The following is a 227,650-nucleotide window of genomic DNA, read 5'->3' on the forward strand; positions in this document are numbered from 1 at the left end:
GATCCGCAGCCGGCCCCGCAGGTAATCGGCGGTATCCCTAAACTCCGCCCGGGCAGCACCGCCGCCCCCGGGCCCGGTGCCGGGAGCCGCCCCGGAAGCAGCGCCGGGAGCAGCCCAGTGCCCGCCGGGAGCCGCCCCGGGAGCAGCCCAGTGCCCGCCGGGAGCAGGCCCGGGAGCAGCCCAGTGCCCGCCGGGAGCAGGCCCGGGAGCAGCCCAGTGCCCGTCCTCGGGAGTGGGCCACGGACCGTCCCCGGCACAGGCCAGCCGGTGCTGCTCGGCGGCATGGGCGCCCAGGACCTGCAGATGGTCCACGATCCGGGAGAGCTCCTCGATGCGGGCCACCGTATCGGCCACCTCCCGGCGCCCCAGCAGCAGGAACCGCCCGGAAAAATCGGCGGCAAATCCCGAGAGTCCGGCGTGGACCGCGGAGAGCAGCTCCCCGGTATCGGAAAGAAACTCCCCGGTGCCCGCATGCTCCTCGACCGGTGCCGTTGCCATACCCCCATTCTATCGAACTGGTGTTCTATTTACCCCCGGGAAGGACGATTGTGGAGGAACAGTGGGCCGGGAGATATCCACAGGCATGGCGTGCTTCTGGCGCTGCTGCGGGGTGCACTTCTGGAGCGTCGACGGAATGCCGTAGGTCAAGGAAAAAAGAAGGAAAACCCCTTGACCCCTCCAGAGGAGAGGACTAGGTTTTAATTATCAACCAGTTGGTTGATCAACTGACAGGTGGATAATGAACCGAGGATCCGAGGAGCAGCTCAACTCGGCATTCGCCGCCCTCGCAGATCCCGTACGCCGGGCTCTCATCGCCCGGTTGTCCCGGGGGCCCGCGACGGTCAATGAACTGGCTGAACCGTTCCCTATCACCAAGCAGGCCGTCTCGAAGCACATCCAGGTGCTCGAGCAGTCAGGGTTGATCACCCGTACCCGGGAGGGACAACGACGTCCCTGCCACCTTGATCCGGCTGCCCTGGAGGCATTGACCAGCTGGATCGACACTCACCGGCTCACCGTCGAGCGGCAATTCCGCCGCCTCGATACTGTGCTCGACACGCTCAAGGAGAAGGAATCATGAGCAACGCAACAGTGATCACTGCAGTTCCCGACCTCCCGTTCATCGACATCGTCCGCGAGTATGACGCCCCACGCGACCTCGTGTACCGCGCCTACACCGACCCCGAACTTGTGGTGCAGTGGCAGGGCCCGGACCGGCTCACCATGGAACTGGGGGAGTATGACGTGCGCGACGGCGGATCCTGGTCCTTCGTGCACCGCGACACCGACGGCACCGAGTATGGGTTCCGCGGCGTCTTCCACTCGGCAACCCCGCCGGAGCGGATCATCCAGACCTTTGAGTTCCTCGGCGCCCCCGGCTACGTCAGCATCGAGAGCGTGACCTTTGAAGAGCTCCAGGGAGGCCGGACCCGCGCCGTAGCCCACGCCGTCTACCCGACGATGGAGGCCCGCGACGCCATGATCGAAAACGGTATGGAGGGCGGCGTCGTCGAGGGCAACAACCGCCTCGACAAGATCCTTGCCCGCCTGCAGGAACATGCCGACAGCAAGTAGGCGCGCGTGGATCGGGGCCTGTTTCCGTCAGCTTCCGGACGGAAGGAGGCCCCGACGCGGAGTGGTGCGGTACCAGGCGAGCGTCCGCCTGATTCGCGTTCGGTAGTCAGTGACACTGCCCGGCCCGACGGCGGCACGGAACTGGAACGCGTCGACGACGTGCGGCTGTCGAAACTGAAACAGCATCTCGGCCCCCTCCCGCCTGTCCGGATCCGCATCTATCGCCTAACCCTTCCCGTTGGCTCTGCCCCGCGCGACTGCACTCTCGGCCGCTGTGCTCCGGAAACGGCGGGGATCCGCGCCCAGCCGCCCCCGGGTCGCGGCGATCACGATGACACCGACGGCGGCGGAGACCAGGAGATGCACCGGTCCGAAGTTCTCGCGGGGGTAGAGCAACGGAAGCATTCCGTCCCCTGGCCACTCCCGCACCGCGGCCGCGTTCCCCGCTGCATGGAACAGCCCCACGAGGAGCAGGCTCGAGGTGCGGTTGTAGAGCCAGCCCGTCACCGCCCGGAAGGAAATCGCGAGCAGGGTAAGCACCAGCAGGAGGATGATCGTTGCCGCGAACGACCCTCCCGCCACGAGCGCGGCATGCTGCAGTGCGAAGAGAGGGGCCGTGAGGAGCGCTGCACGCAGTGCGCCGTGCCGCTGCTGCAGCCGCACCTGCACGAAGCCCGTCCACGCCACTTCTTCCCAGAGGTTGCTGATGATGAGGCCAAGCACTGTCTGCAGCACCAGGCGCTGGATCAGGGCCGCCGGAATGACCGGCCCGGCGGCATCGGGCGGACCCGCAAGGAGGAGCGCGAGAACGAGGGCTCCCAGCGGGACCACGACGACGGTGAAGACGTACCACCAAGGGTTCCGCCGCCAGGTGAGGATGCCGTCCAGGAGGGCCCGAAGTCCTGCGCGTCCGTCGCACAGCCAGGTGAGGACGAGTGCGGGCAGCAGGAGCCCGAGAAGGTTGCTCGCCGTGACGAAGAGAGGCACGGAGAGCTCCACTCCCTGCGCTTCGGCGATGCGCGGAAGGAAGGCAAGCAGCTGCCCCACGGTGAAGAACCATACGAGCAGGGCGGTGAGCGGATGGCGCTTGATGATCGCGATCATGCCTTCACTCACTGCCCTTTCCGGCGGTCACGCTCCGAAAGTTCCTCTGCAAGCCGGGCGAGATCCCTGCTGAGGTCGCGGGCGCGGGCGGCAAGGTCCTCCGGCAGCGGACCGGCCCTCCCCCACAGGGGTTCCGCTGCCGGCGCCGGTTTCTCCGGCCGCGCTGAGCTGCTGTGCTGAGCTGAGTTGTTTTGTTGAGCTGGCTCGTTGGTCCGGCCGACGGACGGTTCCAGACTGGACGACCAGGCACGGCCGCCGGGCAGGAGGTCGCTCGTCCCAGCGCCCCGAGGGGTTGCCGGATCCACGTCGGCAGGGGACTGGATGACATCGATGTCGAACACCACCTGGTCCGGGTGATGCCAGGTCGAGAAGACTTCAACGGGCCTGCCGTCCGTGTCGAAACTCGATCCTTCGAGCAGCAGCACGGGGGCTGAGGCGTCCATACGGAGCAGGCCCATCAGGTCCGAGTCAGCCGGAGCCGCACGGATCTGCCGTTTCCCCGAGACGATGTCGATGCCGTACTTCCTCCGGAGAGCGGCGTGAAGGGAGGCATCCGTCAGCTCGTCCGCCGTGAGGGAAGCGCAGAGGGGCAGCGGAAGCCAGGTGTGGATGACAGCGATCGGGGTACCGTCAATCGACCGGAGCCGCTCGAGGGCAAGGACTTCGGCGGTCCCCAGCGCCGCGGCAATACCCTGCGCCGGCTGCACCGAGAGGGAGAGGACCCGCGTTTCGACCCGAACACCGGCCTGCGCGAGCTGGGTTGAGAGGCCCGTCAGGCGGTGCACCAGGCGGTGATGTTCACGCCGGGGAGCCACCGTGCTTCCGCGGCCCCGGCCACGGTCGATCAGGCCCTCAGCAGCAAGGGCACCCAACGCCTGCCGCACCACCGAGCGCGATACGCCGTAGCGATCCTGAAGCCGTGCCTCACTTGGAAGCACGGTTCCGGGTGGAAGCGAATGGTTCACGATCTGCGCCCGAAGGTGGGTGCTGAGCTGACGGTGCAGAGGCAGAGGATTCGCGGCGTCGACCGGGCCTTTCCGCCCGGCTGCGCTGGAATTCTTCACCTGGTCGTGCCGCCCTCTGTCCTGTGTGCCTAGGGCTGCGGAGCTACCCCCTGGCTCGTGCTCGCGGTGCGCCACACGTGGTCCCAGCCCGGCGCCAGCTGTGCCGCCCGCCGCAATGATAGAACGAGGCTCGCTTCGCGTGCCACTCCCTTTCCGGCGATGTCAAAGGCCGTTCCGTGGTCGACTGATACCCGCACCACAGGCAGTCCCACGGTGATATTGACGCCGTCGTCGCCGTAGACCGCCTTGAAGGGTGCATGCCCCTGGTCGTGATAGCACACGATCACCATGTTCCACTTGCCCTTGACCGCCGCCGGGATGAGGGCGTCCGCGGGCAGCGGGCCGCTGATGTTGACGCCCGCGGCCCGGGCGGCTTCAACGGCAGGGGCGAGGATGTCGGCATCCTCGTCGCCGAACAGACGGTTCTCTCCCGCGTGCGGGTTGAGGCCGGCCAGACCGATGGGCTCCTCCGGGCGGCCCAAAGCCCTGGTGAAGGCGTTGACCAGATCGATAACGTTCGCCGTGCGCTCCGGTGTGACATCTTCGATCGCCCGGCGCAGGGACACGTGGGTGGTGAGGTGGAAGAAGTAGAGGTCACCGGCGGAGAGCACCAGGGAGAAGTTCTTCACCCCGAACTCGTGGGCGAGCAGTTCGGTGTGCCCGGGCCAGTTGTGCCCGCCGGCGTGCATGGCTGCCTTGTTGAGCGGCGCCGTGACGATGCCGTCCACAAGTCCCTCGCGGGCCAGCCTGCAGGCCTCGACCACATACCGGTACGCGCCGTCGCCGGCCGCCGGGCTCAGTTCACCCAGCCGGACATCGGCGAGGGAGGGGCCCGTCTGAAGCAGTTCGATGGTGCCCGGCTGATTCGTCGCCTCCTGCACCGACCGGATCACCCGGACGGTGTCGGGATCGCCACCGACATTGAGGACGCCGGTGCGCATCGCCGCTTCATCCCCGACGACGATCGGCCGGCATTCCGCACGCAGTTCTCGGTGGCCAAGCAGTGACTTGGCCGTGATTTCAGGGCCGATTCCGGCGACGTCGCCGAGGGTGAGCGCGAGGGTGGGGATGCTCATGGAAGTGCCTCCTTGGACAACGGGGTGGACTCAAGCAGCTTACGAACAATACTCACCAGTGAATCCGGCTGCCCGAATCCACCGGCCTTGGTCACGACGGTTTTTCCGGCGGCCTGACCGCCCTCGACGACGCCGACCGGAACGCCCTCTTCGATGGCACCCGAGATAAGGATTGAGCGTGCTTCGCAGGCGCTCAAGACAGCCCGGGCGCCGTCTCCGCCGATCAGCGCGAGGGCCGCGACGTCGCCGCACGAAAGGACGTTCCCGGCGAGGACTGCGAGACCTGCGGCGATCTCGACTCCCCTCACGCTGGTGTCGGAGGCGCGGTCGATTGGAGACAAGACCATCACTACCCCGGGCAGCTCGCCGGAGGGAGCGAGCTGCCGGCCGATCCAGGCGGAGAGCGCCGGGCGGTCGGTTACCACGGCGAGCCCCGGCCGAAGAACGAGAAGCTCCTCAGGTGGGAGCTCGGCGATGAGCCGATTGACCTGCGCCCGAGAGGTGTCGTTGAGAGAGCTGACCACGATAAGGATTCGCCCGTTCCGGGAGGCGCCGCCATCTCGGCCGGCGGCGGGGTCCGGGACGGTGCCAGCGACGCTTTCGCCGGTACGTTCGACGTCGCCACTTTCGACACCAACGCCTTCCTGGGCACCGGTGGAAGCACCCTTCGAGGCGCCGTCCGGTGTCGAAGCCGCAGCAGGGAGGCCCGCACTGCCCGCCCACACGGCGGCCATCGCCCCCGCCAACCCGGCCGATCCCACCGGAAATGCCCGTGGTCCCAGCTCGCTGATCGCAGCGGCCAGCAGTTCGAGGCCCGAGTCGGTGACCGCATCGACGGTCACCATGCCGGATCCGGCCTCGGCTGCGCCCATCAACTGCTCGATGTGGTCGGCCGTTGAGTTTCCCTGCAGTCGAATGCCCGTGCTTCCCGGAATCAGCTGCTGCATCGCGCCTGTGCGGACGGGAGTCACAGGGTCCCTGCCAATCGGCGTATTCTCCACGGGCTCGCCGTTGACCCGTAGCAGGCCATTCTCGACCGTGCGGCCCATCGCGGGGTACGCAGGACAGACGACGGCAAAGGCGCCCGGGTGCCGCTGCTTCCATTCGGCGAGGGCGCCGTCGATCTGCGCCGCGGCGCTTCCCCGCATCGTTGAGTCGACCTTCAGATAGAGGTGATCCGCGCCCGCGCCGACGAGATGCCCGACGGCGTCCGCCGTCGCCCGGCAGGCGGCGTCGTCACCGAGCGCGCGCGCATCGGTGACCACCGCTAGTGCGCTTGAAGGCTCCGCGGGTTCTGGGGGAAGTTCGCCCAGGGCGAGGCGGGAGGACCACCCCGCGCGGGCGAACTGCACCACCGAGTCATTGGCGCCGGTGAGGTCGTCGGCGGCGATCCCGATAACCGCAGGGGCGATACCGATGGGTGACACCGCGACTCACCCGTTCGTTTCACGCCGCCGGCGCCGGACGCTCTCGGCACCATTCACCGTGTCGGCGGTTTGTGCCCTGCCGTCGGCATCACCCGCCGCAGGGACGTCGTTCCTGCGGCTGGCATCGGCTCCGGCGGCGTTCTGTTGTGTCGCGCCATCATCATGAGGGTGTACCTCGTCTGGTGTCGTCTGTGTTCCCACCTCGGAGAGGGGGGCGTCTTCGTCGTCGTCGAGTCCGCCCTGGCGCTTGAGTACGAAAGTAGCCAGCAGCGGGGCGAAGATCGCCGTCACGAGCACAGCCGAAGCGACCTGTGCCGTGGCCACCTCGACGAACGGCTGGAAGCTTGGATCGGCCGCCGCCACGACCGCGGGAGTCGCGATGGAGTTGCCCGCGGTCGTCGCCGAGGCGATGCCGATGCCGGACTTCCGGCCCCGGCGCAGCATGAACCGGTAGCCGAGGTACACGAGCGTTCCGGTGATCAGGGTTGCCGCGATGCCGACGAAGATTCCGCCCAGGCCGCCGGTAAGGACATTGCCGAGGTTGATGCCGGTGCCGAGGGCAAAGGCGAAGAATGGGATCACGATATTCGGCACAGGACGCATTACCTCGGTCCAGCGGTGGTCCAGGTTGCCGACGATGAATCCGAGGATCAGCGGGATGACTGCGGCGAGCAGGGCAAGGAACGGAATTTCACCAAGTCCGGACGCGCCGAGGAAAAGCAGTGTGAAGAACGGCCCGTCATTGATGGCCGAGGCCATGTACGCGCCGCGGTCCCGGCTGTCGCCGTACCTGCCGGTGAAGGCAAGCCACAGGCCGCCGTTGCTGTTGTCGAAGGAGGCGAGGAGGGCGAGGATCGAGATGCCGAGGATTCCCTCGACGCCGACAATCAACCCAAGGCCCGCCACGAGTGCGGCGGGGATGATCGTCTTGCAGAGCAGGATCACTCCGGTGGTGGCGAGGACCGGGCCGGAGGTTTTCGCGGTGATCTGCATCCCTGTGGCGAAGATGAGGATCGCGATCAGCGGTAGCGCCGACTCCGCGAAGAGTGCTGTAGTGAAGCTTCCGATCTCAAGGAAGCCGGGGAAGAAGGTGCCCACGATCGAGCCGAGGATGAGCGGAATGAGCATCAGACCGCCGGGGATCCTGTTCATTCCGTCAAACAGCGGGACGCGGGACTTGGGATGCGATTCGGCTGCCATGGCGAATCTTCTCTCTACTCGGGCCGCCGCCTTCCGGCACCGGCACCAATGTCCGTACAAGATGTACCAACACTAGAAGTGGCCTTTTCGACGATGCAACGGCTTGAGGTCCATGCCCATGACGCCGTCAAAAGCTTGCCAATCGCCGTGACTGTTGATCCGCGGGTCCCTGTTGACCCTCACACCCTCCAGGTTTATAGTTACTGTAAGCAACGATTCAGGTGGACGGCCTCTTTCGAGGGGCGGACTACCTCGCGGCTGGTGAGGCGCCGCCCGTAGGTTCTGGGTGGCCCTGAACAGGGACATCGAAGCGTCGCCGAAGGGGAGCGTCCCGCCCGACTGAGATACTCCGCCTTTTCGAGTCCACCTCCTTCACCTTCGCCAGACCGCACACCCGCTCCGCGCCCGCCACATCCACAACGGGCTCGGCGACGAATCTCCAACGCTGCAGGACCCCCCCCGACGGGCAACGACGACCGCCAGCCACCACCGACTCCCCGTCGGCAATCACGGAAGCACCATGGCACATTCAACGGCACACCCAACCTCAAATTCGACGCCCGACGCGGCGGCTGGAATCCCGCCAACCGAGTCGACTTCCATGTCGCATGGGCAGATCCTGCAGGCCCTCACCGGACTGCTCGCGGCACTGTTCACGGCCATCCTCAGCAGCACCATCGTGGCCAACGCCCTGCCCACGATCATGGCCGACCTCAACGGCTCCCAGACCGACTTCGCCTGGGTCATCACGGCAGCGCTTCTGGCCAACGCAGCTACCACCCCTATCTGGGGAAAGTTCGCCGACCTGTTCGACAAAAAGCTCATGGTGCAGCTCAGCATCGTGATCTTCGTCGCGGGCTCGGTACTGGCCGGCCTTGCCTCGACCATCCCGGTGCTCCTGACGGCCCGGGTCATCCAGGGCATCGCCATGGGCGGCCTCACGGCACTGGCCATGGCCGTCATCGGCACCATCATCCCGCCACGCGAACGCGGCCGGTACTCGGGCTACCTCGGCGGCGTCATGGCCGTCGCCACGGCCGGTGGGCCGCTGCTCGGCGGCTTCATCGTCGACTCGCCCCTGGGCTGGCGCTGGACCTTCTTCGTCTGCGTCCCGCTCGCCGTCGTCGCCCTGATCCTGCTGCAGTTCACCCTCAAGCTTCCCCACATCCGCCGCAAGGTCAGCATCGACTGGGTCGGTTCAATTCTCCTCACCGCAGGCGTGAGCCTCGCGCTGATCTGGGTGTCCTTCGCCGGCAAGGCCGGATACTACGAATGGTTCTCCTGGGAGAGTGCCGCGATGGTCGGCGGCAGCGTCGTCCTGCTCGGGCTCCTGCTGCTCGTCGAGACCCGGGTGGCCGAGCCCATCATCCCGCTGAAGATCATCTCCGAGCGCACGACGGCGCTTGCCATTCTCGCCTCCATTGCCGTCGGAATCGCACTCTTCGCGTCCTCGACCTACCTCGGCCAGTACTACCAGGTGGCACGCGGCGCAACGCCCACCGAGGCCGGCCTGCTCACCCTGCCCATGATCGCCGGCAACCTCATCGGCTCCGTCGGCGCGGGACAGCTCGTGTCCCGGTTCGGCAAGTGGAAGCGGTTCCTCATCCTTGGAGCCGTCTTCCTCATCGCCGGGCTCGGCCTCTCCGGAACTATCGACCACCTCACCGACCTCCGGCTCGTTGGCGTCTACACGTTCCTGTTCGGCATGGGCCTTGGCCTGATGCTTCAGAACCTCGTCCTGGCCGTCCAGAACACCGTGGCGCTGAAGAATGTCGGTTCCGCCAGCGCCTCCGTCGCGTTCTTCCGCTCCATCGGCGGCGCGGCCGGGGTCGCTGTGCTCGGCGCCATCCTCGGCACGCAGGTCACCAACCGGACCACCGAGGGCCTTGCGGCGGCGGGAGTGCCAGCCGACCCCTCCGGTGCGGCCGGAGGAAGCCTCGACCTCGTGAACCTGCCGGAACCGGTCGCCGAGATCATCCGGGCCGCCTACGGTGACAGCACCGCGCTGATCTTCCTGATCACGGCCGGCTTCGCAGTCCTCGCCCTGGTCTGCGTGCTCTTCATTCAGGAACGGCCGCTGCGGCGCACCGTCGACATGGAGCCGGCCCGGGAATCGAAGGATCCGGAGGCGTAGAGCGGAGCCTGCCGAAAGGGGGTGCGCGTCAGGGGGAGAACCGCAGGAGCCCGGCGTCAATCACCCGCCGCGTCAGTCCCTCGGCCGCGGCCCGCTGCGCCTCCAGACGCACGGCCAGCCGGGGAAACGCCGAAGCGGAACACTCGGCGGCGACGGCAGCCCACAGGTCCGTGACGGTGTCACACCGGATGACGTTCCCGGTGGCGCCCCGGAGCTGCCAGGAGTCCCCGGCGGCCAGTATGCGGGGAACCCCCGGCAGCCCAGCGCAGAAGGCGTTGACTGCCGAGGCGACCAGGAGATGCTGACGCAGCGTGCGCACCGGTCCGACGACGTCATCGGCGGCGATGGTCCTGCCGCACGCTCCACACATGGTTCACCCCTTTCCCGGGAGGCTCACGGCATCACGTCGCCTGAGTTGGGCCCGAGGGTCTGCCCCATGAAGAGGTTCCCGCCCGGGTCACTCGCCAGCAGCAGCGCGGTGGGCGCGACCTCCTCCGGCGTGCCGAACCGGCCAAGCGGCAGCTCTTTCCGCTTGGCGGCCTTCCAGTCCTCGGAGATGCCGTCCACTAGTGGAGTCCCGATCGGCCCGGGCGCGATGCAGTTCACCAGCACGTTGTCTCCCGAGACCTCAAGGGCGAGGGCCTTGGTCATGCCGATCACGCCGGCCTTCGCGGCACTGTAGTGGCTCAGCCCGGTTCCACCCTTGATGCCCAGCTGCGAGGCGATATTGATGATGCGCCCCCACTTCCGCTCCCGCATCTCCGCCACCACCTCCCGGCAGCACAGGAAGACGCCCGTCAGGTCGACGGCGAGGGTCTCGTTCCACTGGTCGAGGCCCATGTCCTGCAGCGGCGACTCGGTGAGCAGTCCGGCGCTGTTCACCAGGACGTCCACCTGCCCCAGATCCTCCCGGGCCGTAGCGAATGCCCGGGCGACGCTGTGCTCGTCGGCGACGTCGACGGCGATCGTGCCTTCCGCCGCCGTGCGGTCGAGCACCGCCACCCGGGCGCCCCCGGCCCGGAACGCCTCGGCGATGGCGGCCCCGATCCCGCTGCCACCGCCGGTGACGACGACCCCGCGCCCCTCGAACATCAGGCCCTCATCTTCACGGTCAGCCCGCCGTCGACGATGAGCGCCTGCCCCGTGACGTAAAGGGAGGCCTCCGAGGTGAGGAAGCCAATGACGCTGGCCACCTCCTCCGGCCGGCCGACCCGGCCCCACGGGATGTCCTTGCCCGCACGCTCCAGCCCCTCCGGACCCAGCGAGTTGACCGGATCGAGCGACTGCGGAGTTTCGATCAGCCCCGGGATCACCGCGTTGGCGCGGATCTTCCGGGGTCCGAGTTCGACGGCGACGCTGCGCACCAGCCCCAGAACGCCGGCCTTCGCGGCGGCGTAGTGGGCGTGTTCCTCCCACCCGTAAACGCCGCCGGCGATGGAGGACACCGCCACGAGCGCGCCGCCGTCGTTCATCCGCTGTGAGCCCGCCCGCAGGGTGCGCAGCACCCCGGTGAGGTCGACGTTGAGCATGTCGTCCCACTTGTCGTCGGACAGCTCGTGCAGCGGTGCGTTGCGCAGGATGCCGGCGTTGGCGATGGCGTAGTCGAGCCTGCCGTACTCGGCGATGGCACGCTCGGCAAACGCATCGACCGACTCGGTGGAACGGACATCCACTTCGTGGATGATCCCCATTCCGCCCGCGTGCTTCACCGCGTCGAGAGTCTGCTCGGGGTCGTGGGGATCCCCGGGGAAGGTGCCGATGATCGACACCGTCCCACGCTGCGCGTAGTGCACTGCAAGGGCGCGCCCGATGCCGCTCGCCGCACCCGTGATGATCGCGACCTCAGGTTGGGATGTCATGGGGTGACTCCTCCCGCATGACCGCGTCGACGTGTTTGGCGCCCATCATCATGAAGCCCGAGAGCAGGGTGCCCAGGGCGCCGACCCAGAGGGCCGCGGCACCGGTGCCGGCGGCCGTGGCGATGATCGTGAACAGCGCGCCGCCGAGAATGGTGCCCGGCTGGCTCATTGCCCCGATAAAGGCAAGGCCGGTAGCCCGGCAGCTGACGGGGTAGCACTCCGCCATGAAGTACTGGATGGCCGCGTACGGGCCCACGAGGAAGAACAGGCCCGTACCGTAGGTCAGGATGATCAGGAACGGGCTCTCAACCAGCGGGCTCAGCATGACGGCGAACGACAGCCCCGAGATGATCCAGCCGACGATGATGGTGCGCTTGCGGCCGAAGCGGTCACCGACGTAGCCGTGGAACACGTAGCCGAAGTAGGCGAGCAGGTTGATGACGATCAGCAGCCAGAACGCCGTGGAGAGCTCGACACCCTTGGCGTTGGCGAGTACCGAGGTTCCCAGGACGCTGAAGATGGCGATGCCGAAGAAGTTGAGGATCCAGGCGAGCGAGAAAATGATGGTGTTCCGCCGCAGCTCCGGTTCCCAGATGCGCTTCAGGGGAGCGGTGGAGGAGTGCTCGACGCCGAAGCTGCGGGCCAGGGCGTGTGCCTCATCGGTCTTGCCCGTCTTCTCGAGCTCGGTCAGGCGGTGGTGGAGCTCAAACTGGGGGGTCTCCTTGAGCTTTTTCGAAATGACGAACACGATGATGAAGGCCGGGATGGTCGCCATGATGTAGAGGGCGCGCCAGCCGAAGAGGGGGAGGAACACGAGGGCCAGGGCGCTCGCGAGGAGGAAGCCCAGCGGCCAGCCGCCCTGGATGAACGAGTAGTGGAAGCCGGGGCGCTTGTGCTTCCGCTCGTCCTCGGTGACCTGGTAGACCTCGTTCATGTAGGTGGCGTTCACCGCCTGCTCGGAGAAGCCGAGGCCGCCGAAGGAGCGGACGAACACGAGCAGGGTGTTGCTGAGGGCGCCGAGCCCGGTGGGGATCAGGGCGGTGAGACCGGAGACGACGGCGGTGCCGCCCACGGTGACCATCATGCCCTTGCGCCGCCCAAGCCGGTCGATGACCGGGCCGATGCCGAAGCAGACAATTGCCGTACCGACGGCGATCCAGGTGTTGATGGCGTACGCCTCCGGTGCGGTCCAGCCGAACTCTTCCTGCATGGCGGGCAGGAGGGTGCCGAACAGGCCGTAGTCAAAGACCGCGACGGTCCAGGCGAGGAGGGCGAGGATGGTCGCCGTCGTCGTGTTCTTCTTGGTGAATGACGGGAAACGGCGCTTTTCGTCTCCCGTGGGCGTCGAGAGGTCGACGCCTGCCTCTTGGGTGGACATTTCAGCTTTCCTTTCGGGGGCTCCGGGCGAGGAATGAATCGGCAATTTCATCGAAGGTGTGCCAGCTGACTCCCTCGTGGGAGTTGAAGTGCTGGATGAGGCGCTCGAGCATGAGCAGGACCTGGGGGCGGCCCGAGACGTCGGGGTGGATGGTCATGGTGAAGACCGCCTCGTCCATCTCGGCGTAGACCCAGTCGAACTGGTCGCGCCACATCTCCTCGAGGTGGCGCGGGTTCACGAATCCGTGCGAATTGGGGGCGGCCTTGATGAACATCATCGGAGGGAGGTCATCCAAATACCAGTTGGCCGGGATCTCGACGAGGTCCGTCTCCTTCCCGCGCTTCAGGGGCTCCATCCAGGTTTCCGCGGGCTGGCCGTAGTCGATCTTCTTCCAGCTGTCGCCGACGCGGATGTAGTAGGGCTCGAAGTCGTTGTGCATCAGGGAGTGGTCGTACTTGATGCCCCGGTCCAGGAGGATCTCGTTGGTGACCGGTGAGAACTCCCACCAGGGGGCGACGTAGCCGGTGGGCCGGCGCCCCGAGACCTTCTCAATCAGTTCGATCGACCGATCGAGGATCGCCGTCTCCTGCTCACGGGTCATGGCGATCGGGTTTTCGTGGGAGTAGCCGTGGACGCCGATCTCGTGGCCTGCGTCGACGACCAGCTGGGTGAGTTCGGGGAAGGTTTCAAGGGAGTGGCCGGGGATGAACCAGGTCGATGGGAGGCCGTGCTTCTCGAAGAGGCGCACGAGCCTCGGCCCGCCGACCTCGCCGCTGAAAAGCCCGCGGGAGATGTCACAGGGAGAGTCCTCGCCCCCGTACGATCCGAGCATGCCTGCAACGGCGTCGACGTCCACGCCGAATGCTAGTTGGATGTTCTTGGTCATGGGTCAGCCTTTCGACGGGGTGGATAACGGAGGACGGACAGCCGCATGCGGCACGAGGGTTCCGCGCCGGGAGAACTGCTCGGCGATCCGCTGTGGCGGCATTCCGAGCGTGAGGAGCAGTTGGAGCAGGATCCGGGCCTGCGACGGGCGCAACAGTCCCGAGGGGATCGCCCCCGCGGCGTGGAGGTCCTTTCCGCCTCCGCCGCCGTAGACCTGCATGATCGGCCCGGCATGGACGCGGGTGCTGACGACGACGACGACGCCGGCCGCCGTGGCCTCCGCCACGGCCGCGCAGATGGCGGGGTTCGCATTGCCGTTCCCGGTTCCCTGCAGCACGATTCCCCGCGCGCCGGCCGCGAGGGCTGCCCGCAGGAGGGCGGCGTCCGCGTCCGGATGGGAGGCAACGACGTCGACCCGCGCGGGGTCCGCCCCCGCCGGCGGCAGGGGGAGCGGCTCGTAGACCGGCGGGGCGGGCCGCAGCTCGACCTGCCCGTCCTCGCTCACGGTGCCCGCCGGTTCGAGGTCGGGGGTGCCGAAGGCATGCGCATTCACCGTGTGGGCCTTCCGCACCCCGGCGGCCCGGAAGACGTTCCCAGCGAAGGCAACGAGCACGCCCTGCCCGACGGCAGCGGGTGAGGAAGCGACCGCGAGGGCCCTGCGCAGGTTGCCCGGGCCGTCCGGGTGGTCGTGGTCCGCTGTGTGCTGTGCTCCGGTGAAGACAACGGCACGCGAATCGTCCTGGGTGAGGTGGGCGAGGTAGGCGGTTTCCTCGGTGGTGTCGGTTCCGTGAGTCACCACGATGCCGAGCACGCCGGGGTCCGCAAGGGTGCCTTCGATGGCGGTGCAGATGGTGAGCAGATCGGGGAAGGTCAGCAGGTAGGAGCCCTTCGTCATGACGTCGACCACCCGCACGGGGATGGTGCCGTTTCCGGCGCTGGAGAGCAGCGCGTTCCCGGTGTCGGCGGCCAGGGCGGCACCGCCGGCGGCGTCCGAGCTGCGCGAGGCGATGGTGCCGCCCGTCGCCAGCAGCGCCACATGGGGCGAATGGGTGGTGCTCATTTCACCTCCGGGTTTCCGGTGATGGCGGTGGTGAGGAGGGTGCAGGAATTCGGTGCCGCAGTTCGGGTGCCGCATTCGTTGCGGTGAACTGTCCGAGGTGCACTGGATGCAGTGAGCCGCTGACAGGGACGGGGAAACGGAGGCTCGGGAGCGGGGTGGCTCGGGAGCGGCGATCGGCGGGTGCCGAATCGGTCGGTCGGCGGCGGTCCTGGGACCGGGGCCGGTGGCCGTCACGGGTGCTAAGAAGCGAAAGCGGAGGCGGAACGGCAGTCGGGGCTGCGGAACGGCCCGACAGCTGGATAGATGCCGGTCCTGCTCCGCAGTTACCCAATCGTTTGGGTGGCGTGGAATTTACCCTAAAATGTGATCTGGGTCTCGTCAACCGAAATGTCTCCAACAGGTTCATGCTTGAAAGATCGAACGCAACGGGGGAGGAACACGATGCGCGCAGAGGGAACAGGCCGACAACCGATCACCTTGAAGGACCTGGCCGCCGAACTTGGAATCCACCCCTCGACGGTGTCGCGGGTGCTTCACTCGACCTCGGAGATTGCCCGCGGAGCGGCGTCCTCGGCGACCGCCGAGCGGGTCCGGAAACTGGCTCGGGAACGCGGCTACTCGCCCGACCCTGGAGCCGCAAGCCTGCGCACCCGCCGGACGAAGGCCTTCGGGGTGATCGTTCCCCGCCTCTCCGACCTGGTCCTCGCCACCATGTACGAGGGGGTCGAGGAGGCCGCGGCCGAGGCCCGGTACTCCACGTTCGTGATGAACTCCCACGACAACCCCGAGGAGCAGCGCCGCAAGGCCGAGATCATGCTGGCACGCAGGGTGGACGGACTGATCCTCGGTGACATCCACGCAGGCAGCGAACTGGTCCAGGAACTTTCGGCACGGCACATCCCTTTCGTGCTGATGAACCGCAGGTACCCGGGCTTTCCGTCCTCAACCTGCGATGACACCCTCGGCGGAAAGCTCGTGGCCGACCATCTGTGGGAGACCGGGCACCGGTCCGTGGCGGTGATCGCCGGCGAGCCCTATGCCAGCACCGCGGTTGACCGTACGGCCGGCTTCCGCCAGCGCTGGCACGAACTGGGCGGGCAGATTTCCGACGCGGACATCGTCTGGTCCCGGTTCGACACCGAGGGCGGCCGCGAAGCCGCCGAAACCCTCCTGGCCCGCCGGGGCAGAATCCCCACCGCCGTCTTCGCCGTGAATGATTTCGCCGCCATCGGCGCCATGGGTGCCATCCGCTCCCATGGGCTCACCGTGGGACAGGACATCGCCGTCGTCGGATTCAACGACACCTCCTTGGCTGCCCAGCTTCCCATCCCGCTGTCCTCGGTGCGCTCGCCGATGCTTGAGATCGGACGCAGGGCCGTTGAGCTGCTGCGTCGGGTAATCGCCGGGGAGCAGGTTGAGTCCCTCCGCCTGACGCCCGAGCTTTTCGTTCGGGAGAGCAGCGCAGCCACGGCGCCGGCTGCCCGCAATGCGCTCGTGGGGTAGGGCAGGGCGGCCCGAACTCCGGGGAAACGGATCAGCCCCAGATCTGCGAGCGCACCTTCCGCCCCTCGGCCCGTGCCGCCAGCGCCTCCTCGAGGGTGACGGCCCGGAACGAGGTCTTCGTGCCAGGGGCGCTGCGGGCCAGCAGGTCCATGTCGGCGCTGATCACCGTGGCGACCATCGCATAGCCGCCGCCGGAGACGGCATCGCGGTGCAGCACGATCGGCTCCTTGCCGCCGGGGATCTGGATCGAACCCACCGCGTACCCGGCGTCAACGATGTTCGACGGATCGGAGCCCGCACCGAATGGTTGGGCGCGCGGCTTCCAGGCGATGTCGGGCCCGGAGTACCTCAGCCCGGTGCGGTCCGCGACCGGTGTCAGCGTCCAGGTGGCGCTCAGGAGGGTGTCGAGTCCTTCCTCGGTGAGGCGGTGGTCGTAGAGTCCGGGCAGCACCCGGACGGTAGCCTCCTTGTCGAAGGAGGGCCGCAGCGCCTCCTCGAGCTCGGTTTTCTCCGCCCCGCCGGTTCCGACGTCCAGTGCCTCCCCGACGGGCAGCACGTCCCCGGCCTTCAGGGCCCTGCCTTCGAAGCCCCCCACCGCACCGAGGGTGTAGGTTGAGCGGCTGCCCAGGACCACCGGAACGTCGATCCCGCCCTGCACGGCCACGTAGTACCGGGTTCCGCCGCGCAGCATGCCGAAGGAGACCTCATCGCCTGCGGCGAGTTCAAGCCGGGACCACTGCGGCTGCGGCTCCCCGTTGACCTTGAGGTCGACGGGCGCGCCGGCGACGGCGATCACCGCGTCGGCGTCGGTGGTGAACTTGGGGCCCAGGTAGGTGCATTCGAGGACCGCCTCGGCGGCGGTGTTGCCCGCCAGTGCGTTGGCCATCTCGGCCGACAGTGAGTCCATCGCGCCGCCCTGCGGGATGCCGACGTTGTAGTAGCCGGGCCGTCCCTGGTCCTGCACCGTCGTCGCGAGTCCGGGTTCGAGGATATTAATGGCCATGAAGGCGCTCCAGAAGGTCTCTGTTGTAGGCGGTGGGGTCATCGAGCGCCCGTTGGAGGTCGAAGACCACCGGTGCCTGACGGTAGGTGTAGGTGCCGGCGTCGACCTGCGCCTGGATGTCCCGGTACTCGGCCTCCTCGACGGGCCGGAACTTCACGATGTCGCCGGGGCGGAAGAAGATCATAAAGTCCCGGAAGTCTCCGAGGCGCTGGGCCGGGTCGAAGATCGGCGCCGCCGCGATGCCGAACATCTGGTACCCGCCGGCCCCCCGCACCGAGTAGATGCACGCAAAGCAGCCGCCGTGGCCCACCGTCAGCGCCGGGGTGTCGGTGCGCGGGCTCAGGTACTTGGGCACCTCCAGCTGATCCTTCTGCGGCACGATCTGGAACATGAAGGGCAGCCCCGCAACGAACCCGACCATCGAGACGAGCCAGGGCGATTCGTGGTGGCGCCGGATGAACTCGGCGGGGGAGTCCAGCCCGTTCTCCTCGGCAGCGAAGTCGAGGTCGGTGCCCTCGGGGCGCTGGTGCCCCTTGCGGAAGCGCGCCCCGGTCTCCCGCGTGTAAGGGTCGTCGTACCAGACCGGCACCTCGATGATGCGGGTGTCGAGCGTCTGGTGGCTCGAGTGCGCCACCTCGTCCTCAACGCCGCGCACTTCGCGCTCCAGCCGGTCCGGGGGGAGGATGTCCGGGTCAAAACGGAGAAGCAGCGACGCGTTCGCCGGGCAGATGTCGGTCACCCCGGGCAGGGAGCGCTCGGTCAGGAGTGCCGCCATCGCGTTCGCCTTATAGTTCGCCGCAAGGCTCATGGCCTCGGCGATCTCAACGAACAGGAACTCGTCCCCGCCCCAGGTGTAGCGGGCATCGGTCCGCTGGACCGCGGTGTCTGTCATGGGGTCACTCCCAGTAGCTCGGGGGTCGATTCGATGAACTTGGTCGAGTGGACGACGTCGCGCACCTCGCTGCGGGCAAGCACCGCCTGCAGCAGGGGCAGGGTGGTCTTCACGCCCTCGATGCGAAGCTCGCCGAGGGCCCGGAGCGAACGGGCGATGGTGTCCTCCCGGCGCGAGTCCCACACGATGAGCTTGGCCAGCAGCGAGTCGTAGAACGGGGCGACGACTGAGCCGGTGACGACGCCCGAGTCCACCCGGATGCCGGGGCCGCCGGGCCAGTCGAGGCGGGACAGCGTGCCCGGGCTCGGCAGGAAGTTGCTCGCCGGGTCCTCGGCGTTCACCCGGAACTCGAATGCGTGGCCGTTGAAGGTGACGTCCTGCTGGGACAGGCGGAGCACACCGTCGCGCGCCACGAGGATCTGCTCGCGGACGAGGTCGAGGCCGGTGATCATCTCGGTGACGGGGTGCTCGACCTGCAGCCGCGTGTTCATCTCGATGAAGGCCGCCTCGTGGGACACCGGGTCGTAGAGGAACTCGACGGTGCCAAGGCCGCTGTAGGTGCACAGCTTCCCGAGTTCGATGGAGGACGAAAGGATCTTGGTCCGCACCGGCTCGGGCAGACCCGGGGCGGGTGCCTCCTCGACGACCTTCTGCTGGCGCCGTTGCAGGGAGCAGTCGCGGTCGCCAAGGTGGATCACGTGTTCGCCGTCGCCAAGGATCTGCACCTCAACGTGCCGGGCGGCGGAAACGAACTGCTCGAGGTACACCGACGCATCGCCGAAGGCACCCTGGGCCTCCGCCCGGGCCATTCCCAGGGTTGATTCGAGTTCCTCCGGACCTGTGACAAGGCGGATCCCGCGTCCGCCGCCGCCGGCTGATGCCTTCACCACCAGCGGATAGCCGACTTCTTCGGCGATGGCGGCGGCGTCGTCGTCCGGAGAGAGGCTGCCGTGGCTGCCGCGGAAGGTGGGGACGCCCGCGTCCTCCGCTGCCTGGCGCGCCCGCGACTTGTCGCCCATCAGTACGATGGCGTCCGCGGCCGGGCCGATCCAGGTCATTCCGGTGTCGGCGACGGCGCGGGCAAACGCGGCGTTCTCCGAGAGGAAGCCGTAGCCGGGGTGGACGGCGTCGCACCCGGTGGCCGTGGCGGCCCCGAGCACCGCCTCGACATTGAGGTAGCTTTTGCCCGCCGCGGCGGGGCCGATCACCTCCACCTCGTCGGCAAGATCGGCGGCGTAGGAGGTGGCGTCGGGTTCGCTGGCTGCCAGCACCGTCTGCAGGCCCAGCTCACGGGCCGTGCGGATAATCCGCACGGCGATCTCGCCGCGGTTGGCGATGAGGAGCTTGGAAAAGGTCATTACTCGGCCACCACTGCGATTACGTCGCCCGGGTTCACGGCTCCTGCATCTTCGACGGCGAAGCTCTCGAGGGTGCCGCTGACCTCGCTGCGGACCTCGGAGAACTGCTTCATAATCTCGACCATGCCGATGGCCTGGCCGGCCTCAATGCGATCCCCCTCGGTGGCGAAGGGCTCTTTGTCCGGGGCGGGCTTCCGGTAGAAAATACCGGGGAGCGGGGAGATGATGTCAGCCATGGTGCGGATCCTTCCGAGCGGGGAGAGTGGATTCAGGCGGAGGCAGGCTCCTGGGGCCGACCGGCATCGGAGAGCACCTCGCGCACGGCGGCGGCGACCTCCGGTGAGTTCGGGGCGTCGGAGTGCACGCAGATGCTGGTGAAGTCGATGCGCAGGAGCGTGCCGTCCGAGGCTTCAACGAGGCCGTCGTCGAGCACCCGGCGGACGCGTTCGGCCGCTTTTGCCGGGTCGGTGAGCTCGGGCCTGCGCTGGATGATCAGCTGACCCTCGGGGCCGTAGTTGAGGTCAACGTAGAGCTCGCCGATGAATTCGATGCCGAGGCTCTCGCACACCACCTGGTGCTGGGTGCCGGCCAGGCCGTAGAAGGGCACCCCGTAGAGGGCTGCGACCTTCCCGGCGGCCTGCATCAGGTGATGGTCGCGGGCCAGCATGCCGTAGAGGGAGCCGTGGGGTTTGATGTGGTGAAGGTCGACGCCCTCCCGCCGCAGGAAGGCCGAGAGCGCGCCCACCTGGTAGAGCATCAGGTGTTCGACCTCATTGGGGGTCAGCTTCATCTCCCGCCGGCCGAAGCCGACGAGGTCCGGCAGGCCGGGGTGGGCCCCGATGCCGAGGTCCCGGCAGGCGGCTGCGGAGACGGTGTCGGCCATGGCGTCCGGGTCCCCCGAATGGAAGCCGCACGCGACGTTGATCGAGTCGACAAGTTCCATCAGGGCCAGGTCATTGCCGAACGAGTGAAGGCCAAGCGATTCACCCATGTCGGAGTTGATGGTGGGCGTCAGTGCCTGAGTGACGCCGGATTGTGCATCAGTCATGCGCCTTACGCTAGACCCGTAGTCCACCCGGTGTCAGTGGGTGGAGGGGCTTTGAAAATTCGGTGAGGATGTGCTGTTTCAGCGCCGGGTCACCCGACGGTCGGGAAGCAGTCCCTTGACCGCTCCGGCGGTGAAGTGGACGCCGAGCCGGCCCAGGGCCCCGAGACGCAGCGGCACCGACTCCGCGGTGGCCCGCAGCGAGGCAAAGCACCGGAGCGCCTGCGGTGTCGGGGTGCGGAGGAGCCCCCGTAATGCTGTGCCATCGGGGGCGGTCAGCTCGAAGCGTGTCGTGGTGAAGTCGTACCAGAGTGCGCGCGGGCTGCCCGGCCGCTGGGCCTTGGCGCCCCGCAGATGCAGGTCGACGTGGTCGTCGCTGGAGAAGGAGAGGGAGTATTCGACGGCAGCCCCGGCGTCGTCGGGAAACAGTGCAAGCGTGCCGGTGACCGGTCGAGCGGTGGCGAACCCGTCGATGTCGATCGTCCCATCGACGTCCAGCCGGTGGTGCGGGTCGGTGCGGAACGCCTCCCAGCCGGGCATCGAGGCACGGAGCACCAGGCGCACCGCAGCCTGGCGGAAGGGCAGTTCGAGCCAGCCGGAGAGCTGCTCGGTGAAGCTGACACTGTCCGTTGGGCTTATCTCGCTCATGCCTGCTCTTTCAGCCATGGCTTCATCTTGGGGCATTTCGCCGATATTTACATCAAGTGATCTTCGCTCAGGATTAGGTACCGTGAAGGGTCGGCCGGTTGCTGTTCCGCCTCTGGCGCAGTGTCCTTGTGGGTTTCGGAGCGGTGGCCGCGACGTTATACCTGTTCGTCGAAACCCGCGACAGAATGGGGCGCCGCGATGGCTAGGCGCGTTCCACGGGCAGCCATAACTCCGAAGTTGCGGTGCTGAAGTCGGGGGCGCGGTCGATGACGGCAACCATCGAGGGTCCGGGCCTCAACCGCCAGGGGTTGGAAGGGAACCAGTCGGCGGCGGTCGCCGCCCACGTTTCCTGCAGGGCCGCCGGGTACGGGCCCGTGGTGCGAAACACGGCCCAGACGCCGGCCGGCACCTCGATGACGGTGAGGTCCCCGGGCACGGGAGTAGTTTCACCGACGGCGACGCCGTGGAGGTAGATCAGCTCGCTGCCCTCGGTGTAGTCGGGGTCCACATCAGCAGTCACCTGGAGCAGTCCCGCCGGCTCGGTGCTGCTCATTTCCTTGAGGCGGAGATGTTCGGCTGCGGGCAGTGAAGCGATATGGGCCTCGATGGCGGGATTGGCGCCGTGGTGGATGAGTGGCACACGAGTCGAATCGCCTGCGAGTCGGAAAGCCGGACGATCTGTGATGCGGGTGTCCATGGGTGTGTTCCCTTCAACGGTCAGGCGGAACCTGAGCTTCGGTTGTGTGCGAAGGGGGCCACCGGAACGGCGCACGTCGCCGGGGCTGACGCCGTGCACCGCTCGAAAGGCGCGGTTGAATGCCTCAGTGGAGCCATACCCGTAGCGCACCGCGATTCCCAGCAGATCGCCGTCTCCGAGGACCTCCGCAACGGCGACCGCCATGCGGCGTCGCCGAACATATTCGGACAACGGCATGCCGGCGAGTGAGGAGAACATCCGGCGGAGGTGGTATTCCGTCGTGCCAAGACTGCCCGCCAGGCCGGTGATGTCGATGTCCTCGGTGAGATGGTCTTCAATGAGTCCGACGAGTTGGTTCAGAGCTGCGATCACGGTTTTCCCCCTTCAGCGTCAAGCCTGCCCGTCAGCGCAGGCGCGCACCCGACTATTGCGGTCCGATGCAGTCGCATTCCGTGTCGCGGGCCGGGCGTGCACGCATTCGGTGGCCCGCCGGGAGGATCTCCGGTTCGCTCAGGTCATCAGCCAGCGCCACCACCGCGACGGTCCGGTTGCAGGCGCCGGGCCCGGCTCCGGTTCCGGTTCCGGTTCCGGTTCCTCGCCCAGCGCCCGCGCGGCCCCGGCGAGGTCGTCCCCGGTAAGGATCATGACGTCGTCCCGGTCGAGCGCGTCGAGACTCCGGTCCTCATCGAGTGAGAGCCTCAGCGCCTGCCGGTTGAGCGCCTGCTCGAACAGGGTGCGGGCGAAGCGCGCATTGCCGGAGTCCTCGCCGGAGTGAAGGCCTGCGAGGATGCGACGCAGCATCTGGTCCGCGCCCGGCTCGAGCACGTACTCGTGCTGGGCGAGCATCTGGCCGAAGATCGCCACCAGTGCGTCGACCGAGTAGTCGGGGAAGGTGATCTCGCGCGAAAACCGGGACCGCAGGCCGGGGTTCGAGAGCAGGAACATCTCCATCAGCCGGGGATAGCCGGCCACGATCACCACCAGGCGGTGGCGGTGGTCCTCCATCCGCTTCAGCAGGACCTCGATCGCCTCGGGCCCGAAGTCCATCCGGTGATCCTCAGGCGCCAGCGCGTAGGCCTCATCGATGAACAGTACGCCATCCAGCGCCCGCCGGATCACCCGGTCGGTCTTGAGTGCGGTTTCGCCGACATACTGTCCGACCAGGCCGGAACGGTCGACCTCCACCAGGTGGCCCTTTTGCAGCAAGCCAACCGCCCGGTACATCTCGGCCAGGAGCCGCGCCACGGTGGTTTTGCCCGTGCCCGGGTTCCCGAGGAACACGAGGTGCTGCGAGGTGGCCACCTCCGGCAGGCCGTGCGCCTTGCGGCGGGCCTGCACCTGGAGCAGTGCGACCAGCGCCCGCACCTGTTCCTTCACGGTATCCAGCCCGATCAGCGCATCGAGCTCGGCCTGCAACTCGGAGAGCGGACGGGCCGGCCCCGTCTTGGGGCCAAACATCTCACCCACCCGGTCATCCACGCGGTCCCCGCCCGGCAGTTTAATCTGCTCGGCGAGGTGGCCGATCGTTTCGCGCAGTTCGTCAAGCGGATTGCGGCTGGCAGCCATTGCTTCTCTCCTGGAGCGGTGGTCGTGCGATGAACGTACGCAGAACTCCCCGGCGGCGGTTGCAGCCGGGTTCGTCTCACTGTAGTACCGGGATCCTGCGGGGTGCTGGCTATTTATTGGGCGTCGATGGAGCGCTTCCCTCGGTCTTCATGGCTGCGCAGGACTGTTGACACGTTCCGTGGAAGGGGGGTTACAGTGACGGGAAAATACAGTTCCGCTTTGCAGAAACATCGAATCAAGTCGATTCCGTCGATGGTCAAGGGTGTTCAGCGCTGCAGCGGAGAAACCAGGAAAGCTGACACCCATGCGCCTAGCCGACTTCAACGCCGCTCCCGTCACCGACGCCGCTGAGGTGCTGCGTCTCTGCCTCGACATTCCACGCTGGATCGACGAGATCGTGGTGGCGCGTCCCTTCAAATCGATCTCCGCGTTGACCTCATTCGCAGCGGCCGCAGCACCCGACTTCTCGGACGACGAACTCGACGCCGCCCTCGCGCACCACCCACGGATAGGAGAACCTCCCGCCGGGAGTTCGGCCGAGGCCGGGCTGTCGCGGCAGGAACAGTCGGGGCTCGGCGGGTCCGGGGACACGGCGGGCCGGATCGCCGCCGGAAACCGCGAGTACGAGGAGAAATTCGGGCGCGTGTTCCTGATCCGGGCCGCGGGACGCTCTCCCGAGCACATCCTCGTGGCCCTGCAGGAACGACTCGGGCATACCCCGCAGGAGGAGCGCCCCGTCGTCGCCGGCCAGCTGCGGGAGATCGCCCTGTTCCGGCTGGATGGAGTGGTCACACCGTGAGCTCCGTGAGCACGCACGTCCTCGACACCGGAACCGGCCGGCCCGCCGCGGGCATGCCGGCCCGGCTCCTGCGCCGCACCGGCGGGAACTGGGAGCAGGTGGGACAGGGGACCACCGACGTCGACGGCCGCATCAAGGACTTCGGCAGTAAGGACCTCGGCCCCGCCGTCCTGCCCGAGGGCGTCTACCGGATCGAGTTCGACACCGGAGCGTATTTCGAGAGCGCCGGAGTCGAGTCCTTCTTCCCCGAGGTGTCCCTCACCTTCACCGTGACCAGCGACTCCGAGCACTACCACGTACCCCTGCTCCTGAGCCCTTTCGCTTATTCGACCTATCGAGGGAGCTGACCATGACGTCTCAGCGCGACACCGACCAGCCGGCGTCGCAGCCCGGCACAGCGTCGGGAGGGACCGGCCGCATCGTGCTGGGCCGCAACCAGTATGGGAAGGCGGAGGTCCGGCTCGTCCGGATCACCCGGGACACCCCGCGCCACAGCATCGAGGACCTCAACGTCACCTCGCAGCTGCACGGTGACTTCGAACGGGCCCACACCGAAGGCGACAACTCGCACGTCGTCGCTACCGACACCCAGAAGAACACCATCTACGCCTTCGCGCGGGACGGCATCGGAACCCCCGAGGCGTTCCTGATGCGCCTCGGTGGGCACTTCACCTCACGCTTTGACTGGGTGACCGGCGGCCGCTGGGCGGCGGAGCAGTATTTCTGGGAGCGGATCTCCGACCACGACCACTCCTTCAGCCGGAACAAGTCGGAAACCCGCACCGCAGTGCTGGTGGTGGAGGGCGGCCGGAGGACTCTCGTCGCCGGAATTTCGGGCCTCACCGTGCTGAAGTCGACGGGCTCGGAGTTCCACGGCTACCCGCGCGACCGCTACACGACCCTCCCCGAGACGACCGACCGCATCCTGGCGACCGATGTGACGGCCCGCTGGCGGTACACCAGCCTCGAGGCGGACTTCGATGCCCTGTACTCAAGCGTGCGCGGGATCCTCCTCGACGCGTTCGCCTCGACCCATTCCCTGGCCCTGCAGCAGACGATGTTCACCATGGGAAAGCAGGTCCTCGAGGCCCATCCCGAGATCGGCGAGATCCGGCTGTCGCTGCCCAACAACCACCATTTCCTGGTAGACCTCTCGCCCTTCGGGCGGGACAACCCCAACGAGGTGTTCTTCGCCGCGGACCGTCCCTACGGCCTCATCGAGGCGACCGTCCAGCGGGAAGGCGGCACCGGCGAACCGGAGGTCTGGGCCTCTATTTCGGGCTTCTGTTGACTGGAATTCGGATCGTGGAAGGCCCTTTCCGCCGGTTGTATAGTTTTGCTCACACCGCTGAGGAGTGGAAAGCATGGACGCTACGCAGATCACCGTCAACGGCCAGGTCCGCCCCTGCGAAGGGATCTCCCCGCACCTCCGGCTGCTCGACTGGCTGCGTGCCGAAGGGCTGACCGGGGCCAAGGAAGGCTGCGCCGAGGGGGAGTGCGGGGCCTGCGCCGTGCTGGTCGCACGGCCCGACGGCGACGGCCGCACCCGGTGGACCTCGGTGAACGCCTGCCTGCCTCCCGCCCTGGCCTTCGACGGCCAGGAAGTCGTGACGGCCGAAGGCCTCGGCAGGGCAGCCGGCCCCCGGACGGCCGAGGACCTGCACCCGGTCCAACAGGAAATGGTGGAACGCGGTGGCTCCCAATGCGGCTACTGCACCCCGGGCTTCGTCTGCTCCATGGCGGCCGAGTATTACCGCCCCGAGCGGGACGCCTCCGGCTCCGGCGAGCGCGTCGAGACCGGCACCGCCGTCGTGGGGGAGGAACACGCTAGCGACCACGAGAGCGGGCCTAACGGCTTCGATCTCTCATCGCTCAGCGGCAACCTCTGCCGCTGCACCGGGTACCGGCCCATCCGCGACGCCGCCTACGCCCTCGGTGCCCCGGCGGACGACGACCCGCTGCTGCGCCGCCAGGACCGGCCCGCCCCGGTGGCCCGGCCCACGCGGGCGGCGTCCGGCGGCTCCCGGTTCCTCCGCCCCGGCAGCATGGACGAGCTCCTCGGTCTGCTCGAGCAGAACCCGGAGGCCCAGGTGCTCGCCGGTGCGACGGACGCCGGGGTCGAGGTGAACCTGAGGCACAGCAGGCCGCCGCTGGTGCTCGCCGTCGACCGCCTCGAACCGCTCCGCGTACTTACCCTCGGCCCCGACCGGATCGAGATCGGCACCGCACTCACCCTGTCGGAGGTGGAACGCGGCCTGGCCGGCCGGGTGCCGCTGCTGAACCAGCTCTTTCCCCAGTTCGCCTCCCGGCTGATCCGCAACGCCGCGACGCTCGGCGGCAACCTCGCCACCGGCTCACCCATCGGCGACACCGCACCCGCACTGCTGGCCCTCGACGCCTCGGTGGTTCTTGCCTCCGTCGGCGGTGAGCGGGAGGTGCCACTGGCCGAGTACTTCACCGGGTACCGGCAGAGCGTCCGCAGGCCCGGGGAGCTCCTGCGCGCGGTGCACCTGCCGCTGCCGCTCGCCGAGACCACCGCGTTCTATAAAGTCGCCAAGCGGCGCTTCGACGACATCTCCAGCGTCGCCGTGGCCTTCGCCCTGCGGCTCGAGGGCGGCGTCATCACCGCGGCGCGGATAGGTATGAACGGGGTGGCCGCCATGCCCCTGCGGGCTCTCCGCACCGAGGAGGCCCTCGTGGGGCGGCCCTGGACCGAGGAGACCGCCGCCGGTGCCGCGGCGGTGATGGAGACCGAGGGCACCCCGATCGACGACCTCCGGGCCACCGCCCGCTACCGCTCCGCAATGCTCGGACAGTCGGTCCTCCGGTTCTACGCGCAGACCACAGCCGCACCCGCCCTGGAGGTGACCCGGTGAAATCCCTCGCAGACCGCCCCGTGAACCCCGTCGTCGGCGTGCCCGTTTCCCACGAAAGCGCCGCGCTCCACGTCACCGGCACCGCCCTCTACACCGACGACCTCCCCATCCGCAGCTCGGACGTCCTTCACGCCTGGCCGGTGCAGGCCCCGCACGCCCATGCCCGAGTCACTGAGCTGCGCACCGCACCAGCCCTGGGCGTGCCCGGCGTGGTGCGGGTCCTCACCGGAGCCGACGTGCCAGGGATCAACGATGCCGGGACTAAGCACGACGAACCGCTGTTCCCCAGCGAGGTGATGTACTACGGCCACGCCGTCTGCTGGGTGCTCGCCGAAAACCTCGAGGCCGCCCGCCTCGGTGCAGAGGCTGTCGAGGTGGACTACGAGCCGCTCCCGTCGATCGTCACCCTCGCCGAGGCCATCGAGAAGGAGAGCTTCCAGGGCGACCAGCCCACAGTGGCCCGGGGCGACGCCGGGGCCGCCCTTGCAGCCGCGGCCCACCGCTTCAGCGGGGAGGTGGAGATCGGCGGGCAGGAGCACTTCTACCTCGAGACCCACGCCTCCTACGTCTATGTCGACGAGAGCGGGCAGGTTTTCGTCCACAGCAGCACCCAGCACCCCACGGAGACCCAGGAAATCGTCGCCCACGTGCTCGGGCTCACCAGCTCCCAGGTGACGGTGCAGTGCCTGCGCATGGGCGGAGCCTTCGGCGGCAAGGAGATGCAGCCCCACGGCTTCGCCGCCGTCGCCGCCCTGGGAGCCACCCTCACCGGGCGGCCCGTGCGGGTGCGTCTGAACCGCACCCAGGACATCACCCTGACCGGCAAGCGCCACCCGTTCGCCGCTCGATGGGAGGCCGGGTTTGACGACGCCGGCAGGCTCGTGGCGCTCCGGGCCACCCTGACCAGCGACGGCGGGTGGAGCCTCGATCTCTCCCAGCCCGTCCTGGCCCGCGCGCTGTGCCATATCGACAACGCCTACTGGATCCCCAACATCGAAGTGCTCGGCCGGATCACGAAGACGCACAAGACCTCGCAGACGGCCTTCCGCGGGTTCGGCGGCCCGCAGGGGATGTTCGTGATCGAGGAGGTGCTGGGCCGCTGCGCGCCGCTGCTGGGGCTTGAGCCCTCCGAGCTGCGCCGGCGGAACTTCTACACCCCCGGCCAGAGCACGCCCTACGGGCAGCCGGTCCGGCACGCCGAGCGGCTGCACGCCGTCTGGGAGCAGCTGCTGGGCAGCGCCGACGTCGAGCGCCGCCGCACCGAAATCGCCGGCTTCAACGCCACCCACCGCCACCTCCGCCGCGCCCTGGGCATCACGCCCGTGAAGTTCGGCATCTCCTTCAACCTCACCGCCTTCAACCAGGCCGGGGCCCTGGTGCACGTGTACAAGGACGGGTCGGTGCTGATCAACCACGGTGGAACGGAGATGGGCCAGGGGCTCCACACCAAGATGCGCCAGGTCGCCGCCACCGCGCTCGGCGTTCCGCTCTCCAGCATCCGGCTGGCACCGACACGCACCGACAAGGTCCCCAACACCTCGGCGACGGCTGCGAGTTCCGGGGCGGACCTCAATGGAGCGGCGATCCGGAACGCGTGCGATCAGATCCGGGATCGCCTCGCCGAGGTGGCGGCCCGGAAGCTCAACATCCACCCCGACGACGTCCGGTTCGACGACGGCACGGTCACCGGCATCGGCTTCCACGACGACGGGATCCCCTTTGCCGAGCTGGTGAACGACGCCTACTTCCAGCGGGTGTCCCTCTGGGCTGCGGGCTACTACCGCACCCCGGGGCTGCACTGGGACGCCGTCCGTATGCAGGGGGAGCCGTTCAAGTACTTCACCTACGCCGCGGCGGTGTCGGAGGTCGAGGTCGACGGTTTCACCGGCGCCTACCGCCTGCTGCGCACCGACATTGTGCACGACGTCGGGGACAGCCTCTCGCCGCTGATCGACGTCGGGCAGATCGAGGGCGGGTTCGTTCAGGGCGCCGGGTGGCTCACGCTCGAGGACCTGCGCTGGGACGTCTCCGAGGGGCAGCGCCGCGGGCGCCTGGACACCCAGTCAGCGAGCACCTACAAGCTGCCGAGCTTCTCCGAAATGCCCGAGGATTTCCGGGTCCACCTCTTCGAGCGGGCCACTGAGAGTGGTGTCATCTACGGGTCGAAGGCGGTGGGGGAGCCGCCGCTCATGCTCGCGCTCAGTGTGCGGGAGGCGCTGCGCTCGGCGGCCGCGGCCTTCGGCCCCGATGGACGCAGCGTCGAACTGGCCAGCCCCGCCACCCCTGAGGCCGTCTACTGGGCCCTCGATCGGGCCCGCACCGCGTCCCGCGAGGCAGCGAAGCCGACGGGGATGGACGCGCCGGTTCCCTCTCCGGTGAGAGCGCAGTGACGTGGACTGGCTGAGCGCCCTCCAGGGCCTCCGGGCGGAGCGTTCACCCGGGGTACTCGCGACGGTGACCGAGGTGCGCGGCCACGCGCCCCGGGACGCCGGGGCGAAGATGGTCGTCGGAGCCGAGGCAACCTGGGACAGCATCGGCGGCGGCAACCTCGAGGCGAGTGTCATCGAGCGGGCGCGGGCGATGCTCGCAGCCTGCACCGGGGTCCCCGAAACCCTCGAGTTCTCCCTTAACGAGCACGCGGCCGCCCGGCACGGGCGGCAGTGCTGCGGTGGTGTTGTCCGGGTCCTCCTCGAGCCCTTCCTTCCCCGGCCGACGGTTGCCGTGTTTGGGGTGGGCCATGTCGGTTACGAACTGGCCCGGATTCTGTCGCGGCTGTCCCTCACCCTGCAGCTCATCGACAGCAGGGCCGACCAGGTTGACCCCGGACGGCTCGCAGCCGTCGCCGCCGGCACCGCCGACGTCCGGCTCTCGGCTAGTCCCGTGCCCGACACCGTGCTGGGCACCCTGCCATCCGGCTCGCACGTGCTGATTATGACCCACGACCACGCCGAGGATTTCCTGCTGTGCGATGCGGCGCTGCGCCGCGGTGACCTGGGCAGCGTGGGGCTGATCGGTTCGCGGGCCAAGTGGTCACGGTTCCGCCGGCGCCTGCGTGCCGAGGGCCACAGCGACGCCGCCATCGACGCGATTACCTGCCCCATCGGCCTGCCGGGGCTTGAAGGCAAGGCCCCGGCCGTCATCGCCATCAGTGTTGCCGCCGACCTGCTGAGGAAGTTCGCCCTTGGGGAGGCGGACGTGTCCGGAGCACCTGAACCGGCGTCCGGTCAGCTGCCCACTCAACCATTCGGCGCGGCGGTTCCCGGCCCGCACCCGAGGTAGTCGGGGAAGCCCCCGGCAGAAAGAGCCCGATGCCTGCCTAGTAAGGGATGCCCTGCCTAGTAGGGGATGCGGTCGGAATGGGCGGCCCAGGCATCGAAGGGCGCGCAGTGGTCAAGGCCTTCCGAGGCTGGAAGCCGTAGCTGGCCCGAGGGCATCGACCGCTCCTCCACGGGAGCCGAGAAGTAGTCGTAGAACACCGCGTCGTCGAAGCCGGCCCGGGCCGCATCATTGCGGTCCGCGGCATACACCACGCGGTCAACGCGGGCCCACAGCGCACTGGCGAGGCACATGGGGCAGGGCTCACAGCTGGAGTACAGCACGCTCCCGGAGAGATCGAAGGACGCGATGGAGGTGCACGCGGCACGGATTGCCACCACCTCCGCGTGCGCCGTGGGGTCGTTCGTCGCGGTGACCCGGTTGACGCCCGGGAAGACGCCGCCGTCCGGGGTGACGACGACGGCGCCGAAGGGGCCGCCGCCGTTGGAGACATTGGCGACGGCGAGGGAGATCGCCTCGCGCAGGTACTGTTCATCCGGAGTTGCGGTGCTCATGGGAGCCTCCCAAGCGATGGCAGCCTACCCTCCGCGCCACCGATACGGAACGGAACAGGCGGCTCGGACAGACGGCTGCGGGTCGGTAATGCGGGTCCACCTGGTGGGTAGCGGCCTCGGAAAGGGCTGCCCGCCGTTGGCTTCGCCCTCGAACTGTAACACCGCGGCGGGGATGCTGCGCCTCCTGATGCTTGTGCTTCACCTTTGCAGACAATAACGTCCGTACTACGAATGTCAGGGCGTACTCGGGTGCCGTTTCGGCGGCGGTCCGGCGGCAGCGGCCTTACCCAGCGGGACTCGATCTTCCGAGGAGAGCACAGCATGGCCATTGAACTGACCGATCCCTCGCCCGCCGAAGGCGCTGACATCATCCTGACCCCCGAGGCCCTTTCCTTCGTTGAGCAGCTTCACCATCGCTTCCGGGGTCGGCGCGATGAACGCCTCGCCGCCCGCGCGGCCCGCCGCGCGGAGGTTGCCGCCACAGGCCGCCTCGACTTCCTCCCCGAAACCCGGGGGGCCCGCGACGACGAGTGGAGGGTGGCGCCCGCGCCGCCGGATCTGCGCGATCGCCGCGTGGAGATGACCGGGCCGGCCTCGCCCGTGAAGATGGCCATCAATGCGCTCAACTCCGGCGCGCAGGTCTGGCTGGCGGACCTCGAGGACGCCAGCGCACCGACCTGGCACAACGTCGTCGACTCCCAGCTGAACCTCTACCGGGCGGCCCGCGGACGCCTTGATTACACCTCGCCGGAAGGAAAGGAATACTCGCTGCGGCAGGACGCGCCCCTCGCCGTGGTTGTCACCCGGCCGCGCGGCTGGCACCTGAGCGAGAAGAACGTGCTCATCGACGGCGAGCCGGCCATCGGTGCGCTTGTCGATTTTGGGCTTCACTTCTTCGCCAATGCGAAACAGCTGTTGAACTCGGGCAGCGGCCCCTATTACTACCTGCCGAAGCTTGAAAGCCACCTTGAGGCCCGGTTCTGGAACGACATCTTCGTCTTCGCCCAGGACTACGTCGGGGTGCCGCAGGGTTCGGTGCGGGCGACCGTGCTGATCGAAACGATTCCGGCGGCCTTCGAGATGGAGGAGATCCTCTTCGAGCTCCGCGACCACGCCGCCGGCCTGAACGCAGGGCGGTGGGACTACCTGTTCAGCATCATCAAGTACTTCCGCGACGCCGGGCCGGCCTACCTGCTGCCGGACCGCGCCAGCATCTCCATGACCGCCCCCTTCATGCGCGCCTACACCGAACTGCTCGTGAAGACCTGCCATCGCCGGGGCGCCTTCGCGATGGGCGGGATGGCCGCGGTCATCCCGAACCGGCGGGAGCCCGCCGTCACCGAGGAGGCCTTCGCGAAGGTGCGCGCCGACAAGACCCGCGAGGCCGACGACGGGTTCGACGGGTCCTGGGTGGCCCACCCCGACCTGGTGCCGGTCTGCCGGGAGGTGTTCGACGCGGTGCTGGGGGACCAGCCGAACCAGCTCGACCGGCAGCGTGAGGAAGTGAGTGTCACCGCCTCGGAGCTGCTCGATATCCCCTCGGCCGGCGGTGCCGTGACCGAAGCCGGGCTGCGGCTGAACCTCTACGTCGCCGTCGCCTACGTCGCCGTGTGGCTCTCGGGCAACGGCGCCGTGGCGATCCACAACCTGATGGAGGACGCCGCGACTGCGGAAATCTCCCGGTCCCAGGTGTGGCAGCAGCTCCGCAACCAGGTTGTCCTCTCGGACACCGGCAACACTGTCACCCCCGACCTCGTGAAGGCCCTGCTCGACGAAGAGGTCGACCGGCTCCGGACCGAGGTCGACGCCGAAACCTTCGCCCGCTACTACGAGCCGGCCCGGACGCTGATCGCCGAGATCTGCCTGTCCGAGGAGTACACGGACTTCCTCACCCTGCCGGCCTACGAGCTGGTCCGCTGATGCCCGCCGAGGCTGTCCTCGGCGCCGCCGACTACGCGCTGGTCGACGCGAAGCTGTCCGACACCGACCGGCTGCTGCGGCGCAGCTACCCCGGCGACGACGGGAGCCGCCAGCCCGTCCACACCGTGTACGTTCCGGCGGACCGGATCGAACCGGCGCTGGCCGGACGCTGGGGCACAGAGGCGCTCGCCGCCGTCGAAGCCCACGGCGGGATGGAGGCACTGTGCAGGACGGTGGGCCTCCCCGAGAACCTCGTCGCACCCATCGCCGCCAAGGTCGAGGCGAAACTGCTCCGGGAACCCATCGAGGACCTCCGCCTCGACTTCGAGGACGGCTACGGCAGCCGGAACGACGACGAGGAGGATGCGGCAGCGCTCGACGCGGCGGAACTACTCGCCCGCGCCGTCGACGGCGGAACCGCTCCGCCGTTCTCCGGCCTCCGGTTCAAGTCCTTCGAGGAGCCCACCCGGGCCCGGGGCATCCGCACCCTCGACCTCTTCCTCGCCGGGCTGCTGCGGCAGGGGAACCTGCCCGACGGGCTTACCCTGACCCTTCCGAAGGTCAGCACCGTCGCCCAGGTCGAGGCGATGGCCTACGTGTGCGGACGGCTCGAGAAGGCACACGGCCTGGCGCCGGGCAGGCTGCGCTTCGAGGTGCAGGTGGAAACCCCGCAGCTGATCCTGGGCGCCGACGGCACGGTTCCGGTGGCACAGCTGCTGCATGCGGGCTCGGGGAGGGTCTCAGGCCTGCACTACGGCACCTACGACTACAGCGCCTCGCTGGAAATCGCCGCCGGGCAGCAGGCGATGGACCACCCGGCCGCCGACTACGCCAAGGCCGTGATGCAGGTCGCCGCCGCCGGAACCGGGGTGCGCCTCTCCGACGGTTCCACGAACATCCTGCCCGTGGGCCCCGCCGAAAACACTGCCGCGGCGTGGACGCTTCACGCCGGTCTGGTCCGCCGCTCACTGGAGCGGGGCTACTACCAGGGCTGGGACCTCCACCCCGCCCAGCTTCCCACCCGGTTCATCGCCACCTACCTCTTCTATTCTTCGGGCTTCGACTCGGCGGCGTCCCGGCTGCGCAACTACGTGCACCGGCTCGAGAGCACCGTCCTGGACGAGCCGGCCACCGCCCGGGCGATGGCGCGGTTCCTTCAGCGCGGGCTGGACTGCGGAGCGCTCGACGGGCAGGACATTGAACAGCGGACCGGCGTCGACCCTGCCGAGTTAACCCGGCTCGCCCACCCGCGGCCCGCGCACCCTCGACCCGCCCCCGCAACGGCACCCGGCGTCGTCCCCGACCCAAGCCGCCGACCCGAGGGACCTTCATGACGAGCCCCAGCTACTACACGCCGCAGTCCGGTCTCCCGCCGCAGACCGACCTCCTCTCCGGGCGTGCTGTGGTGACCGAGGCATACACGGTGATCCCCCGGGGCGTCCTGCGGGACATCGTCACCAGCGTCCTGCCCGAATGGCACGCCACCCGCGCCTGGATCCTCAACCGCCCGGTCGCCGGCGGCGCGACCACGTTCGCCCAGTACCTCATGGAGGTCGCCCCCGGAGGGGGTTCCGGCGCGCCGGAGCCCCAGCCGGAGGTCGAATCCTTCCTCTTCGTGCTCGACGGGACCCTCGACGTCACCATCGGCGGCGCGGCCTCTGCCCTGGGACCGGGGGGATTCGCGTATCTTCCACCCGGTGAGTCGTGGTCGGCGGGCAACATCGGTGCCGGCAACGCCGTGTTCCAGTGGATCCGCAAGCGCCACCAGCCCCTGCCCGGGCATGTCCCCGCCGTCGTCGTCGGCAATGAGCAGGACATCGAACCGGACGCCATGCCCGGCACGGACAACCGGTGGCGCACCACGCGCATGCTGCCGGTCGACGACCCCGCCTACGACCTTCACGTCAACGTCGTCACCTTCGAGCCTGGTGCCTCCATCCCGTTCGCCGAGACCCACGTGATGGAACACGGGCTCTACATCCTTGAAGGCAAGGGGGTGTACCGGCTCAATGACGACTGGGTGGAGGTCGAGGAGGGCGACTATCTGTCCCTGCGGGCCTTCTGCCCGCAGGCCTGCTATGCGGGCGGGCCCGGCAAGTTCCGCTACCTGCTCTATAAGGACGTCAACCGCCAGATCGTGCTTTGAGCACCCCGCGGGACTGCAGGCAGGGTGCCGGAAAACGAGGGGAGCGCTAAATGACCGATTCGCCCGCCGCCGGTTCCTCGACGGCCGGTTCCTCGCCCCATGGCTTCGACCTGGTGATCCGCGGCCGCAGGGTCCTGACCGATGAGGGTGCACGGGAGCTTGAGGTCGGCGTCGTCGACGGGGCCATCACGGCGCTCGCGCCGTGGGGGACCGGACTCACCGGCGCGCGCACCGTCGAGCTCCGCGCTGACGAAACCCTGCTGCCGGGCCTCGTCGATTCCCATGTCCACGTCAATGAGCCCGGCCGCACCGAGTGGGAGGGCTTCGCCTCCGCAACGCGCGCCGCGGCGGCCGGCGGCGTCACCACCATCATCGACATGCCGCTGAACAGCATCCCGCCCACCGTGAACGTGGCGGCCCTCGCGCAGAAGCGGGCGGCGGCCGCCTTCCAGGCCTTCGTCGACGTCGGCTTCTGGGGTGGGGCGGTGCCGGGGAACACCGCGGACCTGCGGGCGCTCCACGAGGAGGGGGTCTTCGGGTTCAAGTGCTTCCTCCTTCACTCCGGCGTGGACGAGTTCCCGCCGCTGGACGCTGAGGAACTTGAGAAGGACCTTGCCGAACTGGCCAGCTTCGACGCGCTGATGATCGTCCACGCCGAGGACGCCCGCGCCATCGAGGAGGCGCCGCGGGCCGGAGGCAGCCGGTACGACCGCTTCCTCGCCTCCCGGCCCCGGCACGCGGAGAACATCGCCATCGCCGCAGTCATCGAGCGGGCACGCTCCACCGGCGCCCGGGCGCACATCCTCCACCTCTCCTCCTCGGACGCCCTGCCGATGATTGCCGCCGCCCGGCGTGACGGCGTCCGGCTCACGGTGGAGACCTGCCCGCACTACCTGACGCTGCGCGCCGAAGAGATCCCCGACGGCGCCACGGCCTTCAAATGCTGCCCGCCGATCCGCGAGGACGCCAACCGGGAACTGCTGTGGAAGGGACTCGAGGACGGGGTGATCGACTGCATCGTCACCGATCATTCCCCAAGCACCCCGGACCTCAAGGACCCCGAGAATGGCGACTTCGACGTGGCCTGGGGCGGGGTGTCCTCCCTCCAGCTCGGCCTTCCCCTGGTCTGGACGGAGGCCCGAAAGCGGGGGATCCCGCTCGCGCGGGTGGTCGGGTGGATGGCGCAGGCGCCCGCCGCGCTCGCCGTCCTGTCCCGTAAGGGCCGGCTCGCCGTGGGCTGCGACGCGGACCTCGTGGTCTTCGCCGCCGAGGAAAGCTTCACCGTGGATGTGAACACCCTGCACCACCGCAACCCCATCAGTCCGTACTCCGGGAAGCGGCTGACCGGAGTCGTGCGGCGGACCTACCTCCGGGGCACGGAGGTGAACGGCGGAATTCCCGCAGGCCGGCTGCTCCGGCGCGGCGGCGCCTGAACACTCCTGCCCGGTGGCTCCGGCGTCAGCGGCGCGGCTCGGCCGGCCGGGTGACCTCCTCAAGCAGCTCCAGCACATGCTGGTACTGCTCGCCCGTGGCCCGGGTCATGCCGAGCTCGCACGTCCGGTTGCACGAGGCGTGGGCACCGGCGTCGAACTCCGCTATCTCGGCCGCCTGCCGTGCGGTGGCCGACGCGGTCAGCTCGGGGTGAAGCATGCCGCGGTCGCCGGCGAAGGCACAGCACCCCCAGTTCTCGGGGATCGAGACCTCGGCGGCGACGGCCCCCGCGACCGCCTCCAGTGCCGGGTTCACTCCGAGCCGCGTTGAGGAGCAGGTGGGGTGGAGAGCCAGGGAGTCCCGCTTCTCGTACGGTCCGAGCACCGGCAGGATCCGTTCGGCGGTGAACTCGACGGCGTCGACGACCCGCAGCGGGCGCTGACCCGGTGCGGGAACCTCACCAGCGATGACCGCGAGCAGGCCCTCGGTGCAGGAGGTCGCATCGCAGATCACCGGAAGCTCGCCGTCGCCGGTCGCCTCCCGCAGCGCCGCGAGGGTACGGGCTGCCATGGCCTGCTGGCCGTCGGCCAGTCCCTTGGAGGACCAGGGCGTGCCGCAGCACAGCCCGTCGATGGCCGGCGGCACCAGCAGCGTCAGCCCGGCCCGCGCGCAAAGCTCCTCGAAGCTCACCTGCACCCCGGGCGAGGCGTTCCCGCCGGGTGACGCCGGCCCGAACATCGTTCCGACGCACGCCGGGAAATACACGGCGTCCACGGCGCCCTTCGGTGCGGGGCGCCGCCGCCGGGAACCGCCGGCGGGCAGCTCGGGGGAGTGGAGAGGCACGGTGTCGGCACCCAGGACGGCTCGGGCGAGGGTGTTTGGCGCTCGAACGACGGGGGAGGGAAGTTTCGCGGTGAGGCTCAGGGCGGCGCCTGCTCCCCGGGTGACGCCGGCCCAGGAGCCCGCGGCGGCGGTTCCGATCCGCCCGGCGACGGGGGAGGCGCTCTCACGCCGGAGCCGCTTCACCAGCGATCCGGTGTTGATGTCGACGGGGCACGCCGTCTGGCACATTCCGTCGACGGCGCAGGTCTGCACCGACTCGTAGTCGTAATCCTTCTCAAGCTCCGCGACAAGGGCGGTATCACCGTCGAGCCGTGCCTGTTCGATGGCGCGCAGCGTCACGATCCGCTGCCGAGGGGTCAGGGTGAGGTCCTTGCTGGGGCAAGCGGGCTCGCAGTAACCGCACGAGACGCACCGGTCCACCTCCTCGGCCACGGCGGGAACGGCCTTGAGGTGGCGCAGGTGCGCCTGCGGGTCCTCATTGAGGATCACGCCCGGGTTCAGCACCCCGGCCGGGTCGAACAGCGCCTTGATCTCCCGCATCACCTCGTACAGCTCGTCGCCGTACTGGCGCCGCACGAAGGGCGCCATGACGCGGCCGGTGCCGTGTTCAGCCTTGAGCGAGCCGCCCTCGCCGAGCACCAGGCCGACGAGGTCCTCGGTGAACGCCGCATACCGCTCGAGCTCGGACGCCGAGGCGAACCGGTCGGTGAGCATGAAGTGGATGTTCCCGTCCTTGGCGTGCCCGAAGATCACGCTGTCGCGGTACCCGTACGTTCCGAACAGTCGAGTGAGCTCGCTGCAGGTGCGTGCCAGCGCCGGCACGGGGACGACGACATCCTCGAGCAGCGCCGTGGTCCCCTGCGGGCGCGCCCCGGCCACCGAGGCGTAGAGGCCCTTGCGCAGCCGCCACAGTTCGGCCCGGGCGGCGGCGTCGGTGCTGAAGACGGCGGGGGTGCTCAGGCCCAGCGGGGCCAGCACCGCGGCACCGGCCGCCGCGGCCTGCGCCAGTTCCTCAGCGGTGTCCGCCGAGTATTCAACCAGCAGGGCGGCGTGGTTGCGGACGGTCAGGTCCTTCACGACGGCGGGGGTGCCGCGGAGGTTCTGGCCCACCTTCAGCGACAGCGCGTCCATCAGCTCGGCGGTGGCGGCGCCGGAGTCCACGAGCGCCGGCAGCGCCGAGTTGGCGGCCTGCAGGTCGTCGAAGACGAGCAGTCCCGTGGTGGTGTGGGGATGCACCGGCACCGTGCGGAAGACGGCCTCCGCGACGAAGCCCAGGGTCCCCTCGCTGCCCACGATCAGGTGCGCCAGCATCTGGGCCGGGGTCTCGAAGTCGAGCAGCGAGTTGAGGCCGTAGCCCATGGTGTTCTTGCGGGAGAACTGCTCGGTGATGATCCGCACCGAGGCGGGGTTGGAACGCACCCGTGCGGCGAGCCGCAGCAGGCCGTCGAAGAGTGCGGGTTCGAGGGCGCGCAGGCGCTCGTCGGCGTCGGCGGCGCCGGTATCGATCACCGTGCCGCTGGGGAGGACCACCGTCACGGATTCGAGGGTGCGGTAGGCGTTGTCGGCGGTGCCGCAGTGCATGCCCGAGGAGTTGTTCGCGACCACGCCGCCGATAGTGCACGCGGACTCGCTGGCGGGGTCCGGCCCGAACTTCCGGCCGTACCGGGCGAGCCGGGTGTTGAGCATCCGCACGGTGACTCCGGGCGACACCTTGACCCGGGCGCCGTTATCGAGCACCTCCACGCCCCGGAAGTGCTTGCGCACATCGACGAGCACGCCGTCGGTGACGGCCTGGCCGCTGAGGCTGGTGCCGCCCGAGCGCAGGGTGAGGGGGATACCCTGCGCGGCCGAGGCGCGCAGCAGCGCTCCCACCTCGGCGGCGTCCACCGGAGTGGCCACCGCCTGCGGGATCAGCAGGAAGTGGGAGGCGTCGTGGGCGCCGGCGTGGCGGTCGATGGCGCGTTCGCTGACCCGGGCGGCGTCGGCGACGGCGTCACGCAGGGCGGCGATCACGCGGAACGCCCCGGCTGCTGCGGGCGGCCCGCCCGGTGGTGCTGGGTCGAGAGGAAGCCCTCGCGCTGTTCCGGTCCGGAGCCGAGGGCCGTGGCGGCGCCGAGCTGAAGCGCGCCCTCGAGCGAGGTTCCCTCCCCAGGGGCAAGGTCGAGGCCCGGGTGGCCGCGGTGGAGTTCCTGGCCGAACTCCTCGAGGAGATCGGGGGAGGCCTCGAAGAGTCCGCCGACCCAGCGGATGCGCGGCGGCAGGCCGTCGACCAGGGCGGCGGTGGCCGTGCGGGCCAGTTCCCGGCCGGCGGAGCGGAAGATGCCGAGGGCGACGGCACAGCCCTGCGCGGCGGCCTCGGCGACGTCGGGCACGAAGGAGGCGAGCACGGCCGCGCGGTCCTGCCGGGTGTAGACGCTGCGCACCAGGTCTTCCGGGGTGCCGAACCGTTCGAGCAGGCGGTCGAGCAGGCCAGCCGACCCGCCGGCCCGCCCGTCGTAGCTGCGGTAGGCGGCCTCGAGGCCGCGCGCGCCGATCCAGGCGCCGCTGCCGGCATCACCGAGTAGGTGGCCCCACCCGTCGACCCGCTGCCAACGGCCGGCGTGGTCGGTGCCCAGGGCGACGGCCCCGGTTCCCGCGGCGACGACGACACCCGGCTGCGCCGACAGGGCACCGATGTGTGAGGTGAGGACGTCGGAGGCCAGCACCGTGGTGTGCGCGCCGAACCGGGCATGGAGCTCCGCGTGGACGCCCTCGGCACTGCGCAGCAGGGTGACGAGGCTCGCCGCGCCGAGGACCAGGGTGTCGAGGCTCCGGGCCCTGGAGGCCTCCCGCGCCGCCGCGACCAGCGGGTCGAGAGTGAGCATGAGTTCCTCGACGTCGAGGCCCGAGCCGCCGATGCGCAGCCCGCTGCCGGTGAAGACGCGGGCGGCCGACAGACCCGTGGTGGGGGTGGTCACCGCGACGCGACAGCCGGTGCCGCCGATGTCGATGCCGCAGATCGCCGCGGGAGCACGCTCAGGCGACGGCATGGTGCGTCCTCCGGAAGCCGGGAGCAGCGGTGGTCGTGGGGTGCGTCGTCCGCCTCCGGGTGTTCGGGCGTCTCATGGAGGTCCTTCCGGGCGGTGGGAGTGGCAACGTCAACGGTAACGCGGTTGGCTTCTCCAGAGGTGAAACCAGCGACCGAGTGAAACTAATTTTCACAATTTTACACAGTTATGAAAACCATTGACCATCCTTGGGGGGCTGTGGTCTTCTTGGATCGTGAACAACTCCTACAGCGCCCAAAAGGCGGTGGACCGTCGGGAAGCACCCGCGGACCTCGACCGTCTGGAGACCGAACAGTCCCGCCCCGACCTGGCCGACCTTGACCTGCGGTCGACCCGCGAACTCGTCGCCCAGATCGCCGCCGAGGACGCCCTCGTTCCCGCGGCCACCGCCGCCGCCGGTGAGGCCATCACCGCCGCCGTCGACGCTGTCGTAGACCGGCTCGGCAGGGGAGGCCGCCTCATCTACGTGGGCGCCGGCACCCCGGGACGCCTCGCCGGCGTCGACGCCGCCGAATGCGTTCCGACCTTTGGGGTGGCTCCCGGACTCGTCGTCGCGCTGATGGCCGGCGGGCCCGCCGCCCTGGTCTCCGCCGTCGAGGGGATCGAGGACGATCCCGACGCCGGTGCCGCCGATCTGCGGGGCCTGTCGGTGGGGGAGCTCGACGCCGTCGTCGGGATCGCCGCCTCCGGCCGGACCCCCTACGTGCTCGGGGCGATGGCTGCCGCCCGCGCAGCCGGCGCCGTGACCATCGGCCTCTCAAACAATCCGGGGACGATTCTCAGCGCCGCCGTCGATTTCCCCATCGAGGTCCTCACCGGGCCCGAGGTGGTCGCCGGATCGACCCGCATGAAGGCCGGCACTGCCCAGAAGCTCGTCCTCAACGCCATCTCCACCGCCGCCATGGTCCGTCTGGGCAAGACCTACGGGAACCTCATGGTCGACGTGAAGGCCACCAACGGCAAGCTGCGCCAGCGGGCGCAGCGGATCGTCCTCGAGGCCACCGGGGCGTCCCCCGCGGAGGCGGCCGGCGCCCTCGATGCCTCCGGCTGGCACGCCAAGACCGCCATCGTCATGCTCCTGAAAGGGGCGAACGCGGCGGAGGCCCGCCGTCTCCTCGAGGAGCACGCGGGCAGCGTGCGGGCCATCCTCGGCGCGGCACCCGTGCTCCCATGAGGGTCCTCGGGCTGTCCTCGGGCACCTCGGTTGACGCCATTGACGTCGCCGCCGCGGACTTCGACCTCGACGGCACCGAGCTGCGCATGACGCCGCTGGCCCACCGCGAGGTCTCCTACAGCGAGGGGCTGCGGGAGGAAATCCAGCGCGCCATGCCACCGGCGGCCACCTCGATGGAGGCGGTGACCCGGCTCGACACCCTCATTGGCCAGGAGTTCGCCGCCGCCGCGCAGACTTTCCTCGCCGACATCGGCGGGACCGCCGACCTCGTCGTCTCCCACGGGCAGACCCTGTTCCACTGGATCGAAGACGGCACCGCCCGCGGTACGCTCCAGCTCGGCCAGCCCGCCTGGATCGCGCAGGCCACCGGGCTGCCGGTGCTCTCCGACGTGCGCAGCAACGACATCGCCGCCGGCGGCCAGGGCGCGCCGCTGGTGAGCCTCTTCGACTCCCTGCTGCTCGCCGGGCGCGGGGACGCGGCGGCTGCTGCTTTGAATCTTGGCGGGATCGCCAACGCCACGGTGATCCGCCCCGGCCAGGATCCGGTCGCCTTCGACTCCGGACCGGCGAACGCGCTCCTTGACGCCGCGGTGCGCGCCGCCACCGACGGCGCCGAGTCGGTCGACCGGGACGGAGAGGGCGCCCGCGCCGGAACGGTCGACGACGACCTCCTCGCGGGCCTGCTCGCCCACCCCTACTACTCACGGCCCGCGCCGAAGTCCACCGGCCGCGAAATCTTTAACTCCGGATACCTCGACGCCGTCACCGCGGGCCGGCCGCTCAACACTCCCGACCTGCTGGCTACCCTCACCGAACTGACGGCCCGCACCGTGGCCGATGCCCTCGAGCCCTTCGGGGTCGGCGAGGTGTTCGTCTCCGGTGGCGGTACCCGCAACCCGTTCCTCCTGGAGCGGCTGCAGGCCCACCTGGCACCGGCGCCGCTGCGCGACGCCGCCGACCTTGGCATCGACGCCGACGCCAAGGAGGCCTACCTCTTCGCCCTGCTCGGCTTCTTCACCTGGCACGGGCTCCCCGGCACCCTGGCCAGTGCCACCGGAAGCACGACGCCGCCGCTCGCCGGCCGCATCACCCCGGGCACGCGCCCTCTGCGCCTGTCCGAACCGGTGGCCGTTCCGCCCTCCCGCATCACCGTCTCAGCTCCCGCGCCCGTCCGGCACCCTTAGCACCTGGAGATCCTGTGCAACCCCTCGATCTGATCGTCATCATCGCCTACCTTGTGGGCTCCGCCTGGCTCGGCCTGAAGCTGTCCGGCAAGCAGTCAAACGTCAAGGACTACTTCCTGGGCAGCCGCGAGCTGCCGTGGTGGGCCGTCTGCCTCTCGGTGGTCGCCACCGAAACCAGCGCCCTCACCGTGATCAGCGTCCCCGCCGTGGCCTACCTTGGGAACATCACGTTCATCCAGGTGGCCATCGGCTACCTCATCGGTCGCATCATTGTCGCCTTCGTGCTCCTGCCCCGCTACTACCGCGGCGAAATGACCACCGCCTACGCCTACCTCGGCCAGCGCTTCGGCCGCGGCATGCAGAGCACCGCCTCGGTGGCCTTCATCCTCACCCGGCTCCTCGCGGACGGCGTCCGGCTCTTCGCCGCCGCCATCCCGGTGAAGGTGATCCTCGATTCCTACGGGCTGAACCTCAACTTCTTCGCCATTATCGCGATCCTCAGCGTCGTCACCATCGCCTACACCTTCTTCGGCGGCATCAAGGCGGTTGTCTGGGTCGACGTCCTCCAGATGGCCCTGTACGTGGTGGGCGGCATCATCGCCCTGATCTTCATCACCGGAAACCTCGAGGTGAACTTCTGGTCCGAGGCGGCCGACGCCGGCAAGACCCAGTTCCTCGACTTCGCCTCGAGCCCCATCTCCGCCCCGTACGCCTTCATCACCGCCGTCGTCGGCGGAGCACTGCTGTCGACGGCTTCCCACGGCGCCGACCAGATCATTGTGCAGCGGCTGCTCACCACCCGCACCCTGCGGGACGCCAAGAAGGCGGTCATCGGCAGCGCCGTGATTGTGTTCCTCCAGTTCGCCCTGTTCCTCACGGTGGGACTGGCGCTGTGGAGCTACTACGAGCGCAAGTCCGTCGAGGAGCTCGGCCTTGAGCGCGGCGACCAGATTTTCCCCACCTTCATCGTCGAAGGCCTGCCGAGCGGGCTGTCCGGGCTGCTCCTTGCGGGCATCCTCGCCTCCGCCATGAGCACGCTGTCGTCGTCGCTGTCGGCCCTCGCCTCCTCGACCATGTCGGACCTCTACGAGAAGTTCAGCACGCGCCCGCTCTCCGAGGTGCGGGCCCTGCGCCTGAGCCGGCTGTTCACCCTCGGCTGGGGCGTCGTCTTCATCGGCGCCGGTGCACTGTTCACGGGCACCGACAACCCCGTCGTCGAACTGGGACTCTCCATCGCCGGGCTCACCTACGGCGGTCTGCTGGGCGCGTTCTTCCTCGGACTCTGGGTGCCGAAGGCCCGCCAGAACGACGCGATCCTCGGTTTCGCCGTCGCCGTCGCGCTGATGACCTACCTGTTCCTGTTCGAGCGCACCCTCATCGGCTTCACCTGGTACACAGCCATCGGCGTTGTGGTTACGGTGGGCCTGGGCTTCCTGCTCTCGCTGCGCCACCGCGGCGCCGCCACCCCAGCTCCGATCACGACAGAGGTCAACGCCCGATGAGAATCGCCATCCACTCCGACGCCGCGGCCGTCGGAGAGCATGCCGCCCGCATCCTCGCCTCCACGGTCGAGCGAAAGCCCGACGCCGTCCTCGGCTTCGCCACCGGGTCAAGCCCAATGGCCACCTACGAGGCCCTCGCCCGGCACCGCCGGGACGGGCTGTCCTTCGACCGTGTGCGCGGCTTCGCCCTCGATGAGTATGTCGGCCTGCCCGCCGAGCACCCCGAGAGCTACCGCTCGGTGATCGACCGGGAGGTCGTGCGGCGGCTGGGGCTCACCCCGGGCAACATCCGGGTGCCCGACGGCGCGGCGGACAACCTCGAGGCGGCCTGCCGGGCGTACGAAGACGCGATCGCGGCCAGCGGCGGGGTCGATGTGCAGCTGCTGGGCATCGGCGCCAACGGACATATCGGGTTCAACGAGCCGACGTCGTCCTTCTCCAGCCGGACGCGCGTCAAGACGCTCTCACCGCGCACCCGGGAGGACAATTCCCGGTTCTTCGGCGGCGACGTCGCCCAGGTCCCGATGCACTGCCTCACCCAGGGCATCGGCACCATCCTCGATGCGCGGGCCCTGGTGCTCGTGGCCACCGGGACGGCGAAGGCCGCCGCCGTGGCGCAGATGATCGAGGGCCCGCTGGGCGCTTTCTGCCCGGCGACCGCCCTCCAGCTTCACGCCAAGGCGACGGTGATCATCGACGAGGAGGCCGCCTCGGAGCTACAACACTCCGCGTACTACCGGCACACTGAGGCCAATCGGCCCGCCTGGCAGCTACCCTGAGTCCGGTGACCACACTTCCGGCAACGCAGCCCCTCCTTCTCCACTCCGCCCGGCGCTTCACCGGGACGGCCGTCGTGCCCGACGCCTGGCTCCGGCTGGACGGCGGCGTCATCACCGACGTCGGGACCGGGGACTCGTGGCGCGGACTCGCCGGGGGTGCAGCGGGTGCGGAGGCCGACGTGGAGGTGCTCGACGCGGCCGGAGCGTACGTGGCGCCCGGGTTCGTCGACCTTCACTGCCACGGCGGAGGTGGGGCGTCCTTCGAGGATGCCGACATCTCGGCGGCGCTGCGGGTGCACCGGGCGGCGGGCACCACGAGCCTCGTGGCGTCGCTGGTGACCAACCCACTGGCCGTCCTTGAGGCCTCGCTGCGGGCGCTCGGCGGTGTCCACGATCCGATGCTGCGCGGCTTCCACCTTGAGGGGCCCTTCCTTGCGACGAGCCACTGCGGGGCGCACCGCCCCGACTACCTCGTGGCCCCCACCGTCGAGGCCGTGGACCGGCTCGTCGAGGCCGGGGGAGGTTCGCTCGTGCAGGTCACCATGGCTCCCGAGCTCGACCCGGACCTCGCCGCCCTGCGGCGCTTCGTCCAGCACGGCGTCCGGGTGGCCGTCGGGCACACGGCGGCGGACTATGGAATGGCGCTGCGGGCCTTCGACGCCGGAGCGAGCCTGCTGACTCACGCCTTCAACGCCATGGAGCCGCTGCACCACCGCCGGCCCGGGCCGATCGCCGCAGCGTTGGATTCCCCTCACGTCACCCTCGAACTGATCGCCGACGGGCTCCACGTCCACGACCCGATGGTCCGGCTGGCCTTCGCGTCCGCGCCGGGACGGGTGGCCCTGATCACCGATGCGATGGCCGCGGCCGGCGCCGGGGATGGCAAGTACACGATCGGCTCCCTCGACGTCACTGTGGCGGGCGGGGAGGCCCGTCTCGCGGGCAACGGCTCGATCGCCGGCAGCACCCTTACCCTTGACGCCGCCGTCCGCCGCGCGGGGGGCGCCGGCGTCGGGGCGGCCGAGGCGGTTGCGGCGGCGACCCTCGTTCCGGCACGCGCCCTCGGGCTCCCGGACTACGGCACGACGGAGGTCGGGGCGCGCGGCGGCGTCGTCCTGCTGGATGAGGACCTTAAGGTGCTGCGGGTCCTGTCCTGACGAGGTCGGAGTACTCGGGGTTCTCCGCCAGGAAGTGTTCGACGAAGCTGCACCCGGCCACAACCTTCAGGTTCCGGGCGCGGGCGTCGGCCATCGCCTGATGAATCATGTCCGTCGCGATGCCGCGGCCCTCAAATTCCTCGTCAACGATGGTGTGGGTGTATTCGATGACGCCGTCAGCGAGGCGGTAGGCGGCCAGGCCCACCGGGGTCCCGTCGAGGTAGGCGATGTACCGGCTCTTCTCCGGGGTGTCGGTGACCGTCAGCTGCGCCTTGGTGTCTCCGGAACCGGTCCTCTGCTCGCCCGCTGACGTGCCTGCCGGGCTGCCTGGCTCTGTGCCGCTGGTCATATCGTCCCCTTCTCGAGATACCGCAAGTTTTTCACTGCGCCGGAGGCTGGTCAACGCGGCACTGGGACACGGCACTGGGACACGGCACTGGGAGATCCCATCAGGAGACCTGCAGGCCGCCGTTGATGTCGTAGGTGGCGGCGGTGATGTAACCGGCGTCCTCGCCGACGAGGAAGGCCATCAGCGCGGCGATCTCCTTCACCGTGCCGACCCTGCCCACCAGGATGTCCCGCGACATCTCCTGCTTGCGTTCCTCGCTGAGGGTGCCGCCCATGATGTCGGTGTCGACGGGGCCTGGGGAGACGCAGTTGACGGTGATGTTGTGTTCGCCCATTTCGCGGGCCAGTGCCCGGGTGAACCCGATGATGGCTCCTTTGGAGGCGCTGTAGGCGACCTTGGAGTAGGTGCCGCCACCGCGCTGGGCGGAGATCGAGGAGACGCTGACGACCCGCCCGAGCTTCCGGTCGATCATCCCGCCGAGCACCCTCTGGGTGACGAGGAACGTCCCGGCCATATTCACGGCGAAGACGCGGTCCCACGCCTCCTTGGTCTCTTGCATGAACTCAGTGGGCGAGCTGATGCCGGCGAGGTTGCCCAACGCCACCACGGGTGGAAGCTCCGCTTCGACGCGGCTGATGGCGGCGTCGACCGAGCCGCTGTCGGAGACGTCAGCACCCACGCCGAGGGCCTGGACGCCGTGCCGCCCGGCGATGTCGGCAGCGGCCTCCTCGGCGGCCCCGGCGTCGATGTCCAGGATGGCGATGGACCAGCCCTGGCCCGCCAGGGTGTCCGCGAGGGCGCGGCCGATGCCGCGCGGTGAGGCGGCTCCGGTGAGGACCGCCGTCTTCTCGGCGGGGAAGGCTTGGATGTCTGCCATGGTCATCAGCTCCTGAATCTGTCGGGATGGTGAATGAAGTGCTCGTAGTCGTCGTAGGTCTGGTTGATGTGCGCTTCCATGGCACGTCGCGCCGCCTCCGGTTCCCCGGAGCGGATGGCGTCAAGCACCAGGGTGTGGTGGCGGATCGCGTGCTTCTGAACTTCCCGAAACGCGGAGGTCTCGCGGCGCATCGCGTAGAGCAGTTGTCCCAGCGGCCCGACGATCACGGGCACGAACGGGTTCGCCGAGGCGCGCAGGACGGCGTCATGGAAGTCGAGGTCCGCGGTGACGACCGCGTCGAGGTCCTCCGCGTTGTGGGCGGCCGTGAGGGCGTCCACAGCGGCGGCCATGCGCGCGAGGTCCTCGCCGGTGGCGTGCCGGGCGGCGAGCTCCGCCGCGCCGGTCTCGACCATCCTGCGGACTTCGAGCAGGCGCAGCGCCACATCGCTGGACCCGGCCTCATGGGAGGCCGCGCGGATGATGGCCTCCAGGTTCGTCCACAACGCCGGCGGGTTCACGAACGTCCCGAGGCCCCGCCGGACCTGGACAACGTTCTGTGCCTGCAGCGTCTTCAGCGCCTCGCGGACGGTGAGCCGGCTGACGTCCGCCGTCCGGGCCAGCTCCGCCTCGGCCGGGAGGGCGCTGTGCGGGGGATACACGCCCTCGATCACCTGCTGCAGCAGCTCCTGGAAGACGGTTTCAGCCAGCGGTTTCCTGCCCATCGGCCGCGTCCCCCTTCCCTGGAGGGGATAGATCCAGCTGCCCTGCCCGGCGTTTGGCCGGAGCGAGCACCCGGATCACCGCAGAGTCGTCCACCGCACCCAGGTCCTGCGCCTGGCCGAGGAGGAACAGCTGCTCCGCGGCCGCGGCCACGGGGGCGGCGAGGCCGGCGGACCGGGCGGCGGTGCCGACGATACCGAGGTCCTTCACGAAGATGTCGAGCCGGCTCAGGACGTCGACGCGGCCGTCGTACCCCTCGATCATGCGCGGGCCGCGGTTGGAGAGCATGAAGGACGCACCCGCTCCGGACTCCAAGGCGGCCAGGGCGAGGTTCTGGTCGAGTCCGAGGGCATCGGCCAGGGCCAGCGCCTCGGCCGCCGCAGCGATATGCACCCCGCACAGCAGCTGGTTCACTGTCTTCATCGCCTGCCCATCCCCGGGCCGAGCGCCGACAACCGTCAGGGTCGAAGCGAGCCGCTCCAGGACCGGACCCGCCTTGTCGAGGGCGGCGGGTTCGGCACCCACGACGATGAGCAGGTCGCCCTCCCCGGCGCGGACGGGCCCGCCGGACAGGGGAGCGTCGACGAGGTCAACCTGCAGGGCGCCCAGGCGTTCGGTCCAGGCCGGGACCGCATCGACGCCCACGGTGCTGGTCATCACGACGGCAGCACCCGGCTCGAGGGCTCCTGCGACGCCGGTTGTGCCGAAAAGCACCTCCTCGACCTGCGCCGCATTGCGGACGGCGAGCAGCACGATCCCGGCCCCGCCGACCGCCTCGGCGGCGGAGTCCGCGCAGAGGATGCCCGCCGCTTCGGCCGCGGCACGCAGCGCCTCCGCCGGGTCGAAGCCGCGCACGGGAAAGGCGCCCGCAAGCCGGCGGGCCATCGGCAGGCCCATCGCTCCGAGCCCCAGCACGGCGACGGGCGGGTGGAGCTGCTCGCTCATGGCTGGGTCCTTTCCGGCACGGCGCGGGGGGCCTTGGCGTGGAGGGCTTTCGGGTGTGCGCTGAGGGTTTGAACGACGTCGGCCAGCGACTCGTCGTCGCCGACGTTGCCCGCGAAAACGACGAAGGGGATGCCGCGGGCGGGGCCGTCCACCGGCTCCCAGAGCGAGACGATCCCCGGGAGCATCGGGCCGCGCACCACCGCGTGGCGGATGCCCAGCCCGTGGGCGGCTACGTCGGAGGAGGTGATGCCGCCCTTGGCGATGACGAAGCGCACGGGCGCGGCGGCGAGGGTGGCGCGGACGACGTCGACGACGGCCTGGGAGACGAGACGTGCGATCTCCAGGCTGCGCTCCGGGTCGTCGGAGCGGATCAGCTGCCGGCTGGTGGAGAGGATGACCTCGCCGCGTCCGAGCCCTGCGGTGACGGCGGCGGTGGTGGCGGCGACTGCGGCGTCGCGCTGCACGGGGTCGAGGAGGGTCTCGACGGCGAGCTCCACCTGGACCGCCGAGGGATGCCGGCGTGCCAGGGCCTCCAGCTGGCGGGTGGTGAGGCCGACGTGGGAGCCGACGACGATCAGCCCGCCGGTGCCCGGCGCGTCGCTGCGGGGATCCGTGGCGCCGGCTTCGCCGCTGCCGGGTTCAACGGCGTTGTCGAAGATCTCGGTTGCGGTGAGTGGGGCGTGTTCCATCTGGCCGATCCGGGCGCGGACAAACGGCGGCCCCACCCGGTACAGCAGCCTGCGCCCGCGGCGTTCGGCCTCGTGGAGTCCGAGGGCGAGGGCGCGGAGGTCGTCCTCGGTGACGGCGTCGGCGACGATGGGCACAGCGTCCCGGGCGGCGTCGAGCATTGCGGCGATGCCGTCGGTCCCGCCGCGGATGGTGGCGAGATCCAGCAGGATCACCCCGCCTGCGGGGAGCCGGCCTCCGGATTTCTCCTCGACGTAGCCTGCGAGGTCGGAGCGGGTGAAGCCGAAGGTGGCGTCGCGGGCGAATTCGGTCTCCGCCACGGCGGTGAGACCACCGTCGCCGTCGCGCAGGTAGTGGATGCCTCCGATGGTGACGCGGCCGGCGTCGGGAAAGGCGGGGACGATGACGACGCCGTCCGTATCGCTGCCCTGGACCTCGCGGAGGGTGGCCGCGATGGTGTCGGGTTCGAGAGGGAAATGGCCGCGCAGGGTGGAGTCACCGCGGCTGACGAACCCGACGCTCACACCGGAGGCGTCCGCCGCCGCCAGGGCGTTGGTGACGATGTCACGATTGCGCTGCTCGGCCTCCGCGGGGTCCAGGCTGCGGGTGTTCGTCAGGACGTAGACGGCCGGGGCGGCCGCGCCGTGGATGCGGTGGGAGAACGCCCATTCGAAGTCCCCGGGTTCCCATGCGGTGAGCACGGGGAGGTCGGCGACGGACTGGGTGCCGGTGGGGTCGTCGTCGAGCACCACAAGGATCCGGCCCACGGCCGCCACGGCCGCCGCGATCTCCCGCGGGTCGACGCGGACGGGGGCGGGAAAGGGTGCGAGCAACGCTGCTTCGCGTGTCAAGTGGGTGCACTCCCTCAGACGAGACCTTGTCAGATGTCATACGTGTGGTGTTAGTGTTTCAGCCAGCATCGTGGCCGTCAACGTTCCCGAGGGCCTTGCAAAAGAACACCACCTGGGCGGGCAACGGGGCCTTTCCAGGCTTCATGAGGAGTACATCACCGTGGATATACAACTTCTTTTGGCGTTGGTGCTGGGGATCGCCACCATCATTGTCCTTGTGCTCCGCACGCGCCTCGACGCGTTCGTTGCACTGCTCATTGCGGCCCTGGTGACCGGCCTCGTCGCCGGCCAGGCTCCGCTGGAAATCGTCACCGCCATCACCACCGGGTTCGGCAACACGCTTGCCTCGATCGGCATCGTGATTGGGCTGGGCGTGGGGATCGGCAAGATCCTTGAGGTCTCGGGGGCGGCGAACTCGCTGGCCCTGGCCTTCCTCAAACTGTTCGGCAAGGGCCGGGAACCCTGGGCGATGGGCAGCGTGGGGGCGCTGGTGTCCATCCCGGTGTTCTGCGACTCCGGCTACGTCATCATGAACCCCCTGGCGCGTTCCATTGCGCGGGTGAAGCGGAGCGGCTACATCGTCCTCGCTCTGGCGCTCGGGTGCGGCATGACGCTCACCCACCATCTCGTGCCGCCGACGCCCGGGCCGCTGGCCGTTGCCGGTATCCTCGGCGCCGACCTCGGCGCTCTGATCCTGGCCGGGCTCGTCTTCACGGTGATCCTGCTGCCGATCGTCGTCTTCTACGCGAAGTGGATGGGGCCGAAGCTCGAGCCGGAGATGAACGCCAGCGTCCGCGAGGCCGTCTACGGTACAGCCGCCGCGGTTCCCGCGGGCGGTGCGCGCTCCGCCGGGGGCAGCGGGGCCACCTCCACCGGAACGTCCCTCGCCGACCGCACCACGGCCGCGGACGCGGCGCCGGCCGGCACTCACGCCGACGCCGGCTCGGGTCACGATGACGATTTCGGCGGCGGCTCGATGGGGCAGGACGCCGGGACCGACCTCGGCACGCCGCCCGAAGGGGCCAAGCCTCACCGGGTGGGCGCATTCGTCGCGTCGCTGCCCCTGCTCGTGCCGCTGTTGCTGATCATTCTCAACACGGTCAGCGGTGCCATCGACCAGAGCAACCAGGGGGTCGTCGGCACCGGAGAGTACGAGCCGTCGGCGTGGGCCGCGCCGCTGGCCTTCATCGGCAATCCCGTGGTGGCGCTCGTGATCGGCGTCCTGCTGGCCGTGTATGTGCTGCTGCCGCGCTGGGTTCCGCGCACCAGGGTGCAGGGATGGTTCGCCGACGCCGCCGCATCCGCTGGTCTCATTCTGCTGATCACCGGCGCGGGCGGTGCGCTGGGCCAGGTGCTGCGCAGCTCCGGCGTGGGGGATGCCCTCGCCGAGGCAATTGCCGCGACGCCGCTGCCGGCGTTCCTCGTTCCGTTCCTGATCGCCACCCTCGTGCGGATCGCCCAGGGTTCAGGCACCGTCGCCATGATCACCGCCGCGTCGGTGACTGCGCCGCTGGTCACGTCCCTCGGAGTCGACCCCATCGTCGCCGCCCTCGCCTGCACCGCCGGGTCAATGGTGTTCAGCTACTTCAATGATTCCTACTTCTGGGTGGTCACCCGCTTCGCCGGGCTGGACGGCACGGCGGCCCTGCGCGGGTGGTCCGGGATCACCACCGCCGTATGGGCGGGTTCGATTCCGCTGCTCTTCCTGGCGAACCTCGTGCTCGGATAGGAATGCTTCGCGGGAGGCCGTCGCCGTTTTATCGGCGGCGGCCTTTTGCGTGCTGATTCCTTGCGCTGACGTATTGCGCTGACCTATCGTGCGCTGGCCTCCTGCACGAGGCTCTTCGCGTGGACCTATAGCAGTCAGAGCCGGCGGACGCACTCCCCGGTGCCCAGCCGGGCGAGGCCGGCCCGGTCGCCGTCGGCGAAGTCGGTCACGTTGCTGTTCCGCGCGTTCATCAGCTGGTTGGGATCCTCGACGTGGTCGAGGCCGACGACGTGCCCCAGCTCGTGCATGATCACCGCCCGGACGAGGTCCGGGCCGCCCGGATAGGTGAGGATGTCCGAGAGGGCGGGGGCATCGAGCTGGACCTGACCGGTGACGTAGACGTAGGGATTGCCCGGGGTGGTGACCGCGCTGCTGCCGCCGAGTCCGGCGGTGTCTCCCGCAAGTTCGGGGCTCTCCTGCGGCGTTGACCAGGTGATGAGGACGGGCGCCCAGCGCTTGCCGTAGGCCTCGGGCTGGAAGGACTCGCGGTCTACCGATGGGGCCTCGGACGTGGCGCCGTCGTCAATGAACTGCAGGCCGGTCGCGGCGGAAACCTGCGCGACCGCCTCATTGATGAGCGTCTCGGAGCCGGGAGGGGCGTTATCGGGGCGGACGACGTAGTGGATCGGGCGGCAGGGGTCATAGGCGACGAAGTCCTGCTCCTCGGTGGGGGAGGCGTGGAAGCGGTAGGCGTCCGAGGCGGCCACCGCGGGAGGCTGCCCGAGCGGTGCGTCCGCCGCCTCGACACCCCAGGGCGGCACGCTGGCGTCTGGGAAGTAGGGCAGGGCCGCCGGAAGGATGTGCCGCTCGAAGACACCGGGCCCGAAGTAGAGCCCGCCCACCAGTGCGAGGGCGAGGCCGGTGCGCAGGCCGCGGCCGAAACGCCGGCGGGGCCGCTGCCCGCGCGCCTGCGGAGGGAGGGTGCGGGAGCGTGGTGGTGCAGGCGGCCACCCGTTGGCCCTGCGCTGCGAGGCATGGAACTCCCGCAGCTGCTGATTCAGGGATTCTTCGAGGGCCCACGCGGGCGTGCGGCCACTGGGCGCCTTCGGTTGAGGCGGGGCGCCGTCGCGCGGGGCGCTCTCCGGCGCCCCGCCGCCGTTGGGCTCACTCGGATACGGCATGCCGGCACCGGACCTCAGCCGACGAGCTTCGCGTAGACGACGTAGTTGTCGTCGAACTCACCGGTCTCCGGGTCGAACCCGTCGCAGGTGATCAGGCGCAGTTCGGCCCCCTCGGTGTTTCCGTAGACCTTCTCGGTGGGGAAGGCATCCTTGGCGTACTGCTCGCCGCGGTCGAAGGTGAAGACCGCCTTCGTGCCGTCGTCGCGGGTGACCTCGATGGTGTCTCCGGCCTTGAGCTTGCGCAGTTCGGCGAAGATGCCCGGTCCGCCGTCGGTGGCATTGACGTGCCCCAGGAGAACAGCGGGTCCGCGCTCGCCGGGCGTGGGCGAACCGTTGTACCAGCTGGCTGGTGCGCCGGGGCCGTCCGGGGGAACCTCGAGGGAGCCGTTATCGCGCAGACCGAGGCTGAGCAGCTCCGAGGTCGCGCCGGTTGACGGGATGCGGAAGGAGGCCGGCCGAGACTCGGGGAGGACAGGGAGCTCCGGAGCCGTCGTCGGCGTCTGGACCTGCGGTGCCGTCGTGGCCGGCGCGGGGGTTACCGAGGGGGGAGCCGAGCGTGTCGGCGGGTTCTCGAGCATCTTGGCCGGGGCCTCGGCGGCGCAGCCGGAGAGGAGGAAGAACGCAACCGCCGCAGCAGCCAGGCGGCTCCTGCGGCGGTCGCCGGAAGAACTGATCATGCGTAGGACGATATCCGATTCAGTTCGACAGTGGGCGGTCAGACGCTGTCGGTGCTTCGGCGGCGGACCAGGTAGGTGCCACCGGCTGCCACCGCAAGGACGAGGCCACCACCGAGGACGAGCGTGCCCGTGCTGTCGTTTGCGGGCTCCTGGGCGACGCCGGTGCCCACGCCGCCGACGGGCATCGTCGGAACCTGGGGTGGTGTCGTCGGTGCCGGCTGGTTGTTCTCCATGATGATGCGCTCAACGATGCTGGCGTCGTAGGCGGGGGTGCCGGCAGCATCGCAGCCAAAGCCGTCGTTGTCGGCGTCCAATTTCGGCTGGTAGCCGGGCGTGCCCGCCGGGATGTTGTAGACGCCTACCTGCGCCGCAGCATCACAGTTGGCGAAGGGCAGTGTCACGGCAGCCGAGGCCGGTGATGCCGAGAGTGCAGTGAAGCCGGCCGCAGCGGCAACGGCAAGGAGTGCTGAGCTCTTTTTCACTTTTATCCCCATAACTTTAGTTGTGACCAGAGTTTTCCCTGTGACGGGACATCCAGAATTCTAAGCACCCTGCATATTCCTGGGGAAGTATTTCCACCGTCCCGATATGTCTCGATGAACTAGTGATTCGGCCTGCTAAGCCTCCATGACTTACTGTGACGAACCGTTCTCGACTTCCCTGCCCGATCGCCCGTAGGGTCAAACCCAGAATCAAGAGTTCCAACGCAAAACCCTGGTTTGTTGGACGGCAACCCTCTCGCTGTAGCGGGGTGCCCCAGGTGAGGATTCGGCCCGGCCGGCGCAGATGACCGGAGGGCAAGTACGGCACTTCCTCCTGGTTGTGCCCTGAACGAGGGTTCTTTTGCCATGTCCTTATCCCCGCACGCCTCCAGCTCACCCCGCCAGATCCGCTTCAACGCCTTCGACATGAACTGCGTCGGCCACCAGTCCCCGGGGCTGTGGCGCCACCCGGAGGACCAGTCCTGGCGGTACAAGGACCTCCGCTACTGGGCCGACCTCGCTCGGACGCTCGAGAAAGGGCTGTTCGACGGCATCTTCATCGCCGACGTCCTCGGCACCTACGACGTCTACGGCGGCTCCAATGAGGCAACGCTGCGCCAGGGCACCCAGACCCCGGTCAACGACCCGTTCCTTCTGGTCTCCGCCATGGCGCTGGTGACCGAGCACCTCGGGTTCGGCGTCACCGCCGGCACCGCCTACGAGCACCCGTACCCCTTCGCCCGCCGCCTCTCCACCCTCGACCACCTCACCAACGGGCGGTTCGGGTGGAACGTCGTCACCGGGTACCTGCCCTCGGCGGCGCGGAACCTCGGGCAGACCGACCAGCTCGAGCACGACGAGCGCTACAACCACGCCGACGAGTACCTCGAGGTGCTCTACAAGCTGCTCGAAGGCTCCTGGGAGGACGACGCCGTCGTCCGCGATCCCGAAAGCGGGGTCTTCACCGACCCCGCGAAGGTGCACGGGATCGGCCACGAGGGCAAATACTTCACGACGCCGGGAATCCACCTCAGCGAACCGTCCCCGCAGCGCACCCCGGTGATCTACCAGGCCGGCGCCTCCCCGCGGGGGATCGCCTTCGCGGCGGGCAATGCGGAGGCCGTCTTCGTCGGGTCGCCGACCCGGGCGATCCTCAAGGAAACCGTCACCAAGATCCGCGACGCCGTCGAGGCCGCCGGACGCGACCGCTACTCCGTGCGCATCTACACGATGCTCACCGTCATCACCGACGAGACCGAGGAGAAGGCGCACGCCAAGCACGAGGAGTACAAGAAGTACGTCAGCTACGAGGGGGCGCTCGTGCTGCTTTCGGGCTGGCTCGGCATCGACCTGTCGGTGTACGACCCGGATGAGCCCCTGGGCAATGTGAAGTCGAACGCCATTCAGTCGGCCGTGGCGAACTTTTCCAAGGTGGAGGACGACGGCAAGCCGTGGACGGTGCGCGACATCGCCGAGTGGGCGGGCATCGGCGGGCTCGGTCCGCGCGTCATCGGCTCTGGCGCGCAGGTCGCCGAGGAGCTCCAGGGGTGGGTGGAGGAGACCGACGTCGACGGGTTCAACCTCGCCTACGCCATCACCCCGGGCTCGTTCGAGGACGTGGTGAAGTACGTGGTGCCGGAGCTGCAGAAGCGCGGCGCCTACCCCACGGAGTACGTCGAGGGGACGCTGCGCCACAAGCTCTTCGGCCGCGGCGACCGGCTGCCCGCCGAGCACCACGGTTCCAGCTACCGCCTCCAGCCCGCCGCCCGCTGAGCCTCCAAGGACAAACCCATGATCTCCCTTCTTAAACTGACGAAAACCTACGGGCGCGGTGCGGACTCGGTAACAGTGCTCGACCAGCTCAACTTCGAGGTCGACGCCGGCGAAATCTTCGCCGTCACCGGCCCGAGCGGCGCCGGCAAGAGCACGCTGGCCCAGTGCATCAACCTGCTGGAGCGGCCCACCTCAGGATCGGTGGTCGTGAACGGCGAGGACCTTTCGAGCCTTCCGGAGAAGCGGCTGCGGGCCGCGAGGCGGCGGATCGGCACGGTGTTCCAGTCGGCGAGCCTGTTGAGCCGGCGCACGGCGTCGGAAAACATCGCCCTGCCGCTTGAATACCTTGGCGTGACGCCGGGGGAGATCCGGGCGAGGGTGGGGGAGCTGATCGACCGGGTGGGGCTTGGGCCCAAGGCCCACTCGTATCCGTTCCAGCTCTCCGGCGGGCAGGCGCAGCGCGTCGGCATTGCCCGGGCGCTGGCCCTGCGTCCCGCCATCCTGTTAGCGGATGAGGCGACGTCGGGCCTGGACCCGGACACCACGAGCTCCGTGGTGGAACTGCTGAAGCAGCTGCGGACCGACCTCGATCTCACGGTCGTCTTCATTACCCACGAGATGGACACTGTGCGGCAGATCGCAGATTCGGTGGCCCGGCTGGAGCGCGGGCGGATCGTCGAGACCGGCGCGCTGGTCGACCTGCTGACTAATCACGGCTCTCCGTTGGGCCGGGCGCTGCAGCCACGACTTAGGTTTGCAGCGGCCGGCGACGGCGCCGCCACCTGGTACGTCACCTACGACTCGACAAACGTGCCGGGGGACTGGATCCAGCGGGTCTCCGCGGACCTTGCCGTGCCCGTGCACCTTCTGGGCGCATCGGTTGAAACGGTGCACGGCATCAATACCGGGAGTGCGACCCTGGGGATCGCCTCGGCGGACGAGAACTCGGTGCGGCATGTGTTGACCCGGTATGGGTTGAGCGGAACACCCGATGCCCGCCGGGAGGCCGGCACCGGGGGAGCGCCGGTTCCACCGGTCCGGTCCGGGGCCGTTCCGGCGCTGGAGGGTGCAGCATGAGCGCCGTCATTGGATCTTCAGTTTTCGTTTCGTCGATCTATGTGCCGCGGGCCGATGTGCCGGTCGCCGAGCTTCCCGCACTGCTGCTGCCCGCTTACGGCGAAACGGTGCTCATGGTCGGCATCGTGATGGCGGTGGTCCTCGTAGTCGGCACACCGCTGGGCGTCCTGCTTCACAACGCCGCGCCGGGCGGGTTGTTTGAGCGGCCGGCACTGCATGCGGTGCTGGGGTGGATCATCAGCGTGGGGCGGTCACTGCCGTTCCTGATCCTGATGGCGTCGATCGTGCCGTTCACCCGCTTCATCACCGGGACGAACATCGGCATTGCCGCCGCCGTGGTGCCGATGTCCCTGGCCGGGATCGCCTTCTTCACCCGAATCGTCGAGAACGCGCTGCGGTCGGTGCCGCCGTCGATCGTGAGGGTGGCCCGCGCGTCGGGCGGTTCGAACCTGCAGATCATGAGGTCGGCGCAGTTCGGGGAGGCGGTGCCGGCCGTGCTCGGCGGGCTGACCATCCAGGTCATCGCCATGATCGAGTACTCGGCGATCGCCGGGACCATCGGTGCCGGCGGCATCGGCTACGTCGCCGTGACCTACGGCTACCAGCGGTTCGACAACACGGTCATGCTCGCGACCATCCTGGTCCTCGTGGCGACGGTCGCGTTCGTGCAGGTCGCCGGCGACCGGCTGGTCCGCTGGGTGACGCCGCAGAAGCGGCTGCAGCACGCCTGACCCTCCTCTCTTCTTTCTTTCTCTTTTTCATTACCGCGCTGTGTTCAGCGCGCCCTCGAAAGGCTTTGCCATGTCTGAAAACACCTCTCCTTCCCCGTCCACCAACCCCGCCTCCCACGGCTTCACCCTGCGGAAGCGGCGTAAGGCGCCATGGATTGCCGGTGGTGCCGCCGTCGTCGTCGCGGCCGGCGCCTTGATCGCGGTGCCGCTGCTGAACCCCGAGCGGTCCGCCGCCGAGACTGAGGGCGCCACCCTGCTGGTGGCCACCGCGGAGGGCAACCATGCTGAGCAGGCCCTGGTGGAGTTCATCGATGAGGAGGTGGCGCCGAAGTACGGGATCGATATTGAGTTCAAGGGGCTCAGCGACAGCAACACCATCAACCGGGCGGTGAGCGAGGGCGAGGTCGCGGCCACGATCTACCAGCACAAGCTGTGGCTGGGGCAGGTGCTCGAGGCGAACCCGGATTTCCGGGAGACGGCGGTGGGCCCGGTGTTCCGGTGGGGGTTCGGCATCTGGTCGGATAAGTACAAGTCCGTGGAGGAGATTCCCGAGGGTGGGACGGTGTCGTTGTATTCGGATCCGGCGAACGAGGCCCAGGGGCTGTGGCTGCTGGAGCGGGCCGGGCTGATCACGCTGAATGAGGGGGTGAACAAGTGGGAGGCGACGCAGAAGGACATCGCCGAGAATCCGAAGAACCTTCAGTTCCGGCTGCTGGACTTCGCGGCGCAGTCGCGGGCGCTGCCCGACCTCGATGCCGCCGTCGGGTACACGGAGTACTACACGGCGGCGAAGATTCCGCTGGAGCTGCAGATCTTCGCCCCGCCGGCCCCGGATGAGTTCGCCTCGCAGTTGACCGTGGGAACCGAGTACCTGAAGACGGAAAACATCAAGAAGCTCACTCAGGCCTTCCAGGATCCGGCCGTGCAGGAGTTCCTGGCGACCGATCCGGAGGTGAAGGGGCTGCTGCTGCCGATCGAGGGGGAGTAAGCGCCGGCGCTTGGAGAGGCGCCATCCTCTAACGTGGGCCCATTCTTGGCACCCTTCACCCAGCACGGCGGGGGCACCACACTCTTTCAGTCGTGGAGCCCTCGGGCTAAAGATTTTCAGCCGCAAGAATCAGTCGAATTCGCCGATCCTCCACCGCGACACTATTTCCGGCCAGGACCGCCAGTATGAATTCCACATAGAACCTGGTGCCGCCCAGTCGCGTTTACCCCGCCCGAGAAAATGCCCGATGAAGGCGCCTCAACCGCTACACCCGGGATCATGGCTGGACATCTCATCGGACGCGCACGCGCGTCCACCAACGACCAGGATCTCACCGCCCAACACAACGGCCGCACCGCCCTCGGCGTCTCGGAGGAGCGTATCTATGTTGATCAGGGGCTGACCGGCACCAACAGGGAGAGGCCAACGCTCCAGGTAGACAAGGGCTGGAATGCGTTCTGGACCGGCGGCATTTCTAATTCTTTGGAAGTGATCGAACAAATCACCTACCTGCTGTTCCTCAAGCGGCTGGACTCGAACCAGACCCGCGCCGAGAACAAGGTCAATCGCACCGGCAAACCCGTCGAGGACCCGTTTTCCCCTACCGGTATTGGTGGCAAAGGCCGCCCCTTCCAGGACTTCCGGTAGCGTCGGTAAGGGAACGACGACGGGGTCGCTGAACCTCTCCCGGTTCCAGGAGAAGGCTTGGAGGTGTCTGCAGGGATCCCTGGACCACGTAACCAGCCCAACGCCTGCGCCGTGGGCTGCCCCTGACCGCAACGGACCTAAATGAGCTTCAGCGCATGCGGCATGTCCCGTCCGGACTATCCAGTGTCATGAACCAGCTAGTTGTCGGCTGCGTTCTACCGCTGCTCAGCTCACCACAGTTGAGAATATTTTCTCGCGCCGTCTCTTCTTGTCGTCTTCGTACCATCGAATCCGAAGCCTATAGCGGCCGAGTTTGGCTGATGCAGTGGCGTTTCTAACAGGCTTGCCAATGTCTGCTGGCGAAGTGATTACCGAGCTGAAAGGCGTCTCATCCAAGAGGTTGACGTAGGTGAACAAATTCTCCTTCGGGAGATCGAGCTTTCCCTTTGGGGACGCCAGCGGGACCCACTTACCCGAGGGCCCGTGAATCGCGCATTCCACACCCTGAATGGACGGGGTGCTGCCGCGTACAGACCATCGGACAGTAACTGTTGGGACTTGCGTAGTTTTGATCTTCTGGGTTCCCCGCGTCCAGGTGGGTGAAGTCCAATGCGTGATACTACGTCGCCGCAGTAATGGGGGTAAGCCGAGGGCGACGGTAATAGCGATGCCTGCAAGTCCCAGCCCGATACCGAAAGCGGTGGAGTCCATGAAAAGGGAGCCTAGCGCACCGTAGCAAACTGCCAAATAGAGTCCGAGACCCCGGGGTCGTGGTATCAAGCACAGGCCGGGTAGCGGGAACTCGGTGACTTATCAGCGCATGGGCAGGGGCTTGGCGATGGGGGTCAGCGCGCCGCCTCCTCTCTTGACGGGGAAAGGGCTTCTGGGAAGACATCGCCGTGATTCTTCGGGAGATAGGCGCGAACGTCCTCGAGAGAAGGGTCGTGGTTGAGGCTGTCCTGGTAGAACTCAAGACGTCGCACTGCCTCGTGAATATCCTCAATCCACTTCTTGCATCCAAACTTGATAGTTGACCGACGAGTTGGCATCGATCCTCGCTTCATCGAGGATGTCGGATGGGCGGCCTTATTGGTTTATGTCACCCCCGGACTGCGTCTTGCGACTTAGCCTCGCGAACAGATTTTCGCTGAAGAATGACCCGCTACTAAGGCCCTACCTCAAGTCTCGTGGTTTCTTGCATGGACTGGCCATCCACATTGGCTTCCCAGTGCTGCACGCCACGGGGTCCGCATGCAGTGGAAGTGCATACGTAACGTCGGCGTGCTCATTGGGACTCATGCGATACTTTGAGTACATGATGAATCCCAGGGTCGAAACAAGTAGGGAGATTGCCGGTGGCCGATTTGATTAGTACGACCGTTAACGTCGGAAAGCTGTTTGACCGCGAAAACTTCTTTAGAATTCCGGACTACCAACGACCCTTCTCTTGGAGCGATGATAATCTATCTGACTTGATTGGTGATCTCATCGAAGCGCCAAAAAACTCCGACTACTTTTTGGGTACCCTCGTCCTCCATAAAGTAGGCGTGGAAGGCGGCGTATCTACTTTTGATGTCGTAGATGGGCAACAGCGGCTCACCGCTTTATGTATACTCCTCGCCTGTCTCCGAGATTCTGAAGCATTTGTTGGCGACCAAGACATGCAGGGACAAATACAAGACAAACTTCTACAACGTGAACAGTCCCTTTCTGGAATTCCCGCTCGAAACAGGCTACACGTTCGTGATCTCGAAGCATTCAATAATATTGTGATTAAAGCGGGAGGTGCAGTTGAAGATGATTCGGTCGACCAGCTGCTTGGATACGGGGAGCGGAAATACCGCGCGGCTGCAAAGGCCTTCCGGGAGCGTCTAAGCGCATTGCCAGCGCAATCGGTCATAGAGCTTGCTCGGTTCATTCTGCAACGGTGTGTTGTAGTTTATCTCGCAGCTTCAAGTTTTGAGGAAGCATTTCGTCTGTTCACAATCGTCAATGATCGAGGGCAACAACTTCGCCGAGTCGACATCCTAAAGGCCAACAATTTAGCACCCAGCGTCGTCCCTGACCCTAGTGTGAGAGCTCACTACGCGGATAAGTGGGAGGGAATGGAGGAAAAGGTCGGAGCAGATAGGTTCGAAGACATCTTTCACTCGCTTCGCTTAATCTATACGCAAGACAAACCTAAGGCTGATCTTTTAAAGGAGTTTGAGGATAGGATACTTGGCAAGCCGGGAATGCCAACGAAAGGATCAGATTTCCTAGATCGGCTAGGCGAATACGTAGATATTTATGACTCGCTGTTCATCTCCTGTGATTACCTTGCTGGCACGCCTAATTCGGAAAAGTTCGAGACTATGATGTCGGCCATGGTTTCTAATTTTGTTGCGAGTGAGTGGCGCGCCGTCGTGCTGCAGTTTGCGAGGAAGTTTGGGAAAGCTGACCTATACGCTTTTCTCCTTCTGGTTGAAAAGGTTTTCCTCGAGCAGTGGGTTGGTGGAATGCGGAAGGATGAACGCTATTCAACCTATACATCCATGCTTAAGTCGATAGAGGTATCCAAAAGATCTAAAGCCGTTTTGGACAACATTGAGTTCGATGGGTCGGCTATCGAAGAAGCGTGTAGGTCACCGAGATTTTATGGGGCCGGCTACTCGAAGTATCTTCTTCTTAGAGCCGAGATCTGTGCGTCTGAATTAAGCGAAGCCAGAAAATTTTCGGTGCGGTCCGTAGAGCATGTGCTTCCGCAAAACCCTGCTGCGGAGAGTCAGTGGCGGGTAGATTTTTCGCAAAGTGACATCGACAGCGTGGTACATTCTGCGGGAAATCTAGTATTACTTAGCAAGGGAAAAAACTCCTCCGCACAAAACAAAGACTTCGTCGATAAAAAGAATACCTATCTTTCACCACGAGTCACGGACTTTCCTAGGAGTGTTCAGGTGCTGTCCGAGCAGGTGTGGACCCGAGCGGTGATCGAGCAGCGAACTCTTGACTTCGCTTCGTCAGTACTGGTTAACCCGTAAGCAGTTTGGCCAGTGTCGCTGCCCACTGGTCATGCCCAAAGTTTCCTGTGGGCGTCGAAGTACTTCCTTGATCGGTTTGGTTGACCCAGTCGGTCACCGTCCGGCCGGTCAGGTGGGGGAGAAGTACCGCCAAGTTAGGCGCCCGACTTAGGATCTCGAGTAGTTCCCGGCGAGCTGCCTGTCGAATACGTCTAGGGCGAAGCTGATTGATACCTCAGCGTCCTCCCGTTGTGCCGCGTCGAGTTGCCGTAGGGGAGCGTTTACAACGAGGAAGGCTTCGCCGAAGTCCAGTCGGATGAGGACGTCGTCCGTGGAGCCCTGTCGAATGTTCACGAACTTGTAGCCACTAAGGCTGGCACCGGGTGGTTGCAGGACGGAGCATCCCGTGAGGAAGGAAAGCGATCTCACTACCGGGCTGCCATCGGCGGTGTCCTCGGCGACAAGGTCACGCGGTTCATAGAATTCGACGGCGCCCCCAAGGATGTCGCAGAACCCGCCGAGGGCACCGCCATCTATTGGAAAGTGGCAAGCGAACTGCGCGGCCCCGACATCGTGGTCGAACTCGTAGCCGAAATATCGTGCCGCTGACGCGTAGATTGTCCTGTCCGGATCGAGGTTCTCCTTGGCGACGTCCGGGGCCGGATGTAGATCGGATTTCATCAATCGTCGCGTGAAGTCCCGATAGCCCTCCACAAAGATCTCCTAGCCTCGGTTTCCAAACACCCGCTCGCAAAGGCCCTTGACTAGGGCAGCATGGGCTGTTGGATCGCCGGTTCTCCGCAATTGTTGCTCATACTCGCTCACGAGCCACGTGACTTCCGATTTGTCGCGGTGACCTACGTCGATGAAGGTTTTTCGGCCTCTACCCTGCACCCGGCTTGGGTGTATAGCTACGCTCACTTGAACACGGTTTCGTCCTCACCTAAGGGATGAGATAAGCCAAAGACGGTTCAACAGAGTCGTAGTCGACCCCTGCAAAACTGTCGAGCAGAGCCTCGAAGATCACACGAGCCCCCTCCACCGGAACTGCCATTCCAATTTGCTTGCGCACAGACTCCTTCGAACCGTGGAAGATGTAATTGTCTGGAAACGTCTGAAGACGCGCACGTTCGCGATTGGTGAGGGCTCGGGGTTCGGACCAGTGATAAATATGGGTTCCGCCGCCGCCGGAACCGGTGACTGTGTAAGCGGGCTTTTCCGGATGCAGGCGCTTGTAGATCGAGGAGAGCTTGGTCTTGGTCTTGATTTGTAGGTGCTCGGGGATCGCAGCGTGCCAGGCGTTGCCGCCGGCGGGGATGTACTCTAGGCGTTCAATGACGTTCTTTGACTGCTTGGTCGGCTCCTGGTTGGTGGCCGACTCCGGGATGTCCTTCAGAGCAGTCTTGGCACTGACGTCTCGATCAGCGTAGGGCTTTGGGCTCGGCACCTTGAATTCGACCTTCAGCTCCTTCTTGATACCGATGACAATCATGCGGTGTCGGGCCTGTGGGACGCCATACTGCTCGAACCGGTAGTAATGCGGGTAGATGCGGTAGCCGGCCGCAATCATGTCGGAGAAGATGCGCTTCAGAGCGACCCCGCCGTCGGCTCGAATACCCCCGACGTTCTCGGCCAGAAACCAGTCGGGCTTGAACTCCTCCAGTGCCCTGACGCCGTAGGTGTAGAGCGGGCCGAACTTGCCGTCGAAGCCCTTACGCTCTCCCACAAGGCTGAAGTCGTTGCACGGGAAGCCGAACGCCAGGCCGTCGATTCCGCCAAGTTGCTTGAGCACCTCGTAGTCCAATGTGCGGATGTCGTGGTGGACCACTGACTTGTCATCGGGGTCGTTGCAGATGTTTTGGGCGTAGGTGCGGCAGGTGTCAGCGTCATAGTCAGTTGCCCACTGGTGGACGATCTCGTATCCGGGCCGAGATGCCAGCTTCGCGGCCAGGCCGAGCCCGCCCGGACCGGAGAACAGCTCACCGAACCGAAATGTCTTGGTTTCGGTACTTGCGGGAGTGTCTGCGGTGGTCTTGATGGGGCGTTCAGCTGCGATGGTCACGAGACCCATCCTATCCGCACAGCTGCCGTTGCGCAGCCTCGCGACCTCGACGTCGATCGCATACCCAACGTTGGCGAACGAGGAAATCAGCTTCACATGCGCTTCAATGTTGAAGGCGAAAAAGCGCTCTCACGTGCAGTGCCCGAGGCTGCTGAGAGGGATTGCACGCGCGAAGGGCTCCTGACATTCTCACGAGGTCAAGCACTCCAAGCTGGAACCAGGGCACGCCTTCCCTCGCGCCGGCTCCGGTCCTGCCACCAAGGCATTGCAATCCTTGCCTCCGGAGACCCCGACGTCGAGATAGCCCTCCGGCAGAGCGCGCGCTACGCCTAGTGAGGACTGTCGCTGGAGGCTGTCGGCTGGAGGTGATGGAGGGCGCGCCGCGGGCTTCAACCAGAGTTTTGCAATGTATATTCGACCCGGTTGGTCGCCGGCAGACGGTGTTGGTCCCACGACGGGGTGTCGTCGGTGGCAGGAGGGCATGATGAGAAGCATCGACGGCAGGGCTGGTCTCGTGGCGGAGCTCGATCGTCTCTCGGGGACAGACCCCGTCGCCTCCGGCGCCCCGCGGGGCACCGGCATCGCCCGCTACCTGAGCGAGGGCCTCCTCACCGAGGCCGCGACGGGGAACCGTGAGGGCCCGTACTGGCGTCTCACCCTCCACCTGTTGCAGCGGCTGAGCATCTGGTGGTCCCCGGGCGGGTACGCCTTGATTCCCACAATGACGCCGTGGTGCATCCGCGACCGTTCCGCCCGATGGGACCAGGGGCCCGAGTCCTGGGGTTCCCCCCACGAGAACGGGTACCTGAGGGATGACAACAGCATCATCAAGAAGCTGCCGATCCCGCTTAACGTGACCGCTTCCACAGGCCACGTCTACGCGGGCGGCAAGGCGTCGCGGGGGTTCACGGCCTGCCACATCTGGCGCAAACTCGACGACGGTGGAATCGGGGGAAGTGACCCGTGGATCTACTCCTTCATGGCGAACCTGGTTTGGATCCCCTCGCCGCTGAACTCCCTGACCGACCACCACCCACGCGTGCAGGCGCTGCTCCAGGCCACCAGCCGAGCCATCTTCTGTGGGCACGAGGGCATTTCCACGGCCGCGTACACGGATTACGCCTGGAACCGCTTGATCCCTCACGGTGTCCCGGTACCGGTCGAGCCGCGGCTGGACGTGGACAATTTGGCGTTCTTCGAAATCAACTCAGCCTTCGTCGAGCGGCGCCTAGTCTACCTCGACAAGTTCGTAGCCGGCGCGGACACCGTCCTGGCGGGCAGGCCGCTGAGCACGAAACTTGTCTCCAGCCGCTACACGGCCGGGTTGCCGCTACTGGACCCAGAGTCCGTCCAGAAGTTTCGCGCCATGTTGCACGACTACGCCCACGCTGTCCGAGCAGGATTGTGAACCGGACACATGGGCTCGACAGGTGCAAGGCCGCGAAGTTGGGCAGGGTCTGAGCCGCCTCAGCCCTGCTGAAGGGACTGATGCACCGATAGGTCAAGGTGTCATCGATCGGCGCAGGAGAGCTGCTGGTCAGGTCCCGGCGTGAGTTCTCCCTGACCGTCCATGGACTGATCGCCGGGGGCATCCATCCCGACGAGCTCTCCGTGGACGGCGAGCTCCCCCGCACCGCTGTGGCCGCGTGGAACCAGTTGGAGAAGGACATCCCCTCGCTGACAGCCTTGCGTGACGACCTCTGGATCGACCTCGACGACTTCCAAAGGCAGTCAACCCCCACGCCCGGAATCTTCGCTCCCGGATCGAGGATGCCCTGCAACGGGCGTTCGGCGTCCCCCGAGGCAGGAGAGTGGGGGTCCACCACGGCTTCTACTTCTTCACCCCGCCCGAGTGGGCCCTGTTCCAGCTGCTGCGGCGGATTCCCGATGTGGACCAGCTTTTCGTAATCCGAGACAACGGCGTCAACCCGACGTTTGAGACGTGGCGGCGGGTTTTCGTGGACGAGTGGGACATGCCGGTGCCCATGGATGTTCGTCTCCCGCCAGGGGCGAGCAGAGAGCCCTGGGGACTGCCGTGGAGTGAAAGCACTTCTCCAGGCGCTCGGCGGCGAAGCGGTTGCTTCGGGCGGTCTAGCAGAAAACCTCACCGTCCTGGAGTGCCGCAACCCAGCGGAGCTCGTGCACCATTGGCGGGACGAAAGCACCGACCGAGAGAGGCCGGTTTCCCGCCGGTTCGCCGCTGATGCGGAGTCGGTCGAGCGGTTCGTCCGGCGGCTGGGCAGGGAGGCTGACTCTGGCCCTACGGACCTGCCCCAGTTGGTCGTTCCTCCTCGCCATCCACGACTGTACCCAGCCGCGCGCTGGCGGCGGCGCAGGTGTGGTCCTGAGCAGTGAGTCCGTCCTCGACATCGCGGCCAGCGGCTACCTCGAGACCTGGGAGCTGGCGAGGCCCACCTCGGACTTTGTCAGTGCCCTTCGGCGCGCACTACCCTTCTTCCACGGATGCGTGACTGGAGACCAGTGGAAGGAACGGGCAGACCACCTCCATCGCCTGGTCATCGCCGAGGTGGAGCCTCTGGGGGCAGGGACCTCGGCTTGACGGACGGAGAGAGGATCCGGCTCTCTGCTCACAACCCCTTGAGACTGGTGCGGTGGGGGGGCTGAGCCGCGATGAGGCGGCCGGAGTTGCACAAGTGGTCACCTCCACTGCGGCTCTGGTGGATCAGATAGCCGCACGTGAACGTGTCACCCTGAAGGGTCACATGCATTTCCTCAAGAGCAAGCTGGCCCAAGGCATGCGGGAGCTTCCCGAGGAGGAACGGCTCGAAATCACCGCCAAGGTGGAAGATTTCTCCGTCGGTCTTGACGACGGTATCGACGTCGAAGGCCTTGTCGACGTGGTGACCATGCTCCTGGGCCGGAAGGTTGAGTTTGATGCCCTCGGTGAGCGGGACACGAGCACCGGTGCGATCGGTGAGCTCCGTGCACTGGACGCACTTGGGCCCCGCCCGCTGGCTCAGGACCTGCACGTGACGAACCTGGCCGAGGGGACCTCCCCTCATCCGCCCCAGCAGTCTGGTGGCCCTTCCGCGCCGACGACATGGTCGGTGTCCCAGACCCAGCCGACCCCGTCACCGTTGAAAGCCTGAAAGCAAGGTCTGAGACCGCAGCCCTGAGCGACCCCTATCTGATGTGGCTAGCCCTGGACGGGGTCGAGCACGGCCGCAAGGTCACCCTTAGCTGGATATTCAACATCGGAGGCGAACTGCGCAGTCCGTCCTCGATACTCTCACTCCTCACTCGCCCAGAGGTGAAGGGCGCTGCGGTGCAGGCCAAGGCGGGCGGCCTCCAGGCGAAATCTGTGAGGTCCCCCGCGGACATGCCTTCTACCACGCGGCGCACCGTGCCCGCTCTCAACTCAGTCCCGGAGGCACAAGTGGCCCAGTCCGTCGGAATTATCGATCCCTACGCAAGCGCCTCGACAGTGGCCTGCGCCCGTCGGCTGGCCCTCCAGTGGGTTCTCGGCCAGTCACCCGCCTTCCAGCCCGAGCACCACCACGCGATGATGCACGGGAACGTCGCCGGCGCACTCGTCAAACTCAAGCTCTCGAGCAGGGACGATGCGCTGAGGGTTGCCAACGATCTCTGGCGCCACTTCACGCCAGAGCAGCGGGCCAGCAGCCGTGAAAAGCGCGTGGTCCATCCGGATGAACCCTCGGCAAAGCGGCCCTGGATCCTAACTCTCTCGGGCCTCGGGAAGGGGAAGGACCTGCCAGGCCTACCGGATGGCGTCGCAGGAGGAGAGCCCGCCCCCAGGAATCCTCGTTCCCTCTGGCGGCGCGTACCTACCCCCGGGGGTAGATGACCCTGAAGTCTGCAGGCGCTGCCCAATCCGTCTCAGGTGCGCCGTCTGGGCGGAGGACCCGGACTGAGACCAGGCTAGGAGGAAGCCGTTCTTCACTCTGAGGGACTGATGCACGAGTAGGTGACGTTAGTGGTGGAAGTGTCTTCATACCTTCGCCGATGCGGTGGGGGTAGTCGATTCGTTCCTGAGCCGGGCTTATCAGGTCAAAGATTGAAGTTTCCCATGCCCTGAAAGGGCTTCATGCATCAAGGATGAAATCAGCCAACGACGGCTCGATGGACTCGTACTCCAGACCCGCGAAGCTGTCGAGCAGAGCCTCAGAGATCACTCGAGCTCCCCGAGCATCGAAGAACCGGCGCCTGTAGAACCGTGCCACGGCGCGCTGCTTGAACCGGAGGGCTTCATCCCTCGTCCCGATCAGGAAGGCCTGCCTCCTCCAACCCCGTCAAGTCTCCGGGGCCGAGTGCGGAGAAGTCGAGGTAGTAGTCACCGCTCTGGAGGCGGGACAGCGTGAAATATGCCCGGCCGTAGTCGAAGAGCTCTTCCATGCCCACGTACTGACCGGACTGCAGACCCATCCGCCTCCGCAGGTAGGCGCCCAGGGTCGCGTTGGAGGGAATCGAGGTGAGGTCCTTGCCGGACGGGTGCTTTTCGTCTCCGCTGGCACCCCTGAGCACAAGGATCTCGCCATCGTCACAATGCACCGTGATGGGGGTGTTCTTCAGCGGCAGGAAACCTGATCGGCTGACTGCGGCGGAGATTGCGGCATATGCCTCGTTGCGGTCTCTGGCATCCCTGTGACCCCAGTTGATTCCGCCACCGGGCTCGTAGGCCTGTCCTTCCCGTTTCTTGTACAGGTAGAAGTCGACCCTGGCGGCGTCAGCATCGGGTCGGCTCGATCCGGGTTCTCCGGCGGGAGTAACTGGCAACTGGATGTCGTCCTGGTGCACCGGAAAGTCGATGAGGTCCTCAACCTCGGGTGCAAGGCAGTCGAGGGCGAGGCTGTAGCGTTGCTCGAAATACACAGACGCTGCGACGGGATCGACCTTGCTCATGACGTTTTCCTGAACCTGGTTGCCGATTCCCATCCCAGCATTGGTCATGTTCGCGGAACCCGAGTAGGCGACCAGGGGGCGGGATATCTCGTCCTTCCACAAGTAGGCCTTCGTATGAATGTCCGTCTGGAAGTCTGGATGGGGATAACGGACTTCGAGGTGACCCTGAGAGCCGGCACAGAGGCGCATGTACATCTCGTGCTCGGCACGGGTGACTCCCGAAGCCCCCGCCATGCCAATCAGCAGTCTGATTTGTGGCATGACTTTTGTGGTCTTCAGGTCGGAGCTGGAGGACACCACTTTGCTGGGGTCTCCGTCTGAGAGGCACCACAGGAGCGCGGACGGTGAGGCGTACCCGCTCACCACGTCGAGGTTCGCGGCTGCCCGTGGAGCGCGCAGGATGTGCTCGGCGAGGTTGTCGTAGAACATGGGGCTCCGTCCCTTGGACGCGTGGACATCCCACCCAACCCGAGTGCGAGTGAGGATATATCCGGCGAAGTTGTGATGGGCCATCTGCGGACAGATGGCCTTGGCGAGGGCTGTCTTGATCACCCTCAACATAGCAACCGTTTTGGCGGAAAGGCTTCCATTAACGGCGTTATTGGCTGCGCGCCCGTGTCCTGGGTCCATATCGTGTCGCTCGCCGCGCATAAGATTCAAGCCGCGCATAGTATTCAATTGGGGAATTGATGCGGTGAGAGTTAATGAGGACCTTCCTCCACCGCCGATGAAGGAGCAATTCAAAGTGCTGAACAAGCCGGGTTTAAAGAAGATGATTGAGGGCCACAAGCTCCTAGGTAACTCGTTCAATGAAGCCATCGACTTCTACATGGAGCAGGTGGGCGCTTTCCCCGGGGTGGCCGAGCTCCTGGCGGAGATGAAGAGGGAGCACGAAGAGGGCATCGAGCAGTACAACGCGAAGAACAGCGGGGAAGTGGTCGACGGGAAGCCTGCAGAAGACGGCGGAGGGTGGTACGACAACAATAAGGACCCCGGACTTGTGTGGGGGCAGATCAAACAAAAGATGTCAGCCGGACCTCTTGCCGATGCAGTGGCGACAATCGACAAGGAATCGGGTCTGATCGTCAAGGGCCTGGCGAATCCCAAGGTTAAGGGTGACAAGGTCAGAGGACTCGTCATCGGCTACGTCCAGTCCGGGAAGACTGCCAACTACACCGCAGTGGTGGCCAAGGCCCTCGACGAGGGATTCCGGATGGTGATCGTCCTCGCTGGCATGCACAACAATCTCAGGCAGCAGACACAGGAGCGTCTCGACAGGGATCTCTTCAACACCCGTGCTTCCTGGTATCCCCTGACGGACGCCACAGGTGATATTGGCACGTCGCTGGCTGGCACCCAGGTCCTCGGGAAGTCCAACTTCTATGTGACCGCCGTCGTCAAGAAGAATCCCAGCAGACTCACCAACCTCGTGAGCTTCCTGAAAATGGCACGGCAACAGGGCGCCCTGGCGAAGACGCCGATCCTCATCATCGACGACGAGTCCGACCAGGCGACACCGAACACGGAGGCCAAGAAGGAGAAGTACTCGGGCATCAACAATCTGGTCCGCCAGGTCTGGGAACTCGTCGAGACCGGATCCTACGTCGCCTACACGGCCACTCCGTTCGCAAACATCTTCATGGATCCGGACGATGGCGGCGAGCTCTACCCCGCTAACTTCATCTACCCCCTGAGTCGACCCGAAACCTACATCGGTGCGAGGAAGGTCTTCGGGGTCTCCGGGGAGTTCTCGGAGGACGGCTCCGACGACGGAATGGGAATCGTCCGGTACGTTCCCAAGGAAGAAGTCGAGATTATCGTGCCCAAGTCACCGCAGGCGCAGGAGAAGACCGGCGAGTACTACGACCCCGAGATGGTGCCCTCACTGGCGGCCGCGGTGCAGTGGTTTGTGATTGCCTCCGCGGTGCGACGATTCCGGGGCCACGGAGACTTCCACTCCTCCATGCTCGTCCACACAGCCGCGTGGAAAGACTCCCACTTTGCCCTCCAGGCAGTCCTGCAGGAGTACGTGCACGAGCTGCGCGAAACGGTCGCAGCTGGAGACTGCACGCGCCTTGAAGCGCTCTACAGCACCGAGAACACACAGATCGAGCCTGAAGGCCAGGCCAACCCCGCATGGGACCAGATCCGGCCCCTGGTGGCGGACGTGCTCGCAGACCTGGAGGTACTGGCGGACAACGGCGCATCCAGCTACAGAGTGGAATATCCTGACGGACGTCCTCGTACGGTGGTCGTCGTGGGCGGCAACACCCTCGCCAGGGGCCTCACCCTTGAAGGCCTCGTCACGTCCTACTTTGTCCGCGGTGCGTCTGCCTACGACACGTTGTTGCAGATGGGACGGTGGTTCGGCTACCGGCCGGACTACGCAGACCTCCTCCGCATCTGGACTTCCGCGGAACTCGCCGTGGACTACGCCTTCCTCGCAGGCGTCGAAGAAGAGCTCAGGGACAAGGTTCGTCAGATGGCTCAGGCCGGCAGCCCGCCCAACGAGGTGGGAGTCGCGGTGAGGACCCACCCCGGACGGCTCGAGATCACCTCACGAAACAAGATGACGATGACCGAGAAGGTAACCCTGGCGCTGGGTGGCCATCGCCACCAGACGACCAGGTTCGAGGAGCACGACGGCGACACTCTGAGAAGCAACCAGGAAAAGGCTAACGAGCTCGTCCAGGAGGCCCTTGCAGGCGGCATCACACCCATCGTGGACAAGCTCACCGGGTCTGTGATGCTCAGTGAGGTCCCAGCTTCTCTGGTGGCGGCCTTCCTGTCCGGATACGCCGTCAACCCGGATCATACGCCGTTGCAACCTGAGAGGACAGTTCCGTGGATTGAGAAGCACGCCGATCGGGGCTGGAACGTCGTGCTCCGGGCCTCGAGCAACGCGGAGTCGAAGAGCGGGGGAACCTACTCCTACGCGCACGGGGCCGATGTCCCGCTGACACAGAGGCCCCCGTTGCTGGAGTCAGGATGCGCCGCCAGCGCCAACATAAAGGCGCTCATGGCTGGCAACGACGTTCTGATCGATCTCCAAATCCTGGAGCGCCGAGCCAGCACCGCTGGTGGGTCCAAGGAACAGAAGACCGTAGAAGAGCAACTGAAGTTCCGCCAGCTGAACGGCAACGTCCCCTTGTTGGTGCTCTACGCCATCGACAAAAACTCCCAGGCTGACCACTACGGCAAGGCATCGAAGAACCGGCGCAACATGGACGCCGATGAGCACATCATCGGGTTGGGACTGGTGCTGCCCGACGCTGGGCACGGAGACGTCGAGTACGTCGCCGTCACCCCCACCCTCGACGACGAGGACCTCGACGTCGTTGTCGACTTCGTGGTCGAAGACGACAACGAAAAGGACTACGTGCCCGCTCCTCCGCCTGAGGGGGGAGAATCGCTTTGAAGGCACTGTTCTCTCGCCGGATGTCTTCCGAAACGGACAGGGAAAAGAGTGTTCCCGGAGAAACTCTGGACTGGTTTCCGCTCGAGTTCGGGGTCGGCAGCATGGATGCCTCCGGAACTGATCGTCTGCTAGGGCAGCCGGAGGTGGAGATCGTCGAGCTGCTCATTCGTGAGTCCGCACAGAATTCCTGGGACGCCCGTGAGCCAGGAGGCTCCCCCGAATTCGGCCTCCGTTGCAAGGTCTTCACGCGGGAGGCAGAGCAGATGCTCAGCAGGGTTGTATTCGCGCAAGGCACCAGGTTCACGAACCTCCATGAGAGCTTTGCACGGCAGACCATGGGCGCTCTGGAGATCTGGGACCGGGGGACCACTGGGCTCAACGGACCGGTCCGCTCCGACCTCGCAGTGCCTTCTGGCACCCCCACCAACTTCATCGACTTGGTGTTCAACGTCGGCACTGCGAACAAGGGCGCAGGCACCGGGGGCTCCTTCGGCTTCGGAAAGAGCAGTGCATTTAAGGCGAGCCGAGCGAAGACAGTCGTCTACTGGTCGGTGTGCGCGACGGACACCGGGAATCTCGAGCACCGGCTCATCGTCAGCGGCCTGGGGCGCGCGTTCGACCACGATGGCAGGCGGTACACAGGTCGCCACTGGTGGGGGCACATCCCCGAGGCGGCCCAAGAGGGCGAGCGGACGAGGGTGGAGCCATTGCGCGGTGAGCGGGCACGAAAGATTGGCGAGGCTCTATTCGACAGGAGGTTCGAACCCGGGGAAACAGGAACCTCCATGCTCGTCCTGGACCCCGACCCGGCGACTCTGCTCTACAACGAGGAGTCCGATTTGGCAGTCGTCACCCACGGCGTCCTCGGCGGCATCCACGACCGTTTGAGGAAGTTGGTGGTGAAAAATCTCTGGCCGAAGCTACTCGACGTCTCGGGCGTCCCGGCCTTGAGGATATTCGTCGGTGAGGAGGAGATGAACGCCGAGAGCCTGGACCTGATCCCGGGCATGGATGGCTACCGCTCAGCCCTGGAGACGGTGCGCAAGGTGCAGGCGGTAGTCGGGGCAGCTGAGCCATCAATATCGCCGGGATCGCACACGAAGGAGATTTGGTGCGGGAGTCCACGCAGACTGCTGGGCCACCTCAGTGTGGACGTGGGACCGGCACCGGTGGCGAAGGACCCGTCCAAAGAGTATGCCGGACAGCAGGTCAAGGTGCCTGTCGATGCCGTGTGCCTGATGCGCAACCAGGCTGAGCTCGTGGTGAAGTACCTGCCCGTCGGGGAACCGATTGCAACGCAGGAGCTGTGCTGGACCGCCGTGTTCAAGCCCATTCCCGCCATGGACGATGCCTTCGCCCGGTCTGAGACCCCCGCACACGACGACTGGGTCCCTACGTCCATGACCAAGTCCCACGCGAAGACCTTCGTCAGAGTGGCACTCAGAGAGATCAGGTCTGAAGTCCGTTCGTTGCTCAAGTCCTACGGCGAAACCCCGGTGACCGTGTCGGAGGGCTCGGCGGCGGCTTTGTCTGCGGAGTTGTCGGACCTGGGCGGTTTCACGGCAGAGCCCGAAGTGAGACGCAAGGGCGGCACAGGGGGCGGAGGCACCAAGAGAGGTGGCGTGTCGCGGTCCGTGGAGATCGAGTCGATCGATCTTCTCGGCGCGGAAGGCGCCGGACGTCAGCGCCAGCGCATCGGCCTCACCCTCACAGGGAAGTGGGGAGATCGGCATAGGTTCATGCTGTCGGTCCGGGTGGCTACCGCTGAGGGCGGTCTGGACCTCGAGACCGACGAGAAGGTCGAGTTGCACTGGGGCCCCGCATTCGCAGAAGGTCAGCAGTGGATCGTGTCCGGCTCGGCAACTGCCGTCGTCGCATCCGGGGCTACAGGTTCGCGACTCCCGGCCTATGTGGACGTGGTCCTGCCCGATGACCTCTCATTCGCGATCGGGGCAGAGACTCTCTGATGGCCGGCCAGAAAATTGTTGCCTTCCCCCACGTCACCGTCTCGCCTGGCGCGCTGGGATGGACACCCTGGGAGATCGTGCACCCGTCAGGACTGGACTTCTCCACCGTGGCAGACCGGTGGGACTACGCCGTGGACCTCCACCTGCGGACCGCGGTGGAGTGCCCTGCGGCCGCCATAGTCCGTGCGGTTGGGCGCACGGAGGCTGTCGACGTCAAGCTAGTCGGAGAGGTGGTGTGCCGGGAGAGCGCCTGGCGTTCCACGGTCTCTGTCCCTCTGCTTCCTCTGAGCGAAGGCGTCCTCGGAGCCGAGCTCACAGTATTAGTTCCCGGGAACCGGGTAGATGGACGGCTCGTGGCGTCTGCGCACCTGGTCGGCCCCGGACTCCGGCACGGACATCCGGAACGCACTCCTGGCGCCCGTCTGGCCAAGGGACCCATCGAACAAATTGACCTCTCGGCCGCTCCTGACCAGCTACCGATTACGCCGGTCAGCTTTCAGGAGCAGGGGTGGAACGCATCGCCGTGGCGGTTCATTGTGGACGTAGACGACCTCCAGGCTCCCTACGGGCGATGCGCCCGCCTATATCTCAACTCCGACCTCCCCGTCGCCCAGGAGCTGATGCAACCCGGCGGCGGTGAATTACGGAGAAGGGCTTTGGCCAGCGTGCGCCGCGACGTGGTTCTCGCGCTACTTCTACAGATGTCAGCCAGAGCCGACGGAGACGCAGACCTCGCAGGAGCCGCCGACTGCGGGAAGGGAAGCCTGGGCCATGTGGCGGAGCAACTCTGCCGCCACCATTTTGGGATCAGTCTGCTGGCCACTGCACGCCGGATCGCTAACGCCCCCGCCAACGTCGTGCTGGAGCTGGAGGAGTCAGTGGGCTACTACGGAGGAGCTCAAGAGTGAATACCGGTCAGTTGCTGTACCACCGGATCAACAAGCACGAGGCAGAGCGACGCCTCCAGGAGCTCCAGGCCGCAGGCTCCCTTCCTCCGGACTCGCCAACCACCCCCGTGGATTTGGTCAGCGCCAGCCCCAGGGCAACAGGCGGAATTCCCGTAACCCAGCAACGCTTGCAACTCCTCCGGACCAGGGCATCGGAGGTCATTACGGGGTTGGACGGGCTGGGCACCAACCAGGCAGCCGCGGAGTTCGACCGCAGAATCAGCGCGGTGCTGTGGGACACCCTCGACATCGTCCCGGCGGAAGCGGCATCCATGGAGGTCTGGTGGTTCCTCGGACTGGCGGTCCTTCCAGGAACGGCGGCGTCGCGGTTCCCTCTGAGCATCGCAGCACGACACGTCGGTCCGCCCCGCCGTCATGTGCTACGTCGTCTGTGGTTCCGTCGCCAGGCCCTAGGCGATCTGCTGGACGCCTCGACCAACCCCCTAGTGGAGGACGAACTCGTGGGCCTCACAGAGCGCACGATTTTCGTCTCCGACCCGCGGCTTGCTCGAGCTGCCGCGCAATTCATCCTCGGGTACGAAGGTATGGACCGTAGCCACCTGTACACCAGGAGATTCCTGCGCGAGATCCAAGCGCGGACTGGCACCACCGTCATCGGGGCGCTGAACGATACCGAGCTGGCAGGACTGGTCAGCAGCGCGGATCAACGGGTCCGGCAGTACCTGGAGGGTGCGTGAGCCCTGACTCCTCAACAAGGAGGAATATTGCGCAGATACTGGAACCCGCATTTTGTCGGCCCTGTGGCGCTGTCATTCACAGGGACAGGGACAGGGACAGGGACGAGAGGTGAGTCTGCCGCCGGGTGTGTCAATCGGCGGAGACCAATTGCGATACGGGATTGGCGTAGCTCCCATCTGCCTCACGCTGGTCGTCCTTGGTAGGCCACCGGTTCGAGAGCCGCGGTGATTCGAAGTGAGCCAGTCAGGGTGTAAAAGCCGCTCTTGGGTTTACCAAACTGGAACACACGGTACAAATGGAACTGGTCAGGAACTTCAGCTGAGAATTCCACCTCATTGCGTGAGACGAGGAAGGGGAGCTGCATGATGCTCCGCGTTGTTTTCACCTCGATAAATTTCTCTCTTCCGGAAGGTTCAAAGGATAGTACGTCGTAGCCGGTCCCGTCGCCCTGTGTGGCGGATACGTGCTCCACGCGATCGGCAAGTTCACTTCGGCCAACACTCCGTAAGACGTGCTTTTCATAGGCGACCACGCTCCTTTCCCCAGCCAAACCAAGATCCCTGCGCTGCGCTTCCACCTGCTGAAAGTCGACGTGGCGTCCCGCCCGAGAGCGCGTGGGGTGCCTATCTGGAAGGTCTAGTACAGGCGCCTCAGTCCGGAACAGTAGGTCCACGGGCCCGGCGATTGGTTCCTCCGAGTCTTGGACAGAGCGCAACATGAGCCTCTGCAGGTCGTGGTCGCCGTAGAAGTTCTCGAGCACGGCTGTTCGCAATCTATCCTGAACATTACCCATCGGTTTGTAACCGTCGATGGGGATGCCTTTCGCTTCAATGATGATCGCAGAGATATTCTGATGCTTGAATTCAATTGAGCCTTTTGTGCGTCCGATGATTGCCTGAAGTTTGCGATTCTCCTCAGATTTATTGAATGTCTTGCCGGAAAGCTCACGGCGGAGCATCGCGAAATAACTTCGGACGACAGCTTCCACTTCAACATCAGTCCAGGAGCTTCCGTGCGGTTCGGTCATTGTGCCAGGATACTGCTCGCCCGAGAGATCGCCTGGCTCCAGTCCTCGGAGCTTTCACATCGCGCGATTACTAAGATGCACCACGCATATTGTCCCATCCACGTCGTTGGGCGGACCCAGCGCGAATCACCTAGCACGGGCAACCCTTATGACGTCGCCCTTCACCTGACTCAGCGGATGAGGTTGCTCCGGGAATGACGACGGTGCCTTGTGCCTCCGCATCGTCCTCATTTGAAGTGTTTTTAGGGCAGGATCAGGACATGGATTTTGATGCTCTGCCGTCCTCAATGATCGCGCGGCTTCTCGAGGAAATCTCGTGGGAAAAAGCAGTGAAGTACCGCATGGGCGGACGGGGGTGGAGAACGTCCTGACCGCCGAAGTGCTCGGCGGTCTGGACCTGCTGCCTCGGGATCACTTCTTCGTTGCGCTGATCCGTTCAAGCAATGGCGCTGATGGTATACGCTCCCGTCTCGCGCTGCAGGCAGAGTCAGCTGATATCTCCCTGCTTTCCGGTGACCTGCAGGTGAACCCCGTAAAAGCAGTCTCCACGCGCTTCGTGGTGCAACCCGATGCGCTCATCACCACGCCGGATGTCTACGCCCTTGTTGAAGCAAAGAGAATCCGAACGAGTGCTTTCCAGCAGGAGCAACTCGCACGCGAATTCCTTGCTGTAATGACAAACTCGGATGGACGCTCGCCCTTGTTGTTCCTCTTCGGGGTCGAGCCTCCGGTAAGGGTGAAGGGCCTCGGGCGCCTCGACATAACAGAAGCTATCGAGCGTCACTTGCCGGCGGTACTTGAGCGAGCGGGTGATGTTGGGCTCACGTTCGCCGACCTCATGTCCCGGGTCGACGACGTCGTCTGCTGGATTTCCTGGGGGTGCATCAAATCCACCGTCCGGTCACATCTCGACCGGTTTACGGCAGCTGATCCCAGTGTCAACGCAAGCATTCGGCGTATAGGTCATCAAGTTTTGACTGCGATCGATTGGCACTCATAGCCATACGCCGTTCGCGAAGAAACCGCGCCTCCCGCTTACCTGGCGGAAGGCGCGGCTTCGTCGCTCGAACTGGCGTCAGCCGCCGTACACCAACCCGTATCGGACGAGCATGCCGTTCGGCGGCGCGTCCGGCGCCGGCAGCACGTTCGTCGTCGCCAAGAGGCCGTTACCGTCAACCTCGACGTCGGCCGGCAGCACTGCCTGGGTAAACAGCACGGCCTTCGTCGTTCCGGCGGGCACCACCGAGATGCGGTTGGCCATTAGCTCGGCGATGAAGAGGTTGCCCTTGTCGTCGAACGCCAGACCGGTCGGCGTGTGGAGGCCAACGATCACTGACGCCCCGTTGCCGGTCGCCGGGTCGATCTTGAGGACCGACCCTGCCATCTCGCCCTCGGGCACGCCCGGAAGCGACGAGACGTACAGGTAGCCGTCTTTCCCGACCTCGATGTCCGTCGGCACCGGCTCCGAGTTGTAGGTCTTTCCGATGGTGCAGGCCGGCAGCCCGAACTCGGCGGCATCCGCCGCCGTGAGCACCGTCGGAACGGGCCCGATGAGCGAAATGAACCGAACCGCCCCCGTCGCCAAGTCGACGGCAAAGATCGCGTTCGCGCCTGCGTCCGCCACGAACAGTGTGTGCCCGGTGGGATCCAGCGCCGTCGCGTACGGATGCGAATACACCTCACCGCCATGCGGTCCTGCATAAGGGGCGATCGGCGGCGGCAGCTGGTCCAGGCACGACTGGGGGGTGTTCTGCAGCCCGTACTCGGATTTCGCGTCGAAATTGTTGGCGGTCTCAAACGCGGCGAGATCGGCCAGGACGGTGACGGCACCGTTCCGAAGCACGCTGACGTTGGCGACCAACGGCCGTGTCTCACCCGGGCCGCCGACACTTTCGGTGAAGTAGGTGTCCGGCCCGTGTGTGGTGACGCCGCCCACTTCGATATTGGGGCGTTCCACCAGGTTCGTGACGACGCCATCGCCGCCAACACTGCTCAGCAGCCCGGCGAAGTTCTGGGTGACGTAGGTCGCCCCGCCCGGACCGGCGGCGATGCGCAGGGGGCCGACCAAGGAATTCGCAAGCTCGGTCTGATCGCCGGGAGCAACCGTCCCTCCGACGTGGTGCTGGACCTCGACCGCGCCGGCAGCAACGCCGGTCCCGGTAAGGGCGACGGTTAGAAGTGTGGTGCTGAAAAGACGCGCAGTATTACCCTTCATGGGATCAATCCTCAGGTTTTGCGGGTGATCAAGACGCGGTAAAGCGGTCCCAGCAACCGAGCAGTGGGATTCCCACTGGCGCACTGCTACCCCGGTCGTCGGCCGGAAGGGCGGCGTCGCTTCATGCTATGACGGCCCTGATCGACTGTCCACGGTATTACTCCGGTGTGATTCACGCTGCTTGGCATTGTGTCCGCCTGCTAAGTCCGGCTGCTATTCCGGTTACAAAAATCTTTAGCGGCGGTCACAGGAACAATAGTGGGTGCGCCGACCTACAGTGAGCGCATGGAAACGGCCAACGAAACAGCCAGCACCCCGCGGGCCCGACGGCGACGCCTGTGTCCGGTCTGCCGGTCCGAGGCGTGGCGTATCGCCTACGGGATGATCATGCCCAATGAACAGGCAACGATGCCCAACACCGTGTTCGCCGGCTGCTGCATCCAGATGCGTGAGCGCCGGAACCCGAAGACGGCGGAGCGGGAGGTGGGTACACCGACCTGGCAGTGCCAAAACCCTTCCTGCGGGCACGAGTGGTGGTGACACCGGCCGCCCAGCCTGAAGCGGTTGCACGCTGAGCCAATCGCTTTGCCCGAGCGGGGTCAGCTGTCGCAGCCCCAACCGTCGCCGTCGCGGTCGAGATGGGGCCCGTAGCCGGGAGTGCTGATGGAAATGGGCGCCATCCCCGCGGCGCGCACCGCAGCACAGTTCGGGTAGTACGGTGCAGGCGCCGGAGCGGGCACAACCGGAGCCGGAGCGACGGGAGCGGGAGCGACTGGTGCCGGAGCAGGCGCAGGCGCCGCAGGAACCGGCTCGGGTTGTGCGGGGACGGGGGCCGGCTCGGCGACCGGAGGTTCCTGGTTCGTCGGAGCGTCGATGTCCCCGCAGGACCCAAGGACGGACGCCATGGCGTCATGCTCGGCCTGGGTGACCCACAGCCCGTAGGTAGCCTTCACCGAGATCTGGGTCGCGACGTAGGTGCAGCGGAAGGCTTTGTTGGGCGGCAGCCAGGTGGCGGCGTCGCCGTCGCCCTTCTGCTGGTTGGTCGGGCCGTCGGTCGCCTGAAGGTTCAGCGGGTCGTTCGCGAACGCCATGCGCTGCTCGACGCTCAGCTGCTGAGCACCCTTCTGCCATGCGTCGGAGAGCGCGACGACGTGGTCGATCTGCACCGCCGAGCTGGTGGACTGCCCGCGGATGAACCGGATGGTGGTCGCGGTGTACGGGTCGTCGAGCACACCCGAGGCCACCTTGCAGGGCACGCTATTGGCGAAGACGATGTCGTAGAGCTGCAGCTTCAGGATGTCGTTCCGGGTGTCGCAGCCGTTGCGGTCGACGTCGGCCCAGGCGGTCCCGAACTGGTCCCGGTCGTAGCCGGTCTTTGGTGCCCGTCCCTTGATGGCCAGCGTCTCCAGCAGTGCGAGGGCCTTGGTGCCGGCGGCGGGCTGGCTCTGCGGAGCGATTGCTCCCTGCACAGTGACGGTCGGCACCTCGTCGGTATCGAGAGGGGCGACGTCGGGCGTCGGGCTCGGCGTGGGCGCCGGCGCCTTGGTGGTGCTCGGCCGGGGAGTGGGGGTGGGCGACGGCGACGGCGTCCCCGCGGGTGCGCTGGCCGCAGTCTTGTCGGCTGCTGCGGTCCTTTCGGGAGCGCCGGCCGGAGGGTTGAGAAGGATGCCTGCCATGAGGGCCACCACGCTGACAGCAGTGGTCATACCGGCGGCCTTCCGGTCCGGCAGGCGCAGCCACGATGGCCTTCCGGAGATCAGGGCGTAGAGGCCCGTCGCCAGAAAGACCAGCCCGGTGGAACCGAGGGCTCCACCGGCGAGGTCCGCGGTGTCGACGACGACGATGCTGAGGAGCACGACCGCCACGACGATCAAGGTGGATCGATCGATCCTGCGGCGTTTCGGCCCTTCGGGCAATGGATTTGAGGCAGGGCTGCGCCCGAAAGGCTCGCTCATGGAATTGTCCCCCAGCTGAAAAGCGAATGTTGTGCGGGGCAATCCTACAGCGTGTCAGAGCGAGTTTTGTCTGCCCCCAACCAGTGGCCATTCACCAGGGCGTCCCAGCTCCGCCGTTGCACAGGTCCTTTACCGGCCGGCGATTGGCGCATTCATGATCAATGACAGGATGACGTCGTGTGCATGCTTCGCTTTTCCGTCGCCCCGGAATTCCGCCTCGACTACTTTCGCTCCGGCGGTGATGGCGATGGCCGAGCTCGAATAGAACTTGCCGAGCATCGATTTGTTCGACAGCATGGCTACCGACTGGATCGAGCGGTAGGGGACAGAGGTGACCGCAACCCGGTTGCCCACGAAGCTCTTATCCTGCAACACCACTCGGAGGTTCGTAATGCCGATGAACCCGGTGCCCACTCCGATGCAGTCGTAAACCGCGATGACGTGTTCGCCAGGAAGGAGTCCTTCCTGAATCATCTGCAGCTGTTCCGGCCGGTCGTGAAGAATTCCGCTCAAAGTTCCCCCAAAAAAGTAGATAGTGGCTTCAGCATAGAGCCCATGCGCAGAATTAGGCGCACATGAAACACCTATGATTATGTTTGCGGGTCGGCAATGCAGAATTACGCGGATTAGTAGGCTCCCTGCACGCTCGCATATTTTAATGCGCGATTCGTTTGCCGGCCCTTGGCTGGAGTAGGAGGCCGACTCGGTGGTGCGGTGAACTTTGTAAAGGACGTGAGGAGACTTGGTGGACTCGGTCGCAATGTGGGCGATGATTGCAGCAGTCGGCAGCGCCGTCGCTGCACTCATCAGCTGGATGACCGCGCATACAGCGCTCAAGACTGGCAGACGCCAGTATTCCGCCGCGCTGTTGGCGGATCTGACCACGGGCGAGGTTGCCTCTGCCCGGAATGTGATCGGGAATTGGCTGTACGGCGGTCACGAGCAGCATGGGCGTATCACTGAATCCGAGTTGATACACGCCTACTACGGAGTGGCCTGGGCATTGGAGCGCCTTGCCGTTGGCAGGACGGCCCTTGGTGCGATGCGTTTCGGTGACAGTAGGGCGATGAAAGAGTTGGACCAGAGGCTCCTTTGGCATGTCGAGGAGCAAGCTCAAAACCTGCGCTTCATCGCTGACCGTGTGAAGACGATGGACAACGAGGAAGTTGAGCATTCATTAGTGTCGATTCAGCGGGAGATTCCGTACCTTAGGACGAATAAGGTCAGACTCGTGCGCCCGTGCGGAGATCCGGGGTGTTGGCGGCAGCCCGGTGCGGACGGGGTTCTGCCTGACCAATTGACCGCCGTCAGCTGACGGCGACTACGAGGGTCCCCACCAATCCGATGCTGGGGCGTGAGCGTCTGGTACGCGTTCGGTGAGGTTATCCCGCGACGGGAGATGCGGGTGTAGGCAGGGCTCCGGGTCTTCCTTCGGCCACCTGCTCCATCCTCAATAGCATCGAACCACGCACCTGCACAGCCCAATCCGCCCTATCCAGCGACCCGAAGCGGCCCGTTATCCTGAAGGCCCGGACGCAGCGTCGCGCTCGGTCGTCGCAGACAGGTGCCCCGCATGCAGCTCTCCACGCCGGAACGACCTCAGCAGCCACCTGCCACCCCACGGTCCGAACTCGACCGCATTACCGAACTGGCAGGGGACCTCGCCGGCCAGTTCGAGCTGGTCCCGCTGCTCGAACGCGTTCTGGGCCACGCCGTCGCGCTCCTCGGCTGCGAAAGCGGCGCCATCTCGATCGTCCACGAGTCCGAGGGCTATTACCGCAAGGAGGTGGACCAGGGTGTTGGCTGCCTCGAAGGCCAGACCTTCCCGCTGACCGAAGGCCTCACCGGACAGATCGTGAAGCACCGCGGCACCGTGATCCTCGACCGCTACGCCTCCGTCCCCACCGGCCACATCTCCCCAAGCGATCCGCGCTGGGGCAGCGCCGTCATCGGCGTGCCCATTGCGTGGGACGGCACCATCATCGGCACGTTCGCCATTTTCAGCAACGGACCCGACCGAAGCTTCACTGCCGCGGAAGCGTCGCTGGTGGAGCTCTTCGCCAACCACGCCGCCATCGCGATCATGAACTCCCGGCTCCACAACGCTGCCGCCGGCAGGGAGCGCGAAGCCGCGGTTGCCGGGGAACGTGAGCGGGCGGTGCGCGATGTCCATGAGACCATCGGCCGGTCCCTCGGGTCCCTGCTGCTCCACCTCGACCGCGCGGACAAGGCCACCCCCGCCGGTTCGCCGGCAACCCAGCACATTGACTCCGCTCGCGTCCTCGCCCACGAAGCCCTCTTCGACACCCGGCGCACGGTCCTCGGGCTGGGCCCCTCCAGCCTCGCCGGCGGGACCCTCGAGGAAGCCATCCGTAGCGAACTGAAACGGGTGGCGGCCACCTCCTCCCTCGATGCCACGCTCTCGGTGGTCGGGCAGCCCCACGATCTCGCGGCCGAGGTGGCCCACCAGGTGTTCATGATCGTGCAGGAGGCCGTGGGCAACGTCGTAGTGCATGCCCACGCCAGCACCTGCCGGGTGGGCCTCTTCTACAACGCCGCCGGAATCACCGCCGTCATCGAGGACAACGGCCGCGGGTTCGACGCCGCCGCGAAGCGCGGAACGGAAGGGTCGCCGTCGTCGTCCGCCTGCCTGGGACTCCACGGCATGGCGGCCCGCGCCCACTACCTGCGCGGTGAGCTCTCCATCGACTCGACGCCGGGCTGGGGAACGAGCGTGCGCGCGGAAGTGCCCTACTCCGCCAGCGGGGAAGTGTCCCGCGAGCGATGGCAGGTGCTCGTCGCATGCGTCCAGCCGATAGTGCGTGCGGGCGTGGTGCGCCTGCTCGAGACCTCAGAACCGTCGGTGCAGGTGATGGGGGAGCCGGGCAGCCTCGAGGACCTCGTGGAGTCGATCTCGCTGCTGCAGCCGGACATGATCGTGCTCGACTGGGACCTCCTCGAGGAGTACACCGCCGCCCGGCAATCGGGAGCGGCAGTGGATCCGGTGGACCGGCCCGTGGTGGCGATTGTCGATCACCCGACGCTTGACCAGCTGCGGCTGGCCGCGGCGTCTGGGGTGCGTGGCTTCCTCTCGAGGCACTCGACACCGGCCGAGGTGGCCCGCGTGGTGGTCGCCGCGGCCCGCGGAGATGCCCTGCTCGACGGCGCCGTGTTCACCCGCTTCACCGAAGCACACGGGAACGCCGCGACGCAGGAGGATGCGGGCGTCCGCCTGACGGCCCGCGAACTCGAGGTCCGTAACCTGCTGGGACAAGGCCTGGCCGACAAGCAGATCGCCTCCCGGCTCGCCATTTCGGTGAAAACCGTCGAGAAGCACGTAGGCGCGATGCTCCGGAAGACCGGTGCCCGCAACCGCACCATGCTGGTGGGCCTGCAGCACCAGGCCCGGTAGAACTCGTCAGAAGGCGGCAGCTCCCGCCGAGGCGACCTCCTGGTCCTGCTCGATGGTGCCGGTGGAGACCCCGATGGCGCCCATGATGCTACCGTCGCGGACCAGCGGAATGCCTCCGGGGAACACCGCCAGACGGCCGCCGTGCGCATCGCTCAGTCCGAAGATGGGCCCGTCGTGACGGGTGGCCTCCTGCAGGTCGCCGGTCTCGCTTTGAAAGGCGATGGACGTGTAGGCCTTGTTGATCGCGATGGTGATGCTGCCGATGTTCGCGCCGTCCATCCTCAGATGCGCCTTGAGGTTCCCGCCGGCGTCGACGACGGCGATGTCCATCGGTTGGCCGATCTCCGAGGCCTTGGCCGCGGCGGCGTCGATGACGCGGCGGGCTTCCTCGGCGGTGACGGTTTCGAGTACTGATCCTTGAGCCATGGTGTCCTTCATCTTTGAAGTGGGGGATTGGGGGTGGTGTGGCGGAACAGCCGCGCCCAACTCAACCATCGATGACTGCCGCTGGCGAGGTGGTGATTACCCCCAGAGACGGGGGTGGGGTAACCCCCATACCGGCCCGAGCGCACCGTGCCTAGCGTGAGAAGAAGCCTAGCCAGGAGGATTTGCCGTGGGTGTTGTACCCCTGAAAGACATCGTCGGTCCGGCGTTTGAGGCGCGCTACGGCGTGCCCGCGATCAACATCTTCAATGACCTGACCATGGAGGGAGTCCTGGCCGGCGCGGTCGAAGCGAACTCGCCGGTGATCCTGCAGACCTCCGTGAAGACCGTGCGCAGCATCGGGTCCCGGGTGCTCTTCGACATGTGGCAGTCCCTGACGCGCGGCATCGAGGTGCCCGTGACCCTGCACCTGGATCATTGCCCCGACCGCGCCGTGGTGACCGAATGCCTGAAGGCCGGCTGGAACTCGGTGCTCTTCGACGCCTCCAACCTGCCCGTCGAGGAGAATCAGCGGCAGACCATCGATGTCGTCGCGGAGGCCCGCAGCTACGGCGCCCAGGTCGAAGGGGAGATCGAGGCGATCACCGGCGTCGAGGATGACCACGGCTCCGACGAGGTCTCCAAGCAGCAGAGCCTCGAAACAGCGCTCGCCTTCATCGACGCCACCGGAATCGATGTCTTCGCCCCGTCGATCGGCAACGCCCACGGCAGCTACAAGGCCGCACCCGTGCTCGACGTCGAACGCGTCACCCAGATCGTTGAGGCACGCAACGTCCCGATCGCGCTGCACGGCGGCAGCGGCCTGAGCAACGATCAGTTCGCCGACCTCATCGCCCGCGGCTGCGCAAAGGTCAACATCTCCACCGCGCTCAAAGAAACGTACATGCAGTCCAGCCTGGCGTTCCTGAAACAGGCGGAGCAGAACAACAAGTGGGATCCACCGTCGCTGTTCAAGGCCACGCGCGCGGACGTGCTCGCCCTCGTCACGGACCTCTGCACGCAGTTCGGCAGCGCCGGCAAGGGAGGCCGCTGAGCATGCCTGCGCTCATCTTCGACTGCGACGGCGTGCTCGCCGACACCGAACAGTACGGCCATCTGCCCGCCTTCAACCAGACCTTTGGCGACTTCAACGTGCCCGTGCAGTGGAGCGTGGAGGAGTACGCCGAGAAGGTGAAGATCGGCGGCGGCAAGGAGCGCATGCGCAGCATCCTCACCCCGGACCTGGCGCAGGAGCTGGGCCTGAAGGACGAGGCCGCCATTGACGCCGCGATCCTCGCCTGGCACAAGCGGAAAACCGAGGTGTACAAGGGGCTGGTGGAGAGCGGCGTCATGCCGGCCCGGCCGGGGATCGCTCGGATCGTGAAGGAGGCCTCCGACGCCGGATGGACCCTCGCCGTCGCCTCGACCTCCGCGGAACCCGCCGTCCGTGCGGTCCTTACCCACGCCGTCGGGGATGACCTCGCCGCGCACTTCTCGGTGTTCGCCGGTGACGTGGTGCCTGCCAAGAAGCCAGCACCCGACATCTACCTCCTGGCACTGAAGGAACTCGGGGTATCCGACGCCGATGCCATCGTCGTGGAGGACAGCGGCAATGGACTGCGCGCCGCCGTCGCCGCCGGCCTTCGCACCGTCGTGACCGTAAGCGGCTTCACCCGCGAGGAGGACTTCACCGGCGCCTCGCTCGTGGTCAGCTCCCTCGGTGAGTCCGACGGCGAGCGGGCGGAGGTCCTCGCGAACCCGTTCGGCGCTGATGTTCCCGGCGTCGTCACCCTCGCCACGCTGCAGGACCTGCTGGGGCGCCCAGCGCCCGGCGGAACGGACTCCGCCCCAACCACCGATACGGAGACATCATGACAGCGACCGACCTCGCCGACGTCGAATACGTTGTGCGCACCCTTGCCGCCACAGCGGTGGAGAACGAAAAGGAATTCGGGGACCTCGACGCCGTGGTGGGCGACGGCGACCTCGGCTACTCCCTGGCCCGTGGCTTCGAGAAGGTGCTGACCGACTGGGACTCCTTGAAGCGCGACGACGTCGCCACCTTCCTCCAGCAGATCGCCCTCGTGATTTCCAGCAGGATCGGCGGGACGTCGGGTCCGCTGTGGGGAACGGCGTTCCTCCGGGCCTCGGCCGCCGCGAAAGCCGTGGACACCATCGACGGCACCGCCGTCGTCGCCATGCTGCGCGGAGCCACCGACGGCATCAAGACGCGCGGCAATGCCGACCTCGGTGACAAGACGCTGCTCGATGCCCTGATCCCGGCCACCGACGAGCTCGAACGGCAGATCGCGGCCGGCGCGTCGCCCGAGGAGTGCCGGAAGGCCTTCGCCGCGAAGACCCGCGAGTGCGCCGATGCCACGTCGAAGCTCGAGGCCAAGCGGGGCCGCGCCAGTTACAGCGGGGAACGCAGTATCGGTTCGCCGGACGCCGGCGCCGTCGCGGTGGCGATCCTGATCGAGCGCATCGTGGCCGACTGGCCCTGATGTTCCCCGTACCAGCCTGATCCAACCCAACGATGTGGAGGACTCATGAAGAAGTTCGTCAACGATCCGCAGCAGTTTGTCCCGGAGATGCTCGAAGGCCTGGCGCTCGCCAACCCGGACACCCTCAAGTACGTGCCCGAGTACAACCTCATCATGCGCGCCGACGGGCCCGACCAGGGCAAGGTGTCGATCGTGCAGGGCTCCGGGTCGGGGCATGAGCCCGCGCACGTGATGATCGTGGGCAAGGGCATGCTCGACGCCGCGTGCCCGGGCGACGTGTTTGCCGCGCCGCCGTTCGACTACGTGTATGAGACGACGAAGCTGATGGCATCACCCAAGGGTGTGCTGCTGCTGGTCAACAACTACACCGGCGACAAAATGGTGTTCGAGATGGCGCAGGAGATGTCCTCGGCCGACGGCATCGAGGTGAAGACCCTGTTCATCAACGACGATGTCTCCGTCGAGGATTCCACTTACACCATCGGCCGCCGCGGGGTGGCGGGCAACTTCTTCGTCATCAAGGCCGTGGCCGCCGCTGCGGAGCGCGGGGCGGACCTCGACGAGGTCATCCGGATCGGCGAGAAGGTGAACTCGGTGACGCGCACCATGGGCGTTGCGCTTACCGCGTGCACCCCGCCGGCGAAGGGCAGCCCGCTGTTCGACCTGGGTGAGGACGAGATCGAGATGGGCGTCGGCATCCACGGCGAGCCCGGCCGGCGCAGGGCCAAGATGATGCCGGCCAACGAGATCGTCGAGGAGATCCTGGGCCCGGTGGTCAAGGATCTGCCCTTCGGCGACGGCGACCGCGTCGCCCTCATGGTCAACGGCCTCGGCGGCACCCCGATCAGCGAGCTGTACCTGCTGTACGGGCAGGCGCACAAGCGGCTGGCCGAGCAGGGCATCAGTGTGGGCCGCAGCTATGTGGGGGAGTACTGCACCTCGCTGGACATGGCGGGCGCCTCGATCACCCTGGTGAAGCTCGACGAGGAGATCGAGTCGCTGCTGATGGATCCGGCGGAGATTCCGATCCGGGTGTTTTAAGGATCAATGCTCGACGGCGGGGCCGGCACCTTTGGCTGCCGGCCCCGCCGTCGTTCGTGTCTGCGTTGCCCGAATCAACCGCGGACAAAATGACGTCGTGAGTGTTTTTTGCCTTTCCGTCTCCGCTGAACTCGATCTTGATCATTCTGCAGCCGACGGTGATCGTGATAACGCACCTTGAGGATTCCGCGGCGGCGTCGCCATCCCAAGCTCCGGTGATTTGTCCTGGTGGTCCGCTATGGTTGCACCATTCATTCCAATGCAGGGGGATTAGTGGAGTTTGCAGAGCGCTTGACCGCATTGGCCGCGAAGGTGCGGCAACAAAGGTCTCAGATTGAAACAGAAGAAGCGACGAAGAACGCGTTCATTATGCCGTTCATCTCGACCATCCTCGGATACGACGTCTTCAACCCACTCGAGGTGGTGCCCGAGTTCACTGCCGACGTCGGCGTGAAAAAGGGTGAAAAGATCGACTACGCCATCATGCACGGCGGGACGGTGCAGATCCTCATCGAGTGCAAAAAGTCCAAGGAACCACTCAAAATCGAGCACGCGTCTCAGCTCTACCGCTACTTCGCCGTGACCAACGCCCGGATTGCGATCCTTACTAACGGCGAGGTGTACGAGTTCTTTACCGATCTTGATGCACCCAACCGGATGGATGCGAAGCCCTTCCTCGTGCTGGACCTGAACGACATTGACGAGACGCTGATACCGGAGCTGATGAAGCTCACCAAGGAAATCTTCGATCTTGATTCGATTATCAATGCGGCGGGTGAATTGAAGTACATCGGCCAGATCAAGCGGACGCTCGCGGGCCAGTTCAAGGAACCGGACAGCGAATGGATCAAATTCCTGGCCACGCGGGTCTACGACGGTCCTTACACCCAGAAGGTCCGTGATCAGTTCACCGGTCTCGTGACCAAGGCGACGAAGCAGTTCCTCAACGAGCAGGTGAATGACCGCCTCAAGACGGCCCTTGGCGCGCCGAACTTCCCAATGGCCAGTGACTCGGTCATCGCGGCGACGGTCACCAGCGAACAGGTTGTCGAGGATGACCTCATCGACACCGGTGTGGAAACCACCCTTGAAGAGCTCGAGGGTTACCAGATCGTACGGGCCATTGTCTGTAATGAGGTGAAGCCCGCCCGGGTGGTGCAACGTGACGCAAAGTCATACTTCGCCGTCCTGCTGGACGACAACAACCGGAAGCCAATCGCCCGGCTGCATTTCAACCGGGTGCAGAAGTACCTCGGCGTCTTTGACGACCAGAAAGTGGAGCAGCGGGTGCCGATCAGCTCGCTCGACGAGATCTACGAGCACGCCGACACCCTGCGCTCCAGCGTCAGGGCGTATCTGGCAACTGGCTAATTGCTGCTTGCTCCTCGGGTGCCTCGAGTTCCTTCGAGTCGCCGGCCTTGTTCCGCTTAGGCCACTTTGGTCTGCTGAACTCTATTTCCCGCAGTTTCTGTACCTGGGGCTTCGCTTTGGTCACGGCCCCAGGTACGGAACTCGCTGCGGTGCCCAACACCTGCCGGGTTTGGCTCGAAAGGTCGCTGAGCGACTTGCGCCAGGTCTCCCGCTCCACATCGCCGTACACGAGACCTTCGAGGTCATAGATTGTCGCGAATTGCGCCACGGCCTGCTGAATATTCTCAACCGCGTTCAATGTCGCCGCGCTTCGAAGCGGATTGACGACCCGCGAGAAGTCGTTGATTTTCGCTGTCGCGCTGACTGCATCGTTCAACTTCTGCAGCCGAAGCGCGGCGAGTTCCTGGCGACGTCCTGCTGCCCGCTCCACAGCCGCGACATGATGCTCAACGTCCTCCGGTTCAGATTTCCCCACGTGAGCAATTTCGAGCGCGTCGAGTCTCGTCTGATTCGCGTGGCATGCAGCGAGGAGGACAAGCCACGAGCGGAGTTCGGAGCCGCTTGCATGCTTTATCGCATCAGATTTTTCCGCAGCAGTTCCTTTGGAGAGGGAATCGGCGATGACGTCCAGTTGATTCAGCGCATAAGAGGACGATTGGGCGAGCGCCGTGCTGTGGCCGGAGACCTGAGTCCATGTCGTCTCACTGATGCGGCCGCTCTCCTCGTAAAGCGCATACGCCTTATCGAGAACCAACGTGACCCCTTGAACGTCTCCGAGTGCCTGAGCCCTGTTGTCGGATAACAGCCGGTCGAGCTTAATGTCCATGGCCTCCACAAGTTGTTCGAGGTCGGCCAAGGCTGCTTTCAGAGCGGCGGCGGCGCTCAGCGTCGCCATATTGGAGGCAACCATCGGATTCATCTTCGTGGGCTCGAACTGCGCGTGGGCGGCGATGCGCCCTTTCGCTCCCCGGACAACTCCCGCAAGCGGGCCGCCGCCGTCGGGATTGAACTTCTTCAATTTGTCGAACAGCTCAGCGGACTCGGCCGTCAGGGTGAAAGTCTTGCCCGCCATTGAGGAACTGACCGCTGCGATGCCGCTGACGGCGGCCACAGCGTCCAGCGTCGCCTTCTTCGCTGTCGCACCCAACTCTGGATTGACGGCCAACTCCTGCATGAACTTCTGCACGAGATCGGAATGTCCGACGATTGCCGCTTCTTTGCCGGAGACGAAGATGCCGAGCTCCTGAGTCTCATGTTCCATCTGCCAATTCAAGCAGGCAGAAAGTATTTCGGTGTGCAGCAACACCTGGCATTCTTCGACGTTTGGTGGGCCGGTACCTCAGGTCAGAATGTCCTTGGTGCTGAAGCGCCCGAAGGCCAGCGCCCCGAACACCGCGATGTACCCAAGCTGCAGCAGGGCATTGTCACCGAAGGACTGCCATGCGATCGGATCCCGCAACAGATCCCCGAACCCGAACCAGTAGTGGGTGAACAGCCACGGGTGCATCCACTCAAGCTGCGGCAGTGCACCGAGGATCTGCGAGACGGCGGCCAGCGCGGCGGTCGCGGCCATGGCTCCCACGGGGACCGAGGTGAGGGTGGAGATGAACAGCCCGATCGCACTCAGGCCGAGCAGGGACATCGTCACGTACAGCGCCAGCAGCAGCAGGCGCACCGCATAGCCGCCGAAGCCCACGGTCGTGCCGGAGAGCAGTGCCACCGGGCCGATGGGAAACAGTGCGGCACCGATCAGCGCACCCGTCGTCACCACCGTCAGCGTCGCCACAAGGCAGAACACCGCCGCCCCCGCGTACTTCACCAGCAGCAGCCGCACCCGCCCGGCCGGCGCCACCAGCAGATACCGCAGCGTGCCAAGGTTCGCCTCACCGGCGATGGTGTCCCCGGCGACCACGCCGATGGTCAGCGGCAGGAACAACGGAATCGACACGGTCAGCGCCGTCAGAGACACGAACAGCCCGTTCTGCGTGATGCTCGCCAGGAAGGCCGGACCCCGGCCCGGCTCGGGTCCCTCGGACAGCCGCACCACCACGGCAATGAGGATCGGGATCGCGGCGAGGGCGGCCAGCATGGCCCAAGTCCGACGGCGGCGGAACAGCACCGAGATCTCAGAGCCCAGCAGCGAACGGCCGGCAAAGGGACGGGCCCGCACGACCCCGTCGTGCGCGGGCGGGGGAGGAGAGAGAGCTTCAGCCGGCAACGTCGAACCCCTCTCCCGTCAGTGCCACGAAGCGTTCCTCGAGCGAGGCGCCGCTGACGCTGAAGCCGCGGACGCGCACGTCCGCCCGGACCAGTGCCGCGTTCACCGTCTCCGGCTGAAGGCCGTTGAGGGTGAGTTCGGCCGTCACGACGTCGTCCCGGCCGCCCGTCTCCGGGCTCAGTCCGAGGGACTCGAGCACCCGGCGGGCCGCGCCCGGGTCGGGGGTGAGGACCCGCACGTGGGCGGTGCCCTGCGCCCGAAGTTCGTCGAGGGTGCCCTGGGCGACCAGCCGTCCGGCGCTCATGACGGCGATCTGGTCGCACATCTGCTCCACCTCGGCCAGCAGGTGGCTCGAGACGAAGACGGTGGTGCCTCCGCCCGCCAGCGATCGGATGAGGCTGCGCACCTCCCGGGTTCCCTGCGGGTCGAGCCCGTTGCTCGGCTCATCGAGGATGAGCAGGTCGCGTGGGGTGAGCAGCGCGTTGGCGATGCCGAGGCGCTGCTTCATGCCGAGCGAGTAGGCGTGGGCACGCTTGCGGGCGGCATGGCCGAGGCCCACCCGTTCCAGGGCGGCGTCGACGCGCTTGTTCCGGGTGGCGCGGGAGGTGAGCAGGTCGGCGTCGTCGTACCGCTGCAGGTTCGCCCGGCCCGAGAGGAACGGGTAGATGGCCGGGCCCTCCACGAGGGCACCGACCCGGGGCAGGACGTCTTTGGAGGACTGCGGCATGGCACCACCCAGCAGCCGGATCTCACCGCTCGAGGCGGCGGCGAGGCCGAGCAGCATGCGGATGGTGGTCGTCTTGCCGGACCCGTTGGGCCCGAGGAAGCCGAAGACCGATCCCCGCGGTACCTGAAGGTCGATCTCGTCGACGGCGCGCTGGTGGCCGAAGGTCTTGGTCAGCCCGCGGGTCTCGATGGCCAGCTCGGTGGTGGCCGCGCTCACGGGCGCACTCCAGCCTGGGCCCGACGACGGTCGGTTGCCTGCCCCCGCGGCACCCCCGGCGTCACTGCTGGGAGGCAGCGATCAGCTGGTCGGCACCGACGGCTCCGGCGAAGACGCGTCCGTCGTCGGCGATGAACACCGTGACCAGTGAGGTCTGCAGCACGCGTCCGCCGTCGACCTGGATGAAGGCCTGCTGCAGCAGGGCCTGCGCCTCGGCGGCGTCCTCGCTGTCCGGGGTGGCCGTGAAAGCGTTCGACGCGGAGCCTGCCGGCAGGGCGACGATCGAGCTCCACCCCTCGCCGAGGACCCTCGGCTCGGTGGCGGGGTCCCGGTCGGGCATGCCGTGATCCCGGTGTTCCTTCACCGGCACGTCGGTGACGGTGGTGCCTGCCGGGGGAGTGAACTCGAACAGGCCCGCAGCGGGTGCGCTGAAATCGATGCTGGAGAAGGCGACCGAGAACGCGGGCTCGGACTGGCCCTGCGCGGCGATGGTGAAGCTCAGGGGAACGCCGGTCTCGGAATCCACGGCGAGGGACACGGCGTCGACGAGGGTGTCCTCGGTGCTGGGCGTAAGCACAAGTTCGTAGGCGGTGCGGCCGGCAACCCGGGCGTTGTCGCCCACGGTGATCTCGGTCGACGGGTCGATGGTGGAGAGGAACTTCTCAGCGATCTGCCCCGGCGAGTAGGCCTCACCCATCGGGGCCTCGGTCAATTCCGCCGGACGGACTGCGTGGGCTGCTTCCTGCTCGCGGAAGTCGTAGTACCAGACCTCGTCCCCGTTCAAGACGACGTTGCGCTCGCCGAGCCGGTCCTGCACCTGGACGCGCGCCTTGTCGGGGCCGTCGATGGAGACCTGGGCGGTGTGATCGGAGGTGAGCAGATCGAGGGCCGCGGCCGGACCGTCGGTGCTTCCACCGCCGGGGCCCATGGACTGCAACTCCGGCAGGCCGAGCTCCGAGGACTGCTCAAGGGTGCCGGAGAAGGCGCTGTCGGTGCTGTCGGCGACCAGCTCCAGGAGCTCCTGCGCGGTCTTCGCCGGCAGCTTGGGGCTCGCCTGCGCGAGGTTGGGCCCAACGACGGACGCCGCCACAATGACCGCCGGGACGATGCCGGCGGGAAGCCAACGCTGCCAGTTCTTTGCCATGATCGTGCCTTTCGGGTGATTCCCTTACCCCCACGCTCTGTTAACGGTACTCCTGCTAGCTGTGAGGAAGCCGTGGATTTCGGGACGGATTCGTTCGGGCACAGCGGCCGGCGACCTCCACGGAAGTATCCGGTCGACTAGTCGGCGTGCGCTGCTAATGGATCGGGAGGGAGGAGTTTCCGCAGGGCGGATGCCAGGACGGATGCTGGATCACCCTCACCCTCACCCTCACCCTCACCGGCGGCGGTGGTGCGGGGTTGTTCGAAGACGTACCGCAGGATGCCGGGGATGAGGTGAGACAAGAGGGCGCTCTGCTGGCGGATGGCGGCTTCGGATTCCCCGTGCTGTGCGTGCCGTCGTAAACGAAGGTAGAGGATGTCTCCTACCTCCTCGTGGATTGCGGACAGCCGCTCCATTTCCTTCTGCATCAGTGAGGGGGTTCGGCTGATGATTTTCAGGCGCGCGGCAACGAGCTCGGAGTCGATGGTGTCCCCGGGCAGGAGGGCCGCAAGAAGATCCAACAGGTCAGCGAGGAGGTCCTTCGAGTCGGAGGCAAGAAACTCGCGGACCTTGTGCTCATCGAGGCTGGGAGGCGTGGCGCCAAGGATGGCCGCGTCTTTGGTCCCGTAGTAGTTGAAAAACGTGCGCTGGGAGACATTGCTTGCTTCGCAGATCATGTCGACGGTCACCGCGTCCAGGCCGTGTTCGAGGACGAGGGCGACGGCGCTCCGTTCGATCGTGAGCGCCGTCGCGGCCTGTTTGCGTTGGCGCAGCCCGGGTTCCTTGGGGACTGCCATGCGTGATTCCTCCTGGTGTCGGTCGTTCCTCGTCCGGTAATGCGTCTATTCGTAGCGTAGCGAGTCGATGGGGTTCTTCCGGGCGGCCCTGCTGGCAGGCAGCGTGCCGGAAACGAAGGCGATCGCCATGATCAGGAGGATGACCCCGATAATCGCCGAGGGCTGGAAGAGCAGAATATCCAGTCCGGGGAGGGCCGCCAGGGGACCGGCGGAGAGGGCCGCGTTGAGTGCCGTCCCGATGGCGACGGCAGTCAGGGCTCCGAGGGCGCTCCCGAGAAACCCGATGAACGCCGCCTCGAGGCTGAAGAGGGAGAAGACGCGGCCGCTGCGCATCCCCATGGCTTTCATGAGCCCGATCTCCCGTGTCCTTTCCTGCACGCTCATCAACAGGGTATTCACGATCCCGAAGGCCGCGGCAAGGAGCGCGACCACTGCGAAGGCATTGAGTACACCGACGATTCCGTTGATCACTGTCTTGATGACGCCGAGTTGATCCTGAATGGTCTGCGCGCCGAAGCCTGCATCCGTGATGTCGGCTTTCAAGGCCGCGACTGCGTCGTCGGACTGCTCTGGGTCGAAGTAGGCCACAGCGACGGGATAACGGGCCGGCCCGGTGTCGACCCCTGCCGACTGGAGATCAGCCGCTTCCGCGACCAGCGCAGGATTCGCTCCTCCTCCCGAGGAGAGCAGGCTCTCCTGGGACACGCCGGCGATGACCGCCTCCAGCCGGTGCTGCTTGCCGAGGACATCGGTCAGTCCAAGCTCAACGGTGGCGCCCACGGCGTCCTCCGCAACTGCGAAGCCGAGCAGGTCGACGTAATCGGCGGGAAGGATGACTTCGAGTGCTGATGAACCTTCCGAGAGTTGTTTACCTGCGAGGAGATCGGCCTGCGTAATGGAGGATGTGGGGTTGACGCTGAACTCGTACTGCTGCCCGCCGTCGTGCTCGATGAAGTCGATGGCGACTGCCTGAACCGGGTCCACGCTCAGGACGCCGTCAATATCCGCAAGCTTGGTGAGATCCGCTTCGGTGAGGGGGTCACTTTCCCCTGCCCCGGGCAGACCGGGTCCGCCGGTGCCGGAGGATGCGCTGGATGTCGCAGGGTCGTAGGCTGCAGGACCATCGGTCGTGGTGGGCGCCGTGCGGGTGACGACGAAGACGTCATCGGCGCCCAGGCTCGCCACCTGCTTGGTCACGTAGTCGGTGACTCCAGCCCCTACGGCGGTGGTCAGCGTCAACGTGAAAGCGCCGATGAAAAGAGCGAGAACGGTCAGCGTCGTGCGCAGTTTGCTGCGGAAGGTGTTGTGGACCGCTGTTCGAATCAGGTCGGTGGTCCTCATGCGGCTGCTCCGCTCCTGCGCGTTTCGGATTCGATGATTCCGTCGCGGATGAAGACCTGCCGGTCACACCGGGCGGCGAGGTCCTCGTCGTGGGTGACGATGACCAGGGTGATTCCGAGGTCCCGGTTGAGCGTGAACAGGGCGTCCTCGACTACCGCTCCCGTTGCACTGTCCAAGTTGCCGGTGGGTTCGTCGGCGAAGATGACACTCGGTCCATTCATCAAGGCCCGGCTGATGACCACCCGTTGCTTCTGCCCGCCGGAAAGGTCTGTGGCCCTGTTCGACGCCTTGTCCGCGAGTTCGAACTGATTGAGGACAGCCAGCCCGCGTTCCTTCCGCACCCTGGCCGGCACGCCCGCGATCTTCAGGGGCAGCGTGACATTGTCGAGCACCGACGTCCCCGGCGTCAGGAAGAACTGCTGGAAAACAAGGCCGAATTCCTTATTACGGAGTTCGCTGACCCTCTTCGCGGGAAGCGCCAGGACATCCTGTCCCGCGAAGGAAACCCTTCCGGCGTCGGGCGTATCGAGCAGGGCCAGAAGGTGCATCAGCGTGGACTTGCCGGAGCCGCTCTTCCCGACGATCGCTACGCTCTCTCCGCGCCCCACCGAAAGAGAGACGTCACGAAGCGCCTCGAAGCGGCCCGCTCCCGACCCATATCCCTTGCTGACATTCCTCGCATCGATAATCGGCGTCATGGCCGCCGTCCTTGTGTCCTGGTCACCCTGAGCTCCTTTGATATTCTTGCAGTGACTGCACGTTATCATGCTTAGACTGCACAAGGAGCAGGCGTACCGGAAGGATAATTGCCGCAGAAGGAAAGGTGGTCCGGTCCAATTTGGCCGAACCTATTGACCTTTGGAGCCTGCATGCGCGAAGATCGAGTAACTGGTACGAACCACTTACTTTCCTCACCTTTTCAGGTGGCCATCATGTCTATGGGAGCACAGTCAATGAAGAAGTTCTCCACCACCGCCCTCGCGCTCTCCAGCGTCTTCGTCCTCGGCCTCACCGGCTGCGGACTCAACTCGGGGTCGGACAGTGCCGAAGCCAACGCAGCCGACGGCGAAGTCACCGGCGAAATCACGTTCTCCACGCTTCAGCTCAAGCCCACGTTCACCGACTATATCGAAGGCGTCATCGACGACTTCGAGGCCGAACACCCCGGCACCACGGTGAAGTGGATCGACATCCCCTTCGAAGGCGCCCAGGAGAAGATCTCGACCGACGCCCAGGCCGACTCCCTTCCCGACGTCGTCAACCTGAACCCCAACTTCGCCCAGCCCCTCGAGGAACAGGGCGCCTTCGTCAACCTCGAGAAGGCGGTGCCGGACCTGAAGGACGCCTACGTCGAAGGCGCCTGGGATGCGTTCAAGGTCCCCGGCGAGGAGGGCTCCTACGGCTTCCCCTGGTACCTCAGCTCCGAAGTGACCATGTACAACACGGCGATGTTCGAAAAGGCAGGGCTCGACCCCGAGCAGCCGCCGGCCACCTACGAGGAACTGTTCAGCGCCGCCCGCACCCTCAAGGAAAAGGGTGGCGGCATCCACGGCATGCACCCCGCACTTGAAAACCGCTTCATCCCCGACCTCGCACGCCTCGGCGTCCCGCTGATGAACGAGGACGGCACCGAATGGACCTTCAACACCCCCGAGGCCGAGGCCTACGTCCAGGAGCTCGCCGACCTCTACAAGGACGGCGTCTTCCCCTCGGATTCGCTGACGCAGGACCACTCCAAGGAGACCGAGGCCTACCAGGCCGGCCAGATCGCCCTGTTCCCCTCCGGCGCCAACTTCCTCTCCATCATTGAGGAGAACGCCCCGGATATCGCCAAGGCCACCGACGTCGGACCCCAGATCACCGGCGACGGCGGCCCCACCAACGTCTCGGTCATGGGCCTGCTGGTTCCCGAGAGCAGCGACAACAAGGCCACCGCCCTGGAGTTCGCCGAGTACATGACCAACGCCGAGAACCAGCTCGAGTTCTCCAAGATCGTCACCATCTTCCCGTCGGTGACCGAGGCCCTCGAGGACCCGTACTTCACCGACGACTCGGACGGAACCGTCGAGTCCAAGGCCCGCCGCATCGCCGCCGAACAGCTCGAGAACGCCCGCAACCTGGTCCCCGTGCAGTTCGACGACCGGGTGAAGTCGGCCGTCATCGGCAAGATCCAGCTCGCCCTCAACGGTGAACTGACCGCCTCCGAGGCGCTCGACCAGGCCGTGGCCGAAGCCAACGCCATCACCGGCAAGTGATCACCCCGGCCGGGCGGCGTCCCGACATATTCCGGGACGCCGCCCGGCCGACCGCACCGAGCGCAGCACCCGAGGGAGAGAGAAGGAAATGAAAGCCCAGTACCGCTGGCTGCCGTGGGTGTTCCTCGCCCCGGCGCTCGCCATCGCCCTCATCTTCCACATCGGACCGTTCCTCAACACCCTCGTGCTGTCCTTCACCGACGCCACCACCCTCGGCGGGGGCAAGTTCACCGGAGTCGAGAACTACGCCGCGCTCCTCGGCGACCCGCAGTTCTGGACGTCGGTGCGCAACACGCTGCTCTACGCCATCGTCGTCGTGCCGCTCCTCATGCTGCTGCCGCTCCTGCTCGCCGTCCTCGTCGAGAAGAACCTGCCCGGCATCGGATTCTTCCGCTCCGTGTTCTACTCGCCCGTCGTAGCCTCGATGGTCGTCGTCGGCCTGATCTGGACCTGGCTGCTGTCCTCCGACGGCGCCGTGAACCGGGTGCTCCAGGCGCTGCGCATCGTGCAGGAACCCCTGCCGTTCCTCACCGACACCTCCCTGCTGCTGTTCAGCTGCATGCTCGTCACCGTGTGGAAGGGCCTCGGCTATTACATGGTCATTTACCTCGCCGCCCTCGGCAACGTGCCCCAGCACCTCCACGAGGCGGCCCAGGTCGACGGCGCCGGCGGCGCCCGCCGCTTCTGGTCAATCACCCTGCCGGGCGTGCGCTCCACCATGTTCCTCGTCGGGCTCCTCGGCGCCATCGCCTCAATGAAGGTCTTCGCCGAAATCTTCGTCATCAGCAGCGGAACCGCCGGCCCCGGCGGGCAGGCCCGCACCCTCGTCTACACCATCCGCGAGGTCGGACTCGGGCTCAGCGGCGAGATCGGCTACGCCTCCGCCATGAGCCTGGCCCTGTTCGTCCTCACCATCGGATTCTCGATCCTTTATCTGCGCTCGCAGAGAATGGAGCAGACGCGATGAGCGCTGTCGCCACCCGGACACCCCCGGCCCGGACGACGCCGTCCCGCCCGGACCGTCGCCGCCGCCGGAGCCGGGCGAGCATCCGCCGGAAGGCCGTGAACTACACCGTCCGGTACCTCCTGCTCGCCTTCGTGTTCGTGCTGCTGGCGGGCCCGTTCATCTGGCAGTTCGGCACCTCCCTGAAGGGTCCGGCCGAATCGATCTTCACGGCGAACCCCTTCCCGGTCTCGCCCACAGCCGAGAACTATGTTGCGGTGGCCGAGACCATCCCGGTCTTCCGCTACATCGGCAACTCGCTGATCGTGGCGACGTCGTCGGCCGTCCTGAACTGCATCTTCGCCTCGCTGGCCGGGTACGTGCTGGCGCGGATGCGCTTCCGGGGCCGCACCCTCGTCGACGTCCTGTTCCTGGCCACCATCATCATCCCGTTCGAGGTGATCATGGTGTCGGTGTTCCTGACCTCGCGCTCCCTCGGCCTCGTCGACAGCCTGATGGGCGTGATCCTTCCCGCCGCCGCCACCGGCCTGTCGATCCTGATCATGCGCACCGCCTTCAGCTCGCTTCCCCGGGAGATCGAGGAGGCTGCCATGATCGACGGCGCCTCCGACTGGCAGCGGTTCCTCCGGGTCGCGCTGCCCTCGGTGAAGGGGTCCCTGATGGTCGTCGCCATCTTCGCGTTCGTGTTCGCCTGGGACGACTTCCTCTGGCCCCTCGTTATTTTGAAGGACCCGTCCAACTACACCCTTACTGTGGGTATTCAGTATCTTTCCGGCACCTTCACCAGCAACCAGCGCGTGGTGGCCGCCGGAACCATGATCGCCGTCCTTCCGCTGCTGCTCCTGTTCTTCGCGCTGCAGCGGTGGTTCTTCCGCGGCGTCGGAGAAGGGGGAATCAAGGGATGAGCGCACCAAAGTACGAGATCCTGCGCACCGAACTCGAGCAGCTGATCACCGGCGGGCTCGACGCCCATGCCCCGCTACCCAGCGAACGCGAGCTGATGGCCCAGTACGGGCTCTCCCGCATGACGGTCCGCGAGGCGCTGACCCGGCTCGCCGAGGACGGCCTCGTCTACCGGGTGCAGGGGGCGGGCACCTTCGTGTCCGACCTGACCAAGATCACCAAGTCCCTCACCCTCACCTCCTTCAGCGAGGACATCCGTGCCCGCGGCATGGTGCCCGGGTCACGGGCCAGCACGGTGACGTGGACCGAGGCCGACGCCGAGACCGCCAGCGTCCTGAATATCTCCCCCGGTGCCCGCATCGTCCACATGGAGCGGGTCCGTACAGCCGACGGGCTGCCGATGTGCCTTGAGAACGTGTGGATCTCGGCCGAGCTGGTGCCCGAGGACTTCGAACTCCACGAGAATTCCTCCCTCTACGACTACCTCGAGGGCATCGGCCGCGGCCCGGTCGCCGCCTCCCAGACCATCCAGGCCACGGTGCTCACCACCGACCAGGCGCACCTGCTGGAGGTCCCGCCCTATTCGCCGGCGCTCGCCGTCTCCCGGGTGACTGCGGACGCCCAGGGCCGCGTCATCGAGCAGGCCAAGAGCCTGTACCGCGCCGACCGCTACGACTTCCATGTCACCGTGGAGAAGGCGCGCGGACGGTGACGGACGGCACCGCACTCGGCATAGACATCGGGGGCACCAAGACCCTCGCGGCACTTGTAGGAAGCGACGGCGGCGCCGGACCGGTCGATGAAATCCCCACGCGCGCCTCTTCCGGGGCGTCCCGCGTGCTCGCCGACGCGCTCGGCCTCGCCCTCACCACCGCCGGCAACCGCCGGATCGACACCGTCGGCATCGGCGCCGCCGGGGTCATCGATCACCGCACCGGCCGCGTCCTCTCCGCAACGGACGCCCTGCCCGGATGGCAGGGGACCGATTTGCTCTCGGCTTTCAAGGCGGCATTCCCGGACGCGTCGGTCCGGGTGGTCAACGACGTCCAGGCTTTCACGCTCGCGGAGGTCCGGCACGGCGCGGCACGCGGCGCCGGCACCGTGCTCGGCGTGACCGTCGGCACCGGGATCGGCGGTGCCCTCGTGGTGCACGAGCAGCTCCACTGGGGAGCGCACGATGCCGCGGGACACTTCGGCCATGTGCTGGTCCCCGGCGCCGAGGGGCGGCGCTGCCCCTGCGGGAAGGCGGGGCATCTCGAGGCGGTCGCCTCCGGCACCGCCATGACTGACCTCTTTCGGGAGGCCGGCGGCACCGCCGGATCCCTCCGCGACGTCGACCGCGCTGCAGCCGCCGGCGACTCAGCGGCCCGCGCTGTACTCCACCGCGGTGCGGAGGCGCTCGGCGTGGCTTTGGGCTCATTTGCCAACGTCTTCGATCCCGACCTAGTGGTGATCGGCGGGGGCGTGGCCGGACTGGGGCAGTGGTGGCTCGACCGCGTGCGCACCGCCGCCCGCGCCACCACCATCCCGGCCGTCGGAGACCTGCGCATCGAGGCGTCAACGGTGGGGGCCGCGGCCGTCGCGGTCGGGGCGGTCAGCGCCGCCCGCAGCCTGGCGGATCCGGTTCCGGCCCGCCCCCCGGAAGCCGGGGTGCTCTCATGAGCATCGCTCTGATCCCCCTCGATGAGCGGCCGGTCTGCACCCAGCTCCCGGCATCCGTTGCCCGCATCGCCGGCCTGGACTGCGCCCTGCCCCCGGCGAAGGCCCTGCCCTCCATCCGGCAGCCCGGCGATCCCGGCGTCCTCGCCGGTTGGCTGCAGGAACGCGTGGGCACCTCGGGACACCTCGTCGTCTCACTTGAGGGCCTCGGGTTCGGTGGCCTGATCCCGTCGCGGATCGGAGACGAATCGGCGTCGGACGTCCTGGGGCGCTGGTCGGCGCTCGACCACCCCGGGGCGACGGTCTTCGGGTTCACCCTCGTCCCGCGCACCCCGGATTCTCTCGACGCCATGGAGGAACCCTCCTATTGGAACCCGTACGGCCCGGCGCTGCACCGGCTCTCGGGCGCCCTCGCAACGGGGAAGGGCGTCGAAGAGGCCCGATCGGCGCTGCCGGAGGAGGTCCGCCGGGACTGGCTGGGACGCAGGATGCGCCAGCACACCCTGGCGCTCGCCGCCCTCGAACTCACCGGCCGCAGCGTCATCGACCACCTCGTCGTCGGCATCGACGACGCCTCGCAGCGGTCCCTCTCGGCCACCGACCAGGAAGCCCTCGAGGGCTGGGTGGAGCGGCTCGAGCTGGGCGGCCGGGCACTCGTCCAGCCCGGCGCCGACGAGATCGGCGCCGTCCTGGTGGCCCGCGCCTGCCTCGACGTCCTCGGCACCAGCACACCGCGCATCGGCGTGCTGTGCGCCGACCCGGGGACGCTTGAGCGGGTGGCGCCCTACGAATCGACGACGGTGCGCGAAACCATCCGCCGGCAGCTCGAATCCGCCGGCGCAGTGGCCGACTTCGGCGGCGCTGATGCCGGTAAGACCGGGGGATGGGACGCCGTGCTGGTGGTTCACGCCCCCGAGGCGCCCCGCACCCCGCACGCCGACTGGGCCGTCTCGCCGCAGCAGAGCAACGACACCGAGGCAGCCGCGGCCACCGCGCAGCTCGTGCTTGACGCCGCCGCCGGCTCGCCCGTCGTCGGACTCGCGGACGTCCACCGCCCCAACGGCGCCGACCCGGCCCTCATTGCCGCCCTTGACGAGCGCGGAGCGTGGAGGCATCTCAGCAGCTTCGCCGCCTGGAACACTGCGGGCAACACCGTCGGCACCGTCGCGGCACAGCTCGTGGCGACCTGCGCCGGACGCGCGGCCGGGACGTACAACCCCGACGAAGCCCGCCTCGCCCTCGCCCGGAGGGTGGTGGAGGACTACGGGTGGATGTCCGTCGAGCGGGCCCGGGTGCGGGCCGAGCTCGGCTCGAATCCCGAGCTCCACGACTCCGTCGAGCCCGCAGACACCCACAACCCCGTCCTGCGCGCAGCGGAGGACCGCCTGAACGCCGTGCTGGAGCGGCCCGGTTTCGAGGAAATCCACCTGTCCGGCCTCACACTGCCCTGGCACCGCACCTTCGAGATCGACTTCACGCTGGGCACGGACCGATGACGCGCACCCGCCTCACCGCCGACATCGCCGTCATCGGCGGGGGACTTGGCGGTATCGCCGCCGCGCTCGCCGCGGCCGATGCCGGCAGCTCCGTGGTGCTCACGGCAGCCGAGCCGATGATCGGCGGGCAGGTGACCTCGCAGCTCACCGCACCGCTCGATGAACACCCGCTCGTCGAATCGGCCGGTGTCACGGCAACCTACCGCCGCTTCAGGGACCTCGTCCGCGCGGCCTGCGGCGGCGCCGCCAACCCCGGCGAGGGCTGGGTCAGCAGGCTCTGCTTCGAACCGCTCGTCGGCCTGGACGTCCTTGAGGGAATGCTCGAGCAGCACCTCGCGGCCGGTCGGATCCGGCTCTTCACCGGACACACGCCGGTGCGGGCCGTGCTGGGTGCCGGGCCTGACCCTCGAATCGAGGCCGTGGAGCTGCAGGGCCCCGGCGGGTCGCTTTTGGTGCTCTCCGCGGGGGCCTTCATCGATGCCACCGAGACCGGAGACCTGCTGCCCCTGACCGGCACCGCCTGGGTCATCGGCTCGGAAGGCACCGACGCCTACGGCGAACCGGACGCGGTCCCCGGCCCGGCCGACCCGCGCGCGGAGCAGTCCTTCACCTGGGTCGCCGCGGTGGTCCGCGAACCCCATGCCCTCCCGGTCGGCCCGGCCCCGGAAAGTTACGCCCGCCTGCGCGATTCCCAGCCGTTCTCCCTCGACCTCGACGGCTGGGACGGCGAGACGCACCGTTACCGGTTCTTCCATGACGGCCCGGACGGTAAGCCGCCCTTCTGGGAGTACCGCAGGATCCGCACGGCCGCCTCCGGCAAGCCCGAGGCCGCCGTGATCAACTGGGCCGGCAATGACTACAGCGCCCGCGGCCTGGTGGCCGACCCCGAACGCGCCACCCGGGAGGCCCGGAACCTCACGCTGGCGTTTCTTCACTGGCTCCGCACGGAGGTGCCGCGCGACCCCGAGGACGGTCAGGGCCCGCTCGGCACTGGCCGCGGCTACCCCGAGCTGCGCCTGGCCCCCGAGCTGAGCGGTACCCCGGACGGGCTCGCGGCTGCCCCCTATGTGCGCGAATCGCGGCGGCTGGCCAACCCCGATCCGGTCACCTTCCATGACCTGGTGGCAGGCCCGGACGGGCTGGCCCGGCCGGTGCCCGACTCCGTCGGCATCGCCTGGTACCATGCCGACCTGCACCCCCGGGTGGGCCATCCCCGCACGGTGTTCAGCGAGACCGCGCCGTTCTCGATCCCCGCCCGCGCCCTGGTCCCCGCCGACGGGGTCGGGCCGGCCAACCTCGTCATGGGCGCCAAGAACCTCGCCGCGACGCAGGTGGCCGCCGCGGCCTACCGGCTGCAGCCCGGCGAATGGGCGATCGGGGAGGCCGCCGGGGTGATCGCGGCGGCTGCCGTCGCGGCGGCCGGTTCCGCCCCAAGGCACAGCGTCGACTCGCCAGCCGGCACTGACTCGCCGGCCGGTTCCGCCCCAAGGCACAGCGTCGACTCGCCAGCCGGCACTGACTCGCCGGCCGGTCCCGGAACGGGAGCCCCCACCGGAAGGCCAGCCAGCGCGCGCGGGATCGTTCGAGACCCCGGCCGGCTCCGCGCGGTGCAGGACGCCCTCCCCGCCCGGGGCGCACCCATCGCCTGGCCCGAGGGCGCCGTCGCCCACCCAACCGTCCTCCCACCGGCCGTTTCACCCGCCGTCCCACCCCTCGTTCCCAGCAGTACGGAGATCCCCAGTGCCTGAGCAGTTCCCCGCGGCAGCACCCCAGCCGGCAGGAATCCTCGACCGCCTCCGCGGCCACCTCATCGTGTCCTGCCAGGCCTACCCGGGCGAACCCCTGCGCGGCCCAATCCACATGCGGGCCATGGCCCTGAGCGTGCTCGCCGGTGGCGCCGCCGCCGTCCGCGTCGAGGGGCCCGACGACGTCCGCGCCGTGCGTGCCGCAACCGACGCCCCGATCATCGGGCTGTGGAAGATCGGCGACACCGGCGTCTACATCACACCTACCCTCTCCGCGGCGGTCGAGGTGGCGCGGGCGGGCGCCGACATCGTCGCCCTCGACGGCACGGACCGGCCCCGCCCGGACGGGCTCACCCTCGCCGAGACCATCCGACGGCTCAAGGAGGCCGCGCCGGTGCTCGTCCTGGCCGATGTCTCCACCGTCGAGGAAGGCCTCGCCGCCGAGGCCGCCGGAGCCGACCTGGTCTCCACCACCCTCGCCGGCTACACCCCGCACAGCCGTCCCGGACCCGGGCCGGACCTCGCCCTGGTCGCCGAACTCGCCGCCGTCCTCACCGTGCCCCTCCTCGCCGAAGGCCGCATCGCCACCCCCGACGACGCCGCCGCCGCCCTCGAGCTGGGCGCCGCCGCCGTCGTCGTCGGCTCCGCCATCACCCACCCGCAGTCAATCACCGCCCGTTTCGCCCGTCGCACCTCCGCCGTCGCCGCCACCACCGAGAAAGGCACCCGTGTCTGAACCCCAAGAGACCTGCCATGTGATCTCCCACGTCCACTGGGACCGGGAGTGGTACCGCACCTTCGAGGGATACCGGGGACGGCTCGTTGAGCTGGTGGAGCGGGTGTGCGGTGCGCTGGATAAGAACGAATACGCTTCCTTCCACCTCGACGGGCAGACCGTCATCCTCGCTGACGTTCTGGAGATCCGCCCGGACCTCGAGGAGCGCCTGGCAGCGCACATCCGCTCGGGTCGGCTGACTGTCGGGCCGTGGCACGTGCTCGCCGACAACCAGCTCGTCTCCGCCGAGAACCTCGTCCGGAACCTCCTGCGCGCCCGCCGGTGGGGCGCCCGGATGGGAAGGCTCTCGCCGGTGGGCTACTCGCCCGACGCCTTCGGGCACCCGGCGGACCTGCCGCGGCTGCTCAACGGCTTCGGCATCGACACCGCCCTCGTCTGGCGCGGGGCGCCGCCGGAGCACGCCCGGTTCCGCTGGATCTCCCCGGACGGCAGCGAGGTCTTCACTGTCAACCAGGGCTATCACCAGACCGAAACCCTCTGGGACGCCGACAGCAGCGACACCCAGCTGAAGCAGTTCGTCGACACCGAACGGAACCGGATGCCGGAGGGGCCGCTCCTGCTCCTGAACGGCGGGGACCACCTCGTACCGCGCCCCCCGGCCGAACGGCAGGAGGCCGCCGCCGGGGCTGGCGTGGCCCTGGCGGAGACAACCCTCGAGGACTTCTTCGCGGAGGCGCGCGCCGCGGCCGTCGACCTGCCCGAGGTCTCCGGCGAACTCCGCACCCTTGGCAACCGGCTCACCTTCCTGCTGCCCGGCACCCTCTCCGCGCGCAGCTACGTTAAGCTGGCGAACCACCGGGTCCAGACGCTGCTTGAGCGCTTCGTCGAACCGCAGCTGGCCCGGCACCGGCTGGCCGCCTCCGCCTCCGGCGCCCCTGAGCTACGGCCGGACTCCCATGCCGAGCTGCTCGACGACGCGTGGGACCTCGTGATCAAGAACGCGCCCCACGATTCGATCTGCGGCTGCAGCACCGACGAGGTGCACCGCCAGACCACCGTGCGCGCCCAGCGCGCCACCGACACCGGGGACCTGCTGTTGCGCCGGCTCCTGCTGGCCGAAGGCGTCGACACCCGCCAGCACGGTGACCCGGCGCGTGAGAGCGCCGGCGTCGTCGTGCTCTCCGGCCACGGCACGCCGGTGAGCGGACCCGCCACCGTTGAGGTGGTGACCGAGGCCGGGCGCGTGGTGACGGGCCTGCGCGACGCCGCGGGCCGGACGATCCCCTTCGAGGTCGAGTCCACCCGGCGCGGGAAGGTCTTCGAGGCCGACCTGGACCTGCTCCCCGACAGCCGGGACACCGACACGCACACCCTCGCCTTCGCGGCCGGGAACGTCCCCGCGTTCGGCTGGACGACGTTCAGCGCCGAACTCGGCGAGGCCACCACCGGACCGGAGGTGCAGAAGAACCGCGTCGTGGACAGTGGGCGCTTCCGCCTCGAGGTGCTCGACGACGCCTCCCTGCGCGTGCAGGACACGACCAGCGGCGTCGTCCATGAGGGCATTGGCCGCCTCGTGTCCTCCGGCGACCGCGGGGACACCTACAACTTCGACCCGATCCCCGGCGATGCGCCAGCCGTGCCCCGGGTGGTCGACGTCGAGGTCACCCGTACCGAACTGCGCACGCGTGTGCGGATCGCGGCCGTCCTGACCCTTCCCGAAGGGCTCGGAGAGGACCGCGACAGCCGCAGCGCCTCCACCGTCGACTCGCCGCTGGACATCACCGTCACCCACTGGGCGGAGACCGACCGCCTCGAGTGGGCGATCACGCTGGACAACCGGGCACGCGATCACCGGCTGCGCTTCGAGACCCCGGTCGACGCCGGCGCGAACGCGTGGACGGCGGACCAGCACTGGTCGACGATCGAGCGGCTGATAGGCCCCGAACTCGGACCACTGCCGGCCGAGGCCGCCCTCGAGGCCGCGCACCCGGTGGCCCCCGTGACCTCCTGGGCGTGTGTCGGGCGCGGCGCGGACGCCGTCGCCCTGCTGGTCCGTGGGCTGCCCGAGGTCCAGGCCTTCCGGAGCGGAGAAGCGGCGGTCCTTGCAGTGACCCTGCTGCGCGCCGTCGGCTGGCTCTCCCGTTTCGACCTGCGCACCCGCACCACCGGCGCCGGGCCCATGCTGGCGGTGCCCGAGGCCCAGTGCCTGGGGCCGCTCACTGTCAACGTCGCCGTCGTGCTGGGGGAGGGCGTCCAGCCTGAGAACCCCGCTTTCCTGACTGCGGCGGCGCTCCACGCCGCCCCGCTGGCGGCCTTCGCCCTCCGCCCCGGGGTCCAGGCACCGGCGGGCCGGTCGGCGGCGCGCACGGCGCCGGAGGTGACCGGCGCCCTCGTCTCGGCCTGGAAGCCGGCCGAGGGAGCCGGCGGCTCAGTGCTCCGGATCTCGAACCCTAGCCCGCTCCCGGCCTCCGCCGCCGTCGCCGTACCCGAGGGCGTCACCACGGTGCACTGGGCACGGATCGACGAAACCCCCGAGGAAGAACTGCCCCGGGAGGACAAGCTCCACCTTGAGCTGCCGCCCTACGGGCTGGTGACGCTCCTCCTGAGCTGACCGTCCCACGCGAGAAGCCGCGGCACGCAGCCGCGGCTTCTCGGCGTGTCTGCAGGGTTTGCCAATAGGTACGGACCACTTAATCCGAAAAGCACAAGACCCCTGCAATTAAAGGCATCAATACTTTCAGACAGTCTTGACTTGTACGAACCACCACAACAGGATGGGATCGACCAAGGAGGTCCAATGCGAAGAAGCATCACCCACCAACGCCGGTGGCCGCTCGTTACAACCCTCGCCGCAGCCCTGCTCGTTCCGCTGGCTTCGGCTCCCGGCAGCGCCCTGGCCGCCCCGGGCGACGCGCCGGCCGGACCGCGTGCCGTCGCCGCCGACGGCACCGTGCAGGCGCTCGACGCCATCAACCCCTCAAGCCGCACCGCCGGCATGTTCGCCCTCTACACCCCGGAGTTCGGGCCCTCGACCAAGACCAACCAGTTCGGCGGCGAGGCGGTCCTGCAGGAGACCGCCACCGCGGGCACCTACAAGGTGCTCGATGTCTGCACCGTCTTCACCAACTGCGCGAACAAGGGCGACAATGCGATCCCGCGCGACGGCGCCGTCCTCTCCGCCTCACCCGGCGGCACGCCCGACGTCCGCACCTTCCTCCGCGACCACATCCACGTCGGTGAGCTCGTCACCCTCGACGACCTCACCGTGCGCTCGGTGAGCACCACCATCGACGCGACCGACCCCACCGCGGCGAGCCACCCGGGCGGCGTGGACCCCGCGTCCGGGAACTGCTACCCCGGCTGCCGCGGCGCCGAACAGCTGATCGTCTACACCGCTGCCTCCGGCCGTCCCACCACGAAGACCAACGACTACGGCTATGAGGTGACGGTGGTCGACGGCCGTGTCGTCACCCGCGGCGGCAACAACCGCGAGATCCCCGCCGACGGAATGGTCATCTCCGGCCACGGCGGACGCGGAGCCTGGCTCTCAAGCAACGCCGTCCCCGGCGCGAAGGTCGCCATCGAGGGCTCGACCCTGACGGTCACCATCGACGAGAGCACCTACATGTACGGCGCCGAGCAGGCCCTGACGCGCGCGGGCGACTCCCTCACGGCCGCCGGTCAGAGCTGCCTCACCATCGACAACGAGGGCTCGGCCGCCGCTGCCGCCGAGGCCCGCTCGCTGCTCGACCAGGCCGCCGCGGCCTCCGAGGCGGGCGACGTCGACGCGGCGGTGGCGCTGGCTGAACGGGCCCGCGAGCAGGCCGAACTGGCCTGGTACCGCACCGCCGAATCCCGCCCGGTGGAAGGCCGCGGCATGTGGGTCCGCCCGACGGAAACTACGCCGGCTCAGATCGCGAAGACCCTCGACCAGATCGGCGCCGCCGGCGTCAACATGGTCTTCCTTGAGACTGTCTTCCAGGGCTACACCATCTACCCCAGCGCCGTCGCCAAGGACAACGGCATCACGGCGCAGCGCCCGGAGATGGCCGGATTCGACCCGCTCCAGGTCTGGATCGACGAGGCGCACGCCCGGGACATCGAACTCCACCCGTGGGTTCACACCTTCTTCGTCGGCGCGCAGTCAGTGAATGAGAACGGCGGCGCCGGCCCCATCCTCGAGGCGCACCCGGAGTGGGCCGCCGTCGAGCGCGAGGACGTCGGCAAGGCCGGCCCCCAGCCCTCCTCGCAGGAGGAAGGCTACTTCTTCGTTGATCCCGCCATGCCGGAGCCCCGGGCTTACATGTTGTCGATCTACGAAGAGATCCTGACCAAGTACGACGTCGAAGGCCTCCACCTCGACTACATCCGCTACCCGGTCTCGCAGCCGTGGCAGACGGCCTCCTTCTCCTACAGCGACTTCTCCCGCGACGCCTTCGCCGCGGAGTTCGGCAAGGATCCGTACACGTTGACCCCCGCCGATCCGCTGTGGAAGTCGTGGGACGCCTGGCGCGAGGGGAACGTCACGTCATTCGTCTCCGAGGTCCGGGAACTGCAGCAGAAGCTGGCACCCGAGACGCAGCTGTCCGCGGCGGTCTTCCCCGACCCGGCCGACGGCCTGGCGAAGAAGTTCCAGAACTGGGCCGACTGGGTGGATAAGGGCTACGTCGACGTCCTCACCGGAATGTCCTTCGGCACCTCCGCCGCATCCGTGGCGCGGGACACCGAGCTGATGCGGAAGTCCGTCGGCGACGAGAACCTCCTCTACACCGCCACCTACGGTCCGTTCCGCGGCTCGTCGCCGGATGTGCTGGTGGACCAGACCCAGGCCGTCCGCGACGCACACTCCGACGGCGCGGCGCTTTTCGCCTACAACCAGCTCTCCGCCCCGCAGGCGACGGCGCTGGAAGAGGGAGTGTTCCGGGTCGAGGCAACCACTCCGCACAGTGACCTGATCGCGGCCTCCCGCGAGGCAGGCCGCTGGACCGCGGAGAACGTCGAGAAGGCGACCGGCGCCTGCATCCCGGAGAAGACGGCCACCAAGGTGCAGCGCGAACTGGACCGGGCCGACCGCTTCCTCGAGAAGGGAAAGCCGGCGGAGGCCGTCAAGGTCTACGCCAAGACGGCGTCGCTGATCAGCGGATCCGCCGAGGTACAGCCGGAGTTCGCGGCCCGGATGCTGCGCGACCTCGCCATGTACCAGCGGTGGAGCGGACAGGCCGCCGCGAAATAAGGGGTAACACCCTCTGCAGCACCCCGCCGGTCACGAGTTGACGGCGGAAACCGTAGGAGCGTCCCAGCCAGGGGCGCTCCTGCGGTCGTTCCAGGGCGGTTCACAGCAAGCCCAGCTCCGATCCGCCGCCCGCCGCCGGCGCATGGGCGGTCCCTGGCCCGCCTATCCTGTCCCTTCCGCCGTGCAGGGTCTACCGGAAAACAGCTTTGGAGATCCGGGCGCGGAAAAATTCGCCGTCGTCGCTTCTCCCTGAGGTTCCCTTCCACCAGCCGGCTCGAAGAATTGAAGGAAGAGTGACGCCACCGAACTCTGTCTCCGCTTCGATCGACACGCCGAACGGGTGCCGCCCCGGGGGAGCACCTCCCGGGGTGCCCCACCGCAGCATCGACACCTCGGTCAGCGCCCCGGAAGGATCGACCCGGAGCGTGACGTCCTCGGCTTCGCCGTCGATCACCCTGGTCATCACCGCCGTGTCGGGCGAAAGGCCGGCGCTCCACGCGGCGCTGCGGAACGCGGTCGGGACGAGGACTCCCTCGCTCGCCAGGCGGCCCGCCGCGCTGCGGCTCACGTCGGCGCCGCCCGCCGTCACCACCGGAAGGACTCCGAGCAGCCGCCACCGCATCTGGCCGGCGCCTTTGCTGAAGCGATCGTAGCCTCGAACGGGAAGACCTCCCACGCGTGCTTCCGCGGCCCAGATGAAGCCTTTCTGCGGAGCGAGGATCTGGCGCGCCTGGAAGGGCCGCCAGGAGGGGCCGAGTTTGATCTGCCCGGACATGGTGAGCTCCACCGAGGACCATAGCGGGGTGCCCGGCCGGAGCGAGTGCGCGAGCCACCTCTGCGCCGCGGCCGGCAGTCCCGCCGTCAGCCCCGGCTCGTACAGCGGAGGGGACGGCTCTCCCGTGCGGAGCCAGGCCCATTCATCCCGGAGCGCCGCCGGCCTCAAGACCCCCGTCATCCTGTCCCCCTTCCACGGCGGGCTGCGTCGACCCGGCTACTACGGTGCCACCGGCCCGACACCCCGCACAGGGGCAAAGGACCTCCGCTGCGACTCTGCGGGATAGGCTCGTCTGGGCTTCGCGTGGGGTCCAGTACGCAACCAGCTCAAGGGGACGAGTGCACAGCCTGAACTTCACTGCCATCGATTTCGAGACGGCCAACAGCAAACGCGGATCGGTGTGCGCCGTCGGGCTCACCAAGGTGCGGGCCGGAGCCGTCACGGAATCGCAGAGCTGGCTCATCCGGCCGCCGGCGGGAATCGACCACTTCGATGCGCGGAACATCTCCGTGCATGGGGTTCGTCCGCAGGACGTACTCGGCGCGGACTCCTGGGAAACCTCCCTGCAGCGGATCGTGAATTTCGCCGCAGGAGACACCCTTGTCGCACACAACGCCTCGTTCGACCGTTCGGTGTTCCGGAACGCCTGCCTCGAATCCAACCTTGAGGTGCCCGAGGTCGAGTTCCGCTGCTCGCTCGAGCTGGCGCGGCGTCAACTGGACCTCGAGGTGAACCGGCTGCCCCAGGTCGCCGAGGCCCTCGGGTTGAGCAGCTTCCGCCACCACGACGCCGGCAGCGACGCCGAGACGTGCGCGAACGCCGTCCTGGCCATCGCCCGCAGGGACGGCCTCTCCACCCTCGAGCTGCTGTGGCCCGCCAGGCCCCCGAAATCCTCCGGCTCGCACCGCTACCGGAGCGAGCCCGCGCTCGCGGAACTTCCACAGCCCAATCCGCTGGCGGACGCCTCCCACCCGCTGTTCGGCCAGGTCGTCGTCTTCACCGGGGAGCTCCTCACCCTCGAGCGGCCCGAGGCCATGGCGCAGATCGCGCGCCGCGGCGCGGCCAACGCCAAGACCATCACCAAGAAGACAACGATGCTCGTCATCGGGCGGCAGGATCCCCACAGCTTTCGCGTGGAAATCGGCACGGACAGCGGAAAGGAACGCAAGGCGCTGCAGTACATCGAGGCGGGCCAGGCAATCCAGGCCGTCAGCGAGCATCAGCTGCTGGAGTGGCTGGCACCTGCAGCCGGTGCCGTCGGGAACCCCACGGAGAATGCGGCCGGTGCAGCGACCCCGGCCCTCGAGGCGATCCCGGCTCTCGAGGCGCCCGCAGTGCGCCCGGCGGCGATCGAGGCACCTGCGGCAGGCGCCAATGGTGCGCCGTTGGAGCTTGTGGCAGCAGGGATCCTGAAGCTGCTGGGAAGCTTCCGCCGCTCGCGGTAGGCGGCCGCCAGGGTTCCGGAGACGTCTGGGTCCCGGAGACGCCGGTGCCCGCGGGAGCTGCCGGCCCTCGAGGGCCGGCGGGAAGCGCTTAGTGCCGCCGGTCGTAGCGCCGCACCGCTTTCTCCCGTGCGTGGAGCAGCAGGGACCGCGCCTGCTCGGCCGTCGCCTCACCGGGGTTGAGGATGGACACCCACGCCTGCGAACCGTAGACCGGATGAGGCAGGATGCGGTCCACCTCGGTGAAGTCGAATTCGGAGAGATGCCCGGCGTGCTGATCGGCCGGGTGGCCCACCAGGTCCTCGTAGATCGACGATCCCACGAAGATGTTGAGCCGGAAGATGCCCGGCCGGTTCAGATCGGAGGCGGTGTCGAAACCCGGGTAGTCGCTGACCACGATCGTCGCGAAGGGGTAGCGCCGGTACGTTGGAGCGCTGTCGTCGGGATCGTAGAAGATGAAGGTGTCGCCCCAGGCGGCCTCCGGCGCGCCGGACTCCTCCGTTGCGGTGTCCACCACGACGCCGGGGAGGTCCGAGACGAAGGCGATGATGTCGTTCTCATCCACTCGTGAATGCTTTCAGAGCCACGCGCCTCAGTAAAGGGTCCCGGTGGGCGGGGGCGGCCCACCGCTGGGCTATGATTTTCCCCATGCAACCGGGTCTCATCTACCTCATTGGTCCATCTGGACACCCCAACTTCGGCGACGAATTCATCACCGCGGCGTGGCTCCGGTACCTCGCCGTTGCCCGCCCGGACGCCCAGGTCTGGCTCGACTGCCCGCAGCCCGGTACGGCCTCGGTCCTCTTCGACGGACTGCACCCGAATCTCCGCATCACCAACACCCTGTGGCGGCTCGTTCACGAAAACGCCGAACGCCCCGTCGAGGAAACCGCCGAGATCGTCACCTCACGCGTTACCCACCTCGGCTCGCCCACCTACGACCTCGGCCTGCTCAAGCTGCGCGAGGCTGAATCCCTCCACCTCCTCGGCGGCGGGTACATCAATGACAACTGGGCGCACCACACCGGCCTGATCCACGCCATGCGCGCCGTCCGGACCCTGACGGGTGCGCGGCTGTACGCGACCGGACAGGGCCTGATGCCGGCGCTCGACCAGGGCATGCCCGCTCCCGAACTGTTCAACGACTTCGACGTCGTCAGCGCCCGCGACGACGCCGGAGCCGAAGCCTACGGGGTGCCCCGCGGGCTCGACGACGCCTTCCTCGGCGTCACCGAGGAGATCGCCCGCTCCCAGTTCTCGGACGCGCTGTATGTGTGCATCCAGAGCGACACTGTCGACACCGAGCGCTTCGACGCCGCCGTCGACGTCGCACGCGAAGCCGTGGAGGCCGCGCTTGGGCAGCGCCGGAAGGTCTACTACGTCGAGGCGGTGCCCGGCGGGGACCGGGCGGCGTATGAGCGGCTCGCCGACCTGATCCCGGAAGAGCACTTCCTGCCCTTCGTGTACCTCTGGGAGCACGGACTGCCCCTGTCGGCGCACCAGACCTGGGTGACCAGTCGTTTCCACTTCCATCTTCTCGCTGCCGCCTCCGGAGGCAAGGGCATCGCGGTCGGCATGAAGAAGGGCTACTACGACGTCAAGCATGAGTCGGTTGCCGCCCTCGGCAGCGGCTGGGCGCTCGCGCTCGGTGACGACACGCCGTCCATGCCCTCCGAACGCGGGCAGCTGTCGGCGAACCTGCCGGCACTGGTTGCCGCCAAGCGGGCTGAAGCCGAACGGCTCTACCCGGCCGCCACCCCGGCGGCTCCAGTCCCCGCTGCTGCCGCCCGTTTCCTCGGGGGTTCGATCGGCGGGGTCCTGAAAAACAAGCTTGCCCGCTGAAAGACTGAATCCACTCCGTGCCTTCCTCCCTGCCTGAGCTCCTTCAGCTTGCCCAGCCGCTCCTCTTCCTGCTTACCGCGTTCTTCCTTCCCGGCACGCTCGCCCTGCTTCCCCTCCGGGTCGGCTGGCCGGCCGCGGTGGCGCTCGGGCCCGCCGTCACGCTCCTGCTGCTGGGCGTCGGAACCTTCGTCCTCGATGCCCTCGGAATCGGCTGGACGGCGGTTTCGGTCTCCCTGATGCTGCTCCTGCCTATCGGGGCGGTATGGCTGGCGGGCCGGTGGATCCGGCTCGAGCGGCCTCTCCTGCCCCGGCCGAACGGGGCGGGGACCGAGAATCCATCGCCTGCGGCGGCGACGGCGACGGCGACCGTCAGGATCGCCGTCGGCGCCGGGCTCGCCGCCGCTGCGGCCCTGATCTCTGTGGCGGTGCTGCGCGGGATGGGCAGTTTGTCGACGGCGTCCCAGGGGTGGGATGCGGTGTTTCACGGCAACGCGGTGCGCTGGATTCAGGAATCGGGCCGGGCCACCCCATGGAGCATCAACCCCATCTATGGTGACGGCCCTGCGACGTTCTATCCATCAGGCTGGCACAGCGTTATCGCGCTCTATCCGGGGAACCTCGTGGAGGCCGCCAACGCGTCGGCGTTGGTTATCGGCGGACTGATCTGGCCGATCGGGCTGGCGTTCCTCGCGTCGGTGGTGTTTCCGCGCCATCCCGCGGTCTGGGCGCTCACCCCGGTGCTGGCCGCCTCGTTCGTCAGCTTCCCGTTCGGTCAGCTGCTGCGCAGCGGGCAGTGGCCCAACGGCCTTTCCACCGCCCTCACTCCGGTGGCCCTGGCGATGATCCTGCTCCTCCTGAGGCGTCAGAGCCCCGGGCTGAACCCCCGCCCTGCCCGGCCGCTGAGGGATATCCTCCTCGTCCTGATCCTCACCGGCGCAGTGGCCGGGGGAAGCGTTGTCGCCCACCCCACCGCCGTCTTCGCCCTCGTGGCGGGTGGTCTTCCCTTCCTGCTCGCCTGGGGGGTGCCCCTGTGCGTCCGGGCGTTCCGGCACCGGTGGCGGGCCGCCCTCCTTGGCACCGTCGGCGCCGCCGTCCTGGTGGGGGCGGCGCTCCTGGTGCTGAAGGACTCGCGGTTGCTGGCCGGGGTGATGAACTTTCCCCGGGGTGTGCGCGCCACCCCTCCCGATTCGCTCGCGTTGGCCTTCTTCGACCTGCCGCGCTTTCCGGTGGTCGTGGCTCCCACACCGGAGAACTTCAACCTTCTGGTCGGCCTTCTCGTGATCCTGGGCGCCATCGCGGCACTGGTGCTGCGGACCGGGTGGCCGCTGGTGGTGTCGTGGCTGATCTTCGTGGGGCTCTACGTGCTGGCGGCGGGCCCGGAAAGCCCCCTGCGGTTCCTCACCGGGGTCTGGTACAAGGACACGCAGCGGATCGCGCCGTTGATCGCCCTGACGGCCAGCATTCTTGCCGCTTTTGGTCTGGCCGTGCTCGTCCGGGCCGCCGCCGGCCTCGTGACGCGTGTCCTGCGGGCAAGGATCGCCGCACCTGACCGTTTCCGGTCGGCGCTGGCCGCCGGACTGGCCGTCGTGGCCGTGATGGCGGTCTACCAGGGCTCCGGACACTTCCGCTCTGCGGACCGCGTCGCCGTAGCGGCCCACAACTACATCACCGCGGCGGAGCCGGGCATCTGGCTGCTCTCCTCGGGTGAGCAGGACTTCATCGAACGGGCCGGAGCGCTGCTCCCGGAGGACGCCGTCGTCATCGGTGACCCCTTCAATGGAGAAACCTACTTCTACACGCTCACCGGACGGCACGTGGTGTACTCGAGGCTCGGCTCCCCGGCGCCGACCGAGGCGAAGACCGTGCTGCGCATCGGATTCGACCGCCTGCACGACGACCCGGCGGTCTGCGCGGCCATCGAGGAGGTGGGAGCCACGCACTTCTACCAGGACCAGCCCGCGAGCGTCGACAGGGAGGTCTGGAAGGGCTTCTACGGCGTCGAGACCGCCAAGGGGTTTGAGCCGGTGCTCGTCGAGGGCGGCCGGGGGCTCTACGAAATCACCGCCTGCCGCTGAGCCGTCCAACCACCGGCCCAGCCGTTAAGGAACCGCTTAGGCAGTTGCCGCGCCCCCGCCGGTCCCGGAATACTTAAGGGACCGACGCGACCGAGACGCTTTCTGGGTGCGTGAAAGGCGGCGACGAAATGAACAGCAGGGCAGCCCGCGAGTACGAGCGCCGCATGCAGCGTGCCGCCGAGTACCGGGCGGCGCGGGAATCCGGTGATCCGCAGGGGTACCTCGCCCAACTGCGCAAGGAGGAAGCCGAGGCCGCCCAGCGCCGCCCGGTGTCCGACGATGAGGCTCTGGCCAAGCGGGCCCGCCACAAGGACGACGCCGCCCGGGCCGACTACCTCGTGCGCGAGGCGATGGCCCGCGGGGACTGGGACAACCTCAAGTACGCAGGAAAGCCGATCCCCGGACTGGGGGAGGGGCACGACCCCGACTGGTGGGTCAAGGGCCTGATCGAACGGGAAAACCTCACCGGACTGGGGCCGAAGGCCATCCTGTTGCGGACCGAGGACGAAGGCCTGGATAGCCGTCTCGACCACGTCTACACCGAGAAGCAGGTCCGGGACATCGTCGAAGACTTCAACCAGCGGGTCATCGAGGCGCGGCGCCAGCTCCTGGGCGGGCCGCCTGTCATCACCAAGGTGCGCGATGTCGAGGGCGAGGTGGAGCGGTGGCGCCAGCGGCGTACCGCAAAGGCGGCGCAGACCGCCCGGGACGAGGAGGCCACCGCAGAGGAGGCGGAGCGGCGCTCATGGTGGCAGCGGATGTGGAAGGGCACGGGCTGAGCGCGGGGTGCCTCGACCGATGGCCGCCTAGACGGTGCTCAGGAAGTCCTGAAGAATCTGCTGGCCCGTCCTCACGCCGTGCACCGAAACCCGCTCGTTGATTCCGTGCACACCGTCCGAGGTCCTGCCCTCCGGGTCGGCTCCCTGCGGTGAGAAGCCGTAGCAGGCAATGCCCAACGGGGTGAACGCCTTCGCATCAGTTCCACCGCCCATGCACCGCGGCACCACCACGGCGGCCGGGTCGTGCCGCTGCAGGGCCGCCCGCATGGCCTCGAACCAGGGCGAATCGATCGGCGCCTGCACCGGCGGCTGGTGCGAAATGAACACCCGGGAGACCCGCGGACCCAGCAGGCCGTCAAGCACCGCCAGGGTTTCCTCCTCGGTGCCCGGCAGGCACCGCACGTCCAGTTCGGCATGGGCGATACCCGGAATGACATTGACCTTGTAGCCGGCATTGAGCACGGTGGGCGTCGAGGAACACCGGATGGTGGTCCGCGCGACGCCGCCGAGGTCGCCCATCCGCGCCACCGCCTCCTCGACGCCCTCCTCGGTGGTCAGGTCCACTGAATGCCCAAGCGCTGCGTTCGTCTGCTCGAGGTACGCCCTCACGGTCGGCGTCAGCACGAGCGGCCAGGCATGCTCGGTGATCCGGTGCAGCGCCTCCAGCAGGTGGATGACGGCATTGTCGGCGTTCGGCCGCGAACCATGGCCGGACGTGCCCGTCGTCGTGATCCGCATGTGCATGGTGCCGCGCTCGGCGGCCGCCACGGGGTACAGCCGCACCTCCTCCCCGGTGTCCGACGTGAGGAAGGTCGGTGCCCCGCCGGATTCCCCGATGGCTGCCTGGACCCCCTCGAACAGCTCCGGGTGTTCGGCCACGAGCCACAGGGCGCCGTAGTCGCCCTTGTCCTCCTCATCGGCGACGAAGGCGACGACGACGTCGCGCTGCGGGCCGGTGCCCTCCTCGGCCCAGGTCAGGAGGGTCGCCAGGGTCATGGCCACCATGTCCTTCATATCGCTGGCGCCCCGGCCCCAGATGTACCCGTCGCGGATCTCTCCGGCGAACGGATCAACGCTCCACTGCTCCGGCTCGGCCGGAACGACGTCGAGATGGCCGTGGACGAGCAGTCCCGGCAGGGAGCGGTCCGCGCCGGGCACGCGCACGACCACGGAGGCCCGCTCCGGGGTTGGCCCGAGGATCTGCGGCACGTAGCCGGCGTCGGTGAGGAGCCGGGCAATGAACTCGGCGGCACCGCGCTCACCTTCGCTCTTGCCCTCGCCGTAGTTGCTCGTGTCGAAGCGGATGAGTGCTGCGCACAACTCGGCCGTATCGATGCTGCCCATCTGTTCCTCCGGTGCTGGGGTGCCAAGGCGTAGAAATCCGCCTCGCCTTTCGACTGTACCGTGTGATCCAACACACCTTGGTAAGTGGTTTGCATCACATCAGCCTCCTGTGTAGCTTACTTACATCGGCCGCACAGCGTGGTGACGGCCGATACTCCAGACGGGTTCTTCTCTCACCGGAATCGGGTCCGCGGCGATCTGCCCCGGCCACCCTGATCTGCTGGCAGGCTCAAGCGAAAGAGAAACGATGGCATCCAGGTCTCCTCTCCCCACCGACGGGCCGCTGCGCCCCTTCCCCCGAGGCGCCGGGCTCCGCCGCACCGCAGGAGCAGGGCTCCTCGCCGCGGCACTCGCCCTCACGCCCGGCGCACTGGCCCTTCCCGCGGCCACCGCCGGTGAAAAGGCGGAAGACACAACGCTGAAGCTCGCCCTTACCGGCGACATCGACTCCCTCAACCCCTTCACCGCCATCCTGGCGGCCAGCACCAACATCCTGCTGCTGCAGTACGAAGGCCTCGTCACCTACGGCCCGGAAAACAACGAGATCGTGCCGGCCCTGGCCGAGTCCTGGGAGACCTCCGAGGACGGCACCACCTGGACCTACACCATCGGCGAGGACCGCAAGTGGTCCGACGGGGAGCCCGTGACCGCCCAGGACGCCGCGTGGACCTTCAACGCGATCGCCGAGAACGACACCCTCAAGGCGGCCAACGGCACGCTCCTTGAGAACATCGACTCCGTCGAGGCCCCGGACGACCAGACCCTCGTCATCACGCTCAACGAGGCGCAGGCACCGAACCCCGGCGCCGACCTCGCGATCGTGCCCGAGCACATCTGGTCCAAGGTCGAGGACCCCTCCACCTTCGAAAACTCCGAGAACGCCGTCGGCAGCGGCCCGTTCACCGTCGAAAGCTACAGCCCGAGCTCAGGCGTGCGCATGAAGGCCAACCCCAACTACTGGCGGGGCAAGGCCAAGGTCGACGCCGTCACCTACGTGCCCTACCGCAACAGCGACGCCGCCGTGCAGGCACTGCTCAACGGCGAACTCGACGTCGTCGGCGACCTCACCCCGGCCCAGTACAAGGCCCTCGAATCCGAGGAGAAGATCACCGTCAACTCCGGCGCCGGACGGCGCTACCAGGCGCTGAACATCAACTCGGGCACGATCAACTCCGAGGGCAAGCTGATGGGCGACGGCAATCCCGCCCTGCAGGACATCGAACTGCGCAAGGCCATCGCCCACGCCATCGACAGCAAGACCCTGCTGGAGAAGGTCCTCGAAGGCCTCGGCGAACAGGCCACCGGCGAGATTCCCGCCGTGTACCCGCTGTACCACTGGGACACCGACGAGGAACTGCCCTACAGCTACGACCCCGAGGAAGCCAACCGGATCCTCGACGAGGCCGGTTACAAGATGGGCCCGGACGGCATCCGCCTGGACAAGGAGGGCAACCCGCTGAAGTTCCGCCTCGCCGGCAGCAACAGCAAGCCCACCCACGCCCAGATGGCCGACTACGTGGTGCCGTGGCTGAAGGAGATCGGCATCGAAGCCACCACCGAGATCAAGGCCTCCGGCCAGCTGAACGACGACTCGATCCTCGGCAACTACGACATGTACTTCACCGGGTGGGGCATCGGGCCGGACCCCGACTTCCAGCTCTCCATCAACCAGTGCTCCTCGCGGCCGAACGCCGACGGCACCGGCGCCACCAACGAATCCAACTGGTGCTCCGAGGAGTTCGACGCCATCTACAAGGAACAGCACACCGAGCTCGACCAGGAACGCCGCAGCGAACTCGTGGTCGAGGCCCAGAAGCTGATCTACGACGCCGCCGTGAACCACGTCCTGTTCTACGCCGACTCCCTCGAGGCCTACCGGTCCGACAAGTTCGAACCATTCACCACCCAGCCCAAGGAGGGCGGGGTCATCCTGGCCCAGAACGGGCCCTGGGGCGTCTACAGCGCGACGCCGGCCGACGAGCTCGAAGCGGCCGGGGCGACCAGCGAGGCCAACCCCGCAGCGGTCATCGTCCCCGTCGTCGGAGTGCTCGTCGTCGGTGGGCTCGCGGCGTTCTTCCTGGCCAAGCGCCGCCGCGCCACCGCGGACGACCGGCAGTAACCGATGTCCAACGCGCTGAGTGCCGGCGACCTCGTCCCGGGGGAGCCGGCACTGGATGAACCACCCCGGGCGTCGTCATGGCTGCGCTACGCCGCCCTGAAGGCCGGCGGCGCCGTGGTCTCCCTGATCATGGTGGTGCTGCTCGGGTTCTTCGCCTTCCGCATCCTGCCCGGCGACCCCGTCCGCTCCCTGGCGGAGGGGCGCCGGGTCAGCGCCGAACAGATGGAACTGCTGCGTGAGCAGCTGGGGTTCAACGACCCGCTGCTCACGCAGTTCCTGCGCTACCTCGCCGACCTCGCGCAGGGCCGGCTCGGCTACTCCTACACCTACAGCGAGCCGGTCCTGAACCTGATCCTTGACCGGCTCGGCCCGACCCTCCTGCTCACCGGCACCGCAGCGCTCATCTCGGTGGTCCTGGGACTGTGGCTGGGGCAGCGGGCGGCCTGGCGCCGCGGCAGCCTCTTCGACAAGACCCAGACCGGCCTGGCGCTGGTGTTCTGGTCGGTGCCCACCTTCTGGCTCGGCCTGATCCTGCTGCTGGTCTTCGGCGGCGGCCTCCACTGGTTCCCCACCGGCGGGCTGGTCACGGCCGGCACCACCGCCACCGGGTTCCCGCTGCTCTGGGACATCGCCCGGCACATGGTCCTGCCGGTGGTCACCATGGTCGCCGTGGTCTACGCCCAGTACCTGATGGTCATGCGCGCCTCCCTGCTCGAGGAGATGACCTCGGACTACCTCCAGACCGCCCGCGCCAAGGGCCTGCGGGAGGATCTGGTGCGCCGCCGCCACGCGGTGCCCAACGCGCTGCTGCCCACCGTGACCCTGATCTTCCTCACCCTCGGCGGGCTCGTCGGGGGAGCGGTGACCGTCGAAACGGTGTTCTCCTGGCCGGGCCTCGGGCTGCTGACCTTCCAGGCCCTCTCCGCGCCGGACTTCCCGCTGCTGCAGGGCACCTTCGTCGTCTTCTCCTCGATTGTGATCGTCATGAACTTCCTCGCCGACCTGCTCTACCGCTTCCTCGACCCCCGGCTGCGTGCAGCATGAGCACGTCAACCGGCTCAGCGGGCACCCGCCGTGTCAACGTCGCGGCGGCGCGGCGCCGCCAGGGGCTGGCCGACGGCTGGAAGGAGTTCGCCCGCAACCGGGCCGGCCTGGCCGGGCTGGTCGTCCTGCTGGCCGTCATCGCGCTGGCCGCCGTCGTTCCGCTGTTCGCCCCCGCGAGCGTCCTCGACGTCACCCAGGTCACCGCCGGACGCAACGAACCGCCAAGCCTCGCGAACCCGCTGGGCACCGACCCCGCCGGGCGGTCGGTGCTCGCCCTGCTGATCTGGGGCGCCCGGATCTCCCTGGTGGTCGGCTTCGCCGCCACCCTGGTCTCCATGGTCATCGGCACGGTGATGGGCATGGCCGCCGGCCACTTCACGGGCGCCACCCAGGCGGTCCTGATGCGGCTGATCGACTTCTTCCTCGTGGTGCCCGGACTGGTGCTCGCCATCGTGCTCTCAAGCATCATCGGGCCCGGCGTCGCCACCATCGTCGTCGCCATCGGCGTGACCTCCTGGGCCGGCACCGCCCGGCTGGTCCGCTCCCAGACCCTCACCGTCGAGGCCCGCCCCTACATCGAACGGGCCTGGGCGCTGGGCGCCTCGGACGCGCACGTCGTCGGCCGGCACGTGCTGCCCGCCGTCATGCCGCTCGTGCTGGCCAACACCACGCTCACCGTCGGCTCCGCCATCATCGCCGAGTCGACGCTGGCCTTCCTCGGCCTCGGCGATCCCAGCAGCGTCTCCTGGGGCGGCATGCTCAAGTCCGCCCTCGACACCGGCGCCGCCACCGGCGGCTACTGGTGGTACGTGCTGCCGCCGGGCCTCGCCATCGTTCTCGTGGTGCTGTCCTTCACCCTCGTAGGGCGCGCCCTCGAATCCGTCATCAACCCCACACTGCGAGGACGCTAATGGCCCGCCTGCAACTGAAGGACCTGCGCATCACCTACACGACGCAGACCGAGGGTGGACGCGGCACCGTCACCGCCGTCGACGGCGTCAACCTCACCGTCGAGCCCGGCGCCACCGTCGGCATCGCGGGGGAGTCAGGCTGCGGCAAGTCGACCCTCGCCGTGTCGGTGCTGCGCCTGCTGCCCGCCAACGCCACCATCGAGGGCTCGATCCTCCTGGGCGAGGACGACATCTCCACGCTCAGCTGGGGCCGGCTCCGCTCGGTGCGCTGGACCGAGGCCGCGATTGTCTTCCAGGGCGCCATGCACTCCCTGAACCCGGTGCGGAAGGTCCGCGACCAGATCGCCGAGGCCCTGCAGATCCACGCCACCGGCGACGGCGCGAAGTATCGGAACGAAGCGGCGCGCACCGCCCGCGTCAACGAACTCCTGGAACAGGTCGGTCTGCCGGTGGCCAAGGGGCTGTCCTACCCGCACGAACTCTCGGGCGGGCAGAAGCAGCGCATCATGATGGCCATGGCCCTGGCGTGCGAACCGGAGGTGCTGATCGCCGATGAGCCGACGACGGCCCTCGACGTCGTGGTGCAGGCGCAGGTCCTCGACCTGCTCACCTCCCTGGTCCGCGACCGCGGCCTGTCACTGATCATGATCAGCCACGACCTTTCCGTGCTCGCCGCCACCTGTGAGCGCATCGTGGTGATGCAGGCCGGCCGGATCGTCGAGGACGGCCCGTCCGCGGAGGTGATGCGCAATCCGCAGCACCCGCACACCGCCGCCCTGGCCTCGGCGTTCCCCATCATCGGCGACCCTGCCTCCCGGCTCCGGCTGCCCACCTACGCCGCGCCGAACGCGCCCACGGCGCACGACGCCGACCGGCACAACGACGGCGCCCGGTCCGACGGCGCCTCAGCCCGCACGGGCTCCGGCCGCCGTGCCGCCGCGCCGATGGCGGATCCCTCCGCTCCCAGGGCGGGTTCCCCGGTGCCGGTTCTGCCAGTTCCTGCAGCCGGAGCGGTAACCGGTCCAACGCCGGTGCTTGAGGCCCGCAACCTCTCGGTGCGGTTCGGCCGCAGTGCCACCAACGCCGTCGACTCGGTGAACCTCACCTGCAACGCCGGGGAGATCGTCGCTCTGGTGGGCCAGTCCGGCTCCGGCAAGACCACCCTGGCCCGGACCCTGCTCGGGCTGCAGAAGCCCACGGCCGGCGAGGTGCTCTTCCGCGGCGAACCGCTGGTGCACCGGCGCAAAGCGCTCAAGGCGTACCGCCGGGCGGTCCAGTTCGTGCTGCAGGATCCCACCGCCGCCCTCAACCCGAAGCATTCGGTGTACGAGGCGGTGGCGGAGGGCCCGCGCCTCCATCACCTCGACGGCGACGAACGCGAGCTCGTCGCCGCGGCGCTGGCCAAGGCCGAACTGAACCCGCCGCAGAAGTACTTCACCGCCATCCCGCAGGAGCTCTCCGGAGGCCAGCGGCAGCGCGTCGTCATCGCCGGGGCCCTCGCCCTCGACCCGGAGTTCCTCGTCGCCGACGAACCCGTCGCGAGCCTTGACGCGTCGGTGCGCGCCGGGGTCCTGGCCCTGTTCCTGCGGCTTCGATGCGAACTCGGCCTCGGCGCCCTGGTGATCACCCACGACCTCGGGCTGGCGTGGAACATCGCCGACCGGGTGGTGGTGATGTACGAAGGGCGGATCGTCGAGGAAGGGCGCGTCGAGGACGTGCTGCTCAACCCGCAGCACGAGTACACCCGCAAACTCCTGAGCGTCGTTCCGACCAGCACGGGCACCCCCGGGCTGTCGGTGCAGCCCGAGGCCGCCCGGTGACCGGCGGTCCGGCCGCCCCGCAGGGGCCGCGGCCCGAACTGCGTCCGCTGCAGGCGGGGGACCGGGTGGGACTGGTCTCGCCGTCGGGCCCCGCGGACGCCGGGAAGATCGACAGGGCGATCCGGCTGCTCGAGGAGTGGGGGCTCGAACCGGTGCTCGGCCGGCACGCCCGCGACGTGCACCCGCGCGCGCCCTACCTCGCCGGCTCCGACGCCGACCGCGCCGCCGACCTCCAGGACCTGGTCTGCGACGACAGCATCGCCGCCGTGGTCTGCCTGCGCGGCGGCTACGGCGCCGTCCGGCTCCTGGACCTGCTCGACGCCGGGAAGCTCCGCTCCGCCCGGCCCAAACCGCTGATCGGGTCCTCCGACATCACCGCCCTGCACGAGTACTGGACCGACCACCTCGGCCTGGCCACCTGGTTCACCCCGATGCCGGCCACGGATGCCCTGCTGGAGGATCCCGCCGCCCGCGACGGGATGCGCGAGGCCCTGTTTACCCCGTACCCGGGCCGGACCATGACCGGTTCCGCGGCCCACACCCTCGTTCCGGGCACAGCCACAGGGACCCTCACCGGCGGCAACCTCAGCCTGCTTGCCATGACCCTCGGCACCCGCGGCCGGTCCGCACCTTCGAACGAGGGCCGCATCGGGCTGCTCGAAGATGTCAGCGAGGACATCTACAAGCTCGACGGGCTCCTGACCTCCCTCCTGCGTGCGGGCTGGTTCGACGGACTGGCGGGGCTCGCGCTGGGCTCGTGGAGCCAGTGCGGTGAACCGCACGAAGTGAGGGCGCTCGTTGAGGAACTCCTTGTTCCCCTCGGCATCCCGCTCGTTGAGGAACTCGGCTTCGGGCACGGCCCGGCCGCCCTCAGCGTTCCCCTCGGTGTGCCCGCCACCCTCACCGCCGACGAAAGCCCACGCCTTGTCCTCTTCTGAGACCCCCTTCCCCTCCCAGCTGCAGGCCAAAGACTCCCTCGATGAGGAGCTCCAACGGATCCTCACCGAGGAGGTCGGCGCCGGTGCGGCGCCGTCGGCGGTCGCCGCCGTCGACGTCGGGGGCCGCACCAGCGGTCCGATCGCCGTCGGCAGCGCCGTCGCGTTCGGTGACGGCGGCGCCGCTCTCGCACCCGCGGACCGCGTGCCGGCGCGGCCGGAGACCGTCTACGACCTCGCCTCGGTGACCAAGATCGTCAGCACCGTGGCAGCACTGGCCCTCGTGGCAGACGGGGTGCTCGACCTCGACGAGCCGGTCGGCCGCCACCTGCCGACCTTCCGGTACGGCGACCGCGCTTCGATCACCCTGCGCCATCTGCTCACCCATACCTCCGGGCTGCCCGGCACCTGGGAGGGATGGCGCACGCTCCCGGCCGGAACCGACCGGGCCGGCCGGCTAGAAGACCTGCTCTCGCTCCCCCTGGCCACCGCGCCGGGCACTGAGTTCACCTACTCCTGCGTCGGATTCAACACCGCGATGGCCCTCGCAGAAACCGCCTCCGGGCGGGAATGGGCGGAGCTCGTGGAGGAGAAGGTGCTCGCCCCGCTGCGGCACCTCGATCCCCGGACGGCCGCGCTGACCTACCGGCCCCGGCCCGAAGATACCGCGGCGACCGAGTACCAGCCGGATACCGGCAGGGGAATGGTGCGGGGAGAGGTTCACGACGAAAGCGCCTGGTTCCTCGGCGGGGCCGTGGCCAACGCGGGCCTCTTCGGGACCGCCGAAGCGGTGCTGGGGCTCGGGAACGTGCTCCGCGACCGGCCGGAAGCGCTGCTTCCGCCGGAGCTGGCCGACGGGCTGTGGACCGACCAGATGCCCCGCATGCTGGGCGCGCAGCGCGCCGCCGACCCCGAGATCGGCTGGCACGCCCTCGGCCTGCGCATCGGGCAGCCCGACTGGATGGGCACCGCCGGCGGACAGGCCCGCGGGCACAACGGTTTCACCGGCACGTCGCTGATAATGGACCGGACCCGCGCCGTGACGGTGGTGCTGCTGACCAACCGCGTGCATCCGCACCGGCTCCACAACGCCATGGGCCCGTTCCGCGTCCGCGTCGCCGACGCGGCCTACTCCCGCGCCGCCCGGGAAGTGACGGCATGAGCATCGTCTCGGATTACAGCGACGGCGTCCCCTCCATCTCCTACTGCCTGACCACCTTCGACGGGGAGGTCATCGCCGAAAGCGGTGCCGACACCCCTGTCTACGCTGCGAGCACAATCAAGCTGGCGGTGCTCATCGCCGCCCTGCGTGCCGTGGACGACGGGAAGCTGCGGCTCAGCCAGCAGCTTTCCTCACGGCTGACCTTTCGCTCCTCCGCGCCAGGCGGCGGCACCTTCAGCTTCGAGACCGACCCCGACGAAACCGACGACGGCATGCCTCCCGCCGGCCGGCCCGTCTCGCTGCGCGAGGTGCTGCGCCGGATGATCGTCGTCTCGTCCAACGAAGCGACCAATATGGCCGTTGAACTGGTCGGCCTCGACGCCGTCCGGGCAGCGCTCGCGGTATGCGGGGCGTCGTCGTCGAAGATGGAGCGGCTGTTCGGTGACCTCGAGGGGCTGGCGGCGGGGCTGACGCAGCAGACGACCGCCCGGGACCTGACGGCCATCATGAGTGCCATCGTCACGGGCCGGGCCGCGGGCCGGTCGAGCACGCGGTTCATGGTCGAACTGCTGCGGGCGCAGGAGTACAGCCTGATCGGGCCGGCGCTTCCCGCAGAGGCGCGGTGGGGTTCGAAGTCCGGGTGGGTCACCGGAATCCGCCACGATGTCGCCTTCGTGCAGCCCTACGGCGGGACGGACCCGATGGGCGGCTTCATCCTCGCCGTCTGCACCCGCGCGTACGGCGAGGCTGAGGCGACGACAGCGATCGGCGCGCTGTCCCGGCTGGCCTGGGACCTGTCCCGCACGCGCCCCGGAGGACTCCACTACGTGCTTGAGGGCCCCGTCGAGGAGTGGGCGACCGGCTGAGGTGGATGGTCATGCGCCACGTGGAGTCGCTGGCGGCGTGGAGGGAATCGTAAGGACAAGCTTTCCCCTGACACCTCCACCCTCGCTCACGCGGTGGGCCCTCGCCACCTCCTGGATGGGAAGCGTCTCCTGAATGACCGGGCGGAAGGAACCGTCCTCGATCCAGCCACGCAGCAAGACCAGGTCCCCGCCGGAGGGCCGGACGAGGAATCCCCGGACGGCGGCTCCCGGGAGCAGCCTCGACAGAGCCGCGATGAGCGGATTGCCTGTGCCCGGGTTCACCGTCACCGCGGTGCCCTCCCGCCGGACGAGCGGGCGCAATGCGCGGGCCGACAGCTTCCCGGAGGCATCGAACACCAGATCGAACCGTCCGCCGCCGAGGCTTTCCCGCCAACGGTCCCGGTTGACGACTTCGTGCGCCCCGAGTCCGCGCACGAAGCCCAGCTGATCGGGCGTGGTCGCCGCGGTGACCTCGGCGCCCAGCCGGGCCGCGACCTGCACCGCCGCGGTTCCCACCCCGCCGGCGGCGCCGAAGACGAGCACCCGGTCACCCGCACCCATACCCCCGACGTCGCGGAGTCCCTGCAGGGCCGTCAGTGCGACGAGCGGGACGGCGGCTGCCTCCTGCAGCGAAAGGGACGACGGCGCCCGGGCCACGGCGGACTCGTCAACGGCGACGTAACGTGCATAGCCGCCGGCGGTCTTGCCGGTAAGGGCTGCGAAGACGGGGTCACCGACGCTGAAGCGCCCGGAACCGGAGCCCGTAGCGGCGACGACGCCGGCCACGTCTAGGCCGGGCACGAACGGCAGCTTCAGCCGGATCAGCAGCCGGAACCGTCCTGCCCGGAAATAGGTGTCCGCGGGGTTAACGCTTGTCGCTGCCACCTCGATGAGCACCTGGCCCGGGCCCGCGGACGGTATCGGCACCGGAATCTCCTGGAGGACGTCGGGCCCTCCGTACCGGCGGAATCCCCAGGCCCGGGTCGTTCTGCCGACTTCCGTTATCGGTTTACGCATGAGCCGTCCTCCGGATTTGTACGATGCGGCCGGCGCCGTAGGCGGCGGTCAGGATCAAGGTGCCAAGGAAGGTCATCAGGAGGCAGGCCGCCTTGGCATAGACCAGCACAAGGCCCGCCGTGACCAGTCCCAGTGCTTCGGAAGAGCTGCTCGATGCCAGGGCCGAGACAAAGAAGAGGTTCTCTCCGATATCGAAGACGCCGACGCCAAACGGAACCAGGAGCAGCGGACTGCGGGCGAGCCGTTGGCTCCGGGGCCAGGGGCTGCGCGCAAGGAGGAAAGCCCAAAGCAGCGCGTACGAGCCGAAGGACAGCAGCGGAACAACACTGTCCAGGGCGAAGAAGGTCCAGTAGAGAGCCTGTGCCTCCGTCCCATACCCCTGCAGCAGTTCCAATGCCTCCCGGGGTGCCAGGACTCCCCGGACGTTCTCGAGGTCAAGGAGCGGAGCTCCCGCCACCCGCTGAAAGGAGCCGCCGAACGCCCTGAGCGTCAGGGTCCAGAAGACGTTGAGAAAGATCACCAGAAGAACGAGGGCAAGCGGGTGAAGCGCGAGTCCGCACTGCCGTAGCCAGACAAGAAAGGGTTTCATCATCGATCCCTCGCGTTGGGCACTTTAACTTCGGAAAACAAGTATTTCGATTTCCGTACTATACGTCAAGTAGTCTAAGGAGATGAAGAAGTCCCCTGGCCCGGATGCCTACGGAAGTGCCACCTCAGAGGGACTGGAGGCCCACCAGCTGTCCTCCGCGCTGAGGGAACTGCATCGACGCTTCAGCGACTTCGAGTCCGAGACCGCACGCCGCATGGGGCTGCGGGCACCAGACTTCAGTGCGATGGAGCATATCCTCGAGGCCGACGGGGGAATGGGGCCGGCGCAGCTCAGCGCGCGGCTGGGCCTCGCGCCGGGGTCAACAACGGAGCTCGTTGACCGGCTGGAACGGGTGGGCCATCTGGAGCGCGTCCGGGATGTCAGGGATCGGCGCCGCGTAAACCTGCAGGCCACGCCGGAGAGCGTCGCCGCCATCCTGGCTCACATCGTCCCGGTGGTCGAGCAGCTGGACGACCTAGCCGAGGAATTCACGGACGACGAGCAGGAGGTAATTTCCCGGTATCTGGCCGGGGCAGGGGAGAGGGTGCAGAGGTTTCTGGAGACCGGCCGGCCTCAAACCGGGCGCTGAATGCCAAGTGAAGACGGGCACCACCGGGGCAAAGGAGTGTGAACCTGCTCCGGTTGCTGCCGGCTATGCTGCCGGCTCGGCCTTGGAGTCCCGCAGGACGGGCAGGACGTGTTCGCCCAGCACGTCGAGGTGCTCGTGCAGGAGCTGCTCGCTCTGGGCATGAACAGGTTGTTCACGAAGAAGCCGTCACCGTACCGGGCGGACTGCTCGGCGATTTCGGGGCTGCGGATGGAACCGTGCCAGACGAACGGCGGGGTGCCGTTCAGCGGTCGGGGAGTGGCGGTGAAGTGGCGCAGCGGAGTCCTGTACCTCCCACCCCAGGTCACCTCGTCCTCGCGCCAGAGACGGTGCAGCAAGGCGCAGCCGGTGCCGTGGCCTGCCCACCGCCGGGCGGTGGGCAGGCCGTACCTGTGCTGGCTGGCGTAGTGGGCCGGGCACTACAACTTCGGTGCCCGGCCCAAAGCCATCACAGGTTAAGTCAGGCTCCGCAGATCATCGGTCGAAACTGCTGAAGCACTTAGGCGACGGCGACCTCGGCGCGCAGCGGCTCGAGTGCCTTCGACCAAGCCTCGAGCTGGTTGAACATGTTCTCCAGGGCAGCAACCTGGTGGTCGCCCGGCTTCAGGACCGAGAAGTTCTCGAAATCGGTGAACAGCGACAGGGCTGCCTGGTCGCGGACCGTGGCCATCTGCAGTTCAGCGGCGACGAGGCGGAGGTGCTCAACCGCGCGCACGCCTCCAACGGAGCCGTAGCTGACGAATCCGGCGGCCTTGTTGTTCCACTCGGCGGACAGGAAGTCGATGGCGTTCTTCAGGACACCCGAGGTCGAGTGGTTGTACTCGGGGGTGACGAAGACGAAGCCGTCGAATTCGGCGATCTTCGCTGCCCATTCCTTGGTGTGGTCCTGCGAGTACTGGCCCATCAGTGGGGGCATCGGCTCGTCGAAGTGAGGCAGCGGGTAGTCCCGGAGGTCGACGATCTCGTAGGTGGCAGCGTCGCGGGCTGCAGCCTTCTCGAAGACCCAGTTGGCGACAGCTTCGCCGTTGCGCCCGGGGCGCGTGCTTCCAAGGATGATTGCGATCTTAGTCATAGTGTTCCCTTCCAGGACCAGTTGTTCGTGTGCTTGTTCAGCAAGATCTACAACCCGCCCGGAATCGGCAATATTTCCGCTTTCGACACGCACTTTAAAGTGCGTTGTGATACGCACCTTAAAGTGCGTTACGCACCTTAAAATAAGAAGGATTCGAATGTTGCACCTGTAGGTGTCGGCACGAGAGCCGCGTGAGAACCGCGTTGCGACCCCAGATTCCGGGCCTTCTCGACCTTTCGGCGGCGCCTGCTGGCGCGCGCCCGATCGGCTGGCCGCTGAAAGGAATTCCCAGCCGCATATGCAGCGTATTTGCGTGCTGAAACGCTTTTGCCGTCTCCGGCTTCGAAACGCCGGAAAGTCAGTAATTGTCCCAGCCGGGGTTTGGGAAAAACCCCGGTGCGCAATTCGCAATTCGAATTTGCGCCGATGGCACCGTGCTGTTGATTCTCTAAGGCGGAACTCCGGTGGTGTTGGGACTGCGAAGGGCGGACCCGGCTTTCACACAGGATGGTCGGGCATAATTGGAGGGCGCGATCCCGCGGGCGGAGTCCCAGCCCGGGCTGCGGGACGGGCGCCCACATGCTGCTGTGGCAGGAGGCCCGCTCTGGCCGCCGGCCCCGAAACCCAGCATTGGGCGAATGATGGTCAACAGGATCCGGAGAATCGACAATCATGAAATTAGCTGCGGTCGAGCAGGAACAGGTCATCTGCGACAAGGAAGCAGAGACGATCGCCTTTGTGCGGGAAATCGTCAGTCGATTGGGCGACAAATGGTCGATGGCGGCACTCGACCAGCTCGCCGGCGGGCCGGTGAGGTTCACCGCACTGCAGGCGGCCCTTCCGCCCATTTCCCACCGGGTGCTGACGGCGACACTTCGGACCCTCGAGAAGGACGGAATGGTGACCCGCACCTCGTACCCGGAGATGCCCCCGAGGGTTGAATACGCGCTGACCCCACTGGGTGCGGGCTTCCTGCGTCAGGCGATGCCGCTCGTGGGTTGGGCCCAGGAGCATCGGGCGGAAATCGAGGCGAACCGGTCGGCGTCGGCTGCGGTCAGCGCTGCGGCTGTGGCTTCCGCAACCGCGTGATTCCCGTGCCCGGCGCATCGTCCAGGACGATGGTGCTGCCCGAATAGCGGGAGCCGCCCTCCACGGGTGACTCCCGAAGCCACAGGCCGCCGTCGAGGTCCTGCGGAACCTCCGCCCTGGACTCGGAGGCCAGGGCCGATGCGAAGGCGGCGGCCGCGCCGATGCCGACGCCGCTTTCCATCATGCAGCCCACGAGCACTCCGATGCCGGCAGCCTTCGCCGTGGCGGCAAGTTCCATTGCCGGGGTGAGCCCGCCTGTCTTGGCGAGCTTGATGTTGACCATTGCCGCCGCGCCCGCGTCGATCAGCCGGTGGAGGTCCTTAACGGTCCAGACGGATTCGTCGGCGAGAATGGGGGTCCGCACGTTGGAGGTGACGCGGGCGAGTCCGTCCCAATCGCCGGCCGGAACCGGCTGCTCCACGAGTTCAAGGTCGACCCCGTCATCCTCAAGGGCCGTAATGAACCGGATCGCCTCGTCGGCGGTAAAGGCTTGATTGGCGTCGATGCGCACCCGGGCGTCGACGCCCACGGCGTCCCGCACAGCCCGGAGCTTCGCCACCGGGTCACCGTGCGCATCCAGCTTGACCTTCACGCAGTCGAACCCAGCGGCCCGATGGGCGGCGGCGGCCCGGGCGAGGGCCGCGGGTCCGTCCACGGAGAGCGTCATGTCGGTGAGGATGCGGTTGTGCCGGCCACCCAGGTAGCGGTACAGCGGCAGCCCTGCGCGGCGAGCCGCGAGGTCGTGCAGCGCGCAGTCCACGGCCATGCGGGCAGCACTTCGTTCCGCCGATCCGGCAATCCTGGAAAGCGCGGCGGAGAGATCATCCGATCCGTCGTCGGACTCCAGATGGGTCTGCAGCGGGCCGTGCACCGAGGCGATGACGCCGGCCGTCGTCGCGCCCGTCACCGCACTGATCGGGGCTTCCCCCCAGCCCGAGCGCCCGTCGGCGTCCCGCACCTCAACCAGCACCGATTCGAGGACCGTCGTGCGGCGGACTGCGGTGATGAACGGCCGAACGAGGGGGACGGTGACGGCGTGAGCGGAGAGGAGGAGCTTGCGGCCGTCCCTGCCCGAGGGGCGGGCTGACCCGTTGTCCTTCATCTTTCCACCCAATGCAGCGGCCTCCCGTATGTAGGTCACTTACGATACCTTTTACATGGTTGTAACTGACTGACTTTTTTCCCTTCGACCGGCTTCCGAAAGCGGCAGATGAGCATCCAATCGGCAATTCAGGCGCAGCTGCCCACGCTTCCCCCTTCCGCGCGGCGGGTGGCTGAGGAAATCCTCGCCGATCCGGAGACGGTGCTGCGCCACACCATTTCGGAGCTGGCGCATATCTGCAGCACCTCCGAACCGTCAGTGGTGCGCTTCTGCCGGGCCGTCGGCTACGCGGGTTACGCCCAGCTGCGGCTTTCGATGGCCACCGAAATCGGCCGCGAGACCGCTCAGTTCGGTGACACCAAACGATTCGGTGCGGACATCAGCCCCGACGACTCCCTTGCGGACACTGTCGCCAAGATCGCCTTCGCGGAAACCCTGGGCATTGAAGAGACCCTGTCCCACCTGAACATCGACCAGCTGCGCAGCGCCGTCGAGAGCATCAGCACGGCGCGCCAGATCCTCGTCTACGGAGTCGGCGCCGGAGCCGTCGTCGCCGACGACCTCCAGCACAAGCTGTTCCGGATCCGCCGGATGGTCCATTCCTTCGACGATCCCCACGACGCCCTCATGGGGGCATCTTTGATGAGCGCCGGCGACGTCGCCGTCGCCTTCTCCCACAGCGGCAGGACCGCCGAGACCCTCGAGTTCGTTGAGCGGGCCCGGGAGGCGGGGGCAACGACCATCGGCATCACCAACGGGGCAGGGTCACCACTCGCCGAGGCCGCAGACCTGTGCCTGCTCACGATGGTCCGTGAGACCGCTTTCCGCTCCGGTGCCATGGCGTCGCGGATTGCCCAGCTCGCCGTGGTTGACTGCATCTTCGTGGGCGTGGCGCAGAGCAGCTACGACGCAACGGTGGATGCGCTGGAGACGACGCGGGCGGCGATCACGAACCGGAAGCAGCGCTGACCGGACCCCGGCCGCTGACTCACCGGAGGAGGCGGAGGAGGAAGTCCACGGTCCGCTCCGGCTGGTCCCAGTGTGGAAAGTGCCCGCAGTTCTCGAACCATTCGAGGGTGGCCCCAGGGTAGAGGGTCATGGCCAGGGCGGCTTCACTGGGCAGGGTCACCCGGTCCTGGCGTCCCCAACCGAAGGCGAGCCTACCCTTGAGCGTCCCTCCGGGGGCGCCGGACTGATTGGGCCCGTAGGAGAGCGCCCTGCGGGCGTCGTCGAGGCTGGGGGAGGTGGCAAACCCGCGCAGCTCCGTGAGGACGAGCTGCGGGTCGAGCCGCCACGGCCGGGCCGAAAACTGGGCCAACAGTGCCGTGCGTCCGGCAGCATGCCGTGTCAGGAAGGGGAGCGCCGGCTGGATGCGTCGCACGAGTCCGATGGAGGCCGTGATGCTCGCCGTGAAGATCGCGCGTTGCCGGTGGTTCCAAAATCCGCCCGGGCTGAGCGCGACGGCGGTGCCGGGGTATCCCCGTCGTGCCAGTTCGACCACCATCCGGGCACCCATGGAACTGCCGACGACATCGGCATCGGCGAGGCCCTGCTCCACAAGGTAGTCCTGCAGTGCATCCGTGAGGGTCGCAATGGTCACCTCGCCGGAGAGGGGAGCGCTGAGACCGAAGCCGGGCAGGTCGACCGCCACGACCTCGCGCTCGAGGGCGAGGGCGGGAACCACGGGATCCCAGTTGCGGAGGCTCGAGCCCAGGCCGTGCACCAGGACCAGTGGCCTGCCGGAGCCTGACCGCTCGGTGTTGAGGGCCGGGGAGACCACCTAGGAGGCTTCCGGCGGCAGGGCCTCGTGGTGTTTCCGACCCTGCGTCCTGCGGTCTTCCTTCATTTCGGCCTCGAAGAGATGGCGTTTCCCGTCGGCGAGCTTGTCCCTGGCCAGCTTCTCGAGCGCCTTGAACTCGGCGTAGTAGTGATCGTCATAGTCCTCGACGATCTGGAACGTCCAGCGGCCCTCGATCACATTTCGGCCCACGAGGTCCTTGTTGAGCGTCTCGGCGAGGTCTGCGTGGCCGGCCGTGCGGAGCAGTTCGACCGCCTCACCCAGGGCCAGGTCCGCTTTGCCCGTAAGGCGGTGAAAGCCGTAGAGGTAGCCCCGGGCATGTTCCACCACCTCGAGGGCCTCGGAGAGCTTGCCCAGGGCCTCGACGGTGGCGTCGTCGACTCCTTCCGGGCGCTGGTGGTTCGCGTCGGGTCCGTTCTCAGCAGAGTTGGTCATGGTGCTTACCCTAAACGGAACCCGCGCGGGGCATGGAGCACTTTCTGCCCCGGGCCGGGTTCGCGCCGAAGGCCGGGGCCCTCAGCCCCCGCCCAGGATCCACCGCAGCGTGTCGGCATTGCGCACCGCGTTGCCGCCGCCGTCGTTGTTGAAGTACACGAACACGTCCTTCCCGGCACCCTGCCACTCACGGATCCGGTCCGCCCACCAATGCAGATCCGCATCGGAATAGGACCCGCCGTACAGATGATGGGTATCCGGGCCATGCATCCGCAGGTACACGAACGGCGCGGTGGCACGCAGGACGCACGGCAGGTTGGCGCCGCTCATCACGCAGTAGGCCGCACCGTGCCGTTCGAGCAGCGCATAGACCTCCTCCGTCTCCCAGCTCGGGTGCCGGAACTCAACGGCAACCCGGATCCAGTTCGGCAGCAGAGCCAGGAAGTAGTCGAGCCGGGCATCATCGCGCTGCATCGCGGGCGGCAGCTGGACCAGGAGGACGGCCCGCTTGTCGCCCAGCTCGTGCCAGCACCGGATGATGCGCTCGACCCACACCTCCGGCGCGTACAGCTTCTTGGCGTGGGTGAGCCCCCGCGGGGCCTTGACCGAGAACAGGAATCCGGGCGGAAGGCGCTCCCGCCAGCCGCCGAAGGTCGACTCGCGGGGCCACCGGTAGAAACTGGCGTTCAGCTCGACGGTGCTGAACCGCTCGTAGTAGTACTGCAGCCTCCGGGCGCTCGGCGTGCCTGCGGGGTAGAGCACATCGTTCCAGTGGTCGTAGCTCCACCCGGAGGTGCCGATGGAAACGCTCAAAACCAGGCTCCGCCCGTTGGAGGACACTTCCGTCCGATCCTAGTGGACGGGCAACGCCGGACGGTGGATGCGGATCCACAGGCGGTGGAAGAAACGGCGAAGCATTTTACGCCGCTCCTGGCGCTTCTCCAAGCAGGATCAGGGCCGAATTGCTGCTGTTCCCGGCGATTCACCCGTAACTACCGTTGAAGGGCAAGGGGATGGACCAAGGGGAAGAGACGCACATGAATTCCAAGACGTTGAAGAGCCTTCCGGTCGTCGTCGTCCTGAGTGCCCTGGCGCTTGTGGGCTGCGACAATCCCGCAGAGGAGCCCGTGGTGCCGCCCACGGGCAACATCGCACCCGTTCCCACGGACTCTGCGTCGCCGATGGAATCGACCATCCCCACCGGGACCCTCCCGACCTCCGACGGGGAGACCGACGGGCCCACACCGGACGAGTCGACCATTCCGACGGGAACCCTGCCGACCGAGGACTAGCGCAGCCCCGGCGGTTGGAGGTCAGGTGGCAGCCCGGCTCAACCGCGGGTGCGGAGCACCCAGGCCGCATTGTCGGGTTCAAGCCAGCCCTCGGCAGCCTGTGGAACGGCGGTGATCAGCACCGTCCCGGCGGGAAGCCGCACGGGGGCTTCGCCCATGGCAACGGCCAGCACGAAGCCGTGCCCGCGCTCGCAGAGCAACAGGCCGCCCTCGCCGAGGTGCCAGGAGGCCCCGTCGCCGGCGTCGAGGGCTCCCTCGGCCAGCAGCCGACTGCGGAGCTCGAGGGCGCGGACCACCAGCTGCGGTATGGACGCCGGGTCGTTCCGTTGGGCCTCGATGGCCCATTGCCCCCATCCGGGTGGTACCGGCAGCCATGGTTCGGCCGTGGGACCGGTCATCGAGAAGCCGTGGGCGGATGCCGCGTCCGTCGTCCAGGGCAGCGGAACCCGTGCGCCGTCGCGGGAGATCCCGCCGCGGGCCACCATGGGGTCGCGCCGTGCCGCCGGCGGCACCTCGGCCTCGGGGAGCCCGAGTTCCTGGCCCTGGTAGAGGTACGCTCCACCGGGGAGCCCCAGGAGGGTCAGCAGGGCCGCCCGCCCCCGTGCGGCGCCGCGCCCGCCGCCGCCGAACCGGGTGGCGGCGCGGACCACGTCGTGGTTCTCCAAGGCCCAGGTCGGCGCCGCGCCGTGGGCCTTCCGCGCCGCTTCCAGTTCGGTTCCGACGGCGGCCCAGGCGGCCGGGTCCCAGCCGAGCCGGACGAAGGCAAAGGCGAATGCCTGGTGCAGTTCGTCGGGCCGCGTGTACCGGGCGGCGCGGTCGGGATCGAGGTTGACCTCGCCGACCAGCACGCGCGGCGGGGAGTAGGAGTCGGCGAGCCGGCGCCACCTCCGGTAGACGGCGTGCACCTCCTCCTGGTCGGAGACCTGCCGGTTCGAGCGCAGCCCGTCCGCTACGGGGGCGCCGGTGGGAGAGTCGGGAAGCCCCTCGGCCTTGAACAGAGCGTGCGCCACGTCAATGCGCAGCCCGTCCACGCCCTTGTCCAGCCAGAACCGCAGCACTTCTTCGAAGTAGTCGCCCACAGCCGGGTTGCGCCAGTTCCAGTCAGGCTGGGCCGGCGAGAACAGGTGCAGGTACCACTGCGTGTCCGTGGTGGACTCCGGGTCGGCACGGGTCCACGCCCGTCCGCCGAAGACGCTCTGCCAGTTGTTCGGGGGAGTGCCGTCGACGTGCCCCTCCGCGAAGTGGAACAACTCGCGCTCTTTGGAGCCCGGGCCCGCCGCGAGGGCCTGCCGGAAGAGGGGGTGCTCCACCGAACAGTGGTTGGGGACGACGTCGACCAGGACGCGCAGGCCCAGGCTGTGGGCCCGGTCGAGCACCGCGTCGAAGTCGGCCAGAGTGCCGAACAGCGGATCAACCCCGCGGTAATCACTCACGTCATAGCCCTGGTCCACCTGGGGGGAGGTCTGGAACGGAGCCAGCCAGAAGCCGTCCACCCCGAGCGAGGCGAGATAGGGCAGTCTCGCCAGGAGACCCGGCAGGTCGCCCACGCCGTCGCCGTTGCCGTCCGCGAAGGAGCGCGGGTACACCTCATAGATGACGGCGGTCTTCCACCAGGGCTCACCGGCCCCTGCCGCCTTCAGTTCCGGCACGGCTACGCCTCCAGGGAGGCGACGAAGTCCTCCCCGTGGACGCAGCGGCCGCCGACGAAGGTGGCGAGCACCTCGATCTGCCCGATCCCGTCGGCGGGCACGGCCGCCGGATGGTCCGACAGCAGGACCAGGTCGGCCAGTTTCCCCGGCTCGAGGGTTCCCCGGATGTCCTCGTCGCCGGCGATCCACGCCGCATCCACGGTGTAGGCGCGCAGGGCCGTGGCGGCGTCGACCCGTTCGGCGGGGCTCATCACCCGGCCCGCTGCAGTGCTGCGCTGGACCATCGACTGCATGCCCAGCAGCGGGGCACCCGCTGCGACCGGACGGTCGGAGCTGCCCGGCACCCGGACCCCGGCCTCGAGGAAGGAACGGTGCCGGTACACCAGGGCCTCCCGCTCCCCGCCGACCGTCTCGAGCATGACCTGTCCCATCTCGTGAAGGAAGCGCAGCTGCGGAACCGGGGTGACGCCGAGCGCAGCGAACCGCGCCAGCTGGTCCTGCCGCACGATGCCCGCATGTTCGATCCGGTGGCGCACTCCCGGGCGGGCTCGGGCCGCGGAGGCGGCCTCGAATGCGTCGAGGGCGACGTCGACGGCGCGGTCGCCGATGGCGTGGGCGGCGACGGTCCAGCCCGAGCAGTGGGCGTCGACGATGCGGCCGGTGAGCTCCTCGAGGGACAGCTGAAGGCTTCCGGTGGTGTCCTCCTGCCCGCAGAAGGGTTCGGTGACGGCGGCGGTGCGCCCGAGGAGGGAGCCGTCGATGAAGATCTTCATCGGTCCGAGCCGCACCATGTCGTCGCCGAATCCGGAGCGCACTCCGAGGTCGAGCCCGAAGGTGATGCGGTCCTGCCGGTGGGAGGTGAGCGGGTGCAAGGCGTCGCTGCTGGCCATCAGCTGCACCCGGGTCCTCAGCCCGCCGCGTTCGCGGACGAGCGTGTAGGCGGCGAGCTCCACCGGACTGCGCCCGATCCAGCCCGCACCGATGCCGGCCTCCGTGACGTGGGTCAGCCCCTCGGCGGCGTAGCGTTCACTGGCGGCGGTGATGGCGTCCGCCAGGGCCTCCACCGGGAGGGGGATCACGAGCTGGGTCACCAGTTTCTGGGCCTGCTCCTGCAGCACCCCGGTTGGTCCCTCGGCGTCGCGGACCACCTCCCCGCCGACCGGGGTCCCAGCCGATCCGTCCATCACCCCGGCCCGGGCCAGTACCTCGGTGTTCACCGTGGCCGCGTGGCCGGAGCGGTGCTTGAGCCAGACCGGGTGGCCGGGCGCCGCGTCGTCGAGCCGTCTCCGATGCGGGTGGGCACCGAGGATCGTGTTGTCGTAGCCGGACCCGATGACCCATTCCCCGGCTTCAAGGCCAGAGGCGAAGGCCGCCACGGCGTCGTACACCTCCTCGATGGCGGTGCAGCCGCTGAGGTCCAGTTCGGAGAGGGTCTGCCCGAACCACGCCATGTGGTTGTGCGCATCCCCGAACCCCGGGAGGACCACCGCGCCGCGGCAGTCCAGGGTGCGGCGGGCCGGAAGACCCTCGACCTGCCCGTCGAGCCCGACGATGCGTCCGTGCAGGATCCCCAGCGTGCCGGCGGTGGGGGAGGCGCCGGCCATCGGGGAGATGGCCGCGTTGACGAGCAGCAGGTCGAGGATGGGATCACCTCTGGGTCAGGGGGCGGATGAAACCTTGGCTTTCTTTATCTTCCCCCGTCCGATGCCCGGCGCGCCGGTTCCGGCCACCGAATCGCTGGAGAGCCGCTGCGCCAGCCAGATGGGAACGATGGAGACGACAATGAGGATGACGGCGACGACGTTGACCACGGGCGCCTGGTTGGGCCGGAACAGGTTTGAGAGGATCCAGACCGGAAGGGTCTGCTGGCCGGCGCCGATGGTGAAGGTGGTCACGATGATCTCGTCGAAGCTGAGCGCGAATGCCAGCAGCCCGCCGGCGAGCAGGGCCGAGCGCAGCTGGGGCAGGGTCACCAGGACGAAGGTGGTGAAGACGCCGGCGCCGAGGTCAGCCGAGGCCTCCTCGAGGCTGCCGTTGACGCGGCGCAGCCGGGCGATGGCGTTGTTGAACACCGTCACCATGCAGAAGGTGGCGTGGGCGACGATGACGGTCCACAGGCTCAGCGGAACTCCCAGCACCGTGGTGAACAGGTTGTTCAGGGCGATGCCGGTGACAATGCCGGGCAGCGCGATGGGCAGGATGACCAGCAGGTTGATGACGTCCCGCCCGAAGAAGCTGTACCGCTGCAGGGCCAGTGCCAGCAGCGTGCCCAGGATGAGCGAGATGATCGTGGAAATCACGGCCACCTGCACCGACGTCGCCAGGGCGTCGCGGACCCCCTCGGAGGCGACGGCCCGCGACCACCACTCGAGGGTGAAGCTGCGCGGGGGCCAGCCGAAGGTGCGGTCGGCGTTGAAGGAGTTCACCACCACCAGCAGCAGCGGCAGGTAGATGAACAGCAGGATCAGTCCGGTGATGACCCCGAGGATGGTCTTGGCACTGCGCGAAAGCTTCACGGCCGGCTCCTACAAATTGTTCAGGGCGCCGGTACGGCGGACCACGAAGAGATAGATCATGATGATGGCGATCGGGATGAGCGCCACGGCGGCCGCCAGCGGCAGGTTGTTCGCCGCCCCGACATTGGCGTACACAACGGTGCCGAGCATCTGGGTGGTGCCCCCGACGATCTGCGCGGTGATGTAGTCCCCGAGGGAGAGGGAGAACGTGAAGATGGTGCCGGCGATGATCGAGGGTACGAGGATGGGCAGGACCACCAGGCGCAGCGTCGCCAAGGGTTTCGCGCCCAGATCCCCCGAGGCTTCGATCAGCGAGTCGGGCACCCGCTCGAAGCCGGCGTGGAGGGGAAGGATCATGTAGGGGAGCCAGATGTAGGCAAGGGTGAGGACGACCGCAGTTTCGCTGTAGCCGGGACTGTTCAAACTTAGCGGGGCGCCGAGCCACTCGAGCAGCCCGCCCTCGGCGAGGACGTTGCGCCACGCGTAGGCCTTGACGAGGTAGCTGGCCCACAGGGGCATCAGCACCGCCACGATGAGCAGTTTCTCCCACCGCTTGTCGGCCACCTTGGCGATGAAGAAGGCGATCGGCAGGGCGATCACCATGTCGATCAGGGTGACGACGACGGCGATCCGGAGGGTCCGCAGGGTGATCGCCTGGTATACGGGGTCGGTGGTGACCGTGAGGATGTTGTCGAAGGTCCAGGTGGTGGACACCTTCCCGGTGAAGGTGTCCACCGTCCAGAGGGCCGTGATCAGCAGGGCGGCCAGGGCCGCGATGTACACCAGGATCAGCCAGGCCGCCGGAGCGGTGAGCAGGCCTGCCAGGCGCAGGCGGGGGCTGCGGTGCAGCGCCGCCGAAACCCGCCGGTTCCCCGTCCGGGGCGGTGCCGGGGCGGGCCGCGGTTCGGTCTCAAGTGTCATCTCTGTTTACCTTTTCCATCCGTCCTGCTGATGCGGCTGCGCCCTGGCCTGGAATCCCGGTTCAGCCCTTGATCTCGGTCAGCCCTTGATTTCTGTCCAGGCCTTGGTCCACTCGGAGTAGTCGGTGCATTTGACGTCGGTGCGTCCATCGATGCAGTCGGCCACCGGCGTGGTCCAGTACCAGATTTGGTTGGCGTATTCCTCGTCGCCGGAGTGGAACGTCTCGCAGTGGTTCGCGTCCTCGGTCAGCTCGCACGCGGCGGGGTTGGCGGGGGACTCACCGAAGTATTCGGCGACCTGGGCGTTGGCCTCGGGGCTGGCGATGTAGTCGAGCCACATGTAGGCGCAGTTCTTGTTCTTCGATTCCGAGCCGATCATCCAGGTGTCGGACCAGCCGGTGGCTCCCTCTTCGGGAAGGATCGTTTCGACCTTGGTGCCGTCGGCCGTGGCGATGTTCGCCCCGACCTGCCAGGTGGTGCCGACGACGCTTCCGCCGCTGGCGAAGGACTGGACCTCCTTCACGACGTCGGACCAGTACTCACCGACATGCTCCCGCTGGGACTTCAGCAGGTCGACGGCGGCCGCCAGTTGGTCCTTATCGAGGGCGTACGGGTTTTCGATCCCGAGCTCCGGGTTGTGCTTCATCAGGTAGAGGGCGGCGTCGGCAATGTAGATGGGGGAGTCGTAGGCCGTGACCTTGCCCGAATACTTTTCGGCGTCTTCGAATACCGCTTTCCAGGAAGTGGGCGCCGGATCGACGAGGTCCGCGCGGTACATCAGCACGTTGGCGCCCCAGCCGTGCGGCATCCCGTAGTTCTTGTCGTCGACGGTGTTCCACGGCTGGTCCTTAAGGAACGGGTAGACGTCGTCGTAGTTCTTCAGCAGGTCGGTGTTCACCGGTTCGACGTCGCCGCCGGCGATCAGGCGGAGCGATGCATCCCCGGAGGCGGAGACGACGTCGTACTGGCCGGTGCGCATGAGGGTGACGGCCTCATCGGAGGTGCCGAAGGGCTTGAAGTCGACCATGCAGCCGGTCTCCTCCTCGAAGGCGGAGACCCAGTCGACCTCGGGGTCGTTGCTGCCGTCTTCGACGTATCCGGGCCACGCCAGGATCGACAGCTTGCCTTCGCCCTCGCCGATTTCCGTTTGAGCGGTTTTCGCGGGCGCCTCGGCGTCGGGTTCCCCGCCGCCGGAGGTGGTGCCGCAGGAGGTCGCCGCGAGGACCGCGACCGCTGCAAGGGAAAGCGGCCAGTACCGCTTGGTGGACGTGCTCATGGTTCTGCCTTTCGGTCGGTGGTGCATGAAGTCGGTGCAGGAAGTCGGTTCGGGAAATAGGTGCGGGAAGCCGGTGCGGCAATCCGGTGCCCTATGGCGGTGCGTGAAGCCGGTTCCCGCTGCCGGTGGCGGGACGGGCTGCCGGAGAAGTGCGGGCGCGGTCAGCCGGTGGGCGGGAGCCAGACGACGTCGGAGGTGCGCCACTCGACCGCGACCTCCCGGCCCGGCGTCACGTCCTCCTCGGCCAGTGCGGCCGGGTGGACGAGGACCACCACGGTGGTGCCGTCGCTGATGGACACCCGGACCTGCGTGGCATGCCCGAGGTACACCAGCGCCGAGACGGTCCCCCGGCTTGCGGTGGTGCCGTCCCGGCCGGTGCCGCCGGGGGAGGCGAGCCGGAGGCGTTCGGGCCGCACGGAGAATGCCTCGGGCCTCCCGTAGAGGCTCGATCCGACGGCGGCGGGGAAGATGTTCGAGGTGCCGACGAAGTTGGCGACGAATTCGCCGTCCGGGCGGTCGTAAATCTCTTTCGCCGAGCCGACCTGCACCAGGCGGCCGGCGTTGAAGACGCCGATCCGGTCGCTCATCGTGAGCGCCTCCTCCTGGTCGTGGGTGACGAAGATGAAGGTGATGCCGAGCGAGCGCTGCAGCTCCTTGAGTTCGACCTGCATCTGCTGGCGCAGCTTGAGGTCGAGGGCTCCCAGGGGCTCGTCGAGCAGGAGCACCCGCGGCTCGACGACGAGCGCCCGGGCGAGGGCGACCCGCTGCCGCTGGCCGCCGGAGAGCTGGGAGGGCCTGCGGCCGAGGAAGCTGCCGAGCTGGACGCGATCCAGTGCCGCCGCGGCACGGTCGCGGCGCTCCCGCTTCGGGACCCCGCGCACCCGCAGACCGTACGCCACATTGTCAATGAGGCTCATGTGCGGAAAGAGCGCGTAGTCCTGGAAGACCGTGTTGACGTCCCGATCAAAGGGCGCGCGCGCCGTGACGTCGGTTCCTTCGAGCTCCACCGTTCCGCTGGTGGGGGACTCGAAGCCGGCGATGAGGCGCAGCACCGTGGTCTTCCCCGATCCCGAGGGGCCGAGCATTGAGAAGAACTCGCCCTGGCGGATCTCGAGGTCGATGCCGTCGACCGCCGTCGTCTCGCCAAACTCCTTGGTGAGTCCACGCAGGGAGATCGCCGGAACGTTGGAGGACACTGTCTTCTCTCCTGGATTGAGGGCCGTCTGGGTCATCGGGGCCGGTGCCTTTCCGCTGCGAAGGCAGCTGTCGAGGCACTGTGACCTGCCTCACTCGTTGAACTGCGCTAAAGCCTATGACCTTATATGTTTTATGTATAGACGTTCTGAGAAATTTCTCGTTACAGTGAATCCGTGACCCAGCAAGCCGCCTCCGCCTCACGGGGACTTGCCGCCGTTTTCTCGCCGCTGCGTTCGGCAGGGCTGGCCGATCAGGTGGTTGAGCGCATCGAGCAGGCGGTGGAAACCGGGCTGCTGGTGAGCGGTCAGCGGCTGCCGAGCGAGGTGGAGCTTGCGGCGGCCCTCGGGGTTTCCCCGGTCACCGCACGGGAGGCGCTCTCAAGCCTGCGGGCCCGGGGACTGATCACCACAACCCGCGGGCGGAACGGAGGCAGTTTCGTCGCCGAGGACTTCCTCCCCTCAACCAAAGGCGCGCACGAACAGCTCCGGGCACTCACCCGCCTGCAGATCAACGACCTCGGACTGCACTACTCGATCATCACGGTGGCCTGCGCCGGGATCGCCGCGCGCCGGGCCGACGCGACCGAGCTGGCCATCCTGCGGACCTACCTCCGCCCGGCGGAGGACACGCTGCTGTCCTGGCGCCTCGTTGACTCCGAGTTCCTGCTCGAAATCGCCGCCATCGCCCGCTCGGCCCGCCTGGGCCGGGAACTGGTGCGCCTGCAGGCCGACCTCGGAACCCTGACCCTGCTGCCCTACACAGACGAAGCCTTCCGCGAGGCCTCAGTCGGCATGCGGGCCGCCGTCGCCGACGTCATTGAGACCCGCGACAGCGCGCTCGCCGAAACCACAACCAAGGAACTCGTCCACGCCCTGATCCACTGGCTGCTGGACGAGCATTCGCGATGACACTCCGCGCCCACAAGGAGCCTTCCATGGCTGCAGCACAGATCGAAGTACCGGCACCCGTCCGCCAGGTGAAATCCCTGATCGCCGGCATCGAGGCCACGCTCGAGAGGTGGGCGCAGGATCTCGGCAGGGACCTCTCGGACCTGTCTGGTGTGGTTCCCGGCGCGGCCATCGACGGCCTCGTTCAGCCCGCCGTGAAGGGACTGCTTGCCAAGGACAGCCCCGAACTCGCCGGAGCGGGATTCATCGCCAACTCCGGGTTGGTCGGTCCCGACCGCAGCTACATCGCCTGGTGGCAGGGGCCCCAGCTGGAGCGCGTTGATGCGCTGGCGAACTTCAGTCCCAGCTCGATGGAGCGCTACCTTAAAGCCGAGTGGTTCCGGATCCCGGTGGAATCCGGCATTCCGCACGCGACGGGGCCCTACATCGACTTCCTGTGCACGGACGACTACGTCGTCACCTTCACCCACCCGGTCCGCCGGGAGGGCAGCGCGGAGGTTGCAGGAATTGTCGGCACCGACGTCGCCGTGCGCACCCTCGAACAAAACCTGATTCGCGGCCTGCGCCAGCTTGGCCCTGCAGTCTCACTCGTCAGCGCCGAAGGGCGGGTCGTTGTCTCCTCGGCGCGGTCCCTGGAGCCTGGGGACCTGATCGGCCAGGAAGGTGACCGGATATCCTATCCGGTGGGCCGGCGGTTCTCGATTGTGAGTGCGACGGAGCACTAAGCGCCCGGGAATGAACCGCTGGACCCCCGAAGGGTCCCGCGTAGTGAACCATTCCCGCCGGCAGTGCCCGCTGCGGCGGCGCGAAACTTACCGGGCTTCAGACCGCCGTCGGGGTAGTCACAATCCGGTGTCGGGGGTACGTTCAGGCCAAGACGCGCTCCGGTGCAGCGGTTGCTCCGCCGGGGGCGCATCCTTCCAACCAGTCCCGGGATCAGCATGAGCGAACGGAATGGAAGTCGCAAGCCACGTCGGCATTGGAGCGTGCGCCGGATGCTGTGGTCGGTCTGGCCTGCCATGCCTGCGTCGTGGGGTGAGGTGCCGAAGCGTCTCACGCCGGCCGCCACGCAGGTTCTCCGGCTCACCGTCGCAGCAGTGGTCGCCTACGTCGTCGCCGACACCCTCTTTCCCGGCATCCTCGACCTGACTGCACCGCTCACGGCGCTGCTGGTGGTCCAGGCCTCGACCGTCGGCACGCTGCTGATGGGAATGGTCCGGGTCGGGGCGGTGCTCACCGGCGTCCTCATCGCCATCGGCGTGACAGCGATGATCGGCCTGTCCTGGTGGAGCCTGGGCCTCGTGATCGCAGCCTCCCTGACCGCCGCCATGGTGCTGCGGCTTGGAGACCAGACGCTCGAGGCGCCCATCAGCGGGATGCTGATCCTTGCCGTCTCGGCGCCCGACGTTGCGGCGGAGGTGCGCGTAGCGAACACCCTGATCGGCACGGTGGTGGGAATCACGTTCAGCCTCGTGGTTCCGGTCGCGATTCCGAATTCGCGTGCCAGCGATGCGGTGCGGCGTATCACCCGATCGCAGGCGGCGCTGATGGACGAGGTCGCACGGGCACTTGGTGATCGACCGCCGCATCCGGAGGAGGTGAAGGAATGGTACGAGTGGTCGGACGACATCGCCAAGGAGCTCCGCACCGCGTCGGCCGAGGTGGAAACGGTGAGGGAGAGCCGCCGGTTCAACCCTCGCGCGCTGACCATGGCGGTGGTGTACCCAGGGCTGCGCGCCGCCCTGGACCGCTTGGAGAAGTGCCTCGCCGCCGAACGGGCTTTGCTCGTCGTCATCGGTAAAGCGGCGCCGGTGGAGCGGAGCGGATTGCCGGACCCGACCGAGAGGGAGCTTCGTCGGGCGTTTGCGTTCGTGCTTGACGATCTGGCGAACGGGCTGCGCGCCTTCGGTGACCTCGTCGAAGCCGAGTATGGCAGCGGCAGGGGTGACCGCGCCGACGAGGCGCTTGAACATATGCTCGAAAGTGTCCGCGAGACCCGAGCCGTACTCACCGAGCTCATGCTCCTTGACGTTGATCCGCGGGAACAGAAGGAGTTGTGGATGCTCCAGGGCTCCGTGCTGGCCGCCATCGACCATGCGGTCTCGCAGCTCGACCTTGAACGCAGTGAGCGCAGCACCAAGCCATGGCTGCAACGGATTGAAATCCCGAACCCCGGCATCGGCTGGCTGCCTAAGGTCGGGCGGCGGCCACTGCGGAGAGGGGGTTCGAGCCGGGCCTCCCGGAGTGGGGGCTGAGTCTCAAGGACTTGGCGTCGTCGGCAGGCGGCGGAATCGGAGCGGAGGATGCCAGCGCGGGCGGATCCTGGCCTGCCTAGCCCCGCCCCTTCCGCAGCGAATACCAGGAACCACCGGCCACCAGCGCGAGGCCCGCGGCGGTGACCCCGAAGACGCCCGCCACCCCGGCCCCCGCCGCGACGAGGCCGACACCGGCCGGAATCGCCGATTGGCCCAGCCGGTTCGCGCTCAGGCGCAGGGCCAGCCACGTACCCTGCGTGCCGGGAGGCGCCTCGAGGGAAATCACGGTCATGGTCAGCGGCTGCCCGATGCCAAGCGCCACTCCCGCCACCACCAGGACGGCAGCCAGCACCACCAGGTTCAGCGGCGCGGCGAGTGCGCCCACGGCAAGCGCTGACACAGCAGTGGAGAGGGCGATCAGTTCGGCCCGGCCGAACCGGGCGACAAGCGGCCCGAGGTAGAGCCGAGAGGCCATCGTCGCCCCGGCCCGCACGCTGAGCAGGATCCCGACGACGGCGGCCGGGATCCCGCGCTCCACCCCCAGCGCCGGAAGGTACACCGCAATCAGGTCGATGGCGCCCAGGACCATGGCACTGACCACCATCGCCCCGAAAAGCCTCCCGCGGGACTGGCGGGTGGTCCGGGTGAACGCGCTGGCCAGGCTGCCCCGGGGTACCTCCGGCCGTACCGGTGCCCTGCCCGTCCGCCGGGGGCGGCGTACCAGGGGGAAGGTGAGCGCCAGCAGGACGACGGCGGAGGCGGTGTAGGCCAGGAACAGCGCCCGGGTGTCGGGCAGCACCCGGCCGCCGCCGAACACCGTGATCAACAGCGGGCCCACGGCCTGCCCGGCCGATCCGGCGAAGGTGTAGAGGCCGAAGGCCGCATCGAGCCGGCCGGACTCTCCCTCGGCGATCCGGCTTTGCTGGCCCACCACGCTCATGAGGTGCCCAAGCCCGAGCACAACGTTCCACACCAGCAGCAGCTCAAGGGACGACGACGCGAACACCAGCCCCGCCCCGGCCCCGGCCATGAGCACGGCGCCGCCGAGCAGCACCGCGCGCTGGTGCCCGGCGTCGGTGGCCCGGCCCACCAGGACGGCGATGAACAGCGGCAGGAGCGCGAAGCTCGCCGCGATCAGTCCGAGCAGCGCCGGCTCGACGCCGAGCTCAAGGGCGCGGTAGGCAGCGGCAGGACGCACGATATAGGCGGCCAGCTGCAGGAACAGGGCATGGAGGAGCAGCACCCACGGCCACTGTCGCACTACCGGCCCCGCGCCGGTGGCAGGGGAGACCGGGCCTTCACCGCCCGGTCCACAGGTAGAACTTCTCCGGCCGCCCGGCGGTGCCGTAGCGCGGAACGATGCGCACCTGGCCCTTCGTCACAAGGAATTCGAGGTAGCGGCGGGCGCTCACCCGGGCCATCCCGAGGCGCTCGGCGACCTCCGAGGCCGAGGCCCCGTCCGGCCGGGTCCGCAGGTCGGTGACGACGGCGTCGAGGGTGGGCGCCGACAGCCCCTTGGGCGTCGGGCCCTGCGCCGCGCGGACCGCCCCGGCCGGGGCACCGGGGCCCGTGGGCCGCAGGAGCTGGTCGATGCGGTGCTGATCCAGCGCCGCCGCCCCAACCGAGGCGTGGGTGGCCACGGCCCGGTGGTAATCCACGTAGGCGTCGAGCCGCTGGTTGAGGACCTGGGAGTTGAACGGCTTCACGAGATAGTGGAGCACTCCGCCGGCCACCGCGGCCCGCACCGTCTCCAGTTCGCGGGCAGCGGTAATGGCGATGATGTCGACGGGATCCCCCGGCAGGTTCCGGGCGGCGCGCAGCACTTCGATCCCGGACATGTCCGGCAGGTGGATATCGAGCAGGACGAGCTGGGGTTTCAACAGGTCCACGAGCTCGAGCGCGCGGGCGCCGGTGTGCGCCACGCCGACGACGTCGAAACCGCCGTGGGCGAGCAGGAACCCGGTGTGGACCCCGGCGACCTCATGGTCGTCGTCGACCACCACGGTGCGGATCGGGCTCATGACGACTGCAGGGGTCGGCCGGCGGGCTGGCGGGCGAGGAAGACGGTGAACTCGGCGCCGCCCAGCAGTGACTCCTCCACGATGACCTGCCCGTGCCGGCGTTCGGCGATACGCGTCACCAGCGCGAGGCCGAAACCGCGGGTGCCTGCGCTCCCGCCGTCCTTCGTCGAGAAGCCGGAGGAAAAGATCCGGCCAAGCACCTCGTCGGGAACGCCGGGGCCGTCGTCGGCCACGGTGATGCGGATGATCTCCGGCCCGGACTCAAGGTCGACGCTGATCGTGCCGTCGGCGCCGACGGCCTCCATCGCATTGTCGATGAGGTTCCCGAGGAGAGTGACGGCGTCGGTGGTGCCGTCGGGCTCGAGGGTCGAGGTCTCCGTCACTGTGAGGGCGATGTCCTTCTCGGCACAGATGGTGCTCTTGGCCATCAGCAGGCTCGCCGCGTCGGGATCGGTGATGCCCGGGGCAATGCTGCCCGAGATCAGGGCCCCGCCATGGCCGGAGCGGGAGATGAAGTCGACCGCCTGCTCCGTGCGGCCCAGTTCGAGCAGCCCGGACACCGTATGCATGCGGTTGGCGAACTCGTGGGCCTGCGCGCGCAGCGCGGCGGTGACGTCGCGGGCGCCGTCGAGGTCCGTCAGGAGCTGGTGGAGCTCGGTGCGGTCGCGCAGGATCATCACGTTGCCCACCCGCTTGGAGTCGACGACGGCGTCGGTGGTCCGAGCCAGCAGGACCCGCTCGCCCACGAGGACTGTCTCGTCGGCGTCGCCGGGGGAGGTGAGAAGCCGGGCCAGGGCGGGGTCGAGCACCGCGGAGGCGGGTTGGCCGGTGGCGGCGTCGTCGAGCTCGAGCAGCCGCTTGGCCTCGTCGTTCATCAGGGCGATCCGGCCGGTTTCGTCAACGGCGACCATTCCCTCGCTGATGCCGTGAAGCATGGCGTCGCGGGTCTCGAGCAGGGAGGCGATTTCCTCGGGTTCGAGCTTGTAGATCCGGCGCCAGACCAGCCGGGAAATGTAGATCGATCCGGCCGACCCGACCAGCGCCGCGGCGACCAGCCAGATCAGCAGGCGGGGGAGGTCCTCGAAGAGGTCCTCCCGGAGCTCGGACTCAAGGGTGCCCACCGACGCCGTGCCGATAATGGCGCCCTCCTCGGAGTGGATCGGGACCTTCACCCGCCAGGACTCGCCGAGGGTGCCGGTCTGCGTGCCGACGTAGATCTCGCCGGAGAGCGGGATCGAAGGGTCGGTGGAGACGACCTTGCCGATCAGCTCCGGGTTGGGGTGGGAATACCGGACCCCGCGCTCGTCGGTCACCACCACGTAGGTCACCCCGGTGGACTGGGCGATCAGGTCGGCGATCGGCTGGATCGTGGCACTCGGGTCCGGGTCGTCGAAGGCCTCGATGATCGAGGGCAGCTGCGCCACCGACTGCGCCACCCCCACCATGCGGTCCTCATACTGGTCGCGGATCTGCTGCATCTGGCTCGCGACGGCGGTGGATCCGGCCACCAGGACGACGGCCAGCACGATGAACAACTGCAGCAGGAACAGCTGGAATCGCAGCGACATCGTCCGGACCATGCGCCCATTGTGGCACGGAAGGCACGCGGCAGCGGCGCGGAATTCCGCGATATCACCGGGACCACAAAGACCAATACGAGCGTTACGACCATATTCTTCCGCCGTCCCCGACGCGTTCCTACGCTGAAACAAGCGTGGTGACCCACATCACATCTCAAGGAAGAGACACCCCCATGAAAATCAACCCCTCCGGCTCGCGCCGCACCACCCTGACAGCTCTCGCCCTGGCCTCCGCGCTTGCCCTTTCCGCCTGCGGTTCGATGACCGAGAGCACCACCGGCGGTGGCGGCGACGATGCCATCGAAAAGCTCAACATCGTGGTCCCGGCCGACCCGGGCGGCGGCTGGGACCAGACCGGCCGCGCCATGCAGAAGGACCTGCAGGACAACGACCTCGTCGAGACCGCCTCCGTGGTCAACGTCGGGGGCGCCGGTGGAACCAACGGGCTGGCCCAGCTCGCCACCGAGACCGACCCGAACACCCTGATGGTCATGGGCTACGTGATGGTCGGGGCAGTGGAGACGAACAACGCGGCGAACCGGATCGAGGACACGACCCCGATCGCCCGCATGACGGACGAGCCGCTGGTCATTGTCGTCCCGGCCGACTCGCCGTACCAGAACATGCAGGACCTCCTCGATGACATCGAGGCCAAGGGCCAGGGCGTCTCCATCACCGGCGGCTCCGCCGGCGGCGCCGACCACATCCTGGCCGGCATGGTCCTCAAGGAGGCCGGTATCGCCCCCGACAAGCTGAACTACATCCCGTACTCCGGGGGCGGGGAATCCCTCGCGGCGCTGCTGGGCAACAAGGTCAACGCCGGCATCTCCGGCGTCGGCGAATACGCCGAGCAGGTCGAGGCCGGCAAGCTGCGCGCCCTCGCCGTCTCCGGCGATGAGGCCGCCCCCCAGCTTCCCGAGGTCCAGACCCTCACCGACCAGGGCATCGACGTGGTGCTCACCAACTGGCGCGGAGTCGTCGCTCCGGGGTCAATCGACGAGGCGCAGGCCGACAAGCTCACCGAGCTCGTCACCGACCTCCACGAGACCGAGGCCTGGAAGACGACCCTCAAGGAGAACAACTGGTCCGACGCGTTCCTGACGGGCGAGGAGTTCGACACCTTCCTCACCGAGGACATCGCCACGGTGAAGACCACCCTGACCGAGATCGGCCTGCTGTAGCCATGAGCACCTCGACCTCCAGCCCCGCCGGGAGCGGCACCGCAGCCGCTTCCGGCCGGCCGATCGGAGAGCTCGTCTTTGCGCTCATCGTGATCAGCGTTGGCGTGGTGGGATTCGTTGCCGGGGCGGGCATTCAGACCCCGCCCTCCGCCAGCGACATCGGCCCCAAGGCCTTCCCCTACCTGGTCTCGGGCATGCTCGTGCTCGTCGGGACAGGCCTTGTCATCCAGCTGCTGCGCGGCGGAACCGGCGTTCCAGAGGAGGGGGAGGACGTCGACCCGAACATCGCCACCGACTGGGCTACCGTCGGGAAGCTCGCCGGCTTCGTCCTGCTCCACTCCTTCCTGATCGTGCCCCTGGGCTGGCCCATTGCGGCCGCGGTGCTGTTCTTCGGTGCCGCGTGGTCCCTCGGCGCCCGGCCCTGGTTCCGCAACCTGATCACCGCCATCATCCTGGCGCTCGTCCTGCAGTTCGTCTTCGCCGGGCTGCTCGGTGTCTCCCTGCCCGCGGGCTTCCTCGAAGGGTTCGGTGTCTTCAGTGGATAACTTCATGAGCCTGCTCGAAGGCTTCTCCGTGGCAGCGCAGCCGATGTACCTGCTGTTCGCACTGGGCGGGGTGCTCGTCGGCACGGCCGTCGGGGTGCTCCCCGGCATCGGGCCCGCCATGACCGTGGCGCTGCTGATGCCGCTGACCTACAGCCTCGAGCCGACGGCGGCCATCATCGTCTTCGCCGGCATCTACTACGGCGGAATGTACGGCGGCTCGACCACCTCCATCCTGCTCAACACCCCCGGTGAGTCGTCCTCGATCGTCACGGCCCTCGAGGGCAACCGGATGGCCAAGGCCGGCCGCGGCGCCGCGGCACTCGCCACCGCGGCGGTCGGTTCGTTCATCGCCGGCACCATCGCCACCGTCCTGCTGAGCTTCGTCGCCCCCTACGTGGCGGCGTTCGCCGTGCAGATCGGCCCGGTCGAGTACGTCGCCCTCATGGTCGTCGCCTTCCTGACCGTCGGGGCCCTGCTGGGGTCCTCCGTGCTGCGAGGCCTCGCCTCCCTGGCCCTTGGCCTGTTCATCGCCACCATGGGCTTCGATTCGCTGACAGCCCAGCAGCGGTACACCTTCGGCAGCCCGTTCCTTGCGGACGGGATCGACGTCGTCCTCGTCGCCGTCGCGCTGTTCGCGGTCGGCGAGGCGCTCTACGTCGCCTCCCGGCTGCGCCACGGGCCCATCAAGGTGATTCCGGTGACCGGCGGCTGGACCAAGTGGATGCGTAAGGAGGACTGGAGGCGCTCCTGGCGGCCCTGGCTCCGCGGCACCGCCATCGGCTTCCCCGTCGGCACCATCCCGGCCGGCGGCGCCGACGTCGCCACCTTCCTGTCCTACGCCTCCGAGCGCAAGCTCGCCAAGGGTGCGCGGAAGAAGCAGTTCGGCAAGGGCGCCATCGAGGGCGTCGCCGGTCCGGAGGCCGCGAACAACGCCGCAGCCGCCGGTGTGCTGGTACCGCTGCTCACCCTCGGCATCCCCACCACCGCAACCGCCGCGATGCTCCTGGTGGCGTTCCAGCGCTACCAGATCCCGGTCGGGCCGCAGCTTTTCGAAAACGACAGCGCGCTGGTGTGGGCCCTGATCGCCAGCCTGTATGTGGGCAACCTCATGCTGCTGGTGCTGAACCTTCCCCTGGTGGGCATCTGGGTCAAGATCCTCCAGATCCCGCGGCCCTACCTCTACGCCGGCATTCTGGTATTCGCCGCCCTGGGGGCGTTCTCGGTCAACTTCACGCCGATCGACGTGATCATCCTCCTGATCCTGGGCATCCTCGGGTTCTTCATGCGGCGCTTCGGCTACCCGGTGGCACCCATGGTGGTCGGCCTGATCCTCGGCCCGATCTTCGAGAACCAGCTGCGGCGCTCCCTGGCCATCTCCCAGGGCGATCCGGTGGCGCTGATTTCCTCTCCGATCGCCGCAGTCATCTACGTGGTGCTGATCATCATCTTCGTCCTGTCCTTCTGGATGAGGAAGCGTCAGAGCGCGATGGAGGCGGAGACCACCGCCGGCCTCGAGGACGGCGTCGACGACGGCGCCGGTACCGCCCGTGCGTCGGCCGCCCAGGGCGGCCCGGACTCCGGCGGGACCTCCAGCGCGGCCCCCGCAGCGTCCGGCGATCCCGTTGAACCCGCTGATCCCGATGCGGCGGCCGGCGTCCCGGGCGCCCAGAGCGTTCCCGGGCCGGACACAGTGTCCGGGGCCCACTCCGGAGCCTCAAGCACCAAGAACCGAAAGGAAAGCCCATGAGCACCATCGTTGTCGGCTACGTGCCCAACGCCCTCGGAGACGCAGCGGTGGACGAGGCGATCCGCGAAGCGCGGCGGCGGGAAGCCAAGCTGGTCGTGGTGAACACCACCCGCGCCGACCGGCTCGTCGACCCCGGCTACGCCGACGACACCGAGGTGTCCCGGCTGGAGGGAAAACTGGCGGCCTCAAAGGTGGATTACGAGATCCGGCACGGCACCTCCGACGCCACGGCGGCCGAGGAGGTACTCGATGCCGCCGAAAGCCTCGATGCCGACCTCCTGGTGATCGGGCTGAGGCACCGCACACCGGTCGGCAAGCTCATCATGGGCTCCACCGCGCAGACAATCCTGCTTTCGGCCCGGTGCAACGTGCTGGCGGTGAAGCTGCCCTAGCTTCACCGGCCCGACGGCCGCCGCCGGATTCCGGCGGCGGCCGACGCGTGTCCGGCGTGTGCCAGGTTCCGGGAAAGGCCTAGCGGGAGTAGGCGTCGTACCCCTCGACCTCAAGCGTGCGGCGGAGCTTCGTCAAGCCGCTCTGGATGCGGGACTTCGCCGTGGGAACCTTGAGGTTGAGGGCCTCGGCGACCTCGACATAGGTCAGGCCGCCGTAGTAGGCGAGCCGGATTGCCTCGGCCTGGTGGTCGGTCAGGGAGGAGAGACACCTGCGGACCGTCTCGGCCATGAGGGAGCGATGGACCGTTTCGTCGATCGAATCGTGCTTGAGCGCACCCATTTCCTGGGCGTGGCGCGCACCGCGTTCGGAGGAACTCTGTTCACTGCGGACCCGGTCCACCGCCCGCCGGTGGGCGAGGGTGAGGATCCAGGTCTGGGGCGAGCCCAGAGAGGGATCGTACTTGCCGGCCGACGTCCAGACGAGCAGGTAGACCTCCTGAACGATCTCGGCCGCCATCGCCGGGTTCTTGATCACATTAAGCGCCACCCGGTACACCCGGCGGACCGTCTGCTCATAGAGCGACTCAAACGCCGGCTCACTGCCGCCCGCGACTTCCTCGATGAGCTGGAGCAGGGTGGGCGTCGTTGAGCGGTTGTCGGTCATGGCTGCCTGGTCCCTGCGTCCGCGCATGCGCTGGCAAGCGGATGCGCACCCGTCGCTTGAGTGTTGCCCGGCATGGAAACCTGCTCTGTTCGTGGACCTGACCTTCACAGACTGGTGGAGGTCCCGCCTGCAGCCTGCCGCACGGGCAACCCGCTCATCCACTCCCCAGCGAAATTCGAGTATGACATTTATCTAGACAATCTAGCAATACACCTGCTTACTTTTTCCTGGGTTCGAACGCAGCCGGGTCGGTGCGGCCGGACTCCGCTGGCGCTGGTGGACCAGCCGGGCGGGAGATGCGCCCTGCGTGTACGCTGTGCTGATTACGACGCATCCGGGGGACTCAATGGGGGAGAACATGGGGAAAATAGGCGCGCGCGTAGGCGCTCTGCTGACTGTCGGAGTATTGCTCTCAGGCTGTGGCGTGCTCGGTCAGGGGCAGGAGGGCGCCGGTTCGCCCGCGCCGGCCGTTTCTGCGGGCACGCCCGGACCAATTGGAACGCCGTCCGCGCCGGCCTCCACCGCTCCTGCCGAGCAGGCCGCGCCCCCTGCCCCCGAAATGCTGCCGCCGGCGGAACTCGAGGCTCGCGTGGCCAGGCTCCTTGACGCACAGGGTCGGCCGTTTACCGCGGTGCCGGACGATCAGCAGGCGGCAGGGATGGATCTGGTCAAGATGGGAATCGACGCGGCCGTGATCGAGCCGGCGGAATGCGCGAAGGTGGCGACCCGGAGCCTTCAGCAGATCCCCGAGGACGTTGCGTCGGCTGCGGGAATCGGCATCCCCGACCCCTCCGGTTCAATGACCGTTGTCTCCCTCGCCTCCACCGCTAATCCGGACACCGTGGCGCAGGGACTGGACGTGGACACTTCAGGATGTACGGAGTTCACCATGGCCATCGAAGGCCAGACGGTCTCGGTCACAATCGAGGAACTCCCCATCGATCCGGTGGGTGGGGAAACCGTCTCCTTCCTGATGACCCAGGTCCTGCCCACTGGCCAGACCATGTATATCCTCGGGGTGATGGCCATGGAGGGCGCCACCGTCGCGTCGGCCCAGCAAATCGGAACCGCTGAGCCCGATCTGGTCACACAGGATGAGCTGGGGCGGCTCGCCGGAGAACTGCTCACCGGCAAACCCGTCGCCGGGTAGCTCAGCCCATCTCGGCGTACCGCTTCGCACGCCCGAGCGCCTCCCGCATCCCATCGGCATCCGCCGGGGTGACGTAGGCGGGTGTATCGCGCTGGAACCGCCAGCCCTCGGCCAGCGGTCCGGCGTCGACAACGTCGAAGCCGAATTCATCGACCATCGCCGCGACCGTGGCCTTCGCTGCCTCGTCGTCACCTGCGACCGGCAGGGCCCGCCGGTTAGGTGTCCCGGCGGGCGATCCCTCCGGAAGGTCCGCAAAGTAGATGTTGTTGAAGGCCTTCACGACGCGCGCCCCGGGCAGCTGCGCCTGAATCAGTTCGCTGGTGGTGGTGCTCTCGTCGTCGAGCTCGGGGATCCTGCCGTCCCGCCGGGGGTAGTAGTTGCAGGTGTCGATGACCACCTTCCCGGCCAGGGCCTCCGCGGGGAGATCCCGGTAGCTTCTCAGGGGGACCGTGACGACGACAACGTCACCGGCCGACGCCGCGTCCGTGCTGGTAGCCGCACGGGCGCGCGGTCCGAGTTCGGCCACGAGGTCGGCCAGAGTCTCCGGGCCGCGGGAATTGCTGAGGACGACGTGGAATCCGTGGGAGACAGCCAGACGTGCCAGCTGGGAGCCGATGAGGCCGCTGCCGATCAGTCCAAGTGTCTTCGTGTGTTTGCTCATGCCCCATCCAACCCGGTGTCCTCCCGGACCGTCCACCCTGCCGGCGTCTCAGCCCGGGGGCCGGTGCCCGGCCGCGAGCTGATCAGAGAGTTCGGCGAGCTGGGCGCGCACGGCAGCGAGTTCCTGCTGCACGGCGTCGGCGGAGTCGTCGGCGGAGTCGTCGGCTGATGCGGCCGAGACGCTCTCCACCAGCCAGGAGGCCACGGTGGCGGTGACGACGCCCAGGACCGCGATGCCGAGCACCATCAGCCCCGAGGCAACAAGCCGGCCGGGCACCGTCACGGGGTAGTAGTCGCCGTAGCCCACGGAAGTCACGGTCGTCAGGGACCACCAGAGCGCATCGCCGATGGTGAGGATGTTTCCGTCCGGGGCATCCTGCTCCACATCGAGCACGGCCAGGGCGCTGGCGTAGGAAAGGATTGCGGAGGAGGCCAGGACATAGAGTGCCAGCCGGCCGCGGAGCGCGTCCCCGCCGGCCCGGTTCAGCACCCGCAGCAGGGTCAGCAACCGCAGCAGGCGCAGCGGCCTCAGCATGGGCAGGACCAGGATGAGCAGTTCGTGGAGGTTCCGGAGCAGCCAATGCCACCGCCGCTCCGCCAGCGCGAGGTTCACCACGAAGTCCAGGAGGAAGACCGCCCAGATGGCCCAGTTCACGGCGGCCAGCGTGGAGGACTCGGCCGGACTCAGCGGAACGATCACCTGGACCGAATAGATCAGGAGGAAGAGGACCGCGGCCCCGGCCAGGGGCCACTCGGTGCGCGCCCGCCACATCTCAGAAGTCATAGCTGAATCCTAGGGTGGTACCTCCGCCACCGGCGCCTGTGGCGATCCGGGCACCGCTTTGTAGAATGCTCAGACGTCCATATCCCCGCCGCGCCACCCCGCGGTCCGACGAAGGGTCAACCGTGCCGAACCTCCAGCTTCCTCCGGTCGTCGTTATGGGGGTGCAGGGCTCCGGCAAGACCACGGTCGGGACCCTGCTGGCCGCCCGCCTCGGCGCCGACTTCGTCGACGGCGACGACCTGCATTCCGAGCACAACCGGAAACTCATGGCAGCAGGCACGCCCCTCACTGACACCGAACGACTGCCCTGGCTGCGGGCCGTGGGCGAGAGGCTCGCGCAGGGCGGGGACTCCGGAATCGTCGTGGCCTGCTCGGCGCTGAAGCGTTCCTACCGCGACCTGCTGCGCGGCCTCGCTCCCGCCGTGGTGATGGTCCACCCACACGGGCCGATGGAGGTGGTGGCCGAACGCGTGGCGAATCGCCGGCATCAGTTCATGCCGCCCTCGCTGCTGGTGTCCCAGTACGAGGTTCTGCAGACCCTCCAGGAGGACGAGCGCGGTGTCACCGTCGATCTGAGCCTGCCCCTTGAGCAGATCGTGGACCAGGCCGCGGACTATGTGAGGGGTCGAGCCGCCGAGGAGGAGACCCCCGGGCAGTGACCGGGGGAAAGTGACCGGGGGAAAGTGACCGGGGGGATAGTGACAGGGGAATAAGGGGTGGGCCCGGAACGCTACCCGGGGATGAAGAAAATAGGTTTCCTGTCCTTCGGGCACTACCAGGATGTCCAAGGTTCCCTCGTGCCCACGGCGCGGGATGCCCTGCAGCAGATGGTGGAGCTCGCGGTCGCCGCCGAGGAGGTCGGCGTCGACGGCGCGTTCCTGCGGGTCCACCACTTCGCCCCGCAGTTCGCCTCGCCCTTCCCGCTGCTGGCGGCGATGGCGGCCCGCACGAGCCGCATCGAGCTGGGAACGGGCATCATCGACATGCGTTACGAGAACCCCCTGTACATGGCGGAGGAAGCGGCGGTCACCGACCTGATCAGCAACGGCCGGCTGCAACTCGGGGTCAGCCGGGGATCACCCGAACCGGCCCTGCGCGGCTATGAGAAGTTCGGCTACGTGCCGGCCGAGGGGCTCTCCGACGCCGACGACGCGCGCCGGAAGACGGCCATCTTCCGCGCCGCCGTCGCCGGGGCGGGAATCGCCGACGCCGACCCCCGGATGACCGGGTCGGCCGGACAGCTGGCCATCGACCCCCAGGCCCCCGGGCTCAGCGAACGCATCTGGTGGGGATCAGGTACCCGCGCCACCGCGAAATGGGCGGGGGAGCAGGGTATGAACCTCATGAGCTCCACCCTGCTGACCGAGGACACCGGGGTTCCCTTCGACCAGCTCCAGGCCGAACAGATCGAGGTCTTCCGCACAGCGTGGGCCTCGGCCGGGCACGCCGGAAGCCCGCGCGTATCGGTGAGCCGCAGCGTGTTCCCCCTGGTCACTGACGAGGACCGCTACTACTTCGGGGTCAGGGCGCAGCTCGAGGCCACCGACCAGGTCGGCAACCTCGGCGGCGTCCAGGCCCGCTTCGGCAAGAGCTACATCGGGGAACCGGACGCCATCGCGGCGCAGCTCGCCGCCGATGCGGCGGTGCAGGCAGCGGACACCGTCCTGCTGACCATCCCGAACCAGCTCGGCGTCGAGTACAACGCGACGCTTCTCGAGAGCATCGTTCAGCACGTCGCGCCCGCAGCAGGCTGGCGCTGAGCCGGCGGCTGGGCCGCGATTGAGGACAGCAAGCGGCGGGCGGCCAGTAGGGGGCCGCCCGCCGCTGATCCGGTCAGGGCACTAGCGCAGGGTGCCGAGGATTGAACGCTGGATGACGACGGCGGCGGCGCCCCGGGCCCACTCGCCGAAGTCGGTCGGCTGGCGCTTCAGCCGGATCGGCGTCGCTTCCGGGTCCCGGTGGTTCGCAATCGCCGCGTCGATCTTCTCGGGAGCAACGTCGGCGAGTTCCATCCCCTCACCGGAGAGCACGACGAGGTCAACCATCGTCAGGTTCCCGACGGCGGCGATCAGCGTTCCCAGGGCGGTGCCTGCAGAATCGGTGACGGCCCGGGCGACAGGGTGGTTCCCGCGGGCCATCTCGAGGATTTCCTCGTAGCTGCACTGCCGGCCGGTGGCGGCGGTGACTTGGGCGCAGATCCCCGGAATCGTGAGGACGGCCGAGGAGCACCCGCGGTGTCCCTCAAAGCAGAGGGGCCCCGAGGGGTCGAGCGGGTAGTGGCCGACGAGGCCGAGGCCCGCGTCCGGCGGTGCGATGACGGCGTCGTTGAGCACCAGCCCGTAGCCCACGCCGGCACCGACGGTGAGGACGGCGAAGTCGGTCTCCCCGCGCCCGCCGCCGAACCAGTGTTCGGCCATGGTGAGGGCGACGACGTCGTTCTCAACCGCGACCGGAACCGCGACCTCGGCCTCGATCAGCTGCGCCAGGGGCACATCGCGCCAGCCGAGGAAGGGTGCGCGGACCACGACGCCGTCGGTGCTGAGCTTTCCGCCGATGCTGATGCCGACGCCGCTGAACTGCGAGGCGCCGCCAAGGTCCTCGATGACCGCCAGGATCGTCGAGACCACGTCACGGACCTCGTGGCTGGGCAGGGGCCGCTCAGCGGTGGCCAGCGCATCCGAACGCAGGTTCGTCGCAACGCCCGCCGCGCTCGTGCCGCTGAGCTTGATGCCGACGAACCGGTGCGCCTCCGGAACGATCTCCAACGGGCGGGTCGGGCGGCCGACTCCGCCGGAGACCAATTCGTTCCTCTCGCGCACCACTCCGGCGTCGAGCAGCGGCTTGCTGAGCCGGGTGAGGCTCGCGCCCGAGAGGCCGAGGCGGGAGGCCAGGTTGGACCTCGAAATCGGTCCGTGGATCAGCACCTCGCGCGCGATGCTGCGGATGGGACTGTCCGGGGAGAGAGCGAGGACTGATTCCATGGCCGCCTCAGGAGATTCTGTGGTTATTTTCACCGTAACTGTAACACCGCCCTAGAACTGCGTAGGAAGGCCCCGGATGGGTGTCCTGGGGCCTTTTGACACCCTACTTTATTTCAAGGTAAAAATAACCACATGTTTATAAAGCGCCGGGTTTTTCGAGCGAAGCTTTTCGCCACCGCGGCCGCGACAGCGCTGATGCTGTCCGCCTGCGCGCCCACCGACACCGACGTCGTGACCCTCGATTTCTTCCAGTTCAAACCGGAAGCCGTCGGCAGTTTCGACAAGATCATCAGCGAGTTCGAAGCCCAGAATCCAGGCATCAACGTGGTGCAGAACCACGTGCCCAATGCCGACACCGCCATCCGCACGCTCCTGGTGAAGAACAAGACCCCGGACGTCCTGACCCTCAACACCAACGGCAACTACGGCAAGCTCGCCAAGGCGGGCGTCTTCGCCGACCTCAGCGACCATCCCGCCGCCGACACCGTGCTTCCGGCGGTCAAGGACATCGTCAAGGAACTCGGCTCCCGCACCCCTTCGGAGGTCAACGCGCTGCCGTTCTCCAGCAACGCCAGCGGCATTCTCTACAACAAGGACCTCTTCGCCAAGTACGACGTGGACCCTCCCCGGACCTGGGATGAGCTGATCGAAGCGGCCGAGACCTTCAAGGCCCATGGGGTCACGCCCTTCTACACCACGCTCAAGGACGCCTGGACCGTTGGGCCGGCCTTCGTGAACCTCGGCGGCGCCCTCCAGCCCGAGGGCTTCTTCGAGGACCTATTGTCCGAGGAAGGCAATGTGTCCTTCTCCAAGGACTACCCGGAAGCGGCGGAGAAACTGAAGACGCTGTTCTCCTACGGCCAGCCCGACGCGCCGAGCAGGGACTACAACGCCGGCAACGCGGCCTTCGGCGCCGGCGAGGCAGCGATGTACCTCCAGGGCAGCTACGCGATCCCGGCCATCCGGGCCGCCAATCCCGAGGCGAATATCGGCTCGTTCCCCTATCCCGCCAGCAACGACCCCGCCGAGACCGTCGTCGTCTCCGGCGTCGACGTCGGGATCTCCATCGGACGCGACACCGAGCACCCCGAGGAGGCACGCAAGTTCACCGAGTTCCTCCTCTCCCAGGAGGTCGTCGAGGCGTATGCGAAGGAGCAGAGCGCCTTCTCACCACTGAAGGCGAGCCCGCCCAACGAGGATCCAGCGCTCGAGGGGCTCGCCCCCTACTTCACCGAGGGACGCCTGATCGGCTTCATCGACCACCAGATCCCCTCGAGCCTGCCGCTGGCGCCGCTGCTCCAGGAGTTCGCCCTCGGAGGAAGCACCGACAACCTCCTCGCATCACTGGACAACGAGTGGAACAAGATCGCCGCCCGCACCATCAGCAATGAGAAGGACAAGCCATGAGCGCGCTGACCAGGCCGAACGTCGGCCGCAAGACCCCCCGGGTCTTCTACTTCATGGTCCTTCCGGCGCTGGTGATTTTCGCGGTGTTCCACACGGTGCCGCTGCTGAGCGGAATCTATTTCAGCTTCACCAACTACGCCGGCTACGGTGAGTGGTCCTTCGTCGGGCTGAGCAACTACATGAACCTGTTCCGAGACGACCGCATCCTCAACGCCTACGGGTTCACCTTCCTGTTCGCGATCGTCTCGACTGTGGCGGTCAACGTCATCTCCCTGGCCGTGGCCATCGCCCTCAACGGGCGGATCAAGTTCAAGACAGGCTTCCGCGGGATCTTCTTCATCCCGAACATCCTGTCGATCCTCATCGTCGGGTACGTCTTCAACTACCTGTTCTCCAACTCCGTTCCGGCGATCGCCGAGGCGCTGGGCATCAACGCCCTGACTACGAGCATCCTGGCCGACGCCGATACGGCCTGGGTCGGCGTGGTGATCCTCTCCGTCTGGCAGGCGGCCGCCTTCAACATCATCATCTACCTGGCCGGCCTGCAGACCATCGGCGGTGAGCTGTATGAGGCGGCCTCGCTCGACGGCGCCTCCTCATGGCGGCAGTTCAGGTCCATCACCTTCCCCCTCATCGGGGCGTTCTTCACCATCAACATGGTCCTGTCCCTGAAGAACTTCCTGCAGGTGTTCGACCAGATCGTCTCCCTGACCGCCGGCGGACCGGGCACGTCGACGGAATCGATCTCCCTGCTCATCTACCGTGGCGGATTCGAGGGCGGCGAATACGGCTACCAGACCGCCAACGCCGTGATCTACCTCATCGTCATCATCGCCATCTCATTCGTCCAGCTGCGCATCCTGCAGCGCAGGGAGGCTTCCTTCTCATGACAGCTACAGCCGAATCGGCAGCGCCACGCACCTCTGCCCCGTCCGGGCCCGCCCCCAAAGCCATGCGGCGCGACCGCGCGAAAATCAACTGGTGGCTCACCGCGCTCGTCGCGGTCTGTTCCCTGACGGTGCTCATCCCGCTGTACCTCGCCGTCGTCACGGCGCTGAAGACCCCCGACCAGCTCGGCGGCACCGGATTCGAACTGCCCGTCGGCGCCCGGTGGGAGAACTTCGCCGAGGCGTGGACGACGGTCAAGTTCCCGCGGGCCCTGCTGAACACCGCGCTGGTGACGGTCGGGGCGGTCCTGCTGACGCTCCTGACGAACTCGATGGTCGCCTACGCCATCGCCCGGAACCTTCACCGGAAGTTCTTCAAGGGCCTCTACCTCTACTTCATCGCCGCCCTCTTCGTACCGTTCCCGATCATCCTGCTCTCGGTGGTCAAGGAAACCGCGATCCTCGGCCTCGACAACCAGCTCGGCCTGATCCTGCTCTACACGGTGTACGGACTCTCGTTCAACATCTTCGTCTACGTGGCGTACATCCGCTCGATCCCGCTCGAGCTCGAGGAGGCCGCCCTGACCGACGGCGCCAGCACCTGGACCATCTTCTGGCGCATCATCTTCCCGCTGCTCGGGCCGATGAACGCCACCGTGGGCATCCTCACCTGCCTGTGGGCGTGGAACGACTTCCTGCTCCCGCTGGTGATCCTCTCGGACCCGGCCGCCCAGACCCTCCCGCTGGCCCAATTCATCTTCCAGGGCCAGTTCAACACCAACTACCCGGTGGCCTTCGCCTCCTACCTGCTGGCCCTGGCACCCCTGCTGCTCGTCTACCTGTTCGCCCAGCGCTGGGTTGTCTCCGGCGTCATGCGCGGCTCGACCAAATAAACTCTCACCAGACACCGAAAGGAAACCCCGCCGTGGCTACAAGCACCGCCGAAATTTCCGCACAGACCGGCACCATGTCGGACCCCAACTGGTGGCGCCAGGCCGCCGTCTACCAGATCTACCCCCGCAGCTTCGCCGACTCCAACGGCGACGGTCTGGGCGACCTGAGGGGCATCACCTCGCGGGTTCCTTACCTGTTGTCTTTGGGCGTGGACGCCGTCTGGCTCAGCCCGTTCTACCCCTCGGCCCTGGCCGACGGCGGCTACGACGTCGATGACTACCGCAACGTCGACCCCAAGCTCGGAACGCTCGAGGACTTCGATGAACTGGTCGCCGCCCTGCACGGTGCCGGGATTAAGCTCATCGCCGACATCGTGCCCAACCACACCTCCAACCGGCATGAGTGGTTCCGCGAGGCCCTCGCCTCGCCGAAGGGATCACCGGCCCGGGGGCGCTACATCTTCCGCGACGGCAAGGGCCCCGACGGCTCGGAGCCGCCCTCGGACTGGGAGTCAGTCTTCGGCGGGCCCGCCTGGGACCGCACAGAGGACGGCCAGTGGTACCTGCACCTCTTCGCCCCGGAGCAGCCGGACCTCAACTGGGACAACCGGGAGGTGCGCGATGACTTCCTGAAGACGCTGCGCTTCTGGTCCGACCGCGGTGTCGACGGCTTCCGAGTGGACGTGGCGCACGCCCTGACCAAGAACCTCACCGACCCGCTTCCCTCCAAGGCCGAGCTGGGCGCCGAGGACGAGAACCTCAACGGCGAGCACCCCTTCTGGGACCGGGATGAGGTCCACGAGATCTACACCGAATGGCGCCGCGTGTTCAACGAGTACGACCCGCCGCGCACCGCCGTCGCCGAGGCCTGGGTCCACGCGACCCGGCGGGCCCGCTACGCCAGCCCCGACGGGCTCGGCCAGGCGTTCAACTTCGACCTGCTGCGCGCCGACTGGAATCCCGGCCAGTTCCGCAGCATCATCACCACCAACCTCACCGAGGCCGAGAACTCCGGCGCCTCCTCGACGTGGGTCTTCTCCAACCACGACGTGGTCCGCCACGCCACGCGCTACGGCCTGCCCCCGGCCGGCGGCGGCAAGCCCACCGGCATCGACTGGCTCCTCAGCGGCGGAACCACTCCGGAGCTGGACGCCGAACGCGGCCTCCGGCGTGCCCGCGCCGCCTCCCTGCTGATGTTCGCCCTGCCTGGCTCGGCCTACCTGTACCAGGGGGAGGAGCTGGGCCTGCACGAGGTGGCCGACATCGCCGACGAGGCACGCCAAGACCCGACGTTCTTCCGCAACCCAGGCGTCGAGGTCGGCCGCGACGGGTGCCGGGTGCCGCTTCCGTGGACGGCGGAAGGACCCTCCTTCGGCTTCGGGGGACAATCGGCCCACCTGCCCCAGCCGGCCTGGTTCTCCGACTCCGCCGTCGAGGTGCAGGAGGAGGGCGGGGACTCCACCCTGAACCTCTACCGCAGTGCCCTGGCGCTGCGCCGGGAACTCCAGACCACCGAGCAGCTCGACTGGGTCCCCTCGGCACCGGAGGTCCTTCACTTCACCCGCTCCGGCGGCTGGCACTCCGTGACCAACTTCGGCACCGACCCGGTGGACCTGCCGGCGGGCCGGGTCGTCGTGAGCAGCGCACCCCTGGTTGACGGGAGGCTTCCTGCCGACACCACGGCGTGGGTCGTCGCGGGGGCTTAACTCCTCCACGGCGTGAACACCGCGCGATGGCGTCACACGCTGCACCATTCAACGACGGCGGGCGGTCACCTATTGGTGGCCGCCCGCTGGCGTCCCGGCAGGAGCGTCTCCAGATGGGCGATGATTGCCCTCACCCCCGCCTCGAATCCGAGGTCGGAGCGTTGTCCGTCCAGGGAGGCCTGTGCGAAGGCCTCGTGCAGGGCCGGCTGTGAGGTGGGATCAGCCACCCAGGCCGCCTCCGGGACGCCCAGTCGAGGGCAGAGCCCAGCATGAAGCTGTCGAGCACCGTGACGGCATCGACCACGTCGTTGGGCGGGAAGCCGAGCACGAACATCGGGACAGCGAAACATCGGAAGCGTGGGAACGACGGCGGGCGGCCACCATTCGGTGACCGCCCGCCGTGGTTCCGTCCTGCTGCGGACGCCTTTGAGGTTTACTCGGCGAGGGCCTTGATGACTTCCTTCGCAACGTCCTCGCTTGACTGCGGGTTCTGGCCCGTGATCAGGTTGCCGTCCCGCACCACGACGCTGCTCCACGCGGCCGAGGTCTCAAGGACCGCGCCCCGCTCGCGCAGCACGTCCTCAACGAACCACGGGGTGTTCTCGCCGGTGCCGCCGGCGAGCTCCTCCTCGTTGGTGAACACGGTCATACGCCGTCCGGCGAAGGCGAAGCCGCCGTCCTCGTTCACGGCGCTGAGCAGGCCGGCCGGGCCGTGGCAGAAGGGTGCGATGACCTTGCCCGCGTTGTTGGTCTCCACGAGGATCCGGCCGAAGTCCTTGTTCTCCGCGAGGTCGGCCATGGGGCCGTGGCCGCCGGGCATCACGATGCCGTCGAAGTCGGACGCGCTGACATGCGCCAGGGTTCGGGGAGAGGAAAGTTCGTTGTCGATGTCCGCAAGGTAGGAGCGGAAGTCATCGGCCTTGGCGGCGCCGCCGATCTGCTCCGGGTCGAGGCTCGCCGCATCGATCGTCGGCTTGACCCCGCCGGGGGAGGCGAGCTGCACCGAGTGCCCGGCCTCACGGAGGGTGCGGTGCGCGACGACGAGCTCCTCGGCCCAGACGCCGGTTGGATGTGAGCTGCCGTCTTTCATGGTGAGGGCGTCTGCGGACGATACGACCATCAGGATTCGGGCCATGAGTTGTGCTCCTTCACGGGCGCGCCCGGCGGGCACGCCGATCGGTTGATTGCTTTCCTTGGAGTCAGCCTACCCGGGCCGGTTTTTATGCCCGGTTCAGCTCGGAGCGTTACCGGGCGGATTCGAGTTGCGCGTAGGTTGCGTCATCGAGCGAAATGCCGAGGGCGCCCATGTTGTCCTCGAGGTGGTCCATGGAGCCCGTGCCCGGGATCGGCATCATCACCGGCGAGCGGCGCAGCAGCCAGGCCAGGGCGACCTGGGAGGCGCTGGCGTTCAGCCGCCGGGCGGCCTCGTCCACCGGGCCGCCCGGGAGGGCGAGCTCGCCGGCGGAAATCGGCGCCCAGGGGATGAAGCCGATCCCGTTTTCCGTGGCGTAGTCCAGGACGTCCTCCGAGGTTCGGTCGGTGAGGTTGTACCGGTTCTGCACGGTGGACACGGTGAAGTACTTCTCCGCCTCCTTCAGCTGGTCCACCGTGACCTCGGACAGGCCGAGGGCCTTCACCTTGCCTTCCTGCTGGAGGTCACGGAGGGTGGCGAACTGCTCCCCGGCGTCGACCTTCGAATCGATCCGGTGCAGCTGGAGCAGGTCGAGGGATTCGACGCGGAGTTTGCGGAGGCTGAGTTCGGTCTGCTGGCGCAGGTATTCGGGGCGGCCGAGGGCGACCCACCGGTCGGGGCCGGGCCGGGTGAAGCCGACCTTCGTGGCGATGCGCACGCCCTCCGGGTAGGGATAGAGCGCCTCGGCCAGAATTTCCTCGCTGACATCGGGCCCGTAGGAGTCCGCGGTGTCGATGAAGTCCACCCCGAGCTCGACGGCACGCCGCACGACGTCGATGGCTGTGCCGCGGTGCGCCGGCTCACCCCAGATGCCCGGCCCGGTGATGCGCATGGCGCCGAAACCCAGCCGATGGACCGTACCGAGGTCCTTGAGGTCGATGGTCGGGGACAGATTCGTTGCCGCGTTTGAAGTGTCAGTCATACTGCCGCAACGGCCGGGCCGCGCCGGTTGTTCCGCCGGGGGAGCCGGGCGTCACCGAGGAGCCTACGGCCTCAGGTCCAGCACCGGCATGCCCTCGCGGAGCTCCTTGAGTCTTTGCGCATGGCGCTGCAGCGCCTCGTCCTCGCCGGTGGCGGGCGTATATGCCGGCACCGGGACGGCGCGCCCGTCCTCGTCCAGGGCCACGAAGACGCTCAGGCACTGTGCGGCAAGATGCATCACCTGGTCCTTCGGGTCGGCGGCACGGACGCGCAGCCCGATGTGCATGCTCGAGGTTCCCGTCATCAGCAGCCTCGCCTCGATCTCCAGGAGGTGGCCCACCGGGATGGGGCGGTGGAAGTGGATGCCGCCTGCGTAGACCGCGGCCGTGTTCTGCCCGCACCATCCCGTGGCGCAGGCGAAGGCCGTCTCGTCGATCCAGGCCATCACCGTGCCTCCGTGGGTCTTGCCGCTCCAGTTCGCGTCGGTGGGCGCTGTGAGGAACCGGAAGGTCATCTGCGGCCCGGACCCGGCGGCGGTGTAGGTGGTGCGGGCCACCTCCTTCTTGATCTCCGACCGGATCGGGATGCGTTCCGCAGCCGCCGCATGGAAGGCGCGTTCCTCGTCGGTCGAGGGGATCCACTCGGGAACGCGCCGCGGGGCGCCGTCGTCGTCGACGGCAACGAACACCAGGAGGCACTCGGTGGCCTCCTCATACCGGCCGGAGCGGGGGTTCGCGGAGAGGACGCTGACCAGGATGTGCATGCTGGTGCTGCCGGTGTAGATCAGCTTGGCGTGGGCCTCGATGAGGCTGCCGGCGGGGATCGGCCGGGTGAACCGGACGTCCCCGACATAGGCGGTGACGCAGTAGCCGCCGCTCCAGCCGACGGCGCAGGCAAACCCGGCCTTGTCGATCCATTCGAGCACCCGGCCCGCCTGCACTGTGCTGCCGCCGACGGCGACGTCGGTCGGGGCAGCGAGGAAGCGCAGGACCATGGTGCCGCGGGAGCTCATCGGTTCATCCACTGCGACCGCTCACCCCTCGCCGACGGCCGAGAGGGCACGGGCAACGGCGGCGATCGACTGCTCGACGTCGTCCTCGTCGGTGGACCAGTTGCTCACGGAAATCCGGAGCACCGCCCGGTCGTGCCAGCGGGATCCGGACATCCAGGCCGTTCCCGCGGCGAGCAGGTTTTCGGTGACCCGCCGGGTGCGTTCGTCGTCCCCGAAGCTCACGCAGACCTGGGTGAAGGCAACCTCGTTGAGGATCTCTGCCCCAGGCAGCCGGGCGATGCCGTCGGCCAGGGCGCGGGCGTGCCGGGCGAGCCGCTCGACGAGGTCGACGGTGCCGGAGCGGCCGAGGGAGCGCAGGGCGGCCCAGACCGGGACGCCGCGGGCCCGCCGGGACAGCTCGGGAACCTTCTCGAGCGGGTCCCCCGGGCCCGAAGCGTCGGCGATGAGGTAGCTCGTGTGCACCCCGAACACCCCGCGCATCACCTCGGGCCGGGCGACGAACGCCACCCCGCAGTCGTAGGGGACGTTGAGCGTCTTATGGGCATCGGTGGCCCAGGAATCGGCCGCTTCGACACCGGCCAGCTGCCCCCGGTAGTGCGGGCTTGCCGCGGCCCACAGGCCGAAGGCGCCATCGACGTGCACCCAGGCACCCCTCGCATGGGCGACGGCGACCGCCTCGGTCATCGGATCGGACGCCCCGGAGTGAAGGTTGCCCGCCTGAAGGCAGACAAGGGCGGGGCCAACGCCAGCGTCGAGAGCCGCAGCAAGGGCGTCGGGCCGAAGGCGGCCCTGGGCATCCGCCTCGACGACGGTCGGGGCGCCGAGCCCGAGGTAGCGCAGGGCGAGGTCGACGACGTCGTGCCGTTCGGCTCCGACGAAGACCCGGACGCGGGGACCTCCGGCGAGGCCCTCCCGGTCCAGGTCCCAGCCGGCCCTGTCGAGGACGACCTGGCGTCCGGCGGCGAGGCCGACGAAGTTCGCCATGGTGGCCCCGGTGGTGAATCCGACACCGCTTTCGGGCGGGAGCCCGAGCAGTTCCAGCAGCCATCCCCCGGCGGCTTCCTCGGCAGCAGCAACGGCAGGGGTGGCGAAGCGCAGCCCGGCGTTCTGGTCCCACGCGCTCACCAGCCAGTCGGCGCCAAGCGCGGCCGGAAGGGTGCCGCCGATGACCCAGCCGAAGAACCGGCCGGACTGCATGGCCATCAACCCGGGCTCGGCGAGCAGGGCAAGCTCATCGATGACCCGTGCGGGATCGGTCGGTTGATCGGGCAGGGGAGCGGCGAACTGCGCGGCGAGTTCGTCCGCCGTGCGTCCGGGCGGCAGGGCGCGCGTGGGGACGGACGCGAGCCACTTCTCAGCGTGTACCCTCGCCCGCTCCAACGCGTCGCCGAAGGCGTCCGGCCGGGCTGACATGCCGCCACCTTAGCAGGGACGGCCGCCCGTGCCGAGGCCTCGACCGTGCCGGACTTTCCGGGGGCTTACCGGCGGCTCAGCTAAGTTCCCCGACCCGCTGCTGCGCCTGCTCCAGCTCTTCCTGTGCGGCCTCGGCAGCACGTTCGGCCGCATCCTTCGCGCGGCCGGCCTCGGCGGCTTCGGCGTCCAACCCGTCCAGCTCGCGCTGCAGCACCCCCAGCCGCTCCTGGAGGTCCTCGATGGAGGCCGCGAGCCCCTCGCGCTTCACCGCGATCCGGTGTGCGCGCTTCTGCAGCGTCTCCGCCGCCACGGCCGCCCGCTGGGCGGCGGCTTCGGCCTCCGAAAGGTCGGCCCGGGCCTGCGCCAGCCGGGCCGTGCGTTGCGGATCATCGGCCGGCCGGCCCTCATCCCGGGCATCTCCGCCGGCTTCGAACGAATCCTCAAACGGCCCCGCGACCGCGCCGGTCAGGTCCACCGGCTCCCATCCCGAAACCTCAAGCGGACGGACGAGCCGGCCCGTGAGGACGGCCGCCGCCGCGCCGGGGTCGGTCATCGCCGCCCGAAGAGTCCCCTCCACCTCCGGCAGGGCCGAGGCACCGGCCGGGTGGCCGATCCCGGCCGCGAGGTCGAGGCTCTGTCGTGCGATGCCGGCCAGGAGCCGCTGCCGCTGCTGCCCCAGCGCGTGGAGACGGGCCCGGTCGGTGGTCTCCTGGGCCTCGCGCAGCGATTGGCCCAGGGCCAGCACCTGCTCGATCTCCCCACGCTGCCGGTTCACCAGGAGATTCACCAGCCACGCCGCCGTCGAGGCCTTCCGAAGCTTCCGGATGGCGCCGCCCAGGTCCTTGTCCCCGGCCGTTGCGGTATCCTTCGCCTTATCATCCCTGGCACGGGTGAACTCATCAAGGGGCAGCGCGTACAGCTCGGCTGCCGCTGAGGCCAGATCCATATGTCCTGCCTCTCGAAGGAAGTCGGAGATGCCAACACTGGCAAAGACAACACGGTGGGGCAAGCGTGCCGCCGTGCCGGCCGGCCCCGGAGGAGGCGCAGGTGATAACAGTTCTTCGCCGTCCTCAACCGACGCTACCGGAAACTCTGAAGTGCTCCTATGATGAGCGTGTTCCGCTGATTTTAAGCAGGACGAATGGGGGGCGGAATGGTCTTCCCGGCGCATCTCCGGTCCAGGAAAGCAGGGCTGAACACATGAACGAGGAAGACCTTCGACGCATCCGCATTGCCGCAGCCGACAAGGAGGCCGCGGCCTTTGAGCTTGACCACGCCTCACTGACTCTTGAGGAGGCAGTCGTCGAGGCGCTGCGCCACGGCGAACATCCGGCCCTCATCGCCGAGGCGGCCGACCTGCCGGAGCCTGAGGTGGTCGGGCTGTCGGGCGCGCCGGCGGGCGTCAAGGAATTCCAGCCCGAGTGAAGCAGCCGTTCTCCTCCGGTTCCGAGGGGGGAATGAAGGTTACGTTGGCATTTGTTAGAAAAGCTACCTATATGCTTTCCTAATGGCTTCGATGAACGCCGAGAGTCGAGTCCGTTCCCCGTCATCCACCTCACACAGACAGAGCCGAATACATGCCCAATAAGAGCAGACTCACCCCGGAGGAGCCCTTCCCCGAAGACCTTACGGAGCTCAGGGACGAGTCGGTCGAGGTCCTGCACAGCAAGATCCACCGCGAGATCGATGCTGAGTACGACGAGCTGGGGGAGCTTGTTCCGGAGACCGAGTTCCGCCTCGAGGAGCTGACCGAGGAACTGGACCGCAGGGACGAGGACGCCGAGCTGGACTCCCGGCCCGTCGCCGAGGTGACCGTCCTCAAGACCGCAGACGGGGACGAGGAAGAGGCCAACGCCTGATTCCCCGGCCCACCCGGGCCACGGGCGGCGGCTCAGGCAGAGCCGCGAAGCACCAGGGACGTGCCCAGACGTGTGACCCGTTCGACCGGGCGGTCCTCGATCAGGGCCACGAGCTTCTCCGCCATCCGCACCCCCAACTCCGTCACCGGATGGGCCACCGTCGTCAGGGCCGGGGTGAGCGCCGCCGCGAACTCGTCGTCGTCGAACCCGACGACCGCCACATCCCCGGGAATCCGCAGCGAGTGCGACGCGAGGACCGGATACGCCCCGGCGGCCATCTGGGCGCTCGCCACAAACAGTCCATCGATCGGGGTGCCGCGGGCCAGGAGCCGGCGCATCGCCGCCGCCCCCGAGGCGGGGGTGAAATCCCCGAACTCGACTTTCGAGGAATCCAGGCCTGCGCCGGCCAGCACCCTGCGCCAGCCGGCGAGCCGGTCGATTCCGGCGGGCATGTCCTGCGGGCCGGCGATGGTGGCGATGTTCCGCCGCCCCTGCGCCAGAAGGAGGTCCGTGGCGGCGGCCGCGCCGGACTCGTTCTCCACCTCGACGTAGTGGCTCCCGGCCTCTCCGACCAGAGGGCGGCCGGCGAAGACGATCGGCAGGGCCCCGCTCACCTGAGCCCAGGAGTTGTCCCCGCTGTGATGGGACACCACGAGGGCTCCGTCCACATTCCCGCCCAGCAGGTAGCGACGGGTCTTCTCGGGTGAGGACTCCGAGGACAGGATCATGGTGAGGGTGTACTCGGTTTCCGCAAGGTAGCCGGCGATGCCCTCGATGACCGAGGCGAAGAACGGGTCGGTAAAGACCTTCGAGGTCGATTCCGGGAGCACGAGCGTCACCGCCTGGGTCCGCCGGCTGGCCAGCGAGCGTGCGGCACGGTTCGGCACGTAGTTCAGTGCCGCGACGGCATCACGGACCGCCTGTGCGCGCTGCGGATCCACCGACGGGGAATCGTTGACCACCCGGGAGACGGTGGCGCGCGAGACCCCGGCCAGCGCCGCCACCATTTCGAGTGTCGGCGCCGGCCGGGTCGGGCCCGGATCGCGGTGTGTCACAGGGCGGGAGCCTACCCGGCCGACCGGCCCTGCGCCTCGGCTCCCGCGCCGGCCGGATCGGAGCCCGAATGTGCGGCGGCGATCACCCGGCCGTAGGCGTGGCCGCTGTCCTTGACGGTGCGGGCCAGCGTGTCGTAGTCAACGCGCACGATGCCGAACCGTTTGCCGTAGCCCCACGACCATTCGAAGTTGTCGAGCAGGGACCACACAAAGTACCCCCGGACGTCGGCGCCCTCGTCGATGGCCCGTCCCACGGCGTCGATATGGTTCAGGATGAACCGGGTGCGCTCCGCGTCGCGGACTGCGCCGTCGGCGCTGACCTCGTCGTCGTAGGCGGCACCGTTCTCCGTGATGTACAGCGGGGGAAGGTTTTCGTACTCCCTGCCCAGGCGCACCAGCAGGTGCCGCAGTCCGTCGGGGTTGACCTCCCAGTCCATGGCCGTGCGCGGCAGGCCGCGGCTGGGGAAGGTGATCCATTCTGCGCCGATCCAGGGCGACGCCGCGGGCCGCTCCGCGCCGCCTGAATGGCCGTCGCTGCCCGAGAGGTCGGGATGCCCGCTGATGAGGTCGTCGTGATAGTGGTTCACCCCGAGGAAGTCCAGCGGCGCCCCGATCGCCTCAAGGTCGCCCGGCTGGATGAGCTCTGCCAGCCCGAACGGTTCGAGGTCCCGGAGGGAGTCCTCGGGGTAGGCGCCGCGGAGGATCGGATCGATGAAGATCCGGTTCTGCAGGGAATCGAAAAGGCGGGCCGCTTCGAGATCGACCGGGTCGGACGGGTCCTTCGGGATCGAATTGCTGAGGTTGAGGGTGATGCCAAGGTGCGCGGCGCCGCGGTTGCGCAGCTCCGCCACGGCCAGGCCGTGTGCCAGGTGCTGGTGGTGGACGGCGGCAATGGCGGCGCGCGGCTCCTGGCGGCCCGGGGCGTGCACCCCGGAGCCGTAGCCGAGCAGTGAGGAGCAGAACGGCTCGTTGAAGGTCGTCCAGTGCTTCACGCGGTCGCCGAGGGCCTCGTAGACGTCGGTGGCGTACTCAACGAAACGGTAGGCGGTGTCGCGGTTGGCCCACCCGCCTTTTTCCTCAAGCGCCTGCGGCAGATCCCAGTGGTAGAGGGTCAGCCATGGCAGGATGCCGGCGTCGAGCAGTTCATCGACGAGCCGGGAGTAGAAGTCGAGCCCCTCGCGGTTCACGGCGCGGTCCCCGGGGCACACGCGGGCCCAACTGGTGGAGAACCGGTAGGAGTCGAGTCCGAGTTCCTTCATCAGGCGGACGTCCTCGGGCATGCGGTGGTAGTGGTCCACGGCGGTCTCGAGGTTTTCCCCCTTCGCAACAGCGCCGGGGATGCGCGCGAAGGCATCCCAGACCGAGTCCTCTTTGCCGCCTTCATGGCCGGCCCCCTCCACCTGGGCGGCGGCGGTGGCCGAACCCCAGAGGAAACCCTGCGGCCAGTTCGTGCGGAGGTGTTCCTGCTGAGACATGGGCCCTTACCTGCTCCTTGAATAGGTTGCGCAAAACGCGGTGCTGACGGCGGCCGGGAGGGCAACGCTACGGTGGCGCTGCCGCCCCTGCGGGCCGGGCTGGCCACCTCTACGAGCGGGGGCGGGTCCAGCAGGCCGCAGAGAGCGCTCTCACGGGGTGGGTCGAGTCTAGGAAGGCCGGGGCGGAGGTGTCAAAGGAAGTGGGGGTAGATCGGGCGATTTGTCCAGCGCCGGCGCAAACCCAATCCCGTAGGCCCGCCGGCCGCGACCGGGTTTAATGGCAGGACCTGCCCGCGGTATCCAGGAGGAGAAGATGAGCGCTGTGTGTCCATCGTGCGGATCGAGTCTGCAGGAGCTTCCGGAGAGCCAGTGGCCGGCGTCCGGCCCTGTCCCGGAGGGGGCGATCGCCGTTTATCAGTGCGAGGGCAACCACCGGGTCATCGTCGCCGACCCGGCGGTCCAGGCCTAACGTCCCTGGGAGTGGGCCTGGCGGTCGCGGATGATCCTGTCGATCTCATCGCGCAGGGCAACCGCCTCCTCCATGGTGAGTTCGAGTTCGGCGGACTGCTCCACCCAGCCGATCTTCAGCACCTCGTCGCCCCCGGTGCCCGAAAGCCCCACCGCGAGGGCCCGTCCGCCCACCCGGCTGACATCGCCGATCACCATTTCCCCGCCGTCGTCCTCCGCGATTGCCATGCTGTCAGCTCCTTGTACGAGTGTCCGCAGCCGCCCCCGGGGCCTCGGACAGGGGCTGAGGTCATCATCCTACCCAGAGGGGATCCGCGGAATGAAGGGTCCTGAAAATTATGGCCGGGAATACAACGCAGGCTTAGCATTGAGGCGTGACCGGTGGGTATTCCATCTGCGGGCACAGCCAACCAGGGAGTACGCCATGGGCTTGAGCAACCGACTTATCAACGCTGCGGGACGATTCGCCGGCCGCGGCACCACGGGGACGACGGGCACCGGCAGGACCCGCGGCACGGGCGGAGTGGGGCGTGGCATGGGCGGCGCAGGGCGCGGCATGGGGCGCAACACCGGCCGGGGCGGTATGAGCAGCGGTTCGCGCGGCGGGCTCGGTGGAATGATCCGGGGGATCCTGAACCGGCGGTAGCCGCAGGCCCGCCTGCTGCCGGTCCGGGTCAGGTCGCAGTGGGCGCGCCAGGCGCGCCGGGCCCGTCCCGGGGCCGCAGCAGGCACGATGGGCTCCCGCGGAGTAGGTTGGTGCGATGCAGACACCTGACCTCCCGCACGCCCCGGAATTCGATCCCGATTCATCCGAACCCCAGTCGGAGGAGCTGCTCGCCGCAGCGATCACGAGGATCGAAGGCGAGATCGCCGAGCTCCAGTTCGACCGGTTCACCGCTGCCGATGCGCTCGCGCTCGGATTCCGGCTTGTGGAGCTGGGAACCGGGAGGAACCTTCCCATCGCCATCCACATCGGCCGCGGCGACCAGACGGTCTTCCACGTCGCCCTGGACGGCGCCACCTACGACAACGACCTGTGGGCCGCAGCCAAGAGCCGCACGGCGCTGCGGTATGCGGAGCCGTCCCTGCTCGTTGGCCTGCGGGCGCGCCGGGGCGGAGGAAGGCCGGAGGACAATCCGATGCTCGATCCGGCGCTCTATGCCGCCCATGGCGGAGCGTTTCCGCTGTATGTGCGCGGTGTGGGGCCGGTGGCGGTAGTGACGGTGTCCGGGCTGCCGCAGGTCGCCGACCACGACCTGGTGGTCGAGGCACTGCGGTCCTGGCAAGGTGAAGCGAGTTGAGCGAAGCGGGTTGAGAAAAGCGGGTTAGCCGAGGCGGCCTGCGGGCATGTGGCCGTGCCCGGGCGCGGAGTGAACCACGCGCCGGGCACGGTCAGTGGCGGGAACGGATACGTTCCGTCGCCTCATCGCTTCCCCCACGGAGCGGTGAGTCGTGCGCCACAACGAAGCCTAAGCATAGTCAGCATTAAAAACAAACCATTCGACCGGTTTCACTCCTCAGGCGTTCCGCGGACGAGTCCCACGAGCCGCCGGGCCTCCTGCTGATGTTCCTCGGTGAGGATGCCGGGGAGGAGAAACGCCCACATATCCTCGATGCGCTCCAGCAGGTCCCGGCGCCCGGCGAGGATGTCGGAGACCATCTGGATGCCTGCGACCGAGGCCACCAGGAGCCGCGCGAAGGACCCCGGGTCAACCCCCGCATGCAGCCAGCCCTCATCCTGTGCGGCGCGGGTCATTGACTCCAGGGCCTCGGTCCAGTGCCGGTAGGGCTCCGCCACGTCCTGTCCGAAAGCTGATGCCTCGAAGGTCAGGCGGATTCCGGCACGCACGATCGGCTCATCGAGGGTATCCTGCGCGAAGCCCCGAATGATGAGGATCATCGACTCGAGCGGCGGGTGGCCCCCAGTAAGGATGGCGGCGGAACGTTCCACCCCGCGGGCATGCTGGGCCGCAATGACCGCCCGCGCCAGTTCGTCCTTGGAACGGAAGTGGAAGTACAGCGCGCCCTTGGTCACCGAAGCCTCCTCCGCGACACGCGCGAGTGAGGCCGTCCCATAGCCCTCTTTTTCAAAGACCGCAGCGGCCCCGGCGAGGATCGACTCACGGGTCGCCCGTGCCCGCTGCTGGATCATGCCGGCTCCCCGGGACCGGGCGGGGTGCCCGGTGGGCGCACCCGCTGCACCAGGTGTCCTCCGGACAGTTCGACGTTGGATCCCACGTTGCGCCCTTCCTCCAGGCCGGATGGTGATGCACTCCCACCATGTTTTTTGGACGGCTTTTGTCGCCCGTTCCGGCAAAAGCACCAGATATACGCCGGGTTAGATAGGGGCTAGCATGCCATTAACATCCGGCCTAAGGCGCAGCGCAACGCTGTGCTGACCGCGCGGGCACGACGGCGGGTTGCCGATGCTTTCGGGTGTGACAGGTAGAGGGGGACTACGTCATGCATCTGCGCCATGGGCCGCGTTTCGGCGGCGGCGAACTGCCTGAGGAGCTGTTCATCAAGGCGATGGCTGCGACCTCGGAAATTTCTTTGATCACCGATGCTTCGGAGAACATCCAGCACGTCTCGGAGTCCTTCACAGCCATCACCGGCTACACGGCGGATGAGGTGCTGGGGCGGAACTGCCGGATGCTTCAGGGGCCGGGCACCGACGTCGACACCCGGGCCGCCATCCGGCTTAGCTCGACGCCGGTGAGCCCTTCCGGGGTGAAATCCTCAACTACCGCAAGGACGGGTCGGCGTTCTGGAACATGCTCAGCATCACTCCGCTGACCTCCGAGTCGGGGGAGCTCACCCACTTCGTGAGCGTCCAGCGCGACATCAACACCCGGATGGCGCTCCATGAACAGCTCCGCTTCCAGGCGCTTCACGATCCCGTCACCGGACTGCCGAACCGCCTGGCGATGAACAACCACCTTGCTGACATTCTGGCAGGCGGGCCCCGGTCCGAGGTCACTGCGGCCGTGGGCATGATCGACCTCGACGACTTCCGCGTGGTGAACAACACCTTCGGGCACGAAGCGGGGGATCTGCTGCTCAAGGAATGGGCGGCGCGGATCCAGGCGCAGCTGCGCGATGAGGATTTCCTCGGCCGGATGGGCGGGGACGAGTTCGTCCTGATCCTCAGCGGTATCAGCCGCGGCGCTCCGGAGGCCGGCCTCACCCGGGTCCTCGAGCGGCTTTCCTCCGCCGTCGAGGTGCCCTTCAGTATCGACGGGCGCAGGGTGACGATCGGCATGAGCATGGGACTCGCCCTGTTCCCGGAGGACGGCTTTGACACAGCTTCCCTGCTCAAGAGCGCCGATGAGGCCCTTTACGAGGTGAAGACCCGCAAACACGGACGGCGCCGATGGTGGGAGCTTGCCGCAGAGATCCCCCCGGCATCCGCCGGTGCCGGTGCTGCGGGGGCCGCCTCCGCCGTCGCCGCCGACGGGGAGGGTCCCGCCGGCACGGTCGAAGAGGAGGCCCGGTGGGCCCGGGAACGCCGGCGTGATGCCCTCTACGGTGGAGGGCTGTCCATCTGCCTTCAGCCCGTCGTAGACCTGCGGGACGGCTCGGTGCACCTGTTCGAGGCCCTGGCCCGCCTGACGCTTCCCAATGGGACGGTGCTGCAGCCCGCCGGATTCGTCAAGGAGCTGAGCACCTTTGACCTGGACTACGTCTTCTCCACTGTCCTGGAGCAGTCCCTCGCCCAGCTGGCTGAGTGGGACCGGCAGGGGCTGAACTACAGCGTGTCGGTCAACCTGCCGCCCACCATCCTTCTCGATCCGGCCTCACCCGCCCTGATCAGCAGCGCCCTGACCCGCCACGGGATCGCGCCCCACCGGCTCGGCCTCGAACTGCTCGAATCACAGACCCTGGAATGGGACATCCAGCGGGAGGCCCTCAGCCAACTGGTCCGGCTGGGAGTCGGCCTCGCCATGGACGACCTCGGAGCGGGATACAGCAGCCTCAAGCGCCTGTCGTCGCTGCCGTTCAACGCCATCAAGCTCGACCGCGATCTGCTCGCGGACATCCGAACCAAGCCGCCCGAGACGCTCAGCCTGATCGCGACCCTCATCCAGATGGGCAGGGACTTCGGTATGAACGTCGTGATCGAAGGGATCGAGGACGAGGGGATGGCCGAGGCGGTGGCGGTCCTCGGCGCGCCACTGGGCCAGGGCTTCCACTTCAGCCGCCCGCTGGCACCCCAGAACGCCGCGGCGTGGGTCGACCAGTTTTGCCTGCCGGCGCCCAACGGTTCGCTCCGCACGTGCCTTGGGGCGCTGGCCTACCATTGGCAGTTCGCCCGGCTGGGTTCGCCCCACCCCCGCGCCCTCGCCGAATGCCCCCTGAGCCGATTCCTCGCCACCTACGGCACCGGCGCCGATGTGGGCCGGTGGCACAATCAGCAGCACGATCCACGGGCGGCGCACGCCGGTGCCGGACGGCTCCTCGTGGACTGGCTGGTGCGCCAGATCCGCACGACCGCCGAGCCGGCCGGGCCACGGCTGGAGTTGCTGGCCTAAGTTTCCCAGTGCGCGGAGGCCCGAGCGACGGCATATTCCAAAGCCCGGGCGCCCCAGGGTCGAAGCCCCGAATACCCGAGACCCGAATACCCGAACGCCTGAGCACGTGCGCCTCTGGCCACACGGGGCCGGTGCGGGCCGGCGCCCCGCCGCCGCGCAGGCGGCGGGGCGCTGGAAGGTCAGGGCCGCTCGCCGTCCGCGGATCCGCCCGACGCCGACGGTGCCACGGCGGCGCCGTTCGCGGAGGCCCGCTGGCCCGACCCCGCGCCCTTCAGGATGTCGCCCAGCAGGGTGATGACATCGAGGCCCGTGGTGTCCTTGATCAGCTGGGTGGTCTGCTGCACCCCGGTCGAGACGTCCCGGCTGAGCTGGCCGGCGCCGTCGTTGGACACAACGGTCATCGTCTTGATCGCCGCAAGCGGAGCGGCGACCTCCCGGGCCATGGCGGGCAGGACCTCCAGGACCTTGCTCAGCACGGCCGCCTCATTGAACTTCTCGTATGCTTCGGCCTGCGCCGCGATGCCGGCAGCCTCTGCCTTGCCGCGCGCCTCGGTGGATTCCGCCTCAGCCTCGCCGCGTGAACGGATCACCGCCGCCTCGGCGCGGCCGCGCGCCTCCTGGACGGCCGCTTCGGCGGTTCCCCGTGCCGTGTTCGCTGCGGCGTCGGCCTCCGCCGCGACCCGGTCGCCTTCGGCGTTGAGCTTGCGCTTCGCCAGTTCCACTCGTGCCTCGATCTCGGTCGCCTCCGAGGCCCGCCGCCGCTCCTCAAGCCGGGCATCGGCCTGCTGGATCAACCGGTACTTCTCGGCGTCCGCGGGCTTGCGGACCTCGGTGTCGAGTTCGCGCTCGCGCAGTTCCGCGCGCCGCTGGGCCACCTGCTGCTCGCGGATGATCACCTGCTCGTTCTGTTCCGCCACGGCCAGGGGTCCGGCGGCGTCGGCCCGGGCCTGGCGGGCGTCGGCGACCTCCTTCAGTTCCGCACGCTTGATGATGAGCTGTTGGTGGGCCAGGGCTACCTGCTCGTCGGAGATTGCGCGGGCCTGCTCCGATTCCTGAACCGACCGGGCCTCGGCAATCTTGGCGTTTTTCTCGGCCAGCGCGGCTTCCGGACGGCCAAGGTTTTTCAAATAGCCCGAATCGTCGTCCACCGACTGAATCTGGAAAGTGTCGATTTCGAGACCCTGATTGTGCATTGAGTGTTCGGCTTCTTCCTTAACGCTCTTTGCGAAGGTGGCCCGGTCTTTAATAATCGATTCCACCGTTAGGGTTCCCACAATAGAGCGGAGTGACCCGGAAAGAGTTTCCTGGGTGTAGTGGTCAATGGCCTCCTGCTGGTTGAGGAACCGTTGGGCCGCCTTGCGGACGGCGTCGGCGTCGCCGCCCACCTTGACCTGCGCCACCCCGGTGAGGTGCAGTTTGATCCCATTCTGCGAGATTCCCTCGATCTTGAGCGAGACCTGGCGGGAAGCCAGAGAGATGGGGTAGGCGCGCTGCGAGAACGGGTTGATGAAGATCCGCCCGAAGACCACCCGCTGGCTGTCGGGATCGGGCTGGCCCTTGCTGTCTTTCGAAGAAATGATCAGGGCCTGGTCAGGGCTTGCAATATGGAGCGCCATTCGGGCAAGAATGACGCCGACGACGGCCAGGCCAAGCACAACCGCGACGATGAGGATAATTGGAATAAGAGTGGGATCCATGGTGGCCCTTTCCGCGGGCACTGAGCAACGAGCCGCGGAAAAAGGTCCCGCGTTCCACCACTGATCTTAGGGAGAAAAAGTTTTTTTGCATCCCCCCATCTGCCGAATTCTTCAACCGACTCTGCTAATGCAGAGGCAGCCGTGCATATTCTTCGATACTGCGCTCCGCAAGCCAGTCCACGAGCCGGGCCCCGGGCTCCGGGGCGTCCTCGGCCGGACCGTGCTGGAGGCCGTGCCAGTTCAGTGCCGGCGAGCCGGGTTCGGCGTGCGCGTTCAGGAACGCCGTGAGCGGGCACCGGTCCTGCGGGCCGGGATGGGGGGAGCGCAGCCGGGTGAACTGCCAGGTGTACGCGAGGGCGCCGAGGAAGGTGTCCAGTCCGCCGTCAGCTCCGGGCGGGGCAAAGACCTCAACCCAGGCGGGGACGTCCTCCGGTTCCAGGGGAGGGGCCAGGAAGTATCCCTGTCCGTAGGGCGGGGCGAGGATGCGTGCAGCCTCGGTCAGCGCGGCGTCCTCAAGGCCTTCGATGATGACCTCCCAGTCGAGGTCGCGCCCCATCTGGATGAGCATCGCGAGGATCGTCAGCGTCCGCACGGGCCGTGTCCTCAGCTGGGCCGTCAGCGCGCCATCGATCTTCACCGCGCTGAAGGGCAGCACGGACAACCGCTGGAGGCTGCTGTAACCCGACCCGAGGTCGTCCATGGCGAGGCGGACCCCCAGGGTCCGGAGGTTCGACAGCGCCGCGACCTGAACCGGCGAGGTGATCGCACCCGTTTCGAGAAGTTCAAGGACAAGCCGGTCCGGTGCGATGCCGTGCCGCTCGAGGGCAGAGGCAACCCACCCGGCGCACTCCGGGTCGAGCAGGGTGGAGGGGCTAAGGTTCACGCTGACCCGGAACGATCGCCCCGAGCGGTCCCAGCGGGCAAGGTGGGAAAGGGCCTGCTCGAGCCCGTCCCGGAAGAGTTGGTCGACTTCGTGCGCGGCCAGCGCCGGCAGGAAGTCAGCCGGTCCCATCGGGGGGTGGCCGTCGATGCTGACCCGCGCCAGCGCCTCCAGGAGGTCCACCTTTCCCGTGCGGAGATCCACAACGGGCTGCAGGACCAGCGACAGTGTCCCTCCAGGGCCCTGCGGGCCGGGGGCCGGATCTCCGGTCTGCCGCGCTGGGCTGCCTGGACCCGGCACAATTGCGGATGGGCCGGTGGTTGGCCCGGGGGCCGGGTGCGGATTCCCGGGTCCGGCGAGGCTCCACCACTGCCGGCCGGGGTCCCCGTGGAGCGTTCGATCGGAGAGGGCGGCCTCCGCCCGCCGCCGGGAGTCGCCAAATTCGTCGCGGCCGGCGCGGTGCAGCGCCAGCCCCATGCTCATTCCGACGTGGATTGAGTTCCCCCCGCCAAGCGGCACCGGAGCTTCCACGGCACGGTGGAGCCTGGCGGCGACGGATCCGATCTGCCGCTGCGCCTCGGCGTCGTCGATGCCGGCGATCAGGAGAATGAATTCGTCTCCGCCGATCCGGGCGAGGAAATCGGTGGTGCGCAGGTTCGACTTCAACCGGCGTGCCATCTCGCGCAGGAGGGCGTCGCTGGCGTCGCGGCCGAACGTGTCGTTGACGTGGCGGAAATTATCGAAACTGATCACCCCAAGGGCCACGTCCGTGGCCGCAGGTGCGGTGCCCAGCCGCTGTTCGAGGCCGCTGCGGTTGGGCAGCCCGGTGAGGGGGTCGTGAAGGGCGAGGAAGCGCAGTTCCTCCTGCAGTGCCACCTGGGCGGTGATGTCACGCTGGATGCTGACGAAGTGGGTGATCCTGCCGTCGTCATCGCGCAGCGGCGAAATGGTGAGGGCGTTCCAGAACGGTGAACCGTTCTTGCGGTAGTTGAGGATATTGCCCCGAAAGGTCTCCCCCCGCTGAAGGCGGCTGCGCATGGCGGCAAGCGTTACGCGGTCCGAACCGGGGCCCTGGAGGATCCGGCAGTTCTTCCCGAGAAGTTCCTCGGAGGTGTAGCCCGTGATGGCCGTGAAGGCGGCGTTGGCGTACAGGATGTCCTGGGCAGCGTCAGTGATCAGGGAGCCCTCGGAGACCGCGTTCAGGGCGTGGCCGAGCAGTGAGTCCGGCAGGCCCGGCGAGCCCGGTCCGCCGTCGCCGTCCCCACCAGGGCGCGGCGGTTCCTGCCGGACCGGGCCATCGGCCGGAGGAGTTGTATCGAGTGCCTCCGCGGCGCGGCCGGCGCTCAGCCGCACCTCCAGGTCGGTCAGCGCCTGGTGGTGGGAATCGAGGATCCAGCCCCAGGAGTCGGTTGGCGCGCCGGCGGCGAGGCCCGCCAGTCCTGTGGCGGGTCCGAGCCCCCACTCCTGGGCGACGGCGGCCATCTCGACATCCCGTGCCAGACGGATGAGCCCGAGTTCCTTGCGCAGGTCGGACTCGGCCCGCGGTGCTTCCGCCGGGCCCTGGGCGGAGTCCCGGGGCGGTGCCAACGCCTGACCGGTCGCCGCAAGGAGTTCCTCAAGGACCCGCCGCTCCTGCCACAGGGTGACGGTCAGTTCAGTGATGCCCACGGCACACCGACCCCCGCAGCCGGTGCCGCACGCCGATGCGCCCGGACATCAGGAGGGAAACCTTCGCGGCGGCCTGGAGCATGGTTGCATGGTGAACCTTCGCTGATCGCTGTGCATCGGTGCAGCGCGAGCCGGGCCCACAACCGCCCCTCAGGTGAGCCGGACGGCAGCCACCTGCGCCGACTATAGCAGGGCGGGCGCGCGGGACATGGAAGGTGCGGCGCACGCGTGGAGGGCCTCTCGACAGGCGCCGTGCTTGGCTTCGAGACCGGGTTCCGAGACCGGGTTTCGGGAGCGGGCTCCTGCACCGCTGGGCGCTCGTCCGGCCCGGGAGTTCCAGGCCGGCGATTTCCAGGCCTGCGCGCGTGGATGAAAGACTTGGCCCACCACCCTACCCACCAGGAGCGCCCGTGCGATCACTTCGGCTTGGTCCGGACTTCCTTTCCCGCACCTCGTCCGTCTGGATCTTCTTCGCGCTGATCCACGCGGGGTTCCTCGCCCGGCTGATGCCCTTCATCCTGTCCGGGGGAGTGCTCAGCGACATCAACATCTACCGTGGCTGGGCCTACCAGGCCCTGAGCGACGGGGTCTGGCAGGGCATCGACACTGCCTGGGTCTATCCCACCGCAGCCATTGTGCCCATTGTCGCCGCCACGGTCCTTGGCCCGGAGCTGTACCAGCTGACGTGGTTCGGCATCTTTGCAGCCCTGAACGCGGCCGGCACCGCCGCCCTGCTCCGCCGTGGCACGCCGCACGGCCCCCGGGCGGCGTACTGGTGGCTCGCTGCCACGGCACTGCTCGGCCCGGTCGCGGTGGGACGACTCGACGGGCTGACCGCCCCTGTGGTGATCATCGGAATCCTGCTCCTTGCTGCGCGGCCGGTCCTTGCCTCCCTCCTGCTCAGCGCCGCAACCTGGGTGAAGGTCTGGCCCGCCGCCGTCGTACTGGCCGCCGTGATCACCTGCCGCGGCCGTCTCCGGATCGCGCTGGCGGGGGCCGGCCTGTCAGCGGGCATTGCCGTCGTCGTCGCCGTCTTCGGTGACCTCCGCAACCTCACCGGGTTTCTCGGCGCCCAGGGCGCACGCGGGATGCAGCTCGAGGCGCCGCTGTCGACGCCCGGCGTCTGGCAGGCGATCACGGGGACCTCGGGGGCGTACTTCTACGAGGACAAGATCATCAACACCATGGAGGTTCGAGGTGCGCTGAGCGGGCAGGTCTCCGCGTTGATGGGCCCGCTGCTGGCCCTGGCGGTGCTCGGAACCGCCGCGCTGGTCGCCGTCGGGCTCCGCCGGGGAGCGCGCCCGGGCCCGCTGCTGGCCACCGCCTCGCTCGCCCTGGTGACCACGCTCGTCGTGTTCAATAAGGTCGGCTCACCCCAGTTCATGCTCTGGATCGCCGCGGTGATCGCCGCAGGGCTGGTGCTCGACACCGCAGGGGACTGGCGGCTCCCGGCGGCGGCAATGCTCCTGACCGCGGCGCTCACAACGCTCGTCTACCCGATTTTCTACGACGAGCTGCGGTACGGGCTGAACCCGGCGGTCGCCGTCCTGCTGACGCTGCGCAACCTCCTCGTGGTGGGGATCTTCGCGTGGTCGCTGCGCAGGCTCTGGCGGATGAGCCGGAGGACGGCGGGGGCGCCGGCCCGGGCAGGCCTGCCGGGATCCGCCTAGGCATCCGTGCGCAGGGCCCGGCGCCGCACCTCAGCCGTGCCCGGGTTCGCCCGTGACGCGGTGGTCGGCATGGCTCAGGCCCTCCCGGACCAGCCGCGCCAGATGGCCGTCCGTGATGCTGTAGATCACCCGGCGGCTCTCGCGGTGGGTGCTGACGAGCCCGGCAAGACGCAGCTTCGCCAGGTGCTGGCTGACCGAGGTGCGGCTCACAGCAGTGCGTGCCACGAGTGTTCCGACGTCGGACGGTCCATGGGTGAGCAGCCACAGGAGGTGAAGCCGGGTCGGATCCGCGAGCATTCGAAACGTGGCCGCCCCGGATTCCAGACGCTCCGGGTCCGGCGGCCCGGGATGGTGAAGGCTGGGCCCCTTACCGCCCATCCCGGGTCCCTTCGGCCGCCGAGCCCGCAATTGGCGGCGCAGGCCGGGCAACGCGCGGCCACAGCAGGACCGCACCCACGGTTCCCGCAGCGGCCAGCGCCGCCAGGACCAGCGCCGCGGCCGGCTGGCCCGCGGCGGCGCCGATCCAGCCTGCGGCCGGATAGGTGATGATGAAGCACGCATGCGACAGCGAAAACTGGGCCGTGAACAGAGAGTTCCGGGTGCGGTCCGTAGCGGCCCGGCGCAGCAGCCGACCCGAGGGGGTGCTGATCATCGAGGTTCCGGCGCCGAGCAGTCCCCACAGGCCGAGGTAGAGCAGCCAGGAGTGATCTGTGAGGGGGACCGGGAGCTGCTCCGTCCAGGTCAGCAGCGCTGCGGCGGCAAGCCCCGGCGGCAGGAGGATGCCGCCGGTGAGCATGAGGGAACGGTCGGAGGTCCGGTCAAGGAGCCGCGGGGCGGCAAGGGCCACGATCATCGAGCCCGCGCCGTAGCAGGCGAGGGCGAGCGCGACGTCGGTATTGGAGCGGTCGAACACCTCCCGGACGTGCACCACGGTATTGACGAGCACGTAGGCCGTGCCTGCGGCGACGGCAAGGTCAAGGGCCAGCAGCCCGCGCAGCGGGGCCACGCGCAGGAAGATCCGCGTCCCGAGGGTGGTCCGGTGCAGCAGCGACCCGGCTGGGTCCGCCGGTGGAATCCGCGGCAGCCGGGTGGCTGCGACCAGGGCGGCCGAGAGCAGGAAACCGGCGGCCGTCCCGAGAAACAGGTTCGAGTAGGAAACGATGAGCAGCAGGGCGGCCGCCAGCAGCGGGCTGAGCAGCGACTCCAGATCGTAGGCGAGGCGGGAGAGCGACAGTGCTCGGGTGTAGTCCCGCTCGCGCGGCAGGATGACGGGGATCACGGCCTGGAACGCCGGGGTGAAGGTGGCCGAGGCCGACTGCAGGAGAAAGACCAGCAGGTAGATCTGCCAGATCGAGTCGACCCACGGCAGGGCCAGGGCGATGGCGGCGCGCACGAGGTCCGCGCCGATCAGCACCGCCCGGCGGGGCAGGTGCCCCACCAGTGCGGACATGAAGGGCGCGGCGAAGACGTAGGCGACCATCTTCAGGGTGAAGGCCGTGCCGAGGACGGCGCCGGCCTGCCCGCCGGCGAGGTCGAAGGCAAGCAGGCCGAGCGCCACCGTCAGGAGGCCGGTGCCCGCCAGGGCCACAACCTGGGCGGTGAGCAGCTTCCGGTAGGCCGGAACCCGCAGGACGGTGAGCATGGGTTCCTTCGGGGCGGAGGAAGCGGGGACCTTCAGGATAGGTGCGCGTTCACGCACATATCAAGATCCCGCCGGGCGCTTCAGGGGTGGCGGACGCCTTCGCCTGCCAGTACCGCGCGGTACCCCTCCCGGTAGGTGGGGTAGGTGAAGGAGAACCCGGTCGAACGCAGCAGGGCACTTGAGCAGCGCTTGTCGCCGCCGCGGGTGGTGCTGGCCGGTCCCGCAGGGGGAGCCGGCAGCCGCAGTTCGGCCGCGAGGAAACGCAGGACGTCGGCGAGATCCGAGGGTTCCTCATCGGTGCCCAGGTACACCGGGGCCGGGGTCCCCACCGCGGTGGTGAGGTGCACGATGGCCGCGGCGGCGTCGTCCCTGTGGATGCGGTTGGTCCACTGGGGCTCGGCGGGCAGGACGGCCCGGCCGGAGGAGACCGAGTCGATCAGCCGGGTGCGGCCCGGCCCGTAGATGCCCGACAGCCGGAGCACCAGGGCGCCGGGGGAGCGCTCCAGCAGGAGCACCTCGGCCTCCCTCAGGATTTTCCCCGTGGGTGTCCCGGCCTCGGCCGGGGAGTCCTCGTCCACGAGTCCGCCGCCGAAGTCTCCATACACGGCGGTTGAGGAGACGAAAAGGATCCGCCGGGGGCTCACGCCGTCGCGCTCCAGGGCGTCGAGGAGGTTCGCCGTCGCGCTCACGTAGGCCGCCCGGTAGGCCGCCTCGGTGCGCTCGCCGGCGGCGGTGGCGATCACCGCGATCTCCGTGTCGGCCGGGACCTTCGGCAGGGTGCCGGTGAGGTCAACGGCCCGGCCCTCAATCTGCTCCGGAAGCCGACCGGGGGAGCGCCGCCAGCCCACCACCCGGTGCCCGGCCGCGGCGTAGCGCAGCCCGGCCTCCGTTCCAAGGTCTCCGCACCCGGCGATCAGCACTGTCATTCCTCGAGCCTATCCCCAGTCCTAGTCGCGGATCCGCACGGCGGTCTCGCGGAGGTACAGGTCAACGCGCGTGTACGCGTCGCGGGTCAGGGCCTTCCACAGCTCGACGCCGAGCCGCGGGTCCTCCTCCTCGATGCTGCTGATGGCGTCCGCCGTCAGGACCTTCAGCTGCACCTTGCCCAGCGCCTTCACGGTGGTCTCCTGGCGGTCCGAGCTGCCCAGTGCCAGCTCGCCGAACGTCATCCCGGCGCTGAGGGTCGTCAGCTTCACGCGCCCGCCGGTCGGGCCGGGCACGGAGGTCTCGATCCTGCCCGAGAGAATGAAGAAGACGCCGCCGAAGCGCTGGCCGACCCGCCGGATCACGTCGCGGTCGGCGTAGGTGCGGTCCTCCATCCGCCGGGCAAGGGCGTCGACGTCCTCCGCGCTCAGCGGGCTGAGCGCCGGGCAGTCGGCGACCTCGACCTCGGCCGGCAGGCACAGCTCGTCGCCGTAGCGGCCGATCAGCTCGTTCTCGCACCACTCGACGGCGGCGGTGCGGGTGTCGAAGGTCGGCACCTCCCGGTCCACGTCCTGAAAGGTATCGGCGAGGTTGCCGTCGGCGTCGATCAGGACGAGTTCCCGGCCGGCCGCCACCAGGTTCTCGCGCACCTCGGCCAGCAGGCGCAGGGACACCCCGGCCACCTCGTCGACGCGGCGCAGATCCAGGATGACGAGGGCGACGTCCTCGCCCAGGCTGCTCAGTTCGCGGACCATCGATTCGGTGCCGGCGAACAGCAGGTCGCCGTTGAGCTCAATGACCCTGGCGCGGTGCCCGTGTTCGCGGAGGATGTCCATCGCTTCGTCGTTGCGGCGGATTCCGGAGGGGGCCCCGGTGATGTCGTAGGTCGACCGGATGGCCGAGCGGCCGGTGCGGGCGGCCCGGACGAAGTGAAGTTCCATGTCGTTGGAGAGCCGCTCGGCGGTGGCGACACCGCGGACGCTGCTGCCGTGGGCATCGAGCGGCGGGGAATACACGGCGAGGCCGACCTGGCCGGGCAGCACGGCGATCGTGCCGCCGCCGACGCCGCTCTTGGCCGGCATGCCGACGTTGCTGAGCCAGGAGCCGGCGTCGTCGTACATGCCCGAGGTGGCCATCACCGACAGGACCCGCTCCACCTCGCCGATGCCCAGAACCTCCTTGCCCGTCAATGGATTGCGGCCGGCGTTGGCGAGCGTGGCGGCCATGACGGACAGGTCGAGACAGGTCACCTGGACCGAGCACTGGCGGAAGTAGTCGCTGATGACCGGCGCCGGATCGGACTCGAGGATGTTGAAGGACCGCAGCAGGTAGGCCAGCGCCCGGTTGCGGTGGCCGTGTTCGAGTTCGGATTCGAAAATCTCCTCGTCGACGCTCAGCTGCCGGCCGGCGAAGGCCGAGTAGGTATTGAGGATGCGCTTGAACCGGGCGTTGCCGCCGGCGGAGCGGACGAGAGAGGTCGCGGTGAGGGCGCCGGCGTTGATCATGGCGTTGGCGGGCCGACCGGTGCCGGGGGCCAGCGAGATCTCGTTGAAGGAATCTCCCGACGGTTCGACGTCGACCTTCGCGTCCACGGCCTCCAGGCCCAGGTCGGCCAGCGCCAGCCCGTAGGTGAAGGGCTTGGAGATCGACTGGATGGTGAATTCCTGCCGGGTGTCGCCGATCTCGTAGGTGTACCCGTCGACGGTGGTGAGGCAGATGCCGAAGTTGTCCGGGTCGACGTTCGCCATGGCCGGGATGGTGCTGTACGGCTTGCCGTCCTTCAGCTCCGCGATCTCCTGATGGATCTTCTTGAGGTAGCTCTCGATCGGCGATTCCATGACTTCAACCCTAGGGCACCCCGCCGGAAGGGCCGCCCGGCAGCCGTCCGCGCCCCTGTGCCCGGGCGATGCGGAAGTCCTCAGGGTGCCCGAAAGCGACCTCCGCGCCAGAAAACGACTGGCGCACCCGAAAGCGACCTCCGCGCCGGATATTTCCGGTGCGCTCGCCGCAATCTGGTGCGCTCGTCGCGATCAGGGTCCTTCACCGCAGGGGCGGCCGCCGCAGGATGCCCGCGGGATGTCCCTGCCGCCGCCTAGGGGCGCCGGTTGCCGAGGCGCTCCAGCAACCGCTCTTCGGCATGCTCCCCGGGCTTGATCCCGGATGGGATGCGGAACAGGAAAAACAGGCCGAGCACCCACCACAGGCCGAAGAGGATCCACGGCGGCGGGGTGAGCGATGCCGGCATGCCAGGCATGTACAGGCTCAGAAGTGCGACGCACAGCACGACGGCGGCCCACCCGATGATCAGGCCGCCTGACCCGTTGCCTCCCACACGGAGCGGGCGCTCCATGCCGGGCTCGGTACGGCGGAGGATCACGAAGACGAGCGAGACCAGGATGTAGGCGACCACGATGCTCGGCGCGCCGGAATCGACAAGCCAGCCAAGCATCTGCTCACCGAAGAACGGTGCGATAAATGAAAGGGCGCCGATGAACATCAGCGCGTTCGCGGGGGTGCGGTACTTCGGGTGGAGCACCCCGAACCAGCGCGGGAGCATTCCGGATCGGGCCATCGAATACATCAGCCGCGACGCTCCGAGGAGCAGCGAGTTCCAGGACGTGAGGATTCCTGCGATGCCGCCGGCGATGAGTACCTGGGCCATGAAATCGGAGCCGAACATTGCACCCATGGCGTCGGCCGTGGCAATGTCGGCGCCGGCGAGGTCTCCGACCGGCATTGCGGAGGACGTCGTCAGGATCGTCATGACGTACCAGATCGTCGCGAGGATCACCGCGACGACGACCAGACGGCCGATCTGGCGGGGAGGGATATCCACCTCTTCGGCCGACTGGGGGATGACGTCGAAGCCAATGAAGAGGAAGGGCACGACGACGAGCACACCGAAGTAGCCCGCGACGCCCCCGGCAAAGAGAGGCTCCATATTGGCGGTCGATCCGCCGGTGAAGGAGCCAAGGATGAGGATTGCTCCGATGAGGAGCAGGAACAGCACAACGAAGGTCTGGGCGACACCGGCCAGCTTGACCCCGCGGATGTTCACCCAGGTGATGACGACGGCGGCGACCGCGCCGACCAGTGCCCAGGTGAGGTGCACCTGATCCCCGGCAACCTCCCACAGCGGGATCCGGCTCAGGTCCGGGAACAGGTATTCGGCGGTGCGGGGAAGCGCGACGGCTTCGAACGCGACGATTGTGACATATCCGCCCGTGATCGCCCATGAACCAATGAAGGACCACCGCGGACCCATTCCGCGCAGCAGGAAGTTGTGCTCACCGCCCGCCTTCGGCATCGCGGCAGTGAGCTCGGCGTAGGTGAGGCCGACAACGCCCATGATGACGCCGCCGGTGACCATTGCGGCGACCGCGCCCAGGGTGCCCGCCGAGGTGATCCAGTCACCGGTGAGAACCACCCAGCCAAAACCGATCATTGCGCCGAAGCCAAGCGCCAGCGCGTCCCAGTTGCCGAGCACCTTCAGGAGGGAGGCTTCCTCCCCTTGGGCATGTGAAGTTTCAGCCATTTTCCGACACCTTCGTTCGGGGGTGCTTTCGCGCCCGGGGGTGGGCTTGGATCCCGAGGCCAGTCTAGGAGCAGGGCGGGCTGCGGAACAGCATCCCGCCCGGAAGAGTTCACCACGCCCGGAAACGCCTGCCGCACCCGAAAGCGACCTCCGCGCAGGATATTTCCGGTGCGCTCGTCGCAATCCGGTGCGTTCGCGGCGGAGAGTCGATGCGCTTCGCTAGACTTCCGAAGACCCGGTCCCGGAACGTGCTCCGGGCTCCGACTCCATCCATCCCAGGACAGTCAATGCCCAAAAGCTCAACCCGGTCTCCCCGGATCGAAGATCTGGTGCTGCGGGACCTCGCAGTGCCCCAGGACGGTCCTCCCGAGGCGGGCGATCACCGCGGAGGTGAGCTGTACTCCGCCACCAGCCTCGACGGCTTGGACCTCGGCGGCATCTCCTTCAGCGAGTGCCTGTTCGAAGGGATCTCCCTCAATGAGACACAGCTGCGCGGGGCCCGGTTCCGCGAGTGCCGCTTCACCGAGCTGTTTGCCCCCGTCTTCGCCGCGGCCCGGAGCTCCTGGCGCAACGTCCGGCTCGAGGGCACCCGCTGGGGATCGGCCGAACTGTACGACAGCACGCTTGAATCGGTGCGGATCAGCGGCGGGAAGCTTGACTTCCTCAACCTCCGCAGCTCAACCCTCACCGATGTCGACATCTCGGACTGCATCATCGGCGACCTCGATCTCACCGATGCGAAGGGGGTCCGCGTCGCGCTGCGCAACTGCCGGATCAACACCCTCACCCTCACCGGAAGCAGGCTGCGGGACGTCGACCTGCGCACCACCGAGTTCCGGGCGCTCAACGGTCCGGACGGGCTGGGCGGGGTCACCATCGATTCCTACCAGTTGGGCCTCCTCGCGCCGATCCTCGCGGAGAACCTGGGCCTCCGCGTCGAGGGCTGAGCCCCCCCGGGAGCGCCGTGCTCCAGTTCGGGCAGCCCGGTCCGACGTGCGGCTATCGATCGCGCCGGGCCTGGTCCCGCGGGCGGGCGTCGGGGTCGTCAGACGTGGTATCGGAGGGGTCGCCTCCGGTCCGCGGGTCGGGGGCGGAAGTGTCCGGCGCGTGCTGCTCTCCCTGCGATGGCTGGAAATTCTGCGCCTTGTACTGATCCGAGGGGTGCGGTGCTGGTGGGGTGGAACCGGCGGCGCCAGGTGCGGTCGGGTAGGGCGCGGGAGCCTGGCCCTGCGGGGACGGTGCCCCATAGGGCGGCTGGTACTGACCGGCGGGAGCCTGGCCCTGCGGGTACGGCGGCGGGTACTGCCCGGCCGGAGCCTGGCCCTGCGGGTACGGCGGCGGGTACTGCCCGGCATTGGGCGCGAAGGCATACTGCCCGTAGGGGTACTGCGCGTAAGGCTGAATGGCCGGAACCGGCGCAGGAACGACCACCCGGTCCCGTCGGAGGCTGCCGGACCGGTCGAACATCCGGAGCACGACGACCGCAAAAGCCGCCGTCGTCAGCACCGAGATGCCGAGCCCGATGGCGGAGCCCTCCTTGGCATTGACGTCCACGAGGCCCACGGCGCCGAGCAGGAAGATTGTCGAGTTGTTGACGACGTGTGCAGCGATGGCCGCCTCGAGGCCGCCCGTGCGCCAGGTGATCCACCCCGCGAAGACGGCGAACAGGGCGACATCGAGCTGGCCCAGCAGGTCATAACCGTGACCCAGCACGAACAGCGGGACCGGCAGGAGGATCGCGAAGGCAGGATGGCGGAGCCAGCTGCCGACCGCCTGCATGAGGTAACCGCGGAAAACGTATTCCTCGGCGGCGGCCTGGAACGGCACGAGCAGGAGGGTCATCGCGATCAGGATACCCACCCGCGGACCCGCAAGGTCGAGGGTTGGCGGAACGTAGCCGGGAAACAGCGGCTCAAGGAGGAAGGACAGCGCGATGCTGAGCGAGTAGATGACGGCGGCAGCGGCGAGGCACCGGCCGAGCCATCCCCAGCGGATCCGCCCGTGGACCGAGGAAAGCAGCCCGATCGGCCGGGGCCCGGTGATCAGCGCCGCAAGGGCGAGCGCGGGAATCAGCAGGATGAGGGACACCATCGTGAAGCCGAACACGAGCGGGTCCGAGAGGTCGAAGGACTCAAGCCTTTCGAGGTAGGAGGCGCCCAGCGCCGGGTCGAGGCCGCCCCTGATCCCGCCGATGACGAGCACGATGAGCATGAATATCAGGTAGAAGATGGTGCCGAGCAGTCCGGTCAGCAGGGGCTTCCACCACCGGTGGCCGGCCCAGGAGCGGGTCAGGCGATGGAAGGGGAAGGCCTCGCCTGCCGGGGCGCCGGCCGGGTCTGCCGGCGGTTCCGCCCATCGGTTCGATGCCGCCACGGTCGACGGGCCTTCTGCAAATCGGTCCACTGTGTGCTTGTCCATCCCTCATTGAGACCGTGCCCGCGGTTCGGGTCCGTGCCTTCTTCTCCTTAACGGTAAACGTCGGCCAAAGTAGCCCGGGCATCGCGCCGCGACCGCACCTGACCGATGACGGTCACGATGCAGGTCAGGACGGCCGAGAGGGCGATCCCCGCCCACAGGTCGATCTTCAGGGCCGCGGCCCCCGCAACGGCGCCCGCCAGGATGAGGGCGATGGCGGCGGTTCGGCGCACCCAGAAGGGGCTCTTTCCCCCCGCGATCCTCGAGTCGGAGGCGAGCCCGGTGATGGTGGAGGTCACCACGACCGTGGTGATCTCGGCGACCTTCAGGCGTTTCGCGGTGGCGGCCTGGATCCCCATCACCAGGCCCAGGGCCGACGTCGTGATGCTTCCCAGGGTCTCGTCGCCGGCGACGTCGACAAGGGCCGTGACGACGGCGAGCGCGACCATCACCCCTGCCACCGCAGCCAGGGCGATAGTCGTCCGGCCCGACCAGCCCTCGGGCGCCCGGCGCAGCAGCCGCCCCGCGATGGCGGCCCCCACCATGAAGAAGACGAGCGCCAGGGCCGGCCGGAGCACGGGGAGGTCGCTGCCGCCGGCGAACGCCATCCCGAGGAGCACGACGTTGCCGGTCATATTGCCGGTGAACACCCGGTCCAGGCCGAGGTAGCCGACGGCATCGATGACGCCGGTGGAGAACGTCAGGACGAGCATCAACACCAGGTGCAGCCGGTCGGTGGACAGGGACGTCTTCTTCATGCGGTCCTCCAGGGGATGGCCGGCGGGAATCGGGGCAGGGGAGCGGATCCGTCCAGGTCCACCGGAGCGGGCCGCTGGGATGGGTCCGCTGAGACGGGTCAGCGGGTAGGGCGGCCCCGGTGGCGGTCCGGCAGCCCGGCCGGAACCAATCCGCCTGGCCCGGCACCGGTGCTGCCGATGATCTTGTGAGGAACGTATACGAAGCATATCGTCGGAGCAGAGAAGATATCCGATACCAACGGGCCCCGCCGAGGGGAGGTCCGTCCACGCCCTGCCCGGGCCGAAAGGCGCTTCCATGACGTACACACCGGCTGGGGCCTTCACCACCCGTCCCACCCTGCAGGGAACTTTCGGCATGACCGCCTCCACCCACTGGCTGGCGACGGCCTCCGCGCAGGCTGTCCTGGAGCGCGGCGGCAACGCCTTCGACGCCGCGGTCGCGGGGGCTTTCGTGCTGCACGTGGTCGAGCCCCACCTCAACGGCCCCGGCGGTGACATGACGGGCGTCTTCACCACCGCCGCGGACCCCACGCCGACCGTGCTCATGGGGCAGGGCCCCGCCCCGGCCGGTGCCACCCGGGAACACTACCTGGCCGAGGGACTCGAGCTGGTGCCGGGGGCGGGAGCCCTGGCGGCCGCGGTGCCCGGGGCCGTCGACGCGTGGCTGCTGCTCCTGCGCGACCATGGCTCGTGGGAACTCGGCGAGGTGCTGGCCTACGCGATCGGCTATGCCCGGAACGGGCACCCCGTCCTGGCCCGTGTCGGAGCCACCATCGCCACCGTCGCCGGGCTGTTCACCGAGCACTGGCCCAGCTCGGCAGCCCTGTGGATGCCGGACGGACGGCCGCCGGCTGCGGGGGAGATCATCACCAATGAGGCCTACGCGGTGGTCCTCGACGGGCTCGTCGGCGCCGGGTCCGGCGCCGCGACCCGCGAGGCACGGATCGACGCCGCCCGCCGCGAGTGGCGGACCGGGGTCGTGGCCTCGGCGGCCGTGGACTTCCTTTCCATCCCGCACCGCCATTCGTCCGGGACCGACCACGCCGGGGTGATCACCCGGCAGGACTTCGCCGGTTTCGGGGCCGGGTATGAACCGGCGGCCACCTACGAGTTCCGTGGGCACACCATCGCCAAGACCGGACCGTGGGGGCAGGGGCCGGCGCTGCTGCAGACCCTGGCGATCCTGGAGGGGCTTCCCGATGACCACCTCGACCCCTCAACGGCACTCGGCGCGCACACCATCCTCGAGGCCCAGAAGCTCGCCATCGCAGACCGTGAGGCCTACTACGGTGACGCCGCGGTGCCCCTTCAGTACCTGCTCTCCGAGGAGTACGCGGCGCAGCGCCGGGCCCTGATCGGCGAGCGGGCCTCAACCGAATTCCGTCCCGGCAGTGTTCCGGACCACGAACCGTTCCTCCCGCCGCTGAGGACTGAGTACACCCCGCCGGCGGCCGCCGGGAGGCCCTTCGCCGGGGCGGGGGAACCGACCGTCTCCCGCGCCGGGGAGACCCGCGGCGACACCTGCCACATCGACGTCGTCGACCGCTGGGGGAACATGATCTCGGCGACCCCCAGCGGCGGCTGGCTCCAGTCCTCGCCGGCCATCCCCGAACTCGGCTTCTGCCTCGGTACCCGCCTGCAGATGACCTGGCTTGAGGACGGCGCCCCCTCAACGCTGCGCCCCGGCCGGCGCCCGCGCACCACCCTGACGCCCACCCTCGTCCTGCGGGACGGCGAGCCGGTGGTGGCCCTCGGCTCGCCTGGAGGGGACCAGCAGGACCAGTGGCAGCTGCTGTACCTGCTGCGCACCATCGTCGGGGGCTACACCCCCCAGGAAGCCATTGACGCGCCCTCGCTCCACACGACGTCGATTCCCGGCTCCTTCTGGCCGCGCACCTGGGAACCGGGTGGAGCGGTCGTGGAGGACAGGCTGGGGGACGAGGTCATTGCGGAGCTCGAACGCCGCGGACACGTCGTGACCCGGGCAGGGGACTGGTCGCTGGGGCGGCTCTCCTGCGTCACTGCCGATCCGGCCACCGGGATCCTGCAGGCGGCGGCCAATCCGCGCGGCGCGCAGGGATATGCCGCCGGCCGCTGACCGGCACCCGGCTGGCGCATCCCTGCCGGGCTATCCCGGGGGACTGTATGCAGGGGGCGGGCCGCCCGCCGGACGGCGCCAAGGGCAGCGCCCGCCGGCGGCCGGCCGCCCTAGAGGAAGGGGCGGAGCGGCGCGAGCACCGTCTCGCTGAACCTCGCCATGACGTGCCGGCTCTCCCACTCCTCGAGGGTGAGCAGGCGGGTGTTTGAGCTGTCGATCTCGAAGATCTGTTCCATGGTGCGGGCCAGATCCTTGTCGAAGATTTCGAGGTTGGTTTCGTAGTTGCCGGTCAGGCTCAGCCTGTCGATATTCGCCGTGCCCACCGTCGACCATTCGCCGTCCACCGTAGCGGTCTTGGCATGGATCATGGCGTTCTGGTACAGCAGGACCTGCACGCCGCAGCGCAGCATCGAGGAGTAAAACCCGCGCGAGAGGCAGTCGGCAACGACGTGGTTCGAGTCCTCGGGCAGGAGGACGCGCACGTCAACGCCGCGCAGGCTCGCCCGCAGCAGCGCGTCCATGATCTGCTGGTCGGGGATGAAGTAGGCGGTGGTGATGTAGATGGAGCGGGTGGCGCGGTTGATGGCATCGAGGTAGACCCCGCGGATGGGGAACACGAGGTTCGCCGGGATGTTGTTGACGGCCCGGATCCGGGGCTCCCAGAAACCGGCGCTGGTGTCGGCCATCTTCGCGTGCCGCTTCGCGCTCAGGTTCCAGACGCTGACGAAGGCCTGGCGCAGTTCCCACACCGACGGCCCGGTGATCGCCAGGTGGGTGTCCCTCCACTTGGTGGCGTACAGGGAACCGATGTTGTACCCGCCGACAAAGCCGATGGCGTCATCGACCACCATCAGTTTCCGGTGGTCAAGGCCGGTGCCCCGAATGTTGGTGAACAGCACCGAGGGGCGCAGGACCGGGAACCGGAACACGTGGACGTCCGGGTGGAACCGGTAGAACGAGGGGCGCACCACGAGGTTGGCGAAGCCGTCGTAGATCACGTGGACCTTGACGCCGCGGGCCGCCGCGGCGTTGAGGGCGTCACGGAATCGCCGCCCCATCGCGTCGCCCTTCCAGATGTAGGTCTCGAGCAGAATCTCGTGCTGGGCCTTCTCAATGGCCTGGATCATCGCGCTGAAGAGGTCTTCGCCGTAGGTGTAGACGGTCGTAGTGGACTCATTGATCGTCGTGGTGAAGGTGCCGGGCCGGGGGAAGCCCTTCCGGGTCCGGCGGATGCGTTTTTGCACGGCGTCGATGAGGACGGCGGAGGCGATGGCGGCGGCCTGGACACCGAAGAAAAGGAGAGCGGCGCGGCGGAGGGCGGTGGTGGCAAACTCCATCACAACCCTGTGGTTCAGCGAGTCCATAACTAGAGCCTATCGTTCGGCCGCCCAGGCCCGGACCCGCACCCCGGAGCGCCCCGGCAGCAGCGCTAGTGCCCGCCGACCAGACGGGCCTCCGCTGTGGCCTTCGCCACCCCGTTGGTCCACGCGTAGCCATGCCCGGGCAGGACGATCTGGGCTCCGGTGCCCTCGAGCGCATCGAGGGAGGTGAGGGCCGCGGCGGTGTCCGCGGTCGCGGCGCGGGCCACGATCTGCGGGCCCCTCCGTCCGGTGTACGGGTCGAGGGTCACCAGCGCGTCACCGCTGATCAGCACGCCCCGCTCCGGGAAGGACAGCGCACAGTGGCCCAGGGTGTGTCCGGGGGAGGGAACCAGGACGGGGTTGCCCGGCAGGGCGGCGGCACTCGCGGAGGTCAACGGCTCAAGTTTTTTCACCCCACGCACCTTGAGGGCGCCGGCGGCCGCCATGCGGGCCAGCACCGGGACCGCCTGGGGATAGCGCACCGGGTACAGTAGCGGCGTCCTCTCCCGCTGGTAGCGGTAGGGGTGGGAGGCGATGTACGCGTCGTCGACGTGGCCGTAGACGGGGATTTGATGCTGGAGCCGCAGGTATTCGGCGAATCCGAGGTGGTCGAAATGACCATGGGTAAGCACCACGGCCCGCACGTCGGCGAGGCTCCTGCCCAGGCTGCTCAGCGCACCGATGAACTTCTGCCGCGTGCCCGGCAGCCCTGCGTCGACGAGGAGCAGGCCCCCGCCGTCCTCGACCAGGTAGCAGTTGGTGTGTGCGTGGGCGATGCGGTGGATTCCGTCGGCGACATTCGGCGTGAGCATGTTGGATCCTCCCTGGGGCCAAGCCGGAAAATCCAAGCCAAGCAGTGCGCGCGGGAGTTCCGCAAGGAGCATTCTTTCTAAACCCGTACTTGCCCGATACGTTGGAGGGGTAGTCGATTTCACGCCGATGTGCCGGCGCGGGCGCCGGCCGCCGGGTCCTTCCGGGGCGGATGCTCCGGAGCCGGCGCGAGTCCAGAAGCGGTGGGTCCTGATCGGCTGATAAATTCGAAGACCAACCCCTGTTACGCGAAAGGGCGGCTATGTCCGAATCCAGCCCCAGCCCCATCAAGCAGATCATGATTGCTGCAGCAGACCTCGAACAAGCAGAGTTCGAGCGCGACCGGCTGGCCCTGCTGTACCGGGATCTGGTGGTTGAGGCCTTCGGGGCGGGGGAGGAGCCGGGCGCGCTGTCCGAAGCCACCGGGATTCCCGAGGCCGAAATCCTTCGGATCGCAGCGCTGGTGACTCCGGCCGAGCGCAGCCGGGAGGCCTCGCCCCGGTAGCCCTCCGGGTGGCGGAAAGCCCCTGTAGACGCGGGGGCCGCCGGACCGTCAGCCCTTGTTGCCCGTGGTGGCGATCCCCTCGACGAAGTGCCGCTGGCCGATAAAGAAGAGGACGATCATCGGCACTGTGGTGATCACACTCGCCGTCACCACCAGTTCCCAGTGCCAGTCCCCGCCGAACCCGAACTGATCGAGCAGCGCCTTGAGCCCGCGGGGGACAGTGAAGGTCGAACTGTCCCGCAGGTAGATCAGGGGGCGCATCAGGTCCGTCCAGGCCGCCTGGAACTCGAAGAGCAGGGTGACGACGAGGGCGGGCTTGCACAGCGGCAGCGCGATGCGCGAGAACATGTGCCAGTTGTTTGCCCCGTCCACGCGGGCGGCCTCGAACAGCTCGCGCGGCAGCCCCAGGAAGAACTGGCGCAGCAGGAAGATGTAGAACGCGCTGCCGAAGAGGTTGCCCGCCCACAGCGGGGTGAGCGTGCCGACCTGGCCCAGGCTGTTCCAGATCAGGAAGGTCGGAATCATGGTGACCGCGCCGGGGAGCATCATGGTCGCCAGGACCAGGCCGAACAGCACATTGCGGCCCCGGAACCGGAAGAACGCGAAGCCCCACGCCACCAGCGCACTGGAGATGGTGACGGTGGTGGCGGCCAGCACCGTCACCAGCACGGTGTTGCCCAGCCACAGCGCGAGCGGAGCCTCCTGCCAGACGGTCAGGTAGTTCTCGAACGTGAACGACTTCGGGATCAGGCGGTTGTCGAAGACCTCGGAGCGGGGCTTGAACGAGGCGCTGATCAGCCACAGCAGCGGATAGGTGAAGACGACCGTCGCGGCGCCCAACGCCAGCCAGGTGAGCACCCGGGCTACGGGGCTGCGGCGGGCACCCGCCCGGCCGGTGCGCCGCGGCGCCGGCGCCACCGCCGCGGGAGCGCCGTCGGCGGGGCGGACCGGCGCAACCGGCGGCAGCTGGGACGGGCCGGCCTGGAGATCAGCCATCGTTGTTCCCGCTTTCGTAGTAGACGAACCTCCGGCTGACGACCATCTGGATCACCGTGACGATCAGGACAATGACGAACAGCACCCAGGCCATGGCCGAGGCGTAGCCCATGTGGAGGAATTCGAAGGCCTGCTGGAACAGGTAGATCGAATAGAACAGGGCGGCGTCGTTGCTGTAGGTGGTGTTGCCCGAGCCAAAAAACGCGGTGTACGCCTCGGTGAAGGTCTGGAACCCGGCGATCGTGTTGATGATGACGAGGAAGAACAGGCTTCCGCTGATCATCGGCAGGGTGATGGCACGGGTGACCTGGAAGCCGTTGGCGCCGTCGACCTTCGCCGAGTCGTAGAGTTCCTGCGGCACATCGCGCAGCGCCGCCAGCAGGATGATCACCGAGGACCCGAGGGTCCACAGGCTCATCAGGATGAGCCCGGGCTTGATCCAGGACGGGTCGGTGGTCCACGCCGGACCATCGATGCCGAACCAGCCGAGGAACCCATTGACCAGGCCGTTCTGCCCGTTGAACAGCAGGAGCACCAGGATGCCGATGGCCACCGGGGGTGTCATCTTCGGCAGGTAGAAGACCGTCCGGAAAAACCCGGAGGCGCGCCCGGCCCGGTTCAGCAGCAGTGCCAGCAGCAGCGACACGATCACGTGCGCCGGCACCGAGATGGCGGTGTAGATGAAGGTGTTGCGCAGCGACAGGGCGGTCTTGGGGTCCTCGAAAAGCTCGGCATAGTTGGCCGTGCCCACGAAGTTCGGGTTGTTGATCACGTCGTAGTCGGTGAGCGACAGGTAGGCGCTGTAGATGACCGGCCAGAGCGTGAAGATGAGGAAACCGGCGATCCACGGGCTGATGAACAGCAGTGCGGCGCGCCGGGCGCGGCGGCGGTTCCGCCGCTGGCCCGGCCGGAGCACCGGCTTGGCGGCCCGAGGTCCCCGCAGCGGGGCGGCCTGCGAGCTCATCTCCTATTCCTCGTCCCAGGAGCTCCAGGCCTCGTCAAGAGCCTGCTGGGCCTCCTCCTGCGCCTGGTCGAGGGCTGCCTGGGGTTCCTGCTGGCCGTTGAGCACCCGGTTCACCGCGTCCTCCCACGCCGTCTCGAATTCGGCGTCGGCGGGGCTGGCCGGCAGGGCGAAGGACGCCTCATTGGCCTCGTAGGAGGCCTCAATGGCCGCGTCCCACTTGGGGTCGGAGCCCACCTTGACGAACTCTTCCTTGATCCGCTCGTCGGCGGCCTGGTTGCCGGTGAACAGCCCCGTGAACGGCTTGCCCTCCTCGGCGCGCATGTCGGCGCGGGCAGTGGCGGCCTCCATCCAGGTGTCGACCTTGGTCATGTGCTCGATGAACCGGCAGGCGGCCTCGGGGTTCGAGCTTCCCTTCGGGATGGCCCAGGCCGACCCGCTGGAGTAGCTCATGGTCTCCCCCGAGGTGTCCTTCAGGGTGGTGAATGCCATGGGGGCGTCCGGCGAGACGTCGTTGAGGATGTTGACGTACCACTGTTCCATGGGCATGGCCCCGAGCGTGTTGGAGGCGAACTGGTTTCCCTCCCCGAAGAAGTCGGCCGAGTCCCGGAACGCCTTGACGGCGCTGAACCCGCCCTGCTTCTCGTAGATCTCCGAGGCGAATTCGAGGGCCTCAACGACGGCGGGGTCGTTGAGCTGGGCTTTGCGTCCGTCCGCGGAGATGATGTCGGCACCGTTGGCCTTGGCCCAGATGGGAAGAAACTCGGGCAGCTTCGTGTCGTAACCGATGACGCTCAGCTTGCCCTCGTTCTTGACGAGCGTGTCCGCGGCCCTGCGGATCCCGTCCCAGTCGGACCCGTCGATGTCCTCGACGCTGAGGCCCTGTTCCTCGAGCAGTGTCGAGTTGCCCATGACGATCTGCACCTGGTTGAACTCGGGTACGCCGTAGACCTCGTCCTCGAAGGTCACCTGGCTCATCGCCGCGGCCCGGAAATGGTCGACCTGAATGCCGTGGGCGTTGATGCACTCGTTCAGGGGCATGATCGCCCCCCGGGAGGCGAAGGTCCCAAGCTGGTTGCGGTTGGCGTAGATCAGGGCAGGCGGCTCCCCGGAGGCGACGGCGGAGAGGAACTGCTGGATGTCCAGGTCGCCTTCGACCAGGCTCACCTTCACGCCGTCGAGCTTCTCCTCGGCCGACTTCACGCGCGTTTCGCCGATCTCGTCGGTCGCGCCGAAGCCCATGATGTTCAGTTCCCCGGAGACCTCGGCCTCCGGGTCGAACTGGCTGTCTTCGGTTGTCTGGGAGCCGCCCGTACCGGTGGCGCACGCCGAGAGTGTCAGCCCTAACGCTGCCGCAATGGCCAGTGACTTTCGAGTCTTCATACCCGCCCCTTCGCTTCGAACGTCCCGGACGGCTCGAGGAGTGGGTTTTCAACCTCCGGTCGACGCGGGACTACCGTGTGAAGTCAGCATAAGCACTTCTATCCGAAATACCTAAGGCGGCTTACTGTCAGCAGGCTTGGCGTGCGCGCCGGTATGGCGGGAGGCGGTTACTTCCGCTTTTTCGGCGAGTCGAGGATGAGGCCCAGGGCGATGCCGAGCATCCAGACGTCCTTGGCGACAGGGGTTCCGGCCTGGGTCGGGCGAACCCCGTCCTTCTCGGTCATTCCCTCGGTCCTGAGGTACATCGCAAGAAGACCTGCAGAGAAGCCTGCCAGAGCCAGGCCGGCGAGCCGGCTGGGGACGAACGGCACGAGCAGGAGGCCGCCCAGGCTCATCTCCACCGCCGAGAGGATCTTGCCGAACTTCTCCGGGTCGAGCTGGCCGACCTGGGGGAAGACGCCGGCGGCCATCTGCTGCATGTACGCGGCGCTCTCCTCATCGAGGCCGCGCTTGCCGATTCCGGCGTTAAGGATGAAGGCGCCGGTGGCCACCCGCGGGGGGATGTGGCTGAGTTTGATAACCATTGGATGGTCCTACTTTCGGTCGAAACTTCCGCGGATTTCCGCCACGGTTCTGGTGCTGAAACCCACGGCGGAGCCACGGGCTGGATCGAGCCTACGGGGGTCCCGAAGGCGAATCCAGCATACCGCCGAAGGTGACGCCGGACGGCGCGGGAGACCGCTGCGGACGGCCGTCCGGCGTTGCTTAAGGGGCCCCTGAGACGGCTGGTGAAATGGAATCTTCGCTGAAACCTGCCTATGGTGGAGGCCGCCGTTCACCGATAAAGCGGCCTGGTTTCCTCCCGCCGCGACCCCGCGCGGGCAGTTCCCCCAAGGTGAAAAGGGTACGAATGTGACCGATTTCCTCGTCGACAGGATCGACTCGATCCTCTTCTCGAGCTGGCAGCACTTCTCCCTCGTGGTGCAGTGCCTGCTGCTCGCAGCGGTGGCCGCCGTCGTCCTGGCCACGCTGGTCTACCGCAGCCCCACCCTCTCGGCCCTCGTAAATGGTATTTCCGCGATCGGCCTCACGATTCCGGCCTTCGCTCTGATCGGCCTGCTGATCGCCCCTCTCGGCTTCGGGGTGGGCCCGGCGGTGATCGTCGTGGCGTTCTTCGCGGCGCTTCCCATCCTGCGCAACGCCGTGGTCGGACTGGCCGGCATCGACCAGTCCCTGGTGGAGGCAGCACGCGGCATCGGCATGGGCCGGATCCGCACGCTCGTCCGGATCGAACTTCCCCTGGCCTGGCCGGTCATCCTGACCGGGATCCGCGTATCGGCGCAGATGGTGATGGGAATCGCCGCGATCACCGCCTACGCGCTCGGCCCCGGCCTCGGCGGCCTCATCTTCTCCGGGCTCTCCCGGCTCGGCGGAGCGAACTCGTTCGAGTCGGTCGCCACCGGCGTTCTCGCCGTCATCGTGCTTGCACTTGTCCTTGACCTGCTTCTCGTCGGCCTCGGCCGGCTCACAACCCCGCGAGGTATCCGTGTCTGAAACGTTCACTCCCTCCCCGGCCGCCGGAGCGGCGGCGAAGCCGATCACCGGCGCCAGCATCCTCCTCGACACGGTCACCAAGCGTTACCCCGGCCAGGAGAAGCCCGCCGTCGACGGGCTCACCATGGAGATCCCCGCGGGGAAGATCGTGATGCTCGTGGGCCCGTCCGGCTGCGGCAAGACGACAACGCTGAAGATGATCAACCGCCTGATCGAGCCGAGCGAAGGCCGGATCGTGCTCGACGGCGACGACGTCACCCGGATCGACGGCGACGCCCTGCGCCGCCGCATCGGGTACGTCATCCAGGCCGGAGGACTGTTCCCGCACATGAGCGTCGCTGCGAACATCGCCCTCGTTCCCAAGATGCTCGACTGGAGCAAGGAGCGCATCGCCGCCCGCGTCGACGAACTGCTCGAGCTGGTCTCCCTCGACCCCGACCGCTACCGCGACCGGTTCCCGCGCGAACTCTCCGGCGGACAGCAGCAGCGCGTGGGGGTGGCCCGCGCCCTCGCCGCCGATCCGCCGGTGCTGCTCATGGACGAACCGTTCGGCGCGGTCGACCCCATCACGCGGCAGCGCCTGCAGGATGAACTGCTCAACATCCAGAGCGAACTGCAGAAAACGATCGTCTGCGTCACCCACGACTTCGACGAGGCGGTAAAGCTGGGCGACTGGATCGCGATCTTCAACGAAGGCGCCCAGCTCGTCCAGTACGACACCCCCGAACGCATCCTCGCCGAGCCCGCCAACGAATTCGTCGAAAACTTCATCGGCTCCGGTGCCGGCCTCAAGCAGCTGACCCTGACCCGCGTGGACGAGGTCGAGGTCGCGGACGCCGTCGTGGCCCGCCCCGGCGACCTCGCCACCGACGTGCTCTCACGCATGGACGCCATCGGGCACAACCACTCGGTCATCGTCGATGAACGGAACCGTCCCCTGCAGTGGCTCTCCCGCCGGCAGCTGAGCCGGCTCGAGCGGGTCGGTGCCGAACGCGACCCGCGGCTGCCCGTCGTGGGGAACCGTGCCACCCTCAATGACGCCCTCGACACCATGCTCGTCTCGAGCGTCGGGGCGGCGCTGGTGACCGGCCCCCGCGACACGTTCCGCGGGGTGATCAACGTCGACACCGTCATGGACGCCATCGGACGGGCACACCGGCACGCCCGCACCGCGCACGCCGAGGGCCGCCCGGTCGGAGTGAACACCGGCACGCTCGAGGCCGTGCAGGCCAGCGGCGCCCCCGGCCTGCCGGCGGCCGGCCTGACCGGACCGGAGCGCACCGGTGAGTGAGCCGACGCGCACCGCGGTCCCGGCAGGGCAGGAGGCAGCCATCCGCGCCGACGCCGCACCCCTGTCCTGGCGGCCGCTGCTGCTGCAGCTCGCCGGGATCGTCGTCGTCGGCGTGCTCCTGGCTCTCTGGCTTGCTGCCGCCGAGCTGACCGACACCGAACGGACCACCCTCAGCCCCTCATCGCTCCTTGACTACACCCGTGAGCACCTGGCCCTGACGGGCCTGGCGGCGTTGATCGTGCTGTTAACCGCCATCCCGCTGGGCATCCTCCTCACCCGCAGGGGTCTTCGGCGCTTCAACGGACCGATCCTCGCCGTTGCCAACTTCGGCCAGGCGGCACCGGCCATCGGGCTCATCGTGCTCCTCGCCGCCTGGCTGGGATTCGGTTTCCGTGCCGCCGTTGTGGCGCTGGTGCTCTACGCCATCCTTCCGGTGCTGCGCAACACGATGATCGGACTCAACCAGGTCGACACCCGGCTCGTCGAGGCCGGCAGGGGAATGGGGATGAGTGCCCTGGCCGTGCTCGTGCGGGTCGAACTTCCCCTCGCCGTGCCGATCATGCTGGCCGGTATCCGGACCGCCCTGGTCCTGCTCGTCGGTACCGCGGCCCTCGCCACCTTCATCAACGGAGGGGGCCTCGGCATCCTCATCACGACCGGGGTCAACCTCAACCTTCCGCGCGTCCTGGTGGCCGGATCGGTGATCGTGGCGCTGCTGGCCCTGTTCGTCGACTGGCTCGGGCGCGTCGTCGAGCACGTCGCACGGCCGAAAGGACTTTGACATGCGCCAGAACCCCATCCGCCAGAACCCCATCCGCCAGAACCCCATGCGCCAGAACCCCTTCCGCCGGCCCCGTGCGGCGGCCTTCCTCGCCGCATCGGCTGCGCTGCTCGTCTCCGGGTGCGGTCTGCAGCCCGCCACCTCCTACGTTCCAGAGGCCGGGCCGGGCTCGATCGAAGTCCTCGAGGGTGCGGAGGGCGAGCCGCTGACGGTGACGTCGAAGAACTTCACCGAGCAGCTCATCCTCGGCAAGATCTCGGTGCTCGCCGCCTCCGCGGCGGGCTTTGAGGTCACGGACCTCACCAACGTGCCGGGCAGCCAGCCCGTGCGTGAACTGCTCCTCTCCGGAGATGCGGACGTGACCCTTGAGTACACCGGCACCGCGTGGCTGACCTACCTTGGCCAGGAGTCCGGCATCCCCGACCAGGAGGAGCAGTGGCAGGCAGTCCACGACGCCGACCTCGACAACAATCTCATCTGGGGACGGCCGGCGCCGCTGAACAATACCTACGCGCTGGCTGTGCGCACCGAGGCACTTGCGGACCTGGGGAACATCACGAAGATCTCCCAGCTGGCCGAACTGCCCGTGGAGGAGCGCACCTTCTGCATCGAGTCCGAATTCAACTCCCGCTCGGACGGCATGAACCCCCTGCTCAAGCATTACGGGCTGACCCGCGGCGCGCCGGACGGGGTGCCGGATGCCAACATCGGGATCTACGACACCGGTGCTGTGTACTCCGCGACCGACAGCGGCGACTGCAACTTCGGTGAGGTGTTCTCAACGGACGGCAGGATCGACGCGCTCGACCTCACGGTGCTCGAGGACGACCGCATGTTCTTCCCGGCCTACAACGTCGCCCCGGTATTCGGCGCGGAGGTCCTCGAGGAGCACCCCGGCCTGGAGGAGGTCTTCGCCCAGATCGCCCCGGAACTCACCGACGAGACGATGCGCCAGATGAACCTCCTGGTCGACGTCGAGGGTCAGGAGCCCGCCGACGTCGCCTTCGACTTCATGGTCGAGAAGGGCTTCATCTCGGATCCCGGGGAGGGCTGAGCCTGGAGGTAGAGGTGCGCCTTAAGTTTTCCGACTTGCCGTGCCTCATTCACCTCACGGGTGCCTGCGCTCTGCTTTGATGGAAGGCAATTGGGTTGTACGACGCAGTCAACTACCAAGAAGGTTGCCATGGAGTACCGGACGGCCGAACATCCGAGGCCGCAGCATTTCATCCTGCATCTGAGCGACACCCACCTGGTGGGAGGTCCCGGCCCCCTCTACGGGGCGGTGGACAGCGAGGAGCGGCTGCGCCGGATCTTCGCGGACCTCACCGCCTCCGGGGCCCGGCCCGATGCCATCGTGTTCACGGGGGACCTCGCCGACAAGGGCGAGCCCGGCGCCTACGAGAAGCTGCGGGCGATCGTCGATCCCGCCGCTGACCGCCTCGGGGCGAAAGTGGTGTGGGCTATGGGCAACCACGACGACCGCGCCAGCTTCCGCGAGGGCCTCCTCGACGAAGCACCGTCCGCCGGGCCCGTCGACCGCTCCTACGACGTCGACGGGCTGCGGATCATCACCCTCGACTCGAGCGTCCCGGGCCACCACCACGGCGCGCTCAGCCGCAGCCAGCTGCTGTGGCTGGCCAACGAACTGCTCACCCCCGCCCCGCACGGCACCATCCTGGCCCTGCACCACCCGCCGGTGCCCAGCGTCCAGGACCTCGCGGTCCTCGTGGAGCTGCGCGGGCAGCGGGAACTGGCCGAGGTGGTGCGCGGCTCGGACATCCGGGCCGTCATCGCCGGACACCTCCACTACTCGACCACGGCAACCTTCGCCGGGGTCCCCGTCTCGGTCGCCTCGGCCACCTGCTACACCCAGGACCTGCTATTCGACGGCGGCGGGACCCGGGGCCGCGACGGCGCCCAGTCCTACAACATGGTCCACGTCTACGAGGATACGATCGTGCATTCGGTGGTCCCGTCCGGCCAGTACACCGCGGTGGGCGAGACCGTCCCCCGTGCCGAGACCCGGCGGCGCCTCGAGGCGGCGGGGGTGCGGATCGCCGAGGCGGCTCCGGCCCGCCAGTTCAGCGGTGTCTGACCAGTTCAGGAGAGTCTGACCGGTTCAGCAGGGTCTGACCGGCCTCCGGAACAGGTCAGCGCCGGGGCCGCGGCACGCAGAACAGGGTCCGCGGATCCTGAAGCAGGGCCGGGCGGTCGAAGTCGCCCCGGCGCACCCATCCGTCCAGGGCCAGCCCGCGCAGCAGGACATCCTCCGCCAGCAGCACCGGCCCGGCGGTGCCGGTGCGGAACCGCTCCGGGTCGGCACCGGCGAGCACCACCGTGTCGCCGTCGGCGATGCCGTGCTCGAAGACCGCGAGCTGGCGCTCCCACTTCGGGGCCGCCCGGCCGCCAGGGGCCTCCAGCGGCATCCGCAGGGCCGCATCGGACTCCCCGGTCTCCCCGGGCTCCCCGGCGGGGACGGCGTCGGACCGCCAGACCCAGACCCGGCCGCCGGCGGGTTCGGCCGGAAGGATCTCCCGATCGGGCTCCGGCCACAGGTAGGGCAGGTCCTCCGGAACGCCGGGGAAGCGGTCCCGGTAGATCTCCGGGGCCTTCTGGATCAGGTTCGACTGGTGGCTCAGATGCACGCCGGCGTTCCCGAGCCACGGGGGGAGCGGAACTTCCTGCGGATCGGCGTCGGGGGCAAATTCCCGGATCAGCGGGCCCGTCGTATCGGCGTGCCCACGCGAGACCCACTCCTGAACCATCGCCAGGCCGTAAAGGCTCAGGGCCGGCACATAGCCCATCCACATCCGGATGGCCGGGTGCCGCTGCCACCCGTAGTCGGGGATGACGAGCGCCCGCAGCGCCTGCAGCGTCTCGACGCGCTGCTTGCCCAGCCGTGCCTGGTCGAGCGCGGCGGCGCTGGCAGCGAAGTCCGGGTACGGCAGGAACGTCTGCATGGAGCAAGTCTGGCACGGTCCCGGGGCAGGACGGGCTACTTCTCCCAGGGCGCCTTGACCGGGAAGTACTTCTCGAGGAACTCCGTGACGAGCCGCGCCCGCTCGTCGGCGGGCACCTCGGGAAAGCTTCCGTCATTGAGGCAGAAGAAGTCGAAGTTGCGCTTGTCGAGCATCTTGTTGAGGCTCTTCAGGCCCGACCGCGCCGTGGTGTCGATGTACTTCACCCGCGCCATCTCCTGGGTGACCGCCCGCCCGGTCAGCAGCGAGTAGTAGTGGTAGAGCGAGTTGGTGACGGAGATGTTGTCCTTCGCCCGGAAGGTGGAGGCGGCGGTGGCCTTGAACTCCGCGGCGAACTCCTCCTCCATCTCCAGCAGCACGCTCTTGCGCAGGGGAGCCGCCGTGTGCTCGAGGTGCCGGGTCGTGATCCGGCCGAACCGCTCGTGGAGCAGCCGCCGGTTCACGCGCGCCGCGTTCTCGAAGCCGCTGCGCTCGGCGTCGTTATCGCCGAGGCCGATCCGGGTGTCGGCCTCGATGAACTTGGTGATCCCCCCGGGGGAGAAAAACATGTCAGGGGCAACCGGGCGGCCGAAGAACATGTCGTCGTTGGAGTAGAGGAAGTGCTCCGCGAGCCCGGGGATGTGCTGCAGCTGGGCCTCGACGGCCTGCGAATTGTGGGTCGGCAGCACCGAGGGATCCGAGAAGTGCTCTTCGGCCCGCACCAGGGTCACCGAGGGGTGGTCCGCCAGCCACTCCGGGCGCTGGGAATCGGTGGCGATGAAGATCCGGCGCACCCAGGGGGCGAACATGTAGACCGAGCGCAGCGCGTACTTCAGCTCGTTGATCTGGCGGAAGCGCGCCTCGTGGTCGTCGCCCTCACCGACGACGGCGCCCTTCATCCGCGCGGCGCGCGCCGCCTGGTATTCCGGGCTGCTGCCGTCGACCCAGGAGAAAACGAGGTCGATGTCGAAGCCGATGTCCGAGGCGTGGTCGGCGAACATATTGTCGATGGTGGGCCACTTCAGGCCGTGGCGCTCGACGGATCCGCGCACCGCCTCGGCCGCCGGCACGGTGCGTCGGGTCAGCGAATTCTCCACCGGGAGTTCGATGTTGTCGGCGTGAAGGGCCCACAGTTCGATCTGCACGCCGGCGGAGGGCCCGTAGGCCAGCCCGCCGATCGGTTCGATGCGGGGACGGAACAGCCGGTAGATGCGGGCCTTGCGGCTGTGCGAAAGGGACCCGTCCGCGACCAGCAGGGTGGTGCGGCGCTTGGTGTCGACGGTGCGTGAATAGAAGGGTTCGTTCCGGCACGCCTCCACCAGGGCCGCGCGCAGCCGCTCCTGGTCCTTGACGTCGATGGCGATGACGGGACGTTCGTCATTGCCGCGAACCAGCAGGAACTCGATGCGGGCGGCATCGAGGGCAGCACGGATGAACAGCAGGTCCTCGACCATGGCCTCGTGCGGGGTGCGGTCGGAGTTGATCAGGGTGAAGCGCCGCTTGACGGTGGTGATGTCGGAGCGGTCAGTGAAACGGGCGACTGCCGCACGGGAGGCGGACTCGAGAATCTCGGCTTCGTTCTCCGGCTCGGGAGCGCCGAAATAGATGTCGTGTTGAGCAGCCGTGTCTGTAATCGTTGCCTCCGCGCAGATGGGTGTGGATATCCCATGATAGAGCCTGCGGGCGGCTGCTCCTCAAGGCGCCGGTCCGGCCCCGGGTGCGGTACGCGGGCGCGCGGCACCCGGGCGTATCGGCCCCGGATACGCGGGCCTAGTAGGTGCGGTAGAGCTCCCCGACCGGGACCTCGGCGTCGAGCCGGTTCTCGGGCCCCGGCAGCGGGCACGCCCACGCCTCGTCGTAGGCGCACGAGGCGTTGTAGCAGAAGTTCAGGTCGATCACGATGCTGCCGGGCCGGCGGCCCTGGCCCAGATGGGCGCCCTTGATGGTGTCGAGCAGGTACCGCCCGCCCCCGTAGGTTCCGCCGTCGCGCCCCGCAGTGGTGTCGCGCAGGGGTAGGAAGATTCCGCCGCCGTAGGACTGGAGGCGCCACAGTGCGAGCTGTCCCAGTCCCGGCAGCACGACGCTGCCCAGCCGCTGGAAGGGCACGGTGCCGTCGGTGCCCGTCTCGACGTCCCGAACCTCGCCGGCTCCCTCGTCGCTGACTGCGGCCTCGAACCGGTAGGCCGGGTCGTAGTCGGCCATGGCGACCCCCGAGAAGCGCTCCTTCGCCGCATCGTCGAGGGGCGAGGCCGGGTGGGTGCCCAGCAGGTGGTCCCGGCCGGCCCGCCACAGGGCGTGGGCCGCCTCGGGGGAGTCCTCGGCGGCGCTGCGGCGCACCTGCCCGTAGAGCCGAAACACCGATTTTCGCCAGTCCGCCGTGTCGAGGGCGGTGGTGAGCAAGGTCATGGGTTCAGGGTACCTCCGCCCCGCGCGGGCGCACGGACTATGACACCGTCCTGCGTACTGTGGGGACGGTGACCCTTGGGATTTTTCTGGTCGTGCTCGGCGCCATCTTCGCCGGAGCCGTGGCCCAGCGCATCGCCGGCCTCGGCTTCGCCCTGCTCATCGCCCCGTTCCTCGTGCTGATCCTCGGCCCTCACGAGGGGGTGCTGCTGGTGAACATCTGCGGGGTGGTGTCCTCGGCGATCATCGTCGGACGGGTCTGGCGCGACATCGACTGGAGCATGTTCCGCTGGCTGACCGTTCCCTCCCTCTTCGGTTCGGTCCCGGGCTCGCTCATCGCCGTCACCGCCCCCGCGGCGCCGCTGGCGGTGACCGTCGGCGCCGTCGTGCTCGCCGCCCTGTCCATCTCCCTGGTGCTGCAGCGCTCCGACGTCGTCGTCCGGGGTAATGTGCCCAAGGTCCTGGCCGGGTTCGGTGCCGGGCTCACCAACTCGATGGCAGGGGTCGGCGGACCGGCGGTGAGCGCCTACGCCGTCCTCGCGAGGTGGCCGCAGCGGCCCTTCGCGGCGACCCTGCAGCCCTTCTTCGTCGTCATCGGGCTGGTGACCCTCGCGATCAAACTCCTGCTTGACCCGGCCCAGGCCCCGGTGCTCGACCCCTGGATGTGGGGAGCCATCGGCGGAGCCATCCTCGCCGGCATCTTCGCCGGAGAAAAGCTCGGGCGCTTCGTGCGCGACGACACCGCCCGCTTCGCCGTCGTCGTCATCGCCTTTATCGGGGCCGGGCTGGCCACCGCCCGGGGGATCGCGGACCTGCTCGGCTAGCCTGCGCGTGCCGCCGGGCCGCGTCGGTGGGCGGAGCCGGCCGGAGCCGGTGGCACCATTGAAGGGATGAAACTTCCACGCCGGAGACCGACAGCCGTTCCCATGCCCCTCTGGCTGCAGGGGGTGTTCGAACTCGGCCAGGCCGCAGCGATCTCCGCGGCCCTGGTCCTGATCCCGGTCGCCGCGGTGTGGCTGACCGGCGGATTCGCCGACCGGGACGCCGTCTCCGCGGCGCAGTCGGCGGGCCACGCCTGGCTGGTGATGCACGGAGTGCCGCTGGTGCTCACCTTCCCGCCGGGGACGGTGATCGCCGGCACGACCTCCGGCCTGCTGCACGCCGTTCCGCTCGGCCTGGTGCTCGTGCCGTTCCTCCTCGCCTGGCGTGCCGGGCGGCGCCTTGCCCGCGCCTCCTACACCGACCAGCTGTGGCAGGCCGTTCTTGGGGCGCTCGGCATCTACGCGGTGGTCGGCGCCGCCGTGGCCTACTTCTCGACCAACGCCGACGTGACCGTGTCCCTGACGGCGGGTGCGCTGATCCCGCCGGTGTCGGCGGGCCTCGGGATCGTCACCGGCGCCTACCGTGAGGCCGGTGCCTGGAGCCGCCTGATCGGCGTGGACCTCGCCTCCTGGATCGCCCGGACAAGCCAGCACTCGCGCTGGGCCGGATCGTACGCCTGGTCCGTGGTGCGCTCGGCCTTCCTCGGCGTGCTGGCGGCCACCGGCCTGGCGGCGCTGCTGCTCGCCGCCGCCGTGGCCCTTCACTGGACCGAAGTCATCACCGTGTATGAACGCCTTGAGGCAGGGATCGCCGGGTCGACGGCCCTGACCCTCGGGCAGCTCGGCCTGCTGCCGAACCTCGTGGTGTGGACCCTGGCCTGGGCCTCGGGGGCAGGGTTCGCCCTCGGCACCGGCAGCTCGCTCACGCCAATGGCCAGCACCGTCGGTCCCCTCCCCGCCGTCCCGGTGCTCGGGGCGCTGCCGGCCGGGACCCTCGAATTCGGCATCGCCGCCCTGGCCCTGCCCGTGGTGGCGGGCCTGCTGGCAGGATGGTGGTTCTTCCGGGAGGGCGAGAACCACTTCGATGAGTGGCTGAGCCTCAAGACCTCGGCCCGCTGGCTCACCTCGATCGTCTCCACGGTGTGCCTCGGACTCTTCGTGGGTCTCCTCGCGGGCCTTGGCGGGGCGGCGCTCGCCCTGCTGTCGCGGGCATCGCTGGGCATCGGCCGCCTAACCGACCTCGGCCCGGACCCGCTCGCGGTCGCCCTGTGGCTGGGTGCCGAGGTCGGGATCGGCGCTGTGCTCGGCTACGCCATGGCGCCGCTGCTGGAGCGCGAACCGCAGCGCCCGGACGCCTGACCGGCCCTTAGCGGAACGCCCGCCTCATTCCGGAAGCATCCCGTTGAGGGTCAGCAGCCGGTCCTGGCACACCCGTTCGGCCGCGAGGGTCAGGGCGGTGTCGATGCAGTCCTCGTAGTCCGCGGTGACCGGCCACAGGGCGATCAGGACGGCGGTGGAGAGGGCGAGGAAACCGGCGAGGCCCACCCCCACCGCGGCGGTGACGCGCACCAGCCCGCCCAGCCGGCGCCGCACCGCGCGCACCAGGGTCGCGATTCCCAGCACGAGGGCCAGGACACTGAACCCCAGGCCCAGAACCTTGAACGGCAGGTCGAAGGAACTGGTGGCCACCGCCGCCACAAGGCTGACCAGGAACCACAGCGGGAGTGCCCGGGAACCCTCCTCCGGCGCGGGCTCCGCCCCGGGGGAGGGCCGGCCGGCGGGGACCCCGTGCGGGCGGTCGGATGGGTCGTTGAACGGGCGGTTGGATGGGCCGTCTGACGGTGGTGCGGGCCGCTGTTTCATCCTCCAACCCTAGCCGCTGCGGTTTACGCCAAGCCGACCGCGCCGCCTACAGTGGAGCAATGCGCATCGTCCTCCTGGTCTCCGGCACGGGGTCCAACCTCCAGGCCGTCATCGACGCGGTCGCCTCCGGCGGCCTCGACGCCGAGATCGCCGCCGTCGGCGCCGACCGCCCCGGAACCCTTGGCGTCGAGCGGGCGGCGCGGGCCGGAATCCCCACCTTCGTCGTCGACTTCGCGGACTACCCGCACCGCTCCGGCTGGAACGACGCGCTGGGGGAGGCGGTCGCCTCCTACGCCCCCGACTACGTGGTCTCCTCGGGGTTCATGAGGATCGTCGACCAGGGCTTCCTCGACCGGTTCCCCAACCGCTACCTCAACACCCACCCCGCCCTCCTGCCGAGCTTCCCCGGCGCCCACGGGGTCCGCGACGCGCTCGCCTACGGCGTCAAGGTCACCGGGTGCACGGTGATGATCGCCGACGCCGGCGTGGACACCGGCCCCATCCTCGCCCAGGCGCCCGTCGCCGTCCTCCCGGACGACACCGAGGAGACCCTTCACGAACGCATCAAGGTCGAGGAGCGCAGGCTCCTGATCGAGACCCTCCGGACGCTCGGGGGCACCCGGTGAACGCCCTCGTCGCGAACGCCGTCTACGTCGACGGCCGCCGCAGGATCGACCCCGACAACCTCGACTCGACCTTCGAGGCGATGCGCGAGACCGGCGGCATGGGCTGGATCGGCCTGTACCGCCCAGACCGCGCGGAGATCCAGGCCGTGGCCGAGGAGTTCGGGCTGCACGAACTGGCAGTCGAGGACGCCGCCAACGGCCACCAGCGGGCGAAGCTTGAGCGCTACGGCGAGACCCTCTTCGTGGTGCTGCGCCCCGCCCGCTACCTCGACCGCGAGGAGAAGGTCGAGTTCGGCGAGCTCCACGTCTTCGTGGGCGCCGACTTCGTCGTCACCGTCCGGCACGCCGAGTCCCCGGACCTCGGTACCGTGCGCGACCGCATGGAGGCGAGCCCCGACCTGCTGGCGATGGGCCCCCAGGCGGTGCTGTACGCAATCCTCGACGAGGTCGTGGACGAGTACCTGCCGGTGGTGAACGGGCTTGAGAACGACATCGACGAGATCGAGAACGAACTCTTCGGCGGCGACCCCGGGGTGTCCCGGCGGATCTACGAACTCCACCGGGAGGTCATCGAGTTCCAGCGGGCCACCCAGCCGCTGCAGGCCATCATCGAGTCGCTGCAGCGCGGTTCCACCGCCTTTCGGGGCGAGGGGGAACTGGCCCGGCGCCTGCGCGATGTGCTCGACCACGTGCTGCGCATCGTGGAGCGGGTCAACACCTTCCGCACCCTGCTGCAGAGCCTGCTGGCCGTCCACTCCACGCTCGTGGCCCAGCGGCAGAACGAGGAGATGACCCGGCTGACGGAGACGTCGCTGGCCCAGAACGAGGAGGTCAAGCGGATCTCCTCCTGGGCGGCGATCCTCTTCGCCCCGACCCTCGTCGCCTCGATCTACGGGATGAACTTCGATGTCATGCCCGAGCTGCACTGGGTCCTGGGCTACCCCTTCGCGCTGCTGCTCATGATCGCCATGGGTGTAGGCCTCTACTGGGCCTTCCGCCGCCGGAAGTGGCTCTAGCTTCGGACGTTTCCGATCCGGACGCGATGTCCGTCACATCGGATCAGTTCTCCTGACTTGTTGCTCGAAGCCACCGATAGTGTGGACCGGGCGGAACCGACGCCCCGGGCGCCCGGCGGCCCGCACTTCCACCTTGGGACACTCCATGAGCCTTCTTCGCACCGCGGTCCTCACTGCAGCCCTGGCCACTTCCGCCGTCATCCTCAGCGCCTGCGGCACCCCGGCGCAGCCGGCCGCCGCACCGGAATCCGCTGCGCCGTCGCCGGCCAGCTCGAGCGCGCCGGCGTCGAACGTCCGCCAGCCGGAGTTCAACGACCTCGTCACCGAGAACTCGCACGAGGGGGCGCGGGCGTTCCTTTTCCACCACTTCGACCTCACCGCCTACGCCCTGCAGACAGGGGACACGGACGTGCTCCTCGCCCACCTCGACGGCGCGGCCGCGGAGGCCGAGCGGGCCGGCCGCATCGCGGAGGTGTACGAGGACGGCGGGTGGATCCTCGGCGGGCAGCCCAAGGTGAAGAACGTCCTCATCACCTCGCCCGAAGGCGCCGGCCCGGTGACCGCGCTGCTCCCCGTCAACCCCGGGGAGTACACGGCCTTCGGCACCGACGGGGAGGTCCTTGAGCACCGGCCGTTCAGCCCGGACGGGACGATCTACACCGCCGCCGTGAAGTACGGCGACGGGGCATGGAAGATCACGTCGCTGGAGGAGACCTCCGGGGCCGAGCTGCCGGAGTAGGACTGTCCCAGGGGACCTGTCCTCTCCGGCGTCCGCGCCGTGCCCTAGGGCAGTTCGGCGCCCCGCGTCTCGGGGGCGTTGCGGGCCATCCACAGTACGGCGGCGAGCACCAGGGCGCCGGTGAGCGCGAAGGTCAGGGGCAGCCCGAGGTAGGGCCAGAGCAGGGACCCGAAGATGAGCGGCACCAGTCCGGCGCCCACCCGGGACACCGTTGAGGCCCACCCGAATCCCGATCCGCGCAGGTGCGTTGGGTAGAGCTCCGAGACGTAGGTGTAGAGCACCGGGATGGCGACCTGAATCAGGAAGCCGAAGGCCAGGAGCCACAGGGTCGCCACCAGCGGCAGTTCGACGGTGAGGGCGAACACGACCAGGACGGCGGCCGACAGCGGCCCGGTGATCCCGAGGATCCACTTGCGGCCCACCCGCTCCACGAGCAGTGCCGCCGCAATCACGCCGAACAGACCGATGCCGGTCATTCCGGCCGTCGTAATGAAGGCGACCGACTGCTTGTACCCGGCCTCGATGAGGATCTTGGGCATCCAGGTGAGCGCCCCGTAGTACACCAGCAGGATGGTCAGGAAGAGCGACCAGGCCGTGAGGGTCAGCCGCCAGTTGTAGCGCCAGATGCCGGAGAACTGGCCGGTGAGCCCACCCAGGGTAAGTTTCTCGGCCGTCCCGGGCTCGGGCAGCCGCCATGCGACCGGCTCACCGCCGGTGCGCTCGACGAGGGAGTCGATGACCTTCCGGGCCTCCTCCTGCCGGCCCTTCTGCACCAGGAACAGCGGGGATTCGGGGACCGAACGGCGCACCCAGAACACCAGCAGCGCCGGCAGGACCATCACCAGCATGGCGTACCGCCAGTTGCCGAAGGTCGCTATGAGCAGCGTGGTGACGATGCCGCAGAGGAAGGCTCCGATCGGCCACCAGGCGTCCATGGCGGTGAGCACCCGGCCCCGGTGCCTGCGGGGGGTGAACTCACCGACGAGGGCGTAATCCACCGGGATACAGCCCCCCAGGCCGAACCCCGCGGCGAAGCGGAAGATGCAGAACCACACGATGTCGGGGGAGAAGGCGCCGAGCACGGTGAAGACGGAGAAGATCAGCAGGGTCGCGGTGAACGCCGTCCGGCGGCCGATGAGGTCGGCGATGGAGCCCCAGGCGAACGCCCCGAGGGCCATGCCGATCAGGTTCGAGGTGCCCACCCAGGCCGCCTGGCCGGGGGTCAGGCCCCAGTCGGCTGAGAGCAGGGGGATGAGGTAGCCGTTGAGGGTGACATCCCAGGCGTCAAACATGAAGCCGAGGCCGCCGATCAGGAAGATCCTTCCCTGCACGCGCCACCGCCAGGGAAGCTCCTGGACCACCTGGTCGCCGGTGGGTAATGAAATTGAGGTGCTCACGGTGCCTTCCTGGACGGGCGGGGTGCTTGGAAAACTGTACAGTCGCGCAAAGGCGGCGCAGAAAATGTGTCCCTGGTGATCTGCAACGCAGAAATAACGACTTAAAGTCCTGTTGACCGTAATTTGTGCATCCTCGATTCTAGGCCCGTATTCCGGCCCGCCCGGACGCCGCCCGCGGCCCATGCGCTCCGCTGCCGCTTCCGCTGTGGATAACCCGGTCGGACCCGTCCGGAGACAGACCATTGAGGGATGGAATTCCTCCCCGGGCTCCCGATCCAACGGCTTTCCTTCACGCTCGACGAGGCCCGCACCGCCGGCGTCGACTACAGCCGCCTGCGGAGGACGGACCTGAGCATTCCGTCCCGGAGCGTCCGTGAGCGCCGGGGGAGCGACGTGCCCCTTCTCGATCGGGTCGCGGTGCTGACCTCGCTTTCACTCCGGACGGCGTGCAGCCACACGACAGCTGCCGCACTCTGGGGGCTTTTCCTTCCTCCCTGCCTGGATCCGGCGGCTCCGATCCACCTCATCCGTCCGATGGAGCTCACGGCTCCCCGGCGGCGCGGAGTTCGAGGGCACCGGGCGCCGCTCACTCCGCGGGACGTGGTCCCCGTCAACGGTGCCTTCGTCACAGCGCCGGCCTGGACCTGGACCGATCTGGCCGGAATGCTCCCGCTGGCCGACCTCGTGGCGGCGGGGGGACTGCCTGCTCCGGAGGGATGATGCGCCTGCACGTCCGGGCACGATCGGCGTACCCGACCCGCTGTCCTCGCTCGGGGAGATCGCCGATGTCGTCGGGCGGCGCCGGGGAAGCAGGGGGATCCGAAGGGCGCGGGAGGCGCTGGAGCTGCTGCGGCCCGGCGTCGATTCGGCACCGGAGACCCGGCTCCGCCTGCTGATCCTCGAGGCGGGGCTGCCCGAGCCGGAGGTGAACCAGTGGATCCTCGATCCTTACGGCCGCCGGCTGTCGCGGCCGGACCTGCAGTACCGCAGGCAGCGGACTGCCCTCGAGTACGAGGGCGAACACCACCTGCTGAGCGCAGTGCAGTGGAATCGTGACATCGAACGGGACGACCGGCTCCGGGAACTGGGCTGGGTGGTCCTGCGGTTCAGCAAGCATCACCTTCTTCCGGCGAACGTCCCGGCGTCGATGGGAAAGATCCGCCGTGCACTGGCCGCGGCGGAGGCGCGGGGACCCTCTGGTATGCCGTTCGGGGTCTGACAGGCACATGGCCTCGAGGACACCGCGACCCCCTTCCCGTCGAGGACGCAGCAATAACGGATGGGAGGGCGCTCCAGCCGTTGGTTCTGCGTCCTCGATCGGAGAGGGATGGGGGCCGGGCGGGGTCTCCCCGGTGCGCCTATAGAATTGGAGCGTCCCCCGCACAGCCACAGTACGGAGATCTGCGTGAGCCCCACCCATCTTGACCGTGTTCCCATCCGCCGGGCCCTCATCTCGGTGTACGACAAGACCGGTCTGGAGGATCTGGCCCGCGGTCTCTCCGCGGCGGGGGTGGCACTCGTCTCCACCGGCTCCACGGCGTCCCGCATCGCCGCAGCCGGAGTGCCCGTGACCGAGGTCTCCGAGGTCACCGGCTTCCCCGAGTGCCTCGACGGCCGGATCAAGACCCTCCACCCGAAGATCCACGCCGGCATCCTCGCCGACCGCCGCCGCGACGAGCACGTCGCCCAGCTCGCCGAGCTCGACGTCGAGGCCTTCGACCTCGTCGTGGTGAACCTCTACCCCTTCGTCGAGACGGTCCGCTCCGGCGCCGCCCCCGACGACGTCGTCGAGCAGATCGACATCGGCGGCCCCGCCATGGTGCGCTCCGCCGCGAAGAACCACCCCTCGGTCGCCGTCGTCGTCGACCCGGGCCGGTACGCCGACGTCGTTGCCGCCGCGGAACAGGGCGGATTCGACCTCCGCGCCCGCCGCCGCCTCGCGGCGCTGGCCTTCGCGCACACCGCCGCCTATGACACCGCGGTGGCGACCTGGACCGCAGCCCAGTTCGGCGACGACACCGAAGACGGCGACGCCTGGCCCGCATACGCCGGGCAGGCCCTCGAACGCTCCGAGGTGCTGCGCTACGGCGAGAACCCGCACCAGCCGGCGGCCCTCTACGCCGACAAGGCGGCGGCCCCGGGCATCGCCCAGGCCACCCAGCTGCACGGCAAGGCCATGAGCTACAACAACTTCGTCGACGCCGACGCCGCCCTGCGCGCCGCCTTCGACTTCGACGAGCCAGCAGTAGCGATCATCAAGCACGCCAACCCGTGCGGCGTCGCTGTCGGTGCCGCCGGCGCTGAGGACCCGATCGCCGACGCCCACGCCAAGGCGCACGCCTGCGACCCGGTGTCGGCCTTCGGCGGCGTGATCGCCGCCAACCGCGAGGTGAGCGCCCGCATGGCCGAGGCGGTCAAGGACATCTTCACCGAGGTCGTGATCGCCCCGGGCTTCGCCCCCGAGGCCGTGGAAATCCTCTCGCAGAAGAAGAACATCCGCCTCCTCGTCCTGCCCGAGGGCTACCGGCGCGAGCCGGTGGAGCTGCGCCAGGTCTCCGGCGGCGTGCTCGTCCAGCAGGCCGACGCGCTGCAGGCCGACGGCGACGACCCCGCGAACTGGACCCTCGCGGCCGGTGAGCCGGTCGACGAGGCAACCCTCGCCGACCTCGCCTTCGCCTGGCGCGCCTGCCGGGCCGCGAAGTCCAACGCGATCCTGCTTGCCGCCGACGGCGCCTCGGTGGGCGTCGGCATGGGCCAGGTCAACCGCCTCGACTCCTGCCGGCTCGCCGTGGAGCGGGCCAATACCCTCGCCGGCGACGGCATCGAGCGCGCCCGCGGGTCGGTCGCCGCCTCCGATGCCTTCTTCCCCTTCGCCGACGGCCTGCAGATCCTGCTCGACGCCGGAGTACGCGCCGTGGTGCAGCCCGGGGGATCGGTGCGTGACCCCGAAGTCATCGGCGCCGCAAACGCGGCGGGCGTTCCCCTGTACTTCACCGGCGCACGGCACTTCTTCCATTAGCTCCGGCGGGCCCCTCGGGTAGGTTGGAACCGAGGGATACCCAGAATCCGCATCCGAAGACTCCGCATCCGAAGACTCCCAGGGAGACGCCAATGGCCAAGATCATTTACACCCACACCGATGAAGCGCCCATGCTGGCAACCTACTCATTCCTGCCGATCATCGAGGCGTTCGCCTCGACGGCCGGAGTGGACATCGAAACCCGCGACATCTCGCTCTCGGGCCGCATCCTCTCCCTCTTCGGCGACCGCCTCACCGAAGACCAGCAGGTGCCCGACGCGCTGGCCGAACTCGGCGCCCTCGCGAAGACTCCCGAGGCGAACATCATCAAGCTCCCCAACATCAGCGCCTCAATCCCGCAGCTGAAGGCCGCAATCGCCGAGCTGCAGGCCCAGGGCTACGCACTGCCGGACTACCCCGACGCCCCCTCCACGGAGGAGGAGAAGGAAGCACGCGCCCGCTACGACAAGGTCAAGGGCAGCGCCGTCAACCCCGTCCTCCGCGAGGGCAACTCGGATCGGCGGGCTCCCGCCTCGGTGAAGAACTTCGCCCGCCAGAACCCGCACAGCATGGGCGCCTGGACGCCGGAGTCGAAGACCCGCGTGGCCTCCATGGGCGCCGACGACTTCCGATCGAATGAGAAGTCGGTCGTTCTCAAGGCCGAGGACACCCTCCGCATCCAGTTCGTCGACGCCGACGGCGCCACCACCGTCCTGAAGGAGTCCGTCCCCGTCCGCGCCGGTGAGGTGGTGGACGGCACCGTGATGCGCGCAGCCGCCCTCGACGACTTCCTGAAGGCACAGGTCGCCCTCGCGAAGCAGGAGGACCTGCTGTTCTCCGTCCACCTGAAGGCCACCATGATGAAGGTCTCGGACCCGATCATCTTCGGTCACGTGGTGAAGGCGTTCCTGCCCGAACTGTTCGCCACCTACGGCGACCAGCTGGCTGCCGCCGGCCTCAGCCCGAGCAACGGCCTCGCCTCGATCCTGGGCGGGCTCGACGCGCTGCCCGCCGACGTGCGCGACGGCGTCAAGGCCGCCATCGACAAGGGCATGGCCGAGGGCCCGAAGCTGGCCATGGTTGATTCCGATCGGGGCATCACCAACCTCCACGTGCCCAGCGATGTGATCGTTGACGCCTCCATGCCGGCCATGATCCGCAGCTCCGGACACATGTGGGGGCCCGACGGCGCGGAAGCCGCCACGCTCGCGGTCATCCCCGACAGCAGCTACGCCGGTATCTACACGGCGGTCCTCGATGACTGCCGGGCCAACGGCGCCTTCGACCCCACCACCATGGGCACCGTCCCGAACGTCGGACTGATGGCGCAGGCCGCCGAGGAATACGGCAGCCACGACAAGACCTTCCAGATTCAGGACGCCGGCACCGTGCAGGTCCTCGACAGCGCGGGAACTGTCCTCATCGAGCACGACGTCCAGCCGGGCGACATCTGGCGGGCCTGCCAGACCAAGGATGCGCCCATCCGCGACTGGGTCAAGCTCGCCGTGACGCGCGCCCGTGCGTCGGGCATGCCCGCCGTGTTCTGGCTCGACGAAAGCCGCGCCCACGACGCCAACCTCATCGCCAAGGTCCGGGAGTACCTCGGGGAGCACGACATCGAGGGTCTGCAGATCGAGATCATGACCCCGGAGAAGGCCACCGCCTTCACCCTGGAGCGGATCCGCAGGGGAGAGGACACCATCTCGGTGTCCGGCAACGTGCTGCGCGACTACCTCACCGATCTGTTCCCCATCCTCGAACTGGGGACCAGCGCCAAGATGCTTTCGGTGGTTCCCCTCATGAACGGCGGCGGACTCTTCGAGACCGGTGCCGGCGGCTCGGCGCCGAAGCACGTCCAGCAGTTCCTGAAGGAAAACCACCTCCGCTGGGACAGCCTCGGCGAGTTCCTCGCTCTGGCCGTGAGCTTCGAGCACCTCGCCGTGTCGACCGGAAATGCGCGCGCGCAGATCCTCGCCGACACCCTTGACCGGGCCACCGGCACGTTCCTGCTCGAGAACAAGTCGCCGAGCCGCCGGACCGGCGAGATCGACAACCGCGGCAGCCACTTCTACCTGGCGCGGTACTGGGCGCAGGAACTCGCCCAGCAGACCGAGGACACCGCACTGGCGCAGGCCTTCTCCGTGGTGGCTGAGGCGCTCGCGTCCAATGAGGACACGATCGTCGCCGAACTCCTCGCCGTGCAGGGTTCGCCGGTCGACATCGCCGGCTACTACCACCCCGATGTCACCAAGGTGGCCTCCGCGATGCGTCCGTCGCAGAAGCTCCAGGAAGTCCTGGCGATCCTCGCCGCCTGACGGGCCGTCCGGCTCGAACGACCGGCAACCGTTCACCCGAAGAGGCCGCTCCCGCATCCGCGGGGGCGGCTTTTCGGGTGAATGGGCTGCGCTACATCGAATCGTTGGCGTAGCGCAGCCCCAGCTGGGCCCGAATCCCGTCAAGCAGGTGCATGGTGGTGAGCGTGTCCGCCAGCGGCATGGTGGGGCTCTCGATCAGCCCGGCCTGGATGCAGCGGGTGGTCTCCCGCAGCTCGTAGGTGTACCCGGCGCCCACCGAGTCGAAGGTTTCGGTCCGCAGTTCGCCGTTGAGCGGCTGGACCGTGAGCTCGCGCGGATTGTGGAGCGGCCCGTCGCCGGTGCGCAGCCAGCCGCCGCTGCCGGCCACGGTGGCGGCGGCCGGACCCAGGGCGCCGAGGGAGGAGGTCAACTGCGCCTGGGCGCCCCCTTCATAGCTGAGCGTCACCGCGTTCTGGACGTCCACCCCGTCCCCGTTCAGTTCAGCGGAGGCAGAGACCGACGCGGGGAAGCCGAGGGCGCCGAGGGTCCACGTGAGCGGGTACACGGTGAGGTCGAGCAGTGCCCCGCCGCCGGCGGCCGGGTCCCAGATCCGGCTGGAAGGGTTGTATCCGGCAGGGAAGCCGAGGTCGGCCTGCACCCAGCGGATTTCGCCCAGCTCGCCGGAGGCGAAGATGTCCAGTGCGCGGTTGACGCTGGGCAGAAAGCGCGTCCACACGGCCTCCATCAGGAACAGGCCGCGGGCGGTGGCGAGGTCGATCAGTGCCGCGGCCTCGGCCGCGTTGACGGTGAAGGGCTTCTCGCACAGGACGTGCTTGCCGCTGGCCAGCGCGGCGCGGGCCACCTCGAAGTGCTGTGCGTGCGGGGTGGTGACGTAGACGACATCGATGTCCGGGTCGTCGAAGAGCTGCTGGTAGCCGGGCACCCCGTCGGCGTCCCCGTAGCTGGCGGCGAAGCCGAAACGCCCGGCGAACTCACGGGCCCGATCGGCGCTGCGGGAGCTCACGGCGTGCAGGACGGCGTCCTCGAGCAGGGCGATGTCGGCGGTGACCTTTGAGGCGATGCCCCCGGTGGCCACGACCCCCCACCGCAGGGGACGGCCGGTGGCAGCCAGGGGGCTGGGCGCCCCGGGCGCGGCACAGGGAGGCTGAACAACAAATCGCTGGTGAGGTGTCATGACCTCATCCTTTCGGCGAAAGCCGCCGCGGTCCAGCGCCGCTGCCGTGTCCGGGTCCGCGCCGCCGCTGCTCCCGGTGTCTGGCCCGGTGCCCGGTCCGGCATCCGGCGGCGCAAAAAGAAATCCCGGTACCGCCGAGGCGGCACCGGGATTTCCCGTTCAGCCCGTTGCCGGGCCGGATTTTGGGAGGTTACTTGACGATCTCGGAGAGCGTGGGATCGTCGGCGTAGGCCTCTGCTGCGTTTTCCTTGGTGACGATCTGCGGCTCGAGCAGGTAGGCCGGAACGACCTTCACACCGTTGTCGTAGGACTCTTCGTCGTTGACTTCCAGCTCCTCGCCGGCGGCGAGGCCTTCGACCATGGTGATGGAGTGCTCCACCAGGTCGCGGGTGTCCTTGTTGATGGTGGAGTACTGCTCACCCGCGATGATCGACTTGACCGATTCAACCTCGGAGTCCTGGCCGGTGACCACGGGGATGTCCTTGCCTGCGGCCTTCACCGAGGTGAGGATGGCGCGGGCCAGGGTGTCATTGGGGGACAGGACGCCGTGGAGTTCCTCGGAGTCGTAGTTGCCGGAGAGCAGGGTGTCCATGCGGCGCTGGGCGTTCTCCGCCTTCCAGCCCTGGGTGACGGCCTGGTTGAACTCGGTCTGGCCGGAGACGACGTTCAGCGTGCCGTCGTCGATCTTCGGCTGGAGGACGCTCATCGCACCGTCGAAGAAGACCTGGGCGTTGGCATCGTCGGGGGACCCGGCGAACAGCTCGATGTTGTACGGGCCTTCGCCCTTCTGCTCGGCCATTCCGTCGAGCAGGGCCTGGC

Annotated in this window: 208 protein-coding genes, 2 pseudogenes and 1 riboswitch (1 of these 211 cut by a window edge); of the genes and pseudogenes, 108 read left to right on the top strand and 102 right to left on the bottom strand. The window is 68.0% G+C overall.

Annotated elements, in window-relative coordinates; translation table 11 throughout:
• A partial coding sequence (locus tag GVV77_RS00005) for a hypothetical protein (RefSeq protein ID WP_201293143.1) occupies window positions 1–498 on the bottom strand: 498 nt, incomplete at its 3' end.
• 241 nt (window positions 499–739) lie between these two features.
• On the opposite strand from GVV77_RS00005, the gene GVV77_RS00010 reads away from it, so the two are divergent.
• Entirely contained in the window at window positions 740–1,081 is a 342-nt protein-coding gene (locus tag GVV77_RS00010) for an ArsR/SmtB family transcription factor (protein WP_159615196.1), read from the top strand.
• Complete coding sequence (locus GVV77_RS00015; protein WP_159615198.1) at window positions 1,078–1,575, top strand: SRPBCC family protein; 498 nt, start codon at window positions 1,078–1,080, stop codon at window positions 1,573–1,575. The genes GVV77_RS00010 and GVV77_RS00015 overlap by 4 nt, the downstream gene beginning before the upstream one ends.
• Before the next feature lie 225 nt (window positions 1,576–1,800).
• Here GVV77_RS00015 and GVV77_RS00020 read toward each other — a convergent pair whose 3' ends face one another.
• From GVV77_RS00020 to GVV77_RS00040, 5 genes are read right to left on the bottom strand one after another with little or no spacing between them, the layout of a single operon-like run.
• Window positions 1,801–2,691 carry a CPBP family intramembrane glutamic endopeptidase gene (locus GVV77_RS00020; protein ID WP_159615200.1) on the bottom strand — a complete coding sequence of 297 codons (891 nt, stop codon included), beginning with the start codon at window positions 2,689–2,691 and terminating at the stop codon, window positions 1,801–1,803.
• On the bottom strand, window positions 2,688–3,743 hold the full coding sequence (locus GVV77_RS00025) for a GntR family transcriptional regulator (protein WP_159615202.1): 1,056 nt from the start codon (window positions 3,741–3,743) through the stop codon (window positions 2,688–2,690). Before GVV77_RS00025 ends, GVV77_RS00020 begins: the two co-directional genes overlap by 4 nt.
• 29 nt (window positions 3,744–3,772) lie before the next feature.
• Window positions 3,773–4,819: a 4-hydroxythreonine-4-phosphate dehydrogenase PdxA gene (pdxA, locus tag GVV77_RS00030; RefSeq protein ID WP_159615204.1), complete on the bottom strand. Its 1,047-nt coding sequence runs from the start codon at window positions 4,817–4,819 to the stop codon at window positions 3,773–3,775.
• Window positions 4,816–6,246 (bottom strand): four-carbon acid sugar kinase family protein, encoded by a 1,431-nt coding sequence (locus GVV77_RS00035; protein WP_159615206.1) that lies wholly within the window; start codon window positions 6,244–6,246, stop codon window positions 4,816–4,818. The genes pdxA and GVV77_RS00035 overlap by 4 nt, the downstream gene beginning before the upstream one ends.
• Before the next feature lie 6 nt (window positions 6,247–6,252).
• On the bottom strand, window positions 6,253–7,446 hold the full coding sequence (locus GVV77_RS00040) for a 2-keto-3-deoxygluconate permease (RefSeq protein ID WP_159615208.1): 1,194 nt from the start codon (window positions 7,444–7,446) through the stop codon (window positions 6,253–6,255).
• A gap of 601 nt (window positions 7,447–8,047) precedes the next feature.
• Between GVV77_RS00040 and GVV77_RS00045 the strand changes: the two are divergent.
• Window positions 8,048–9,559 (top strand): annotated as a pseudogene (locus tag GVV77_RS00045) (MFS transporter); the annotation flags it as partial.
• Between the two features lie 49 nt (window positions 9,560–9,608).
• On the opposite strand, the gene GVV77_RS00050 reads toward GVV77_RS00045, so the two are convergent.
• Genes GVV77_RS00050 through GVV77_RS00075 form a run of 6 tightly spaced genes read right to left on the bottom strand, consistent with a single transcriptional unit; the run spans window position 9,609 to window position 14,762 of the window.
• Window positions 9,609–9,950 (bottom strand): hypothetical protein, encoded by a 342-nt coding sequence (locus GVV77_RS00050; protein ID WP_159615212.1) that lies wholly within the window; start codon window positions 9,948–9,950, stop codon window positions 9,609–9,611.
• A gap of 23 nt (window positions 9,951–9,973) precedes the next feature.
• Entirely contained in the window at window positions 9,974–10,672 is a 699-nt protein-coding gene (locus GVV77_RS00055; protein WP_159615214.1) for an SDR family NAD(P)-dependent oxidoreductase, read from the bottom strand.
• The gene (locus tag GVV77_RS00060; protein WP_159615216.1) at window positions 10,672–11,439 is read right to left on the bottom strand and encodes an SDR family NAD(P)-dependent oxidoreductase; all 768 of its coding nucleotides are present in this window, start codon (window positions 11,437–11,439) and stop codon (window positions 10,672–10,674) included. The genes GVV77_RS00055 and GVV77_RS00060 overlap by 1 nt, the downstream gene beginning before the upstream one ends.
• Window positions 11,423–12,817: an MFS transporter gene (locus tag GVV77_RS00065; protein ID WP_159615218.1), complete on the bottom strand. Its 1,395-nt coding sequence runs from the start codon at window positions 12,815–12,817 to the stop codon at window positions 11,423–11,425. The genes GVV77_RS00060 and GVV77_RS00065 overlap by 17 nt, the downstream gene beginning before the upstream one ends.
• A 1-nt stretch (window position 12,818) precedes the next feature.
• On the bottom strand, window positions 12,819–13,703 hold the full coding sequence (locus GVV77_RS00070; protein ID WP_159615220.1) for a polysaccharide deacetylase family protein: 885 nt from the start codon (window positions 13,701–13,703) through the stop codon (window positions 12,819–12,821).
• A gap of 3 nt (window positions 13,704–13,706) precedes the next feature.
• Complete coding sequence (locus tag GVV77_RS00075) at window positions 13,707–14,762, bottom strand: asparaginase (protein ID WP_159615222.1); 1,056 nt, start codon at window positions 14,760–14,762, stop codon at window positions 13,707–13,709.
• Window positions 14,763–15,203: 441 nt separating this feature from the next.
• Here GVV77_RS00075 and GVV77_RS00080 point away from each other — a divergent pair, with 441 nt between their 5' ends.
• Window positions 15,204–16,265 (top strand): LacI family DNA-binding transcriptional regulator, encoded by a 1,062-nt coding sequence (locus GVV77_RS00080; protein WP_159615224.1) that lies wholly within the window; start codon window positions 15,204–15,206, stop codon window positions 16,263–16,265.
• A gap of 31 nt (window positions 16,266–16,296) precedes the next feature.
• Here the strand turns inward: GVV77_RS00080 and GVV77_RS00085 are convergent, their stop codons facing one another.
• The 8 genes from GVV77_RS00085 to GVV77_RS00120 all read right to left on the bottom strand — a co-directional run bounded on the left by GVV77_RS00085 (window position 16,297) and on the right by GVV77_RS00120 (window position 23,474).
• Window positions 16,297–17,268, bottom strand: a complete 972-nt coding sequence (locus tag GVV77_RS00085) for a 5-oxoprolinase subunit C family protein (RefSeq protein ID WP_159615226.1) — start codon at window positions 17,266–17,268, stop codon at window positions 16,297–16,299.
• Window positions 17,258–18,160, bottom strand: a complete 903-nt coding sequence (locus GVV77_RS00090) for a 5-oxoprolinase subunit B family protein (RefSeq protein WP_159615228.1) — start codon at window positions 18,158–18,160, stop codon at window positions 17,258–17,260. The genes GVV77_RS00085 and GVV77_RS00090 overlap by 11 nt, the downstream gene beginning before the upstream one ends.
• On the bottom strand, window positions 18,157–19,518 hold the full coding sequence (locus GVV77_RS00095; RefSeq protein ID WP_159615230.1) for an acetyl-CoA carboxylase biotin carboxylase subunit: 1,362 nt from the start codon (window positions 19,516–19,518) through the stop codon (window positions 18,157–18,159). The genes GVV77_RS00090 and GVV77_RS00095 overlap by 4 nt, the downstream gene beginning before the upstream one ends.
• Window positions 19,518–19,754, bottom strand: coding sequence for an acetyl-CoA carboxylase (locus tag GVV77_RS00100; RefSeq protein WP_159615232.1), 237 nt, complete (start codon window positions 19,752–19,754; stop codon window positions 19,518–19,520). Before GVV77_RS00100 ends, GVV77_RS00095 begins: the two co-directional genes overlap by 1 nt.
• A gap of 32 nt (window positions 19,755–19,786) precedes the next feature.
• The gene (pxpA, locus tag GVV77_RS00105; RefSeq protein WP_246199544.1) at window positions 19,787–20,566 is read right to left on the bottom strand and encodes a 5-oxoprolinase subunit PxpA; all 780 of its coding nucleotides are present in this window, start codon (window positions 20,564–20,566) and stop codon (window positions 19,787–19,789) included.
• A gap of 78 nt (window positions 20,567–20,644) precedes the next feature.
• A complete protein-coding gene (locus GVV77_RS00110) occupies window positions 20,645–21,211 on the bottom strand; it encodes a hypothetical protein (protein WP_159615234.1) in 567 nt (188 codons plus the stop codon).
• A 202-nt stretch (window positions 21,212–21,413) separates the two neighbouring features.
• Window positions 21,414–22,280, bottom strand: coding sequence for an AraC family transcriptional regulator (locus GVV77_RS00115; protein ID WP_159615236.1), 867 nt, complete (start codon window positions 22,278–22,280; stop codon window positions 21,414–21,416).
• A gap of 138 nt (window positions 22,281–22,418) precedes the next feature.
• Window positions 22,419–23,474 (bottom strand): AAA family ATPase, encoded by a 1,056-nt coding sequence (locus tag GVV77_RS00120; protein ID WP_159615238.1) that lies wholly within the window; start codon window positions 23,472–23,474, stop codon window positions 22,419–22,421.
• A gap of 304 nt (window positions 23,475–23,778) precedes the next feature.
• Here GVV77_RS00120 and uraD point away from each other — a divergent pair, with 304 nt between their 5' ends.
• The 6 genes from uraD (at window position 23,779) to xdhC (ending at window position 30,428) form a co-directional block, all read left to right on the top strand.
• Complete coding sequence (gene uraD, locus GVV77_RS00125; RefSeq protein ID WP_159615240.1) at window positions 23,779–24,273, top strand: 2-oxo-4-hydroxy-4-carboxy-5-ureidoimidazoline decarboxylase; 495 nt, start codon at window positions 23,779–23,781, stop codon at window positions 24,271–24,273.
• A complete protein-coding gene (gene uraH / locus GVV77_RS00130) occupies window positions 24,270–24,620 on the top strand; it encodes a hydroxyisourate hydrolase (RefSeq protein WP_159615242.1) in 351 nt (116 codons plus the stop codon). The genes uraD and uraH overlap by 4 nt, the downstream gene beginning before the upstream one ends.
• A gap of 2 nt (window positions 24,621–24,622) precedes the next feature.
• Entirely contained in the window at window positions 24,623–25,564 is a 942-nt protein-coding gene (gene pucL / locus GVV77_RS00135) for a factor-independent urate hydroxylase (RefSeq protein ID WP_159615244.1), read from the top strand.
• A 73-nt stretch (window positions 25,565–25,637) separates the two neighbouring features.
• Window positions 25,638–27,149 (top strand): xanthine dehydrogenase small subunit, encoded by a 1,512-nt coding sequence (locus GVV77_RS00140; protein ID WP_159615246.1) that lies wholly within the window; start codon window positions 25,638–25,640, stop codon window positions 27,147–27,149.
• Entirely contained in the window at window positions 27,146–29,539 is a 2,394-nt protein-coding gene (xdhB, locus tag GVV77_RS00145; RefSeq protein WP_159615248.1) for a xanthine dehydrogenase molybdopterin binding subunit, read from the top strand. The genes GVV77_RS00140 and xdhB overlap by 4 nt, the downstream gene beginning before the upstream one ends.
• A gap of 1 nt (window position 29,540) precedes the next feature.
• Window positions 29,541–30,428, top strand: a complete 888-nt coding sequence (xdhC, locus tag GVV77_RS00150; protein ID WP_159615251.1) for a xanthine dehydrogenase accessory protein XdhC — start codon at window positions 29,541–29,543, stop codon at window positions 30,426–30,428.
• Between the two features lie 56 nt (window positions 30,429–30,484).
• On the opposite strand, the gene GVV77_RS00155 is transcribed toward xdhC, so the two are convergent.
• The gene (locus GVV77_RS00155) at window positions 30,485–30,979 is read right to left on the bottom strand and encodes a nucleoside deaminase (protein WP_159615253.1); all 495 of its coding nucleotides are present in this window, start codon (window positions 30,977–30,979) and stop codon (window positions 30,485–30,487) included.
• Window positions 30,980–31,300: 321 nt separating this feature from the next.
• Here GVV77_RS00155 and aceB point away from each other — a divergent pair, with 321 nt between their 5' ends.
• From aceB to allB, 4 genes are read left to right on the top strand one after another with little or no spacing between them, the layout of a single operon-like run.
• Entirely contained in the window at window positions 31,301–32,899 is a 1,599-nt protein-coding gene (gene aceB / locus GVV77_RS00160) for a malate synthase A (protein WP_159615255.1), read from the top strand.
• The gene (locus GVV77_RS00165; RefSeq protein ID WP_159615257.1) at window positions 32,899–34,233 is read left to right on the top strand and encodes a DUF6986 family protein; all 1,335 of its coding nucleotides are present in this window, start codon (window positions 32,899–32,901) and stop codon (window positions 34,231–34,233) included. The genes aceB and GVV77_RS00165 overlap by 1 nt, the downstream gene beginning before the upstream one ends.
• A complete protein-coding gene (locus GVV77_RS00170; RefSeq protein ID WP_159615259.1) occupies window positions 34,230–35,045 on the top strand; it encodes a bifunctional allantoicase/(S)-ureidoglycine aminohydrolase in 816 nt (271 codons plus the stop codon). Before GVV77_RS00165 ends, GVV77_RS00170 begins: the two co-directional genes overlap by 4 nt.
• A 50-nt stretch (window positions 35,046–35,095) precedes the next feature.
• Complete coding sequence (gene allB / locus GVV77_RS00175) at window positions 35,096–36,478, top strand: allantoinase AllB (RefSeq protein WP_159615261.1); 1,383 nt, start codon at window positions 35,096–35,098, stop codon at window positions 36,476–36,478.
• A gap of 25 nt (window positions 36,479–36,503) precedes the next feature.
• Here the strand turns inward: allB and GVV77_RS00180 are convergent, their stop codons facing one another.
• Both GVV77_RS00180 and GVV77_RS00185 read right to left on the bottom strand, forming a co-directional pair.
• Window positions 36,504–39,332, bottom strand: coding sequence for an FAD-binding and (Fe-S)-binding domain-containing protein (locus GVV77_RS00180; protein WP_159615263.1), 2,829 nt, complete (start codon window positions 39,330–39,332; stop codon window positions 36,504–36,506).
• Window positions 39,329–40,348 carry an N-acetylglucosamine kinase gene (locus GVV77_RS00185; protein WP_159615265.1) on the bottom strand — a complete coding sequence of 340 codons (1,020 nt, stop codon included), beginning with the start codon at window positions 40,346–40,348 and terminating at the stop codon, window positions 39,329–39,331. The genes GVV77_RS00180 and GVV77_RS00185 overlap by 4 nt, the downstream gene beginning before the upstream one ends.
• 232 nt (window positions 40,349–40,580) lie before the next feature.
• On the opposite strand from GVV77_RS00185, the gene murQ reads away from it, so the two are divergent.
• The 5 genes from murQ to nagA are packed head-to-tail and all read left to right on the top strand — an operon-like array spanning window position 40,581 to window position 46,162.
• Window positions 40,581–41,540 carry an N-acetylmuramic acid 6-phosphate etherase gene (murQ, locus tag GVV77_RS00190; protein WP_246199545.1) on the top strand — a complete coding sequence of 320 codons (960 nt, stop codon included), beginning with the start codon at window positions 40,581–40,583 and terminating at the stop codon, window positions 41,538–41,540.
• Window positions 41,537–42,724, top strand: a complete 1,188-nt coding sequence (locus GVV77_RS00195) for an anhydro-N-acetylmuramic acid kinase (protein ID WP_159615267.1) — start codon at window positions 41,537–41,539, stop codon at window positions 42,722–42,724. Before murQ ends, GVV77_RS00195 begins: the two co-directional genes overlap by 4 nt.
• Window positions 42,725–42,738: 14 nt before the next feature.
• Window positions 42,739–44,226, top strand: coding sequence for a sodium:solute symporter (locus GVV77_RS00200; protein WP_159615269.1), 1,488 nt, complete (start codon window positions 42,739–42,741; stop codon window positions 44,224–44,226).
• Complete coding sequence (gene nagB, locus GVV77_RS00205) at window positions 44,223–45,005, top strand: glucosamine-6-phosphate deaminase (RefSeq protein WP_159615271.1); 783 nt, start codon at window positions 44,223–44,225, stop codon at window positions 45,003–45,005. The genes GVV77_RS00200 and nagB overlap by 4 nt, the downstream gene beginning before the upstream one ends.
• A 5-nt stretch (window positions 45,006–45,010) precedes the next feature.
• Window positions 45,011–46,162, top strand: coding sequence for an N-acetylglucosamine-6-phosphate deacetylase (nagA, locus tag GVV77_RS00210; protein WP_159615273.1), 1,152 nt, complete (start codon window positions 45,011–45,013; stop codon window positions 46,160–46,162).
• Here the strand turns inward: nagA and GVV77_RS00215 are convergent.
• The 5 genes from GVV77_RS00215 to GVV77_RS00235 all read right to left on the bottom strand — a co-directional run bounded on the left by GVV77_RS00215 (window position 46,137) and on the right by GVV77_RS00235 (window position 50,591).
• Entirely contained in the window at window positions 46,137–46,511 is a 375-nt protein-coding gene (locus GVV77_RS00215) for a GNAT family N-acetyltransferase (protein ID WP_159615275.1), read from the bottom strand. The genes nagA and GVV77_RS00215 overlap by 26 nt on opposite strands.
• 100 nt (window positions 46,512–46,611) lie before the next feature.
• On the bottom strand, window positions 46,612–47,388 hold the full coding sequence (locus GVV77_RS00220; protein WP_159615277.1) for an SDR family NAD(P)-dependent oxidoreductase: 777 nt from the start codon (window positions 47,386–47,388) through the stop codon (window positions 46,612–46,614).
• Window positions 47,389–47,393: 5 nt separating this feature from the next.
• Window positions 47,394–48,110: a FadR/GntR family transcriptional regulator gene (locus tag GVV77_RS00225; RefSeq protein WP_159615279.1), complete on the bottom strand. Its 717-nt coding sequence runs from the start codon at window positions 48,108–48,110 to the stop codon at window positions 47,394–47,396.
• On the bottom strand, window positions 48,088–49,053 hold the full coding sequence (locus GVV77_RS00230; protein WP_159615281.1) for an NAD(P)-dependent oxidoreductase: 966 nt from the start codon (window positions 49,051–49,053) through the stop codon (window positions 48,088–48,090). The genes GVV77_RS00225 and GVV77_RS00230 overlap by 23 nt, the downstream gene beginning before the upstream one ends.
• Complete coding sequence (locus GVV77_RS00235) at window positions 49,050–50,591, bottom strand: four-carbon acid sugar kinase family protein (protein ID WP_159615283.1); 1,542 nt, start codon at window positions 50,589–50,591, stop codon at window positions 49,050–49,052. The genes GVV77_RS00230 and GVV77_RS00235 overlap by 4 nt, the downstream gene beginning before the upstream one ends.
• 160 nt (window positions 50,592–50,751) lie before the next feature.
• On the opposite strand from GVV77_RS00235, the gene GVV77_RS00240 reads away from it, so the two are divergent.
• Window positions 50,752–52,320 (top strand): GntP family permease, encoded by a 1,569-nt coding sequence (locus GVV77_RS00240; RefSeq protein ID WP_159615285.1) that lies wholly within the window; start codon window positions 50,752–50,754, stop codon window positions 52,318–52,320.
• 134 nt (window positions 52,321–52,454) lie between these two features.
• Here the strand turns inward: GVV77_RS00240 and GVV77_RS00245 are convergent, their stop codons facing one another.
• From GVV77_RS00245 to GVV77_RS00255, 3 genes are read right to left on the bottom strand one after another with little or no spacing between them, the layout of a single operon-like run.
• Complete coding sequence (locus GVV77_RS00245) at window positions 52,455–53,480, bottom strand: matrixin family metalloprotease (RefSeq protein ID WP_159615287.1); 1,026 nt, start codon at window positions 53,478–53,480, stop codon at window positions 52,455–52,457.
• Between the two features lie 14 nt (window positions 53,481–53,494).
• The gene (locus GVV77_RS00250) at window positions 53,495–54,157 is read right to left on the bottom strand and encodes a class F sortase (protein WP_159615289.1); all 663 of its coding nucleotides are present in this window, start codon (window positions 54,155–54,157) and stop codon (window positions 53,495–53,497) included.
• A 38-nt stretch (window positions 54,158–54,195) separates the two neighbouring features.
• Complete coding sequence (locus GVV77_RS00255) at window positions 54,196–54,639, bottom strand: excalibur calcium-binding domain-containing protein (RefSeq protein WP_159615291.1); 444 nt, start codon at window positions 54,637–54,639, stop codon at window positions 54,196–54,198.
• A gap of 208 nt (window positions 54,640–54,847) precedes the next feature.
• A riboswitch (SAM riboswitch) is annotated at window positions 54,848–54,967 on the top strand.
• Between the two features lie 38 nt (window positions 54,968–55,005).
• On the opposite strand from GVV77_RS00255, the gene GVV77_RS00260 reads away from it, so the two are divergent.
• The 6 genes from GVV77_RS00260 (at window position 55,006) to GVV77_RS00285 (ending at window position 62,876) form a co-directional block, all read left to right on the top strand.
• Window positions 55,006–56,412, top strand: coding sequence for an LLM class flavin-dependent oxidoreductase (locus tag GVV77_RS00260; protein ID WP_159615293.1), 1,407 nt, complete (start codon window positions 55,006–55,008; stop codon window positions 56,410–56,412).
• An 18-nt stretch (window positions 56,413–56,430) separates the two neighbouring features.
• A complete protein-coding gene (locus tag GVV77_RS00265; RefSeq protein ID WP_159615294.1) occupies window positions 56,431–57,489 on the top strand; it encodes a methionine ABC transporter ATP-binding protein in 1,059 nt (352 codons plus the stop codon).
• Entirely contained in the window at window positions 57,486–58,220 is a 735-nt protein-coding gene (locus GVV77_RS00270) for a methionine ABC transporter permease (RefSeq protein WP_159615295.1), read from the top strand. The genes GVV77_RS00265 and GVV77_RS00270 overlap by 4 nt, the downstream gene beginning before the upstream one ends.
• Window positions 58,221–58,290: 70 nt before the next feature.
• On the top strand, window positions 58,291–59,208 hold the full coding sequence (locus GVV77_RS00275; protein ID WP_159615296.1) for a MetQ/NlpA family ABC transporter substrate-binding protein: 918 nt from the start codon (window positions 58,291–58,293) through the stop codon (window positions 59,206–59,208).
• 279 nt (window positions 59,209–59,487) lie between these two features.
• Window positions 59,488–59,856: a type I restriction-modification system subunit M N-terminal domain-containing protein gene (locus GVV77_RS18460; protein WP_201293144.1), complete on the top strand. Its 369-nt coding sequence runs from the start codon at window positions 59,488–59,490 to the stop codon at window positions 59,854–59,856.
• Window positions 59,857–61,211: 1,355 nt separating this feature from the next.
• Window positions 61,212–62,876: a DUF262 domain-containing protein gene (locus GVV77_RS00285; protein ID WP_159615297.1), complete on the top strand. Its 1,665-nt coding sequence runs from the start codon at window positions 61,212–61,214 to the stop codon at window positions 62,874–62,876.
• 147 nt (window positions 62,877–63,023) lie between these two features.
• On the opposite strand, the gene GVV77_RS00290 is transcribed toward GVV77_RS00285, so the two are convergent.
• Window positions 63,024–63,569, bottom strand: a complete 546-nt coding sequence (locus tag GVV77_RS00290) for a hypothetical protein (protein WP_159615298.1) — start codon at window positions 63,567–63,569, stop codon at window positions 63,024–63,026.
• Between the two features lie 229 nt (window positions 63,570–63,798).
• Window positions 63,799–64,917, bottom strand: coding sequence for a DNA cytosine methyltransferase (locus tag GVV77_RS00295; RefSeq protein ID WP_246199546.1), 1,119 nt, complete (start codon window positions 64,915–64,917; stop codon window positions 63,799–63,801).
• Between the two features lie 481 nt (window positions 64,918–65,398).
• Here GVV77_RS00295 and GVV77_RS00300 point away from each other — a divergent pair, with 481 nt between their 5' ends.
• The 5 genes from GVV77_RS00300 to GVV77_RS00320 all read left to right on the top strand — a co-directional run bounded on the left by GVV77_RS00300 (window position 65,399) and on the right by GVV77_RS00320 (window position 68,743).
• Window positions 65,399–66,325: a hypothetical protein gene (locus GVV77_RS00300; RefSeq protein WP_159615299.1), complete on the top strand. Its 927-nt coding sequence runs from the start codon at window positions 65,399–65,401 to the stop codon at window positions 66,323–66,325.
• A gap of 98 nt (window positions 66,326–66,423) precedes the next feature.
• The gene (locus GVV77_RS00305) at window positions 66,424–66,825 is read left to right on the top strand and encodes a hypothetical protein (protein ID WP_159615300.1); all 402 of its coding nucleotides are present in this window, start codon (window positions 66,424–66,426) and stop codon (window positions 66,823–66,825) included.
• A gap of 430 nt (window positions 66,826–67,255) precedes the next feature.
• Window positions 67,256–67,477 carry a hypothetical protein gene (locus tag GVV77_RS00310; protein ID WP_159615301.1) on the top strand — a complete coding sequence of 74 codons (222 nt, stop codon included), beginning with the start codon at window positions 67,256–67,258 and terminating at the stop codon, window positions 67,475–67,477.
• Between the two features lie 163 nt (window positions 67,478–67,640).
• Window positions 67,641–68,027, top strand: coding sequence for a hypothetical protein (locus GVV77_RS00315; protein ID WP_159615302.1), 387 nt, complete (start codon window positions 67,641–67,643; stop codon window positions 68,025–68,027).
• Window positions 68,028–68,068: 41 nt separating this feature from the next.
• A complete protein-coding gene (locus GVV77_RS00320; protein WP_159615304.1) occupies window positions 68,069–68,743 on the top strand; it encodes a hypothetical protein in 675 nt (224 codons plus the stop codon).
• Window positions 68,744–69,144: 401 nt separating this feature from the next.
• On the opposite strand, the gene GVV77_RS00325 is transcribed toward GVV77_RS00320, so the two are convergent.
• A complete protein-coding gene (locus GVV77_RS00325; RefSeq protein WP_246199586.1) occupies window positions 69,145–70,449 on the bottom strand; it encodes a restriction endonuclease PLD domain-containing protein in 1,305 nt (434 codons plus the stop codon).
• Between the two features lie 43 nt (window positions 70,450–70,492).
• Here GVV77_RS00325 and GVV77_RS00330 point away from each other — a divergent pair, with 43 nt between their 5' ends.
• The 4 genes from GVV77_RS00330 to GVV77_RS00345 are packed head-to-tail and all read left to right on the top strand — an operon-like array spanning window position 70,493 to window position 76,828.
• Window positions 70,493–73,216: a Z1 domain-containing protein gene (locus GVV77_RS00330; protein WP_159615308.1), complete on the top strand. Its 2,724-nt coding sequence runs from the start codon at window positions 70,493–70,495 to the stop codon at window positions 73,214–73,216.
• Between the two features lie 20 nt (window positions 73,217–73,236).
• Window positions 73,237–75,183, top strand: a complete 1,947-nt coding sequence (locus GVV77_RS00335; RefSeq protein ID WP_159615310.1) for a hypothetical protein — start codon at window positions 73,237–73,239, stop codon at window positions 75,181–75,183.
• Window positions 75,183–76,091, top strand: a complete 909-nt coding sequence (locus GVV77_RS00340) for a hypothetical protein (protein WP_159615312.1) — start codon at window positions 75,183–75,185, stop codon at window positions 76,089–76,091. The genes GVV77_RS00335 and GVV77_RS00340 overlap by 1 nt, the downstream gene beginning before the upstream one ends.
• Window positions 76,088–76,828 carry a DUF6339 family protein gene (locus GVV77_RS00345; protein ID WP_159615314.1) on the top strand — a complete coding sequence of 247 codons (741 nt, stop codon included), beginning with the start codon at window positions 76,088–76,090 and terminating at the stop codon, window positions 76,826–76,828. The genes GVV77_RS00340 and GVV77_RS00345 overlap by 4 nt, the downstream gene beginning before the upstream one ends.
• A gap of 182 nt (window positions 76,829–77,010) precedes the next feature.
• On the opposite strand, the gene GVV77_RS00350 is transcribed toward GVV77_RS00345, so the two are convergent.
• Window positions 77,011–77,856, bottom strand: a complete 846-nt coding sequence (locus GVV77_RS00350) for a protein NO VEIN domain-containing protein (RefSeq protein WP_159615316.1) — start codon at window positions 77,854–77,856, stop codon at window positions 77,011–77,013.
• Between the two features lie 355 nt (window positions 77,857–78,211).
• Between GVV77_RS00350 and GVV77_RS00355 the strand changes: the two genes are divergently transcribed.
• A complete protein-coding gene (locus GVV77_RS00355) occupies window positions 78,212–78,856 on the top strand; it encodes a hypothetical protein (protein WP_210252835.1) in 645 nt (214 codons plus the stop codon).
• A gap of 75 nt (window positions 78,857–78,931) precedes the next feature.
• Here the strand turns inward: GVV77_RS00355 and GVV77_RS00360 are convergent, their stop codons facing one another.
• Entirely contained in the window at window positions 78,932–80,071 is a 1,140-nt protein-coding gene (locus tag GVV77_RS00360) for a ScyD/ScyE family protein (RefSeq protein ID WP_159615320.1), read from the bottom strand.
• Between the two features lie 285 nt (window positions 80,072–80,356).
• Between GVV77_RS00360 and GVV77_RS00365 the strand changes: the two genes are divergently transcribed.
• A complete protein-coding gene (locus GVV77_RS00365) occupies window positions 80,357–80,611 on the top strand; it encodes a hypothetical protein (protein WP_159615322.1) in 255 nt (84 codons plus the stop codon).
• Between the two features lie 59 nt (window positions 80,612–80,670).
• Here GVV77_RS00365 and GVV77_RS00370 read toward each other — a convergent pair whose 3' ends face one another.
• Both GVV77_RS00370 and GVV77_RS00375 read right to left on the bottom strand, forming a co-directional pair.
• A complete protein-coding gene (locus tag GVV77_RS00370; protein ID WP_159615324.1) occupies window positions 80,671–82,026 on the bottom strand; it encodes a GmrSD restriction endonuclease domain-containing protein in 1,356 nt (451 codons plus the stop codon).
• Window positions 82,027–82,155: 129 nt separating this feature from the next.
• Window positions 82,156–82,539: a PH domain-containing protein gene (locus GVV77_RS00375; protein ID WP_159615326.1), complete on the bottom strand. Its 384-nt coding sequence runs from the start codon at window positions 82,537–82,539 to the stop codon at window positions 82,156–82,158.
• A gap of 232 nt (window positions 82,540–82,771) precedes the next feature.
• Between GVV77_RS00375 and GVV77_RS00380 the strand changes: the two genes are divergently transcribed.
• Both GVV77_RS00380 and GVV77_RS00385 read left to right on the top strand, forming a co-directional pair.
• Complete coding sequence (locus GVV77_RS00380) at window positions 82,772–83,341, top strand: hypothetical protein (protein WP_159615328.1); 570 nt, start codon at window positions 82,772–82,774, stop codon at window positions 83,339–83,341.
• A 258-nt stretch (window positions 83,342–83,599) separates the two neighbouring features.
• Window positions 83,600–85,438, top strand: coding sequence for a hybrid sensor histidine kinase/response regulator transcription factor (locus tag GVV77_RS00385; RefSeq protein ID WP_159615339.1), 1,839 nt, complete (start codon window positions 83,600–83,602; stop codon window positions 85,436–85,438).
• Between the two features lie 6 nt (window positions 85,439–85,444).
• Here GVV77_RS00385 and GVV77_RS00390 read toward each other — a convergent pair whose 3' ends face one another.
• The gene (locus GVV77_RS00390; protein WP_159615341.1) at window positions 85,445–85,864 is read right to left on the bottom strand and encodes a GlcG/HbpS family heme-binding protein; all 420 of its coding nucleotides are present in this window, start codon (window positions 85,862–85,864) and stop codon (window positions 85,445–85,447) included.
• Between the two features lie 187 nt (window positions 85,865–86,051).
• On the opposite strand from GVV77_RS00390, the gene GVV77_RS00395 reads away from it, so the two are divergent.
• From GVV77_RS00395 to GVV77_RS00415, 5 genes are all read left to right on the top strand, one after another.
• On the top strand, window positions 86,052–86,915 hold the full coding sequence (locus GVV77_RS00395) for a class II fructose-bisphosphate aldolase (RefSeq protein ID WP_159615343.1): 864 nt from the start codon (window positions 86,052–86,054) through the stop codon (window positions 86,913–86,915).
• A 2-nt stretch (window positions 86,916–86,917) separates the two neighbouring features.
• Window positions 86,918–87,736, top strand: coding sequence for an HAD-IA family hydrolase (locus GVV77_RS00400; protein WP_159615345.1), 819 nt, complete (start codon window positions 86,918–86,920; stop codon window positions 87,734–87,736).
• A complete protein-coding gene (gene dhaL / locus GVV77_RS00405; protein WP_159615347.1) occupies window positions 87,733–88,365 on the top strand; it encodes a dihydroxyacetone kinase subunit DhaL in 633 nt (210 codons plus the stop codon). Before GVV77_RS00400 ends, dhaL begins: the two co-directional genes overlap by 4 nt.
• 45 nt (window positions 88,366–88,410) lie before the next feature.
• The gene (gene dhaK, locus GVV77_RS00410; protein ID WP_159615349.1) at window positions 88,411–89,406 is read left to right on the top strand and encodes a dihydroxyacetone kinase subunit DhaK; all 996 of its coding nucleotides are present in this window, start codon (window positions 88,411–88,413) and stop codon (window positions 89,404–89,406) included.
• Window positions 89,407–89,679: 273 nt separating this feature from the next.
• Window positions 89,680–90,777, top strand: a complete 1,098-nt coding sequence (locus GVV77_RS00415) for a type I restriction endonuclease (protein ID WP_159615351.1) — start codon at window positions 89,680–89,682, stop codon at window positions 90,775–90,777.
• Here the strand turns inward: GVV77_RS00415 and GVV77_RS00420 are convergent.
• From GVV77_RS00420 to GVV77_RS00450, 7 genes are all read right to left on the bottom strand, one after another.
• A complete protein-coding gene (locus tag GVV77_RS00420; RefSeq protein ID WP_210252836.1) occupies window positions 90,752–92,083 on the bottom strand; it encodes a hypothetical protein in 1,332 nt (443 codons plus the stop codon). The two genes, GVV77_RS00415 and GVV77_RS00420, sit on opposite strands and share 26 nt — an antisense overlap.
• A gap of 33 nt (window positions 92,084–92,116) precedes the next feature.
• Window positions 92,117–92,947 carry an ABC transporter permease gene (locus GVV77_RS00425; RefSeq protein WP_281350563.1) on the bottom strand — a complete coding sequence of 277 codons (831 nt, stop codon included), beginning with the start codon at window positions 92,945–92,947 and terminating at the stop codon, window positions 92,117–92,119.
• A 37-nt stretch (window positions 92,948–92,984) separates the two neighbouring features.
• Window positions 92,985–93,938, bottom strand: a complete 954-nt coding sequence (locus GVV77_RS00430) for an ABC transporter ATP-binding protein (RefSeq protein ID WP_246199547.1) — start codon at window positions 93,936–93,938, stop codon at window positions 92,985–92,987.
• Between the two features lie 61 nt (window positions 93,939–93,999).
• Complete coding sequence (locus GVV77_RS00435) at window positions 94,000–95,082, bottom strand: LolA family protein (protein ID WP_159615355.1); 1,083 nt, start codon at window positions 95,080–95,082, stop codon at window positions 94,000–94,002.
• Between the two features lie 137 nt (window positions 95,083–95,219).
• A complete protein-coding gene (locus tag GVV77_RS00440; protein ID WP_159615357.1) occupies window positions 95,220–95,879 on the bottom strand; it encodes a TetR/AcrR family transcriptional regulator in 660 nt (219 codons plus the stop codon).
• 45 nt (window positions 95,880–95,924) lie between these two features.
• Window positions 95,925–97,220 (bottom strand): ABC transporter permease, encoded by a 1,296-nt coding sequence (locus tag GVV77_RS00445; protein ID WP_159615359.1) that lies wholly within the window; start codon window positions 97,218–97,220, stop codon window positions 95,925–95,927.
• Window positions 97,217–97,918, bottom strand: a complete 702-nt coding sequence (locus GVV77_RS00450) for an ABC transporter ATP-binding protein (RefSeq protein WP_159615361.1) — start codon at window positions 97,916–97,918, stop codon at window positions 97,217–97,219. Before GVV77_RS00450 ends, GVV77_RS00445 begins: the two co-directional genes overlap by 4 nt.
• 234 nt (window positions 97,919–98,152) lie before the next feature.
• Here GVV77_RS00450 and GVV77_RS00455 point away from each other — a divergent pair, with 234 nt between their 5' ends.
• The 10 genes from GVV77_RS00455 to GVV77_RS00500 all read left to right on the top strand — a co-directional run bounded on the left by GVV77_RS00455 (window position 98,153) and on the right by GVV77_RS00500 (window position 112,211).
• Window positions 98,153–99,475, top strand: coding sequence for an ABC transporter substrate-binding protein (locus GVV77_RS00455; protein ID WP_159615363.1), 1,323 nt, complete (start codon window positions 98,153–98,155; stop codon window positions 99,473–99,475).
• Window positions 99,476–99,563: 88 nt separating this feature from the next.
• Window positions 99,564–100,442 (top strand): carbohydrate ABC transporter permease, encoded by an 879-nt coding sequence (locus GVV77_RS00460; RefSeq protein WP_201293145.1) that lies wholly within the window; start codon window positions 99,564–99,566, stop codon window positions 100,440–100,442.
• Entirely contained in the window at window positions 100,439–101,344 is a 906-nt protein-coding gene (locus tag GVV77_RS00465) for a carbohydrate ABC transporter permease (protein WP_159615365.1), read from the top strand. Before GVV77_RS00460 ends, GVV77_RS00465 begins: the two co-directional genes overlap by 4 nt.
• Complete coding sequence (locus GVV77_RS00470) at window positions 101,341–102,054, top strand: GntR family transcriptional regulator (protein WP_159615367.1); 714 nt, start codon at window positions 101,341–101,343, stop codon at window positions 102,052–102,054. The genes GVV77_RS00465 and GVV77_RS00470 overlap by 4 nt, the downstream gene beginning before the upstream one ends.
• Window positions 102,051–103,004: an ROK family protein gene (locus GVV77_RS00475; protein WP_159615369.1), complete on the top strand. Its 954-nt coding sequence runs from the start codon at window positions 102,051–102,053 to the stop codon at window positions 103,002–103,004. The genes GVV77_RS00470 and GVV77_RS00475 overlap by 4 nt, the downstream gene beginning before the upstream one ends.
• Complete coding sequence (locus GVV77_RS00480) at window positions 103,001–104,497, top strand: DUF4127 family protein (RefSeq protein WP_159615371.1); 1,497 nt, start codon at window positions 103,001–103,003, stop codon at window positions 104,495–104,497. Before GVV77_RS00475 ends, GVV77_RS00480 begins: the two co-directional genes overlap by 4 nt.
• Entirely contained in the window at window positions 104,494–106,245 is a 1,752-nt protein-coding gene (locus GVV77_RS00485) for an FAD-dependent oxidoreductase (RefSeq protein WP_159615373.1), read from the top strand. Before GVV77_RS00480 ends, GVV77_RS00485 begins: the two co-directional genes overlap by 4 nt.
• Window positions 106,238–106,978, top strand: a complete 741-nt coding sequence (locus GVV77_RS00490) for an N-acetylmannosamine-6-phosphate 2-epimerase (RefSeq protein ID WP_159615375.1) — start codon at window positions 106,238–106,240, stop codon at window positions 106,976–106,978. Before GVV77_RS00485 ends, GVV77_RS00490 begins: the two co-directional genes overlap by 8 nt.
• The gene (locus GVV77_RS00495) at window positions 106,971–109,589 is read left to right on the top strand and encodes a glycoside hydrolase family 38 N-terminal domain-containing protein (RefSeq protein ID WP_159615377.1); all 2,619 of its coding nucleotides are present in this window, start codon (window positions 106,971–106,973) and stop codon (window positions 109,587–109,589) included. The genes GVV77_RS00490 and GVV77_RS00495 overlap by 8 nt, the downstream gene beginning before the upstream one ends.
• A 186-nt stretch (window positions 109,590–109,775) precedes the next feature.
• Window positions 109,776–112,211 (top strand): glycoside hydrolase family 10-like protein, encoded by a 2,436-nt coding sequence (locus tag GVV77_RS00500; protein WP_159615379.1) that lies wholly within the window; start codon window positions 109,776–109,778, stop codon window positions 112,209–112,211.
• 190 nt (window positions 112,212–112,401) lie between these two features.
• On the opposite strand, the gene GVV77_RS00505 is transcribed toward GVV77_RS00500, so the two are convergent.
• Window positions 112,402–113,166: a DUF6544 family protein gene (locus GVV77_RS00505; RefSeq protein ID WP_201293146.1), complete on the bottom strand. Its 765-nt coding sequence runs from the start codon at window positions 113,164–113,166 to the stop codon at window positions 112,402–112,404.
• A gap of 158 nt (window positions 113,167–113,324) precedes the next feature.
• On the opposite strand from GVV77_RS00505, the gene GVV77_RS00510 reads away from it, so the two are divergent.
• Complete coding sequence (locus GVV77_RS00510) at window positions 113,325–114,431, top strand: exonuclease domain-containing protein (protein ID WP_159615381.1); 1,107 nt, start codon at window positions 113,325–113,327, stop codon at window positions 114,429–114,431.
• An 88-nt stretch (window positions 114,432–114,519) separates the two neighbouring features.
• On the opposite strand, the gene GVV77_RS00515 is transcribed toward GVV77_RS00510, so the two are convergent.
• Window positions 114,520–114,993 carry a DUF6194 family protein gene (locus GVV77_RS00515; RefSeq protein WP_159615383.1) on the bottom strand — a complete coding sequence of 158 codons (474 nt, stop codon included), beginning with the start codon at window positions 114,991–114,993 and terminating at the stop codon, window positions 114,520–114,522.
• 83 nt (window positions 114,994–115,076) lie between these two features.
• Here GVV77_RS00515 and GVV77_RS00520 point away from each other — a divergent pair, with 83 nt between their 5' ends.
• From GVV77_RS00520 to GVV77_RS00530, 3 genes are all read left to right on the top strand, one after another.
• Entirely contained in the window at window positions 115,077–116,270 is a 1,194-nt protein-coding gene (locus tag GVV77_RS00520) for a polysaccharide pyruvyl transferase family protein (RefSeq protein WP_159615385.1), read from the top strand.
• Window positions 116,271–116,287: 17 nt separating this feature from the next.
• Window positions 116,288–118,345 carry a DUF6541 family protein gene (locus GVV77_RS00525; RefSeq protein WP_159615387.1) on the top strand — a complete coding sequence of 686 codons (2,058 nt, stop codon included), beginning with the start codon at window positions 116,288–116,290 and terminating at the stop codon, window positions 118,343–118,345.
• Window positions 118,346–118,473: 128 nt separating this feature from the next.
• Window positions 118,474–119,124, top strand: a complete 651-nt coding sequence (locus GVV77_RS00530; RefSeq protein WP_159615389.1) for a DnaJ family domain-containing protein — start codon at window positions 118,474–118,476, stop codon at window positions 119,122–119,124.
• Window positions 119,125–119,151: 27 nt separating this feature from the next.
• Here GVV77_RS00530 and GVV77_RS00535 read toward each other — a convergent pair whose 3' ends face one another.
• A complete protein-coding gene (locus GVV77_RS00535; protein ID WP_159615391.1) occupies window positions 119,152–120,468 on the bottom strand; it encodes a M20/M25/M40 family metallo-hydrolase in 1,317 nt (438 codons plus the stop codon).
• 247 nt (window positions 120,469–120,715) lie between these two features.
• Here GVV77_RS00535 and GVV77_RS00540 point away from each other — a divergent pair, with 247 nt between their 5' ends.
• The 7 genes from GVV77_RS00540 to GVV77_RS00570 are packed head-to-tail and all read left to right on the top strand — an operon-like array spanning window position 120,716 to window position 129,325.
• A complete protein-coding gene (locus GVV77_RS00540) occupies window positions 120,716–122,587 on the top strand; it encodes an ABC transporter substrate-binding protein (RefSeq protein WP_159615393.1) in 1,872 nt (623 codons plus the stop codon).
• A gap of 3 nt (window positions 122,588–122,590) precedes the next feature.
• Complete coding sequence (locus GVV77_RS00545; RefSeq protein WP_159615395.1) at window positions 122,591–123,631, top strand: ABC transporter permease; 1,041 nt, start codon at window positions 122,591–122,593, stop codon at window positions 123,629–123,631.
• Window positions 123,628–124,542: an ABC transporter permease gene (locus tag GVV77_RS00550; protein WP_159615397.1), complete on the top strand. Its 915-nt coding sequence runs from the start codon at window positions 123,628–123,630 to the stop codon at window positions 124,540–124,542. The genes GVV77_RS00545 and GVV77_RS00550 overlap by 4 nt, the downstream gene beginning before the upstream one ends.
• Window positions 124,542–126,362, top strand: coding sequence for a dipeptide ABC transporter ATP-binding protein (locus GVV77_RS18225; RefSeq protein WP_159615399.1), 1,821 nt, complete (start codon window positions 124,542–124,544; stop codon window positions 126,360–126,362). The genes GVV77_RS00550 and GVV77_RS18225 overlap by 1 nt, the downstream gene beginning before the upstream one ends.
• Window positions 126,359–127,300 carry a S66 peptidase family protein gene (locus GVV77_RS00560; protein WP_159615401.1) on the top strand — a complete coding sequence of 314 codons (942 nt, stop codon included), beginning with the start codon at window positions 126,359–126,361 and terminating at the stop codon, window positions 127,298–127,300. Before GVV77_RS18225 ends, GVV77_RS00560 begins: the two co-directional genes overlap by 4 nt.
• Entirely contained in the window at window positions 127,287–128,459 is a 1,173-nt protein-coding gene (locus tag GVV77_RS00565; RefSeq protein ID WP_159615403.1) for a serine hydrolase domain-containing protein, read from the top strand. Before GVV77_RS00560 ends, GVV77_RS00565 begins: the two co-directional genes overlap by 14 nt.
• Window positions 128,456–129,325 carry a serine hydrolase gene (locus tag GVV77_RS00570; protein WP_159615405.1) on the top strand — a complete coding sequence of 290 codons (870 nt, stop codon included), beginning with the start codon at window positions 128,456–128,458 and terminating at the stop codon, window positions 129,323–129,325. Before GVV77_RS00565 ends, GVV77_RS00570 begins: the two co-directional genes overlap by 4 nt.
• 9 nt (window positions 129,326–129,334) lie before the next feature.
• Here the strand turns inward: GVV77_RS00570 and GVV77_RS00575 are convergent, their stop codons facing one another.
• The gene (locus GVV77_RS00575; RefSeq protein ID WP_159615407.1) at window positions 129,335–130,252 is read right to left on the bottom strand and encodes an NADP-dependent oxidoreductase; all 918 of its coding nucleotides are present in this window, start codon (window positions 130,250–130,252) and stop codon (window positions 129,335–129,337) included.
• An 82-nt stretch (window positions 130,253–130,334) separates the two neighbouring features.
• Window positions 130,335–130,934, bottom strand: coding sequence for a hypothetical protein (locus tag GVV77_RS00580; RefSeq protein WP_159615409.1), 600 nt, complete (start codon window positions 130,932–130,934; stop codon window positions 130,335–130,337).
• A gap of 79 nt (window positions 130,935–131,013) precedes the next feature.
• Between GVV77_RS00580 and GVV77_RS00585 the strand changes: the two genes are divergently transcribed.
• Window positions 131,014–131,520: a MarR family winged helix-turn-helix transcriptional regulator gene (locus tag GVV77_RS00585; protein ID WP_159615411.1), complete on the top strand. Its 507-nt coding sequence runs from the start codon at window positions 131,014–131,016 to the stop codon at window positions 131,518–131,520.
• Window positions 131,521–131,672: 152 nt separating this feature from the next.
• Here the strand turns inward: GVV77_RS00585 and GVV77_RS00590 are convergent.
• Both GVV77_RS00590 and GVV77_RS00595 read right to left on the bottom strand, forming a co-directional pair.
• A pseudogene (locus tag GVV77_RS00590) lies at window positions 131,673–131,879 on the bottom strand (LLM class flavin-dependent oxidoreductase); the annotation flags it as partial.
• A gap of 158 nt (window positions 131,880–132,037) precedes the next feature.
• A complete protein-coding gene (locus tag GVV77_RS00595; protein ID WP_159615413.1) occupies window positions 132,038–132,610 on the bottom strand; it encodes an NADPH-dependent FMN reductase in 573 nt (190 codons plus the stop codon).
• 672 nt (window positions 132,611–133,282) lie between these two features.
• On the opposite strand from GVV77_RS00595, the gene GVV77_RS00600 reads away from it, so the two are divergent.
• Window positions 133,283–133,699 (top strand): winged helix-turn-helix transcriptional regulator, encoded by a 417-nt coding sequence (locus GVV77_RS00600; protein WP_159615415.1) that lies wholly within the window; start codon window positions 133,283–133,285, stop codon window positions 133,697–133,699.
• Here the strand turns inward: GVV77_RS00600 and GVV77_RS00605 are convergent.
• A complete protein-coding gene (locus tag GVV77_RS00605) occupies window positions 133,665–134,840 on the bottom strand; it encodes a dipeptide epimerase (protein WP_201291422.1) in 1,176 nt (391 codons plus the stop codon). The two genes, GVV77_RS00600 and GVV77_RS00605, sit on opposite strands and share 35 nt — an antisense overlap.
• Window positions 134,841–134,909: 69 nt before the next feature.
• Here GVV77_RS00605 and GVV77_RS00610 point away from each other — a divergent pair, with 69 nt between their 5' ends.
• Window positions 134,910–135,770, top strand: a complete 861-nt coding sequence (locus GVV77_RS00610; protein ID WP_159615417.1) for a MurR/RpiR family transcriptional regulator — start codon at window positions 134,910–134,912, stop codon at window positions 135,768–135,770.
• Between the two features lie 19 nt (window positions 135,771–135,789).
• Here GVV77_RS00610 and GVV77_RS00615 read toward each other — a convergent pair whose 3' ends face one another.
• The 3 genes from GVV77_RS00615 to GVV77_RS00625 form a co-directional block, all read right to left on the bottom strand.
• Window positions 135,790–136,581: an alpha/beta fold hydrolase gene (locus tag GVV77_RS00615; protein ID WP_159615419.1), complete on the bottom strand. Its 792-nt coding sequence runs from the start codon at window positions 136,579–136,581 to the stop codon at window positions 135,790–135,792.
• Window positions 136,582–137,034, bottom strand: coding sequence for a hypothetical protein (locus GVV77_RS00620; protein ID WP_159615421.1), 453 nt, complete (start codon window positions 137,032–137,034; stop codon window positions 136,582–136,584). It abuts the gene before it with no gap.
• An 81-nt stretch (window positions 137,035–137,115) separates the two neighbouring features.
• A complete protein-coding gene (locus GVV77_RS00625) occupies window positions 137,116–137,847 on the bottom strand; it encodes a DUF72 domain-containing protein (protein WP_159615423.1) in 732 nt (243 codons plus the stop codon).
• A 224-nt stretch (window positions 137,848–138,071) separates the two neighbouring features.
• Between GVV77_RS00625 and GVV77_RS00630 the strand changes: the two genes are divergently transcribed.
• Complete coding sequence (locus GVV77_RS00630) at window positions 138,072–138,326, top strand: hypothetical protein (RefSeq protein WP_159615425.1); 255 nt, start codon at window positions 138,072–138,074, stop codon at window positions 138,324–138,326.
• Window positions 138,327–138,364: 38 nt separating this feature from the next.
• Here the strand turns inward: GVV77_RS00630 and GVV77_RS00635 are convergent, their stop codons facing one another.
• The 6 genes from GVV77_RS00635 to GVV77_RS00660 form a co-directional block, all read right to left on the bottom strand.
• Window positions 138,365–139,975 (bottom strand): alpha-amylase family glycosyl hydrolase, encoded by a 1,611-nt coding sequence (locus tag GVV77_RS00635; RefSeq protein ID WP_246199548.1) that lies wholly within the window; start codon window positions 139,973–139,975, stop codon window positions 138,365–138,367.
• Window positions 139,976–139,977: 2 nt separating this feature from the next.
• The gene (locus GVV77_RS00640) at window positions 139,978–141,579 is read right to left on the bottom strand and encodes an amidohydrolase (RefSeq protein ID WP_159615427.1); all 1,602 of its coding nucleotides are present in this window, start codon (window positions 141,577–141,579) and stop codon (window positions 139,978–139,980) included.
• A gap of 54 nt (window positions 141,580–141,633) precedes the next feature.
• Window positions 141,634–142,491 (bottom strand): ABC transporter permease, encoded by an 858-nt coding sequence (locus GVV77_RS00645; protein WP_159615429.1) that lies wholly within the window; start codon window positions 142,489–142,491, stop codon window positions 141,634–141,636.
• 9 nt (window positions 142,492–142,500) lie between these two features.
• Window positions 142,501–143,412 carry an ABC transporter permease gene (locus GVV77_RS00650; protein WP_159615431.1) on the bottom strand — a complete coding sequence of 304 codons (912 nt, stop codon included), beginning with the start codon at window positions 143,410–143,412 and terminating at the stop codon, window positions 142,501–142,503.
• A 78-nt stretch (window positions 143,413–143,490) separates the two neighbouring features.
• Entirely contained in the window at window positions 143,491–144,687 is a 1,197-nt protein-coding gene (locus tag GVV77_RS00655; protein WP_159615433.1) for an ABC transporter substrate-binding protein, read from the bottom strand.
• A 161-nt stretch (window positions 144,688–144,848) separates the two neighbouring features.
• On the bottom strand, window positions 144,849–145,919 hold the full coding sequence (locus GVV77_RS00660; RefSeq protein ID WP_159615435.1) for an ABC transporter ATP-binding protein: 1,071 nt from the start codon (window positions 145,917–145,919) through the stop codon (window positions 144,849–144,851).
• A gap of 138 nt (window positions 145,920–146,057) precedes the next feature.
• Between GVV77_RS00660 and GVV77_RS00665 the strand changes: the two genes are divergently transcribed.
• The 3 genes from GVV77_RS00665 (at window position 146,058) to GVV77_RS00675 (ending at window position 149,047) form a co-directional block, all read left to right on the top strand.
• Window positions 146,058–146,792, top strand: coding sequence for a FadR/GntR family transcriptional regulator (locus GVV77_RS00665; RefSeq protein ID WP_159615437.1), 735 nt, complete (start codon window positions 146,058–146,060; stop codon window positions 146,790–146,792).
• Window positions 146,793–146,818: 26 nt separating this feature from the next.
• On the top strand, window positions 146,819–147,517 hold the full coding sequence (locus GVV77_RS00670) for a cache domain-containing protein (protein WP_159615439.1): 699 nt from the start codon (window positions 146,819–146,821) through the stop codon (window positions 147,515–147,517).
• A gap of 315 nt (window positions 147,518–147,832) precedes the next feature.
• Entirely contained in the window at window positions 147,833–149,047 is a 1,215-nt protein-coding gene (locus GVV77_RS00675) for an FUSC family protein (RefSeq protein ID WP_159615441.1), read from the top strand.
• 76 nt (window positions 149,048–149,123) lie between these two features.
• On the opposite strand, the gene GVV77_RS00680 is transcribed toward GVV77_RS00675, so the two are convergent.
• Genes GVV77_RS00680 through GVV77_RS00690 form a run of 3 tightly spaced genes read right to left on the bottom strand, consistent with a single transcriptional unit; the run spans window position 149,124 to window position 152,636 of the window.
• Entirely contained in the window at window positions 149,124–150,308 is a 1,185-nt protein-coding gene (locus tag GVV77_RS00680) for an MFS transporter (protein ID WP_159615443.1), read from the bottom strand.
• A 37-nt stretch (window positions 150,309–150,345) separates the two neighbouring features.
• Complete coding sequence (locus tag GVV77_RS00685; protein WP_159615445.1) at window positions 150,346–151,068, bottom strand: response regulator; 723 nt, start codon at window positions 151,066–151,068, stop codon at window positions 150,346–150,348.
• A complete protein-coding gene (locus GVV77_RS00690; RefSeq protein ID WP_246199549.1) occupies window positions 151,065–152,636 on the bottom strand; it encodes an ATP-binding protein in 1,572 nt (523 codons plus the stop codon). Before GVV77_RS00690 ends, GVV77_RS00685 begins: the two co-directional genes overlap by 4 nt.
• A 185-nt stretch (window positions 152,637–152,821) precedes the next feature.
• Here GVV77_RS00690 and GVV77_RS00695 point away from each other — a divergent pair, with 185 nt between their 5' ends.
• The 4 genes from GVV77_RS00695 to GVV77_RS00710 are packed head-to-tail and all read left to right on the top strand — an operon-like array spanning window position 152,822 to window position 156,513.
• Window positions 152,822–153,829, top strand: coding sequence for a Bug family tripartite tricarboxylate transporter substrate binding protein (locus GVV77_RS00695; protein ID WP_159615449.1), 1,008 nt, complete (start codon window positions 152,822–152,824; stop codon window positions 153,827–153,829).
• A gap of 2 nt (window positions 153,830–153,831) precedes the next feature.
• Complete coding sequence (locus tag GVV77_RS00700; RefSeq protein WP_159615451.1) at window positions 153,832–154,374, top strand: tripartite tricarboxylate transporter TctB family protein; 543 nt, start codon at window positions 153,832–153,834, stop codon at window positions 154,372–154,374.
• A complete protein-coding gene (locus GVV77_RS00705; RefSeq protein ID WP_246199588.1) occupies window positions 154,367–156,121 on the top strand; it encodes a tripartite tricarboxylate transporter permease in 1,755 nt (584 codons plus the stop codon). Before GVV77_RS00700 ends, GVV77_RS00705 begins: the two co-directional genes overlap by 8 nt.
• Window positions 156,118–156,513: a universal stress protein gene (locus GVV77_RS00710; protein ID WP_159615453.1), complete on the top strand. Its 396-nt coding sequence runs from the start codon at window positions 156,118–156,120 to the stop codon at window positions 156,511–156,513. The genes GVV77_RS00705 and GVV77_RS00710 overlap by 4 nt, the downstream gene beginning before the upstream one ends.
• Before the next feature lie 79 nt (window positions 156,514–156,592).
• Here the strand turns inward: GVV77_RS00710 and GVV77_RS00715 are convergent, their stop codons facing one another.
• On the bottom strand, window positions 156,593–157,177 hold the full coding sequence (locus tag GVV77_RS00715; RefSeq protein ID WP_246199550.1) for a sigma-70 family RNA polymerase sigma factor: 585 nt from the start codon (window positions 157,175–157,177) through the stop codon (window positions 156,593–156,595).
• A gap of 658 nt (window positions 157,178–157,835) precedes the next feature.
• Here GVV77_RS00715 and GVV77_RS00720 point away from each other — a divergent pair.
• Window positions 157,836–158,327, top strand: coding sequence for a hypothetical protein (locus tag GVV77_RS00720; RefSeq protein WP_159615457.1), 492 nt, complete (start codon window positions 157,836–157,838; stop codon window positions 158,325–158,327).
• A 1-nt stretch (window position 158,328) separates the two neighbouring features.
• Here the strand turns inward: GVV77_RS00720 and GVV77_RS00725 are convergent, their stop codons facing one another.
• The gene (locus tag GVV77_RS00725) at window positions 158,329–158,988 is read right to left on the bottom strand and encodes an NADPH-dependent F420 reductase (RefSeq protein WP_159615459.1); all 660 of its coding nucleotides are present in this window, start codon (window positions 158,986–158,988) and stop codon (window positions 158,329–158,331) included.
• A gap of 48 nt (window positions 158,989–159,036) precedes the next feature.
• The gene (locus GVV77_RS00730; RefSeq protein WP_159615461.1) at window positions 159,037–159,771 is read right to left on the bottom strand and encodes a potassium channel family protein; all 735 of its coding nucleotides are present in this window, start codon (window positions 159,769–159,771) and stop codon (window positions 159,037–159,039) included.
• Between the two features lie 122 nt (window positions 159,772–159,893).
• Between GVV77_RS00730 and GVV77_RS00735 the strand changes: the two genes are divergently transcribed.
• Together GVV77_RS00735 and GVV77_RS00740 are read left to right on the top strand one after the other, a co-directional pair.
• A complete protein-coding gene (locus GVV77_RS00735; RefSeq protein ID WP_246199551.1) occupies window positions 159,894–160,430 on the top strand; it encodes a gluconokinase in 537 nt (178 codons plus the stop codon).
• A gap of 81 nt (window positions 160,431–160,511) precedes the next feature.
• Window positions 160,512–161,531 (top strand): LLM class flavin-dependent oxidoreductase, encoded by a 1,020-nt coding sequence (locus tag GVV77_RS00740; protein ID WP_159615463.1) that lies wholly within the window; start codon window positions 160,512–160,514, stop codon window positions 161,529–161,531.
• Between the two features lie 81 nt (window positions 161,532–161,612).
• Here the strand turns inward: GVV77_RS00740 and GVV77_RS00745 are convergent, their stop codons facing one another.
• Complete coding sequence (locus tag GVV77_RS00745; protein WP_159615465.1) at window positions 161,613–162,752, bottom strand: ROK family transcriptional regulator; 1,140 nt, start codon at window positions 162,750–162,752, stop codon at window positions 161,613–161,615.
• A 132-nt stretch (window positions 162,753–162,884) separates the two neighbouring features.
• On the opposite strand from GVV77_RS00745, the gene GVV77_RS00750 reads away from it, so the two are divergent.
• The 4 genes from GVV77_RS00750 to GVV77_RS00765 all read left to right on the top strand — a co-directional run bounded on the left by GVV77_RS00750 (window position 162,885) and on the right by GVV77_RS00765 (window position 167,645).
• Entirely contained in the window at window positions 162,885–164,159 is a 1,275-nt protein-coding gene (locus tag GVV77_RS00750; protein WP_159615467.1) for an ABC transporter substrate-binding protein, read from the top strand.
• Window positions 164,156–165,049 carry a carbohydrate ABC transporter permease gene (locus GVV77_RS00755; protein ID WP_159615469.1) on the top strand — a complete coding sequence of 298 codons (894 nt, stop codon included), beginning with the start codon at window positions 164,156–164,158 and terminating at the stop codon, window positions 165,047–165,049. Before GVV77_RS00750 ends, GVV77_RS00755 begins: the two co-directional genes overlap by 4 nt.
• A complete protein-coding gene (locus GVV77_RS00760) occupies window positions 165,046–165,939 on the top strand; it encodes a carbohydrate ABC transporter permease (RefSeq protein ID WP_159615471.1) in 894 nt (297 codons plus the stop codon). The genes GVV77_RS00755 and GVV77_RS00760 overlap by 4 nt, the downstream gene beginning before the upstream one ends.
• Window positions 165,940–166,013: 74 nt before the next feature.
• A complete protein-coding gene (locus GVV77_RS00765; protein WP_159616115.1) occupies window positions 166,014–167,645 on the top strand; it encodes a glycoside hydrolase family 13 protein in 1,632 nt (543 codons plus the stop codon).
• A gap of 65 nt (window positions 167,646–167,710) precedes the next feature.
• On the opposite strand, the gene GVV77_RS00770 is transcribed toward GVV77_RS00765, so the two are convergent.
• The 6 genes from GVV77_RS00770 to GVV77_RS00795 form a co-directional block, all read right to left on the bottom strand.
• Window positions 167,711–167,872, bottom strand: coding sequence for a hypothetical protein (locus GVV77_RS00770; protein ID WP_159615473.1), 162 nt, complete (start codon window positions 167,870–167,872; stop codon window positions 167,711–167,713).
• Between the two features lie 206 nt (window positions 167,873–168,078).
• The gene (locus GVV77_RS00775) at window positions 168,079–168,780 is read right to left on the bottom strand and encodes a type 1 glutamine amidotransferase domain-containing protein (protein WP_159615475.1); all 702 of its coding nucleotides are present in this window, start codon (window positions 168,778–168,780) and stop codon (window positions 168,079–168,081) included.
• Between the two features lie 109 nt (window positions 168,781–168,889).
• Window positions 168,890–169,759, bottom strand: coding sequence for an aldo/keto reductase (locus tag GVV77_RS00780; protein WP_159615477.1), 870 nt, complete (start codon window positions 169,757–169,759; stop codon window positions 168,890–168,892).
• Window positions 169,760–169,822: 63 nt separating this feature from the next.
• Complete coding sequence (locus GVV77_RS00785) at window positions 169,823–170,770, bottom strand: acyl-CoA thioesterase (protein WP_159615479.1); 948 nt, start codon at window positions 170,768–170,770, stop codon at window positions 169,823–169,825.
• A 21-nt stretch (window positions 170,771–170,791) separates the two neighbouring features.
• Window positions 170,792–172,183 (bottom strand): pyridoxal phosphate-dependent decarboxylase family protein, encoded by a 1,392-nt coding sequence (locus GVV77_RS00790; RefSeq protein ID WP_159615481.1) that lies wholly within the window; start codon window positions 172,181–172,183, stop codon window positions 170,792–170,794.
• Window positions 172,184–172,259: 76 nt separating this feature from the next.
• Window positions 172,260–173,129: a hypothetical protein gene (locus GVV77_RS00795; protein ID WP_159615483.1), complete on the bottom strand. Its 870-nt coding sequence runs from the start codon at window positions 173,127–173,129 to the stop codon at window positions 172,260–172,262.
• Window positions 173,130–173,383: 254 nt separating this feature from the next.
• On the opposite strand from GVV77_RS00795, the gene GVV77_RS00800 reads away from it, so the two are divergent.
• Together GVV77_RS00800 and GVV77_RS00805 are read left to right on the top strand one after the other, a co-directional pair.
• A complete protein-coding gene (locus GVV77_RS00800) occupies window positions 173,384–173,608 on the top strand; it encodes a hypothetical protein (RefSeq protein WP_159615485.1) in 225 nt (74 codons plus the stop codon).
• Window positions 173,609–173,760: 152 nt separating this feature from the next.
• Complete coding sequence (locus GVV77_RS00805; protein WP_201291421.1) at window positions 173,761–174,042, top strand: hypothetical protein; 282 nt, start codon at window positions 173,761–173,763, stop codon at window positions 174,040–174,042.
• Window positions 174,043–174,074: 32 nt separating this feature from the next.
• On the opposite strand, the gene GVV77_RS00810 is transcribed toward GVV77_RS00805, so the two are convergent.
• Window positions 174,075–175,049, bottom strand: coding sequence for a LacI family DNA-binding transcriptional regulator (locus tag GVV77_RS00810; protein ID WP_159616117.1), 975 nt, complete (start codon window positions 175,047–175,049; stop codon window positions 174,075–174,077).
• A gap of 59 nt (window positions 175,050–175,108) precedes the next feature.
• The gene (locus GVV77_RS00815; protein ID WP_159615487.1) at window positions 175,109–176,572 is read right to left on the bottom strand and encodes a GH1 family beta-glucosidase; all 1,464 of its coding nucleotides are present in this window, start codon (window positions 176,570–176,572) and stop codon (window positions 175,109–175,111) included.
• A 313-nt stretch (window positions 176,573–176,885) separates the two neighbouring features.
• On the opposite strand from GVV77_RS00815, the gene GVV77_RS18070 reads away from it, so the two are divergent.
• Complete coding sequence (locus tag GVV77_RS18070) at window positions 176,886–177,041, top strand: hypothetical protein (RefSeq protein ID WP_165968701.1); 156 nt, start codon at window positions 176,886–176,888, stop codon at window positions 177,039–177,041.
• Here the strand turns inward: GVV77_RS18070 and GVV77_RS00820 are convergent.
• Entirely contained in the window at window positions 177,038–177,268 is a 231-nt protein-coding gene (locus tag GVV77_RS00820) for a hypothetical protein (RefSeq protein WP_159615489.1), read from the bottom strand. The genes GVV77_RS18070 and GVV77_RS00820 overlap by 4 nt on opposite strands.
• Window positions 177,269–177,470: 202 nt before the next feature.
• Here GVV77_RS00820 and GVV77_RS00825 point away from each other — a divergent pair, with 202 nt between their 5' ends.
• The gene (locus tag GVV77_RS00825) at window positions 177,471–177,686 is read left to right on the top strand and encodes a hypothetical protein (RefSeq protein WP_159615491.1); all 216 of its coding nucleotides are present in this window, start codon (window positions 177,471–177,473) and stop codon (window positions 177,684–177,686) included.
• 115 nt (window positions 177,687–177,801) lie between these two features.
• Window positions 177,802–178,341 carry a heme-degrading domain-containing protein gene (locus GVV77_RS00830; RefSeq protein WP_159615493.1) on the top strand — a complete coding sequence of 180 codons (540 nt, stop codon included), beginning with the start codon at window positions 177,802–177,804 and terminating at the stop codon, window positions 178,339–178,341.
• Window positions 178,342–178,550: 209 nt separating this feature from the next.
• Here GVV77_RS00830 and GVV77_RS00835 read toward each other — a convergent pair whose 3' ends face one another.
• The gene (locus GVV77_RS00835; protein WP_159615495.1) at window positions 178,551–179,192 is read right to left on the bottom strand and encodes a ScbR family autoregulator-binding transcription factor; all 642 of its coding nucleotides are present in this window, start codon (window positions 179,190–179,192) and stop codon (window positions 178,551–178,553) included.
• 311 nt (window positions 179,193–179,503) lie between these two features.
• On the opposite strand from GVV77_RS00835, the gene GVV77_RS00840 reads away from it, so the two are divergent.
• Window positions 179,504–179,836, top strand: a complete 333-nt coding sequence (locus GVV77_RS00840; protein WP_159615497.1) for a PAS domain S-box protein — start codon at window positions 179,504–179,506, stop codon at window positions 179,834–179,836.
• Window positions 179,776–181,572, top strand: coding sequence for a putative bifunctional diguanylate cyclase/phosphodiesterase (locus tag GVV77_RS00845; protein ID WP_343033032.1), 1,797 nt, complete (start codon window positions 179,776–179,778; stop codon window positions 181,570–181,572). The genes GVV77_RS00840 and GVV77_RS00845 overlap by 61 nt, the downstream gene beginning before the upstream one ends.
• Window positions 181,573–181,751: 179 nt before the next feature.
• Here the strand turns inward: GVV77_RS00845 and GVV77_RS00850 are convergent, their stop codons facing one another.
• Entirely contained in the window at window positions 181,752–183,269 is a 1,518-nt protein-coding gene (locus GVV77_RS00850; protein ID WP_159615501.1) for a flotillin family protein, read from the bottom strand.
• Between the two features lie 124 nt (window positions 183,270–183,393).
• Window positions 183,394–185,817, bottom strand: a complete 2,424-nt coding sequence (locus tag GVV77_RS00855; RefSeq protein WP_159615503.1) for a putative bifunctional diguanylate cyclase/phosphodiesterase — start codon at window positions 185,815–185,817, stop codon at window positions 183,394–183,396.
• Between the two features lie 410 nt (window positions 185,818–186,227).
• Here GVV77_RS00855 and GVV77_RS00860 point away from each other — a divergent pair, with 410 nt between their 5' ends.
• Window positions 186,228–187,487 carry a glycosyltransferase 87 family protein gene (locus tag GVV77_RS00860; RefSeq protein WP_159615505.1) on the top strand — a complete coding sequence of 420 codons (1,260 nt, stop codon included), beginning with the start codon at window positions 186,228–186,230 and terminating at the stop codon, window positions 187,485–187,487.
• Between the two features lie 30 nt (window positions 187,488–187,517).
• On the opposite strand, the gene GVV77_RS00865 is transcribed toward GVV77_RS00860, so the two are convergent.
• The 5 genes from GVV77_RS00865 to GVV77_RS00885 all read right to left on the bottom strand — a co-directional run bounded on the left by GVV77_RS00865 (window position 187,518) and on the right by GVV77_RS00885 (window position 193,588).
• A complete protein-coding gene (locus tag GVV77_RS00865) occupies window positions 187,518–187,865 on the bottom strand; it encodes an ArsR/SmtB family transcription factor (RefSeq protein WP_159615507.1) in 348 nt (115 codons plus the stop codon).
• Window positions 187,855–189,129, bottom strand: coding sequence for an MFS transporter (locus GVV77_RS00870; RefSeq protein ID WP_159615509.1), 1,275 nt, complete (start codon window positions 189,127–189,129; stop codon window positions 187,855–187,857). Before GVV77_RS00870 ends, GVV77_RS00865 begins: the two co-directional genes overlap by 11 nt.
• 80 nt (window positions 189,130–189,209) lie before the next feature.
• Entirely contained in the window at window positions 189,210–190,055 is an 846-nt protein-coding gene (locus GVV77_RS00875) for an NAD-dependent epimerase/dehydratase family protein (protein WP_159615511.1), read from the bottom strand.
• A gap of 21 nt (window positions 190,056–190,076) precedes the next feature.
• Window positions 190,077–191,891, bottom strand: a complete 1,815-nt coding sequence (gene glsA, locus GVV77_RS00880; RefSeq protein ID WP_159615513.1) for a glutaminase A — start codon at window positions 191,889–191,891, stop codon at window positions 190,077–190,079.
• Between the two features lie 254 nt (window positions 191,892–192,145).
• Window positions 192,146–193,588 (bottom strand): APC family permease, encoded by a 1,443-nt coding sequence (locus tag GVV77_RS00885; RefSeq protein WP_159615515.1) that lies wholly within the window; start codon window positions 193,586–193,588, stop codon window positions 192,146–192,148.
• Window positions 193,589–193,875: 287 nt separating this feature from the next.
• Between GVV77_RS00885 and GVV77_RS00890 the strand changes: the two genes are divergently transcribed.
• Window positions 193,876–194,535 (top strand): pentapeptide repeat-containing protein, encoded by a 660-nt coding sequence (locus tag GVV77_RS00890; RefSeq protein ID WP_159615517.1) that lies wholly within the window; start codon window positions 193,876–193,878, stop codon window positions 194,533–194,535.
• A 52-nt stretch (window positions 194,536–194,587) separates the two neighbouring features.
• On the opposite strand, the gene GVV77_RS00895 is transcribed toward GVV77_RS00890, so the two are convergent.
• Window positions 194,588–196,006, bottom strand: coding sequence for a CPBP family intramembrane glutamic endopeptidase (locus GVV77_RS00895; RefSeq protein WP_159615519.1), 1,419 nt, complete (start codon window positions 196,004–196,006; stop codon window positions 194,588–194,590).
• Between the two features lie 47 nt (window positions 196,007–196,053).
• On the bottom strand, window positions 196,054–196,761 hold the full coding sequence (locus tag GVV77_RS00900) for a YoaK family protein (RefSeq protein ID WP_159615521.1): 708 nt from the start codon (window positions 196,759–196,761) through the stop codon (window positions 196,054–196,056).
• Between the two features lie 295 nt (window positions 196,762–197,056).
• Here GVV77_RS00900 and GVV77_RS00905 point away from each other — a divergent pair, with 295 nt between their 5' ends.
• The gene (locus GVV77_RS00905) at window positions 197,057–198,859 is read left to right on the top strand and encodes a gamma-glutamyltransferase family protein (RefSeq protein ID WP_159615523.1); all 1,803 of its coding nucleotides are present in this window, start codon (window positions 197,057–197,059) and stop codon (window positions 198,857–198,859) included.
• Between the two features lie 110 nt (window positions 198,860–198,969).
• Here GVV77_RS00905 and GVV77_RS00910 read toward each other — a convergent pair whose 3' ends face one another.
• Both GVV77_RS00910 and GVV77_RS00915 read right to left on the bottom strand, forming a co-directional pair.
• Window positions 198,970–200,223: a phospholipase D-like domain-containing protein gene (locus GVV77_RS00910; protein WP_159615525.1), complete on the bottom strand. Its 1,254-nt coding sequence runs from the start codon at window positions 200,221–200,223 to the stop codon at window positions 198,970–198,972.
• A gap of 65 nt (window positions 200,224–200,288) precedes the next feature.
• Window positions 200,289–201,032: an MBL fold metallo-hydrolase gene (locus GVV77_RS00915; RefSeq protein ID WP_159615527.1), complete on the bottom strand. Its 744-nt coding sequence runs from the start codon at window positions 201,030–201,032 to the stop codon at window positions 200,289–200,291.
• 260 nt (window positions 201,033–201,292) lie between these two features.
• Between GVV77_RS00915 and GVV77_RS00920 the strand changes: the two genes are divergently transcribed.
• Entirely contained in the window at window positions 201,293–201,535 is a 243-nt protein-coding gene (locus tag GVV77_RS00920) for a hypothetical protein (protein ID WP_159615529.1), read from the top strand.
• A 48-nt stretch (window positions 201,536–201,583) separates the two neighbouring features.
• On the opposite strand, the gene GVV77_RS00925 is transcribed toward GVV77_RS00920, so the two are convergent.
• The 4 genes from GVV77_RS00925 to GVV77_RS00940 form a co-directional block, all read right to left on the bottom strand.
• A complete protein-coding gene (locus tag GVV77_RS00925) occupies window positions 201,584–202,531 on the bottom strand; it encodes a carbohydrate ABC transporter permease (protein WP_159615531.1) in 948 nt (315 codons plus the stop codon).
• The gene (locus GVV77_RS00930; RefSeq protein ID WP_159615533.1) at window positions 202,524–203,495 is read right to left on the bottom strand and encodes a carbohydrate ABC transporter permease; all 972 of its coding nucleotides are present in this window, start codon (window positions 203,493–203,495) and stop codon (window positions 202,524–202,526) included. The genes GVV77_RS00925 and GVV77_RS00930 overlap by 8 nt, the downstream gene beginning before the upstream one ends.
• Before the next feature lie 3 nt (window positions 203,496–203,498).
• Window positions 203,499–204,875: an ABC transporter substrate-binding protein gene (locus GVV77_RS00935; protein ID WP_159615535.1), complete on the bottom strand. Its 1,377-nt coding sequence runs from the start codon at window positions 204,873–204,875 to the stop codon at window positions 203,499–203,501.
• A 167-nt stretch (window positions 204,876–205,042) separates the two neighbouring features.
• Window positions 205,043–205,459, bottom strand: coding sequence for a hypothetical protein (locus tag GVV77_RS00940; RefSeq protein WP_201293147.1), 417 nt, complete (start codon window positions 205,457–205,459; stop codon window positions 205,043–205,045).
• A gap of 328 nt (window positions 205,460–205,787) precedes the next feature.
• Between GVV77_RS00940 and GVV77_RS00945 the strand changes: the two genes are divergently transcribed.
• From GVV77_RS00945 to GVV77_RS00965, 5 genes are all read left to right on the top strand, one after another.
• Window positions 205,788–206,429, top strand: coding sequence for an ABC transporter permease (locus GVV77_RS00945; protein ID WP_159615537.1), 642 nt, complete (start codon window positions 205,788–205,790; stop codon window positions 206,427–206,429).
• Window positions 206,422–207,720, top strand: a complete 1,299-nt coding sequence (locus GVV77_RS00950; protein WP_246199552.1) for an ATP-binding cassette domain-containing protein — start codon at window positions 206,422–206,424, stop codon at window positions 207,718–207,720. The genes GVV77_RS00945 and GVV77_RS00950 overlap by 8 nt, the downstream gene beginning before the upstream one ends.
• A 40-nt stretch (window positions 207,721–207,760) precedes the next feature.
• The gene (locus GVV77_RS00955) at window positions 207,761–208,501 is read left to right on the top strand and encodes an ABC transporter permease (protein WP_201291426.1); all 741 of its coding nucleotides are present in this window, start codon (window positions 207,761–207,763) and stop codon (window positions 208,499–208,501) included.
• A gap of 1 nt (window position 208,502) precedes the next feature.
• Window positions 208,503–209,555: a glycine betaine ABC transporter substrate-binding protein gene (locus GVV77_RS00960; RefSeq protein ID WP_425483323.1), complete on the top strand. Its 1,053-nt coding sequence runs from the start codon at window positions 208,503–208,505 to the stop codon at window positions 209,553–209,555.
• A gap of 129 nt (window positions 209,556–209,684) precedes the next feature.
• Window positions 209,685–210,596 carry a phosphodiesterase gene (locus tag GVV77_RS00965; protein ID WP_159615541.1) on the top strand — a complete coding sequence of 304 codons (912 nt, stop codon included), beginning with the start codon at window positions 209,685–209,687 and terminating at the stop codon, window positions 210,594–210,596.
• A 55-nt stretch (window positions 210,597–210,651) separates the two neighbouring features.
• Here GVV77_RS00965 and GVV77_RS00970 read toward each other — a convergent pair whose 3' ends face one another.
• The 3 genes from GVV77_RS00970 to GVV77_RS00980 form a co-directional block, all read right to left on the bottom strand.
• A complete protein-coding gene (locus GVV77_RS00970) occupies window positions 210,652–211,461 on the bottom strand; it encodes an MSMEG_6728 family protein (RefSeq protein ID WP_159615543.1) in 810 nt (269 codons plus the stop codon).
• A 35-nt stretch (window positions 211,462–211,496) separates the two neighbouring features.
• The gene (locus GVV77_RS00975) at window positions 211,497–213,026 is read right to left on the bottom strand and encodes a stealth family protein (RefSeq protein ID WP_425483330.1); all 1,530 of its coding nucleotides are present in this window, start codon (window positions 213,024–213,026) and stop codon (window positions 211,497–211,499) included.
• A gap of 202 nt (window positions 213,027–213,228) precedes the next feature.
• Window positions 213,229–213,864: a DUF1684 domain-containing protein gene (locus tag GVV77_RS00980; RefSeq protein WP_159615547.1), complete on the bottom strand. Its 636-nt coding sequence runs from the start codon at window positions 213,862–213,864 to the stop codon at window positions 213,229–213,231.
• Window positions 213,865–213,932: 68 nt separating this feature from the next.
• Here GVV77_RS00980 and GVV77_RS00985 point away from each other — a divergent pair, with 68 nt between their 5' ends.
• Window positions 213,933–214,685, top strand: a complete 753-nt coding sequence (locus GVV77_RS00985; RefSeq protein ID WP_201291420.1) for a sulfite exporter TauE/SafE family protein — start codon at window positions 213,933–213,935, stop codon at window positions 214,683–214,685.
• A 66-nt stretch (window positions 214,686–214,751) separates the two neighbouring features.
• Entirely contained in the window at window positions 214,752–216,041 is a 1,290-nt protein-coding gene (locus tag GVV77_RS00990) for a cell division protein PerM (protein ID WP_159615551.1), read from the top strand.
• Between the two features lie 24 nt (window positions 216,042–216,065).
• Here GVV77_RS00990 and GVV77_RS00995 read toward each other — a convergent pair whose 3' ends face one another.
• The gene (locus GVV77_RS00995) at window positions 216,066–216,545 is read right to left on the bottom strand and encodes a hypothetical protein (protein ID WP_159615553.1); all 480 of its coding nucleotides are present in this window, start codon (window positions 216,543–216,545) and stop codon (window positions 216,066–216,068) included.
• Between the two features lie 59 nt (window positions 216,546–216,604).
• Here GVV77_RS00995 and purN point away from each other — a divergent pair, with 59 nt between their 5' ends.
• The 3 genes from purN (at window position 216,605) to GVV77_RS01010 (ending at window position 218,926) form a co-directional block, all read left to right on the top strand.
• Window positions 216,605–217,171: a phosphoribosylglycinamide formyltransferase gene (purN, locus tag GVV77_RS01000; protein WP_159615555.1), complete on the top strand. Its 567-nt coding sequence runs from the start codon at window positions 216,605–216,607 to the stop codon at window positions 217,169–217,171.
• Entirely contained in the window at window positions 217,168–218,187 is a 1,020-nt protein-coding gene (locus GVV77_RS01005; RefSeq protein WP_246199553.1) for a magnesium and cobalt transport protein CorA, read from the top strand. The genes purN and GVV77_RS01005 overlap by 4 nt, the downstream gene beginning before the upstream one ends.
• A 145-nt stretch (window positions 218,188–218,332) precedes the next feature.
• Complete coding sequence (locus GVV77_RS01010; protein ID WP_159615557.1) at window positions 218,333–218,926, top strand: DUF6318 family protein; 594 nt, start codon at window positions 218,333–218,335, stop codon at window positions 218,924–218,926.
• 44 nt (window positions 218,927–218,970) lie between these two features.
• Here GVV77_RS01010 and GVV77_RS01015 read toward each other — a convergent pair whose 3' ends face one another.
• Complete coding sequence (locus GVV77_RS01015) at window positions 218,971–220,323, bottom strand: MFS transporter (RefSeq protein WP_159615559.1); 1,353 nt, start codon at window positions 220,321–220,323, stop codon at window positions 218,971–218,973.
• Window positions 220,324–220,572: 249 nt separating this feature from the next.
• Here GVV77_RS01015 and GVV77_RS18230 point away from each other — a divergent pair, with 249 nt between their 5' ends.
• The 4 genes from GVV77_RS18230 (at window position 220,573) to GVV77_RS01030 (ending at window position 225,657) form a co-directional block, all read left to right on the top strand.
• Complete coding sequence (locus GVV77_RS18230; RefSeq protein ID WP_246199554.1) at window positions 220,573–221,043, top strand: hypothetical protein; 471 nt, start codon at window positions 220,573–220,575, stop codon at window positions 221,041–221,043.
• The gene (locus GVV77_RS18235) at window positions 220,940–221,542 is read left to right on the top strand and encodes an endonuclease domain-containing protein (RefSeq protein WP_246199555.1); all 603 of its coding nucleotides are present in this window, start codon (window positions 220,940–220,942) and stop codon (window positions 221,540–221,542) included. The genes GVV77_RS18230 and GVV77_RS18235 overlap by 104 nt, the downstream gene beginning before the upstream one ends.
• A gap of 186 nt (window positions 221,543–221,728) precedes the next feature.
• A complete protein-coding gene (gene purH / locus GVV77_RS01025; protein ID WP_159615561.1) occupies window positions 221,729–223,342 on the top strand; it encodes a bifunctional phosphoribosylaminoimidazolecarboxamide formyltransferase/IMP cyclohydrolase in 1,614 nt (537 codons plus the stop codon).
• Window positions 223,343–223,434: 92 nt separating this feature from the next.
• Window positions 223,435–225,657, top strand: a complete 2,223-nt coding sequence (locus tag GVV77_RS01030; protein ID WP_159615563.1) for an NADP-dependent isocitrate dehydrogenase — start codon at window positions 223,435–223,437, stop codon at window positions 225,655–225,657.
• 91 nt (window positions 225,658–225,748) lie between these two features.
• On the opposite strand, the gene GVV77_RS01035 is transcribed toward GVV77_RS01030, so the two are convergent.
• A complete protein-coding gene (locus GVV77_RS01035) occupies window positions 225,749–226,831 on the bottom strand; it encodes a Gfo/Idh/MocA family protein (protein ID WP_159615565.1) in 1,083 nt (360 codons plus the stop codon).
• A gap of 190 nt (window positions 226,832–227,021) precedes the next feature.
• Window positions 227,022–227,650, bottom strand: the 3' portion of a protein-coding gene (locus GVV77_RS01040; RefSeq protein WP_159615567.1) for a substrate-binding domain-containing protein. It continues 481 nt past the right edge of the window; only the last 629 of its 1,110 coding nucleotides appear in the window; its start codon lies beyond the right edge, outside the window; the stop codon is at window positions 227,022–227,024.

Origin of the sequence: Arthrobacter zhaoguopingii, from assembly GCF_009828605.1 — a bacterium.
Classification (GTDB): Bacteria; Actinomycetota; Actinomycetes; order Actinomycetales; family Micrococcaceae; genus Arthrobacter_D; species Arthrobacter_D zhaoguopingii.

What these genes read in the sequence shown, in the direction of transcription:
- GVV77_RS00010 (WP_159615196.1), top strand. Translation starts at nt 740, where the DNA reads ATGAACCGAGGATCCGAGGAGCAGCTCAACTCGGCATTCGCCGCCCTC.
- GVV77_RS00015 (WP_159615198.1), top strand. Translation starts at nt 1,078, where the DNA reads ATGAGCAACGCAACAGTGATCACTGCAGTTCCCGACCTCCCGTTCATC.
- pdxA (WP_159615204.1), bottom strand. Translation starts at nt 4,819, where the DNA reads ATGAGCATCCCCACCCTCGCGCTCACCCTCGGCGACGTCGCCGGAATC.
- GVV77_RS00040 (WP_159615208.1), bottom strand. Translation starts at nt 7,446, where the DNA reads ATGGCAGCCGAATCGCATCCCAAGTCCCGCGTCCCGCTGTTTGACGGA.
- GVV77_RS00050 (WP_159615212.1), bottom strand. Translation starts at nt 9,950, where the DNA reads ATGTGTGGAGCGTGCGGCAGGACCATCGCCGCCGATGACGTCGTCGGA.
- GVV77_RS00055 (WP_159615214.1), bottom strand. Translation starts at nt 10,672, where the DNA reads ATGTTCGAGGGGCGCGGGGTCGTCGTCACCGGCGGTGGCAGCGGGATC.
- GVV77_RS00060 (WP_159615216.1), bottom strand. Translation starts at nt 11,439, where the DNA reads ATGACATCCCAACCTGAGGTCGCGATCATCACGGGTGCGGCGAGCGGC.
- GVV77_RS00065 (WP_159615218.1), bottom strand. Translation starts at nt 12,817, where the DNA reads ATGTCCACCCAAGAGGCAGGCGTCGACCTCTCGACGCCCACGGGAGAC.
- GVV77_RS00070 (WP_159615220.1), bottom strand. Translation starts at nt 13,703, where the DNA reads ATGACCAAGAACATCCAACTAGCATTCGGCGTGGACGTCGACGCCGTT.
- GVV77_RS00075 (WP_159615222.1), bottom strand. Translation starts at nt 14,762, where the DNA reads ATGAGCACCACCCATTCGCCCCATGTGGCGCTGCTGGCGACGGGCGGC.
- GVV77_RS00080 (WP_159615224.1), top strand. Translation starts at nt 15,204, where the DNA reads ATGCGCGCAGAGGGAACAGGCCGACAACCGATCACCTTGAAGGACCTG.
- GVV77_RS00085 (WP_159615226.1), bottom strand. Translation starts at nt 17,268, where the DNA reads ATGGCCATTAATATCCTCGAACCCGGACTCGCGACGACGGTGCAGGAC.
- GVV77_RS00090 (WP_159615228.1), bottom strand. Translation starts at nt 18,160, where the DNA reads ATGACAGACACCGCGGTCCAGCGGACCGATGCCCGCTACACCTGGGGC.
- GVV77_RS00095 (WP_159615230.1), bottom strand. Translation starts at nt 19,518, where the DNA reads ATGACCTTTTCCAAGCTCCTCATCGCCAACCGCGGCGAGATCGCCGTG.
- GVV77_RS00100 (WP_159615232.1), bottom strand. Translation starts at nt 19,754, where the DNA reads ATGGCTGACATCATCTCCCCGCTCCCCGGTATTTTCTACCGGAAGCCC.
- pxpA (WP_246199544.1), bottom strand. Translation starts at nt 20,566, where the DNA reads ATGACTGATGCACAATCCGGCGTCACTCAGGCACTGACGCCCACCATC.
- GVV77_RS00110 (WP_159615234.1), bottom strand. Translation starts at nt 21,211, where the DNA reads ATGAGCGAGATAAGCCCAACGGACAGTGTCAGCTTCACCGAGCAGCTC.
- GVV77_RS00120 (WP_159615238.1), bottom strand. Translation starts at nt 23,474, where the DNA reads ATGGCTGCCAGCCGCAATCCGCTTGACGAACTGCGCGAAACGATCGGC.
- uraD (WP_159615240.1), top strand. Translation starts at nt 23,779, where the DNA reads ATGCGCCTAGCCGACTTCAACGCCGCTCCCGTCACCGACGCCGCTGAG.
- pucL (WP_159615244.1), top strand. Translation starts at nt 24,623, where the DNA reads ATGACGTCTCAGCGCGACACCGACCAGCCGGCGTCGCAGCCCGGCACA.
- GVV77_RS00140 (WP_159615246.1), top strand. Translation starts at nt 25,638, where the DNA reads ATGGACGCTACGCAGATCACCGTCAACGGCCAGGTCCGCCCCTGCGAA.
- GVV77_RS00155 (WP_159615253.1), bottom strand. Translation starts at nt 30,979, where the DNA reads ATGAGCACCGCAACTCCGGATGAACAGTACCTGCGCGAGGCGATCTCC.
- aceB (WP_159615255.1), top strand. Translation starts at nt 31,301, where the DNA reads ATGGCCATTGAACTGACCGATCCCTCGCCCGCCGAAGGCGCTGACATC.
- GVV77_RS00165 (WP_159615257.1), top strand. Translation starts at nt 32,899, where the DNA reads ATGCCCGCCGAGGCTGTCCTCGGCGCCGCCGACTACGCGCTGGTCGAC.
- GVV77_RS00170 (WP_159615259.1), top strand. Translation starts at nt 34,230, where the DNA reads ATGACGAGCCCCAGCTACTACACGCCGCAGTCCGGTCTCCCGCCGCAG.
- allB (WP_159615261.1), top strand. Translation starts at nt 35,096, where the DNA reads ATGACCGATTCGCCCGCCGCCGGTTCCTCGACGGCCGGTTCCTCGCCC.
- GVV77_RS00185 (WP_159615265.1), bottom strand. Translation starts at nt 40,348, where the DNA reads ATGCCGTCGCCTGAGCGTGCTCCCGCGGCGATCTGCGGCATCGACATC.
- GVV77_RS00195 (WP_159615267.1), top strand. Translation starts at nt 41,537, where the DNA reads ATGAGGGTCCTCGGGCTGTCCTCGGGCACCTCGGTTGACGCCATTGAC.
- nagB (WP_159615271.1), top strand. Translation starts at nt 44,223, where the DNA reads ATGAGAATCGCCATCCACTCCGACGCCGCGGCCGTCGGAGAGCATGCC.
- GVV77_RS00215 (WP_159615275.1), bottom strand. Translation starts at nt 46,511, where the DNA reads ATGACCAGCGGCACAGAGCCAGGCAGCCCGGCAGGCACGTCAGCGGGC.
- GVV77_RS00220 (WP_159615277.1), bottom strand. Translation starts at nt 47,388, where the DNA reads ATGGCAGACATCCAAGCCTTCCCCGCCGAGAAGACGGCGGTCCTCACC.
- GVV77_RS00225 (WP_159615279.1), bottom strand. Translation starts at nt 48,110, where the DNA reads ATGGGCAGGAAACCGCTGGCTGAAACCGTCTTCCAGGAGCTGCTGCAG.
- GVV77_RS00230 (WP_159615281.1), bottom strand. Translation starts at nt 49,053, where the DNA reads ATGAGCGAGCAGCTCCACCCGCCCGTCGCCGTGCTGGGGCTCGGAGCG.
- GVV77_RS00245 (WP_159615287.1), bottom strand. Translation starts at nt 53,480, where the DNA reads ATGCCGTATCCGAGTGAGCCCAACGGCGGCGGGGCGCCGGAGAGCGCC.
- GVV77_RS00250 (WP_159615289.1), bottom strand. Translation starts at nt 54,157, where the DNA reads ATGATCAGTTCTTCCGGCGACCGCCGCAGGAGCCGCCTGGCTGCTGCG.
- GVV77_RS00260 (WP_159615293.1), top strand. Translation starts at nt 55,006, where the DNA reads ATGTCCTTATCCCCGCACGCCTCCAGCTCACCCCGCCAGATCCGCTTC.
- GVV77_RS00265 (WP_159615294.1), top strand. Translation starts at nt 56,431, where the DNA reads ATGATCTCCCTTCTTAAACTGACGAAAACCTACGGGCGCGGTGCGGAC.
- GVV77_RS00270 (WP_159615295.1), top strand. Translation starts at nt 57,486, where the DNA reads ATGAGCGCCGTCATTGGATCTTCAGTTTTCGTTTCGTCGATCTATGTG.
- GVV77_RS00275 (WP_159615296.1), top strand. Translation starts at nt 58,291, where the DNA reads ATGTCTGAAAACACCTCTCCTTCCCCGTCCACCAACCCCGCCTCCCAC.
- GVV77_RS18460 (WP_201293144.1), top strand. Translation starts at nt 59,488, where the DNA reads ATGGCTGGACATCTCATCGGACGCGCACGCGCGTCCACCAACGACCAG.
- GVV77_RS00300 (WP_159615299.1), top strand. Translation starts at nt 65,399, where the DNA reads ATGATGAGAAGCATCGACGGCAGGGCTGGTCTCGTGGCGGAGCTCGAT.
- GVV77_RS00315 (WP_159615302.1), top strand. Translation starts at nt 67,641, where the DNA reads ATGCATTTCCTCAAGAGCAAGCTGGCCCAAGGCATGCGGGAGCTTCCC.
- GVV77_RS00320 (WP_159615304.1), top strand. Translation starts at nt 68,069, where the DNA reads ATGTGGCTAGCCCTGGACGGGGTCGAGCACGGCCGCAAGGTCACCCTT.
- GVV77_RS00325 (WP_246199586.1), bottom strand. Translation starts at nt 70,449, where the DNA reads ATGCGCGGCGAGCGACACGATATGGACCCAGGACACGGGCGCGCAGCC.
- GVV77_RS00335 (WP_159615310.1), top strand. Translation starts at nt 73,237, where the DNA reads ATGTCTTCCGAAACGGACAGGGAAAAGAGTGTTCCCGGAGAAACTCTG.
- GVV77_RS00340 (WP_159615312.1), top strand. Translation starts at nt 75,183, where the DNA reads ATGGCCGGCCAGAAAATTGTTGCCTTCCCCCACGTCACCGTCTCGCCT.
- GVV77_RS00350 (WP_159615316.1), bottom strand. Translation starts at nt 77,856, where the DNA reads ATGACCGAACCGCACGGAAGCTCCTGGACTGATGTTGAAGTGGAAGCT.
- GVV77_RS00360 (WP_159615320.1), bottom strand. Translation starts at nt 80,071, where the DNA reads ATGAAGGGTAATACTGCGCGTCTTTTCAGCACCACACTTCTAACCGTC.
- GVV77_RS00365 (WP_159615322.1), top strand. Translation starts at nt 80,357, where the DNA reads ATGGAAACGGCCAACGAAACAGCCAGCACCCCGCGGGCCCGACGGCGA.
- GVV77_RS00370 (WP_159615324.1), bottom strand. Translation starts at nt 82,026, where the DNA reads ATGAGCGAGCCTTTCGGGCGCAGCCCTGCCTCAAATCCATTGCCCGAA.
- GVV77_RS00385 (WP_159615339.1), top strand. Translation starts at nt 83,600, where the DNA reads ATGCAGCTCTCCACGCCGGAACGACCTCAGCAGCCACCTGCCACCCCA.
- GVV77_RS00390 (WP_159615341.1), bottom strand. Translation starts at nt 85,864, where the DNA reads ATGGCTCAAGGATCAGTACTCGAAACCGTCACCGCCGAGGAAGCCCGC.
- GVV77_RS00400 (WP_159615345.1), top strand. Translation starts at nt 86,918, where the DNA reads ATGCCTGCGCTCATCTTCGACTGCGACGGCGTGCTCGCCGACACCGAA.
- dhaL (WP_159615347.1), top strand. Translation starts at nt 87,733, where the DNA reads ATGACAGCGACCGACCTCGCCGACGTCGAATACGTTGTGCGCACCCTT.
- dhaK (WP_159615349.1), top strand. Translation starts at nt 88,411, where the DNA reads ATGAAGAAGTTCGTCAACGATCCGCAGCAGTTTGTCCCGGAGATGCTC.
- GVV77_RS00435 (WP_159615355.1), bottom strand. Translation starts at nt 95,082, where the DNA reads ATGGCAAAGAACTGGCAGCGTTGGCTTCCCGCCGGCATCGTCCCGGCG.
- GVV77_RS00440 (WP_159615357.1), bottom strand. Translation starts at nt 95,879, where the DNA reads ATGGCAGTCCCCAAGGAACCCGGGCTGCGCCAACGCAAACAGGCCGCG.
- GVV77_RS00445 (WP_159615359.1), bottom strand. Translation starts at nt 97,220, where the DNA reads ATGAGGACCACCGACCTGATTCGAACAGCGGTCCACAACACCTTCCGC.
- GVV77_RS00450 (WP_159615361.1), bottom strand. Translation starts at nt 97,918, where the DNA reads ATGACGCCGATTATCGATGCGAGGAATGTCAGCAAGGGATATGGGTCG.
- GVV77_RS00455 (WP_159615363.1), top strand. Translation starts at nt 98,153, where the DNA reads ATGTCTATGGGAGCACAGTCAATGAAGAAGTTCTCCACCACCGCCCTC.
- GVV77_RS00460 (WP_201293145.1), top strand. Translation starts at nt 99,564, where the DNA reads ATGAAAGCCCAGTACCGCTGGCTGCCGTGGGTGTTCCTCGCCCCGGCG.
- GVV77_RS00465 (WP_159615365.1), top strand. Translation starts at nt 100,439, where the DNA reads ATGAGCGCTGTCGCCACCCGGACACCCCCGGCCCGGACGACGCCGTCC.
- GVV77_RS00470 (WP_159615367.1), top strand. Translation starts at nt 101,341, where the DNA reads ATGAGCGCACCAAAGTACGAGATCCTGCGCACCGAACTCGAGCAGCTG.
- GVV77_RS00480 (WP_159615371.1), top strand. Translation starts at nt 103,001, where the DNA reads ATGAGCATCGCTCTGATCCCCCTCGATGAGCGGCCGGTCTGCACCCAG.
- GVV77_RS00485 (WP_159615373.1), top strand. Translation starts at nt 104,494, where the DNA reads ATGACGCGCACCCGCCTCACCGCCGACATCGCCGTCATCGGCGGGGGA.
- GVV77_RS00500 (WP_159615379.1), top strand. Translation starts at nt 109,776, where the DNA reads ATGCGAAGAAGCATCACCCACCAACGCCGGTGGCCGCTCGTTACAACC.
- GVV77_RS00505 (WP_201293146.1), bottom strand. Translation starts at nt 113,166, where the DNA reads ATGACGGGGGTCTTGAGGCCGGCGGCGCTCCGGGATGAATGGGCCTGG.
- GVV77_RS00520 (WP_159615385.1), top strand. Translation starts at nt 115,077, where the DNA reads ATGCAACCGGGTCTCATCTACCTCATTGGTCCATCTGGACACCCCAAC.
- GVV77_RS00530 (WP_159615389.1), top strand. Translation starts at nt 118,474, where the DNA reads ATGAACAGCAGGGCAGCCCGCGAGTACGAGCGCCGCATGCAGCGTGCC.
- GVV77_RS00535 (WP_159615391.1), bottom strand. Translation starts at nt 120,468, where the DNA reads ATGGGCAGCATCGATACGGCCGAGTTGTGCGCAGCACTCATCCGCTTC.
- GVV77_RS00540 (WP_159615393.1), top strand. Translation starts at nt 120,716, where the DNA reads ATGGCATCCAGGTCTCCTCTCCCCACCGACGGGCCGCTGCGCCCCTTC.
- GVV77_RS00545 (WP_159615395.1), top strand. Translation starts at nt 122,591, where the DNA reads ATGTCCAACGCGCTGAGTGCCGGCGACCTCGTCCCGGGGGAGCCGGCA.
- GVV77_RS00550 (WP_159615397.1), top strand. Translation starts at nt 123,628, where the DNA reads ATGAGCACGTCAACCGGCTCAGCGGGCACCCGCCGTGTCAACGTCGCG.
- GVV77_RS18225 (WP_159615399.1), top strand. Translation starts at nt 124,542, where the DNA reads ATGGCCCGCCTGCAACTGAAGGACCTGCGCATCACCTACACGACGCAG.
- GVV77_RS00570 (WP_159615405.1), top strand. Translation starts at nt 128,456, where the DNA reads ATGAGCATCGTCTCGGATTACAGCGACGGCGTCCCCTCCATCTCCTAC.
- GVV77_RS00580 (WP_159615409.1), bottom strand. Translation starts at nt 130,934, where the DNA reads ATGATGAAACCCTTTCTTGTCTGGCTACGGCAGTGCGGACTCGCGCTT.
- GVV77_RS00585 (WP_159615411.1), top strand. Translation starts at nt 131,014, where the DNA reads ATGAAGAAGTCCCCTGGCCCGGATGCCTACGGAAGTGCCACCTCAGAG.
- GVV77_RS00595 (WP_159615413.1), bottom strand. Translation starts at nt 132,610, where the DNA reads ATGACTAAGATCGCAATCATCCTTGGAAGCACGCGCCCCGGGCGCAAC.
- GVV77_RS00600 (WP_159615415.1), top strand. Translation starts at nt 133,283, where the DNA reads ATGAAATTAGCTGCGGTCGAGCAGGAACAGGTCATCTGCGACAAGGAA.
- GVV77_RS00610 (WP_159615417.1), top strand. Translation starts at nt 134,910, where the DNA reads ATGAGCATCCAATCGGCAATTCAGGCGCAGCTGCCCACGCTTCCCCCT.
- GVV77_RS00620 (WP_159615421.1), bottom strand. Translation starts at nt 137,034, where the DNA reads ATGACCAACTCTGCTGAGAACGGACCCGACGCGAACCACCAGCGCCCG.
- GVV77_RS00630 (WP_159615425.1), top strand. Translation starts at nt 138,072, where the DNA reads ATGAATTCCAAGACGTTGAAGAGCCTTCCGGTCGTCGTCGTCCTGAGT.
- GVV77_RS00640 (WP_159615427.1), bottom strand. Translation starts at nt 141,579, where the DNA reads ATGGCCGGCGCCTCCCCCACCGCCGGCACGCTGGGGATCCTGCACGGA.
- GVV77_RS00650 (WP_159615431.1), bottom strand. Translation starts at nt 143,412, where the DNA reads ATGACACTTGAGACCGAACCGCGGCCCGCCCCGGCACCGCCCCGGACG.
- GVV77_RS00655 (WP_159615433.1), bottom strand. Translation starts at nt 144,687, where the DNA reads ATGAGCACGTCCACCAAGCGGTACTGGCCGCTTTCCCTTGCAGCGGTC.
- GVV77_RS00660 (WP_159615435.1), bottom strand. Translation starts at nt 145,919, where the DNA reads ATGACCCAGACGGCCCTCAATCCAGGAGAGAAGACAGTGTCCTCCAAC.
- GVV77_RS00670 (WP_159615439.1), top strand. Translation starts at nt 146,819, where the DNA reads ATGGCTGCAGCACAGATCGAAGTACCGGCACCCGTCCGCCAGGTGAAA.
- GVV77_RS00685 (WP_159615445.1), bottom strand. Translation starts at nt 151,068, where the DNA reads ATGAGCCCGATCCGCACCGTGGTGGTCGACGACGACCATGAGGTCGCC.
- GVV77_RS00690 (WP_246199549.1), bottom strand. Translation starts at nt 152,636, where the DNA reads ATGTCGCTGCGATTCCAGCTGTTCCTGCTGCAGTTGTTCATCGTGCTG.
- GVV77_RS00695 (WP_159615449.1), top strand. Translation starts at nt 152,822, where the DNA reads ATGAAAATCAACCCCTCCGGCTCGCGCCGCACCACCCTGACAGCTCTC.
- GVV77_RS00700 (WP_159615451.1), top strand. Translation starts at nt 153,832, where the DNA reads ATGAGCACCTCGACCTCCAGCCCCGCCGGGAGCGGCACCGCAGCCGCT.
- GVV77_RS00710 (WP_159615453.1), top strand. Translation starts at nt 156,118, where the DNA reads ATGAGCACCATCGTTGTCGGCTACGTGCCCAACGCCCTCGGAGACGCA.
- GVV77_RS00715 (WP_246199550.1), bottom strand. Translation starts at nt 157,177, where the DNA reads ATGACCGACAACCGCTCAACGACGCCCACCCTGCTCCAGCTCATCGAG.
- GVV77_RS00720 (WP_159615457.1), top strand. Translation starts at nt 157,836, where the DNA reads ATGGATCTGGTCAAGATGGGAATCGACGCGGCCGTGATCGAGCCGGCG.
- GVV77_RS00725 (WP_159615459.1), bottom strand. Translation starts at nt 158,988, where the DNA reads ATGAGCAAACACACGAAGACACTTGGACTGATCGGCAGCGGCCTCATC.
- GVV77_RS00730 (WP_159615461.1), bottom strand. Translation starts at nt 159,771, where the DNA reads ATGACTTCTGAGATGTGGCGGGCGCGCACCGAGTGGCCCCTGGCCGGG.
- GVV77_RS00740 (WP_159615463.1), top strand. Translation starts at nt 160,512, where the DNA reads ATGAAGAAAATAGGTTTCCTGTCCTTCGGGCACTACCAGGATGTCCAA.
- GVV77_RS00745 (WP_159615465.1), bottom strand. Translation starts at nt 162,752, where the DNA reads ATGGAATCAGTCCTCGCTCTCTCCCCGGACAGTCCCATCCGCAGCATC.
- GVV77_RS00750 (WP_159615467.1), top strand. Translation starts at nt 162,885, where the DNA reads ATGTTTATAAAGCGCCGGGTTTTTCGAGCGAAGCTTTTCGCCACCGCG.
- GVV77_RS00755 (WP_159615469.1), top strand. Translation starts at nt 164,156, where the DNA reads ATGAGCGCGCTGACCAGGCCGAACGTCGGCCGCAAGACCCCCCGGGTC.
- GVV77_RS00760 (WP_159615471.1), top strand. Translation starts at nt 165,046, where the DNA reads ATGACAGCTACAGCCGAATCGGCAGCGCCACGCACCTCTGCCCCGTCC.
- GVV77_RS00765 (WP_159616115.1), top strand. Translation starts at nt 166,014, where the DNA reads ATGTCGGACCCCAACTGGTGGCGCCAGGCCGCCGTCTACCAGATCTAC.
- GVV77_RS00775 (WP_159615475.1), bottom strand. Translation starts at nt 168,780, where the DNA reads ATGGCCCGAATCCTGATGGTCGTATCGTCCGCAGACGCCCTCACCATG.
- GVV77_RS00780 (WP_159615477.1), bottom strand. Translation starts at nt 169,759, where the DNA reads ATGACTGACACTTCAAACGCGGCAACGAATCTGTCCCCGACCATCGAC.
- GVV77_RS00785 (WP_159615479.1), bottom strand. Translation starts at nt 170,770, where the DNA reads ATGAGCTCCCGCGGCACCATGGTCCTGCGCTTCCTCGCTGCCCCGACC.
- GVV77_RS00790 (WP_159615481.1), bottom strand. Translation starts at nt 172,183, where the DNA reads ATGTCAGCCCGGCCGGACGCCTTCGGCGACGCGTTGGAGCGGGCGAGG.
- GVV77_RS00795 (WP_159615483.1), bottom strand. Translation starts at nt 173,129, where the DNA reads ATGGATCTGGCCTCAGCGGCAGCCGAGCTGTACGCGCTGCCCCTTGAT.
- GVV77_RS00800 (WP_159615485.1), top strand. Translation starts at nt 173,384, where the DNA reads ATGAACGAGGAAGACCTTCGACGCATCCGCATTGCCGCAGCCGACAAG.
- GVV77_RS00805 (WP_201291421.1), top strand. Translation starts at nt 173,761, where the DNA reads ATGCCCAATAAGAGCAGACTCACCCCGGAGGAGCCCTTCCCCGAAGAC.
- GVV77_RS00810 (WP_159616117.1), bottom strand. Translation starts at nt 175,049, where the DNA reads ATGGTGGCGGCGCTGGCCGGGGTCTCGCGCGCCACCGTCTCCCGGGTG.
- GVV77_RS00815 (WP_159615487.1), bottom strand. Translation starts at nt 176,572, where the DNA reads ATGTCTCAGCAGGAACACCTCCGCACGAACTGGCCGCAGGGTTTCCTC.
- GVV77_RS18070 (WP_165968701.1), top strand. Translation starts at nt 176,886, where the DNA reads ATGAGCGCTGTGTGTCCATCGTGCGGATCGAGTCTGCAGGAGCTTCCG.
- GVV77_RS00820 (WP_159615489.1), bottom strand. Translation starts at nt 177,268, where the DNA reads ATGGCAATCGCGGAGGACGACGGCGGGGAAATGGTGATCGGCGATGTC.
- GVV77_RS00830 (WP_159615493.1), top strand. Translation starts at nt 177,802, where the DNA reads ATGCAGACACCTGACCTCCCGCACGCCCCGGAATTCGATCCCGATTCA.
- GVV77_RS00835 (WP_159615495.1), bottom strand. Translation starts at nt 179,192, where the DNA reads ATGATCCAGCAGCGGGCACGGGCGACCCGTGAGTCGATCCTCGCCGGG.
- GVV77_RS00840 (WP_159615497.1), top strand. Translation starts at nt 179,504, where the DNA reads ATGCATCTGCGCCATGGGCCGCGTTTCGGCGGCGGCGAACTGCCTGAG.
- GVV77_RS00850 (WP_159615501.1), bottom strand. Translation starts at nt 183,269, where the DNA reads ATGGATCCCACTCTTATTCCAATTATCCTCATCGTCGCGGTTGTGCTT.
- GVV77_RS00865 (WP_159615507.1), bottom strand. Translation starts at nt 187,865, where the DNA reads ATGGGCGGTAAGGGGCCCAGCCTTCACCATCCCGGGCCGCCGGACCCG.
- GVV77_RS00870 (WP_159615509.1), bottom strand. Translation starts at nt 189,129, where the DNA reads ATGCTCACCGTCCTGCGGGTTCCGGCCTACCGGAAGCTGCTCACCGCC.
- GVV77_RS00875 (WP_159615511.1), bottom strand. Translation starts at nt 190,055, where the DNA reads ATGACAGTGCTGATCGCCGGGTGCGGAGACCTTGGAACGGAGGCCGGG.
- glsA (WP_159615513.1), bottom strand. Translation starts at nt 191,891, where the DNA reads ATGGAATCGCCGATCGAGAGCTACCTCAAGAAGATCCATCAGGAGATC.
- GVV77_RS00885 (WP_159615515.1), bottom strand. Translation starts at nt 193,588, where the DNA reads ATGGCTGAAACTTCACATGCCCAAGGGGAGGAAGCCTCCCTCCTGAAG.
- GVV77_RS00890 (WP_159615517.1), top strand. Translation starts at nt 193,876, where the DNA reads ATGCCCAAAAGCTCAACCCGGTCTCCCCGGATCGAAGATCTGGTGCTG.
- GVV77_RS00895 (WP_159615519.1), bottom strand. Translation starts at nt 196,006, where the DNA reads ATGGACAAGCACACAGTGGACCGATTTGCAGAAGGCCCGTCGACCGTG.
- GVV77_RS00900 (WP_159615521.1), bottom strand. Translation starts at nt 196,761, where the DNA reads ATGAAGAAGACGTCCCTGTCCACCGACCGGCTGCACCTGGTGTTGATG.
- GVV77_RS00905 (WP_159615523.1), top strand. Translation starts at nt 197,057, where the DNA reads ATGACGTACACACCGGCTGGGGCCTTCACCACCCGTCCCACCCTGCAG.
- GVV77_RS00910 (WP_159615525.1), bottom strand. Translation starts at nt 200,223, where the DNA reads ATGGACTCGCTGAACCACAGGGTTGTGATGGAGTTTGCCACCACCGCC.
- GVV77_RS00915 (WP_159615527.1), bottom strand. Translation starts at nt 201,032, where the DNA reads ATGCTCACGCCGAATGTCGCCGACGGAATCCACCGCATCGCCCACGCA.
- GVV77_RS00920 (WP_159615529.1), top strand. Translation starts at nt 201,293, where the DNA reads ATGTCCGAATCCAGCCCCAGCCCCATCAAGCAGATCATGATTGCTGCA.
- GVV77_RS00925 (WP_159615531.1), bottom strand. Translation starts at nt 202,531, where the DNA reads ATGGCTGATCTCCAGGCCGGCCCGTCCCAGCTGCCGCCGGTTGCGCCG.
- GVV77_RS00930 (WP_159615533.1), bottom strand. Translation starts at nt 203,495, where the DNA reads ATGAGCTCGCAGGCCGCCCCGCTGCGGGGACCTCGGGCCGCCAAGCCG.
- GVV77_RS00935 (WP_159615535.1), bottom strand. Translation starts at nt 204,875, where the DNA reads ATGAAGACTCGAAAGTCACTGGCCATTGCGGCAGCGTTAGGGCTGACA.
- GVV77_RS00940 (WP_201293147.1), bottom strand. Translation starts at nt 205,459, where the DNA reads ATGGTTATCAAACTCAGCCACATCCCCCCGCGGGTGGCCACCGGCGCC.
- GVV77_RS00960 (WP_425483323.1), top strand. Translation starts at nt 208,503, where the DNA reads ATGCGCCAGAACCCCATCCGCCAGAACCCCATCCGCCAGAACCCCATG.
- GVV77_RS00965 (WP_159615541.1), top strand. Translation starts at nt 209,685, where the DNA reads ATGGAGTACCGGACGGCCGAACATCCGAGGCCGCAGCATTTCATCCTG.
- GVV77_RS00970 (WP_159615543.1), bottom strand. Translation starts at nt 211,461, where the DNA reads ATGCAGACGTTCCTGCCGTACCCGGACTTCGCTGCCAGCGCCGCCGCG.
- GVV77_RS00980 (WP_159615547.1), bottom strand. Translation starts at nt 213,864, where the DNA reads ATGACCTTGCTCACCACCGCCCTCGACACGGCGGACTGGCGAAAATCG.
- GVV77_RS00990 (WP_159615551.1), top strand. Translation starts at nt 214,752, where the DNA reads ATGAAACTTCCACGCCGGAGACCGACAGCCGTTCCCATGCCCCTCTGG.
- GVV77_RS00995 (WP_159615553.1), bottom strand. Translation starts at nt 216,545, where the DNA reads ATGAAACAGCGGCCCGCACCACCGTCAGACGGCCCATCCAACCGCCCG.
- purN (WP_159615555.1), top strand. Translation starts at nt 216,605, where the DNA reads ATGCGCATCGTCCTCCTGGTCTCCGGCACGGGGTCCAACCTCCAGGCC.
- GVV77_RS01010 (WP_159615557.1), top strand. Translation starts at nt 218,333, where the DNA reads ATGAGCCTTCTTCGCACCGCGGTCCTCACTGCAGCCCTGGCCACTTCC.
- GVV77_RS18230 (WP_246199554.1), top strand. Translation starts at nt 220,573, where the DNA reads ATGGAATTCCTCCCCGGGCTCCCGATCCAACGGCTTTCCTTCACGCTC.
- GVV77_RS01030 (WP_159615563.1), top strand. Translation starts at nt 223,435, where the DNA reads ATGGCCAAGATCATTTACACCCACACCGATGAAGCGCCCATGCTGGCA.
- GVV77_RS01035 (WP_159615565.1), bottom strand. Translation starts at nt 226,831, where the DNA reads ATGACACCTCACCAGCGATTTGTTGTTCAGCCTCCCTGTGCCGCGCCC.